A 230,686-nucleotide genomic window follows, 5' to 3' on the forward strand; every position below is an offset into this window, starting at 1 on the left:
CATTACGGAGTCGTGATCCAGGTCGATGGCAACAGCCGCTTCAGAACCACCGTAGATGATGGCCGGAAAACGGTTTGCTGTACGCAGGCGGCGGCTCGCACCCTTACCCTGCTCTTTACGTTCTACTGCATTGATAGTGAGCATTAATATATCTCTTTGTTTAATTCCTGCTACAGGCGACCCAGTAACAGGCTGGTTATTCAATACCGCTGATGCACATGCAAAAGCGGGCGGCAGTATAGCCGTTATGCCTGGTGGTAGCAAACGATATACCCGCCAGCAAGGTTCCTGCATCCGGTTAGCCACACCCGAGGCAGCGGATTAGCGCAGCTCATTGGCGCGGCGATAGCGGCCCTGATAATCGAACATTTTTTCGCGAATCTGCCAGAACTGGCCTTTGGCCCGTGCCACGACAAAGTCGGGATGGCGCAGCAGCGGGTGCAGCGCCACTATGTCAGCGGCGGTCTGCCAGCCCAGCGGCACGCCGGGCGCGCGCTGATGCGGTCGCATAAAGAGCTGTTCAAATGCTTTGCGCTGGGCCGGTGTCTGCAAACGAAACCGTTCGCTGACGCTGGTGCCTTCCTCGTCGTAATAGGTCGCCTTTAGCCATTCGCCTTTGGCGTCACGGCCCTGTTCCAGGGTCATGCCGCCACAGCGCAGCACCCGCGCATCTTTAAGTTTCAGCGCCGCTTTAAGCATATCGTCCGGATCGACCAGAATTTTGTCGCACTGGTGACAGCGTCGGGCGGCAATATCATTTTCTGCGCCGCAGTCGGGGCAGCATTTAAAGCGGAAGCGGAAGTCACACTGTTCGCGCTCGCCCTCATCATCTTCCAGCACGCCCTGACAGCGTCGGCCAAAATGTTCAATAACCATGCCATCTTCGGTCGCCTTGCCCCAGAAGGTATTGGCGAAACCGCAGGCGGGACAGAAAACCTGTACCGGCTGATTGTCGCTGGATCCTTTAGGTGCGCCGACTTCGGGCGTAAAGAGGTCGTGCGGATTACCGGCGTAATCGAGAATCAGACAGTCGGTTTTGCCGGGCGAGAGCCGCAGGCCGCGTCCGACGATTTGCTGGTAGAGGCTGACTGACTCGGTCGGGCGCAGTATTGCAATCAGATCAACGTGCGGGGCATCAAAGCCGGTGGTCAGCACCGCCACATTAACCAGAAATTTCAGCTGCTGAGCCTTAAACGCCAGAATCAGCGCATCGCGCGCTCTGGCAGGGGTCTCGGCTGACACCAGCGCACTGTTAACGGGCAGCAGCTGCAGAATTTCACGCGCATGCTCCACTGTTGAGGCAAATATCATCACCCCTAGTCTATCGTCAGCGAACTCGACAATCTGACGGATAATGTGGGGTGTCACGCGCTGCTGCTTTTTCAGTTCACGGTTAAGATCGGCTTCACTGAACAGGCCGTTAGACTGCGCCGTCAGGCGGCTGAAATCATACTGCACTACCGGCATATCCAGTCGCTCCGGCGGCACCAGAAATTGATGTTTGATCATGTAGCGCAGCGGCAGTTCATAGATACAGTCGCGAAACAGCGATTTTTCGTCGCCTCGCACCATGCCGTGATAGTGGAACTGATAAATCCAGCCTTTGCCCAGTCGGAACGGTGTGGCGGTCAGGCCCAGTAAACGTAGCTGAGGATTATGCTGGCGCAGATGATGAAAGATCTGCTGATACTGACTCTCTTTATCCTCACCGATACGGTGGCACTCATCAACAATCACCAGTGAAAAGGCGCTGTCGAACTGGTCGAGGTTGCGCGCCACTGACTGCACGCTGCCAAACACCACTTTGCGCTGACTCTGTTTACGCTGAAGTCCGGCGGCAAAGATATCCGCCTCCAGTCCGTAAGCCTGATATTTACTGTGGTTCTGCGCCACCAGCTCTTTGACGTGTGCCAGCACCAGCACCCGGCCACGCGCCAGCCGTGCTAGTTCGGCAATCACCAGGCTCTTTCCGGCACCGGTCGGCAGCACAATCACCGCAGGCTCTTGATGACGACGGAAATGCGCAACGGTGGCATTCACCGCATCCTGTTGATAGGGGCGTAAAGTAAAAGACATGTTGCTCACTTTTGCAAAACTGGCGGTAATTATGCCATGAAAGTGCGGTAAACGCGCTGTCAGGCTGGCGCGGATCACGTTATACTTCCCGCACTTTTTCAACGGTTAACGAAACCGTTTCAGTTTCCCTCCGCAGTAACAGGCAAAACGAATTCATGCGACTCGACAAATTCATCTCTCAGCAACTGGAAATCAGCCGCGCCATCGCCCATCGCGAGATCCGAGGCCAGCGTGTCACCGTTAACGGGGAGGTCGTACGCGACACCGCGTTTAAACTGCTGCCCGACCACGAAGTCGTCTATGACGGCAACGTACTGCAGATGCTGACCGGTCCACGCTACTTTATGCTGAACAAACCGCAGGGTTACGTCTGCTCAACCGACGATCCCGATCATCCCACCATCATCTATTTCATCGAAGAGCCGATGTCATTCAAACTGCACGCGGCGGGGCGTCTTGATATCGACACTACCGGGCTGGTTCTGCTGACCGATGATGGCCAGTGGTCACACCGCATTACCTCGCCACGTCATCACTGCGAGAAAACCTATCGTGTCACCCTGGAATCGCCGGTGAGTGACGATACGGCCGCGCAGTTTACCGCCGGCGTGCAGTTGCACAACGAGAAGAGCCTGACTAAACCGGCACAGCTAGAGGTGATCACGCCTACAGACGTCCGGCTGACGCTGAGTGAAGGCCGTTATCACCAGGTAAAACGGATGTTTGCGGCAGTAGGCAATCGGGTCATTGAACTGCATCGTGAGCGTATCGGTGACATCGTGCTGGACGCCGATCTGGAACCGGGCGAATATCGGGCGCTGACGGAAGAAGAGATCGCCAGTATCGGTCTGCCAAAAGAGCTGCAGACAAAATAACCGGGCGGGCCAGTCGGCCCGCGTCACCATGACACGGGCAGGAGAAGGTGTGCGTAAGGAAAAGAATTCGCCAACAGGACTGGTGGTCATCCTTGGTCTGTTAGCCATGCTGATGCCGTTGTCGATCGACATGTATCTGCCTGCCATGCCGCAGATTGCGCGTGAGTTCGGCGTTTCAGCCGGTAGCGTGCAGATGTCGCTTAACTTGTACATTCTTGGTTTCGCGATTGGTCAGCTTATCTATGGGCCGCTGGCAGATAGCTATGGGCGTAAACCGGTGATTGCGCTCGGCACCCTGATCTTTGCCTGCGCTGCCGCGGCCTGTGCGCTGTCGCAGACCATTGATCAACTGATTACAATGCGCTTTCTGCATGGGCTTTCGGCTGCCGCAGCCAGTGTGGTGATCAACGCGTTAATGCGTGATAGTTACTCGAAAGAGGACTTCTCCCGCATGATGTCCTTTGTGATGCTGATTACCACCATTGCGCCGCTGCTGGCGCCGATCATCGGTGGCTGGCTGCTGGTGCTCTGGAGCTGGCACGCGATCTTCTGGTCACTTTCGGGTGCGGCCTTAGTCACCACGTTGCTGGTGACCACGCAGATCCGTGAAACTCTCAAGCCGGAGCAGCGACAGCGATTTAATCTGCGTACCACGCTGGGCAATTTCGTGACGCTGTTTCGCCATCAACGCGCGTTCAGTTACATGCTGTCAAGCGGCTTCTCCTTTGCCGGACTGTTCACTTTTCTCAATGCAGGCCCCTTTGTTTACATTGAGCTGAATCACGTGTCACCGCAAAATTTTGGCTACTACTTTGGTCTCAACGTGGTGTTTTTGTTTGTGCTGACGCTAATTAACAGTCGGGCAGTGCGCCGCTTTGGCCCGGTGACGATGTTCCGGCTGGGACTGCTGATACAGTTCTGTATGGGGATCTGGCTGCTGCTGGTCAGCGCCTTCAGCCTCGGCTTTTTGCCGCTGGTCATGGGCATCGCGCTCTTTATCGGCTGCGTGTCGATGGTTTCATCAAATGCGATGGCGGTGATTCTGGATGAGTTTCCGCATATGGCGGGTACGGCATCGTCGCTGGCGGGCACGCTGCGTTTTGGCGTTGGTGCTTTTGTGGGGGCGCTGCTGTCGCTGGTAAGTTTTAACAGCGCCTGGCCGATGGTCGGTACTATCGCGCTCTGCGCAACAATCTCTCTACTGCTCTTCTTCTTCGCTTCACGTTCCCGCACTGCGTCCCGTTAAACGGTCGCAGGGGTTTTCCTGTCGTTGCCCCCGTAATGCACATCTTGCCGAATTTGTTTCGTTAATGTTAAGGTTCTTAGTTAAAAAAGTAATCATGTTGCGTCTAAAATGATTGTTAATGGAGTGTGAACGCGGTACATAATAGGCTGAAGTGCGATGTAAGTCGCAAAATGCACTTCTGCAATCCGCACGGACGGGCTATCAACAGCAGTCCGGACTCAGCGGTCATCAACCCGCTTTCAGTTGGGCAGGTCGGTGTTGCGACATAAACTCATCGGGGAGAGTAAACTATGCTGCAACTTTCAATTGTGCACCGTCTTCCGCAGCGTTTTCGCTGGGCCAGCGATCACCACAGTGCCATCGAATGCGATGACAATACGCTGGATGACCAAGAGTTCGTGGCGTTGCGACTCATCAGCCATGATGGCATTCCGGCGTGGGAAATCTTGCAGCAGCTAAAAGAGGTCCTGGCGGATATTCAGGTTGATTGCAAAGTTGCCGAGTGTGAAGGGCAGCCCTGCCTGTTCATTCAGCGTCGTGATGAAAGCGCCACCAATTGCTGCCTGAAAAACCAGGGTGTGGCGATTGCCGAGACCTTTATTGCACGTTAAGTTGCGCCGACTGAAGAAGTTCGCGGGTATAAGCTGTCGCGGGTGAAGCAAACACCCTTTCACACTCTCCCTGTTCCACCACTTCTCCCTGACGCAGCACAATAAGCTGGTGGCACAGGGCGCGAACCACATCCAGATCGTGACTGATAAACAGATAACTGAGCTGTCGCTGCTGCTGCAAGCGGCGTAACAGCGCCAGAATCTGCTTCTGCACCGTACGATCCAGCGATGAGGTCGGTTCATCCAGCACCAGTAACTCCGGCTCCATAATCAGTGCCCGCGCGATAGCAATACGCTGTCGCTGACCGCCCGAAAATTCGGCCGGATAACGATGGCGGCTTTCCGCTTCAAGCCCTACCTCCGTCATTACTGCGATGACCTGCGTCTCCTGCTGCGCAGTGCTGAGACCGGGCTGATGCACCGCCAGCCCCTCAGCAATAATCTGCTGCACCGTCATACGCGGATTCAGTGAAGAGTTGGGATCCTGAAACACTACCTGAATGCGCTGACGCAGCGGCAGCAGTTGCCGGCGCGACAGTTGATGCAGCGGCTGGCCGTCAAACCAGACCTCCCCGCGCGAGGCAATCAGCCGCAAAAGCGCCAGCCCGGTGGTGCTTTTACCTGAGCCGGACTCGCCCACCAGCCCCAGACTTTCGCCGCGCCGCAGGCTAAAGCTTAGCCCGGAGAGTAGGTGTTTCTCACCTGTCTGCCGCCGGAACAACCTGCGCTGCAGCGGAAAACTGACCTGAAGCTGAACGACCCGAAGAATGACCGGCGATTCCGCTGGCAGCGGCAGCGCTTTTCCTTCCGGCTCGGCGGCCAGCAATTGCTGGCTGTAAGGATGTTGCGGCTGATTCAGGAGGATCTGGCAGCGGTTCTGCTCCACGATGTGACCCTGGCGCATCACGCTGACGTTATCCGCCAGCTGACGCACGATATTCAGGTTATGAGTGATAAACAGCATGGCCATATTCCGCTCACGCTGCAGTTCACGAAGCAGCGTCAGGATCTGCGTTTGCACTGTCACATCCAGTGCAGTGGTCGGCTCATCGGCAATCAGCAGCTGAGGCTCGGTCAGCAGCGCCATGGCGATCATTATCCGCTGGCGTTCCCCACCTGAAAGCTGGTGGGGAAAATCATTGAGCCGGGCGGCAGGCTGTCGGATACCGACGCGATCGAGCACGCTAAGAATGTCACCGCGGGCTGCCGGACGACGCAGCCCGCGGTGCAGCGACAGCACTTCATACAGCTGCTTCTCTACGGTATGCAACGGATTAAGCGATACCATCGGCTCCTGAAAAATCATCGCGATCTGGTTGCCGCGAATAGCGCGCAGACGCTGCTCGCGGGTGCGCAGCAGATCTTCACCGTTAAAAAGAATCTCTCCACGGGGATAAACCACCGCAGCCTCATGCAGCAGTCGCATTACCGACATCGCCGTGACGCTCTTACCGGAACCCGACTCGCCCACCAGCGCCAGCGTTTCGCCTTCGTCGATGCGCAGTGAAACGTCATTCACAACCTGGCGAAGCCGTTCGCCCTGACGAAAAGCGACTGAGAGATGATTGATGGCAAGCAATGGCGTTGTCATTCAGGCTCCTTTGCCCGGATCAAAGGCGTCGCGCACCGCTTCACCGATAAAAATCAGCAGCGAAAGCAGGATCGCCAGGGTGAAAAAGCCCGCCAGGCCCAGCCAGGGTGCCTGCAGGTTATTTTTGCCCTGCAGCAGTAACTCGCCCAGCGAGGGCGAACCCAGCGGCAGTCCAAAGCCGAGGAAGTCGAGGGAGGTGAGCGTGGTAATCGATCCGCACAAAATAAATGGCAGAAAGGTCAGGGTAGCCACCATCGCGTTAGGCAGCATGTGACGCAGCATAATCCTGCCATCGCTGACCCCCAGCGCCTGCGCCGCACGAATGTAATCAAAGTTTCGGGTACGCAGAAACTCGGCCCGGACTACGCTCACCAGGCTCATCCAGCCGAAAGCCACGGTGACCAGCAACAGCCACCCGAAACCGGGCTGGATCACGCTGGAGAGGAGAATCAGCAAAAACAACGCGGGCATGCCGGACCAGACTTCAATCAGCCGCTGCCCAATCAGGTCAATCCTGCCGCCGAAATACCCCTGCACCGCGCCAACCACAATCCCGATGACGCTGGAGAGGAGCGTCAGCAGCACGCCGAACAGCAGCGAGATGCGCGTGCCATAGAGCAGCCGTGCCATCACGTCGCCGCCGTTGGCATCCGTGCCGAGCCAGTTCTGCCCGGAGGGTGGAGAGGGGAAGGGCACCTCGGTGGCAAAATTGAGGGTGCTGTCGCTGAAGCGAATCGGAGCCCATAAGGCCCAGCCATTCTGCGCAATGCGCTGCCGCAACCAGGGATCCTGATAATCCGCCGCTGTCGCCAGTACGCCGCCATAGTCGGTTTCGCTGTAGTCAAACAGTAGCGGCACCGTCCAGCGCTGCTGGTAATGCACCAGCAGCGGCTTGTCATTGGCGATCAGTTCGGCACATAGCGACAGCAGAAAAATGACCAGAAAGATCCACAGTGACCAGTAGCCGCGTCGGTTATGGCGAAAGCGCTGCCAGCGCTGTTGATTCAGCGGAGAGAGCGTCATGAACGGCTCCCGAAATCAATGCGCGGATCGACCAGCGTATAGGTCAGATCGCTGAGGATATTCATCAGCAAACCGATCAGTGTAAAAATATAGAGCGTGCCAAACATCACCGGATAGTCACGTTGCAGCGTCGCGTCATAGCCGAGCAGGCCGAGTCCGTTGAGCGAGAACATCACTTCAATCAGCACTGAACTGGTAAAAAACATGCTGATAAACGTGGCGGGGAAGCTGGCGATCACCAGCAGCATCGCATTGCGAAACACATGATGATAGAGAATACGGCGCTCCGGTACCCCTTTGGCACGTGCAGTCACCACATAGAGCTTGCGGATCTCATCCAGAAACGCGTTTTTCGTCAGCATGGTCAGCGTGGCGAAGCCGCCGATAACTGTCGCCAGCACCGGCAGGGCAATATGCCAGAAGTAGTCCAGTACTTTGCCATACCAGGGCAATGTGTCGTGCTGCGCAGAGGTGAGCCCGCGCAGCGGAAACCAGTCCAGATAGCTGCCACCGGCAAACAGCACGATTAGCATGATGCCAAACAGAAAAGCCGGTATGGAGTAGCCAATAATTATAAAGGCGCTGCTCCAGACATCAAAGGCGCTGCCATTGCGCACCGCTTTGCGGATCCCCAGCGGAATCGACACCAGATAGATGATCAGCGTGCTCCATAATCCCAGGCTGATTGAGACCGGCAGGCTCTCTTTAATTAGCCCAATCACCGAGGCACTGCGAAACAGGCTGTCGCCAAAATCCAGACGCAGGTAATTCCACAGCATCTCGCCGTAGCGCTGCCAGAGAGGTTTATCGAAACCGTAACGCTTTTTAATCTCAGCAATCACTTCAGGATCCAGCCCGCGCGCGCCCCGGTACTGATTATCGGCCGGATTGAGATGACTGAAGCTGGCGCGTAAACTGGCGCTCTCCGCGCCGCTGCCGGGCAGACCGGTTGTTTGACCAAACTGAATGTTAGCCAGCGCCTGATCAACGGGTCCGCCGGGTGCGATTTGCACGATAAAAAAGTTAAGCGTGATGATCGCCCACAACGTTGGGATGATCAGCAGCAATCTGCGCAGAAAGTAAGCGGCCAACGGTCATCTCCTTAGCGTTTGCTGGCCGGCAGGCGTCCGGCTTTGTTTGTGTCGTACCACCAGTTTTCCAGCCCGACGCTGTAGAGGGGTTTGCGGGCAGGGTGAGAAAACTTATTCCAGTACGCCAGCCGCTGTTCTGCGTTGTACCACATCGGAATCATATACGCATTCCACAGCAGCACCCGATCCAGCGCCTGAGCCAGTGGCCGCAGCGCGGTGGGATCACCCTGATGCGCCACAATCTGTTTCACGAAGTCATCAACCAGAGGATCTTTGACCCGCGCGGTGTTCCAGGATGAGGCGATATAGTCCGACTGCCACATAACCTGAAGACTGGAAGTCGGGATCGGCATCGCCCCATAGACTGTGGCAATCATGTCATAGTCGCCTTCACGCCAGCGCCGCAGATATTGCGAACTGTCGATCTGCCGCAGGTTCAGCATAATGCCGAGCCGCGAAAGGTTGTGCTGCAACGGTAACGCCCACTCGGTGTGGGTACCCGCGCGCAACAGTAGCTCGACGGTGAACGGCTGACCGGTTTTATCATTGACCAGACGGCGATTTTTAATCTGCCAGCCCGCCTGTTTCAGCAGGTCAAACGCTTTTAATAGGCTGGCACGGTCATAGCCGCTGCCATTAGTCGTGGGCGGCAGGTAAGGCTGGCTAAATAGCTCAGGCGGCAGGTGTGCGCGCCAGGGCTTCAGCAGGGCCAGCTGCTGGGTATCCGGCAGACCGCTGGCAGCATACTCCGTGTTCTGGAAATAGCTGCTGGCGCGCTGCCAGGCACCGTAATAGAGCGCTTTGTTCATCCACTTAAAATCGAACATCAGTGAGAAAGCCTGACGTACGCGGCGATCGTTGAACAGTGGTTTTTCATTGTTGAACGCCAGCCAGCGGGTATCAATAGCGGCATCGTTGGGTGTGGCCTCTTTAACGATGCTGCCATTGTCAAAATTGCGGCCGCGATACTGGGTGGCCCATTGCTTTGCCGATGTTTCATCACGCCAGTCGTAGGCGCCCGCTTTAAAGGCTTCAAATGCCACATTATCATCCAGATAATAGTCATAGCGCATGCGATCAAAATTAAAGCGTCCGCGATTCACGGGCAGGTCAGCGGCCCAGTAGTCTTTTACCCGGCTGAACTCAATAAACTGGCCCAGCTTCCAGCGGGTGATGCGATAAGGCCCACTGGAGAGCGGTGGCGCGCTTAATGGCTCATTAAACGTCTTATCGTGCCAGAACGACTCTGCGATAACCGGCAGCGTCAGTAAGCCAAGCAGCAGATCTTTATCCGGCTTCTGTGCATCAATGCGAACAGTGAGATCGTTGAGTGCTTTAACGGTAACGCCACGGTAAGCGACGCGGAATTGGGGCACGCCCTCGGTCATAAATTTCTGAAAGGTGAACGCCACATCGTGAGCGGTGATCGGTGTGCCGTTCTGAAAACGGGCGTGGGGATTAAGGCGAATCTCAATCCACGTAAAATCGCTGGCGTAACGTGCTGATTCAGCAATCAATGGATAATAACTGCCCGGCTCATCGTCTGAGCCGGTGTAAAGCCCATCATAAAGCGTGCCGGTGTTAATGCCCGGATTACCGCGTGAGGCGTAACGATTGAAGTTGTCGTAAGTGCCCACAACCGCCATGGTGATGCTGCCGCCTTTCGGCGCATTGGGATTGGCATAATCGTAATGGCTGAAGCCGGGCGGATATTTCGCTTCACCGGCTTGGGTGAATGCGTAGCTTTGCTTGACAGAGGCAGCCAGCAGCGGGGCGCTAAGCAGGCCCCACAGCATTAAAAGTCCAAAGCGAAACAGCATGATCTCTCCTGTCAGATGTCCGGTGCTTTCCGGGCCAGGTAGCGTCAGGCGTTATGACGCCGGAAATAGTCTATCAGCGTTTCCGGGCGCAACGGACGGCTAAAGATGTAACCCTGCAAATGTGTTACACCGCGATTAATCAGCCAGGTAGCCTGCTCAACGGTTTCTACGCCTTCGGCCACGCTCTTCAGGTTCAGTTTCTTCGCCAGCTGCAGTACGGTGTCCAGCACCGGCGAGGTCAGGGTATCGGTACCGATGCTCTGAACAAAGCCGCGATCGATTTTGAGGTAATCAAAGGCATAACGTTCCAGATAGAGTAGCGCGCTGTGACCGGTACCGAAATCGTCAATGGCAATATGGATCTGCTGCTGACGAAGCCAGTTAAACAGTTCTCCAACGTTTTCGTCGCGCACCATGGCTCGCTCGGTGATCTCAAACACATAGTTAAAGTGCCCCGCAGGCATGGCATCAAGCCAGCGAAGCACATCCTGACGGAAGCCACTGTCAGCCAGATGCAGGGGCGAAATGTTGAGACTGAGGCAGGCGCAACGGGGAATGGTATGACACAGCAGATGTGCATCACGGGAAACCAACTGAAACAGATGCCGGGTCAGGGGAATAATCAGGTTCTGCGATTCGGCATAGTGAATAAAAACATCGGGCGGGATCGGGCCTTTGGTCGGGTGTGTCCAGCGCAGCAACGCCTCCATCCCATAAGGCTGGCCATCATGGGAGGTGACCAGCGGCTGATATTCAATGTGAAATTCGCCGCGCTTCATGCCCAGAATCAGCTCTTTGCCAGGACGCTGATAAAACGACAACAGCAACCAGCAAGTTCCTGAAACCAGCAGCGACAGCAGCAGGCCACTCAGCAGGATATTCTGATAATCGCTGAACGCAAGAGTGGAACCGTACAACACAAACTTTAGCGGATATCCAGGCAGTGCCTGCTGGTGCAGCGGCGTCGGCAGGTTTTTATTCTCAACGACGCCGGGCTGCCAGCTGGTTAAGGCACTGCGCTGTGCCATCAACGCCATACCGCTGATTTCCGGGCGCCAGGATGCCAGCAGTAAATAGGGCGACAGGGTGATATTGAGCGTTGCGAAAACGCCTGACTGCAGTCTGCCGGGATTTTTAATCCACAGTGCCAGCGCCGGTTTGTCTGGCTGCAACGGCGTACCCGGCATCAGCTGCAGGTCGATATCGCGCGAAGTATTACTTTGGGGCGCAATCACATTGAGTGGCAGACTAAAACTGCCGGTAGCCGAGGAGCAAAAGGCATAACCATCTTTAACCAGCAGGATGGCGCGAAGATTCCCGGCAAAGGCGGCGCGTGAGGTTAGTTCACGATTGATGGTATGGCAGGCAGCGTGGGTAAACGGAAGCAGGGGACTAAGGGTGCTATTGAGCAGAGTAGAGAGCGTTTGCTGCAATGCCGTGCGGCTGTTCTCCAGCAGTTGCTGATGCTGCCGTTCGCGCTTCTGCCAGGTCTGGTGAAACGACAGAGCAGCAAACAAAAGAAAGAATAAGCCGCCAGCCATCGCGCTACTCCATGCGATACGGCGAGGATAGGTGTCCTGGCGCTGTAGCGCCCCCGACAGTGGCATGAGGTGCTCCTGATAAATTATTATTATGATATTGCGCACGACTGCTTCGGTTTAAGCGACCGAGAATATAACGAGATAGTCTGAAATGTCTCCTTATTAATCTGAAATACAATGCTTTTATCGGATATAACGGCTGTCGATAAGAGATAATGCACGAAAAAAAACGCTGCATAAGCAGCGTTTCATGTTCTCTGGCTGAGAAGATCGAAGGTGATAATCAGGTCGGGTTCCGACTTAATACACGGCGCCCTTCACGGTAACGCTTTTTCCAGTAGTCATCATTGAGACTGGAGATCATCACGCCACTGCTGGTTGAGGCATGAACGAAATTGTCGTTGCCAAGGTAGATACCAACATGACGGCCAGTTGAACCGGCACGGAACATCACCAGATCGCCAGGACGCAGTTTACTGCGGGTAATCTCTTTACCGGTATCCTGCTGCTCAGAGGTAGAACGCGGTAATTCTAAGCCAAACTGATCGCGGAAAGTACGTTGTACAAAGGCGGAACAATCGATCCCGCGTTTGGTATCGCCACCGAGGCGATAGCGCACACCTTTCCAGACGGCGTATTGTTCCATGATGCGCGACTTAACGTCGACATTACGCACCATTTCTTCAAACTCATCCTGAGACGCCTGAAGTAAAAAACCATTGTGGTTGTTAACTTCATGATTCTCGTTATTCGCGTTTTGACTGCTATGGGTACTGCTACAAGCTGAGAGGAGTGTGGCCAGCGCCAATGCGGGCACGATCCGCAATATATATCTCAGTATTGGTTGAGACTTGACCATTATTTGGGTTTTCCTTCGATTTCCTTACGACAAAATTGTCGCCAGCCAGATGACAAAACAGGGAGATTAATAAGCGAAACAGACTAAAACAAATCCTTAATTACTAAAATGTGTTAATGGACACACTTTAATGGTGAAAAATCTGAATTTTCTGTATCTGTAGCCTCACTGCGACTGAGGTTAACTGATTACAGACGCCGTGGCGAGTGCTTTTAATCAATTTTATATAGGTTTTTTTGATGTGAAATCAATCCGTAACACAATGACTACTTTAGCTACAATTGTGGTCAGATGATGGTGAGAACAGGCAGTGAAAGGGGGGCCAATTCAGGGCATAGCCTGGTGTTTCAGACATTTGTTTATTGACAGAGGACTGTGCTGGCTATTTAACCGGTCAGTAAGGTCATAACCTTTTCTTTTCGTGAATTTAATTAGCAGACTAATAGTGATGGCAGGTTTTTTATAAGCGCGGACGGTTATCAACAGGCGAATAAACCGACCGCGCTTAACATTTACGTCACGGGCTTATATTTACCCGGTAATTTGCGATAAAGCCAGTTAACCAGCACGTCACTGGCCGGCGTTAATAGCCACCAGCTCAGACCCACTAATACCACTGACAGCGAACCGACGGCAATATCGGTAAACCAGTGCGCACCCGCCATGACCCGCGGCAGTGAAAATATAACCACAATAGCGGTGGCAATTAAAAAACGGCTGAAACCAAAATAGCGCCAGATAAAGCAGGCGAAAATTATCAGCATCATACCGTGGTCGCCAGGGAAGCTGTCTTTCGAGGCATCTTTAGCAGGGATACCGGTCAATTCACTGACGCGATGCACGTTCTCGAAGAACAGTGTCGGACTGGAGTGTTTCACCGGCAATAGATGGCCCAACTGATTGAGCACCACGGCAGTTAGCAGCATGGTGATACCGATTGCCAGCATTCGACGCCGCGCCTCTGGCGTTTCGCGCCGCCAGATCGACAGGTAAAGCAAACCCATCGCCAGCAGTGACACCGCATCAAAACCACGAAAATTCGTGATAGCGACAATCAGTGCGAACAGCGGATGGGTCACCATCTGATTATTGAATCCAAAGAAAACAGCTTTATCAATGCCGAACCAGAAACCATGTTCAGGCGGCAGATACCACGACAGAAATAGCACTATACCCAGTGCATTCAGCAGCAGGATAGTCATGAGGCGGGTTGCGCGCATAATTAAACTCATTTAAAAAAATAACCGCCGATAATACCTGTATTAGCGTAAACGGCACTTCAACAATGCCGATTGTAGCCGATTCCAGTCAGCCTGCTGAGAATGAATGATCTCAATGCGGCTATCGGGTGGCGGTGAGGCGAGTGTTTTACTCTGCAGTTCGTTTGCCTGGCAGTTAATACGCAGGGTGCCTTCTGTCGTGCGCATCACCCCTTTAACCCGATCTACCGGTGCCTGCCGTACCCATTCCAGCAGCGCGCCGCTGTCAAACAGCGTATCACCATCAAAAAGCCAGCCGCAGGCGCTATAGCCCTGACCGTAGTTCAGCGCCCGACGCCAGCGCGCCTCGCCGTCCAGTCGTATCGCCGCCAGACCGCTGGCGGGTTTTGCCGGATGATGGTGATGCGGCAGGGGAAGATCGCGGGGCTGATAGGGAGTATCAAGCAGGGAAAGGGGAATCTGACCAAATTCGGTCTCCAGCAGGGGACGCGGAGGCTGCATCTGCAGCTGCCAGTCAGCCAGGCGCTGATGATCCTCTTGATCCCAGCAATCACGCTTATTGGCGATGATAATATCGGCGGCAATTAGCTGATCGCGGAAGCTTTCATTGGCAACGATACGGGGCTCAGACAGCTGTCGTGCATCCAGCAGCGTCAGGGTGGCATTAAGTTGCAGCCACGTCTGATAAACCGGCGCACTTAGCATCTGCAAAACCTGACGAGGATGGCCCAGACCGGTTGGCTCGATCAGCAGGCGATCGGGCTTGCTGTTTAGCAACATATTCAGCCCGACCTGCATGGGCAGGCCATTAACGCAGCACAGGCAACCGCCGGGGATCTCTTTAAGTGTGGCACCGCGATCGGCCAGCAAAGCACCGTCGATTCCGATTTCGCCAAACTCATTGACCAGCACCGCCCACTTTTCTTCGGGCGGTCTGGCTGCCAGCAGATGGCAGAGCAACGTGGTTTTGCCGCTGCCCAAAAAACCGGTAATCAGATTAACGCGTGTCATGAGACCGACTCCTGCCAAAAAATAGCCTGATAATGTAATAATATAACACTATCACGGTCGCGATCGGCATCAGATTACGGGTTAGTCTGCACGGCCCATGTAGCGGCGTTCAGCAATGTGGATGCGGATGCGGTCACCGTTGCTGAAGTATTCCGGTACCTGAATGGAGAGGCCTGTACTCATCCCGGCCGGTTTGGTTCGGGCGCTGGCGGAGGCACCTTTAATGCCTGGAGAGGTATCCACGATCTCCATATCCACGGTTTGTGGCAGTTCCAGCGCCAGCACCTGACCCTCCATCGTCAGCACGTGAATGCCAGGGATACCGCCTTCGGGGATAAACAGCAGCTCTTCTTCAATCTGCTCCTGTTTAAAAGAGTAGGGAGTGTAATCCTCATCATCCATGAAGATATATTCGTCACCATCTATATAAGAGAAAGTCACGCTGCGACGGCTGAGCGAAATCGCATCAATAATTTCGTCGCCTTTGAAGCGCTCTTCGACTTTTAAACCGGTGCGGACATCAGTAAAGCGCATTTTATACAGGGTGGCGGCACCACGTGCGCTGGGACTCTGGACATCAATATCTTTAACCAGCAGCAGTTTACCGTTGTGTGTGACGGCCATCCCTTTTTTGATTTCATTGGCTTTTGGCATTGCTGTTCTCGCTATCTTGAAAGTAAAGTGCGCGCAACGTTACTCGTGCCGGTGAAAACTGGCAATATCACGGGTGCGAAATTTTGTATCAGGCCGCGGCTTTCATGGTAATTACAACGCCGGACTGCTATTGTCGCCGCGACTTTCTCTGCCGGAGTACAGCATGCAATGCCGTAGCCAGTGTGGTGCCTGTTGCACGGCGCCGTCTATCTCTTCGCCAATTCCTGGCATGCCTGACGGCAAGCCCGCCAACACGCCCTGTGTTCAGCTTGATGACACACTTCGCTGCAAACTGTTTGGCTCGCCACTGCGTCCTGCCGTCTGCGCAGGCCTGCAACCGGCACAGAGCATGTGCGGTAACTCTCGCCAGCAGGCGATGACCTATTTGCTAAAGCTCGAAGCAGATACCGCGCCCTGAGGCGCTGACGCTGCTGACGTTTTTGTTCTGCTTAACCCCGCCTTACAGCAATAGCGTCAGCCTGTTCGTCAGCCAATCCCACAAACTTCTCCGAAATGTGCGTAACATCAAAAATCTGCTACGCCGTTTGCGCATTTTCTTGCCTGGTGAAAGCTGCTGTACCACAATCCCTGAAACGTTTCAGCGGTGACTGCGCCACCTATTCCTCAAAGCCTGGCGTAAAAACCTGGCCACTGGCTGAAACGATTCAATCTTAGCAAGCGAGGAGAATTATGTTCCAGCTCGAATTGCAGGCCATCCATACCGGAGCCAGCGCCCAGAACAAAGAAGAGGCCATTCGTCAGGTTGCTGCCGCGTTAACCGCTGCGGGCAATGTGACTGAAGGGTACGTCAACGGCATGCTGGCGCGCGAACAGCAGACCTCAACCTTTCTCGGCAACGGCATTGCAATCCCTCATGGCACCACCGATACCCGCGATCTGGTGTTGAAAACCGGTGTTCAGGTGTTCCAGTTTCCGCAGGGTATTGCCTGGGGTGACGATCAGACAGCCTATGTCGCCATCGGAATAGCCGCTAAGTCGGATGAACATCTGGCGCTGCTGCGTCAGCTCACGCATGTTCTGAGCGATGACACCATTGCTGAACAGCTAAAAACGGCCTCTGCTGAAGATCTTCGTGCGTTGCTGATGGGCGAGAAACAAGCTGCTGAATTCAGCTTTGACACCTCATTAATCACGCTCAACGTGGCTGCCAGCGATTTGATCACCTTACAGGCAATGAACGCCGGTCGGCTGCAGTCCGCGGGCGTGGTGGATGCCAGCTACGTCGCAGACGTGGTCTCAACGACCCCGCTGAATCTGGGGCAGGGCATCTGGCTAAGCGACAGCAGCCTGGGCAACCTGCGCAGCGGCGTTGCGATCAGCCGTGCTGAACATGCATTCGACCATCAGGGTGAATCAGCGGCACTGTTAATCAGTGTTTCGGCGACCGATGAACGTCCTCTGGACGTGCTGGGTTACCTCAGCGCCTTGCTGCAGCAAGGCAAAGCCGATCGTCTGCTTAAAGCGGATGCGACAGGTGTTTACGCCTTACTGACCAGTGAAGTCGATGAGCAGGCTGAGGTGCTGACCGCTGAATTTACTATTCGCAACGAACATGGCCTGCATGCCCGTCCGGGCACGGCGCTGGTCAGCGTGATCAAACAGTTCAACAGCGACATCACCGTGACCAATCTCGATGGCAGCGGTAAACCCGCTAATGGCCGCAGCCTGATGAAAGTGGTTGCGCTGGGCGTTAAGAAAGGCCATCGCCTGCGCTTCAGCGCCAGCGGTGACGATGCACAGCAGGCGCTGAACGCAATTGAAGAAGCAATCACCCATGGTCTGGGTGAGGGGGCATCATGAGCAGACGCGTCGCCACCATTACGCTGAATCCGGCGTATGACCTGGTGGGATATACCCCTGAAATAGAACGCGGCGAAGTCAACCTGGTGAAAACCACCGGGCTGCATGCCGCAGGCAAGGGTATCAACGTAGCCAAAGTCCTGAAAGATCTTGGCATTGATGTCACCGTCGGCGGCTTCCTGGGAAAAGAAAATCAGGACGGCTTTCAACAGTTGTTTAGCGAGCTGGGCATTGCTAACCGCTTCCAGGTCGTGCCTGGCCGTACCCGTATCAACGTTAAACTCACTGAACAGACCGGCGACGTCACCGATCTGAATTTCTCCGGTTTTCAGGTGACGGGTCAGGACTGGGATCGCTTTACTACTGATTCTCTGACCTGGCTGGGCCAGTTCGATATGGTCTGCGTCAGCGGCAGCCTGCCAGAAGGCGTCGATTACGATGCCTTTACCCGCTGGATGACCGAACTCCGCACTCACTGCCCTTGCATCATCTTTGACAGCAGCCGCGAGGCGCTGGTGGCAGGACTGAAGGCCGCGCCATGGCTGGTTAAACCGAACCGCCGTGAGCTGGAAATCTGGGCCGGTCGCAAACTGCCAACCCTGCAGGATGTGATTAGCGCCGCGCACGAGTTGCGCGAGCAGGGCATCGCGCATGTGGTGATTTCGCTGGGCGCGGAAGGCGCGCTGTGGGTCAACGCCTCTGGCGAATGGATCGCTAAACCGCCGGTTTGTGACGTGGTCAGCACCGTGGGGGCCGGCGACTCCATGGTTGGCGGCCTGATTTATGGCCTGCTGATGCGCGAATCCAGTGAACACACGCTGCGTCTTGCGACTGCCGTGGCGGCTATGGCCGTCAGCCAGAGCAATGTTGGCGTTTCCGATCGTACTCAGTTGGCCGCCATGATGGCGCGCGTCGACTTACAACCCGTTAACTGACAGCAGGAGAGCGATAATGAAAACGCTGCTGATAAAAGACCCTGTACTGGGACTGGCTTCCGCTTACATGGCGCAACAACGTCTGGCTGCTGCCGCAGCTGGTGCGGGCCTGACCCTGATTGATAACCCTGCCGACGCTGAACTGGCGATTGTGCTGGGTAAAAACGTGCCGGACGATGCGGCGCTGACTGGCAAAGCGGTCTGGCTGGGCGATATCCAGCTGGCGGTACGGGAGCCGGAAACCTTCCTGAACCGGGCGAAAGCGGAAGCGAAAACCTGGCAGGCATCCACTGCGGTGGCAACACCTGCAGGCGCAGCGGCCCAGGCTGGCGCGCAGAAACGCGTCGTTGCCGTTACCGCTTGTCCGACCGGCGTGGCGCATACCTTTATGGCTGCTGAGGCGATTCAGGCTGAAGCGACCCGTCGCGGCTGGTGGGTGAAAGTCGAAACCCGCGGTTCAGTGGGTGCCGGTAACGCCATTACACCTGAAGAAGTGGCTGCAGCCGATCTGGTGATTGTCGCGGCAGATATTGAAGTCGATCTGGCAAAATTTGCCGGTAAGCCGATGTACCGCACTTCAACCGGTCTGGCGCTGAAGAAAACCGCGCAGGAACTGGATAAAGCGGTCGCGGAAGCCAAGCCCTTCAACACGGCCGCTGCCGGACAGAACAATACCCCTGAAGAAGAGAAGAAACAGGGCGGTGCAGGGGCTTATCGTCACCTGCTGACCGGTGTGTCCTACATGCTGCCGATGGTGGTGGCGGGTGGTCTGAGCATCGCGTTGTCGTTCGCCTTTGGTATCACCGCCTTTAAAGAACAGGGCACCCTGGCCGCTGCGTTGATGCAAATCGGTGGTGGTAGCGCCTTTGCCCTGATGGTGCCGGTGCTGGCAGGCTTTATCGCCTTCTCCATCGCTGATCGTCCGGGTCTGACTCCGGGTCTGATTGGCGGTATGATTGCCACCAGTATCAACGCGGGCTTCTTAGGCGGGATTATCGCGGGCTTTATTGCCGGTTATGCGGCGAAACTAATCAGCGGTAAAGTTAAACTGCCGCAGAGTATGGAAGCGCTGAAACCGATACTGATTATTCCGCTATTAGCCAGTCTGATCACCGGTCTGCTGATGATTTACGTGGTGGGTAAACCCGTTGCTGGCATTATGAATGGCCTGACTCATTGGCTGGCGAACATGGGTACGGCGAATGCGGTACTGCTGGGCGCGATTCTGGGCGGCATGATGTGTACCGATATGGGGGGGCCGGTAAATAAAGTGGCTTACGCGTTTGGCGTTGGCTTACTGAGTTCGCAGACGTATGCGCCGATGGCCGCCATCATGGCAGCCGGTATGGTGCCGCCGCTGGCGATGGGTCTGGCAACCCTGGTTGCCCGTCGTAAATTCAACAAAGGTCAGCAGGAAGGCGGTAAAGCGGCACTGGTTTTGGGTCTCTGCTTTATCTCTGAAGGTGCAATTCCGTTTGCTGCCCGTGACCCGATGCGCGTTCTGCCTTGCTGTATCGTTGGTGGTGCCACTACTGGTGCTATCTCCATGGCGATTGGCGCGAAACTGATGGCGCCGCACGGTGGACTGTTTGTACTGCTGATCCCTGGCGCAATCACACCGGTTATTGGTTATCTGATGGCGATTGTCATCGGCACCGCGATTGCGGGTCTGAGCTATGCCGTACTGAAACGTCCGGAAGAGCAGCTGGCGAAAGCCTGATTGGCTGAAGGGCATAATTTGCTGAAGTAAAAGAAACAGGGAGCCAGCCGGCTCCCTTTTTCTATCCCTGCTGTTCTGCTTTCAGCCAGGCAATCTCATCTTTCCAGATATCGGGATTGATGGTTTCCAGAATCAACGGTATGCCATCAAACCGCGGATCTTTCATCAGCCAGCTAAACACAGTTTTGCCAATATTCCCTTCACCGAGGCTGTGATGGCGGTCAACGCGACTGTCAAATGCGCTTTTGGCATCGTTAAGGTGCATGCCGCGCAGATAATTAAAGCCGACAATGTGCTCAAATTCGGCGAAGGTCGCTTCGCAATCCGCTTCGGTACGCAGGTCATAGCCACCAGCAAACGCATGGCAGGTATCAATACAGACGCCGACACGCGACTTATCTTCAACATACTCAATAATGGTGGCGAGATGCTCGAAGCGGAAACCCAGATTACTGCCCTGACCGGCGGTATTCTCAATGACGGCGGTGACATTCTGGCTCTGGTCGAGGGCGATGTTGATTGACTCCGCAATCCGCTTCAGACAGGCTTCTTCATCAATCTGATGCAGATGGCTGCCAGGGTGAAAGTTCAGCAGCGTCAGACCGAGTTGGTCAGCACGTTGCAATTCATCAATAAAGGCCGCGCGGGATTTTTCCAGCGCCTCTTCGACCGGATGACCGAGGTTAATCAAAAAACTGTCGTGCGGCAGGATTTGCTGCGGACTGAATTTGTACGTCTCGCAGGCGGCGCGGAAAGCATCAATCACCTCGGTGGAGAGCGGGGCGGCCTTCCACTGACGCTGATTTTTAGTGAAGAGGGCGAAGGCGGTGGCATCTAATTCATGGGCGCGAATCACAGCCTGATCCACGCCACCTGCCGCACTCACGTGTGCGCCAATATATTTCATGCCTTTCTCCTGGGGGTATGCACGGATAAAAACGGCATGATACCCGATGCCGCTAGCCCATGAAATATTGCACCAGCAGATTGATGGTGCCGCCGCCCGCGATTAACCAGACAAACACCAGCGCGCCCAGCAGCAGCGGTTTAACGCCCGCCTCATACAACGCCCCGAAGCGGGTGGTTAATCCCAGCGCGGCCATCGCCATCGCCAGCAGCAGACCCGCCAGCTGATTCAGCGTCGCCACCACCGCGGCAGGCAGCAGCTGTAGTGAGTTAAACAGCGCGACGGCAATAAATAGCAACGCGAACCAGGGAAACGTCGTCGGCTGGCGTGTTTTGCCCTGATGCTTACCGCGTAATACCGTACTCAGGCAGAGCAGAAAGGGAGCCAGCATCATCACCCGCAGCATTTTGGCAATCACTGCGCTGTTTTCGGCATCCGGGCTGATGCTGTGTCCGGCTGCCACCACCTGCGCCACTTCATGGATGGTTGAGCCGGTAAAAACCCCAAACTGCACGGCACTCAGGCCTGGAAACAGGTGATGCGCCAGCGGCCACAGCAGCGGATAGATAAAGATCGCCAGCGTACCGAACAGCACCACGGTCGCGATAGCCACCGCGACTTTCGACGGCGCGGCTTTCACCACCGGCTCGGTCGCCAGTACGGCTGCGGCGCCGCAGATGCTGCTGCCCGCGCCAATCAGCCAGACGGTATCGCGATCCAGTTTCAGCAGACGCATACCCAGCAGGCAGGTCATAAAGAACGTGCTGCTCAGGGTCAGTGCATCAATCAGGATACCGCTGAAACCGACGTCAGCGATCTGTTGTAAGGTGATGCGAAAGCCAAACAGGATGATCCCCAACCGCAGCAGCTTCTGCTTAGCCAGCAGCACGCCGTTATCGCAGCGTGACGCCAGCGGCGAATAGATGCTGTTACCGACCAGAATGCCCAGCATAATCGCCAGAGTCAGTGAACCCAGCCCGAGGGCGGCAATCACCGGTTGCTGCGCCAGCCAGCTGGCTGCCCCGGCGATCACAACGGTCAGCAGCAGACCCGGGATCCAGAGCGGAACGGGATGATGCGATTTAGCGATGCTCAGTTCAGTCATGGTGGTCACTCCTCCTGGTTGAGACCCGATCATGACGGCGACTGGCTTAAAAGTGAAATTGATAATATATTTATAATCAACCAGAATAAACGATAAGGCAGTCATCATGATAGTTTCGCGTCTGCGCCGCTGGGCGACGCTGCTCAAAAGAGATGTGTTGGTATTGATGTTCGCTTTTCGCGACCCGCGAACGCCCTGGTGGAACAAGCTAGGGATGCTGGGGCTGGTCGCCTACGGTATCAGCCCGATTGATCTCATCCCGGATGTGATCCCCTTTGTCGGTCTGCTGGATGACGCAGTGATCATTCCGACGGGGGTCATGGTGCTGTTGCGGTTGCTGCCGCGTGAAGTCCGCATCAGCAGCAGTGAGCGGGCGCAGTCTCAACGTTCGCGTGGCAAAAAGATCGCCAGCTGGCTGGTGATTATCGGGCTGGTCTGGCTGGCGTTAATCATTTACCTGATCAGGCACTCACTGCGTTAAGGAGCGATGATGCACATTACGCTGCGGCAAATCGAAGTGTTCACCGAAGTGCTCAAGAGTGGTTCCACCACCCAGGCTTCGCAACTGCTGGCGCTGTCACAGTCGGCGGTCAGCGCAGCGCTGGCCGATCTGGAGAGCCAGCTTGGGGTACAACTGTTTGATCGGGTCGGTAAACGACTGGTGCTGAATGAGCATGGGCGGCTACTCTATCCGCGTGCGGTGGGACTGCTGGAACAGGCGAGTGAAATTGAGCAACTGTTCAAAGAGGACAATGGGGCGATACGTATCTTTGCCAGCAGCACCATCGGTAATTATCTGCTGCCAGGCATGATGGCAGCCTATCGTCGCGATTTTCCCGGCTTGCCGCTGGAGTTGAGCGTTGGCAACAGTCAGGACGTGATTCAGGCGGTTTCCGATTTCCGCGTGGATGTCGGCTTGATCGAAGGGCCGTGCCACATGACTGAGCTGGTCAGTGAACCCTGGCTTGAAGATGAGCTGGTGGTGTTTGCCGCGCCTGACGCCGCTATTCTGCAACAGCCGGTGACGCTAAAAACCCTGGCAGAGGCGCCGTGGATCCTGCGTGAACGCGGCTCTGGCACCCGTGAAATCGTCGATTATCTGCTGCTATCACACCTGCCCAGTTTTCAATTGGGTATGGAGCTGGGTAACTCTGAAGCGATCAAGCATGCGGTGCGTCACGGCATGGGCATCAGCTGTCTTTCACGCCGGGTGATTGCTGACCTGCTAGAGGCGGACACGCTGATAGAACTGGCGATTCCGTTGCCGCGTCTGACCCGTACCCTTTATCGCATTCACCACCGTCAGAAGCATATCTCAAAGGCACTGACACGCTTTTTGTCCTACTGTCGCGAGTAATTGCTAATAATTCTGGCACGATCATGAACTTAACTTATAACAGCATGGCATTCGCTATACAGAGCCGATCCGACTGCTACAATCGCGCCTCATTTTTACCCAGCGTAGCGTTAACACATGCATAATGACTCAAATACAACACAACAACCTGCATTACGACGTGCGTTAAAAGCCCGTCACCTGACGATGATCGCCATCGGCGGCTCCATTGGTACCGGCCTGTTTGTCGCCTCCGGTGCCACCATCGCTCAGGCCGGCCCCGGCGGAGCACTGCTCTCCTATATCCTGATCGGCCTGATGGTCTACTTCCTGATGACCAGTCTTGGTGAATTGGCGGCATTCATGCCAGTGTCAGGATCCTTCGCCACCTACGGCGCAAAATATGTTGAAGAGGGCTTTGGTTTCGCGCTCGGCTGGAACTACTGGTACAACTGGGCGGTAACCATTGCGGTTGATCTGGTGGCATCCCAGCTGGTGATGAATTACTGGTTCCCCGACACGCCTGGCTGGATCTGGAGTGCGCTGTTCCTGGGCCTGATGTTCCTGCTTAACTACATTTCGGTAAAAGGCTTTGGCGAGGCGGAATATTGGTTCTCGCTGATTAAAGTGGCCACCGTCATTATCTTTATCGTGGTCGGCGTGCTGATGATCACCGGTATTATGCGCGGTGCTGAGCATGCGGGCTGGCAAAACTGGCAGGTGGGCGATGCACCCTTTGCGGGCGGCTTTGCTGCGATGATTGGCGTGGCGATGATTGTGGGATTCTCCTTCCAGGGCACCGAGCTGATCGGTATCGCGGCGGGCGAATCTGAAGATCCGGCGAAAAATATCCCGCGCGCGGTGCGGCAGATTTTCTGGCGTATCCTGCTGTTCTATGTGTTCGCTATCCTGATTATCAGTCTGATTCTGCCGTACACCGATCCGCAGTTACTGCATAACGATATTGATGATATCAGCGTCAGCCCATTCACTCTGGTGTTCCAGAACGCCGGTCTACTCTCTGCAGCCGCCGTCATGAATGCGGTGATCCTGACGGCGGTGCTGTCAGCAGGTAACTCCGGTATGTACGCCTCAACGCGTATGCTTTACAACCTGGCCAGCGAAGGCAAAGCGCCACGGATTTTCGCTAAGCTCTCTAAAGGCGGCGTTCCGCGCAATGCATTGTGGGCGACTACCGTGGTGGCCGGGCTGTGCTTCCTGACCTCAAAATTTGGTAATCAGGAAGTTTATCTGTGGCTGCTGAATACCTCAGGCATGACCGGCTTTATCGCGTGGCTCGGGATTGCCATCAGCCACTATCGCTTCCGTCGGGGCTATGTTGCCCAGGGGCGTGACCTGAACAATCTGCCTTACCGTTCCGGTTTCTTCCCGCTCGGGCCGATTTTTGCCTTCGTGCTCTGCCTGATCATCACGCTGGGTCAGAATTACCAGGCATTCCTCAACGACAGCATCGACTGGTACGGCGTGGCAGCAACCTACATCGGTATTCCACTGTTCCTGATTATCTGGTTCGGTTACAAGCTGACGCGCGGCAGTCGTTTCGTGAAGTACAGCGAAATGGAGTTCCCGGTTCATAAAGAGTAGCTCTGTACGCTGGCGCTGTTGAGTCCGGTGCCTGACACAGCGCGTTGAGGCTGCAGATGGGGCACATGCTCAGGGAGCATAGGTCTTTCGCAAAGACGCAAAAACGCCATCCCTGGCAAGCTCAGCGCGGGCGGTTACGCACCTCATCCCTGAGGTGCGCCCGTTACCGGGCCAACGCGTGGCGTTGTTCAAAAACGCTCCCGGCGTTTTTGTCCCTGGCCCGCGATGCTTTGCTCCAGACGTATGCTCCCATCGCTTTAAGTCCGGGAGCAGCCTCAACGCGCTGTGTCTGCCGGTATCCTGCCCATAACAACACTGTTTTTTACCCTTTTTTCACGTCTCGCTTATGTTCACAAATTGATAATTATTATCACCTGCACTATTGTGGCTGCGTTTTCTGACGTGATAGCCACACAGGGTTCAAACATGACTACCGAAACTTCGCTGCTGGTGGAGCAGGAGACGCTTCACCACACCATGCAGAACTATCATCAGGTGCTGCGACGCCGCCTGATCTGGATTGGCGTGCTGCTGCTGGCCATACTCGCCTCGCTGATCCTCGACTTCACGCTGGGTCCAGCCGGACTCTCACTGGAAACTCTGTGGAACACATTGCTCAACCCCGACAGCGTTGATGCTGGTACCCGCGTTATCGTCTGGGACATTCGTCTGCCCTATGCGCTGATGGCGCTGGTGGTGGGCCTGTCGCTGGGCCTGGCGGGCGCAGAAATGCAGACCATCCTGAACAACTCGCTGGCCAGTCCCTTTACGCTCGGTGTCTCATCGGCGGCAGCGTTTGGTGCCGCGCTGGCGATTATCCTTGGTGTGGGTATTCCTGGCATTCCTGACCAGTGGTTAATCTCTGCTAACGCCTTTGTCTTTGCACTGTTTGCCGCATTGATGCTGGATGCCGTTACCCGCTGGACTCAGGTCTCCTCGGCGGGCGTAGTCCTGTTCGGTATCGCGCTGGTTTTTACCTTTAACGCGCTGGTCTCAATGATGCAGTTCATCGCCAGCGAAGACACTCTCCAGGGGCTGGTGTTCTGGACCATGGGCAGCCTGGCGCGCGCCTCCTGGGAGAAACTGGGGGTGTTGAGCGTGGCACTGGCAATCCTGGTGCCGTTCTCGATGATGAGCAGCTGGAAGCTGACGGCACTCCGGCTGGGGGAAGACCGCGCAGTGAGCTTTGGCATTGACGTACGTCGTCTGCGGCTTACCACCTTGCTGCGCATCAGTATTCTCTCGGCGCTGGCAGTAGCCTTTGTCGGGCCGATCGGCTTCATCGGCCTGGTTGCCCCCCATATCGCCCGCATGATGTTTGGTGAAGATCACCGTTTCTATCTGCCAGCCAGTGCGCTGGTGGGTGCGCTGGTGCTGTCCCTGGCGTCGGTTGCCTCGAAAAACCTGATTCCTGGTGTGATCATCCCGGTCGGCATTGTCACCTCGCTGATCGGCGTGCCGTTCTTCCTGAGTATTATTCTGCGTCATCGGGGGACGGTATGATGGAACAGGGTCTGACCTTATGCGGCTTCAGTGCCGGTTACCCAAAACATAAAGTGATAGAAAATCTCAATGTGGCACCGTTGCCGCGCGGTGAGATTACTGTGCTGCTGGGGCCGAATGGTTGCGGTAAATCGACGCTGCTGCGCGCGTTGGCCGGGCTAAATAAAGGCCAGGGCGAGATGTGGCTCAACGGTGAAAATCTCATGACTCAACCCTTCGCGCGGCGCGCGAAGAATGTGGTCTATCTGCCGCAGTCGCTCCCTGCGGGCGTGCATTTGCATGTGCTGGAGTCGATCATCGTGGCGCAGCGTGCCTCCGGTGGTCTGCATAGTGTCAGCAGCGAAGCGGAAATCATGCATCTGCTGGAGCAGCTTGGTATTGCGCATCTGGCGATGCGTTATCTTGATCAGCTCTCTGGCGGACAGAAGCAACTGGTCGGGTTGGCGCAGTCACTGATCCGTCGTCCGGCACTGCTGTTGCTGGATGAACCGCTGAGTGCGCTGGACCTCAATTACCAGTTTCATGTGATGGATCTGGTACGGCGTGAAACCGCCCAGCGTAACATCGTCACGGTCGTGGTGGTGCATGACATCAACATTGCACTGCGTCATGCGCAACATGCCCTGATGCTGAAGCAAGGCGCTTTAGTGGCGGAAGGGCAGCCGGATAAGGTGATCACGCCCGCCACCCTGGCGAAGGTCTATGGCGTCAGTGGCCGTATTGAACACTGCTCGCGCGGCATTCCACAGGTGATGATTGATGGGCTGACCGGCCCGGCATTGGTCTGATAGTCAGGTTGAGGGTGGGGCGACTGAAGCGCCACCATCCAGTGAACGGGATAATGCAGGGCAGACCGGGTGCGGCTTCGCGACGCATTCTCGCCAGCACTGCATGCAGAAAAGTTCAGGGCCGCGATTGCGGCCCTGATTGTCTACGCCAGCAGATGCTGCGCATGGAAGCGCAGATGATCTTCCACAAAGCTGGCAATAAAGAAGTAGCTGTGGTCATAACCCGGCTGAATACGCAACGTTAGCGGAAAGCCCACCTCATTGGCGACCTCTTCTAAACGCTCCGGTTGCAGCTGATCGGCCAGGAACTGATCGCTGTCGCCCTGATCAATCAGCATCGGCAGCCGATGCGACACCTCCGCCATCAGCTGGCAGCTGTCATATTCCCGCCACTCTGCACGATCGTCGCCCAGATAGGCCTGAAACGCTTTCTGACCCCAGGGCACCTGCATCGGATTCACAATCGGTGCAAAAGCGGACGCCGACGCAAAGCGGTTACCCAGACGCAGCGCCAGCATCAGCGCACCGTGTCCCCCCATGGAGTGCCCCATAATCGACTGACGTTCACTGACTTTGAAGTTATCCGCAATCAGGGCGGGCAACTCGCTGCTCAGATAATCGAACATGCGGAAATGGCTGGCCCAGGGCTGTTGGGTCGCGTTGAGATAAAATCCCGCGCCCTGACCCAGATCGTAGCCCTCATCATTCGCAACCCCCTCACCGCGGGGGCTGGTGTCGGGCATAATCAGAACCAGACCCAGTTCCGCCGCAACCCGCTGCGCACCCGCTTTGGTGGTGAAGTTCTCATCGTTGCAGGTCAGCCCGGCCAGAAACCAGACCACCGGCGGCGGTGCATCACCGTGCGGGTCAGGCAGATAGATGCTGAAGGCCATCGGGCAGTTCAGCACCGCCGACTGATGACGCCAGCGCTGCTGCCAGCCGCCAAAAATACGGTGTTCTTCCATTAGCTCCAGAGTGGATGCCATAACGCCTCCTGATTACTTGTTAAAATGCACGACCGAACGAATCGATTTTCCTTCGTGCATTAAATCAAAGGCATTGTTGATCTCTTCCAGCGGCATGGTGTGGGTGATGAAATCGTTCAGGGCAAATTTACCGTCAAGGTAATCCTGCACAATGCCGGGCAGTTGTGAGCGGCCTTTTACGCCGCCAAACGCAGAACCGCGCCAGACGCGACCGGTCACCAGCTGGAAGGGACGGGTAGAGATCTCTTCACCGGCACCGGCGACGCCGATAATCACTGACTCGCCCCAGCCTTTATGGCAGCACTCCAGCGCGGAACGCATCACGTTGACGTTACCGATACATTCAAACGAGAAATCCACGCCACCGTCGGTCAGCTCGACAATCACATCCTGAATCGGTTTATCGTAATCTTTTGGGTTAATCAGATCGGTGGCACCCAGTTTGCGTGCCAGGTCGAATTTGCTGGTGTTAAGATCGATCGCGATGATACGGCCCGCTTTCGCCATCTTCGCGCCAATGACCGCAGAGAGACCGATGCCGCCGAGACCGAAAATTGCCACCGTGTCGCCTTCCTTCACTTTGGCAGTGTTCATCACCGCGCCCATGCCGGTGGTCACGCCACAGCCCAACAGGCAAACCTCTTCCAGCGGCGCTTCTTTACTGATTTTCGCCAGCGAGATCTCCGGGATCACCGTGTATTCCGAGAAGGTCGAGGTGCCCATATAATGGAAAATCGGTTTGCCATCTTTAAAGAAGCGGGTGGTGCCATCCGGCATCAGACCTTTGCCCTGGGTAGTGCGGATCGCCTGACAGAGATTGGTTTTGCCCGACAGGCAGTACTTACATTTGCCGCACTCAGGGGTATAAAGTGGAATGACGTGGTCACCCACTTCGACGCTGGTCACGCCTTCGCCCACGGCTTCTACGATGCCGCCGCCTTCATGGCCGAGAATCGCCGGGAAAACGCCTTCCGGGTCGGTGCCGGAGAGGGTGTAAGCGTCGGTATGACAGACACCGGTCGCGACAATACGCACCAGCACTTCGCCTTTCTGCGGTGGCATCAAATCCACTTCTTCGATTTTCAGCGGTTCGCCAGCAGCCCAGGCAACAGCGGCACGAGTTTTGATCATGTTCATGCAATCCCTCTTCCAGTCAGATTGTGACGCACAGCGGCGCCAGGTGGTCGTGATGATTTAAACATAGCGTGGAACGCTTATTCCGCCGCCTGTAATGGGTGAATCAGCGCATCATTGAGCGGACGATCGTCAAATTGTTCAATAATCAGGTATTTCAGCGCTTCCACATTCGGGGTAAAGGCGTCGCGTCGCCACATCAGCCAGGTGGCAGTGTCGCGATAAGCAGGGGGCAACGTATGTGCCTGTACCCGTGACCGATCCGCCATCTGCTTCAGCACCGAGGCCGGGATCATCGCGACACCTGCACCGCCCGCCACGCAGGCCAGCATGGCGTGATAGGACTGAATCTCCATCACATTGTCGGGCGCAGTCTGGCTGTCGCGATACCAGCTCTCCAGCTTCACCCGGTAAGAGCAGCTGTTGCGAAAGGCAAACAGGGTATCGTCCTGCACGTCGCGCGCAGTGGTGATTGGCGCATGATCAAGCCCGGTAATCAGTACCATCTCCTCGCGAAAGGCGATGCAGCCATTCAGATCGTCATGAGAAACCGGGCCATCCACCAGCGCGGCGGCCAGGGTACCTTCGCGTACCCGGTCAATGATTTCGCCTGAGGTACCGGTAATCAGCGACAGCGCGACCTTAGGAAAGCGCTGATGATAGGCGGCGAGCAGGCCGGGAAGACGGGTAGCCGCAGTGCTTTCCATTGAGCCGAGCGCAAAGTTGCCCGCTGGTTCGCCAGTGCGGGTCATGCTCATCGCTTCTTCGCTTAATGCCAGAATACGCTGCGCATAATTAAGAAAATTATGGCCCATCGGCGACAGCCGAATGCGCTGCTTCTCACGAATAAAGAGATCCACACCCAATTCTTCTTCCAGCTGGCGTAGGCGCGTGGTGAGATTAGAGGGGACGCGATGCAACTGTTCCGCTGCGCGTGCCAGGGAACCCGTCTCGGCAACGGAACAGAACATACGCAGCTGAACCAAATCCATATCTTCTCTTCCTGTAAGCAAGTTGGTTAATATTATTCACTTTCCGTGAGTGTAAACATCCTGCATGCTGTTAGCAAGTCAGAAGAGATCTCAGTGCAGAACAACAGGAGTTCAGCAATGGCGTTACGCGTCGCGCTCAGCGCGTTTTTAACCTTATTTGTGGCAATGGGCATTGGCAGGTTTGCCTTTACGCCCCAGGTGCCACTGATGATTCAGGCACACCAGCTGACACTCACCAGTGCCAGCCTGGTGGCAGCACTCAACTATCTTGGCTATCTGTGTGGCTCGTTTGATGCCATGCGTGCGCACCGGCGGGTCGAGTTGCGATTGTTGGCGGGCGTATGGGGCGCGGTGATCCTGACGCTGCTCTCGGCCTTTGCCAATGGACCATGGCTGCACGGCGCGATCCGCTTTTTGGTTGGCTGGGCCAGCGGCTGGGCGATGGTGCTGGTGGCGGCCTGGAGCAATGAACAGCTGCATCGCCATGGCCGGGCAGACCTCTCGGCAGCTGTCTTTGCCGGGCCGGGCTGCGGCATTTTTGTCAGTGGTCTGTTGGGGGTTGCGCTGCACACTTTGCAGGTGTCAGCCGGGCTGGCCTGGGCTGCTTACGGTGCGCTGGCGCTGCTGTTGATTGCGCTGATCACCCGTAACCTGCCGCGCCGGGGGGAGCTGCATCGCCCGGATCAGGCACCCGAACCGCTGGTGCTGGATCGCAACCTTAAACGTCTGGTACTGAGTTACAGTCTGGCGGGCTTTGGTTATATCCTGCCCGCCACCTTTTTTTCGCAGATGGCCGCTACGCGTTTTCCTGACGGCATATTCGCGCAGTTTGTCTGGCCGATATTTGGCGGTGCAGCGATGATCGGCATCGTGCTGGGGATCCTGACGCGACGCTGGGGACACAGCCACGTCCGCCTGGCGCTGGTGCTCTGGGCTCAGGCGCTGGGCGTATTTGCCGCGGCGCTGCTGCCAGGCTTTATCGGCCTGCTGGCCGGTGCGCTGTTGGTAGGGGGCGGCTTCCTCAGCGTGGTGCAGTTGTCGCTGCTCTGCGCCCGTGAACTGGCACCCAACCATCTGCGCTATATGGCTGGGCTGCTGACTACCGGCTATGCCGTCGGACAGCTGGTCGGTCCGCTGCTCTCTTTTCTCTCCACCGCCCTGTTACACCGGCTGGAGCCTGCCCTGTGGGTGGCCGGGGGGAGCCTGGTCTGGGCTGGCTTGCTGGTCTGGCGGCGAAATGGGTGAAAAGCTTTTATCACCAATCTGATTGATTGCTGGATTCCCCGCACAGAAAGTTTCACAATACGCGCCTGATTACAGGGCCCGCTGGCAATAGCTAACGGGCGCAACACCAGCCGGAGAAGAGTACATGAGCACCCTAAGTCAGGAAGCTGCCCTGGTTCACGAAGCGCTGCTGGCGCGTGGACTGGAAACGCCATTACGGGCACCGACGCGTGACATAGATGACGAAACGCGTAAGAGCCTGATTGCCGGGCACATGACCGAGATCATGCAGCTGCTGAATCTGGATCTTGAAGATGACAGCCTGATGGAAACGCCGCATCGCATCGCCAAAATGTATGTGGATGAGGTCTTTTCGGGTCTCGATTACGCTAACTTCCCCAAAATCACCGTCATTGAGAACAAAATGAAGGTTGATGAAATGGTGACCGTGCGTGACATCACCCTGACCAGCACCTGTGAACACCATTTTGTTATCATTGACGGCAAAGCCACCGTCGCCTACATCCCCAAAGAAAAGGTGATTGGCCTGTCGAAAATTAACCGCATCGTGCAGTTCTTTGCCCAGCGTCCGCAGGTGCAGGAGCGTCTGACGCAGCAGGTTCTGGTCGCATTGCAGACGCTGCTGGGCACCAATAATGTGGCCGTCTCTATTGATGCGGTGCATTACTGTGTGAAAGCGCGTGGCGTGAAAGATGCCACCAGCGCCACCACCACGACCTCTCTGGGCGGTCTGTTCAAATCCAGTCAGAATACCCGCCAGGAATTTTTGCGCGCGGTGCGCCATAGTTGAGTTTATGGCGGGCGGCATAACGTTGCTCGCTTCGTCAATGCAGGGTGCCGCATGCAACGCTATCACGCGCTGGATTTCATTCGTGGATGTGCCATTCTCGGCATTCTGCTGCTCAATATTGTCGGCTTCGGTCTGCCCTCTGCCGCCTACCTCAATCCGGCCTGGCAGGGCAGCGTCAGCCTTTCAGATGCCTGGACATGGGCACTGTCAGACGCCTTTGCCCAGCTCAAATTCCTCACTCTGTTTGCGCTGCTGTTTGGCGCAGGTCTGCAAATGCAACTGCCGCGTGGCAGTCGCTGGCTGACCGCCCGGCTCTCACTGCTGGTGCTAATCGGTTTTCTGCATGGGGTATTTGTCTGGGAGGGCGATATCCTGCTGGACTACGGCATCATCGGACTGGTTATCTGGCGGGTGCTGCGCGATGTTCCTTCAACCCACAGCCTGATGAATACCGGCATTTTACTCTACCTGGTGGGTTGCAGCGTGCTGCTGGTGTTTGGATCAATCTCCGATCCTGAACCGACCCGATCCTGGTTGCCTGGTGCCGCCGACCTGCAATATGAACAGTACTGGAAACTGACCGGGGGCTGGGAAGCAATTCAGAACCGGCTGGATCACCTCTCGTCAGGATTGATGGCACTGGCGGCGCAGTATGGCTGGCAGCTGGCAGGCCTGATGATGATCGGTGGCGCACTGCTACGCAGTGGCTGGCTGACAGGCGAATTCCCCCTGCGCCACTACCGTCAGGCGGCGGCGCTGCTGTTGATCATGGGGTTCTCCATTGCGGTGGCCGGTGTGGCAGCACAATGGCTGTTACATTGGGAATTTCGCTGGACCGCATTTTATCTGCAAGCGCCGCGCGATCTCGCCAGCCCGATGATTAGCCTGGGCTATGCTGCGTTCTGTCTGGCTTACTGGCCACAGATAGCACGCTGGCGCATCAGCTATGCCATCCAGTGCGTGGGCCGGATGGCGCTGACCAACTATCTGCTGCAGTCCCTAATCTGCACCACGCTGTTCTATCGCTTTGGCTTCTATATGCATTTCACCCGGCTGGAATTGGTGCTGATAGTCCCTGCGGTATGGCTCATCAATATTCTGTTTTCACTCATCTGGTTACATTTCTTCGCGCAGGGTCCGCTGGAGTGGTTGTGGCGGCGGCTTACGCTGCTCTCAGCGGGTAAATCGCGCATCACTGACAACGCCAGATAATGACCGCCATCACAAAGGTTACAGAATTGTATGTAACCGTTTTCATTCATGTGACGCAATTCACGCTGAACGCTGCCTGCCCCTGACAAAATAGCGCCGGTGTTCAACCTGGCGTGATGCCTTATTTTTCCTTTATGGAACTGCTGCATGATAACAATTCGTGATGTTGCCCGTCAGGCTGGTGTGTCAGTGGCGACCGTGTCGCGCGTCCTCAATCAGAGCAACGCCGTAACGTCTGACACCCGCGACGCCGTGTTACAGGCGGTCGAAGCGCTGGGCTATCGCCCCAATGCCAACGCCCAGGCGCTGGCTACGCAGGTCAGCGATACGATCGGGGTCGTCGTGATGGATGTCTCCGATCCCTTCTTCGGGGCATTGGTTAAGGCGGTGGATACCGTGGCGCAGCGCGTGCACAAACATGTATTAATCAGCAATTCCTGGCATCAGGAAGAGAAAGAGCGTCATGCCATTGAAGTGCTGATCCGTCAGCGCTGCAGCGCCCTGGTCGTTCACGCCAAAACGCTGCCGGACGCTGAGCTGGCGGACTTTATGCAGCACGTACCCGGCATGGTAGTCATTAACCGTATCGTTCCCGGGTTCGAACACCGCAGCGTCAGTCTGGATAACGTCACGGGTGCGTTGATGGCATCAAGAACTCTGTTACAACAGGGGCATTGCCGCATTGGCTATCTCTGCTCCAGTCATCCAATTGAGGATGTGGCGCAGCGTCGTGAAGGGTGGATACAGGCGATGGCAGAGCAGGGTATCCGGCCGCAGGAGAACTGGATAGCCAGCGCAGAGCCAGACATGCAGGGCGGCGAAGCGGCAATGGTGGAGCTGCTGGGGCGCAATCTCAACCTCACTGCGGTGTTTGCCTATAACGACGGTATGGCTGCTGGAGCACTCACTGCCCTGAAAGACAACGGTATTCAGGTTCCACAGCATTTTTCTGTCATTGGCTTTGATGACATCCCCATCTCGCGTTACACGGATCCACAATTAACCACTGTGCGTTATCCCATTGTATCAATGGCAAAAATTGCAACTGAGCTGGCGCTACAGGGCGCAGCCGGGCTGCTTGATGACACTGCAACGCACATCTTTATGCCAACGCTGGTGCGGCGTCATTCGGTGGCGCAGCGGCAAAATGTGGAGTCCGTCACTAATTCAGGCGATTCAGTCATGTAACCGTTTTCAATCTGTGATTACATTCACAGTTAATTAACATTGCTCTCACTATGATGGCAACGTCTTACCGGACTGAAACATTATGTAACGCCAGTGTAACGGCATCAGTTGTGGTCTCAGTAGCCGGTTAAAGGGTTCAAACCCTCTTCATGGAAGCGTTGTGGCACAGGGAAGTCAGGTTTTAGACGGCGTTCAATGGCTTAACATCCTCATTACGTTAGCCAACGCGCCGATCTGTTTTACCGATTGCTCTCCCGCATGTTACGCGGTAGCGCTAAAAAGACCCTGCATAATAAAACCGGAGATACCATGAATAAGAAGGTTTTCACGCTTACAGCACTGGTTGCCAGCATGATGTTTGGTGCAACCGCTCACGCAGCTGACACCCGTATCGGCGTGACTATTTACAAATACGATGACAACTTCATGTCAATGGTGCGCAAAGACATCGAGAAAGAAGCGAAAGCGATCGGTGGCGTACAATTGCTGATGAATGACTCACAGAACGACCAGTCCAAACAGAACGACCAGGTTGACGTGCTGATGGCAAAAGGCGTGAAAGCGCTGGCCATTAACCTGGTTGACCCGGCTGCGGCTGCGGTAGTAGTAGATAAAGCGCGTGCCAACGATGTGCCGGTCGTTTTCTTCAACAAAGAGCCGAACGCTAAAGTGCTGGCCGGTTATGACAAAGCTTACTATGTCGGTACCGACTCTAAAGAGTCTGGCATCATTCAGGGCCAGCTGATTGAGAAGCACTGGAAAGCCACACCTGCCTGGGATCTCAACAAAGATGGCACAATTCAGTTCGTGCTATTGAAAGGCGAGCCGGGCCATCCTGATGCCGAAGCTCGTACTAAATATGTCATTGACACCCTGAATAAAGATGGCCTGAAAACCCAGCAGTTGGCGATGGATACAGCAATGTGGGACACCGCCCAGGCTAAAGATAAGATGGACGCGTGGCTGTCAGGCCCGAACGCTAAGAAAATCGAAGTGGTCATTGCTAACAACGATGCGATGGCAATGGGGGCGGTTGAAGCGCTGAAAGCGCACAACATGACCTCAATCCCGGTCTTCGGCGTCGATGCACTGCCAGAAGCGCTGGCGCTGGTGAAATCCGGAGCGCTGGCGGGTACTGTGCTGAATGATGCGGAAAACCAGGCAAAAGCCACGCTGGATATTGCCAACAATCTGGCCAACGGTAAAGCCGCCACCGACGGGACTAACTTCAAGATGGTTGATAAGATCGTCCGCGTTCCTTACGTTCCGGTTGATAAAGAAAATCTGTCTCAGTTCCAGAAATAAGATCGATCACGGGCGCGACCGCTGTCGCGCCTTTTTTATGTCACCACCGTTTTTTAGCCAGGTAAAATATGGCCAGTGATAACACGACCGCGCAGCGAGAATATCTGCTGGAAATGACAGATGTCTCAAAATCATTTCCCGGTGTTAAAGCGTTAGATAATGTGAATTTGAAAGTGCGGCCTTACTCTGTTCATGCATTAATGGGCGAGAACGGTGCCGGGAAATCAACCTTATTAAAATGCCTGTTTGGTATTTATAAAAAAGATACAGGCAGTATCCTGTTTCAGGGTAAAGAGATCGACTATACAAGTTCCAAAGAGGCGCTGGAAAATGGTGTGTCGATGGTGCACCAGGAATTAAACCTGGTTCTGCAACGAACCGTTATGGATAACATGTGGCTGGGGCGTTATCCGCGCAAAGGTTTCTTTGTCGATCAGGATAAAATGTACCACGACACCAAAGCGATTTTTGACGAGCTGGATATCGATATCGATCCGCGCGACAAAGTTGCTAATCTTTCTGTGTCACAAATGCAGATGATTGAAATTGCCAAAGCGTTCTCCTACGACGCGAAAATTGTGATTATGGATGAGCCAACCTCCTCGTTAACCGAGAAAGAGGTCAATCACCTGTTTACGATTATTCGTAAGCTAAAAGATCGCGGCTGTGGCATTGTTTATATTTCTCACAAAATGGAAGAGATTTTCCAGCTGTGCGATGAGATTACTATCCTGCGCGATGGTCAGTGGATCACCTCTCAGCCGCTGGCAGGGCTGGATATGGATAAGATCATCGCCATGATGGTCGGCCGCTCACTGAACCAGCGTTTTCCTGACCGTACCAACGTGCCAGGCGAGACTATTCTTGAGGTGCGTAATCTGACGTCACTTCGTCAGCCCTCGATTCGTGATATCTCATTTGATCTGCGTAAAGGGGAGATTCTTGGCATTGCCGGGCTGGTAGGTGCTAAACGTACCGATATCGTTGAAACGCTGTTTGGCATTCGCGAAAAATCGGGCGGTACCATTAAACTGCATGGCAAACCGATTAATAATCACAGCGCCAATGAAGCCATTAACCACGGTTTTGCGCTGGTTACCGAAGAGCGTCGCTCTACCGGTATTTATGCTTTCCTCGATATTGGTTTTAACTCGCTTATTTCTAATATTAAAAAATATAAAAACAGGATGGGACTGCTGGATAATAACCGCATGAAGAGTGATACCCAGTGGGTTATCGATTCAATGCGCGTAAAAACACCAGGACACCAAACCCAAATTGGTTCGCTTTCGGGCGGTAACCAGCAAAAAGTGATTATTGGCCGCTGGTTATTGACCCAGCCTGAAATCCTGATGCTTGATGAACCAACACGCGGTATTGATGTTGGCGCGAAATTCGAAATTTACCAGTTGATTGCTGAACTGGCGAAAAGAGAAAAGGGCATCATTATTATCTCATCCGAAATGCCGGAGCTGTTAGGCATTACCGATCGTATTCTGGTAATGAGTAATGGTCTGGTAGCAGGCATAGTTGATACCAAAACGACCACGCAGAACGAAATATTGCGTTTAGCGTCATTACACCTTTAATGAAGCAAGGGCTGTTAACATGAAAGCGACTACAAAAAAGAATGCGCTAACCTGGTTAAAAGAGGGCGGCATTTATGTTGTGCTGCTGGTATTGCTGGCTATTATTATTTTCCAGGATCCCTCATTTTTAAGTTTGATGAACCTGAGTAATATTCTGACCCAGTCTTCGGTGCGCATTATTATTGCACTGGGTGTGGCGGGCCTGATTGTGACGCAGGGTACGGACCTGTCAGCCGGACGTCAGGTCGGTCTGGCGGCGGTGGTAGCCGCAACATTGCTGCAGGCGATGGATAATGCGAACAAAGTCTTCCCGACGCTGGATACGGTGCCGATTCCACTGGTTATCCTGACGGTGTGTATCATCGGTGGCGTGATTGGTCTGGTCAACGGGGTGATTATTGCTTACCTCAAGGTAACGCCATTTATCACTACGCTGGGCACCATGATCATCGTTTACGGTATCAACTCACTCTATTACGACTTTGTTGGCGCATCGCCGATTGCCGGTTTTGATGCAGGGTTCTCGAAATTTGCACAGGGCTTCTTACGCTTTGGTGATTTCAAACTCTCTTTCATCACCTTCTACGCTGTGGTTGCTATTATTTTCGTCTGGGTGTTGTGGAACAAAACCCGCTTTGGCAAAAACATCTTTGCTATCGGCGGTAACCCGGAAGCGGCGAAAGTGTCAGGCGTGAATGTGCCTATGAACCTGATCATGATCTATGCCTTGTCCGGTGTCTTCTATGCCTTTGGGGGAATGCTGGAAGCGGGTCGTATCGGTTCTGCCACCAATAACCTCGGCTTTATGTATGAGCTGGATGCGATTGCGGCCTGTGTGGTCGGTGGTGTCTCTTTCGCCGGTGGTGTGGGTAGTGTGGCGGGCGTCGTGACGGGTGTACTGATCTTCACCGTCATCAACTATGGTCTGACCTATATCGGCGTCAACCCTTACTGGCAGTACATTATTAAAGGCGGCATCATCATCTTCGCCGTGGCGCTGGATTCACTGAAATATTCTCGTAAGAAATAAGTTTTATTCAACGCTAAGGAAGCGACCTTCGGGTCGCTTTTTTTATGGGGGGTGAGTGCTGGGAGCGTTGGTTTGAGACAGAGTATGCGAAGGGAACACGGTCAGATCGGAAAGACGCTATCATCGATACTCTCGACCTGCTTAGTTTATAGGAAAGTGCTGGGGGGCATTGCTGTGAGACGAAGTATGCGCAGGGAACAGAGTCAGATCGGAAAGACGCAAAAGCCGTCATCCATGACACGCTCGGCCCGCGCCGTCCTGGCGCGGGACGCTTTCCTCTTCTGATCGTGTTCCCTGCGCGTTAGGCTTATTTATTGCTGTCAGGTTTGCCCTGATTCAGACTTATAAGCTGTCTGCTTGAAGATCGCAGCGGAGTGGCCTTCTGTCAAACGGCGACAAAACTTAAAGCGATGGGAGCATACGCCTGTAGCAAAGCATCGCGGGCCATGGATGGCCCGCGCTGAGCATGCCAGGGATGGCATCTTTTGCGTCTTTGCGAAAGGCGTATGCTCCCAGAGCCCTGCACGTTACCACCAGTCCTCATCACAGCAGTAACAAGCTAAAAGAAACCGCTGCGCGTCAGCTATTTCCGTAGCTTCTGTTCCAGCTCCAGCAACTGCTCCGGCGTCACCGCAGGATAACTCTGCGCATCCTCAGGGACATCGTGTACGGCGGGAATCGGCACCAGCGGGCCTAAGAAACGGGGTTCACGTTTGAGCAGGAAGAGATCCGCCAGTGCGCCCAGCCGGGCACCTACTTCACGGAAGCGCACGCTCAGCATGTTTTTCGGTGATGGCACCGCATAACACTGCGCCTGAATACCCAGCTGCAGGGCGATAAACAGCGCGCGCTCACAGTGGAAACGCTGCGTGATAATAATGAAGTCGTTGGTATCAAACACTTTACGGGTGCGCACTATCGAATCCAGGGTTCGGAACCCGGCATAATCCAGCACGATATCGGCTGGATCCACACCGGCTTTGATGAGGTCGCGGCGCATGGTCATCGGCTCGTTATAGCTTTGCTGTGCGTTATCACCACTCAGCAGCAGATAATTTACCTTGCCGCTGTTGTAGGCATTCAGCGCGCCCTGCATGCGATAGAGATAATACTGATTGATGACGCCGGTACGATAATATTTAGCCGTCCCCAGTACCACACCCACCTGACGATGTGGCAAAGAAGAGACATTTTCGTAGATAAAAGGCGCAGTTTTCCAGCTGATCCAGCGATCAAGGCCGAGCGCCGTTGCCATCATCAGTAAGATGATGAAAAGCAGACCAATGATAACGCGTTTCAGCATGCGCCTGGAGACTCGATTTCAGAATGTTGAGATGGGACAAGGCTACTTGAGCTCTCGCAGCGAAGCAAGTTACTGCCGGCTGGCTGTACTCTTTTTGAACACTGCCGGATCGGGTGCGACCCGGCAGTAGAAGGATTAAATCGAAGTACGACGATAGTGACGATATTGCGGCAGCCAGAAGTTGTTGGCGATAGCCAGTGACAACACATCTTCTGAGGTCACTACGGCAACGCCTGCCAGCTGAGCGGCTTTACCCACTTCCATCGCAATGATTTTCGAGACACCCTGAATGTCCTTGATTTCAGGCAGCACCGGGCCTTCACCTTCATTTACCAGCGGAGAGCAGTCAGCTAGCGCGCGGCTGGCAGTCATTAGCATGGTATCGGTGACGCGACTGGCACCTGAAGCAATCACACCCAGACCAATACCCGGGAAGATGTAGGAGTTGTTGCACTGCGCAATCGCGTAAGTCTTACCGTTCCAGCTCACCGGCGAGAACGGGCTGCCGGTTGCGACCAGCGCGGCACCGTCAGTCCAGGCGATGATATCGGCTGGTGTCGCTTCCACGCGTGATGTCGGGTTCGACAGTGGCATCACGATAGGGCGTTTACAGTGCTTGTGCATCTCGCGGATGATTTCCTCAGTGAACAGACCCGGCTGGCCGGAGACACCAATCAGAATATCGGGCTTAGCATTGCGCACGACATCCAGCAGCGAAATGGAATCACTGGTGACATCCCATTGCTGCAGGCTTTCGCTCTTTTGCACCAGCTTGCTCTGGAAATCGAGCAGATTAGGCAGCTTGTCTGTCAGCAGACCAAAGCGATCTACCATCATCACCCGGGCGCGCGCCTCATCGTCACTCAGTCCTTCTGATTTCATCTGCGCGATGATCTGTTCAGCGATACCACAACCCGCGGAACCGGCACCCAGGAACACCACTTTCTGCTCGCACAGGCGGCTACCGGCCGCGCGGCTGGCAGCAATCAGCGTACCCACGGTCACGGCGGCGGTGCCCTGAATATCATCGTTAAAGCAGCAAACTTCATCCTGATAGCGGTTCAGCAGCGGCATGGCGTTCTTCTGGGCGAAATCTTCAAACTGCAACAGCACTTTCGGCCAGCGGCGCTTCACGGCCTGGATAAATTCGTTAACGAACGCATCATACTCTTCACCGGTGATGCGGGGATGACGCCAGCCCATATAGAGCGGATCGTTCAGCAACTGCTGGTTGTTGGTGCCGACATCCAGCACCACCGGCAGGGTATAAGCCGGACTGATGCCGCCACAGGCGGTATAGAGTGAAAGCTTACCAATCGGGATGCCCATGCCGCCGATGCCCTGATCGCCCAGACCCAGGATACGCTCGCCATCGGTCACCACAATCACCTTCACATTCTGCTTGGTGGCGTTTTGCAGCATATCTTCAATGCGGTCGCGGTTCGGGTAGGAGATGAAAACGCCACGCGCACGACGGTAGATTTCTGAGAAGTGTTCGCAGGCTGCGCCTACAGTCGGGGTGTAGATAATCGGCATCATCTCTTCGAGATGATTATCCAGCAGACGGTAGAACAGCGTTTCGTTAGTGTCCTGAATATTACGCAGGTAGACATGCTTATCATTATTGTTTTTGAAGTCCTGGAACTGACGCCAGGCACGCTGCGCCTGCTCTTCGATCGATTCCACCGCTTCGGGCAGCAGACCGTTGAGGTTAAATTCGTTACGTTCTTCGAGGGTAAAGGCGCTGCCTTTGTTCAGCAGGGGAAATTCCAGCAAAATCGGGCCAGCATAAGGGATATACAGCGGGCGTTTACTTTCGTAGTCGAGTTCCATGTAGTGATGCTCCGGTTGCAGTGTTGTCTGGCGTCACGCCGGAAAGGTAGCGCCAGTTTCCTTACCCGTTATAGCTCAGACTGCAGGCCTGGCAGCGGCAGGGTAACCGCTGCAAAAACATTCACGACCGTGCTGCCATCCTGCAACCTGAATTATTCAGAGTAATTTTTAATGACGTGAATTCTGGTGCCAGATCCTATGAAATTTCCCGCAGAAGTACAGCGTTTGTTCATAAAAGCTCACAAAACTGTGGTCTCCCCGGCAGCGGGTTATGGTTTGTATAGCGTGACCTGCAGTAGCTCACCGCAACCAAATGTGTTCAGGGTTGCCTGCGTGGCGGAGAACTGGCTTAACGTGGCATTTTCCACCTCAGCTAACACCGCTTTTTTTATCTGGCGAACATCGCCGCCCTGCATGTTCAGCAGGACCAGCGCTGCCTGAAGCGGCGGGAAGCTCGGGTTAAACGCGGCATTTTCCGCATAGCGACCGGCGACAATCGCGCCATCAGCGGTCAGCAGCGCAACACCGGAGTGTGACTGGCTGTAGGGGGCGTGGCTGGCATTGGCGGCAGCGGCGGCGGCTTGCACCAGCGCATCGCCCTCTGCCAAATAGCCGTGATCCACCTTGTCCATCAGGAAGGTCGTGATGTCGAGATCGCGTGGTCCAAAGGCATCCGGCAGATAATCGGCCAGCGTGCTGATCGCACGTTGTGGCAGGCTGATACGAATGCCCGTGCCGCTGTTCAGTTCGTTCATAAACTGACGGCAGTGACCACAGGGCGTGTAGTTAACGGTGATGGTCTCAAGCTGCCGCTCGCCACGCAGCCACGCATGGGTAATCGCGCTTTGCTCGGCGTGAACCGTCTGCTGCAGAGGCGCGCCGACAAATTCCATGTTGGCCCCAAAGTACCAGTTGCCGCTGACGCCACGGGCAATTGCCCCAACGTTAAAATGCGACACGGTGGCAACGGCACAGGACGCCGCCAGCGGCAGCAGCGCCAACGCAAGGGCATCGGCATCCATTTGTGTCTGTTGCTGCAGTGAGGCAACCTGGTCGGCGCTGAACACCGCCTGAAAGTCAGGAACGTCCAGCAGAGGAGCGAGAGCAGTTTGCAGCGTTGACGGCAATGCCTCAAAAGCAGAGAGGAAACGGGATTGCATGTGAGCCTCATTAAATTCAGCAGGGCGATGTGCCGGTCACCGGTTTATATGTGATCCCTATCGCTCTGACAATGTAACCTGTGTTGCAAGTTTCAACTTTGCGAGATCTCTCGCAAACTTTCAGCCAAACCAATGTAGCAGCAGCGGAAAAATAAACGGTGCCAGCAGTGAGGTGATGATGCCGCAGATCACCAGCGCCAGTGAGCTGAATGCCCCTTCCTGATAGTTAAGCTCGGCGGCGCGTGCCGTACCGAGCGCATGCGATGCATTACCGATCGCCAGCCCGCGCGCTGCTTTAGATTTTACGCCAAGCAGGTTCAACACTGTATGGCCAAATACTGCCCCCAGTACCCCGGCAATCAGCACGCAGATGGCGCTGATGGCGGGAATGCCGTGCAGCGAACCGGAGACGGCCATCGCGATAGGCGTGGTAACAGATTTAGGAATGATGGTGGCGGCAATTTCGGGCGTGGCACCCATCCACAGGGCAATGGCGGTGCCAGAGGTCATGGCGGTCAGGCTGCCGATAAAGCAGACGCCAATAATCGATTTCCAGCGGGCACGGATCTGGTGCATCTGTTCATACAGCGGCAGTGCCAGCGCGACCACTGCGGGCTGTAGCAGCTGATTCAGAATCTGACTGCCAGCGAAATAGCGCGAGTAAGGCAGCTGCAACAGCAACAGTATCGGGATAATAATTGCCATTGCCATCAGCAGCGGATTAAGCAGAGAGATTTTCAGCCGTATCGCCAGCTTGCGCGCCAGAAGAAATGCTGACAGCGTCAGCGGCAGTGACCACCATATTTCACTCATCACCTGACTCCCCGGCCGGACGGCGGCTGTGAAGCTGGTGGGCGCTTACGCCCACAATGGAGAGTACCAGGAAGGTGCTGACGACACAGGAGATTACGATAGGGCCAAACTGCGCGGTCAGAATATCGGTGTAGCTCATCACCCCAACACTGATGGGCACAAAAAGCAGCGCCATGTAGCGAATCAGCAGATGACAGCCCGGCTTAACCCAACTGACCGGCATGATCTGTGACGCGAGCAGGGCAAACAGAATTAACATACCAAGAATGCTGCCGGGCAGCTTGATAGGCAACAGCGAGGCGATGCCGATGCCGGCGTATAAGCAGAGATAAATGATGATAAAGGCGCGGAGATAGCGCCCGCAGACAGACAGCACGGTGAGCATGGCAGGCTCCTGTTTTCACTGAGCTTCATCATACGCATTAACCGCTTAGCGTGCTAGCGATCACATTATGCGGCAGTGGAGCCATAACAGACGCAAAGTTCCAGCAGAGGGGAGGCAGACGGTGGTGGTGAGAATGCGATGAGGGAGATAACCCTTCGCACCGGTGATAAGGCGCGAAGGGTTCAGAACGGCACTGCACTTAAGCGGTTTAAGCTGCGGCAGGGTGCAGAGCGTTACTTAACGGGCATACCCGGCACGGCACCGCTGTCGACTGACAGCACGAACAAATCTTTGCCGCCCGGACCCGCTGACAGCACCATGCCTTCAGAGATACCAAAGCGCATTTTACGCGGCGCGAGGTTGGCCACGATAATGGTCATTTTACCGACCAGCACGGCGGGATCAGGATAGGCGGCGCGAATGCCCGAAAAGATCTGACGCTTTTCGCCGCCCAAATCGAGCTGCAGACGCAGCAGCTTGTCCGAACCCTCTACCCGTTCCGCCTGCTCAATCAGCGCCACGCGCATATCGACTTTGGCGAAATCGTCGATGGTGATGGTCTCACCAACCGGCGCATCTGCCAGCGGGCCGCTTACGGCGGGTGCACTGGCTGCGGCAGCATCCTCTTTCGACGCCTCAATCAGTCCCTCAACTTTTGCCATTTCAATGCGGCTGTAAAGCGCTTTGAATGGCGCAACCTGATGATCCAGCAAGGGCTGCGCGATAGCATCCCAACTCAGTTCACAGTTCAGGAAGCCTTCTGCACGGGCGCTCAGTGAAGGCAGTACCGGCTTCAGCCAGGTCATCAGAATGCGGAACAGGTTAATGCCCATTGAGCAGATCGCCTGCAGATCGGCATCGCGGCCTTCCTGCTTCGCCACAACCCAGGGCGCCTGCTCATCAACATAGCGGTTTGCCAGGTCGGCCAGCGCCATGATTTCACGGATAGCCCGGCTGTATTCACGACTTGCCCAGGCTTCACCAATCTTCTCTGACGCGTCCACGAAGGTCTGATAAAGCGCCGGATCGGCCAGCTCAGCCGCCAGTTTTCCGTCAAAGCGTTTGGTGATAAAGCCCGCGTTACGCGATGCCAGATTAACCACTTTGTTGACGATATCGGCATTAACGCGTTGTACGAAATCTTCCAGATTGAGGTCGATATCGTCAATACGTGAAGAGAGTTTCGCCGCGTAGTAGTAACGCAGGCTGTCGGCATCCAGGTGTTGCAGCCAGGTGCTGGCTTTAATAAAGGTGCCGCGCGACTTCGACATCTTGGCACCGTTCACGGTGACATAGCCGTGCACAAACAGGTTGTTGGGCTTACGGAAGTTGCTGCCTTCCAGCATCGCTGGCCAGAACAGACTGTGGAAATAGACGATATCCTTACCGATAAAGTGATAGAGCTCGGTAGTGGAGTCTTTACGCCAGAATTCGTCGAAGTCGATGTCACCGCGCTTGTCGCACAGGTTCTTAAACGAGCCCATGTAGCCGATAGGCGCATCCAGCCAGACATAGAAATACTTGCCTGGCGCATCGGGAATTTCAAAGCCGAAGTAAGGCGCGTCGCGGGAGATATCCCACTGCTGCAGGCCCGATTCAAACCACTCCTGCATTTTGTTCGCCACCTGATCCTGCAACGCACCGGAGCGGGTCCAGGCCTGCAGCATGGTGCTGAACGACGGCAGATCAAAGAAGAAGTGTTCAGAGTCACGCAGCTCCGGCGTCGCACCAGAGACCACTGACTTTGGCTCAATTAACTCGGTCGGACTGTAGGTTGCGCCGCACACTTCGCAGTTATCGCCATACTGATCGGCAGATTTACATTTCGGGCAGGTGCCTTTCACAAAACGATCCGGCAGGAACATCCCTTTTTCCGGATCGTAGAGTTGAGAAATGGTGCGGTTTTTAATGAATCCGTTCTCTTTCAGACGGCCGTAAATCAGCGCAGAAAGCTCACGGTTTTCGTCGCCATGGGTCGAGTGATAGTTGTCATAGCTGACGTTGAAACCGGCAAAGTCGGCTTCATGCTCACTTTTCATCTCTGCAATCATCTGCTCCGGTGCCATCCCAAGCTGCTGAGCTTTCAGCATGATAGGCGTACCGTGCGCATCGTCGGCGCAGATGAAGTAAACCTGATTGCCACGCATTCGCTGATAACGCACCCAAATGTCTGCCTGGATATGCTCGAGCATGTGGCCGAGATGGATTGATCCGTTCGCGTAAGGCAGCGCGCACGTTACCAGAATTTTTTTAGCGACTTGAGTCATAGTTTGCGTAGCTTTCTGTTGATTGAAAAAACGGGCTTAGATGGTAACTGAAGGCTTCTCCTGCGTAAACACAAGGGATTCACAGCCGCCAGTCGCCGCGAATCCACGAGCATCTGATATCATTGACAATACATCGCTGAAACACAGCGTAAGCACAGCAGAAATAAGGAGTGAGGGATGACAGCACAATCCCGGGAACCACATACGCCTGAAGGCCTGCGCGCCATCGTCGCTGGCGTATTGAGACGCTTTGAGCATCCGACCCTTAAACAGAATCTCACCGCGCTGAAGGCGCTGCATCATGTGGCGCAGCTTGACGGTACGCTGCATGTGGAACTGCTGATGCCGTTTGCCTGGGCCAGCGGTTTCGATGTCCTGAAAGAGCAGGTCAGCGCCGAACTGCTGCGTCAGACCGGGGCACGCGCTATCGACTGGCGACTCAGCCATGACATTGCCACCCTGAAACGCGTAAAAAACCAGCCAGGCGTTAACGGCGTTAAAAACATTATTGCGGTCAGCTCCGGCAAAGGGGGCGTCGGTAAATCGAGCACCGCCGTGAACATGGCACTGGCACTGGCAGCCGAGGGCGCGCGGGTCGGCATTCTTGATGCCGATATCTATGGCCCGTCAGTGCCGAACATGCTCGGCACCCAGGATCAACGGCCTTCCTCGCCGGATGGCACCCACATGGCACCGATCATGGCGCACGGTCTGGCAACCAACTCCATTGGTTACCTGGTCACGGACGATAATGCGATGGTGTGGCGCGGGCCAATGGCCAGCAAGGCGCTGATGCAGTTGCTGAATGAGACGCTGTGGCCAGAGCTGGATTATCTGGTGCTGGATATGCCGCCCGGCACCGGCGACATTCAGCTGACGCTGGCGCAGAATGTGCCAGTCACCGGCGCGCTGGTGGTGACTACGCCGCAGGACATCGCCCTGATTGATGCCCGCAAGGGGCTGGTGATGTTTGAAAAGGTCAATGTGCCCGTACTGGGCGTAGTGGAAAACATGAGCCTGCATGTCTGCAGTCAGTGTGGATTCCACGAGCCGATTTTCGGCACCGGCGGCGCGCAGAAACTGGTGGAAGATTACCAGACGCAGCTACTGGCCCAGCTGCCGCTGCACATTGACCTGCGTGAAGATCTTGATGAAGGCGAACCGACGGTGATGCGTCGGCCAGATAGCGAGTTTACCGCGCTTTATCGCCAGCTGGCCGGACGGGTCGCTGCTCAGCTCTACTGGCAGGGCGACGTCATCCCTGGCGACATTGCATTCCGCGCGCTTTAAGCCCGACCCGACCCGCTGGCATATTGCGAGGCCAGCGGGTAGTGCATGAGCACGTAGCCGCCGTGCTCGCCTTCACCCTGTGAAATCATCTTCCAGCCATGTTTCAGGTAAAAGGCCTGCGCCGCTTTGTTCTTCTGCAGGCACTTGAGTGCGCCAGTGGAGGTAAAGCGCGCCTCAACCGCCTGCAGTAAAGCGCTGCCTACGCCGCAACCCTGCCAGTCAGGATCGACATAGAGGCTGTGCAGGAAGTTATCGTTCTCCAGCAGCCCCGCAAAGCCGACGCGCTGACCCTCAGATTCGGCGACCAGCACGGTTTCGCCCAGGATGACGCCATCAAAATCTTCCAGTTGCCACTCGCTGCCATCAAGCCAGCGCCAGTTATGCCGTCGCGCCGCCAGAAACAGCGTACGCAGGAAAGGACGATCGGCTTCAGTAAACGGACGAATCTCCACAGGTCTGCTCCCTTTTAATGCGGTCTTACAAAACTAGCAGTGTTTAGCGGAGAGGGGCGTAAAGATAAAGCGGGTTAAATGTCACGTAAATCGCTGTACACTGCCTGCCGGGCCAGAGAGCATCAGTCTCTCAGCGTTTGATAGCTTTCGTTTATCAGATTGATAACGTCCGCATATTAGATGTTGGCCCGAAAATTATGTAACCTGCATCACATATTTTAACGGAGGCCACCAGATGTCTATTATCAATACCAAAATCAAGCCGTTCAAAAACGCAGCATTCAAAAACGGCGAATTCATCGACGTAACCGAGAAAGACGTTGAAGGTAAATGGAGTGTGTTCTTCTTCTATCCAGCTGACTTCACCTTTGTTTGCCCGACCGAACTGGGCGACGTGGCTGACTACTACGAAGATTTCCAGAAACTGGGCGTAGATATCTACTCCGTTTCTACCGACACCCACTTTACCCACAAAGCCTGGCACGGTTCCTCAGAAACCATTGCGAAAATCCAGTACGCGATGATCGGTGACCCAACTGGCGCGCTGACCCGTAACTTCGAAATCATGCGTGAAGCAGAAGGTCTGGCTGACCGTGGTACCTTTATCGTTGACCCGGAAGGCGTTATCCAGGCGATCGAAATCACTGCTGAAGGCATTGGCCGTGACGCCTCTGACCTGCTGCGCAAAGTGAAAGCTGCTCAGTATGTGGCTTCTCACCCAGGCGAAGTGTGCCCGGCGAAATGGAAAGAAGGTGATGCAACACTGGCTCCGTCCCTGGACCTGGTTGGCAAAATCTAATCCGGCTTCGGCCTTTCGACCATTCTCCAATCGGGTGCTGCGGCACCCGATTTTTTGACCAGGACATCACTATGCTCGACACAAATTTGAAAACGCAGCTCAAGGCTTATCTTGAGAAATTAACCAAACCTGTTGAGTTGATTGCCAACCTGGATGAGGGGGCAAAATCAACCGAGATCCGTGAACTGTTGGTTGATATCGCCGGCTTGTCTGACAAAGTCAGCTTCCGTGAAGAGAACGATCGTCAGGTGCGTAAGCCCTCTTTCCTGATCACCAACCCAGGTTCGAACAGTGGCCCGCGTTTTGCTGGCTCACCGCTGGGTCACGAATTTACCTCACTGGTGCTGGCACTGTTGCAGACCGGTGGGCATCCGTCAAAAGAAGCACAAAGCCTGCTGGATCAGATCGCCGCGCTGGACAGCGATTTCCACTTCGAAACCTACTATTCACTTTCATGCCATAACTGCCCTGACGTCGTACAGGCGCTGAATCTGATGGCGGTGATTAACCCGCGCATCAGCCACACCGCTATCGATGGTGGCCTGTTCCAGAACGAGATTCAGGAACGTAACGTAATGGGCGTGCCAGCGGTTTACCTCAACGGTAAAGAGTTTGGTCAGGGCCGCATGAGCCTGGCGGAAATCGTCAGCAAAGTGGATACCAACGCAGATAAACGCGCGGCGGAAGAGCTGAACAAGCGCGACGCTTATGAAGTTCTGATTATCGGCAGCGGCCCGGCGGGCGCAGCGGCAGCCATCTACTCAGCACGTAAGGGTATCCGTACCGGCCTGCTGGGTGAGCGTTTTGGCGGCCAGGTATTGGACACAGTGGATATCGAAAACTATATCTCCGTACCGAAAACCGAAGGGGCAAAACTGGCAGGTTCATTGCGCGCACACGTTGATGATTACAACGTGGACGTCATTGAAAGCCAGAGCGCCATCAAACTGATCCCGGCAGCGAAAGAGGGCGGCATGCACGCCATTGAAACCGCCTCAGGCGCCGTGCTTAAATCACGTAGCATCATCCTGGCGACCGGCGCACGCTGGCGTAACATGGGCGTGCCGGGTGAAGAAGAGTATCGCACCAAAGGCGTGACCTATTGCCCACACTGTGATGGCCCGCTGTTCAAAGGCAAGCGCACGGCAGTGATCGGCGGCGGTAACTCCGGCGTTGAAGCCGCCATCGATCTGGCGGGTATCGTTGAACACGTTACGCTGCTGGAGTTTGCCAGTGAGATGCGTGCTGACCAGGTGCTGCAGGATAAACTGCGCAGCCTGAAAAACGTTGATGTGATCCTGAACGCGCAGACCACTGAAGTGAAAGGCGACGGTACTAAAGTGACTGGCCTGCACTATATCGACCGTACGACGCAGACCACCCATGAGCTGCCGCTCGCCGGTATCTTCGTTCAGATCGGTCTGCTGCCAAATACGCCATGGCTGGAAGGCGCGGTTGAGCGCAACAAAATGGGTGAGATCATCATCGATGGTAAATGCGAAACCAGCCTGAAAGGCGTGTTCGCCGCAGGTGACTGTACCACCGTGCCGTACAAACAGATCATCATCGCCAGTGGCGAAGGGGCAAAAGCGTCACTCAGCGCTTTTGACTATCTGATTCGTAATAAATCGGCTGAATAACGTTCGCCAGCCAGACAGTAGCCCTTCAGCACCCGTGCTGAGGGGCTTTTTTTTTATTATCCTGTTAATAGCCCGCCAGCGTCATCAGCATCATCCAGATTGGCGTCGTCACTGCCGCAAACAGCGTAGAAAACAGCATACTCGCCGCCGCCGGGCCGGTAATGACATTAAATTTCTGCGACATCAGATAGACGTTAACCCCGACCGCCATCGACCCCAGCAACACCACCACTTTACTCTCCAGCGGCGGCAGACCGGTCAGCCAGGCGATTGCCCATACCGTCATCGGTTGCAGCACCAGCTTCAGCAGACACAGGGTATAGCTCTCTTTCAATCCATCCCGCACCCGATAGTGCGCCAGACTCATGCCCAGCGTTACCAGTGACAGGGGCGCCGCCAGCGAGGCCAGCATTCGCAGCGGTTCAGCGGCGAGTACCGGCAAGGGATGTTGCAGGAAACTCCATGCCGTGCCGCTGAGAATGCCGATGATCAGCGGGTTCTTCAGTACACCGATCAGGGTGCGCCACACGCCTTTCAGCGAGAAGCTGCCCTGTTTTGCCCACTCGACTGAAACGGTCAATAAGGTCCAGAGGATCAGGCTATTAAACACCAGCACCAGCGCTACCGGGGGCAGGGCCTCTGGCCCCAGCAGCACTGTGGCCACCGGGATCCCCAACATCACATTATTGGAAAAGATTCCCCCCAGCGCAAAGACCGATGCCGCCACACCATCCAGATTAAACAGTCGTGCCGCCAGCAACCGGCCCACCATAAACACCAGCAGGCAACTGCCAAAGAAGGCCAGTAACAGGCGCGCATCAACCGGCGGGCTTTGCGAAAAGGTGCTCATGACCCGAAACAACATGCAGGGTAGGGCAACATTGAACACAAAACGGTTCATCCCTTCGCTGATGCTGGCGGGCCATTTTCCGAGGCGCGTCAGGCCGTATCCCAGCAGAATCAGGATAAACAGCGGGGCTGACAGATAAATTTGATGGTTTAAGCTTTCAAACAGCAGTGGCATAGAGAGAGTCTGGTCAGACGATGATTAGTTACCAGACTAACAAATTGCTAACTAACTGTTAACTTAGCGGTGTCTGAATTGACCGTAGCTGGGACGTTAGCCCAACCAGCGGCGTGCCTGCTGGTCAGTAATATCACGGTAATAGACCCGGTGAATAATTTCGCCACAGCCTGAGCAGCGCGCGGAAATATAGGTGGAAAAATACTGTCTGCCATTGGGCGCCATGGCACCCTTGCGTTCAATAATAATATCCTGCCATCGATGGCGGTGTGGAATAAGCGCTGACAATCGCATCATACATCCTGAATAGTATGAATTTCCGTTCCAGAAGTTTTTAACCCCATGAAATATAATATTTTTTACGATGGTGCTGCGAGCAGGTTAATTATTATGGGATAACTCAGGTGGGCGCGGAAAATAATACCCGTCAGAGTAAAAAACGGGGCTACCTATTAAGAGGTAACTTGCTAACCCGCAGCATTAAGCCTCTTTTTGCACCGTCAGGCGTTGATCGGGATCATGTGAATTGTCTCATGCACAATTATTTGCCTGACTGGTGTCGCTTGCTTTCGCCGGACGGCTTGCCTATGCTGCAAACCGTAACACGACTCGGGGTGCCGCTTTCCACAGTGAAAGGGCTGAGAAAAACCCGCTGACCTGAACTGGATAATGCCAGCGTAGGGAAGTCTGATGCCTGACCGCATTCGCCTTCTTGTTCGCCGGTTGGGAGCTATGATGACACATCGATCTCAACACCTTTCTGCCGCGCACTTCGCGCCCCGTTTGCACACTTTCCGTTGTCAGTCACCGCTGGTGCATTGCATGACCAATGACGTGGTCCAGAACTTCACCGCTAACGTCTTGCTGGCACTGAATGCCTCACCGGCGATGGTGATCGATGCTGATGAAGCGGCACAGTTCAGCGGCTTTGCCGATGCCCTGCTGATTAATGTCGGCACCTTAACCCGCGAACGTCAGCAGGCGATGCAGGTTGCTATCACTGCCGCCAGGCAGGCGGGCACCCCCTGGACGCTTGATCCGGTCGCGGTCGGCGCGCTGACGCTGCGCACCGACTTTTGCCAGCAACTGCTGAGCCAGCAACCGGCGGTGATTAGGGGGAATGCTTCAGAGATTCTGGCGCTGGCACAGCAGGCCCGCGGCGGGCGCGGTGTCGATACGCTGCATCAGGCAGATGCGGCCCTTGATGCGGCACAGCAGCTTGCCATCACCTGGCGCACGCTGGTGGTAGTGACGGGTGAAGTGGACTACGCCACCGATGGTCAGCGAATTCTTACCATCAGCGGTGGCACGCCCTTAATGACGCGGGTGGTGGGCACCGGCTGCGCACTCTCGGCCGTGGTGGCCGGTTTCAGCAGTCTGCCTGGCGATCGGCTGATAAATGTCGCCACCGCCTGTCAGGTCATGGCTCGGGCAGGTGAAAAAGCGGCGTCGCAGTCAGCCGGGCCAGGCAGTTTTGCCACAACGTTTATTGATGCGCTCTGGACGCTGGAGGTGGATCATGAAACGCATTAATGCCCTGACGATTGCCGGTACCGATCCCAGCGGCGGCGCAGGCATACAGGCCGATCTCAAAACCTTTTCAGCCCTTGGGGCCTATGGCACCAGTGTGATTACCGCGCTGGTGGCACAGAACACCTGTGGCGTGCAGTCTGTTTACCGTATCACGCCTGACTTTGTGGCCGCCCAGCTCGATTCGGTGCTGAATGACGTACGTATCGACAGTGCGAAAATCGGCATGCTGTCAGAAACGGCCATTGTGGAGCAGGTTGCTGCCCGGCTGAAGCATGCGGAAATCCCGTTTGTGGTGCTGGATACGGTAATGATCGCGAAAAGTGGCGATGCGCTGCTCTCACCAGACGCCGTTGCCAGTGTGCGTGAGCTGTTATTGCCACAGGTCGCGCTGATCACGCCTAATCTGCCAGAAGCGGCGGTGTTGCTCGATTGCGCCATTGCCACAGATGAGGCTGAGATGCGCGAACAGGGGCGGGCATTGCTGGCGCTGGGCTGTCAGGCCGTGCTGATGAAGGGCGGGCACCTTCTGGCGGCGGAGAGCCCGGACTGGCTGGTCACGCATTCAGCAGAGCAGCGATTCAGCACGCGGCGCGTGAATACCCGTCATACGCATGGCACCGGCTGCACACTCTCGGCAGCCTTAGCCGCGTTGCGTCCACGCCATGTTGACTGGGCAGAGACGATTGGAGACGCTAAAAACTGGTTACAGCAGGCGCTGCTGCAGGCGGATTCCCTGGAGGTCGGGAAGGGTATCGGGCCGGTTCACCATTTTCATCAATGGTGGTAATAACGAACGCCCGCATCGACCAGCCAATCGGACGGTGCAGGCGATTAATCTTTCAGGCTCAGGGTGCTTCAAACCAGGCGCTGTTACGCTCGGCAATCGGGGTGATCGAGAAGATCATCTCCTGCAGGTGACGACGCATTGCCGCTTCGGCAGCATCGGAGTCATGGCGCTTCAGCGCGGCAAAAATCTCTTCATGCTGCTCAATCAGCTTGTCCGGCGGAGAGACTTCACTCAGCGTCAGAAATCGCACCCGGTCCATTGCCGCTTTGATATTCTCCACTGTCTCCCAGGCTAGCTTACAGTCAATGCTTTCAGCGATCAGGCGATGAAACTCATCGTCCAGGCTGAGAAAAGCCTGACTGTCATGCCGCTCAGCGGCCATGCGCTGCAGTTGCAGGTTATGCTCCAGCGCCATCAGTGCCGGATCATCAATCTCCAGCGCCGCACGGCGGACCACCGATACTTCCACCGCCTCACGGATAAAGCGGCCATCTGCCACCCGTTTAGCGGAGATTTTGCGCACGAAGGTGCCTCGCTGCGGCAATACCTGTACCAGTCCGGCTTCGGCCAGCTTGATGAACGCTTCGCGTACCGGCTGGCGCGAGACGTTGAAGCGCGCGGAGACCTCTTTTTCAGAAAGTAGCGAGCCCGGCTGAATTGCGCAGGTGACAATATCTCGGCGCAGATACCGGTAAATCTGCTGATTTACCGGTTCGCTGGGGGTAATGGTATAGGCGATCGACATGCAGCAATATCCATATTACGGCTGGCAGAGGCCAGCGCGATGGGAAAGTGTCAGTCTAATCAGCGCGCTGCGTCTGCGCCAGCGCTTTGTTACAGAGCCTTTAGCCGCGGTTTAGAAAGTGCTGCACTGTAGCGCGAGCCCCCTGCGTGGTCAGTTGCTCGTACCAGGCGGTCAGCCGGGCCACTACATCGGCATTTTGCAGCAGATCCTCGCCAAACACCTCGCGAATGGAAAGTAACGTCCGCACACGAGCCTCGCCATCTTCGCTACCCGCAACACATTCAGCCAGTTGTTTCTGCATCGGATCGCGAATCTCAATTGACTGACCCTGTTCATCGGTGCCGCCGACATAGTGCATCCATCCCGCCACGCCCAATAGCAGCAGGTCGCAGCGGCTACCGTGCTGCAGGTGCCAGCGTACACTGTCGAGCATGCGCTGTGGCAGTTTCTGGGTACCATCGGTGGCAATCTGTCCGGTGCGATGTTTAATCGCACGGTTTTCATAACGGGCGATCAGCGAATCGGCATAGGCGTTGAGATCCACGCCCTGAATGCGCAGCGTCGGCGCCTGCTCATCAACCATCAGTGAACGGGCGGCTGCGCGGAAATGGGGATCGGCCATGCAGTCGCTGATGTACTCATAACCTGCCAGGAAGCCGAGATAGGCCAGAAAAGAGTGGCTGCCATTCAGCATGCGCAGTTTCATCTCTTCATAGGGCAGAACATCACTGACCAGCTCGGCGCCCGCTTTTTCCCACGCCGGACGGCCATTGACGAAGTTATCTTCAATCACCCACTGAAAGAAGGGTTCCGCCTCTACCGCAACCCGGTCGCTGGAACCCAGACGCGTGCTCAGCGTGGCCAAAGCTGTATCGGTCATGGCCGGAACGATGCGGTCCACCATAGTTGAGGGGAAAGTGATGTGCTGCTGAATATAGTCCGCCAGCGCCGGATCCTGCCGCTGTGCCAGTTGCACAATCACGTTGCGCGTGACGTGACCATTTTCCGGCATGTTGTCACAGGACATCACGCTGAAGGCAGGCAAACCCCGTTCCCGTCGGCGGCGAATCGCAGCCAGAATCAGACCCGGTAACGAGTGCGGTGAATTCGGATTCTGCAGATCATGCACGATATCAGGATGCCCGAGGTTTAAATTGCCACTGGCGGGCTGGTGGCAGTAGCCTTTCTCGGTGACGGTCATGGAGACAATGGCCACCTCAGGCTGACTCATCGCGTTGATCACCGCCTCAATCCCGTCACTTTTTCCGTGCAGCGCCTGCGTAATAACCCCAATCACCCGGGTATGCATTTTATCATCGGCCATCTCAGTGAGGGTGTAGAGCAGATGCTGCTCACGCAGGGCCTGAATCAGCGCGCCGCTGTTGAGGTTCACTTCGCAATATCCCCAGTCGCTGCCCTGCTCAGCCAGCTTATCGCTGCAGAGTGCCTGATGAGCGCGGTGAAACGCACCAAAACCGATATGTACCATGCGGGTTTTTAACTGGCTGCGGTCGTAAGTGGGGCGCTGGACCTCAGCGGGCAGGCAATCAATCTGTAACATAGTTCGTCCTTATGGCAAACGGGGCGCAAAGCGCCCCAAAATCATCGTTCTGTTAGCGGAACAACACTCAGACCGAAACCGGCTTATCCTCAGGTTTCGGACTGCGAATCACAAACAGCACCAGGAAGGCACCCAGCGCGGCGACACAGCCAGCCAGTACAAATGCGCTATCGAATTTACCGGTGTGCTGAACTATAAAGCCGGTGACGATCGGCCCGATGATGCCGGAAAGGCTACCCACCAGATGGATAAAACCGCTGATGCTGCCGATACGGCTCTTGTGCACCACATCCTGAATAATTGCCCAGTAGATCGCGCCGGTAATGTAGAGAAAGAAAATCGACACCGACATCATCATCACTGCGGGAACGACCTCTTTTATCGTACCCGCCAGTGCCACACAAATTGCGGCTGCCAGCAGTGAGACCACCAGCACAATTTTGCGCGACAACAACAGTTTGCCGGTGATGTTAAAGATTTTATCGGAGATCCAGCCACCCAGCGCCAGACCAACGAAACCGACGATCCACGGGATCATGGTGGTGATACTCATCGATTTAATGTCCAGGCCGTGGGCCTGTACCAGATAGGCCGGAAACCAGCTCAGGAAGAAGAACAGGATGTAGTTGTAGCAGAAGAAGGCAAACGCAGTAACCAGGATAATCGGCTGGCGCAGATAGTAACCAAACGGATGTGGCGTCTCTGACAGATCGACCTCATCATTTGGGTTCGTGGCTTTCAGTTGTGCAATCAGGTTGCGCTCCTCTTCGCTCACTCGTTTACTCTTCGCCGGATTATCAGCGGCGAAGAAGAGCCAGAAGGCCATCCACACCAGACCGATGCAGCAGACTATCACAAACGCCGGACGCCAGCCGTAAGCCAGCGCCAGATAGCCGATGATTGGACCGGCTACCGCGCCGCCCAGTGGTGACCCGGCGCTGAGCATGCCCATAGCAGTCGCCGCCTGTTTTTTCGGGAACCAGCCGTTAATCGCTTTGTTCGCTGAAGAGCAGATCGGGCCTTCCGCCATGCCGAACAGCACACGCAGAATCAGCAGCGACCAGAAGCCGGTGGCCAGCGCGGTCATGCCGCAGAAAATCGACCAGGCACCCACCGCCACTGCCAGCACGGTTTTTGGGCCAAAGCGGTCGGTGGCGAGGCCGCCGACGAAGTTAAACAGGGCATAGCCAAAGAAAAAGCTGCCGAAGATCATACCGAACTGCTCAGCATTGATCGCCAGATCTTTCTCTACCAGCGGCACTGTCAGAGACAGGGCGACACGATCGAGGTAATTGATCATGTACACCAGGAACAGCAACAAAACGAGGGTCCAGCGCAGATTCTTGAACATACTAACTCCGTGATCTGTTTTCTCTTTTTAATTATGCCGGCGGGTACGCACCGGCTAAGGACACCTGGTGTTCAGCGGGCATTAACCCATTTGCAGGATCACTTTGCAGCAGGTGCGCGGATCTTTTTCAAACAACGTCATGGCGCGTTCAATCTCCTGAAGCGGGAAATAGTGCGTAACCAGCTTCTCTGGCTGGATTAACCCTTTTTCCATCCATTCAATCACCTGCGGAAAGCGGTTGCTGTTAAGACGTGAGGTAAACAGCGACAGCTCTTTGCTGGTAAGACTTTGCTGAGTAATGCTGCACGGTTCGCCGGAGAAGCCCAGCAGGCCGATGCGCGCGGCTGGTGAGGCGAGCGCAGCCGCTTCGGCCAGAATGGTGGGGTGGCAGGCTGCGTCGATAATCAGCGTAGGCTGCACGCCCTCAAGCTGTGCCGCCAGCGGGATTTCGCTGTTATCGAACAGTTGATCGGCACCGCTCTGTTCAGCCAGCGCCAGACGTTCCGGCAGGCGATCTACCACCATTACCTTTTTCACCTGATAGACGCCCTTCAGCACCTGAATGGCGGTGAGTCCCATCGGACCGGCACCATAAATCAGCGCCACATCATCCGCCTGCGGCTTGAGAAACGCCGTGATGTTGGCTGCGATAGTGAAAGGCTCGACCAGACTGGCAAGTTTGTCGGGAATCGCGTCCGGCAACGGCCAGGCATTTTTTGCCGGAGCCAGTGCATACTCGCTGAAACCGCCGTCACGATGTACTCCAATCACCTGCAGGGAGGTACAGACATTGGGGCGGCCCACTGAACAGGGATAGCAGGTGCCGCAACTCACCACCGGATCCACCGCCACGCGCTGGCCAAGCCGTGCCGCATCGACCCCGTCACCCACCGCATCGATAACGCCAAAAAATTCGTGACCAATGACCCGTGGATATTTCGCGAACGGGTTATGACCGTGCCAGATATGCACATCAGAGCCGCAGATGCTGGCATAGGCCACTTTAACCCGGACTTCGCCCGCCGCCGGCTGTGGCACTGGACGTTCAGCCACCACCAGTTCACCCGGCTGTTCAATAACAACGCTTTTCATGGGGTTCTCCTTACCAGTTCCAGAGGGTGCCATCTTCAAGACGGGCTACCGGCAGATAGGCCGGTTCATAGGGGTATTTCGCTGCCAGTTTCTCGTTAAACTCAATGCCGAGACCCGGCTTGTCGCCTGGGTGCATGTAGCCCTGGTCAAAGGTCCAGTTAGCATCAAACAGCTCCATCATCTGTTCGGAGAAACCCATATACTCCTGCACGCCGAAGTTCGGTACCCAGAGGTCAAAGTGCAGAGCCGCCGCCATGCAGACTGGGGAGAGATCAGAGGGACCGTGTGAGCCGGTGCGCACCTGATAGAGCGACGCAAAATCAGCGATGCGCCGCATACCGGTAATGCCGCCCGCGTGGGTAATGGTGGTGCGGATATAGTCGATTAGCTGCTCTTCAATCAGCTGCTTACAATCCCAGATGCTGTTGAATACTTCGCCTACCGCAATTGGCGTAACCGTGTGCTGGCGGATCAGGCGGAAACACGCCTGATTCTCAGCTGGCGTCGGATCTTCCATCCAGAACAGGCGATAATCTTCTACGCTCTTGCCAAAGCGCGCCGCTTCAATGGGGGTCAGGCGATGGTGCATGTCATGAAGCAGATGCTCATCGAAACCGAATTTGTCACGGATCGCTGCGAACAGTTTCGGGGTGAAATCGAGGTATTTTTCCGTCGACCAGAGTTGCTCTTCCGGCCAGTTACCCTTGGTTGCGGGTTCGTAAGCCAGTCCTTTGCCTTTCGCCATGCCATAGGTGGTTTTCATGCCCGGTACGCCGCACTGCGCACGAATCGCCTTGAAGCCCAGCTCTTTGTGCTTCGCGTAGTCATCCATCACTTCATCAATGGAGTGACCAGTGGTGTGGCAATAGACCATGACGCCGGTACGTGAGGCACCGCCCAGCAGCTGATAGACCGGCATATTGGCGGCTTTACCTTTGATATCCCACAGCGCCATATCAACGGCTGAAATGGCGGACATGGTCACGGGGCCGCGACGCCAGTAAGCGCCTTTATAGAAATATTGCCAGATATCTTCAATCTGATGTGCATCACGGCCAATCAGCTGCGGACAGACGTGATCTTTCAGGTAGGAGGCGACCGGCAGTTCGCGGCCATTCAGCGTCGCATCGCCAATGCCGGTCAGACCCTGATCGGTGGTGATCTTCACGGTGACAAAGTTTCTGCCTGCGCAGGTTACAAATACTTCCGCCTTAACAATTTTCATCCTGTTTGCCTTTAGTCAGCGTTCAATGACGAAAAAGTACGCGATTTAATACTACCATACAAGTTAGGCGGGCAGAGTTGTGAAGCCAATCACAGACTGTTTTCAGGGCTAAAAAAGCGCTGTGAACAGAAGCTCCGGCTTTTTATATAACCTGGGGAGATGTAATAAAAAAGAGGAAACTGGCGGCCATAAAAAGGGAGCTTACGCCCCCTCAATAATGCTCAGGAAAAATGTTCAGGAAAGGAGTGCACATTGCGGCGGGAGGCGACAGCTCAGTACGCCCGCCATTACCTCAATCACGAATTCGCATCCGGAGAGCGGCTCACCATCCAGGTTAAAGGTCATCTCATGCGGAGAGCGGATGGTCAGTGACTCCACCTGCGTGGTGACGATGCCGGGATTGTCATCGTCACCGGTCAGTGAGTGCAGCAGGGTTGGCAGCAGCTCCTGGGCGGTAACAATACTGACGTCCAGTCGACCATCATTAATCAGGGCAGAAGGGCATAACCGCTGACCGCCGCCCGCCTGCCGCCCATTACCGATACCGATAACCAGCGCATCACCCTGCCAGGCGAAATCGGGACTGCTGATCTCACAGGTATCGGGTTTCAGCGTATCCATGCGCATCAGGCCGTGAATAAAGTAGGAGACACCGCCCAGTGCCGACTTCAGCTTTTCCGGGGTTTCTGTGGTGATGCGGGTGCCAAACCCACCTGTCGCCATATTAATGAAGTAGTGGCTCTGATTGACCCTGGCCAGATCGATGGCACTCGCTTTGCCCTGAATCGCCAGTCTCAGTGCCGGTTCCATCTCTTCCGGGATACCAACGCTGGTGGCGAAGTCGTTAGCGGTACCCAGTGGCAGGATGCCCAACACCGGGCGATGATCCGCTTCAGAAGCCGCCAGCGCCGTCGCGACTTCATTTATGGTGCCATCGCCACCACCCGCCACCACAGTCTCTGCCTGCAGCGCTATGGCCTCTTTGACGTAGCGATCACCGTCACCTTTTTCAAACGTGACACGCACTGCAATGTCGAAGCCTTCTTCACGCAGGGTCGCAATAGCGTCGCGCAGATCATCATTACCGGCGCCTTTCCCATTGAGGATGAGCAGCGTAAGCGGTTTATTATCCATTTTGCGTTCCTTGAAGATCTACAGAGTAAGAAGGGAATTTATAACACAGCTGCCAGCAGTAAATTATTGGCGAAAGAGAGAAAAAAGAAAACCCGCGCGGGGGAGCCGGGCGGGTAAATGAGGTGGTTCCTGGTAAATCTGCCGTTTATTGTTACTCATTAGCAGCAGGCGGGACTATAAAGCAGCCCCGACCGGGGGACTGTGATCCTGTTCTGATTTCCTCAAATTGTTTCCGTTGGTAACCGATTATGAGGGACCCGGGTATCCTCACCGTGATCAAAGTTGCGTAGCAGTAATGCAAAACGCAGATCTACCGCCTCAGGCACCTGCAGCCACACACGATGGCCATCGCCCGGCGCAACCTGGGTCGGTTCGCCGCGTGCATTCTGCAGGGCATCCAGCTGGCATTGCAGGTTCCCTTCTGGCGTCATGATCTCTACGCTGTCATGCAGCAAAAACTTATTCTTCACGGCCACTTCAGCCCATTCGCCCCGGCGCTCGCCGGTAAATTCGCCGACGAACTGCTGGCGATCGGAAACCGAAAAGCCCTGCTGATAATTCTGATAGCTGTCGTGGGTGTGGCGGCGCAGGAAGCCTTCGGTATATCCGCGATGCGCGAGACCTTCCAGGGTTAACAGCAGTGAGGGATCAAACGGCTTACCGGCGGCGGCATCATCAATTGCCCGGCGATAAACCTGCGCGGTGCGGGCGCAGTAATAGTAGGACTTGGTGCGTCCCTCAATCTTCAGCGAATGGACGCCCATCTCGCTGAGCCGCTCCACGTGTGCGACCGCGCGCAGATCCCGCGAGTTCATGATGTAAGTGCCGTGCTCGTCCTCGAACGCGCTCATCACCTCGCCGGGCTTCATCTTCTCTTCCAGCAGAAACACTTTATCGGTGGGTTGACCCACGCCCAGCGTAGGCGTCACATCCTGTACGGCGATAGGCTGGTGGATACCAACGATATTACCCACCTCATCCTGCTGACCTTCTGCCACTTTATATTCCCAGCGGCAGGCGTTAGTGCAGGTGCCCTGATTCGGGTCGCGTTTGTTCATGTAACCCGACAACAGGCAGCGGCCGGAATAGGCCATGCAAAGCGCGCCATGAACAAAGACTTCCAGCTCCATTTCCGGCACTTGCTGGCGGATTTCGGCGATCTCTTCCAGCGACAGCTCGCGTGACAGGATCACCCGGCTCAGTCCCATCTGCTGCCAGAATTTTACCGTGGCCCAGTTGACCGCATTGGCCTGCACCGACAGATGAATCGGCATCGACGGGAAGGCGTCACGCACCAGCATAATAAGGCCGGGATCGGACATGATCAGCGCATCGGGCTGCATCGCCACCACGGGCGCTAAGTCACGAATAAAGGTTTTCAGCTTGGCGTTGTGCGGCGCAATGTTCACCACCACGTAGAATTTCTTGCCCAGCGCGTGGGCTTCACTGATACCCAGCGCGAGATTTTCGTGGGTAAATTCGTTGTTACGCACCCGCAGGCTGTAACGCGGCTGGCCGGCATAGACGGCATCGGCACCATAGGCAAAGGCGTAACGCATGTTCTTAAGCGTGCCGGCAGGGGAAAGCAGTTCGGGTTTCATGATCGTCTCACTGATGTCAGGTCAGTATGCCGCCTCAGGCAGCAGGTGCAGGGCGTTAAGCCCTGCGAAAGGTGCGGAATTGTAGGCAGTGAGAAAAGGGAAGTAAATTGATCGAGATCAAACTAGATCAAATGACAGGCATCGGCTTCCCAGCGATAGCCCATGCCATAGACGGCGCGGATAAAGGGTTGCTCGCTGTCGAGATGCTCCAGCTTGCGTCGCAGATTCTTGATATGGCTGTCAATGGTGCGGTCCGTGACCACACGGTAGTCATCATAGAGATGGTTGAGCAGCTGTTCGCGTGAAAAAACTTTACCCGGTTCCAGCGACAGCGTTTTCAGCAGGCGGAACTCCGCCGGGGTTAAATCCAGCGGCTTTTCGCGCCAGCTGGCGAAGAAGCGGCTCTCATCGACCCGGAGTAACGAGGCGCTGTGCGGCTCTTTCGCCGAACGTGTTACCCGGCGCAGAATAGTCTTCACCCGCGCCACCACTTCACGCGGGCTAAAGGGTTTACAGATGTAGTCATCCGCGCCCAGCTCCAGTCCCAGCAGCCGGTCGATTTCCTCAGTGCGGGCGGTGACCATAATAATCGGCAACTCAGAATGGCGACGGATTTCACGGCACAGCGTTAACCCGTCTGTGCCAGGCAGCATCAAATCCAGCAGCATAAGGTCGGGTGGCGTCTGGCGCACATAATCCAGCACTGCGCTGCCATCAGCAATGTGATGGGTTCGGTAGTTCGAGGCGTGCAGATAATCGATCATCAGCTGCGCCAGTTTCGGCTCATCTTCGACCACCAGAATTAGCGGGTCGTGGTTTTCCAGGCTCATAAGCGTCTACACAAGGGGAACATAGCGCAAGTGTAGCGCGATTTTCAGTCCACCTAAATCAGAGTGCGCCGCATGAATATCACCGCCATGTGCGTCAGCGATATTTTTACAGATGGCAAGGCCCAGACCCGAGCCGCCGCTGGCCCGGTTGCGTGAACCTTCGGTGCGAAAGAAGCGTTCAAAAATCTGCGCCTGATGTTCTCTATCCACCCCCGGCGCACTGTCATCAAACTCGATGCGCCAGTTCGGTGCGTCATACTTCAACGTCACTTCAACCCGGCCTCCGCTGTCGGTGTAGCGCAGGCTGTTCTCCAGCAGGTTAGTAAACAACTGTATCAGGCGATCAGGATCGCCAAAGAAAGGAGCCTGATCGGGCAGATTCAGTTTCAGCGTAAGGCCGTGTGCACGATAGCGTTCGGCAAAGCTGCCCGCTGTGACTTCCAGCAGTTGCACCAGATCGGTCGCCTGCTTACGGTAGGCAAGGGCACCCTCATCCGACAGTGATAGCTGGTGCAGATCATCTACCAGCTTGCTCAGCACCACCACTTCACTCTGCAGAGAGGTAATCGCTTCCGGTGTCAGTTTGCGCACCCCATCCTGCATCGCTTCCAGTTCACCGCGCAGGATCGCCAGCGGCGTGCGTAACTCGTGAGAGATATCGGCCATAAAGGCACGCCGCATGCTTTCATTTTTCTCCAGCGAGCTGGCAAGCAGGTTAAAGTCCCTGGCCAGCTGGCCCAGCTCATCCCGGCTGCTGACCTCAACGCGGGTGGCAAAATTACCGGCTGCCAAATGATGGGTGCCGTCAACCAGCCGTTTAACCGGGGCCAGCAGACCGCGTGCCATCAGCCAGGTCGCCAGCGCCGCCAGCAGCGTCGACAGGCCAACAATAATCCAGCTGGTGCGCCGCTGTTGCTGATCAAAGTTAATGTCGGTACTGCGGGTCAGCCGCTCCGGCGGCGAACCAATCACCCAGCCGACCACTTTGCCGTTGCTGGTGGTGATGTTGCGCCGCGTGCCCTCGGGGGGGACCGGGGATCGTGGCCCGATCATCACTTTATATTGCTGATCAAGGATCCAGAACTGGGTACGCCAGCCGTGGGGCGGTAGCTGACTATTACTGTCAGGGTTTTGCTCCAGCGAACGCAGCATAGTGAATACCAGCCGATCGTTGTGGCGCAAAAAATCCCAGTTGCCGTGCTGCTCATACTGATCGGCCAGGGCATCGCTAAGCAGATTTAAGCGCTGCTGGTTGCCGCGCTTAATGTAGTCGACAAAGCCATGCTCGAAACTGAGGCGAACCCCCCAGTGCATGGTAATCAGCACCAGCATGCAGGTGGCGAAAATCGCCGTAAACAATTTGGCTCCGATACCCAGGTGCAGGTTAACTCTCATTTTTCTCTCCGGCGTCGCAGATCAACGTTGGTACTCACCTGTGGCGGCACGCGCCAAAACACCAGCGCGGGCAGGATGATAATCAGCGACATGCAAAGGTAGGTATAAATAAACATCTGGTGTTCCACCGCACTGTTCGCCGCGCTCTCCTGGGAAAATGCCCCCAGTAACAGCCCGGCCACGGTGACGCCAATACTCATCGACAGCTGCATAATCATCGACAGCAGGCTGTTTCCGCTGGACGCCAGCTCATCCGGCAGCTCTTTCAGCGTCAGGGTATTCATCGAAGAAAAGCGAATGGCATTGACCATGCCCTGCAGGAATAACACCAGTGGCAGCAGCCAGACCCAGCCCAGGATCGCCATCAGCGGGAACAGCAGTACCACCAGCGCCAGCGCCACGGTCGACATCACCAGCACGTTGCGGTAGCCATAGAGATTGACGATATGCACCACAATGCGCTTCATCCCCATATTGCCCAGCACCATCGGAATCATCATCAGCCCCGCGTGAAACGGGCTGTAGCCCATGCCAAGCTGCAGGAAGATGGGCGTCATAAAGGGCAGCATCCCGCTGCCGATGCGGCCGGTAAAACTGCCGAGCAGACCGATGGAATAGAGGCGATTATCAAACAGTTTCAGGCTGAACAGCGCATTCTCATTGCCGCGGGCATGCATCAGGTAGAACAGCAAAGAGAACAGACCAATAAGGATCATGGCACCCAGCAGCAACGGTGAGCCGCCGCTGCTGCGCTGACCATCCAGTGCCAGCGTCAGGGTTGCCATACCGGCTGCCAGCAGGATAAAACCGCCGAAATCAAAGCGACGGGTCTGCATGCGGTAGTTGGGCATCAGGATCAGGGTGGCGATGGCGCCTGCGATGCCGACCGGGATATTGATCAGAAAGATCCAGTGCCAGCTGGCGTACTCCACCAATACACCGCCCAGCGCCGGACCCAGCAGCGGGCCGATCTGGCCAGGCAGGGTGACAAAGGTCATGGCGGACATATATTGCTCACGCGGCACGATTTTCATCACTGTCAGGCGACCCACCGGCACCATCATGGCACCGCCAATTCCCTGCACCACCCGCGACAGCACCAGCTGATCCAGCGTGGCGGCGAGGGCGCACAGCAGTGAGCCGAGGCTGAATAGCAGAATCGCGCAGAAGAAAATATTACGCACGCCAAAGCGATCCGCCAGCCAGCCACTGACTGGCAGCATCACCGCCACGGTCAGCACGTAATAGACGATCACCGAGTGCATATGCAGCGGGCTGACACCCAAATCGTGCGCCATCGACGGGATCGCAGTATTAACGATGGTAGTATCCAGCGTCTGCATAAAGAAGCCGATGGCAACAATCCATAACTGCCAGCGGACGTTAGTGCTTTGCGTAGTCATCGATCCCCCTGATAAAGGCGTCACGCCGGGTGCCTGCCGCCGCCATACCCATTACGGCTGCTGCGCGGCGGCCAGTGGACGTTTTTTGCGCCGCAGCTTGTCCATCATTAAATAGACCACCGGCGTGGTATAGAGCGTCAGCAGCTGGCTCATGACCAGTCCGCCTGCGATGGTAATCCCCAGCGGCTGACGCAGCTCGGCGCCGTCGCCACGGGTCAGTACCAGCGGCAGCGCGCCAAACAGCGCCGCCAGCGTCGTCATCATAATGGGCCGGAAACGCAACAGGCACGCCTGGAAGATCGCCTCCCGGGCGCTGAGCTGGCCGTTGCGCTCTGCATCCAGCGCAAAATCGACCATCATGATGGCGTTCTTTTTCACGATTCCGATCAGCAGCAGAATACCGATTAGCGCAATCAGGCTGAAGGGCGTATCGAACAATTCCAGCGCCAGCAGTGCCCCGACACCCGCCGAGGGCAGGGTAGAGAGAATCGTCAGCGGATGGACATAGCTTTCATAGAGGATCCCCAGCACGATATAGACCGCCGCAATCGCTGCCAGCATCAGCCAGAGCTGACTGCTCTGCGACTGCTGAAACACCTGCGCCGTACCAGCAAAGCTGCCACGCACGCTGGACGGCACGCCAATCGCTGTCATGGTGCGTTCAATCGCGTCCGACGCCTGCGACAGCGATACCCCTTCCGGCAGGTTAAAGGAAATAGTTGAGGCAGCCGACAGCCCTTCATGGTTCACCGACAGCGGCGCATTAGCCGGCTGCCAGTGGGCGAACCATGACAGCGGAATCGCTTTACCTTCGCTGTTTATCACAAACATCTGCGACAGGGCGCTGATATCCTGGGTGTAGCGCGGATCAACCTCCATCACCACTTTGTACTGGTTAAGCGGCTGGTAGATGGTGGAAATCTGACGCTGACCAAAAGCGTTATTCAGCAGGGCATTGGCCTGAGAGACGTCGATACCGAGCCGCGCCATGCTTTCCCGGTCGTAGGTCAGTGCCATCTCGCTGCCTTTATCCTGCTGATCGGAGTTCACATCCGCCAGTTGCGGCAGGGCAGAGAACGCCTGACGAATTTTTGGCTCCCACTCACGCAGGTCGTTGAGGTCGTCCGACAGCAGCGAATATTGATAACCGGCATTCGATTCCCGACCGCCGACACGCAAATCCTGCACCGCATTGAGATAGAGACTGGCCCCTGGCTCTTTCGCCAGCCTGGTGCGCAGCCGGGCGATAATCTCCACTGCGCTCTCTTTGCGCTCTGACAGCGGCTTTAGGGAGATAAACATGGAGCCGCTATTGGTACGCATTCCGCCGGTAAAGCCCACCACGCTCTCTACCGCCGGATCGGCCCCGACAATCACCATGAAATCCTGCAGCTTACTGCGCATCGCCTGAAACGAAATGCTCTGGTCGGCAGAGATAAAGCCGGAGAGTCGCCCGGTATCCTGTTCCGGCATAAAGGTTTTCGGGATATGCACAAACAGCCAGCCGGTCAGCGCGATGGTGGCGAAAAACAGCAGCATCACCCAGCGAGCATGGTTCAGTACCACGTTCAGTGAACGACCATAGCCCTGCTGGATCGCCATCAGCAGGCGACCCGCGCCACGCTGACGCGGCTGGCTGCGCGATGGCTGCGGCTTCAGCAGATACGCGCACATCACCGGCGTCAGGGTGACCGAGATAAACAGCGAGATAACAATAGCCACCGACAGCGTAATGGCAAATTCAGAGAAGAAGCGGCCAATCAGCCCGCCGATCATCAGCAGTGGCAGGAACACCGCAATCAGCGACAGGCTCATCGACAGCACTGTAAAGCCGACTTCACGTACCCCTTTCAGCGCGGCAGCCAGCGGTTTCATGCCCGCTTCTACGTGGCGGGCAATGTTCTCCAGCACCACAATTGCATCATCCACCACAAAGCCGGTGGCGATGGTCAGCGCCATCAGTGACAGGTTGTTGAGGCTGAAACCGCACAGATACATCGCGGCAAAGGTGCCGATCAGCGAAACCGGCACGGCGACGGCGGGGATGAAGGTGGCCCGTCCCGAGCGCAGGAAAACGAACACCACCAGAATCACCAGCGCCACGGCGATGACCAGTGACTGCTCTACTTCATGCAGCGAAGCGCGAATGGTGGGTGAACGATCCTGGGCTATCTGCAGATCGATGGCGGCGGGGATCACTTCATGCAGCAGCGGCATCTCTGCACGAATCCGGTCCACCGTGTCAATGACATTGGCTTCAGGCGTTTTGCGGATCAGCAGCAGCACCGCGGGTTTACCGCGCGACATCCCGGCGTTGCGCATGTCCTGCACCGAGTCCTCCACCGTCGCCACGTCCGCCAGCCTGACCGCCGCGCCGTTGTTGTAATGCACCACCAGCGGCTGATATTCACTGGCACTCTGCAGCGCATCATTGGTACGCAACTGCCAGCGCTGTTGCGCGTCATCCAGTGCGCCCTGCGGGCGTCGCTGATTGGCGTTGGAAATGGCGGTGCGTACCGCATCCAGCGACACGCCCTGGTTGAACAGTGCTTGTGGATTCAGCGCTACGCGCACCGCAGGCAGCGAGCTGCCCCCTACGGTCACGTCGCCCACGCCTTCAATCTGTGACAGCTTCTGCGCCAGCTGGGTCGATGCGTAATCATAAAGCTGACCCGGATTGTAGGTATCCGAGGTCAGCGTCATGATCATAATCGGCGCATCTGAAGGGTTCACTTTGCGATAGGTCGGACGCGACGGCATCCCGGTAGGCAGCAGGCTTTGCGCTGCGTTAATTGCGGCCTGTACATCGCGCGCGGCCCCGTTAATGTCGCGATCAAAATCAAATACCAGAATGATGCGGGTGCTGCCCAGCGAACTGGTTGAGGTCATTTCACTGACGCCCGCGATGCGTCCCAGTGAGCGCTCCAGCGGTGTTGCCACCGACGACGCCATAATCTCCGGCGCGGCACCCGGCAGAGAAGCCGAGATGACGATCACCGGGAAATCGACCTGCGGCAGCGGTGCCACCGGCAGCAGGCGGAACCCCAGCATTCCGGCCAGTGCGATGGCCAGCGTCAGCAGGGCGGTGGCAACGGGTCGGTTAATAAACAGGGCAAAGAATTTCACTCTTCGACCTCCGTGCGGCCAAAGCGACGGCGGGTGGCGTGCGCCAGCCGATCAAACAGCAGGTAGATCACCGGCGTGGTAAACAGCGTCAGCACCTGGCTCAGAATCAGGCCGCCGACCATGGCAACCCCCAGCGGATGACGCAGTTCGGCACCGACGCCGGTGCTGAGCATCAGTGGCAGCGCGCCAAGCAGGGCCGCCAGCGTAGTCATGAGAATCGGACGGAAGCGCAGCAGGCAGGCCTGATAGATGGCATCCACAGGCTGCATGCCCTGTTCACGCTCGGCCGCCAGCGCAAAGTCGATCATCATGATGGCGTTCTTTTTCACGATGCCGATCAGCAGGATGATGCCGATAATCGCCACGATATCCAGCTCATTGCCGCTAAGCATCAGTGCCAGCAGCGCCCCGACACCCGCCGTGGGCAGCGTTGACAGAATGGTGATCGGGTGAATAACGCTCTCATAGAGCACGCCCAGCACGATATACATCGCCACGATGGCCGCCACAATCAGCCAGACGGTGCTGCTCAGCGCCGCCTCAAACGCCAGCGTGCTGCCCTGGAACTGGGTCATCAGCTCGGCGGGCATGCCAAGCTGTGCTTCCGCCTGCGACACCGCTTTCACCGCCTCTTCCAGCGAATAGCCGTCAGCCACGTTAAACGAGAAGGTCGCCGACGGGAACTGGTCAAGATGGTTAATGCTCAGCGGCGTGTGGCGCTGTTCGATGCGGGCAATGGCGTTTAACGGTACGCTGCCGCCATCGCTGCTGTTCAGGCGAATTGCCTCCAGGCTCGCCAGCCCCGGCGTGGCGTGATTATCCTGCTCCAGCACCACACGATACTGATTCGCCTGGGTATAGATGGTGGAGATCAGCCGCTGACCGTAGGCGTTATACAGCGCGTTATCGACATCCGCCATGCTGATGCCAAGGCGGCTGGCGCTGTCGCGGTCCACGTTGACATAGGCTTCCAGCCCCTGATCCTGCCAGTCACTGCTGACATCACGCAACTGGGGCAGGGTGCTGAGCCGGGTCAGCAGGGCCGGAACCCAGGTGCTGAGCGATGACAGTGATCCCGATTGCAGCGTGAACTGGTACGGCGTGCGGCTCGCCTGGGTATCGATAGTGAGATCCTGCACCGCCTGCAGCCAAAGCTGTACACCCGGCACCTCACTGACCTGCTGTTGCAGGCGCTGCTGAATAGCAGGAATCCGGTCGTCGCGCTGATCCAGTGGTTTCAGGTTGATCTGCAGCCGCGCGCTGTTCAGCGCGGCATTGGTGCCATCTACGCCGACAAACGAGGTCATGCTCTGAACTGCCGGATCTTTCATGATGATAGAGGCGACGTCGCGGGTGCGCTGCGCCATGCTGGCGTAGGAGACCGACTGCGGGGCCTGCAGCGTGCCCTGAATAATGCTGTTATCCTGCTGCGGGAAAAAGCCTTTCGGGATCATCACCCACAGCAGCAGCGTCAGCACCAGGGTGCCCAGCGCCACCGACAGTGTCAGCCAGGGGTGATTCAGCACCCGGCTCAGGCCGCGGCCATAGGCGGCCACGATACGATCAAACATCGCTTCGCTGGCCCGCGAAAAGCGGTTCTGTTTTCGCAGCGACTCTGCGCTCAGCATCCTGGCGCACATCATCGGCGTCAGGGTCAGTGACACTACCGCTGAAATCAGAATCGCCACCGCCAGCGTCACGGCAAATTCGCGGAACAGACGGCCGATCACGTCGCCCATAAACAGCAGTGGGATCAGGACCGCAATCAGCGAGAAGGTGAGGGAGATGATGGTAAAGCCGATCTCTCCGGCACCTTTCAGCGCGGCGGTCAGCGGCTTTTCCCCTTTCTCGATATAGCGTGAGATGTTCTCAATCACCACGATGGCATCATCAACCACAAAGCCGGTGGCGATGGTCAGCGCCATTAGTGTCAGGTTGTTGATTGAAAAGCCGAGGAAATACATCGCCGCGAAGGTGCCAATCAGCGACAGTGGCACCGCCACCGCCGGGATCAGCGTGGCGGGCACGTTGCGCAGAAACAGATAGATAATCATCACCACCAGCGCCATCGCCAGCATTAGCTCATACTGCGTGTCGTTGACCGAAGCGCGAATATTGGTGGTGCGGTCGGTGAGCAGTTTAACCTCTACCGACTTCGGCAGGGCGGCGGTCAGAGCGGGTAACATGGCACGGATATTATCTGCTGTGGCGATGATATTGGCACCAGGCTGACGCTGAACGTTGAGCACAATCGCCGCATCACGGTTGGCCCAGGCACCAAGCCAGCTGTTTTCTGCACCCTGTTCGATGGTCGCCACGTCACCAAGACGCACCGGTGCGCCGTTTTTGTAGCTGATAATCAGCTGGCGATAATCTTCCGCCGATTTCATCTGGTCATTGGCTGACAGGGTGACGGAGCGGGTCGGGCCATCCAGGCTGCCTTTGGCAGAATTGACGTTGGCATTGCTGATGGCAGTGCGCACCGTTTCGCTGGTCAGACCCAGCGCCGCCAGCGCCTGCGCATTCATTTTTACCCGCACCGCCGGACGCTGGCCGCCCGAAAGCGTCACCAGCCCGACGCCGCTGACCTGAGAGATTTTCTGTGCGACGCGCGTTTCCACCATGTCCTGCACCTGCGTCAGTGGCATGCTGCGCGTGGTGACGGCCAGCGTCATGATCGGCGGATCGGCAGGATTCACTTTGCTGTAAACCGGCGGATTAGGCAGGTCGTTGGGCAGCAGGTTGGTCGCTGAGTTTATGGCCGCCTGCACCTCCTGCTCGGCCACATCCAGCGGCAGCGTCAGCTGGAACTGCAGCGTCACCACCGAGGCACCGCCGGCGCTTTGCGACGCCATCTGTTTCAGGCCAGACATCTGACCAAACTGGCGCTCAAGCGGCGCGGTGATGGAGGAGGTGACCACATCCGGGCTGGCACCCGGATAGAGTGTGACGACCTGGATGGTCGGATAGTCGACTTCCGGCAGCGCCGAGACCGGCAGGAAGCGGTAGCCCAGTATCCCGGCCAGCAAAATCGCAATCATCAACAGCGTGGTGGCGACCGGGCGCAGAATAAACTGGCGTGACGGCCCGCCACTGTGATCAGGAGGCATGACCTGCATTACTCACGCTCTCCTTTTGACGGCAGGGTCGCGCGGGTGGCGCGCGGTGCGTTGCTCTGCGGCGCGACCACCTCAACTTTCGCGCCTTCGGTCAGGCGATCCAGCCCGTCGGTCACCACGCGTTCACCTGCCTCCAGACCGGCGCTGACCACCACTTTCTCACTATCCTGCAAGCCGGCAATGACGCTTTTCTTGCTAACCTTGTTGTCACTGTTGACCACCCAGACAAAGTGGCCTTCGTTGCCCATTTGCAACGCGGCAGGCGGGATCACAATCGCATCCTGTAGGGTGTTGACCTTTAGCCGCACATTCACGAACTGATTGGGGAATAGCGTGTCGTCCTGATTATCAAAACGCGCTTTGATTTTGATGGTGCCGGTGGTGACATCAATCTGATTATCGAGGCTAAGCAGTTTACCGCTGGCGATCAGGTTCTGATTAGCGCGATCCCAGGCTTCCACCAGCAGCGGCTCGCCGCTTTTCTGCGCCTTAAGAATGGAACTGATGCTGTTCTCTGCCAGAGTAAAGACCACATCAATCGGGTGCGTCTGGGTGATCACCACGATGCCGGTGGTATCACCACTGGTGACGTAGTTGCCGACATCCACCTGTTTCAGCCCGACCCGTCCGGCAATCGGCGCGGTGATCCGACTGTAGGTGAGATTGAGCTGCGCACTGGCGACGCTGCCCTCATCCGCTTTCAGGGTGCCGAGCGTTTCACTCACCAGTGAGCGCTGAGTGTCCAGCTCCTGTTGCGAGACCAGCGAGGTTTTTGCCAGTTTCTCAAAGCGCGCCAGATCACGACGGGCATTAGCCAGCGTCGCCTGATCTTTCGCCAGCTGGCCCTGAGCCTGAGTTAACGCCACCTGATAAGGGCGCGGGTCGACTTCTGCCAGGCGTTCGCCTGCTTTGACCTGCTGGCCTTCGGTAAAGTGGATTGCCAGCAGCTCGCCATTGACCCGGCTGCGCACTGTGGCCGTGTTAGCAGCAGTTACCGTACCCAGTCCGCTGAGGTATTGCGGCACGCTCTGGCGGGAGGCGGTCGCAGCCTGTACTGGCGCGAGTGGACGATGAGAGCCATCACCGCCGCTTTTGCCGCGCGGGGCTGGCGTATCCGTCTGGCTACTGCTCTGCGGCTGGGCGTTGCGTTGCCAGCCATAGTAGCCGCCAGCGGCCACGGCAATCAGGGCCAGCACGATTAGGGTTTTTTTCATAACAGGATGTCGGGTGTTCATGATTGTTGATGCTCTCCAGCAGTGACGTAGTCCCAGACGCAGGCATCAAAGGGGTAGCCTGCAAACGACAGAGTGTAGTCGCCTCTGACGGGCAGAAGTTGAAGGAAATAAGGATATCTGTCAGGGCGGGGTAATTATGCCTGTTCTTACAATAATCACAGCACAATCGTCATAAAGCCGTGAAATCACTTTGCTATGCTGAAAAAGAGACGGTTTTTTCAGGCAAATAAGGAGCAATAAATGAGTCAGAATCAAACCCGACAGTTAGGTGACAGTGGTATCGCGGTGCCGTTACTGACGTTTGGCGGCAACGTGTTTGGCTGGACGGTGGATCAAACCACCTCCTTTTCTCTGCTGGATGCGCTGGTGGATCGAGGCCTGTGGTTTATCGATACCGCCGACGTCTATTCCCGCTGGGCACCGGGTAATAAAGGAGGGGAATCGGAAACCATTATTGGTGAATGGCTGAAAAAAAGCGGCAAACGCGACCAGATCGTGCTGGCAACCAAGGTTGGCATGGAACTGTCGCCGGAGAAAACCGGGCTGAAACCGCAGTATATCCGTCAGGCCGTCGAAGATTCACTGCGCCGGTTGCAGACCGATTACATTGATCTCTACCAGGCGCACCGCGACGATCAGGATACGCCGCTGGCGGAAACTCTGAGCGCCTTTGATAGCCTGATCCGCGAGGGCAAAGTGCGGGCGATTGGCGCCTCGAATTACAGCGCGGCGCGGCTGCAGGAGGCGCTGCAGATCAGTGAAAAACAGGGGCTGGCGCGTTATGAAACCCTGCAACCGGAATACAATCTGTATGACCGCCGGCCCTATGAAACGGAGCTGGAGCCGGTGGTCAGGGCGCACGGTTTGGGTGTTATCAATTACTACTCACTTGCCAGCGGTTTTCTCAGTGGCAAATACCGTGATGCGGCAGATGCCGTTAAAAGCGCGCGCGGTCAGGGGGTGGTGGAGAAATACCTTAACCCGCGCGGTTTGCGGATCCTTGACGCGCTGGATGCTATCAGCGAAGCGCATCAGGTGACGCCGACCCAGGTGGCGCTGGCCTGGCAGATCGCCCGTCCCGGCATCACTGCACCGATCGTCAGTGCCACTTCGCTTAAACAACTCGACGATCTGGCTGGTGCAATGCAACTGACGCTGACACCGGCGCAGATCGCGCTGCTGGACCAGGCAAGCCGCTAATCAGAGGGGGCGCTAGCGCCCCCTTTTCCCTCTTCCCCTGCTAAATAATGGGCATTCTCCCCGAAGAATAACCATTCAGCGATCCCGATCACAGATGCGTTAATAAACGGATGTTTCGGGAATTTATGCGCACGTATTTACAATAAATGAAGATTGGCCCGCACTATCCTCCGTGTCACTTTCCGTAACCTACATAAGAATAAGCACGATGAAAACCAGAAAAGCCCCCGCCTTTTCCGCTGCCTGTGTGGCAACCGGCACCCTGATTCTGTCCATGCTTTCCGCACAGGCATTCGCCGCTGATGCGCTCAGTCCTGACTCCGAGTGGATGTTTGGTGACTGGGGCGGTTACCGAACGCAGTTGCAGGAGGACGGCATTAAGTTTGACGTTAATTACACCATGGAAAGCGCCGCGAATTTAGGCGGCGGGGCAGATACCAACACCACCCTGCGCTATAGCGATCAGTGGACGTTCGGCACCAATTTCGATTTGCAGAAGCTGCTGGACTGGCAGGATGCTGAGTTCCAGATGACCGTGACCAATCGTGACGGACAGAATCTCTCAGAGCAGGTGGCGGATAAACGTACCGGTATGCTCTCCTCGGTGCAAGAGGTTTACGGCCGTGGCCAGACCTGGCGTCTGACTCAGTTCTGGTTGCGCAAAGGATTATTTAACGATGTTGTCGATCTGAAAGCCGGACGGGTGACGGTGGGGGAAGACTTCGATAACTTCGATGGCAATCTGTTCCAGAACCTGGCGCTGGGCAGCGGGCAGGCGGGTAACTGGCGCGGCGATCGCTGGTTCAACTGGCCGGTATCGCAGTGGGGGGGTCGGGTTAAGTTCACTCTCACACCTGAAGTGTTCTTCCAGGTCGGCTTCTATAACCAGAACCGCGCCAACTACGATCGCGGCGATGGCTTCCGCCTGGATACCCGTCATTCAGAGGGAAATCTGGTGCCGGTCGAACTGGGCTGGAAACCGACGTTCGGGCCGGAGAAATTACCGGGTAATTACCGCATCGGCTATTACTATTCGTCGGTGGATGGCGATGTCTATGGTAGCTGGCGCAACGGCGGCTATCAGGATCAGGCACATGCCTATGGCGGCTATCTGTTATTACAGCAACAGCTGACCGCGCAGGATGGCGAGGTAAATCGCGGCCTGGGCGTGCGGGTGCAGGCGGTAATGAACGATCACAAAACCTCAAAGACCGACAACTACCAGTCTATCGCCTTTACCTGGACAGGACCGTTTGATGCCCGTCCTCAGGATGAGATCGGTGTGGGCGCGTCGCGTATTCATGTGAACAGTGACTATACCCGTTCACTGCGTCAGCAGAATCAGGCTAGTGGTGAGAGCCGTTTTGACAGCCCAACCTATCTGCCGATTCAGGAAGGTTCAGAGTACAACTATGAGGTCTACTACAACGCCAAAGTAACTAACTGGATGTCACTGCGACCTAACCTGCAGTATGTGGTGGCACCGGGCGCAGTGGGTGAAGTGAAAGATGCGTTTATCGGCGGTATCAGCGCCAATATAGCCTTCTGATTTACAGTTAAAAAGGTACTTAGATTTGTCAGGCAGACAGCTCCCAAACGTAAAGCGATGGGCGCATACGCCTGTAGCAAAGCATCGCGGGCTATGGATGGCCCGCGTTGAGCATGCCAGGGATGGCGTCTTTTGCGTCTTTGCGGAAGGCGTATGCGCCCTGAGCCTATGCACTATCCGCAAAAAAAAGGCACTCACCGGTGCCGTTTTTTTATTGCAGCGCAGCGTAAAGCAGAATTAGCGGAACATCACTTCCGCCCAGCGGGCCAGTCCTGCGGTGACCGAGGCGAAATCATCGCCGCCCGCAATCGGCGTATCCGGCAGCGTCTGCTGCAGCGCCGCGCGCAGCAACGGCGAACGCGCACTGCCGCCGGTCAGGTAAATCACATCGGGCTTAATCTCGCTGGTGGCCAATGCCAGCTGCACCTGTTCCAGAATTTTCTCCAGCGGCTGACTGATGGCGTCCTGTAGGTCACCCACCCCAATCTCTGTCTGTAATGCAGCGGCAATAAAGTCCAGGGAGGCCGTATGCGCCGGGCTGGCTGACAGCGCTATCTTGCTCTCTTCCGCCGCGCGCACCAGCCGGTAACTGAGCTTCTGCTGCCACACTTTCAGCAGGCGAGCCACAACGTCACCCTGTTCAGCATCCCGCACTAAATCCCGCAGCCACTTACCGCAGGCCGGACTGTAAAAGTCACTCTGCGCCGGAACATCATTGATGGCGATGGCGTTCCACCACGGCAGGGCAGGCAACGCGGTGCCTTTCAGGGTGTTACCGCCCAGGCCCAGCAATGGCATCAGGGTCTTAAACGTCAGCATAATATCCAGGTCGTTCCCGCCAACGCGGCAACCGCTGTGACCCAGCAGGCTTTCACGGCGGTCCGCCTTATCACGCCATTTTGGCCCCATCAGCAGCATCGAGCAGTCGGTCGTACCGCCGCCGATATCCACTACCAGAACCGTCGTTTCCTGCTTCAGCGTCGCTTCGAAATCGAGTCCGGCCGCCACGGGTTCAAACTGAAACTCCACGTCACGGAAACCGGCGCGGTGAGCGGCGCGCAGCAGAATACCTTCAGCCTGCTGGTTAGACGCTTCACTGCCTAACCCCTGGAAGTTGACCGGTCGCCCGATGACCGCCTGATCGATAGTGTGGTCAAGCTGGCTTTCACCCTGCTGGCGGATGTGCAGCATCATGGCGCAGACCAGATCTTCAAACAGGGCAATCTGCTGTGGCTTCAGGCCGGTGGCACCAAGGAATGATTTGGGGGATTTAACGAACCAGACATCTTCGGGATCGACCATATAATGCTGCAGCGCGGTGAGGCCAAACTGGACGCTATTGGGCTGGACGTCGATATCTTCTTCGCGATTGTAACGCAGGGCGCGTTGCAGCAGCGCCGTGGTTTCGCTATCCGGTGTCGCCACCTGATGATGACGATAGAGCCATTCGCTGATCGACTCGCGGGTTGGCGCACAAATCATCGACGGCAGCAGGCATTGAGTATTTTCCAGCGTTAACAGACGTGGCGTGCCATTTTCGCTGACTGCAATGGAGCAGTTAGCCGTGCCGTAATCGAATCCTATGAACATTTTCGCCCCCATGCCGGAAAAAAGGGGGCGACTTTAGCGCAGCTTCTGCAGGGTGGCAAGCGGACAGCGCGGGAATTAACGGATCGCGTAGATGCGATCTTCAGCCTGTGAGCGCAATGGCTGCCGCTCGGCCACGGCACTGCCCCATACGCCATTAACATCAAGGCGAGCCAGCGTACTGGGCATGGCCGACACGGAAACCGGACCGGTAAGCACCGAGATATTGCGCTGTGCTGGCTGGCCCCGAATGAGGGTTAGCAGCATCTCATCCATCAGATTAGTTTGCATATTGGCGACCCGTTCAGGTGCCAGCACCAGATAATCAACCCTCTCGTTATTCAGCAGATTGAAGGCGCCCAGAATACGGCCAAAAAGCTGCAATAAAATGCGACAGCCACGCTGACGCAGTTGCAGCAGCCTGGGATAGCGCTGATCGCTCTTGCTCATTACGCTGGCGGCAGGGAAAGCGAAACCACAGCGGCTGACAGAGAGACCTGCGGTGACAAAGCGCTGACAGAGTTGCTGCATAACGGGGGCATCACTCAGTACCTGGGCATTGAGCGGCAGGATCACCTGACAGCCTTGGTTATTCAGCTTCTCCACGTCCTGGCGGAAAAAAACCGCAAGAAGAGGGTTATCCAGCCGGCGGCGCAGCGTTTCATCAGGCAGATTATTGCCTGGCAGGGTCTCATCCACCCGCAGCCCGTCAGCAGTGTACAGCAGCATATCATGTCGCCAGATAAAGGCCGTCCGAGGGTTTTTGGCGGTGCAACGGCTTTGGCGGGCAGTGCTATCTGCAGCGTATCAATCTTTGCTGCATTCAGACCCTAATGATTGCCCGGCAGCGTTAAGCGATGTGGTTCGTAAACGACCAGCCGTCCGCGTCCGCTGCGTTTAGCGTTGTAACAGGCGATATCCGCCTGTGAAAGCACGTCGCTGCTCTGACAGTTTTCTGCTGAAATCTGCGTCACACCCGCGCTGGCGCCGACCTGATAAACACGTCCCAGCCACTGGAACGGGTAATTGTTTACCGAGGCGACAATACGCTGCGCCACGTCATGCGCCTGTTCGACATCGCAATCGGGTATCAGTAGCGCAAACTCATCCCCACCCAGTCGGGCCAGAAAATCGCTGCTGCGTAAATGGCGCTGCATCAGGTCGGAGAGTTCGCGCAGTAACGCATCGCCGGCAGCATGCCCGGCAGTGTCATTGACGGCTTTAAACTTATCAAGGTCGATAAACATCAGCACATGTTGATGCTGATGTTCAGCAGCATCAGATAGCAGACGTTTAAGCTGAAGTTCGAAGCTGGCACGGTTAGGCAGACGGGTCAGGGTGTCATGCAACGCGCTGTAGCTCAGACGCTTCATCAGTTTGCGTGATTCGCTCACATCCTGAATAACCATCACCGCACCCTGTTCCTGGCCCGCTTCCGAGCGCAGCGGGGTGATACTGTAGTGAATATCAATAGGGTCCCCATCCGGGGTATGCAGCACCAGATCTTCAGCGAGATCGGGCGTGATTTTCTCCGGCGGCAGCTTGCATAGCAGTGAATTCTCTATCTCGGGTCCGTTACGACCCTGCGTGATGTGCAGCAGCTCACTCAGCGGTTGACCGGTGGCTTGCCCCTGCGACCAGCCACTCATCGTCTCCGCTACCGGGTTCATAAAAGCAACGCGCATCTCTTTATCAGTGCTGATTACCGCTTCGCCGATGGAATCCAGGGTGATCGCCATGCGCTCTTTCTCCTGAAACAGCGCCTCATTAAGATTGCGTAGCGGGGTAATATCCTGGCAGATGCCCAGCATACGCTCAATGCGCCCCTGTTTGCTCAGCTGCCGGTTAGCCTGAGTACGTATCCAGCGCGGCCCCTGGTCATCCACCACGCGATACTCCATGTGAAAAGCGCTGCGAAGCTCAATTGCCTGCTGTACCGTTAGCGCGGCGTATTCGCGATCGGCGGGATGCAGCAGATGGATCCAGAGGTCATAGCTGGGCGACTCATGAGGAGCAAGCCCGAACAAGGCGTACATGCGCTTGTCCCATAACATCTCACCGGTCTGCAGGTTCCACTCCCACACGCCGATTCCACCCGCTTCGTTGGCCAGCGTAATGCGCTCCATCAACCGGCGATTCACCTGCTCGCTCTGCTTCAGCGCAGAAATATCAATGATTTGTGCAATTAAGTAGAGCGGGGCATAGCTATTGTCACGCACCAGCGACACGGTCAGCCGCGCCCAGACAATCTCGCCATCTTTGCGGAAATAGCGCTTTTCAAGGGTGTAAGTATCGATATCACCTTCCAGCAATTGGCTCACATGCTGCAGATCGAGTGAGAGATCGTCGGGATGGGTGATCTGTTGAAAGGTCAGCCGTTTCAGTTCATCGGCCGGATAGCCGAGGATCTGACATAGTGAGCGGTTCACCTGTAGCCAGCTGCCGTGCGGTGCCACCAGCGCCATACCGATTGCTGAGTATTCCATGGCATGACGGAAACGGGTTTCGCTGTCGGTGATGTGAAGCTTTTCGCGCCGGAACGCATCCATCACCAGCGACATAATGTGACTGGGAATCAACACCAGCAGAAATGGTAGCCAGCTGGAGACCGGGCCGTGCGCGCTGTTGTTGTTAACCACGCTGACGAGGTTAAAGGCCAGAAGCATCGAGATAAAACTGCCGTTCAGGAAGAACAGCACAAATGCCTGCAGCTTGGGCAGGCGAACCGCGCACCAGAACAGGATCACCACAATAAAGGTAAAAGGCCACGGCAAAAAGCGCAGCGCCAGATAACTGGCCCCGAGTGTGAGCAGCAGCGTCAGCAGGGATTCAGCCAGGTGTAAATCGCTGAACTGCGCGCGACGCAGCGGCCAGGGCAGCAGTAACAGCATCGGTCCTAACACCAGCATGCCGATGATTTCGGAGATAACCCAGGTATAAAAGAAGGGAAACGAGGCGTGGCCGCTGATCTGCAGCGTCCAGTGCGCCAGCAGGCCACCGAATACCGGCGTCACTATGCCCACTGACAGAACCATCCGCGCCCAGTCATGCAGAGAATCCAGCGGCGCGCGCCGATCCAGCAAGGCGCGCAACACTATGCCACCCACACCAGCCTGAATAAGATTGATCAGGGCGAATTTAATGTTAGAGAGCGCGGGCCCGATGATGAGGGCGTTAGCCCCAGCGGTGCCCAGCACGCAGGCTGTCAGTAACAGCGGTAGTTGTCGTGACGGACAGCGAAAAATCACGATGGTCATTAACGTGGTCGGAAACCAGAGTGGGGAGATTCTCCCGCTGACGACGATCAATTCAAGACAGAATAGTGTCAGAACAAACACCACGCAGCCAAGAATCAGTGCGGAGAGACAGCGGTTTAGCGTACTATTTTGCGGGGACAGGATCTCAATCGTCATGCGGACTTCCGGCAGGGTGCAGGGCTGCGCAACGGCGAATCAGGCACCAGTCATTCTCTGCCTGCATGCTAGCACATCCGGCAAAGAAAAAAGGGGCGAAATCAAGAGTGCCCGCTATTCGGCGAATTGACGGGCACGGTGGCAATGATTGCCGGCACGTTGATTACTGGCGGAAAAGATCGGCCCGGGTATAGGGCTTCTCCATGCCCGCCAGGCTGGCGGCGAAACGTTCCAGGAATTGCTGCGTAGTGGCGACGCGACCGTGACCCATTAAGACAAACGGCACTAACAGCGCCGCACCCACCTGCGGCCAGCTGAAGCCTTTGAGCGCGGTGCGACGCTGGGAGATCAGAAACGCCGTGCTCAATGTGAAGCCCAGTAGCAGACCGGTGGCCACCTCACTTTTAGAGTGGGCGTGGATCATCAGGCGGGAATAACCCACCATCAGGGGAATAAGGTAACCCATCCCAATAGCCACAATGCGCCACGTCGCTGACCAGCGTCCGGAAATCAGCCACAACATCACCGGCCATAGCGTGGCGGACATGGCGCTATGACCACTGAAACCGGTAAAATTAAAGCGGGCACTGCCGATGCCAAACCCCAGAAACAGGATTTTAGAGAGGCTGACGGTCAGGCCAGCCAGACTAAATGCCACAATCCAGTAAAACACCGTACGACGGTTATCACTCTTCCACGGCAAAATCAGCGCAATAATCACCGCTGTTGGAATCAACAACATGCTGTCGCCAAAATAAGTCAAAGTCTTCCAGTGCATACCACTCCTGATGCATCATTCGGTCGTCACGTTAGTTAGCGACACGCGTTGTGGGAACAGCGCGCCGCGCAGGCCATTTTTTTTATAGTAGGGTGTACAGTCAGTTTATCGGTGAAATGAGTGGCGTCCAAAGGAGAAAGTCTGAAAAGTCGCCGACGCCATTTCTCTGGCATCAAAAGGCCGAAATCCCTATACTTAGCGCGAACACACCCTCTCCATTTCGGCCCGTCCGCTGCCCGCGTAATGTGTGACCAGTGGCAGGCTCCAGTTATCAGGTCTTAATAAAGTATGACTGACAAGTCTCATCAGTGCGTGATTGTGGGCATTGCCGGCGCTTCCGCATCCGGTAAAAGTTTAATTGCCAGCACGCTCTATCGTGAAATCCGTGATCAGGTAGGTGACGAGCACATCGGGGTTATCCCGGAAGACGCTTATTACAAAGATCAAAGTCACCTCACCATGGAAGAGAGGGTTAAAACCAATTATGACCATCCGAGTGCGATGGATCATGATTTACTGTGGCAGCATCTTCAGGCGGTGAAAGCGGGTCAGGATATTGAGCTGCCGGTCTACAGCTATGTTGAGCATACCCGCACCCAGCAAACGCTACACCTGAAGGCAAAAAAGGTCATTATCCTTGAAGGCATTCTGCTGTTAACTGACGCCCGTCTGCGCCAGGAACTCAACTTCTCAATCTTCGTGGACACGCCGCTCGACATCTGTCTGATGCGCCGTATGAAACGTGACGTCAATGAGCGTGGCCGCTCAATGGATTCGGTAATGAGTCAGTATCAGAAGACCGTGCGTCCGATGTTCCTGCAGTTTATCGAGCCATCAAAACAGTACGCCGATATCATTGTGCCGCGCGGCGGAAAAAACCGTATCGCCATCGATATCCTCAAGGCGAAAATCAACCAGTTTTTTGAATAACGCACGTTCGTCAGGACGTGGTGCAGACCGGCGGCGGGCACGCATGCCGGTTTGCTACACTTATGTCAGGGAGTTTGCGCAATGAGATTATGCGATCGCGATATTGAAGCCTGGCTGGACAATGGCAAACTGGCCATTGAGCCACGCCCACCGGTCGAGCGCATTAACGGGGCCACCGTCGATGTGCGTTTGGGCAATCAGTTCCGCACTTTCAGCGGTCATACCGCGGCCTTTATCGATCTGAGTGGCCCGAAACAGGAAGTGAGTGCGGCGCTGGATCGGGTTATGAGCGATGAGATCGTGTTGCCTGATGGTGAAGCCTTTTTCCTCCATCCGGGTGAGCTGGCGCTGGCGGTGACGCTGGAGTCAGTGACGTTGCCTGACGATCTGGTCGGCTGGCTGGATGGCCGCTCATCACTGGCGCGACTTGGATTAATGGTACACGTTACGGCTCATCGCATTGATCCTGGCTGGCAGGGCCGTATCGTGCTGGAGTTTTACAATTCAGGTAAATTGCCGCTGGCTCTGCGTCCTGGTATGTTAATTGGTGCACTGAGTTTTGAACCGCTTTCAGGCCCGGCTGCGCGTCCCTATAACCGGCGTGAGGATGCGAAATATCGCGGTCAGCAGGGCGCTGATGCCAGCCGTATCGACAAAGACTGATCTGAGGATGTAATGAAAAGAGTGATAACCACGCTGGCCATCCTGTTGGTGGTGGTCTTAACGGGAATGAGCGCGCTGGTGCTGCTGGTCAATCCCAACGACTTTCGTGCCTATATGGTGCAACAGGTCGAACAACGCAGTGGTTATCGCCTTGAGGTCAACAGCGATCTGCGCTGGCACGTCTGGCCTCAGCTCAGTATCCTGGCGGGCCGGATGAGTCTGACCGCACCGGGTGCCAGTCAGCCGCTGGTCTCGGCGGAAAACATGCGTCTCGATGTCGATCTCTGGCCACTGTTATCCCATCAGCTTAGCGTCAGCCAGGTGATGCTGAAAAATGCGATAGTGCGGGTGACGCCAGACAGCAGTGCGCAGCGCGCCAGTAATGCGCCCCAGGGTCCGCGTGATGCGGAGCCGATCTCTTCTTCCAGCGGCTGGTCATTTGATATTGCTAAATTGCAGGTAGCCGACAGTCTGCTGATCTGGCAGCAGCCGGGCGGCGACGAATATAATTTCCGCGACCTCAACATCAACATGGAACAGGACGCGAACAAGCAGGCGGCCCTGTCGCTGAGCACCAGTCTGATGCGCAACCAGCGCAACGTCACGTTAAATCTCAAAGGCCAACTGGATGCCGCGCAATATCCCCATCGTCTTAGCGGCCAGTTACAGCAGCTTGATTACACTTTATCCGGTGCCAATATTCCGTCACAAGGGATCAAAGGATCGCTTAGCCTGCAGGGCGAGTGGAATGGCGACCGCCAGCAGTTCTCCTTCAGTAATCTGCAGCTCGCTGCCAATGACAGCACCCTGACCGGGCAGGGCAGTGGCCATATTGTGCCGCAGCAGCAGCTGGCGCTGGATCTCAAAGCCAGCAACCTGAACCTTGATAATTTACTGACCAGTGCGCCCGTCACTGAGGCAACTGGCGTGCAGCATGCCACCGTGGCCCGTTCGCCGGTGATTGCTGTACCGCGGGAACGTACCCTCGCCGACTCTCCGCTCAATGGCCTGGATCTGGCCCTGAAGCTACAGGCGGACAAGGCGGTATGGCGCGGCCTCTCTCTGACTGGCCTGGCGGTAAATGCCAGCAACCAGCAGGGACTGATGACGCTGAACACCCTCAGCGGCAAGCTGGGCAATGGCAGTTTCTCAATTCCTGGCAGCATCGATATTCGTCAGCCAGCGATGCAGGTCAGCCTGCAACCGCAACTGCGATTAATTGCAATTCAGCCGCTGCTTAAAGCGTTTGAACTGCCGGAAAGTCTGCAGGGAAACCTGAGTCTCGACGGCGAGCTGTCGGGTGATACGCTGACTGTCGAGGCGGCTAAACAGCGCTGGCAGGGCAGCGCGACCATCAGTGCCAGCAACCTGAAGCTGGCACAGCTTAATCTGCAGCAGATGGTGCAGCGTGCCGTGGCGCGGGTCAGCGATAAGGTCAGCAGTGAGCAAACGGTGGATGAGGGCATCGAGTCGATCAGCGGACAGGTCGCGCTGAATAAGGGTGTACTCAGCTTCAGCGATATCAATGGCAACAGCCAGGATCTGGGCTTGCAGGGCGCGGGCAAAGTCGACATGGTGCAGCAACAGCTGGATGTGACCCTGGGGCTGAAAATCAGCGGCTGGCGTGGCGATGATGCGCTGGTGAAGGCGCTTTCCAGTCAGCCGATTCCACTGCGCATGTATGGTCACTGGGACAGTCTGCAATATTCCCTGCCGGTGAATGAGGTTCTGCGCAGCCGGTTGCAGAGTGAGGCGAAGTCACGCCTGAATCAGTGGATCGACCGTCAGAAAGAGGGTGAGAACAAACAGAACCTGAAAAAAATCATGCGCCCGTAACGGGCGCATTGCCTTATACCTCGTCGTCGATATCGGGCTGCAGCAGGATTTCCACCTTCTGAACCCGATGATTTTCAACCTGCAGGGTTCGCAACAGATACGCACCCAGTTGCAACACTTCCCCCTCCTGAGGGATGTGTTGCAGCTTATCCATCAGTAAGCCTGCCAGCGTATGATAGTCACGCTGCTCCTGCGGCAATTTTACATGAAGCGCCAGATCTTCCAGTGGCATATGGCCGTTGGCTATCCAGTGACCCTCACCCAGAATCTGAATATCGTAGCGGGCGTCAATTTCGCCAGCCTCATTCGGCAGATTGCCGGCGATGGTCTCCATCACATCACTCAGCGTTACCACGCCTTCCACTGAACCAAACTCATCGACCACAAAGGCGAAGTGAGTCTGTGCCTGACGAAACTGTTCCAGCGCCTGCAACAGCGTCAGCCGCTCAGGAAAGACCAGCGGTTGTCGAATCAGCGCGCGCAAGTCGAGTGAATTATGGTGTAGCGACTGGTGCAGCAGATCGATAACGTGTACCACGCCCAGTGGTTCGCTGGAGTTATCCGTTATCAGGATTCGCGTGTGCTGGTTGCGGTCAAGGCGTGACATTATTTCTGTCGGGTCATCACTGAGATCGATATGTTGGACGTCGTGGCGCGAGGTCATAATACTGTTAACGTGGCGTTGACCCATACCCAATACGCGGGCAATCATCACCCGTTCCTGCCGGTTAAACAGCATGCTGGCATCGCTGTCAGCGATCAGTGACGAGGTTTTCGCATCCAGTTCCGCCGGTTCTCCCGCGCCACGCAGCAGTCGTAACACCGCTTCCGCCGTGCGCTGACGTAGCGGGCGACCTGCCGACAGCACCCGCCGACGATTAAAGTGTGCCAGCTGGTTCAGTGCCTCTATTACTACCGAGAAGCCGATGGCTGCATAGAGATAGCCTTTAGGAATCACAAAGCCAAAGCCTTCCGCCACCAGGCTAAAGCCGATCATCAGTAAAAAGCTCAAGCAGAGGATCACAATCGTAGGATGGTTATTTACAAAGCGGGTTAATGGCTTGCTGGCGAGCAGCATCAGCAGAATAGCGACAGTGACCGCAATCATCATGACCGGTAAATCATTGACCATGCCAACCGCAGTAATGACCGCATCCAGTGAAAAGATGGCATCCAGCACCACGATTTGTGCCACCACCGGCCAGAATTTAGCGCCGCCTTTTTGTTGACCGGACTCCTCATCATGACCTTCAAGGCGCGCATTCAACTCTGTAGTGGCTTTAAAAAGCAGGAAAATCCCGCCTGACAGCAGCAGTAAATCACGCGCACTAAAGGGGTGGCCCGCCAGCGTAACCCAGGGCTGCTTCAGCGTAACCAGCCAGGAAAGCGATGCCAGCAGCAATAATCGGCACAATAATGCCAGCAGCAGTCCGATTACGCGCGCACGGTCACGAAGCGGTCCAGGAAGCTTCTCAACCAGGATGGCAATGAAGATCAGATTGTCGATGCCTAAAACCAGTTCCAGAACGATTAGCGTGACTAATCCCGCCCATAGCGAGGGATCTGTAATTACCTCCAGCATGCTGTGCTCACCTGAATAACTTAAATCGAGTTTTCTCTGATGATAGTGGAGTACGAAGCCACGTACAAATGGCAGGGCAGGGGAGATGTGACCCGTGCAGACCGATATATCGTGCAAAATGTGAACATAACAGTGTGACGGTTTGATTAACTTCACAGGGTGGAAGGGAGATAATTCTGACTCATTTTGTCACAGGAAAGAGATATTCACCTGCCGGGCTTATGCGATTTATCTCGCCGGGAGTATGGCATTAATCCGAATTGTGAAGAAAGCATTGCCCTGCCTGTCAGGCATCAATACTAATTACTGGTAGTCTTTTTCCTAAAATAGTCCAGGGATGGCGGGACCTGCTTGTAAACAAGCCAGTAATAACTAGTATAGCAACAAGTTAGCAAACTCTGCCCCAGAGTCGTAATTTGCGTATCTATTCGACATTAATCGTAATGTCACGAATTGAGTTATTCGTCGATGAACGTCTGTATGATGCGTTGCGGTAACGTTAACGCATTACGGGGAGCAATATGAATGATGACAGCGATATTGGCAGCGACAGCCAAGGGCGGTAGCGTGCCCGAATCGCTTTTTTGTTGATAAAGTGAGCAGCGCTGGCGGTGACTAAGTCAGAGTAATCTGTTGGTATTCATCACAATATTATTGGTTTCATGGTTAAGGTCATTGGCGTAAACGCCGCAGGAGCTCCCCTTAGAAACGGCTCAGTCTGGAGAGGTTTCATCGCTTAATGATTAAACAGGCGATAGCCGTTGCGGGTTTAAGGAAATAAAATAAAGAGTTAAATATGCGCGATACAAAATTTACGTTTAAAAGTCTTATTACCAAATTAATGCTGGCATGTTCAGACTTAATTTGTTTCAACGCAGCGTTATTTGTGGCGATGATGCTAATTAATGTTCAGTCAGATTCGCCGCTGGCAGATATTTCTGAAAAAGAAATGAATTTAAAAATTGCCACACACATTTGTCTGTCGGTAATTTGTATTGGCTGGTTCTGGGTAAGGCTGCGTCACTATACCTACCGCAAACCTTTCTGGTTCGAATTAAAAGAAGTTTTTCGTACCATTCTTATATTTTCTGTTATCGACCTGTCGATTACCGCCCTGTCACAGTGGCAGATGTCGCGTTTCGTCTGGTTACTGACCTGGATACTTGCGCTGTTTTTAATTCCAACCTGTCGCGCGCTCTCTAAACGTTTGCTCAATAAAAATGGCTTGTGGAAAAAACAAACCATTATTATCGGCAGCAGCAAAAATGCGCATGAAGCCTGGCAGGCACTGCAAAGCGAAGAGGTCATGGGTTTTGACGTGATCGCTTTTTATGACGTTGATGGTACCTGTCCTCAGGAGATCATGAACGGTGTGCCGGTGCTGCGCGATGAGCAGGAACTCTGGAGCCTCACCAATAGCGAAACCCAGTTTATCGTCGCGGTGGAGTATGAGCAGAGTCAGTATCGCGATATCTGGCTTAAATCGCTGGCGATGCATAACTGCCGTTCCGTTTCAGTGATCCCGACCCTGCGTGGTGTGCCGCTTTACGGTACCGATATGGCTTATATCTTCAGCCATGAAGTGATGATCCTGCGGGTTCAGAACAACCTGGCAAAACGCACTTCGCGTTTCCTGAAGCGGGCATTCGATATTGTGGGTGCGCTGTCAATTATTCTGATGCTGATGCCTGCGCTGCTGGTGCTGGGCTTCCTGGTCGGCCGTGATGGTGGGCCGCCGATTTATGGTCATGAGCGTGTAGGAATGAATGGCCGTAAATTCAAATGCCTGAAATTCCGTTCGATGGTCATTAATTCAAAAGAAGTGCTGGAAGAAGTACTTCGTAATGACCCGGTTGCCCGTGCGGAATGGGATAAAGATTTCAAACTCAAAAATGATCCACGTATTACTAAAGTGGGCCACTTCATTCGTAAAACCAGCCTTGATGAGCTCCCTCAGCTCTGGAACGTGGTGCGCGGTGATATGAGTCTGGTCGGGCCTCGTCCGGTCATTGAAGATGAACTCTGTCGTTATGCTGGTGATGTTGATTATTACCTGATGGCTAAGCCTGGCATGACGGGATTGTGGCAGGTCAGCGGTCGTAATGACGTTGACTATGAAACCCGCGTCTATTTCGACTCGTGGTACGTAAAAAACTGGTCACTGTGGAATGACATCGCCATTCTGTTTAAAACAGTGGGCGTGGTGTTGAAACGCGACGGTGCCTATTAATCGTGAGTCGGAATGCGCGCGTTTACGCGCGCGCAGAGGTGTTGTGCCGTTGTCAGGCGTGTCGTTATTAGTGGCTATCATCAGGAATACCGCAGTGCGTGAATAGTCCGCTATGATACATGGCGTTCCGGGTTCGCCCTGGTTGATGGTCACTACTTATAACAAGTGGAGCAAGGATAATGAACGACAGGTTCAGTGCTTAAGTCAGGTAGGATTTACTTTTTGTTGGACGCTTACACAGCGGCGGTTTCGCCTCTATCAATAAATAACTGATAGCGAAGATCTAAATGATTACAATCAAAATGAAATTGATACCCTTGTTGGTATCCGCCACATTCCTCAGCGGGTGTACGATCGAACCTGGTTCTCGCCTTTCTACATCAGGAAAAGATGTTGTTGAGCAGCAGGATAGTAACTTCGACATCGATAAATATGTCAACGTCTTTCCATTAACGCCTTCACTGGTTGAAAAGATGCGTCCTAAGCCACTGGTGGCTCAGGCGAACCCCTCACTGCAGAACGAAATTCAGAACTACGAATACCGTATCGGTGTGGGCGATGTCCTGACCGTGACGGTCTGGGATCACCCGGAACTGACTACCCCTGCGGGTCAGTACCGTAGCGCCAGCGACACCGGTAACTGGGTGCATTCTGACGGCACCATCTTCTATCCCTACATTGGTCGTGTGCGTGTAGCGGGCCGGACGGTCGGCGAAGTGCGTAACGAAGTTGCGCGTCGCCTGGCACAGTACATTGAAAGCCCACAGGTGGATGTGAGCATCGCGTCGTTTAAATCGCAGAAAACCTATGTCACGGGTTCGGTCACGACTTCAGGTCAGCAGGCGATCACCAACGTACCGTTGACGATTCTGGATGCAATTAACGCTGCTGGCGGCCTGGCCGCGGATGCTGACTGGCGTAACGTCGTGCTGACGCATAACGGTCGTGAACAGCGCGTCTCCCTGCAGGCACTGATGCAGAATGGCGACCTGAGCCAGAACCATCTCCTCTATCCAGGCGATATCCTTTACGTTCCGCGCAACGATGATCTGAAAATCTTCGTAATGGGTGAAGTGAAGCAGCAGGCGACGTTGAAAATGGACCGTAGCGGCATGACGCTGGCGGAAGCGCTGGGCAATGCGGCCGGGATGGATCAAACCACCTCTGACGCCACCGGCGTCTTCGTTATCCGTCCACTGCGCGGCACCGATCGCAACAAGATTGCCAACATCTATCAGTTGAACACCAAAGATGCGGCATCCATGGTGATGGGAACTGAATTCCAGCTTCAGCCGTATGACATCGTTTATGTCACCTCTACACCGCTGACGCGCTGGAACCGTGTGATCTCGCAATTACTGCCAACCATTGCGGGTATCAACGATGTGAGCGAGAGCGCACTGCGTATCCGCAACTGGTCGAACTAAGGTCTGACCATGATTACGTCCGTGTTAGTTGTTTGTGTCGGCAACATCTGCCGCTCTCCTACCGGAGAGCGCCTGTTTAAACGTGCGCTGCCCGATTTAGACGTTCGCTCTGCCGGCCTGGGGGCACTGGTTGACCACCCGGCCGATAAGATGGCGTCCGACGTCGCTGCTGCGCAGGGTCTGTCGCTGGAAGGACATCAGGCGCAACAGTTGACGGCAGAAATGTGCCGCAACGTTGACCTGATCCTGGTGATGGAGAAGCGACATATTGAACAGGTGAATCGCATCGACCCAGCCGCGCGTGGCAAAACCATGCTGCTTGGGCACTGGCTCAATCAGAAAGAAATTGCGGATCCGTACAGAAAAAGCCGTGAGGCCTTTGAAGAGATTTACGGATTACTGGAAAACGCTACCCAGAAGTGGGTCAACGTATTAAGCCGATAGTTGGGATTATCCATGAATATAAAAAATAAGGTCAGAACCGAGCCGGGAGAGGATTCGAATGGATGGGATCTGGCGCATCTTGTGGGACAGCTAATTGATCATCGCTGGATCATTGTTGCCGTTACTGCATTTTTCATGCTGGCGGGAACACTCTACACACTGTTTGCAACACCGATTTATAGCGCAGATGCGTTAGTTCAGGTTGAGCAGAAGAATGCCAGTACCGTGCTGAACGAAATTGACAGCATTTTGCCACCGACGCCAGCCTCTGATACGGAAATCGAGATTCTGGAATCCCGTATGGTCATCGGCAAAACCGTTGACGATCTTGATCTGGATACCGTGGTTGAGCAGAACTATTTGCCGATTATCGGCAAAGGGCTGTCGCGCCTGATGGGCAACAAACCCGCCAATATCGCGATTTCTCGCCTGGAAATCCCACGCACTATCGACAAACGTAGCGTTGAGCTGGAAGTGACCGGTCCGGATAGCTACACCGTTTCAAAAGATGGCGATGAGCTCTTCAAAGGTAAAGTCGGTCAGCTGGAGTCGCACGGCGACATCAGCATGCTGGTCAGCGAGATTCACGCCGATGAAGGCACCAACTTCACCGTGACCAAGCTGAATGACCTGCAGGCGATTCGTTCTGTGCTCGCTAACCTGACCGTAGCAGACAAAGGTAAAGATACCGGCGTGCTGGGTCTGGAATATCTGGGTGAAGATCCAGAGCAGATCAGCAAAGTGCTCAACCAGATTGTAAATAACTATCTGTTACAGAACGTTGAGCGCAAGTCAGAGCAGGCAGAGAAAAGCCTGGAGTTCTTACGCACTCAGCTGCCTGCCGTGCGCAGCAAGCTGGATGAAGCGGAAAACAAGCTGAATACTTTCCGTCGTCAGAACGAATCTGTTGACCTGTCACTGGAAGCGAAATCTGCTCTGGACTCTTCTGTCAGCGTGCAGAGCCAGTTAAACGAACTGACCTTCCGTGAAGCTGAAGTTTCTCAGCTGTTTACCAAAGATCACCCGACATACCGCGCGCTGCTGGAAAAACGCAAAACGCTGGAAGGTGAGCAGGCTCAGCTGAACAAGAAAATTTCTGGCATGCCACAGACTCAGCAGGAAATTCTGCGTCTGACCCGTGATGTTCAGTCTGGTCAGGAGATCTACATGCAGCTGCTGAACCGTCAGCAGGAGCTGGGGATCAGTAAAGCCAGCACCGTGGGTGATGTTCGCATCATCGATAATGCACAGACGGCTAACTCTCCGGTTGCACCGAAGAAGCTGCTGATCATTGCCGCGAGCCTGATTTTCGGTCTGTTCGTGTCGGTGGGTCTGGTTCTGCTGAAAGCACTGTTGCATCACGGTATTGAGAACCCGGATCAGCTGGAAGAGCTGGGCATGAATGTCTATGCCAGCGTTCCACTGTCAGACTGGCAGCGCAAGAAAGATACCGAAGCACTGGCGCGTCGTGGCAGCAAGGTGAAAACTGATCCGCACGAAACGCTGCTGGCGCTGGGGAACCCGACTGACCTCTCCATCGAAGCCATTCGTAGCCTGCGAACCAGCCTGCATTTCGCCATGATGGAAGCGAAAAACAACATCCTGATGATCACCGGTGCCAGCCCGGGTATTGGTAAAACCTTTATCTGTGCCAACCTGGCCACACTGATTGCGAAAGCAGGTCAGCGCGTGCTGTTTGTTGATGGCGACATGCGTCGTGGTTATACCCATGAACTGCTGGGTGCCGATAACAAATCGGGCCTGTCAAACGTGCTGTCCGGTAAAACTGAGTTCAGCCCGTCACTGATCCAGCAAGGCGTGTACGGTTTCGACTTCCTGCCACGTGGTCAGGTTCCGCCGAACCCCTCTGAGCTGCTGATGCATCGTCGCATGGGTGAGCTGCTGGAGTGGGCGAGCAAGAACTATGACCTGGTGTTAATCGATACGCCGCCAATCCTGGCCGTCACCGATGCGTCAATCATCGGTAAGCTGGCCGGCACGTCACTGATGGTGGCGCGTTTCGAAGCCAACACCACTAAAGAAGTAGACGTCAGTTTCAAACGCTTTGCCCAGAACGGTATTGAGATTAAAGGTGTGATCCTCAACGCCGTGGTGCGTAAGGCCGCCAATGCGTATGGTTATGGTTATGACTACTATGCCTACGACTACGGTAAGACCAACAAAAGCTGATCATTGAGTCATAAACAGGGGGCGGTCTGACCGCCCCTTTTTATCGTCCCTTTGAATGACGACACGCATCAATTTACACAGGTTATTCTGTCCAGACCCACAAAAGCGATGAATCTATAAATCGCATGGCGAGCGTTACTCAACAGAATTCATCACCAGCATGACGTCGTCTGCGCGCAATGTGTAACCGTGCTATCAGGCTCGCTGAAAAGCCAGCCGGGAAGGCGAAGCGTGATTATTGCTGGCATGAGAACTTGTGGAATTAAGGAATCACACCATGGCTCCATATTGGTATGTCTCAGGCTTTTTACTGGTGCTTTCACTGTTTGAAATCCTGGTAAAAAAAGACGAACGCACAAATTATGTTTTGACCTGGCTGCTCTGTTTTGCCGCCGTGTTTTTGATTATTTTCGGGGGCATACGTGGCCTCGGCACCGGCATGGATGACTTTCAATACCGGAACTTCTTTGAAGATTTTGTACGACGTATCGAGATTAACGGCTTTTTAAATACCGTTGCTTTTTTCCGTTACGAACCGCTGATTTTTGCGATGGCCTGGCTTACCAGCCTGTTTTCGCACAATGCCAGCATCTTCCTGTTTGTCTTCTGTGCCATTGCAGTTTCGATAAATACTTACTTTTTCAGGAAGATGTCACCCTATCCGGTGCTGGCGCTGGTGCTTTATTCGGCGCACATCTTTATTAACAAAGACATTAACCAGATTCGCTTTGGCCTGAGTTCTGCGCTGTTCCTTGGCGTACTGTGGTCGATCTATCTCAAGCGCTACTGGTGGGCGTTTACCTTTTTCATTTTGTCGTTCATGAGCCACAACACCGCCGTCATGGTGGTCACGCTTGTGCCGTTCCTGTTTATTCGTGACTGGCGCTGGTGGCCGGTCATTATCATCGTTGCCAGTCTGCCGCTATCGGTTGTGGGCGGCTCGGGCTTTATTGCCCTGATTGCCGGTCATCTGGGATCGCTGGGGGAAAGGGCATCGGGCTATAACAATGACCCTTCCTACGCCATGGGGGGCAGTATCCTGGCCGTATCGAACCTGAAAAACATCATGCTGGTGTTTGTCTTCTTCTATTTCATGCTGACCGATAAGCTGAAGCGTGAAAATTACGCCCAGTATCGTCTTAATTACCTGCTGATTTTAAGTTTTGCCATCGGCGGGGCGATCAGGATCTTTTTGTACAACTTCCCGTCCGGTTCGCGCCTGTCTAACTATTTGCAACAGGTCGAGCCGATCATCCTGACCTCGCTGATTTATCAGGCCAGGCGATCCTGGAAGCCAGCGCTGTATGCCATGTTGGTTTTCTTCCTGATCTATTACCTCTACTACAACACCATTTCAACCAAGCAGGCGGTTGTTGGCTATGAAGTGGCGCGGGAGTTTTGGTTGATCCACTAATTAACCTGGCGACTGGCCTCTCGTGAAGAACTTCATGCCGGGGCGGTCGCCTGTAAGAATTCAGGTTTTTCTTCGCTCTTTGTCGATTGAACTATTTATTTTTGAACTACTTTAATGAGGTGCTGGCAATGAAGGACATTCGTTTCTCCATCGTAATTCCGGCTTATAACGCGTCAGAATCGATTGTCACGACGCTGGATTGCGTTAAAGCACAAACGTATCGTAATTTTGAGGTCATCATCGTTGATGATAAATCTGCGGACGCCGCCGCGCTCGCGGATGTCGTCCGCAGCGAACGCTACCAGGATCTCGACATCAATCTGGTGCTCTCTGAGGTAAAACTCAACGGGGCCGGTGCGCGTAATAAAGGCATTGAGCTGGCTACCGGTGATTATGTCAGCTTCCTTGACGCCGATGATGAGTGGGCTGCTGACAAACTGCATCAGGCGAGTGAAAAAATTGCTCAACTGGACGCGCAGGGTAAAAAGAATTTCGTCATTTTCAGCCAGGTGAATATCTATCAGGATGGCACTTTCCTGAAAGTCATGCCGATGCAACCGCCGGGCAAAAATGAAACTGTCGCCGAGTATCTTTTCGGCTGCTACGGCTTTATCCAGACCAGTACCATTGTGCTGAAGCGGGAAGATGCCGCGAAAATTCAGTTTGATACCCGTTACATCCGTCATCAGGATTATGATTTCTGCATTCGTGCCGACCGCATGAGCTACGACTTTGTGATGATCGCCGCACCGCTGGCGAACTACCATCTGGTTACTAAATTTGGCTCGAAACATAAAGGCGAATCGGTGAAATACTCGATGTTCTGGCTCGATACCATGAAGCCGCATCTTACCCCGCGTGACATCCACACCTACAAAGCTTTTAAGCTGCCGCTGCGCTACAAAATGGACGGTAAGTCTCTGATGGCAAGCCTGAGCTTTGCGCGCTATTTCTTCCTCACCAACAAAGACAACCGTGCTTATTTTATGAACCGGGTAAAAGACAAGGTCAAAGCACGTTTTGGCGGTGAGAAAGCGGTCTCCTGACGCGCGCCGCGCCTCGCTCTGCTCCTGATGTCAGGAGCCACTCTCTTTTCGTTTAATTCAGGGTTGAAGATGAATACTTCTGTTGGAACCGTTGGCATTGTCATGCCTATGTATAATGCCCGTCAGACGGTATTACGCGCTGTGCAATCGGTTATCAATCAGCACTATACCGACTGGCACCTCTATCTGATCAACGACAAATCCACCGACGACTCGCTGGCGTTTGTGCGTGAGCATTGTCAGGATCCGCGCATTACCATTCTGGATAACGCGGTTAACATGGGCGCAGCAGAGACCCGCAACGTCGGACTGCGCGCGGCCAGTGAAGAGATTATCGCCTTTCTCGACAGCGACGATGAGTGGCATGCGGATAAGCTGACCCAGCAGGTCGCCGCCATCGCGGCCGGTGACGATTTTGTGATTACCGAATATCACTATAAAACCCGCAAGGCTGAGCACGATATTACCTACAGCAAACCTTACCTGCAGCAGGAGAACTTTGTTAAGAAACAGTATCGCGTTTGTTTCTCCTCGGTCTGCTTTCGCCGTCCGCCGCAGGGACTTTTCTTCCAGCGCAAAGGCCATGAAGACTTTCTGTTTTTGTATGAATTATTTACCCGTTATAAGCAGGCGCGCGTAATTCAGACAATTCTGGTCAACTATTACGAATTAGGCGATTCCCTTTCACGTAATAAGAATAAAGCGGCACAGTGGCACCTTGAATTATTAAGAATTATCTATAAAAACAATCCTTTAAAAATCTATTACTATTACGCCTGGTATATGGTGAATGGTGTGCTGTTTACCCTTAAGCATCGGTAAGCCTGTCGGCAGGATTGTCTTCAAAATTTGAGGTGGATAGCGTTTCATGAAAAAAATTGTCCTGGTGATCAAAGATGCTTATTCGTATGCGGGCACTGAGAACATCTGTAACTTCATGTCAGAGTGTCTCGGCGAAACACATGACGTCACCCTCTACTCGCTGGAAGGCAGCGGAAAAACCTTTTATCCGTTTGAGCATGTCAGACAGATCGTCAGTTTTGACGGGCAGAGCAATCCGATAAAAAGCGCAGTAGCCCGGATTCACGAAGAGGGTTTCGATACCGTCTTCCTGATCAGCATGGGCCGCCTGAGCGTGATGTTCGCTTTCTGGAATCTGCTGGCGATGAAGAAGAAGCGGGGCAAAGCCTACGCCTGCGAACATATCGCCATTAACTCCTTCAGCAAACCGATTAAGTTCCTCAAGTTTCTGTTGCTGCGCTACTACGATCGCGTGATTGTTTTGACCGACAAAGATCATCAGGTGTTCAGCCGCTGGCACATTCCGAGCAAGCAAATTCCAAACCCGGTGGTGTACAAAGGCTATCAGCGCCAGACCCGCCATCGTCAGGCGCTGGCGGTGGGTCGTCTGGATAACCAGAAGGGCTTTGATCTGCTGCTCGATATCTGGCGCGACTTTGCCCGTACCCATGCCGACTGGACGCTGGTCATTGCCGGTGACGGTGAACTGCGTCAGCAGTTGCATGACCAGGCCGCGGTGCTGGGCATTACCGACAGCGTGAAGTTTGTCGGTAAGGTCAGCAACATCAATGACTACTATCGCGACAGCGACATGGCGCTGATGACCTCACGCTATGAAGGATTGCCACTGGTGCTATTGGAAGCAAAATCCTGGTCGCTACCGGTAGTGGCGTATGACTGCCCGACCGGGCCACAGGAGATCATTAACCACGGTGAAGATGGTTTCCTGGTGCCGATGAACGACAAAGCCACGTTTCTGGCCCGAATGGAGCAGCTCGCCAGCGATGACGCGCTGTTCTATGCCATGAGCGAAAAAACCAAACAAACCGCGCTGAAATTCGACGGTAATCAGATAAAGCAAAGCTGGCTGTCATTGGTTTAACCGGCGCTGGAAAAGCTCACTTGCGACGTGCCTCAGGGACACCGCCATGGCCAATGGCCTTATTGACTACGGGAATTGATGCATGAAAAGAAGAGAAGTTTTACAGACCGCCGCCTCCGCTCTGGTGGGGGCTCTCTCCGTGAGCACCTTTTCCAGCTACGCTGCCAAAAGTAATGGTATCGCCCTGAAGCCGGTTGATGCCAATGACATCCCTAAAGGTGACGTGCCAATCCTGACGCCGGAAAATGTCTACGCTATGCCACCGCAGTTCTGGCAGGGCTTTGAGGGTAAACTCTGGATTGGTAAAGCGGGTGTGGATGCCAGCAAACCGGGCAACCAGATCCCCGTCTTCCTGCGTGATGCCAGCGGCAACGTGTCGGAGATTGCTCAGCCTATCGCGCTGAACAAAGGCAACTTTGCTCAGTTTATTCAGGACAATGCCGCGCTGATTGCCGATCCTTCGCATTCGATGACGGTAGAAGACAGTAACGGTCAGACGCTGTTTAACATCGCTGATGTCAGTCGTCCAGGTGCAGCAGATTTCAGTCAGCGTCTGGCACAGCCAGCAGGATATCAGCTGATTGGTGAGATCCCGTCCGTGGATGAGTTGCGTAAAACCCGTCCACTGTTTGAAGGGGCCAAGATAAAGCTGAAAAGCTGGCATGAAGGACGGGAAGTCGGCGGCGGCGAGTTCGTGGGCAGCTTCCAGCCAGGTCAGGATGATGGCGGCGTTAACTTTGCCGGTGAGGGCTATCACTGGCGTCGTGTTGTGGAAGATTTTAACCGTCTGACGCTGTTTGATTTCGGGGCGATTGCTGATGGCAAAACCGATACTGCGCCCGCCATTATGGCGATGTTCCAGTGGTCGCAGCAGGCTAACCAGCAGATCTGTGTCCAGTTCCCGGCCGGGACCTTTATGGTCTCAACCTGTCATCTTGGCGATAAGTATCTCAATTTCTTCCGCATGTCAGGTGCGATGGTAAACTTCGGCTATTTCCCGGCGACGACGATTGTCTCTAATGGTAAGTCAGAATTCGTTTTTGAGATGAATGCCCGTCGTGTCGAACTTTCCAATCTGATTTTTAACGGCAACAGCAATAAAAGTCCGAACCAGCAGGGTCTGTTCCACAACGCCTGTCCTGGCGGCCAATATTTCCGTGGTGCCTGCCTGCGCTTCAACGACGTCGGCGGCACTGCCATCAGTCTGCAGGACACGCTCGACTGTAAAATCGACCAGTGGTACGCCTCACGTTGCAGCGGCGATGTGATCAAAGCGGGCTGGTCAGGGCAGAAGCAGGGCAAATGGGACCACAGCACCGCTATCGAGCTGTCTAACTTCAATGCGCAGTACTGTCGTGGCGGCAAAGTCCTTAACCTGCCACGCTGCGGCCAGTCGATTATTCATAATGGCTGGATTGAGCACTGTGATAACCCGGGCGATATCTCCAACGGCCAGTGGATCATCGATGCGCTGAGCCTGGAGGATTGTAAGAATCCGCTGATCGCGTACAACAGCCGCCTGAATATGCGTCAGACCAGCCTCCAGTCGGGCAGCTGGATCGACAACTCCCTGCAGGGTGATCGTCTGCTCAACATCTGGGAGATGGGATCGACCCGCGTGGAGTCCTATGGCGTCGCGCTGGATGGCAGCCTGAAGTACAACTACATCACCTCACGCTGGCGTTTAGAGAACAACACCAACCAGGAGACCTGGTTTGATCTCGGCAGCCTCTACTCACCGACGGTGGGAGATTCATGGGAGATCGAAATTTTTGGTCAGTCGCAGTTCAGCAACGGCAGTGGCGATAAGCCGCTGATGAACCTGATCAGTGACAAGACCACGGGCGGCCGCGCAGTGATCCATGTGCAGCGCAAGAAAGACCTGTCGGAAGCGAGTTGGTCGGCTGAAGGCAGCAGCCCGATTGTTGATGTGCGCTATGTGGCTGAGCATGACACCGATGTCCGCATCTTCGTCAAACTGGCGGGATGGACGCCGTCGGCGGCCGTGCTGGTGAAAACCACCGGTAAAGATCGCTTTGTTTCCGGACGCTGCGCGCGAGTCAACGCGAAGATGGAGAAGGGTAATCCACCGGCGGGCGATGCGACTAAACGCGCACCACAACGCTTTAGCCTGCACAACGGCAAAGCGGGCGTAGGGGCCAACGAGCAGGGCGATCTGCTGATGGCTTCCCGTCCACTTTCCGCCGATCAGGTGGATACCAGTAAACCAGAAGGCTTTGTGTCCGTGGTCATCAACGGTAAACAGGTCGCCCTGCCTTACTTTGCGATTAAGTCATAACCCCTTGCATCACGGTCGCCACAATGGAGGCGACCGGATTTAACAGGAGCACTACCTTTGGGTGCGTTATCCCGTAAAGCATGACTTTAATCAGAGTTCATTTTGCCCATTGCGGATCTGGGCGGCTTTCAGAATTAAAAAAATTTATTCGGAGTTGTTATGAAAATTTTATTGGTGGGTAACCATACGTGTGGGAATCGCGGGGATGGCGCGATTCTTCGTGGACTGATTGATTCAATGAGGTCTGCACGCAGTGATTTAGACATTGATGTTATAAGCCGTTATCCAACCAGCTCCGGTTATCTGCTCCAGCAGGATATTCAGCAGGATGCCCTGTATCTGCACAACAGCAAATCAGGCAAAGGTCTGGTCGGTTCGTTTAAGCGTAAAGTCGCTAACCGCCTGATGCCCGATATCATGATGGCGCATCTAGGCAAGGGCGGGGTTTTTAAGTCTTTCGCTGTACCGCCGCATCTGAAAGCGTTTACCGAAAGCCTGGCAAAATATGATGCGATTATTCAGGTGGGCGGATCATTTTTTGTTGACCTCTATGGCGTGACCCAGTTCGACCATGCGCTCTGTGCGCTGATGGCGAAAAAGCCCATCTACCTGATTGGTCACTCAGTAGGGCCATTCCAGAACCCACGCGTTAATGCGCTGGCGAACTTTGTCTTTGATCGGGTCGACAGCCTGGTGCTGCGCGAATCGGTCAGCCTTGACCTGATGAAGCGCGATGGCGTGACCAGCTCTAAGGTGGCGTCAGGCGTAGATACCGCGTTCCTGGTGCGTGCGCGTGAAGTCGAAAATCCGAGCCATAACCTGCTCTACTGGCAGGGCATTATCGATGGACGTAAAACCATTGCGATCACCGTGCGAGAACTGGCGCCGTTTGATAAACGTCTGGGCGTGACCCAGAAAGAGTATGAAGCGGCGTTTGGCCGGGTAATTAATGCGATGATTGCTGAAGGTTATCAGGTCGTGGCGTTCTCAACCTGTACCGGCATCGACAGCTATGCCAAAGATGACCGCATGGTCGCACTGACCCTGCGTGACCATGTGACTCAGCCTGAACACTACCATGTCATCATGGATGAGTTTAATGACCTGGAACTGGGCATCCTGTTAAATCATTGCCATCTGACTATTGGTACTCGCCTGCACTCGGCGATTATCTCCATGAACTTCGGCACCCCGGCTGTGGCGATCAACTATGAGCACAAGTCGATGGGTGTGATGAACCAGCTTGGTCTGCCGCAGATGGCAACCGATGTGAAAAGCCTGATGGATGGCTCGCTGATCGACAAGGTAAAAACGGTTCTTGCCGATTACGACAACATCAAGCTTAAGGTCGACACGGCCGTTGCGAATGAAAGGGAAATTGGCAACCGGATCACTGAAGAGATTCTCAAAGTATTAGGGTAATGTGATGAAACTGACTTTTTTCACCATGCGTTTCCCGGTTGCCTCTGAGACATTCGTACTAAATCAGGTAACCCATTTTATTGATGCCGGTTACGAGGTGGAGATTATTTCAGTCTTTCCCGGCGATTTAGTGAACCGGCATGCTGCGTTTGATGAGTATGGTCTGGCAGCGAAGACGCATTATCTGCTGCCGGAAGAGAAGATCTCGATTGTTGATAAGCTGAACCAGCGCATCAAGCTGGTGCTGCCAAAAGTGACGAAGCCGTCGCTGCTGCGTTCGCTTAATGTGCGCCGGTATGGCGCGCAGTCCAGCAAACTGCTGCTGCCGTCGATTGTGGCGAATGCAAAGCAGACCTTCACCGCAGATGTCTTTCTGGTGCATTTCGGCTATGCCGGTGCCCTGGCGAACAAGCTGCGTGAGCTGGGCGTGCTCAAGGGTAAACAGGCAACCGTGTTTCACGGCGCCGATATTTCCCGTCGTCACATTCTTGAAGAGCACAAACTCGACTATGTGAATCTGTTCCGTCAGAGTGAGCTGATGCTGCCTATCAGTCATTTGTGGGAGAACAAACTGATAAAGATGGGCTGCCCGCCGGAAAAAATTCATGTTACGCGTATGGGCATTGAGCCGGAAAAATTTAACTTCCAGCCGCGTCAGGCATTCCAGATGCCGCTGCGCATCGTTTCGGTGGCACGTCTGACCGAGAAAAAAGGGCTGGATGTGGCGGTAAAAGCCAGCGCCATCCTGAAGCAGCGTGGCGGCCAGTTTCAGTACACCATTATCGGTAACGGCGATCAGGATGAGATGATGCGTGATTTCATCGCCCGCGAGGGGATGGAAGATTGCGTCAGCATGCCGGGCTTTAAACCGCAGGAGGAGATCCGTCTCGCGCTGAGCGAGGCTGACATCTTCCTGTTGCCCTCCAAAACTGCCGCAGATGGCGATATGGAAGGTATCCCGGTCGCGCTGATGGAGGCGATGGCGGTTGGCCTGCCGGTGGTCTCAACTTTCCACAGCGGCATCCCGGAGCTAATTGAGAACAACGTCTCTGGCTGGCTGGTGGAAGAGGACGATCCCGAGGCGCTGGCGGAAACGCTGCTGAAGCTGTCTCAGGGCGAAGTGGATGTGGCGCCCGTTGTCGCGGCCGCGCGTCACAAAGTTGAGACTGAATTTAATCAGCATGTCGCCTACGGCGAACTGGCACAGATTCTGGAGCGACTGGTGTGAGTGGATTTAAGTCACAGGCGATTTGGCTGTTCGGCAGCACCTGCTTCTCAGCAGTGCTGCAGGTGGCACAGCTGAGCTTTCTCGCCCGCAAACTGGAAACCCACGAGCTGGGGCTATTAGCCATCATCAATGCTATCCTGGCGGTAGCGGGTGTGCTGCAGGATATGGGGATGAGCAGTTATCTGGTGCATCGCCAGAACATTACCCGTCGTGAGCAGAGCACCATCTACTGGGTGAATGTCTCACTCAGCTTGTGTACCGGTTTGATTATGTTGCTGATCGCCTTCCCGGTCTCGTGGTTTTATCACCTGCCGGAGCTGACCGGGCTTATCATGCTGACCAGCCTGAACTTCCTGGTGCTGGGGCATCTGTCGCAGTATCAGGCGCACTACATCAAAACCAAGCGAATGGTCTCGCTGGCGAAGATTGAGATGGGCACCAAGCTGTTTGCCTTCCTCTGTGTGGTGGCGATGCTGGAGTTCACCTCGCTGACGGTGTCGGCGGCGATTCTCGGTCTGTTCATTAACGCCTTTACCCGTATTCTCTGCATGATTGCGCTCGGTGAGAAGTCGTGGCGTCCGACCTGGGAGTTCGACAAAGCGACCTTCATCGGCGCAATTCGCTACGGCAGTTATCAGCTCGGTTCGCAGACCATTAACCAGCTGCGAACTCAGGCCGATGCGCTGGTGGTTGGTAAAGTGATGGGTGCAGAGATGCTCGGTGTTTACTCGCTGGCTAAAGAGCTGGTGCTGCAACCACTGAAGCTGGTCACGCCGGTAATTAACCGTCTGGCACTGCCACGCTTTGCTGAGAAGCAGCACGATGCCGAGCAACTGAAGAAGCTGTTCCTCAAGGGGACGCTGGGGATCATGCTGTTCAGCAGCGCGATGTACCTGGTGATTGGCATCTTCTCGCCGGTCATCGTCCGGGTGCTCTACGGCGCGTCGCACGAACAGGTCTATCACCTGATCCCACTGATGCTGCTGTTTGGCATGCTCCGGCCAATGGGCGGGTTGACCGGCGCTATTTCACAGGCCAACGGGCGTACCAACGTTGAGTTTTACTGGAACATCGTGGCAAGTATTGTGGTTCTGGCCGTACTGGCGACCACCTTTATCTGGCCAAACGTGCTCTACGTGGCGTTGACGCTTTCTATCTCGCAGATTCTGATTTCGGCGCTGGCCCATCCGTTCTTTATCAAGCCGGTGATTGGCATTCGGTTTATTCCCTATGCCCGGCAATGGGTGGCGGTTTCGGTGGTCTTTGTCGGCGTGATGCTGCTGGTCAATCACTTTAATTTGTTTGTGATGCCGGAGTGGTTTGAAGGCTGGCTGTAATCACCACTCAGATATATCAACGGGCGGCCTCAGGGTCGCCCGTTTTCATTTATGGCTGGTCTCAGCCATGCAACGAAGAGTGCTCCGGATCACAGTGGCAATAGTCGATTACTGATTGTCTTTGTTCAGTTTATGGTGCCACTGGCAATGGGCAAAATGCCGAATTTCCAAGTTATGACAGAGAGTTACTGTCCGATTTTCAGATAAAGATTATACTTGGACTTCCGGCCGATCCTGCATAATCGACCCACATCTTCATTTATTAAACGGAATAAATATGACCAAGCTTAAAGCAGTAATCCCGGTTGCGGGCCTCGGTATGCATATGCTCCCTGCGACTAAAGCCATTCCGAAAGAGATGCTGCCTGTCGTCGACAAACCGATGATCCAGTACATCATTGACGAATGTGTTGCCGCGGGCATTAAAGAGATTGTGCTGGTCACGCATGCATCGAAAAATGCGGTAGAAAACCACTTCGACACCACCTATGAGCTGGAAGCGCTGCTTGAAGCGCGCGTGAAGCGTCAGCTGCTGAGCGAAGTACAGTCTATCTGCCCACCAGGCGTGACAATTATGAACGTGCGCCAGGCGCAGCCGCTGGGGCTGGGCCACTCGATTCTCTGCGCTCGCCCGATGATTGGTGATAATCCGTTCGTGGTGGTGCTGCCAGACGTCCTGCTGGATGATTCTACCGCCGATCACATGCGTTATAACCTCGCCGCGATGGTTGCCCGTTTTGAAGAGACCGGCCACAGCCAGGTCCTGGCGCAGCATATGCCGGCTTCCGACCTTTCTGAGTACTCTGTGATCACCACGGAAGAGCCGATTGATCACCCTGGCCACATCAGCAGCATCACCGGTTTCGTTGAGAAGCCAGAGCATCCGACTGAACTGAACTCTGACCTGGCTGCGGTAGGCCGCTATGTGCTTTCTGCTGATATCTGGGCGGAGCTGGAGCGCACTGAGCCAGGCGCCTGGGGCCGTATTCAGCTGACCGATGCGATTGCCAGCCTGAGCAAACATAAAACCGTTGATGTTTCGCTGCTGACCGGTCACAGCTTCGACTGCGGTCGTAAACTCGGCTACATGCAGGCGTTTGTCTCTTACGGACTGCGCAGCAACGCGCAGGGTCGCGATTTCCGCGAAGCTATCCAGACAATTCTCGCAAAACAACAGTAATCAATTCGCCGCGTCCCGCGCGGCAGAATGAAAGGAGCTCTCATGGCAATTTTGGTAACGGGTGGAGCAGGGTATATCGGCTCCCATACGGTACTGGCGCTGTTGCAGCGCGGTGATGATGTTGTGGTTCTGGATAACCTCTGCAATGCCTCTCGTGAAGCGATTAATCGCGTTGAGAAACTGGCGGGTAAAAAAGCGACCTTTGTTGAAGGCGATATCCGTGACCGTGCCTGTCTGCGTGACCTGTTCGCATCCAACAGCATTTCAGCGGTGATCCACTTCGCAGCGCTTAAAGCGGTGGGTGAATCCACCCGTATGCCGCTGGAGTACTATGAGAACAACGTCGCAGGCACCGTGGTACTACTTGAAGAAATGCGTGATGCCGGCGTCTGGAACTTTATCTTCAGCTCATCTGCGACCGTCTATGGCGCAGATGCCCCGGTTCCTTATGTTGAGACCACCCCGATTGGTGGCACCACCAGTCCGTACGGCACTTCTAAGCTGATGACCGAATTTGTAATGCGCGATTTCGCCAAAGCAGAGCCGAAGTTTAAGGCGATTGCCCTGCGTTACTTCAACCCGGTTGGCGCGCATGAGTCAGGCGAAATCGGTGAAGACCCGACCGGCATCCCGAACAACCTGCTGCCGTATATTGCGCAGGTCGCGATTGGCCGTCTGGAGAAGCTGGGCGTGTTTGGCGGCGATTACGATACGCCAGATGGTACCTGCCTGCGTGACTACATCCACGTCGTTGATCTGGCGGAAGGGCACCTGAAAGCGCTGGACCATCTCAGCAAAGTTGAAGGTTACACCGCCTTTAACCTGGGTGGCGGCAAAGGCTTCTCCGTGCTGGAGATGATCAAAGCGTTTGAGAAGGCGTCTGGTAAGGCGATTCCATTCGAGATTAAGCCACGCCGTGACGGCGACCTGCCTGCGTTCTGGGCCGATGCGTCACTGGCAAACAGTGAGCTCGACTGGCGCGTGACGCGCGGCATCGATGAGATGATGCGCGATACGTGGAACTGGCAGAGTAAGAACCCGGATGGGTTTCGGTAGTTGAAAAGAAAGGCGAACTCAGGTTCGCCTTTCTTATATTTGATTTGAATTATCTTATCACCCCTTTCCCACTATTCTGATTGCATCATCCTGACGCATCAGCAACCATCCTCTACGCCAGAAAAGTGTTCATTAGTTGAACTAACACCTGCGACCTATACGCATTTTGTTCGTAATAGCTATACCTGAGTGATAGAATTTACGATGGTTGAATGATAAACCCACTTAAATAATTTCATTAATAAAGTGATATCAATCAATCGAATGCTGAACATCTGGCGGGTTCATGTTGTCAGCACATTCATTCGGTCAAAGATAATCAGCATCGTGGGAGCTGTAACCCAGGGGCGGTAGCGTGCTCTGAAAACGCCTATGATTGTCTGTTTTTTATTCAGGCGCCTATGCCTCAGATAGCTTGTCAGGAATAAACACGTTATGAAGATTCTTATCACTGGTGGTGCAGGTTTTATCGGTTCAGCGGTTGTGCGTCATGTTATTAATAATACGAACGATGAAGTTATAAACTTTGATAAACTGACCTATGCGGGCAATCTTGAATCGTTGAAAGAGGTGAGCAGCAATGCACGCTACACCTTTAAGCAGATCGACATCTGCGACGGGCAGGCTATTGCTGAAGCATTAAATGAGTTTCAACCGGATGCCATCATGCATCTGGCCGCCGAAAGCCACGTAGACCGTTCAATCACTGGCCCTGCTGAATTTGTTCAGACCAATGTGGTAGGTACCTACACACTACTGGAAGCGACCCGTCAATACTGGAACGCATTGTCAGAAGAACGTAAAGCAGCCTTCCGTTTTCATCATATTTCGACTGATGAGGTTTATGGTGACCTGCCGCATCCGGATGAAATGGAAGGCGATTTGCCGCTGTTTACCGAAGAAACCCCTTATGCTCCAAGTAGCCCTTACTCCTCGACTAAAGCAGCCAGCGATCATCTGGTTCGCGCCTGGGGCCGCACTTATAAATTGCCAGTCATCGTAACCAACTGCTCTAACAACTACGGTCCTTATCATTTTCCGGAAAAACTTATTCCGCTGATTATTAGCAATGCGCTGGAAGGCAAACCACTGCCAATCTATGGCAAGGGCGACCAGATTCGCGACTGGCTCTATGTCGAAGACCATGCCCGCGCGCTCTACACCGTGGTTAAAAATGCAGAGACGGGCACTACCTACAACATCGGCGGACACAACGAAAAGAAAAATATCGATGTTGTGCTTAAAGTCTGCGAACTGCTGGATCAGCTGCGTCCAAAAGCGACCTCGTACAGTGATCAGATCACCTATGTTCAGGACCGTCCGGGACACGATCGCCGCTACGCCATCGATGCCGCTAAGATTGAGAAAGATCTTGGCTGGAAACCTGAAGAGACCTTTGAAACGGGTCTGAAGAAGACCGTTGAATGGTACCTTAACAATTCAGAATGGGTTGAACATGTTAAGAGCGGTGCCTATCAGAACTGGATCAAACAAAATTACGAGAAGCGTAGCTAATGAATATTCTGCTTTTTGGTAAAAACGGACAGGTGGGCTGGGAACTTCAGCGTGCGCTGGCGCCGTTAGGCAATCTCATCGTGGTTGATCGTCATTCCCGTGACTACTGCGGCGACTTCGAAAATCCCGAAGGCGTAGCTGAAACAGTGCGGAAGATTAAACCCGCGGTAATCATTAATGCGACAGCCTACACGGCGGTGGATAAAGCCGAATCTGAACAGGATAAGGCTCGTCTGGTTAATGCCACCTCAATCGCGGCATTGGCAGAGGCCGCTGAGGAAATCGGCGCATGGTTGATTCACTACTCCACCGATTATGTGTTTGATGGTTCGGGTGACAGGCCCTGGCGCGAAGATGATGCAACCGCTCCATTAAATGTCTATGGACAGACAAAGCTGGAAGGTGAGCAGGCCATCGTCAATAACATGTCGAAATACCTCATCTTCCGCACCAGTTGGGTCTACGCTGCGAAGGGAAATAATTTCGCTAAGACAATGTTAAAGCTGGCTAAAGACAGGGACACCTTGTCCGTGATTAATGATCAATTTGGCGCACCCACTGGCGCTGAATTGATAGCAGACAGTACAGCACATGCGATAAGAGTGGCACTGAATGACAGCAGCGTTGCTGGCTTGTATCACCTTATTGCAGCGGGTGAAACCACTTGGCATGCCTACGCTACCAGTGTGATCGATTTTGCTAAACAGCAGGGTGTAGAGCTTAACGTTCAGGTGATTAATCCTGTTCCGACCAGCGCATTCCCTACACCTGCCAGACGTCCTGCAAACTCACGACTGAATACTCAGAAGTTTCAACAAACTTTTTGTTTGACGCTGCCAGACTGGCAAAAGGGTGTTGAACGTATGTTGCTTGAGACTCTTAAATAATTAGAATAGGACGTTAAAGCGTCCTGACTACGTAAGGTAAAATTGTGAAAAAGAATAAAGGTATTATTCTCGCTGGTGGTTCTGGAACCCGTCTTTACCCGGTAACAATGGCAGTAAGCAAGCAGTTGTTACCCGTTTACGATAAGCCGATGATTTACTATCCACTGAGCACGCTGATGCTTGCAGGGATCAACGATATACTCATCATCAGTACGCCGCAGGACACGCCACGCTTTGAAAGCTTACTGGGTGATGGCTCTCAATGGGGTATCTCCATTCAGTATAAAGTGCAGCCAAGCCCGGATGGCCTTGCTCAGGCGTTCATCATTGGTGAAGAGTTTATTGGTAATGATTCTGTCGCGCTCATCCTGGGTGATAATATCTTCTACGGGCATGACCTTTATAAGCAGCTTGAAACCGCATCTCTTAAGGATGATGGGGCAACCGTCTTTGCTTATCATGTTACCGATCCTGAGCGTTATGGCGTTGTGGAATTCGACAGCGAAGGCAAAGCGATTTCACTGGTAGAAAAACCTGAACATCCACGCAGCAATTATGCAGTAACCGGGCTCTATTTTTACGATAATAGCGTTGTTGAGATGGCAAAAAATCTTCAGCCATCACCACGCGGCGAACTTGAGATTACCGATATCAACCGTATCTATATGGAACAGGGCAAACTCTCAGTGTCCATTATGGGACGCGGTCACGCCTGGCTGGATACCGGTACACATCAGAGCCTTATGGAAGCCAACAACTTTATTCAGACTATCGAGTCACGTCAGGGGCTTAAAGTAGCTTGCCCGGAAGAAATTGCCTTCAGAATGGGCTTTATCGATAAAGCAAAATTACAGGAACTGGCAAAGCCGTACCTAAAAAATGAATATGGCAAATATTTGATGGCGCTGGTGGAAGGGCGTTTATAATGAAAATTATTGATACTAAAATCCCTGATGTAAAAATTTTTGAGCCTGCAGTGTTTGGCGATGAACGCGGGTTCTTTTTTGAAAGCTTCAGTCAGAAAAAGTTTGATAATGCCGTTGGCAGACATGTTGAGTTTGTTCAAGACAACCATTCAAAATCAAGTAAAGGTGTTTTGCGGGGTTTACATTATCAACTTAATCCTTTTGCACAAGGTAAACTGGTACGTTGTGTTGCAGGCGCCGTGTTCGACGTAGCAGTTGATATACGCAAACAATCTCCATTTTTTGGTCAATGGGTCGGTGTAGAACTCAGCAGTGAAAACAAAAGACAGTTGTGGATACCAGAAGGTTTTGCACATGGTTTTTTGACGCTAACTGATAATACTGAATTTGTGTATAAAACCACTAATTTTTATTCGAAAGAAAGTGAGCGCAGCATTATCTGGAACGACCCTTTAATTAACATCGATTGGCCAGAAAAAGAAGTCCTGTTGTCCGAAAAAGATAAGCTTGCATCTTTATTTTCTGAAGCCGAGGTCTTCGAATGAATTCGCTTCTTAAAATGACCTGGCAATGTATTAAATCGCCAGTTTTTAATCGAAGATTAATCTATACGTTAACACGTAGAGAGGTTATTAGTCGCTATCGGGGATCAGTATTAGGTTTATTATGGTCATTCTTTACCCCTGTCCTAATGTTAATTGTTTATACATTCATTTTCAGCGTTGTTTTCCAGGCGAAATGGAGTGAAGGCCATACATCAAAATCTTCATTTGCATTACTATTATTTTCAGGGTTAATCATATTTAACCTTTTTTCTGAATGTATTAACAGAGCACCCGGCATCATTCTTGCTAATTCGAACTATGTGAAAAAGGTTATTTTCCCATTAGAAATATTGCCGTGGGTGAATCTTTGCGCTGCGTTATTTCATTTTGCAATAAGTTGTATTGTATGGATAACATTTTACCTGTTCGAAGTTGGGATGCCTCATTTAACTATCCTGCTATTACCTTTCATTATGCTTCCTTTGCTATTAATGATAATGGGCATTAGTTGGATATTGGCTTCACTGGGTGTCTATCTACGAGATGTAAGTCAAATAGTTGGGATTTTAACAATGGTATTGATGTTCTTATCACCAATATTTTTCCCTACTTCGGCTCTGCCAGAGTCAGTAAGGCCCCTTTTATTATTAAACCCGTTAGCCCATTTCATTGAACAGACGCGGGATATTATGTATTGGGGGAAAGTACCTGAAATTATTCCTTATTTTAAAGGACTAATAGTTAATGCTATCGTGGCATGGCTTGGATACTTATGGTTCCAGAAAACACGTAAAGGATTTGCTGATGTCATCTGATAATATGATCGAAGTTGCTGGGCTGAGTAAATGTTATCAGATTTATGAATCACCTCAACATCGTCTAATGCAAATGTTCTATCGATCGCGAAAAAAAATGTATCGCGAATTTTGGGCCCTTAATGACGTTACTTTTACTCTTAAAAAAGGAGAGACCGTAGGAATTATTGGACGGAATGGGTCAGGAAAATCCACACTGTTACAAATGATCTGCGGAACATTAACGCCGACGGATGGCAGTGTAAAAGTCAACGGCCGCATTGCTGCACTTCTCGAACTTGGTGCAGGATTTAACCCTGAGTTTACAGGACATGAAAACGTATTCATGGCTGCTTCACTTTATGGGTTAACAAACGAACAGATTCGGGAAAGATATGAAAAAATATTAGCTTTTGCTGATATCGGCGATTATATCGATCAACCGGTCAAATCATATTCAAGTGGTATGTATGTACGCTTAGCATTCGCGGTTATCGCACACGTCGATGCTGACATATTAGTTATCGATGAAGCGCTTGCTGTCGGGGACGCCGTTTTTACGCAGAAATGTATGCGTTTTATTCGGAAGTTTAAGGAAAATGGTACGTTACTCTTCGTGAGCCATGATACACACTCTGTCATTAATCTGTGTGACAAAGCTATCTGGCTACATAAAGGTGAAATGATAACTTCAGGAACGGCGAAGCATGTTGCAGAAAAATACCTGCAATACACGCTTCAGGAAGTTTATGGAGATGAAACCCATCTCGAAAGTATCAAACAAGAGAGTGAAACAACCTTAGACGAAACTGATAAACATTTAACCCCTAAAGAATTAAATGATACGCCAGCTATCGATTATAAGGTTCAGTACGGAATTGCTAATAATCTTTCTGAAGCGAATGGATGGAAAACAGGTGCTGCAGAAATCACAGAAGTCTCATTTGTCGATAAAAATAATAATAGCAAAAACCTCTTTAAGGGCGGCGAAAAAGTTGAGTTATCAGTAAGGGCTAATATTTATGAGAATCTTGACTCACCCATTATTGGTTTTTTAGTTAAGGATCGCTTAGGCCAGGTGCTATTTGGTGAGAATACCTTACCTTTTACGACTGAAAAGCCGCTGAAAGCAACTGCAGATAGTAAGATTAATGCTACATTTGAGTTTACGTTACCTATGTTGCCTAATGGTGAATATGCACTTATGGTCTCGCTGGCAAATGGAGATCTGAATAATCATGTTCAACATCACTGGCTTCACGATGCTATGATTATTAATGTATCATCCAGTGAGGTGCGCTGGGGACTGGTTGGAATTAAATTTGATAAGGTTAAACTGAATCAAGAATGAAAAATTTAAAAGAACTCTATCAGGAACATCATGGTAAATCATCCGATAAATGGGATATTTACCTGGAAACTTATCATAACATCCTTTCCGTACAACAAAAAACTTTAAAGAATCTACTCGAAATTGGTGTGCAGAATGGCGGGTCTTTGGAAATATGGAGTAAATATTTTCCAAATGCTGAAAATATAGTAGGTTGTGATATTAATCCTGATTGTGCTCGCCTTGAATACGAGAACAAATCTATTAAAATTGTGATCGGTAACTCTTCTACTACAGAAATTAAAAATAAAATTAGTGAGGTTTCTCCATCATACGATTTGATAATAGATGACGGATCACATAATTCATCAGACATAATCAAGTCTTTTTTATTGTATTTCCCAATGCTGGAAAAAGATGGTGTTTACATTGTTGAAGACTTGCATTGTAGTTATTGGCAAGAGTGGGAAGGAGGGCTTTACGATCCATACTCCTCAATGGCATTTTTAAAAAAACTCGCTGATATTACTAACTTTGAACATTGGGGTATTGAACGCTCTGCTTCTGATTACCTCAGTTCTTTTAGTGAACACTATGATAGTTTAGAGTTAGACAAGGTGGATTTTTCAGAAATTCACTCCATTATTTTTGTTAATTCATTATGTATAATTACGAAAAAAAATAGCAAAGATAATTTATTAGGCCTTCGCCACGTTGTTGGGGAGGATGAAAACGTTGTTATCGGTAATCTTGAGCTAAATGGCAGTGTTTTTCAAGCCCCCCACCAAAATGAGAACCCATGGAGTAACTTAAGTGTGTTCCCTGAAATGGAGTGGGAAGAACTCGTAAAGCAAAAAAACAGCTTATCTGAGCAGTTATCTGTAAGTGCAAGACAAATTAATCTCTATAAAAGAATAGAAGATGTATTAAGGCATGAGATCGATGATCTTAAGTCACAATTGAGCAATCACACTGAACTGGCTTCAAGACTGTCATTTGAAAATAGTGCGTTGTTGAATTCCACCAGTTGGAAGATGACTGCACCGATGAGAAAAGCGGTCCTAAATTTACGCCGTATTAAAAAGGCAGCAAATGTTGCCAGCAGTGTTGTTTCAAACTATGGGTTAAAAGAAAGTTTTAATCGCACTTTTTCACTATATAAAAGTAATGGGCTTAAAGGAATTATTCGTAAGCTTCATCACATCAACAGTTTGCAGGTTGTCTCTCAAACCTTGTTATCTGCGAAATCTCTCCCAGCTCTTAAATTAAATAATGAATCTTTACTCTTACCAAGAGTTCTTATTATTGCCGAAATGTCAATACCTCAGTGTAAAAAATATCGTGTTGACCAGAAAGTTGATTTATTTAAAGAGTTAGGAATTCCTGTTAAAACGCTTAATTGGACTGACTTAATTGCTTGCATGGAAGCTCTACAATACCATTCAATAGTCATTTTTTATCGCGTTCCGGCGTTTGAATCAGTAATGACGCTCTTTGATGAGTGTGAGCGTTTGAATTTAGAAACATATTGGGAAGTCGATGATCTCATATTTGATGAAGATATACTTCTCAAAAGTAAAACATTAAATGAACTTGATAAAGAAACATTTAAAGGACTTATTGATGGTGCAAGACTATACCATCATGCAATGATGCGTTGTAAAAGTGTGATTGCATCCACTGAGCCGTTAGCGAAAGCTATGGAAAAATCCGGAGCAATTAGATCAATCGTTATTGAAAATGCTTTAGATCCTGAAACAATTGAAACGGCAGAATCTATACCAGAAAAAAGAAAAAGTGAAAGTGATGGTATAATTCGTATTGTTTATGGTTCTGGAACAAGCACGCATAATGTTGATTTTTTAGAAGCTTCAGATGCAATCTATAATATTCTTGTTTCATCGCCTAATGTTTACTTGCGTTTAGCTGGTGTTTTAGAATTACCTAAAAAGTTTGATAAAGTAAAAGATCAGATAGAAAGAATTGAGTTCTGTCCTTATGCAGATTATTTAAGGATTCTTTCTGAATGCGATATTAGTATTGCGCCACTAGAGGACTATATATTTAATGACTCAAAGTCTAATATAAAGTACCTTGAGGCTTCTATTCTGGGATTGCCAAGTGTATGCTCTCCTCGTCCTAATTTTGTTTCTGTTATCGAAAATGGAGTAAATGGATTTCTCTGCCACAACACAGATGATTGGGAGTCAGCCTTCAAGACGTTGATTGAAGATCCTTTACTCAGAAGGAATGTTGGTGCAAACGCTAAAAACTCTGTTTTGAAACATTATTCGCCTGAAAGTATTGCTCGCGAACAAGCTTCTTTAATTATCGAAGATTTTGGACGGTTGAGTAATAATAAAGTTAAGCACGTTCTATCTGTCAATTGCTACTATAATCCACGTTCTTTCGGTGGGGCGACCGTTGTAGCAGAAGCTTTAAATAAATATTTTGTCGATGATAGTGAATTTAATATTCATGTTTTAACGTCCTTACCAGAAGAGTACGGGGCTATAAATACTCTCCGCCGTTATGAAGCCTACGGTCAGGATTGTTACGGCATCGTTTTACCAAACCTACTTTCTGAAAACCGACAGGTTATCAATCCTGATATAGATAAAGCATTTACAGATGTACTGGACCTGGTTCATCCGGATATTGTACATTTCCACTCTATTCAGGGGCTGGGCATTACTATGCTTCGCATATGTGCAGAGCGAAATATTCCAATTGTTGTTACAACCCATGATTATTGGTGGTTGTATGAGCATCAGTTTATCTTGAGCTTTAAAGAGGAACACAAATATCGTGGGATTAATGATGATCTTAATAGCAACCTTTCGGTTAAAATGGATTATTTAGAAATTAAGAAGCGCGATGCACTCTCTCTTGCAACAAAGATAATTTCTCCAAGTATGTTTACAACTGACCTTTATCGTAAAGAAGGATTTGCTGGAGCTCTTCTTAACAAGAATGGAGTTACATATCCTCAGAACATTTCCACTAAGACCCCTGGGCGACCCTTAAGATTCGGATATGCTGGTGGTAATACAGATATTAAAGGTTATCATTTAATTAAATATGCATTTAGCCATATCGCAGAAAATGAAGCTAAATTGATTATCGTTGATAATGCAATTAATCTGGGCTTCAAATCTTTCCATGAGAGTGATTTAGCCGGATTGAAAAATGTTGAAGTGGTTCCTGCTTTCACTCAGGAAAATATGGATGAATTTTTCAATTCTATTGACGTTTTGTTGTACCCAACACAGTCTAAAGAAAGCTTTGGTCTTACTGTGCGTGAAGCTCTAATCAGAAACGTCTGGGTTATTACCTCAGACGCGGGTGGTGCGGTAGAAGATATCATTCCTGGCGAAAATGGCTTTATCATTCCATTCAATAATGATGGTGGGACACTCCTTGAGTCTGTGAAAGAGACGATCGCGCATTTCTCTTATCTGCCACAAACTGAAGAAGTACAGTTGCCTCATTCGCATATACGAACATTTAGTGAGCAATACGAAGAGCTTAAAGATATATATCGCAGTTGTATCAAATAAGGGCCTCTGGCCCTTTTATTAGATAAAATTATGCAAAAAAAAACACTCGCAATTATTGTTACTTATTACCCTCAGCCTGAACAATTAACAGCTCAACTTGATATATTGTCTCATAGTGACATCGATATTGTTATTGTTGATAATGCTTCTGACAATAATCAGTTAATTAAACATATGATTGAAGAGCATTATTCGCACATTAAATTAATCTTATGTGATAGTAATCTGGGTATAGCTGCGGCTCATAATATAGGGATAAATCATGCCATTAATAATAGTTACAGCTATGTTTTATTAATGGATCAGGATAGTTTGCCAGCAATAAACATGATTCCTGTTTTACAGGAAGCTATGAATAAATGCCCAAAAGCTGCAGCTGTCGGCCCGCAGTTTTTAGATGCTAATAATGATGTGCGTTCCCGATTTATCCAAATTAGAGGTTTGATGGTTGATAAGAATCTGCAGCCGGATATCAATGGATGCGTTATTGTAGATCATTTGATTTCTTCCGGTTCCTTAATTGCCGTTGAGAATTTCAAAGCAATTGGCTTAATGGAAGAGGAACTATTTATTGATTATGTAGATGTTGAATGGGCGTTAAGAGCCAGAAGTAAAGGTTTCATTAACTACGGGGTGTGCAACGCCCACATGATCCATTCACTAGGCGATGACAGGGTTGACTTTTTAAATAACTCAATTGCTATCCATTCTCCCTTAAGACATTACTATCAGGCTCGAAATGCTTTGCTATTATACAAGCGTAATTACATCCCTTTAAACTGGAAAGTTGTTGACGCGTTTAAATTATTAGTGAAGATGTCCATTTACATTATTGCATCTCGACATAAGTCGCTCGAGTTAAAGATGATTTTTAGGGGAGTAATGCATGGTTTACGTGGTATCCACGGAAGATTCACTCAATAACATTCGCGAAAATAAAAAAAGGTTAATCGATTTTGAGCGAAAAGTTTCGTTGCGGGTTTCGATAGTTTGTTACTTTATCGATAATGATATAATTGAACTGCTTGAATCTTTTAAAAAAGCCGCTTCCGATATTAGTGATTTGCGCTATGATTTTGTAATAGTTGAAAATGGCTTCAAAGAAATCAATCCCCTGCATGATACATTGGTTAAGCAGTTTCCCTTCTGCAAGGTTGTTATAAGTGGTGAAAACCTTGGTTATGGACGCGGCCATAATTTAACCTTTTCTGCTGATTACGATTACCATCTGGTTCTTAATCCGGATGTTATTTTTACAGAGAAATCTTTAAGTAATGCTCTTATGTTTATGGAAAAGAATAAAGAATGTGGTTTGCTTTCCCCACAGGCTTTTTGGAGGAATGGAGACAGGCAATACCTTTGCAAACGTTATCCAAATGTTTTCACACTCTTTCTTCGTGCCTTCCTTCCAAAATCATTCCATCATGTATTTAGAAACAAACTTGAAACATACTGCATGATGAAAGAAACGCAGTCTGAGACAGTGTTGTGGCAGCCAGATAGTGTTAGTGGTTGTTTTATGTTTTTCAGAAACAACGTTCTTTTGCAACTGAATGGTTTTGATAAAGACTTTTTCCTCTATTTTGAAGATACTGATCTGAGTTTACGTGCTCGCCAGTTGACTAAAGTTGCTTATGTTCCTGATGTGAAAATAATTCATCACGGTGGTAATGTTTCGCGGAAAGGTCTTAAGCATATAATTCTTTTCTCACATTCTATGTTTAAGTTCTTTAATAAGCACGGATGGAAATTTTTTTAAATACATTAGCTGTCATCTCTTAGTTCAAACCTTTAACTAATGGCACCAAATGCTATTTATTTTCTGATTCGTTAAGTTATTATCTTCTATGTGATATATAGTTCTAAACGTATTGATTACGTTTTATATAACAGGAGTCAAAGATGTCCAAGCAACAGATCGGCGTTGTAGGTATGGCAGTGATGGGCCGCAACCTGGCTCTTAACATTGAGAGCCGCGGTTACACTGTTTCAATCTTCAACCGTTCACGCGAAAAGACTGATGAAGTCATCGCCGAGAACCAGGGCAAGAAACTTGCTCCTTTTTACACCGTTGAAGAGTTTGTCGAATCGCTGGAAAAACCTCGTCGTATCCTGCTGATGGTTCAGGCGGGTGAAGCGACTGACAAGACTATCGCCTCGCTGACTCCACACCTGGATAAAGGCGACATCCTGATCGATGGCGGTAACACCTTCTACAAAGACACCATCCGTCGTAACAAAGAACTTTCTGATCAGGGCTTCAACTTCATCGGTACCGGTGTTTCCGGTGGTGAAGAGGGCGCACTGAAAGGCCCATCGATCATGCCTGGTGGCCAGAAAGAAGCGTATGAGCTGGTTGCGCCAATCCTGGATAAGATTGCAGCACGTGCCGAAGATGGCGAAGCCTGTGTGGCTTACATCGGTCCAAATGGCGCGGGTCACTATGTGAAGATGGTTCACAACGGCATCGAATATGGCGACATGCAGCTGATTGCTGAAGCTTACGCACTGCTGAAAGGTGCGCTGGGTCTTAACAATGAAGAGCTGGCTGAAACTTTCACCGACTGGAACAACGGCGAGCTGAGCAGCTACCTGATCGACATCACCAAAGATATCTTCACCAAGAAAGATGAAGAAGGTAAATATCTGGTTGATGTGATTCTGGATGAAGCGGCTAACAAAGGCACCGGTAAATGGACCAGCCAGAGCTCACTGGATCTGGGTGAACCTCTGTCACTGATCACTGAGTCTGTCTTCGCCCGTTACCTCTCCTCACTGAAAACCCAGCGTGTTGCGGCCTCTAAAGTACTGAGCGGCCCACAGGCTAAAGCTTTCACTGGTGATAAAGCAGAGTTCATCGAGAAAGTCCGTCGCGCGCTGTACCTGGGTAAAATAGTCTCTTATGCGCAGGGCTTCTCACAGCTGCGTGCAGCGTCAGAAGAGAACAACTGGGATCTGCACTACGGTGAAATCGCGAAGATCTTCCGCGCTGGCTGCATCATCCGTGCCCAGTTCCTGCAGAAGATCACCGATGCTTATGAAGCCGATGCAGGCATCGCTAACCTGTTGCTGGCTCCGTACTTCAAAGATATCGCGGATCAGTATCAGCAGGCGCTGCGTGATGTCGTTTCTTACGCAATTCAGAACGGTATCCCAACGCCAACCTTCTCTGCGGCGATCGCTTATTACGACAGCTACCGTTCAGAAGTGCTGCCTGCCAACCTGATTCAGGCGCAGCGTGACTACTTCGGTGCGCATACCTATAAGCGTATTGATAAAGACGGTGTGTTCCACACCGAGTGGTTAGATTAATCACTAAAAGGGCTTCCCTCGGGAAGCCCTTTTTTTACCCTACCAGCAAATCCCCGCTCCGAATCTCCCGCTCTCCCGCCAGCCGCACAACCAGCATGCCTGCCGTCGCAAACCTTACCCAGTGTCTCGCATAGAGAATACCGCCATACTCCGCCACCAGTGGGGTGATGTGGTCCGTAATTGGATCAATAATCTCAGCCACCACTTCTCCCGGACGAATCTGTGCGCCCATCGGTTTACGATGCAGAATCAGACCTGACACCGGCGAATAAATGTATTCACAGCCCGCTAACGGCGTAGGGGGATTTTTCAGGGCAGGGGAGGAAAGTGCTGATCCCTCACTATGACGCTCTTTGATCACCCCTGTCTCTCCCGGTACCTCAGCAACGTCAGGCACGGTTAAGCCAATCGGCCCGTCATTGATCGCCACGATATCGTCACCGCCACCGTTCGCCGGAACCAGTTCGTCGCCACCGATCACGGGCGCAGCCACTTCCACGGAAATCGCAGGTTCGCTGTAGCCGATATAACCGCCTTCCTGCAACGCTGAAATAATCGCCTCTGCATCTTTCTCCGCCTGTTCAGGCGAAACATCACGCATGCCACGCAACTCCAGCGTTACCGGCAATAATCCACGTGGCATCGGGTAATCTTTGCTAAACCGTTCTGCCAGCGTCCGCCAGGGCTCGCAACAGGCTTCATCAAACGGTTCACCGCCAGAGATCTGCGCCAGCAGCTGCACTTCACTGCCTAACCAGCGCGCCAGTGGCTCAATGTCTGGCCAGGCATGGGGCGTGGTATAGAGATGCGGCACAGCTTCCCAGTCACAGTGCAGGTCAATCATCAAATCCGCCTGACTGGCCATCCGCATCAGCGTATAACGCTGCGCATCCAGTTCGGTTTTTGGCACGGTATCGCGGTAATGACGATCAATCGCCTCACGGATGAGGCTCTTATTCTGTGTTTCACTCTGAGTGAGACTCTCAGCCAGTCCGGCCGCCAGAGTGGTGCCGAGCGACGGAAAATGGCGGTTAAAGTCCTGGCCGGAGAGCGTATGGAAACGGCCCAGATGGCTGCCATGCCAGTGCTGTCCCAGCGCCAGGGGATTGGACACCGGAACCAGTGTAAACGCGGCTTTAAGCTGTCCGGCTGACTCCAGCGCCTGCAGTCGCTGTTTTAAAAACCACGCCACTGCCATACCGGGCAGTTCGTCGCCATGCAGTGCAGCCTGGATATAAACCTGACGCTCGTTGTCCTCAGCGAAATGAAAACTGATAATTTCACGCTGCGTGCCTAAAGAGGCGCTTAACAGTGGATGATGTTGTTGATGCATACCGTGTTAATGTCCTTTAATCGGCAAAGGACGACAGCGCGCCGTCCCGAAATAGTTAGAGTATAGTGCCGGATCGCGGTGAGGATGAAAAAGGGCGACCGCGAGGTTAAGGCTGGATAGAGATATCGGTGGCGAAGTAGCGCTTCTGAATCCGGTCAAAGGTGCCATTCTTTTTGATTTCGGCAAAGGCGTTATCCAGTGCGGTTTTCAGCTCGGTATCGCCTTTACGCAGCCCAATCGCCGTGCCGGGGCCGATGATCGGATCCTGTATAATCGGGCCAGCCAGTTCAAAATCTTTGCCCTGTGGATGCTTCAGGAACCCAATAGCCGCCTGTGCTGCATCGGTGAATACCGCATCCAGTCGGCCTGAAACCAGATCGCTTTCAACCTGTGCCTGATCGCCATAAGGCACCACGGTTACCCCATGTGGCTGCCATTTCGCCAGCGCATAACGCTCCTGTACCGTTCCCTGTTCCACGCCGACTGTTTTTCCTTTCAGGGATGCCACTGTGGGCAAGACGCCAGCGCCTTTACGGGCAATCAGCTGGGTGTGGGTGTCATAGAGCGGAACGGTGAAATCGATCTGCTTCAGGCGCTCTTCGGTAATGCCCATGTCAGACAGAATGGCATCAAACTTACGCGCTTTCAGCGCCGGGATCATGCCGTCAAACTGGCTTTCAACCCAGACGCATTTCGCCTGCATTTGCGTGCAGAGCGCATTGCCCAGATCGATATCAAAGCCGACCAGCTTGCCCTGCGGGGTTTTCGATTCAAACGGTGGATAGGTCGGATCGACCGCAAAACGTACCTGTTCGATTTTCGCCTGAGCGCCAAACGCACAGCCCGCCATAACCGCCACAGCCAGCGTCTGGCGCAGGCGTTGAGTGAAAATGTTCATGATTTTGCTCTTATTCTGTCGTGATGAGTGATTATGCAGAGTATCGCCGGGCTGCCGGGATGGCAATTACTGCGTTATCTCCATCACGTCAGCCTTGCATAGCGCGCGATAATCTTCGGTGTTCAGGACCACTGAGCGTTCCAGTAAACCGGCGTTAAACGCGATCTCGGGATAACGTTCAAACAGCGCGGGGTCCACCACCAGTCGGAGGTCGGGATGAAAGCTGAACGGCGGAATCGCCCCGAATACGCAGCCGGTGAGCCGATCGGTTTCCGCCGGGCTGGCGAGTGAGGCACGGCGTCCGCCGACTGCGGCCGCGACTTTCTCCAGATCGGCCTGCCGATCGGCCGGTAATACCGCCAGCACATGTTGTTTAATGCCGTTGCCTTTGACATGACAGACCAGCGCTTTCGCGCCCTGGCCGATTTCGGTGCCGCGTATCGCCGCGACCGCGTCGCATTTACCGGTCGCCTCATGCGCCATCAGGCGATAACGTGCCGGGTGCTGGTCGAGCAGGGCGATCAATTTCTCATGAGTGGTCACGGTTCTCTCCTGTGGTGAGTTGCCGCATCAGTGTTTGCAGCATATGGGGTTGACGCGGCAAGATGCCGGTTTTCAGACCCAGCGGCTTAAGCGCCCGGTTAAGGGTACTCAGCGTGGTATTCTCCCTGTCCTGCTCAATATCTGACAGTGTCCTTCGGCTAATCCCTGCCAGCGCGGCATAACGTTCCTGAGAGAATCCCAGCACGTTTTTGCGAAGCTGCATCAGGAACTCACCCTGTGACAATTTTTCTTCCACAAACTGCTGAAGAAGGTCGAGCAGCATCGCTTCGCGTTCAAAAGGTGACAGCGTTTTTTTCATAGTTGCCAGCCTTCAATACGCTGATCCAGATAATCGAATCCCATCGCTGGCATAGTCAGAATGGATGCCGGAACGCCTCGCTGTAGCAGGCGCTCTCTGAGTCCGGTTAGCTGGCGGGCCAGCGCGGCCAGTTCGGCCAGTAATCTGTCAGATGGGATCAGATCATCTAAAGCCTCAGCAATCAGCTGCCATTGATAATGTCCCCCCTCTTCAAACGGTGATCCCCATTGCGTCGTTCGTACCACGCCTTCGGGATCGGCTTTCATCGGGGCAAAATCATAGATGGGTGCCAGCCACATACCGGTGTTCTGTTTCAGGATTGCGCTGTTACGGCCATGATTATCAGAATTGCCAAACGCAATATTCAGCATGTCGCGTTTTACCCACTCAATGATAAATTCCTCCTGCACAGCCCTTTCAGGATTAAGTCGTTTGAGCAGAGTGCGGATCACCTCGAAATGATTAAGGTAACTGCCTGGCGGCTTTTGGAGTATCGAATAGAAAGACTCCAGGCCGTACAGCACTTTCTGGCCTTCGATATAAGCCACATCAAAGCGAGGCAACCATAAGGAAGGATAGCGGCTACCTTCGCGCAACGTCATGTGCTCACAAGGAATTGTGTCGAAACCCATTGCCTCCAGTTCATGATAGTAGTGGTATTCGGCGCGAAGTATGTCGCAGTCGATTGCACTGCGTGTTCCGCGCGGATACTTGACCAGATAATGGGCATCCTGATTGTGTAAATCGTCCTGCCAGGTATCTATCCAGACCTCATCCTGCGGCGTACAGCGCAATAAGAGTTTAGGTGCCTCACCGCCAGCCCCGGTCGCTCCGCCGCTGGCTGCACCCATTTGCTGTGCGTACGCCAGAAAATCACTGTCACGTTCGATGACCCATTCAGAGGGGAAGCGACGATCGCGCAGCTGACTCTGAGCGGGCAATGCGGGTACTGACTCTTTAATACGCAGATTTCCCACGGGTGCTATCGTGCCGGATTTCAACAGCCAGTAGTCCTGTTCAGCCGCAGATTTTCCCTGCAACCCCAGTTGCTGAACCCAGTAACGTCGGCTGGCACCGGCAGGTATGATGTCATCAAGGAACGTAAACCACGGACGTGCGGCATAACTGCCAATAAGCATGACCGGATAATTCAGACTGCAGCTGGCGTAATCACTACGATCAAGATAATCAACAGCGTAGTCAAAGTCGTAGGCAAGTAAGGCGGCGCTTTCACGCCCCTGGAGGGGATGCTGAATATTGAGTTGAGCGGCATCATACCAGCAGCCTTTAATAAATAGCTGGAGTGTGAGCATGGCAACACCTGTTGAGCAATATTATGCTCAACAATAGCGTTTAATTTGATTTTTGAGAAGGATTCTGCTCAGAATTCGCATAAAAAAGAAATTCTGAGCAGGTTATTGCACAATTACTTATGGCGGGTGCGCAGGTTATTGATCACGGCGCTGAAGTCGAGATCCTGATCCTGCAACAGCACCATCAGGTGATAGACCAGGTCGGAGGCTTCATTAGTCAGTTCATCCCGATCGTTGACGGTGGCCGCCAGCGCGGTCTCAACGCCTTCTTCGCCCACTTTCTGCGCGATGCGCTTGGTGCCGCTGGCGTAGAGTCGTGCCGTGTAAGAGCTGTCAGGGTCGGCCGTTTTACGCGACGCCAGCAGCTCTTCCAGCTGATAGAGGAAGGTCCACTCAGGTACGGCCGGCGAGAAGCAGCTGGTGGTGCCCAGATGGCAGGTCGGGCCAATCGGGTTAGCCAGCACCAGTAGCGTATCGTTGTCGCAGTCAGGCGTAATGCTGACGACCTGCAAAAAGTTGCCGGAAGTCTCGCCTTTGGTCCACAACCGGTTTTTGGTGCGGGAGAAAAAGGTGACATTGCCTTCTGCCAGGGTTTTTTCCAGCGCCGCCGGGTTCATGTAGCCATGCATCAGCACTTCGCCTGAGACGTTGTGCTGAACAATCACCGGCATCATGCCCTCTGTTTTGTCCCAGTCGAGCCGGGCCTGTTGTTGTTCAGTTAGCACGCGCGAATCTCCACTCCGTTGTCGATCAGAAAGCTCTTCAGCTCACCAATATTAATAATCTGCTTATGGAATACCGAGGCGGCTAAAGCACCATCCACGTTAGCTTCAGTAAATGCTTCCAGGAAGTGCTGCATCGTGCCTGCGCCGCCAGAGGCGATCAGGGGCACCTTGCAGACTTCACGCATTTTTTTCAGCTGCACCAGGTCATAGCCGTTACGCACGCCATCCTGATTCATCATGTTCAGCACGATCTCGCCTGCGCCCAGCTTCTGCACTTCCTGCACCCACTCCAGCGTTTCCCACTGTGTCACGCGGGTGCGCGCTTCGTCGCCGGTATACTGATTCACCTGATATTTACCGCTGGCTTCATCAAACCAGGTATCGATGCCAACCACAATACATTGCACGCCAAACCGGTCGGCAAGGCGGGTGATAAGTGAGGGATCGGCCAGCGCCGGTGAGTTAATCGAAATCTTATCTGCACCAAACTCCAGAATACGCGCCGCATCCTCCGGGGTTTTGATGCCGCCTGCGACGCAAAACGGAATATCGATCACTTCCGCGACGCGCGACACCCAGCTTTTGTCGACGACCCGGCCATCGGATGAGGCGGTGATGTCATAAAACACCAGCTCGTCCGCACCTTCGGCAGCGTAGCGCTGCGCCAGCGGCACGATGTCGCCGATGATCTCGTGATTGCGAAACTGTACGCCTTTGACCACCTGGCCGTCACGTACGTCCAGGCAGGGAATTATCCGTTTTGCCAGCATGAGATCGCCTCCGAAACAGTGAATTTATCCTCCAGCAGCGCACGTCCGACAATCACGCCCTGAACGCCGCTGCCGCGCAGGGCGGCGATATCATTCAGGTCGCCGATGCCACCCGAGGACTGGAAGGCAATCGCCGGAAAGCGCGCGGTCACTTCCTGATAGAGCGCGACGTTGGAACCGCTCAGGGTGCCGTCGCGGGAAATGTCGGTACAGAGCACGTGTTTCAGGCCCACCTGCTGAAAATCGGTAATCACCTCTTCCAGCGTGACGCCCGCCGCTTCCTGCCAGCCACTGATTGCCACTTCTTTGCGGTTACTGGCATCAATGCGTACATCTAACGCGAGCACAATTGCCTCTGCGCCAAACTCCGCAAACCACCGTTTGACCTCTTCAGGCTGTTTCACCGCGGTGGAACCGACCACCACACGACTCGCGCCGGCTTCAAGCAGCGCATGGACATCATCACGGCTGCGAATGCCGCCACCGACCTGTACCGTCACATCAACGCCGTCCAGCAGGGTTTTCAGCAGCGCGATCTGGCGTTTCGCCGGATCTTTCGCGCCGGTTAAATCCACCAGGTGCAGCACGGTCGCGCCCTGGCGAACGTAATCCTGCAGACGCGGCAGCGGATCGCTGCCGTAATCACGCTGCTGGCCATAATCGCCCTGATGCAGACGAACCACTTTGCCGTCAATTAAATCTAACGCGGGGATAATCATTACATCTCCAGGAAGTTTTTCAGCAGCTGCGCGCCCGCTTTGCCCGAGCGTTCCGGGTGGAACTGGACGCCAAAGAAGTTATCTTTCTGCACCGCGGCGGTGAAAGCTTCACCGTAGTGACACTGTGCGATGGTGCTGGCGTTGACCGGCATGGCATAACTGTGGACGAAGTAGAAATAGCAGCCTTCGTCGATGCCACGGAACAGATGATTGCCCGCCTGCGCGGTAATCTGGTTCCAGCCCATGTGCGGCAGCGGCAGGCCGTGCGTGTCCATTAACGACACCGGTTCATCGATAATGCCCAGCGTCGGCACGCCACCGTTTTCATCGCTGCCGCGACCCAGTAACTGCATACCCAGGCAGATTCCCAGCACCGGCTGGGTACAGGCTTTCACCAGATCGATCAGGTCACGCTCTTCCAGCTGGTTCATTGCCGCCTGCGCGGTGCCTACGCCGGGCAGAAACAGTTTGTCGGCGCGCAGCACCACATCGGGATCGCGGCTCACTTCCGGGGTATAGCCCAGACGTTCAATCGCCCATTTTACCGACGACAGGTTGGCGCAACCGGTATCCATGATCACCACGTTCATCACAACACTCCCTTCGAGCTAGGCAGCGTATTGCCCTCAACGCGGATCGCCTGACGTAGCGTTCGACCAAAGGCTTTAAACAGGCTCTCGACGCGGTGATGATCATTCTTGCCTTTGGTTTTGAGATGCAGGGTGCTCATCATGGCGTAGGAGAGCGACCTGAAGAAGTGCTCGACCATCTCAGTGCTGAGGTCGCCCACGCGCTGATAGTTGAACTCTGCTTTGAACTCGATGTGCGGACGGCCGGAGATATCCAGCGCGCAGCGCGCCAGGCATTCGTCCATTGGCAGCACAAAGCCAAAACGGCCAATGCCGCGTTTGTCGCCCAGCGCTTTCAGCAATGCTTCGCCCAGTGCCAGGCCCGTATCTTCCACCGTGTGGTGATCGTCAATATAGAGATCGCCTTTCACTTCAATGTGCATGCGGAAGCCGCCGTGCACTGCAATCTGGTCCAGCATATGGTCGAAGAAACCCACGCCGGTATTAATCTTGCTGCCGCCCTCGCGGTCCAGCCACAGTTCGACCCGAACCTGTGTCTCTTTGGTATTACGCTGCACCAGCGCATGGCGGTCACGCTGAGTCAGACGCTGCTGTATGGTCTGCCAGTTCTCGCCGTCAGCGCCGTAGCGGATCGGCTGAATGCCCATGTTCTCTGCCAGTTGCACATCGGTCAGGCGATCGCCAATCACGTAGCTGTTAGCGGTATCCAGCGCGCCCTCTGCCAGCCAGGCTTCCACCATTCGGGTTTTCGGCTTGCGGCAGTCGCAGTGATCGTCCGGCATGTGCGGGCAGATCAGCACATCGTCAAACGCAATGCCCTGCGAGGTCAGAACCTGCATCATCAGATTGTGAGGACCATCGAAATCCGCCTGCGGGAAACTGGCGGTGCCGAGACCATCCTGGTTGGTGATCATCACCAGGCGATAACCAGCGGCCTGCAGCGCCAGCAGCGCCGGGATAACGTCTGGCTCAAACGCCAGCTTATCCATGCGGTCCACCTGATAATCTTCAGGCGGCTCAGAGATTAACGTCCCGTCGCGGTCAATAAAAAGGGTCTTCTGGCTCATGCTTGCTCCACAGAAAAGGCTTGCAGCGCGGCGATCACTCGTTCGCACTCTTCACGCGTGCCGATGGAGATGCGCAGGCATCCCGACAGGCCCGGATTTTTGTTCTGATCACGCAGGATAATGCCCTGATCCCATAAGGTTTTGAAGACTTTTGGTGAATCAGTAAAGCGGGCCAGCACATAGTTGGTTTCGCTGGGGAACACCTGTTCAACGCAGGCCAGCTGAGCCAGTTCAGCCTGCAGCCAGCTACGGTTCTCATTCAGCTGTGCCACATGTTCGCGCATCAGGGCAATCCCTTGTTCGCTCAGCGCCTGACCGGCGACATCGGCCACCGGTGTCGCCAGCGGGTAGGGCGCAATCACCTTCATCAGCAGGTCGATGACCGGCTTATTCGCCAGCGCAAAGCCGCAGCGCAGGCCCGCCAGCGCAAAGGCTTTAGAGAGGGTGCGCAGGATGACCAGTTGCGGATAATCCTTCAGCCAGCCGGTTAACGTCGCCTGCGGGCAGAACTCAATATAGGCTTCATCTGCGACTACCAGCGCTTTACCGGCGGTCATCGTCAGCAGCTGACGGATGTCATCCTGATTAATCAGATTGCCGGTCGGGTTGTTCGGGCTGCAAAGATAAACGACTTTGACACCATCCAGCTGTTCCGCGATAGCGGGCAGGTTCAGCTGCCAGTCGCTGAGCGCCGGGACGGTGCGGTATTCAATGCCAATGGTTTCGGCGCTGACGCTGTACATGCCATAGGTCGGCGGACAGAACAGAATGGCATCCTGGCCTGGCTCACAGAAGGCACGCATGATCAGTTCGATAGCCTCATCCGCGCCACGGCTCACCAGCACCTGCTCCGGCGTTAAGCCCGCATAAGCCGCGTACCGCTCAATCACCACTTTGGGCTGACACTCCGGATAGCGGTTCAGCGTCTGCTGCGACAGCTCAAACGGCACCGGCAGCGGGAATTCGTTGGCATTGAGCCAGACATCTCCGTTCCCCCCCAGACGACGCGCCGACATATAGGGCGTCAGGGCGCGTACATTGGCGCGCGCCAGTTGCTCAATATCCTGACTCATGCTTGCTCCTTCAGTGCGGCAACGCGCAGGGTGACGGCATTCTTGTGGGCATCCAGCTGCTCGGCGGCGGCAAGGGTTTCAATGGTGGCGGCCAGACTCAGGAAGCCCTGCGGCGTCAGTTCCTGCACCGTCATGCGTTTCTGGAAATCGGCCAGGCCCAGGCTGGAACAGGTCGAGGTATAACCGTAGGTCGGCAACACGTGATTGGTACCCGAGGCGTAATCGCCCGCGGACTCCGGCGACCAGTCGCCTAAAAATACTGAACCGGCGCTGGTGATCGACTCCACCAGATCGCGCGGCTGACGGGTCTGCAGAATCAGGTGCTCCGGGCCGTAGAGATTCGAAATCTCAACACACTGCTCAAGGTCGCGCGCCACGATCAGGCGGCTGCTCTCCAGCGCCTGACGCGCCGTGGCCGCTCGCGGTAATTGCGCCAGCTGCTCTTCGACCGCGACCGCGACGGCCTCGGCCAGCGTCAATGAAGGCGTCAGCAGAATCACCTGTGAGTCGGGACCGTGCTCGGCCTGTGAGAGCAGATCAGACGCGACAAACGCGGGCGTGGCACCTTCATCCGCAATCACCAGCACTTCAGAAGGACCGGCGGGCATATCAATCGCCGCGCCATCGAGTCGCTGACTTACCTGACGTTTTGCTTCGGTCACCCAGGCGTTGCCCGGGCCAAAAATCTTGTCCACGCGCGGCACGGTTTCAGTGCCAAAGGCCAGCGCGGCGATGGCCTGCGCGCCACCCACCTGGAATACCTCTTCTACGCCGCACAGCTGGGCGGCATAGAGGATCTCATCGGCAATCGGCGGCGGCGAACAGAGCACCACGCGGCCACAGCCCGCGATACGGGCAGGTGTCGCCAGCATCAACACGGTAGAAAAAAGCGGGGCGGAACCACCGGGAATATAGAGTCCGACCGATTTCACCGGGCGGGTGATCTGCTGACAGCGCACGCCTGGCTGGGTTTCCACATCCACTGGCGGCAGAATCTGCGCGTTGTGGAAGGTTTCGATATTGCCCACCGCGACAGCCATCGCCTGCTTCAGCTCGTCACTCAGACGTAAGCTGGCTTCTGCGATTTGCTGCGGCGTCACGCGCAGATTGTCCACCTGCGCGTTGTCGAAGCGGGCGCTGAACGCGCGCAGGGCGTCATCACCGTTCAGCTTTACCTGCTCCAGCACATCGCGCACCGTCAGGGTGACGTTTTCAGAGGCGGCAATAGCAGGGCGCAACAGCAGCGCCTGCTGCTGTTCGGGGGTGCACTGCTGCCACTCAATCGGGGTAGAAAAGGCCATGGCTTACTCCATCATCTTCTCAATAGGCAGCACCAGAATCGAACTGGCGCCCAGCGCTTTCAGTTTTTCCATGGTTTCCCAGAACAGGGTTTCGCTGCTGACCATGTGCATCGCCACGCGGCTGACATCGCCTGCCAGCGGCAGCACGGTCGGGCGCTCTGCGCCAGGCAGGAGGCTGATCACTTCTTCCAGACGCTCGCTTGGCGCGTGCAGCATGATGTACTTCGATTCACGCGCTTTAATCACGCCCTGAATACGGGTCATCATCTTGTCGATCAGCTCCTGCTTGGCGGCAGGCATCTCGCCGTCACGCTGAATCAATACCGCTTTTGAACGGTAGATCACTTCAACTTCGCGCAGGCCATTGGCTTCAAGCGTAGCACCGGTAGAGACCAGATCGCAGATGGCGTCAGCCAGACCGGCGCGGGTCGCCACTTCTACGGAACCGTTCAGTAAACAGGTCTTAAAGCTGACGCCTTTTTTGTCGAGGTATTGTTTTAACAGGTGCGGATAGGAGGTGGCGATACGGGATTTATCCAGGCATTCCGGGCCGGTGTACTCGGCATCTGTCGCCATCGCCAGCGACAGACGGCAGCCGCCGAAGTCCAGTCGGCGCAGCGTAAAGTAACGTGGATCTTCACCCTGAGCACGGCGCGACAGTAACTCCTCTTCCAGCACGTTCTCGCCGATAATGCCGAGATCGACTACACCATCCATTACCAGGCCAGGGATATCGTCATCGCGCACACGCAGGATGTCGATCGGCATGTTCTCCGCAAACGCAATCAGGCGCTGTTGCTGAAGGTTGATTTTAACGCCGCAGCGCGCCAGCAGTTCGCGTGAATCATCACTTAAACGGCCAGATTTCTGCATAGCTATGCGTAAACGGGTGTTGTCTAACATGGTTCCTGTCCTCTTAATTCTGTCCTGAATGTGTGGTTGCATCAGCCCATAAAAAAACCCCCGGAAGACGATCTTCCGGGGGTTCTCTTGCGTTCACACCACTGGAAGATCTTGAAAGTCTTCCAGCACCAATCGCCTGAAAGACTAGTCAGGATGATGGTGGTGATGATGGTTGAACTGAACGCGTGTCATAATAATCTCGTCGATGAATGAGTATTCATTTGTGGGGTTTAACCTAGCGAAGATGGCTGCGCTTGGCAACACTTTTTTAAACGGGCGGTTCGGAAAGCGCTGAAACAGGTTGTTCTGGTTTGCAATCCGGGGGCAAACTACGGTGAAGTCAGGGTTGATGTTTCACGTCAGGAGTCAAAATGAAGAAGGTCGCGATTGTGGGACTGGGCTGGCTGGGCATGCCGCTGGCCACGGCATTAACGGCGCGAGGCTGGCAGGTCACCGGCAGCAAAACCACGCCAGACGGTGTTGAAGCCGCACGTCGCTGCGGCATTGAGGCGTTCCAGCTGGAACTGACGCCGGAACTGCTCTGTGAGGCCGCCGATATCGAGCCGCTATTCAACGTTGATGCGCTGATCGTCACGCTGCCCGCCAGCCGCACCGCAGAAGGCGGTGAAGCCTATCTGCAGGCGGTGCAAAATGTGGTCGATACCGCGCTGGTTTACAAGGTGCCGCGCATCATCTTTACCAGCTCAACCTCCGTCTATGGCAGCAGCGCCGGCGCTAAGCGGGAAAACAGCCCGCTGACCGCAGAAACGGTGGCCGGAAAGACGCTGGTTAAACTGGAAAACTGGCTGCACGATCTGCCGGGAACCAGCGTGGATATTGTGCGGCTGGCCGGTCTGGTCGGGCCAAAGCGCCATCCGGGCCGCTTCCTGGCCGGAAAGCAGGATGTGGCTAATGGCTCACAGGGCGTCAACCTGGTGCATCTGGATGATGTGGTCGAGGCGATTACGCTGCTGCTGCAAACGCCGAGAGGGGGGCGGCTCTACAATCTTTGTGCGCCGAAACACCCGACGCGTGACACTTTTTATCCTGCGGTCACGCGCCAGCTTGGGCTGCAGCCGCCGCAGTTCGCGCCAGAGGCCGTACAAGATAGCGGCAAGCTAATTGATGGTTCACGCATCTGTAGCGAACTCGGGTTTGAGTATCGCTATGACGATCCGGTTAACATGCCGCTGGAGTGATATGCGGCTAGTGCGGTAGCGGGGGCAGGGTGGCCCCGCTGAAATGTCCAGGCGTTTTGCCTTTTACATAGTTACAACATACTGAATGGCGCACATTACGTGTCCCGCGGAGTCACCGGTGTTTAGCAGGCCAGACTGTAATGCCTGGCACTCAGCTTCACACCCCCAACCGATCCCTCAACGCGTACCACACCGCGCCCATCGCCGTCAGCGGCACTTTAAAGCGACGGCCACCCGGGAACGGCAGGTGAGGCAGGCGGGCAAAGGCGTCAAACCGCTCGGCATCGCCACGTAATACTTCGCTAATCAGCTTGCCGGAAAGATGGGTACTGGTGACGCCATGACCGCTGTCGCCCTGCATAAAATAGACATTCTTCTCCAGCCGGCCAAACTGCGGCATGCGCGACAGCGTAAGCAGGAAATTGCCGCTCCAGCTGAAGTCCAGCTTCACGTTCTGTAACTGCGGGAAAGTGCGGCGCAGCTTGGGGCGGATCAACGCTTCAATATCGGCCGGTTCGCGTGCGCCATAGACCACACCGCCACCATAAAGCAGCCGGTTGTCGGCGGTCAGACGGAAGTAATCCAGCAGATAGTTGCAGTCTTCCACACAGTAGTTGTTTGGTATCAGTGACAATGCCTGGTCGGGTGACAGCGGCTCGGTTGCCACAATCTGCGATCCGCATGGCATGCTTTTCCTGCTCAGTCGCGGTTCAAGCTGGGGGGCGAGATAGGCGTTACCGGCGAAGACAACAAAGGTCGCGCTGACCTCGCCCTGGGTGGTTTTTACCCGGCTTGGCGTGCCGTAAACCACATCCGTCGCCGCAGACTGCTCGTAGATGCGCCCGCCATGTCGCCGGATTGCCTCCGCCTCACCCAGCGCCAGATTCAGTGGATGCAGATGCCCGCCGCGCCGATCCAGCAGCCCGCCAACGTATCGTTCGGTGGCGACTTCGCGGCGAATAGCGCGTTCGTCAAGCAATTCCAGATCATGATTCCCATATTGCTGCCACAACGCCTTCTGTTTTTGCAGATGCGCCATCTGGCGTGCATTCAGGGCCGCAAAAACGCCGCCAGGCCGGTAATCGCAGTCAATCGCATAACGATCAATGCGATCGCGGATGATTTCAGCGCCCTCAAACATCATGCTGCCCAGCATGCGGGCGCTCTCTTTACCGTAGCGCTGCTCAATCACATCCACGTCGCGGCTGTAGGAGTTCACCACCTGACCGCCGTTACGCCCGCTGGCACCAAAGCCGACCCGCGCCGCTTCCAGCACGACCACGTCGTAGCCCACCTCGGTCAGATGCAGCGCCGCGGAGAGGCCGGTGAAACCGCCGCCAATAATGCAGACATCACACTGAATACTCTCCTGTAACATCGGCCACGGCGCATGCGGATTGGCGGTCGCTGCGTAATAACTCTCCACATAATTCATAACAATCTCCGGAATGCGCCTAAAAGTTGGCTGGCGTATGGGCACTGACAATGCGGCAGGGAATTTCAGCACGGTTGGTAAAGCTGTGCGGTAAGCCGGTATCAATCACGTAGCTCTCTCCGGCGGAGAGATGAAAGGGCTGACCGTTAATGACCAGCATAATTTCGCCTTCCAGCAGGGTACCGGTCTCTTCGCCCGGATGACGTAGCTTCTCGCCGGTGCTGGCGCCAGGTTGATAGGTTTCCAGCAACATGCCCAGCATGCGCTGCGCACGGCCATTGTCGATGAGCTTCAGTGAAACACCCTGGCTGCCAATCTCCAGCAGATCGCTGGCGCGGACAATGACCTTCGGCTCGGCATCCGTTTTGGGTTCCGAGAAGAACTCCGACAACGACAGTCCATAAACCTTCAGCAGCTTCTGCAGGGTACTGACCGCCGGGCTGACCTTATCCTGCTCGATGGTGCTGATAGCGCTGTGGGTCAGTCCGGCCAGTTCAGCCACACGACGTTGCGACAACCCCAGCGTCTGCCGGATCTGGGCCAGCCGTCGTCCCGGTGCCAGCGTGGCATCACTCATCTTCTTTTCCCCTGTGATAACGACGAGCGGCCTGAATAAATCCGCTGAACAGTGCCTGCGATCCTGCCGTGCGTTCCGGCTGCCACTCGGGATGCCATTGCACCGCCAGGGCGAAGGGGTGATGACGCAGACTCACCGCCTCAATCAGGCCATCCGGCGCGCGTGCTTCAACGCGCAGTTGTGGGCCGGGTTCGCGAACACCCTGATGATGGAGTGAATTGACCGTCAGCGGGCTGCTGCTATCCAGCAGCGTCGCCAGCATGCCGTCGGGTTCGAGAGTGACCTGATGTGCCGACGCATACTGTTGCGCCAGTGTCAGCGACTCATCCTCATGATGACGCTGAAATGGTGGTTCGCTGAGTTCCCGCCACAGTGCGCCACCATTCGCCACCACCAGCTCCTGCAGACCACGGCAGATCCCGAACATCGGCATTTTGTGGCTGGTGGCCCACGTAATCAGCTGGAAGGCGAGGCGGTCGCGGCCCGGATCGGCGTGCAGCTCTTCTCCCGCCTCGCCATAATGCCAGGGTTCGATATTGCTGGGACTGCCGGTCAGCAGCAGACCATCCAGCACAGCCATAGCGTTTTCTAATAGATGAGGCACATTCGTCAGACTGTGGGGCAGGGCCAGCGGCACACCACCCGCCTGCACCACCGCATCAATATATTTGTTGTGAACCGTCTGGGTCGGATGTCCGCCCAGTTCCTTCTGGCACATCACTACGCCAATCAACGGCTTGTCAAAAATAATGCCCATCTCACCTCCTCGCAACGCTGTTCGAAATATCTACCGAATGGGCTCGTCTGGCGGTTAAGTGTTCAATATTTTTTCAATCTAGCAATCTGCTGTGGGTTCTTCAAACGGATTTGTTACATTTGCACACTTTTTATGTTGGCGCTATGTTAGTGATGTGGCCGTTATTTTGAACATTACGCAAACCGAATAGGGGCGGGTGAGATCATGACTAACCTGGTAGAAGTAGAAGACTTCACGCTTCACAGTGAAGAGAAACGAACCAGCGCGTTCCAGCTGGCGGTGAAAACCTGGCTGGAGCGCCATCCTGAAACGCAGTATGTCGACATCTTGTTAAATGATTTAAATGGTGTATTCCGCGGCAAGCGCATTCCGGTCTCTGCGCTGCCTAAGCTGGAAAAAGGGTGTTACTTCCCCGCCTCAGTGTTTGCCATGGATATCCTCGGCAACACAGTAGAAGAAGCGGGACTCGGCCAGTCACTGGGCGAACCCGATAATCTTTGCCTGCCCGTCATCGATACTTTAGTTCCCTCCGCCTCTGACCCTCAGCACATTGCGCAGCTGCTGTTAACCATGTGCAACCAAGATGGCACTCCCTTTGACGTTGAACCCCGGAATGTCCTCAACCGGCTGTGGCAACAGCTGCGTAACCGAGGTCTGTTCCCGGTGGTAGCGGTAGAGCTGGAGTTCTATCTGGTGGACAAAAAGCGTGATGCTGAAGGCTTTATCCAGCCGCCCTGTTCGCCTGGCAGTGACGAACGCAATATGCAGAGTCAGGTCTACTCAGTAGACAACCTCGACCACTTCGCCGATGTGCTGCGCGACATTGATGATCTGGCACATCAGCAGGGCATACCGGCCGATGGTGCGCTGGCTGAAGCGTCGCCGGGACAGTTTGAAATCAACCTGCATCATACCCGTGACGTGCTGCGCGCCTGCGACCATGCGGTGCAACTTAAGCGACTGATTCGTCAGGTGACGGAAAATCATGGTATGACCGCGACGTTTATGGCGAAGCCGTATGAGGAGTTCGCGGGCAGCGGGATGCATGTGCATATCAGCATGCTGGATGCCGCCGACCACAACGCATTTGCCTGCGATGATGGCAGCGATTCGCCACTGATGAAACGTGCACTGGCCGGTATGATCGATCTGATGCCCGCCTCGATGGCGCTGCTGGCACCCAATGTGAATGCCTATCGCCGCTTTGTCCCGGACGCCTACGTGCCGTTACAGGCATCGTGGGGCCATAACAATCGGACCGTTGCGCTGCGCGTGCCGTGTGGGGATATCGATAATCATCGAATTGAGTATCGGGTTGCGGGTGCGGATGCCAATCCCTATCTGGTGGTGTCGGCTATCCTGGCCGGGATGCTGCATGGGCTGGATACCCCGTTGCCATTACCGCATCCTGTTACCGGCAACGGTCACCATGCAGAGGGGCTTGCACTGCCGATCCGTCAGAGCGATGCCCTGTATGAATTTGACAGCAGCTATCCGCTGCAGAAGTTACTGGGCGAACGTTTTGCCAGCGTGTGGCACAGCTGTAAGCATCATGAACTGTTGCAGTTTGAACGGCTGATCACCGCCACGGAAATAGACTGGATGCTGAAAAACGCCTGACAAACTTTTTCATCGCTCATCTGCCGCGCTTTTTTTTGCATAAGATGCCCCGATGTCTTGTATTACTGCCACGGGTTAGGGCAGAATACGCGGCCTGCAAAATCAGACGATAACCGACGCTTCACGCGCCGGTTATTTTTTTGCATCCAGTTTTATGAGAGCGCTTTTGCTGAATTAACCGAGGCCGGGCACGCACCCGGATAGATAAACACTGAAAACACGCGTAAGCGTGAGATTGAGGATGACAAAGATGGGGATGTTTTTCACTCTGCCAGCCAACGCTGGTACGCGTTTTCGTGATGACTACGGCGCCGCGTCAACCGCCAACCGTACTCCCTGTCGCTTAATGCGCAGTTGCCCTGTGACCCAGCTCAGCCAGGTTGTCGCACAGGGGGGACTGAAGCATGTCGCTTAATACCTCCGCCGCACCGCAGCGTGCGCAACTCAAAAAAACGCTTACGTTACTCCCGGTCGTCATGATGGGCTTAGCCTACATGCAGCCTATGACCCTGTTCGATACTTTCGGCATTGTTTCCGGGCTGACCGATGGTCACGTCGCCACTGCTTATGCTTTCGCGCTGATTGCGATTCTGTTCACTGCCGTGAGTTACGGTAAGCTGGTACGCCGCTTCCCCTCTGCGGGCTCCGCTTATACCTACGCTCAGAAGGCGATCAGTCCGCATGTCGGCTTTATGGTCGGCTGGTCATCCCTGCTGGACTACCTGTTCATGCCGATGATCAACATCCTGCTGGCAAAAAACTATTTTGAATCGCTGGTGCCAGGAATCCCGTCATGGATTTTTGTGGTGTTGCTGGTCGGGTTTATGACGCTCTCTAATATCAGGGGCATCAAAACCGTCGCCAATTTCAACAGTGTGATTGTGGTGCTGCAGGTGATTGTCATGGTCGGGATCACCGCGATGGTGATCTACGGTGTGGCAAGCGGTGTGGGTTCTGGCACGCTGGTAAGCAGCCGTCCGTTCTGGTCTGAGAATGCGCATGTGGTGCCGATGATTACCGGTGCGACGATACTCTGCTTCTCGTTCCTCGGCTTTGATGGCATCAGTTCGCTGTCGGAAGAGACTAAAGATGCAGAACGCACGATTCCGCGCGCTATTTTCCTGACGGCGCTGATTGGGGGTGTGATCTTTATCGCGGCCTCTTACTTCCTGCAACTTTACTTCCCGGACATTACCCGCTTCCAGGACCCGGACTCCTCACAGCCTGAGATCATGCTGTTTGTCGCCGGTAAAGCGCTGCAGGTCGGCATCCTGATCTTCTCGGTGGTCACGGTGCTGGCATCCGGTATGGCGGCGCACGCGGGCGTATCGCGTCTGATGTATGTGATGGGCCGTGATGGTGTATTCCCGGAGCGTTTCTTCGGTTACATCCATCCCAAATGGCGTACCCCGTCGCTCAACGTGCTGCTGGTGGGTGCGATTGCGCTGATGGCGATTAACTTTGACCTGGTCACAGCAACCGCGCTGATTAACTTCGGTGCGCTGGTGGCGTTTACCTTCGTGAACCTGTCGGTGATTGCACAGTTCTGGATCCGTGAGAAGCGTAACCGCACGCTGAAAGATCACGTTCAGTATCTGCTGCTGCCGCTGCTCGGCGCGATGACGGTTGGGGCACTGTGGGTGAATCTGGAAGAGAGTTCTATGGTGCTGGGCCTGATCTGGGCCGCCATCGGGATTATCTACCTGGCATTCGTGACCCGCAGCTTCCGTAATCCGGTGCCGCAGTTCAGCGAAGAAGTGTAATCACGCTAACGTTGCCGCCTTCCGGGCTTGATCGGGAAAGCGGCGACAGCTTAACCGGCCAGCACCAGTTCCCAGTTGCCGGCACTTAATCGATCCCGCCCCGCATCACTCAATTTGTTGTCCGTCACCACCTGATCAAACCTCTCCAGCGGTAACGCCAGAAACGTCGCTATCCTGTTGTATTTCGAACTGTCACTCAGTAAAACCCGTTTGCTGCTCACTTCGCTCACCGCCTGCTTCACCATCACTTTATCTTCATCCGGTGTAAACAAGCCCCGTGGCCCCCAGCAGGAGGCGGAAATAAAGGCGATATCAATGGCCAGATTGCGCAGGCTGCGTGCCGCCGACTCTCCGACGCAGGAGCGGTTCTCCCGGCATACGGTGCCGCCCGTGTGAATCACCCGGCACTGACTGGCTTCCATCAACAGGTTCGCCACCATAAAATCATTGGTCACCACCAGTAAATCATCACGATCCACCACTTCCCGCGCCAGGGCTAGCATCGTGGTCCCGGCATCCAGATAGATGCAGCTATTACGGGGAATGTGCCGGGCGGCGGTGCGACCTATTGCGCGCTTTTCATCGTTGTAGAGGGCGCTTTTCGTCATATGTGACGGTTCAGCCGCCAGCCGATCGGCAGAGCGCACGCCACCGGAAACCGACAACACGGCACCTTGTTCCTCCAGTTTCTGCACATCGCGGCGTATGGTCATGTGTGACACACCCAGCCGTTCCGTCAGTTCTGCAATGCTCACCACGCCACGATCGGCGACCAGCGCCAGAATCTGTTGATGACGTTCAATCGGAATCATATCTGCTCCCTGATGATTACCATTTTTTCACATTATAAAGTATCTGCCGGTTAACGAGAACAAAAAACAGCAGCGTAAAACCCAGCAATGGCCTTGGAATCTGCACCACGTCGCACTTGCAGCTGTAAATCCGGCAATGTTAAAAATTGTTCATGTTCACATTGATAATGTTTTTTTGTGAGGGGTAACACATTTTTATGGGAACGAAGCTGGCAGGATTAACAGTAACAAACAAATAATCACTTAATTTAACAGTGGAGGCGTAACATGCCAGCTGAAAACATCTGCGTTATCGGGTTAGGTTCCATGGGCATGGGTGCCGCGAAATCCTGTCTGCGCGCCGGTCTTAATACCTGGGGTGTCGATTTGAATCCCGTTGCGCTGGCGAATTTACGCGAGGCCGGAGCGCGTGATGCGCAGTCATCCGCCTCGGCCTTTGCCGACCAGCTTGATGCCGTTTTACTGCTGGTGGTGAACGCACAGCAGGTTAATGCCATTCTGTTTGGTAAAGAGGGCCTGGCTGCAAAACTGCGTCCGGGCACTGGGGTTATGGTCTCATCCACACTTTCAGCGCAGGATGCACAGCAGATTGAACAGCAGCTGGCTGAACATCAATTGCTGATGCTGGATGCCCCGGTCTCCGGCGGTGCCGCCAAAGCGGCCAGCGGTGAAATGACGGTGATGGCATCCGGCAGTGAAGCGGCCTTTACGCAATTGCAGCCGGTGCTGGATGCGGTCGCAGCCAAAGTCTATCGCGTGGGCAATGAGATCGGACTCGGGTCAACGGTGAAAATTATTCATCAGTTGCTGGCGGGTGTTCACATTGCGGTCGGCGCTGAAGCGATGGCACTGGCGGCGCGGGCCGGCATTCCGCTGGAAACCCTGTATGAAGTGGTCACCAATGCTGCGGGTAATTCGTGGATGTTCGAAAACCGTATGAAGCATGTGGTAGACGGTGATTACAGCCCGAAATCGGCCATCGATATCTTTGTGAAAGATCTCAACCTGGTGGCCGATACCGCGAAATCACTGCACTTTCCGCTGCCGCTGGCCTCAACCGCCCTCAATATGTTCACCGAAGCCAGCAACGCCGGTTTTGGGCGTGAAGATGACAGTGCAGTCATTAAAATCTTCAGCGGCATTACGCTGCCGCAGGCAGGGGAGAAAATCTGATGCGTCTTGGCGTGATAGCGGACGATTTTACCGGTGCAACGGACATCGCCAGTTTTCTGGTGCAGAACGGGCTGACCACCATTCAGTTCAACGGCATCCCTGCCAGCGATGACGTTACTGAGGCGCAGGCGATTGTGGTCAGCCTGAAGAGCCGTTCCTGCCCGGCAGAGCAGGCCGTTACCCAGTCGCTGGCCGCGCTGGCATGGCTGCAGAAACAGGGCTGCGAACGTTTCTACTTCAAATATTGCTCCACCTTCGACAGTACCGCGCAGGGCAATATCGGTCCGGTGACCGATGCGCTGCTGAATGCACTGGGTGAGACGCAGACGGTCATCTGTCCGGCGCTGCCGGTGAACGGGCGCACCGTCTATCAGGGCTATCTGTTTGTTGGCGATCAGCTGCTGTCCGATTCCGGCATGCGGCACCATCCGGTCACACCGATGCAGGACAGTAACCTGCTGCGTCTGCTGAGGTCGCAGGCGAGTGGCAAAGCCGGGCTGATCGCGGCGGCACAGGTTGATCAGGGCGCAGAGTCAGTGCGTCAGGCGCTGGGCCAGCTGGCGGAGCAGGGGATTAACTACGTCGTCACTGACGCCCTGCATCAGGCGCATCTGTTGACGCTGGGTGAAGCACTGCGCGATCTGCGGCTGGTGACCGGCGGTTCCGGGCTGGCCATTGGTCTGGCACGGCAGTGGGCAACGGCTGAAACTGATGCAGAGGCAGAGCAGGCAGGCCGTCCGCAGGGCGATCGCGCCGTGGTGCTGTCCGGCTCCTGCTCGCAGATGACCAACCGTCAGGTCGCTGCGTACCGCCAACGAGCACCGGCCTGCGAAGTTGAGATTGAGCATTGTCTGGAAGATACAGAGGGTTATGCCCGGCAGTTGTGCGACTGGGTGGAAGCAAATCACCATCAGGCGCTGGCACCCCTGCTTTTTGCCACCGCTGACGCGCAGCAATTGCAGGTGATTCAGCAGCGCTATGGCGCGCAGCGCAGTAGCGCAGCCGTTGAGCAACTGTTTGCCGCCGTCACCCGCGAACTGAAACAGCGCGGCTGGCAGCGCTTTATCGTGGCGGGCGGGGAAACGTCCGGCGTGGTCGCGCAGAGTCTGGGCGTCACCGCCTTTCACATCGGGCCGACTATTTCGCCCGGTGTGCCGTGGGTTCGCGACATTCATCAGCCGCTTTCTCTGGCACTGAAATCGGGCAATTTTGGCGACGAAGACTTCTTCCGCCGCGCGCAAACGGAGTTTACTTATGTCTGAATCTTTCTCTTTAGCGGAGCAGCAGGCGCGTGAGGAGATGGTGCGTCTCGGTGCCTCGTTCTTTCAGCGCGGCTATGCTACCGGCTCGGCGGGCAACCTCTCGATGTTGATGGCGGATGGCAATCTGCTGGCGACACCCACCGGCTCCTGCCTCGGTGAATTACAGGCAGACCGGCTGTCGAAAGTCACGCCTGAGGGGGAATGGCTCTCCGGCGACAAACCCTCCAAAGAGATTGCGTTTCACCGTGCGCTCTACCTCAACAATCCCGACTGCAGGGCGGTGGTGCATCTGCATAGCCACTACCTCACGGCGCTCTCCTGTTTACAGGGGCTGGACGTCACAAACTGCATTCGTCCGTTTACCCCCTATGTGGTGATGCGCGTCGGTGATGTGCCGGTCGTGCCTTACTACAAGCCGGGTGATGGGCAACTGGCCGAGGATCTGGCGGCGCTGGCGCCGCGCTATCGCGCCTTCCTGCTGGCGAATCATGGTCCGGTGGTGGTGGGAACATCATTACAGGAAGCGGCGGACAACACCGAAGAGCTGGAAGAGACGGCCCGGCTGATCTTTACTCTGGGTGACCGCCCGATCCGTTATCTCAGTGATGCCGAAGTGGCAGAATTAAGGAGCCGATAATGCCGAAATTTGCTGCTAACCTCTCGACGCAGTTTACGGAACACCCTTTTGCTGAACGCTTTGCTGCAGCGGCGGAAGCCGGTTTCACGGCGGTAGAATTTCTGTTTCCTTATGACTATCCCGCCACGCAGATAAAACAGTGGCTCGACGATAACCGACTGCAACTGGTGCTGTTCAATACCGCACCGGGCAACGTCGCAGCGGGTGAGTGGGGCATTTCGGCCATCCCAGGGCGCGAAGCGGAAGCCAGAGCGGATATCGATCGCGCCCTGAGCTATGCACTGGCGCTGAACTGCCCACAGGTACACGTCATGGCGGCGACGGTGCCGCCCGAGGCAGATCGTCAGCGCTACGTTGAAACCTTTATCAGCAACCTGCGTTATGCGGCAGAGCGCTTTGCGCCGCACGGCATCAACCTGCTGCTGGAAGCCCTTAACCCGACCACCAAACCCAACTATCTCTACGCCAGCCAGTATCAGACGCTGGAGATGGTTGAACAGATTGACCGGCCCAATGTATTCACTCAGCTTGACCTGTTCCATGCGCAGCGGGTAGACGGCAACCTTAGCCATCTGATTTGCCAGTATGCCGGACGCTATCGCCACGTACAGATTGCGTCAGCACCGGATCGCCATGAGCCGGATGAGGGGGAAATTAACTATCCCTTTATCTTCTCACTGCTGGATGAGGTCGGCTATTCCGGTTGGGTCGGCTGCGAATATATCCCGCGCGGCAGTACCACCGCTGGCCTTGGCTGGTTTGCGCCCTGGGCGAAAAAAAACTGATTTAGCGAACTGAAAAAACCGGTGTTTCGGCATCGGTGAGGATTGGTTCGTTCTTTTTCTGTCCCTGCATCCGATTTCCCTGTACGCCGATAACCCAAAAAATATAACAATTTCTGAGGTTTACTATGTCCACCGCACTGCTGTTAGCCATAGCGACCGCCAGCATCGTGATCCTGCTGCTGCTGGTCATCAAAGCCAAAGTTCATCCGTTTGTTGCCTTGTTGATCGTCAGCTTGCTGGTGGCCATCGCTACCGGCATTCCGGCTGAAAAAATCATGGAGACAATTATCACGGGGATGGGCGGGTTGCTCGGTCACATCACCATCATCATTGTTCTTGGTGCGATGCTCGGTGCGATCATTGAAGCCTCGGGCGGGGCCGAGTCACTGGCGCAACGCTTCAGTAAAACGCTGGGACTGAAGCGAACCGTCGCGGCATTAACCATGGCGGCCTTTATCCTTGGCATTCCGGTGTTTTTCGAAGTGGGCTTTATCATCGTCATCCCGCTGATTTATGGCTTCACCAAAGTGGCGCGCGTTTCACCACTGAAGTTTGGCCTGCCGATGGCGGGTGTGATGCTGACGGTGCACGTGGCGCTGCCGACCCATCCAGGTGCCGCGGCGGCCGCCGGGATCCTGCACACCGATATGGGATGGCTGATGATGCTGGGTATCGCAATTTCAGTGCCGGTCGGGATCATGGGCTACTACGTGGCAAAAGTCATGAACCGTCGCCACTACCACCTGTCAGTGGAGGTGCTGGAACAGCTGCAGATGGCAAAGCCGGAGGGGCAGGAAAAGAAGCATGAACCGGCACCGCCCGGTGCGCTGACCATCAGCGGTCTGATAGTGGTCCCGATTGTGTTGATCGTGCTGGGAACCCTGTCCCACACACTGCTGCCTGAAGGACGTCTGCTACGAAGTGTGATGACCGTGATTGGCACACCGCCGATTGCCCTGCTGATCGCTTTAGGGCTGGCGGCCTGGCTGCTGGGCGTGCGGCGTGGCTGGAGCAAAGACAAGCTGGAGGATCTGACCGGCCGGGCCATTCCCACCTCAGCCAGTGTGATTCTGGTCGCGGGTGCGGGTGGGGCATTCGGCAAAGTTCTGGTGGAGTCGGGCGTGGGTAAAGCACTGGCGGTCACGCTCGAAACGCTGCATCTGCCGCTGGTACCTGCTGCCTTTATCCTGTCGCTGGCACTGCGCGCGTCTCAAGGCTCTGCCACGGTGGCGATCCTGACCACCAGCGGTTTACTGACCCAGGCGGTGACCGGCGTGACGGATATGCAACGGGTTCTGGTCACCCTGGCGGCCTGTTTCGGCGGGTTGGGACTGTCGCATGTTAATGATGCGGGCTTCTGGGTAGTGACGCGTTATCTTGGCCTCTCCGTAGCCGACGGTTTACGCACCTGGACTGTGCTGACGACGATAATGGGGTTGAGTGGTTTTGCACTGACCTGGCTGGCGTGGACAGTGCTGTGATGCCGACCACAAGGAGATCAGACACGCTGACCCGGCAGGTGATGTCGGGTCAGCGTGTCTGACGATACGGTGACTCAGGAAACCAGTTCCTGCGCATAGAGATAAAGCGCTTTGAGCTGCCCAAGCTTATCTGCGTCAGATTCATGCAGATTGGCCAGTCCCTCCAGCTCCTGCATAAACGCCTGAACCCGATCGCCATTCAGCACGTTGCGACGATGCAGCAACCAACGTTGCTGCTCGGCATCATCCAGCGTGCCAGGGAAATTACGCGCCCGATAGCGGAACAGCAGTTTCGCCACGCGCGCACTTTCAAAGCTCAGGTCCAGCGCAGGCAGGTTCGCGGGTGCGGTCTGCCGGATGATATTCATTCCGGCACGGTCGGCATCACTGAAGAACCCATCATAGAGTTGCGTGTCCACATCCTCTGACGGCGTAAAGGGTTCCGCTTCGGCAAACAGCGTGACCAGTTTTTCCCGCACGTCGGGCTGCTGACGCAGCAGTGCCAGATTCGCCAGACAGTGCTGACGATCAATACCCAGGCGGGCCGCATCTTCCGGGCGCAGCGTACTGGCAGGAGCCAGCACCGGACATTTATTAATATGAACCAGCTTGACCGGCACTGCGGGCAGATCGCCGAGATCGTTTTTTGGCGTGTAAAGACGCTCACGCAGCGTGTCAGCATCCAGTTGCTGCAACGGCGACATATCGCCCGCCAGATCCACCACGATTAGCGCATTCCGGTTATCGGGATGCCAGGCCAACGGTACGATCCAGCTGGTATTACCGCGCGCGGCCCCGAACATGCCGGAGACATGCACCAGCGGCTTCATCTGCGGGATGTCGATCAGGTTCATCAGCTTGTTTTTGTTACGATGGGTAAACAAAAACTCAAACAGTTTCGGTTGCTTCTCTTTCACCAGCTTCGCCATCGCCAATGTGGCGTAAACATCGGACATCGCATCGTGCGCATTTTCATGCGCCACACCGTTAGCCTGAGTCAGATGCTCCAGCCGGAAGCTGGGAAAGCCTTCGTCATTTTCTGGCCAGTTAATCCCTTCGGGCCGCAACGCATAGCAGGCACGCATCACGTCGAGCAGATCCCAGCGTGAGTTGCCGTTTTGCCAGGCCCAGCCATAGGGATCGTAAAAGTTGCGGTAGAAGATATTGCGCGTCACTTCATCATCAAAACGCACGTTGTTGTAGCCCACTACACAGGTTTGCTCCGTGGTGAACAGCGCATGAATGCGTGCAGCGAACTCTGCTTCGGTTACGCCGCGACTCATCGCTATCTGCGGGGTGATGCCGGTAATCATCACGGCTTCGGGCTGCGGCAGATAGTCATCAGGCGGACGGCAATAGAACACGTCGGGTTCGCTGACCGGATTAAACTCACTGTCGGTTCGCAGACCGGCAAACTGGGCTGGCCGGTCACGAGAGGGGCTGGTACCGAAGGTTTCATAATCGTGGAAGAGGAAAGTGGGCTCTACGCGGTCGTTATTCAAATTTTATATCCGTTTATTGCGTTCACTGACTTAATGAACAGAAAGCGATGAACCGGCTCTCTGTTCGCTCTGTATCGGATTGCACGCAGCAGGGTGAGTTATGATCGTTGTGTCTGATGCGCGCTGACTGTAGGTTCAGCCATGCCGAGCCAGTATAGCGGCCCGGGCAGCAACTGATGCTACCCCTGTATGGTAAACCATATTCCGGCACGTCTGAAGTTCAGGGTTTAGCTCGCCTGACGTCGCTTTGTAGCCGTCAGGCAGAAACGACCGCCGCATCAGAGGCACGAAACCGTACTGGTGGTATCCGTGTCGATTCTGAAAACGGAAGCCGTTACGTATTTTCTCACGGCGTCACTCGCGCCACCCGCAATTCATTTCATCCTATGAACGCTGCACCTTTTCTATCTGACGAATCTGACGAATCTGACAATGCCGACCCGCCGCCCTGGTCCGATTACCAGGCCGTTTAGAGACCCCCTTCAGTTCATACTTTTTTTCAATTTATTCAAACCTTCACAACGCTTTTGCCGTAAAACGTGCGGCTGTTTCCGTTTCGTTTTAGAAACGTTCTTTCCCGTGCAATTAAGGATGAAGTGTTGAAAAGGCGTCTGCTGTTCACCGTTACCGCTACTGTTTTTTGGGCCTCGCTGGCCCAGGCTGATGCGATCCCCTTTCCTGTGACGCCACCGGCTATTGATGCGGCTTCCTGGGTGCTGATGGATGCCATCACCGGGCAGGTTCTGACCGCGGGTAATCCCGATGAACGCCGTAATCCCGCCAGTCTGACCAAACTGATGACCGGTTACGTGGTTGACCGCGCTATCGACCAGAAGAAAATCAGCCGTGACGACATGGTCACGGTCGGAAAGGATGCCTGGGCAGCGGGTAATCCGGCGTTCAAAGGCTCCTCGCTGATGTTCCTGAAGCCAGGCGATAAGCTGAGCGTCCGGGATTTAAGCCGTGGCGTGATCATCGATTCCGGTAACGACGCCTGCGTTGCGCTGGCTGACTATGTGGCGGGCAGCCAGGCGAACTTCGTCGGTATGATGAATCACTATGTTGAGACGCTCGGCCTGCAGAATACCCATTTTGAAACGGTTCATGGTCTGGATGCACCGGGTCAGTTCTCCAGCGCGCTCGATATGGCGAAACTGTCACGCGCCATCATTGATGGTGAGCCTGACTTTTATGCCATGTACAGTGAGAAGACCCTGACCTGGAACGGCATTACCCAGAACAACCGTAATGGTCTGCTGTGGGACAATAATCTGCACGTCGATGGTCTGAAAACCGGTCACACTGAGACCGCGGGCTTTAATATCATCGCCTCGAATGTGGTGGGGAAACATCGCCTGATCGCCGTCGTCATGGGCGGTAAAAGCCCGAAAGGCCGTGAAGAGCAGGCGCGTAAGCTGCTGGTCTGGGGCCAGAACACCTTTGACACCGTTCAGCTGTTCCATTCTGGTAAGAAGATTGGCAGCGAAAACGTCTGGTACGGCAACCCTCATCAGGTTGACGTTGGTACAGCAGAGGATGTTTATCTGTCGCTGCCGCGCAGTGAAGTTCAGAACGTGAAGGCGAAATACATCATCGATCGCAAAGATCTGGAAGCGCCGCTAAAAGCTAACGAAGTGATTGGTGAAATTCAGGTGATGGATAAAGATCAGCCGATTGCCCACTATCCGCTGGTGGCGCTGAGTGCGGTTGAACCTGCAGGCGTCATCACCCGCCTGACCGATTATTTCAGGCAGAAGTTCTGATTCGCAGACTGACAGCACTAACAGGGGTAGCCTGCGGGCTGCCCGTTTTCACATCCCGGCGGCTTGATCTCAGCGTGTTACTGGTAGCTGATAAAGGTTAAATGGCCGTGACAGGTTGTTTTAACTTCCGGGCAGCAATGTGAGGTAGATGTTGATAATTGTAAACGAACGTCAAAACTGTTTTGAAATATCCGACTCGCGCTAAGCCTGAGCCACGTTCAGGGTTAAGATAGCCACATCATGTTCCCGCAACCGGAAAGCCACATTGCGTCCCGATAAGCCCATCTCAAAACTGGAGTTCTGGTTTTATCGCCATTACCGCTCCGTCCACGGCGTGCGCATTGCCATCGCCTTCTTACTCTGCTTCATCTTTGTCCGGGCGACCGGTATTCCTGAAGGCACCTGGCCGCTGATTACGCTGGTGGTGGTGATGGGACCCATCTCCACCTGGGGAAATGTCTTTCCTCGTGCGCTGCAGCGCATCTGCGGCACGGTAGCCGGGTCAATTTCTGGTCTGATTGCCCTTAAACTGGAGTTGATCTCGATGCCGATGATGCTGGCCTGGTGCGGCACTATCATGGTGATCAGCGGCTACCTGACGCTGGGCAAACATCCCTACATGGCGCTGTTGATCGGGATTACGTTGAGCGTGGTGGTGGGGGCGCCAACGGGCGATTTTACAGTAGCACTGTGGCGCGGCGGGGATGTGATTCTGGGATCGCTGATGGCGCTGCTGTTTACCGCTATCTGGGCGCAGCGTGCCTATACACACTGGCGCATTCAGCTCTCTGACGCGCTGGCGGAAATGGCAAAGATCTATTACGCCGGCTTCTCGCCCAATCTGCTTGAAAAGCCGCGCCTCAATAAGCCGCTGGGCAAATTGCTGAGCAGCGTGATCAAAATGCGGGCATTGCTGGAGCCATCGAGCAAAGAGACGCGCATCCCGAAGTCGGTGCTGGAAGCGATCCAGACCATCAACCGTAATATGGTTTACACCATTGAGATGCAGATTAATGCCTGGTGGGCATCGCGCGAGAGCCATCTGATTATGCTTAACGCACCTGCATTACGTCGCACGCAGCAGATGACCAGGAACACACTGCGGGCGCTGTCGGTCATGGCGATTGAGGGTGAAACCGAGGAAGTAATTGCCAACAGCCATGTGCTGACTGAAATCAGTGGCGAACTGCGGCGACTGATTGCCGAAGCCGGCAGCGAGGGTCTGGAAGAGACGCCGATCTACGGTTACGTCTGGCTGACGCTGGAACTGGCGAAACAGCTTGAGCGGATGACCGATCTGATGCGGATGGCGCTGCGTAAATAATCACCTCAGACAATGACTTAATGTGAAACCGGGTTTCTTTGCGCTAAGATAAGAGCCAGTCTGAATTTAGCTGTGACAATTGCTTACCAGGCGGGCTAGCCGCTAAGCTGATCGTTTTGACTCTCTCCCTGCGTCAGCAGGCTCAAAGAAAGGTGCCATCATGGAAAATGCCAAGCAATCATTTCAGGACGTACTGGAGTTCGTACGTATGTTCCGCCGCAAAAACAAACTACAGCGCGAAATTGTCGATAACGAGAAGAAAATCCGCGACAACCAGAAGCGCGTGCTGCTGCTCGACAACCTGAGCGAATATATCAAACCCGGCATGAGCGTTGAGGCTATCCAGGAAATCATCGCCAGCATGCGTGTGGATTATGAAGATCGCGTGGATGAGTACATCATCAAAAACGCCGATCTGTCGAAAGAACGTCGCGAACTGTCGAAAAAGATCAAAGCCATGGGCGTGGGCGAACACCCGAAAGCGTAAAAGCGCAATGCGAGGCGCTAACGCCCCTTACGTGCCATGCGAACCCGCATCCACTCCGGTGGGGCGGGTTTTTTTATTGCCCGCGTCAGCGTAGAGGGAAAGGGGTTATTTGCCCGCCAGCCTGCGGGCAATCACCTGTAACTGTTGGGACAGCGCCATTAAGTCGCCCCGCTGATCAGCCGGCGGGGCGGTGGTCTCCCGGATCACCAGAGCGGTTTCCAGCGCGTTGCGTGAGGCCTCTTTTCCCTGCAGCCCGGCCAGCATCCGCTCGACACTCTGTGCGCCAAGATAGTGTAAATCCTGCCGCACCGTGGTCAGCGGCGGCTGATACCATGCGCTCTCGGCGGTATCGTCATAGCCAATCACCGAGATCTCGCCAGGTATTGCCACGCCATACTGATGTAGCGCCCGCATTGCACCCAGTGCCATCTGATCGTTCGCCACCAGCAGCGCCTGCGGCAGATTGTCGGGTAATTGTGCCAGCAGCGCCTGATAACCCGACTGCGCGCTCCAGTCGCCGCGCAGGGAACAATGCGGCGTTAACTGATGATCGGCCAGCGCCTGACGCCATGCGTTTTCACGCTGACACGCCGAAACCGCGCGCAGCGGCCCGTTTAGCAGGCCAATCTGACGATGCCCCAGCGCCACCAGATGCTCAACGGCGGCCCGTGCGCCCGACTCATTTGGATACTGACACTGCGCCACTGCCGCGTGGGGGTCGACATCCAGAAACAGCACCGGCTTGCTGCCGCACAGCAGCTGGATCTGTTGTGCCTCATCCGCCTCCAGCGGCAGGTTGATCAGCAGCCCATCGACCCGCTGTGCCAGCAGTTCATTCACAGTGGCGGCCGCATCGTGACGACTGTCCATGGCGATTACCAGATGATAACCCGCCTCAGCGGCACGCTGCTGAATCGCCGAAGCGATCTGCGCCGGTGCCATCAGGGCCAGGTCGCTGGTGGCCAGGCCCAGGGTGAGCGTCGCCTTACCCGCCAGCTGCTGCGCCACACGATTTGGCACATAATTGAGCTGCTGCATCGCCGCCTCAACCCTTTCCCGCGTGCGGGCTGACACCTGTTCAGAACGATTTAAAACACGTGAAACAGTTTGATATGAGACGCCGGCAAGTTGCGCGACATCATCGAGGGTCACAGAGCGGGAAGTCATTGAACTCTCCAAAAGGTGAAGCGACGAGTGTAGCAAATTTTCCTGCTGCGCTGCTGCTGCACACCACACTTTCGCCTCCACGCAAACCAGGGCCGCTGCGGCACCCGATCAGCACACTCTGGCGGCAGGCGTGGTAATTAACGCTGCTGCAAATAAACCTGCAGATTAACATCCACCGCGTTCAGCAGCGGCGTGGCCAGGCCGTTACGCTTCGCCCGCAGCAGCAGGTCGCCTATCACCTGGTCGGCTTCGATATCAAAGCCCTGGGTTAAATCGCGGTACATCGAGGAGGTCATCGGGGTCGCCGGATTACTTAACAGTTCAAAAATGCGGGCGGTAGCCGCCGGGCGCGGCTGATAGCCTTCAGCCGTCATGACTGACAGAACCTCCGTGAAAATCCCCTGTAACAGCGCTTCGCCCCCGCGGGAGCGGAGTATCTGTTGGGTATCGCCGCGCGCCAGACAGCAGACTGCGCCGAGCGTGCTTAGCAGCAGCCACTTTTCCCATAGCTCATCCATAATGTTATCGCTGAATCGGGTATCGACATGGCCGTCGCGCAGCGCCGCATCAATCCGATGCAGTCGTGCATCCTTGTTGCCGTCCAGCGCGCCGTAAAAAAGCTGATGCAGCGGCGTCATCTGGATCACTTCACCCTTATCACCCAGCGTGGCGTTGATTTTGCACAGGCCGCCAATCACCTTATCTTTGCCGAAACGCTGTTGCAGCGTCGCGATGTGCCGCATTCCGTTCAGAATCGGTAAAATCAGCGTTTCAGGGCCGACCGCAGGCGCAATATCACCCATCACCTGATCAAGAGCAAAACTCTTCACCGTCACGATGATCAGGTCGTAGTGACCCGTCAGTGTGCTGGCCTGGGTCAGGTGCGGCTGTAATGTTTCAGTACCCTGCGGCGTCTGCAACACCAGACCGCTGGCCTTGAGTTGCTGATAACGGCGCTCACGAACCAGAAAAGTCACGTCCTGGCCCGCCTGAGCCAGCCGTGCGCCAAAATATCCGCCGGTCGCGCCGGCACCTGCTATCAGAATGCGCATCCTACTCTCCCTCCGCTGAAAACCTCTACCTTAGAACGCCGTGAACGGGCTGACCAGTCTTCACCTCGGTTAGCACACCTCGGGGAGTGTGAAATAACAGGCCAGGAACGCGTGTGCAGGAAGGAAAGGCGGTCAGAAAAACAGATTTTACCGGCCAGGCAGGTGGAACAACATGTGGGGGGGATCAGAGTCGGGTAACGCCCAGGGCGGCGGCCTGCTGTTCCCACGCCAGCACGTCCTGGTAAGCGTCCCGCTGCACCGGGCTGAATCCACTAATCAGATTGTCGTCGCAGACGCTGCGCCAGGCGGGTTCGCTCACCAACTGATGCATCGCCGTGCGGAGTGTCTTCAGGCGGGCCGCTGATGTCGAGGCTGCCGTGATTAGCGGCAATCCGGGCGTGGCTGGCGTCTCACCAATGATATGCAGACCGCGCAGCGCATCCGGCGCATAGCGCGCCAGCAGCGCCCAGCTCACACAGTCGATAGCCGCGATATCTGCCTGTGAATCACGCAGCGCCGCCAGCGACTGACGATGCCCGCCGCTCAGCAGCAGCTGTGAAAAGGTCACGCCCTGACGCGCCGCCACAAACCGCAGCGCGTTATAGCCGGAGTGAGAATCCAGGCTGTTAGCTACCGCCCGCTGGCCGTTAAAATCGGTCAGCGTCGCCTGTTTATCCCGCGCCACCAGCCAGCTGCGATAATTGCGACCGGTGCAGCCCGGAGCCTGATAATGAAAGGTGCCAACCAGTTGAACCCCAGGAAGCAGGCTGACCAGCGGATAGCCGCAGGTCTGGCTCAGCAGCAACTGGTCATCCTGCCAGTGTGACAGCAGAGTGTCAGGCCAGACTGGCTGCGCGGCTACACCGCGCTGCGCCAGCAGCGTAACCACAGCCTGCATCAGTGCCCGCGTGGCAGGCGGATGGAGGGCATACATGGGCAAAGCGAGCAGATTATTCATGGGTTTTCTCCCCTGAGCGGCCCGGATGGGCATTGACGCTAACCGGTCTGACCCGGCACTGACGCAGCCAGACCCGATAGCCCGCCACGCGAAAGCCGTGGCTGCGCTGAGAGTCATGCTCACGGTCGCGCAGATAGAGCGGGCGGAGGCCATACCAGGGGACACCGGGAAGGTCGTGATGCACTGAATGGTAGTTCAGATTCAGGAACAGCATGCGCCACGGCCATGCCGCTTCATTATTCACGGCGCGCACCAGCGGATCGTCTGCTGCGCGCGGCTCATACAAGGATCGGACTGTGGTCAGCGCCAGCTACGCGCGTGCGTTAAGCCAGGTGCGCTGCTGCGAAGAGAGATAACCGTTGTGCATGATCCACCTGACAGTGAAAGCGGGAACCTGAACAGTGCGTGAAAGGACGGACAAAGACAAAGTGGATAATCGGCTGAGCTATGTCGAAATTCCTGAATATGGCGCTGAAAGATATTGACTATCAGTGGCGGCGTGGAGGGCGTAACCTTTCTCAATCAAAAATCGCCTTGCACCCACGGGCGTTTACCGCCTGTCAGGAGAAACAGAAATGAAAAACATTGGCTTCTTATCCTTTGGTCACTGGACGCCTTCGTCGCAGTCCGCTACCCGTACCGCGCAGGATGTGTTATTGCAATCGATCGACTTAGCGGTCGCTGCCGAAGAGCTGGGCGCGGATGGCGCTTACTTCCGTGTCCACCATTTTGCCCGTCAGCTCAGCTCGCCGTTTCCACTGCTGGCTGCTGTGGCAGCCCGTACCAGCAAAATTGAGATCGGCACCGGTGTCATCGATATGCGCTACGAAAATCCGCTCTACATGGTGGAAGACGCCAGTGCGGCAGATCTGATCTCAAATGGCCGTCTGCAACTGGGTCTGAGCCGCGGTTCACCTGAGCAGGTGATCGATGGCTGGCGCTACTTTGGTTTTGAACCGAAAGCGGGTGAAAGCGATGCGGATATGGGCCGTCGTCACACCGAGGAATTTCTGGAGGTGCTACGCGGCGAGGGCTTTGCGAAGCCAAATCCACAGCCGATGTTCCCTAATCCACCGGGCCTGCTGCGTCCTGAACCGCTCTCTGAAGGTCTGCGTGACCGCATCTGGTGGGGTTCCGGCTCCAACGCCACCGCAGAATGGGCGGCAAAAATGGGCATGAATCTGCAAAGTTCCACCCTGAAGGATGATGAGACCGGCGAGCCATTCCACATTCAGCAGGCGAAGCAGATCCGCGCTTACCGTGAGGCCTGGAAAGCGGCGGGGCATCAGCATGCGCCACGCGTCTCCGTCAGTCGCAGCATCTTTGCATTGGTGAATGATAGGGACCGCGCCTACTTTGGCCGCAGCGGTAACGATCAGGATTCGGTTGGCTTTCTTGATGAGAAAACCCGCGCCATCTTTGGCCGAAGCTATGCCGCCGAGCCTGAGGTGTTAATTAAGCAACTGGCGCAGGATGAGGCAATAGCCGAAGCAGATACGCTGCTGCTCACCGTGCCTAATCAGCTTGGTGTCGCCTACAACGCCCATGTGATTGAGACGATTCTGAAGTACGTCGCCCCGGAACTCGGCTGGCGTTAACCGATGCCACAGCGCCCGCCTCAGGCGGGCGCTATCGGATTAACAGCGTCTGCGGCAATGTCGCTGTCTCTTTAAGCCCTCTGGCGTGGCCAGGTTATCTTCCTGGCTTTTCCCCGTTCTTCCGCGCTGTCTCTCCTGATGAAGCCAGATTTTCCTGTCAGTAACCGCCGCCGCGCGCAATCCCACTCAGTTCGTCCGTTTATCTGCTTTGCCGTCGCCTGATTCTGATGTGCGCATTCGGTTTGCTCGTGGTGGCATAGTCAATCTGCAACAAATGTAACAAGCCGGTTGTGCATCCGGAACAGTGGGAATAATCTGATGACGGCCTGAGCCGCTTCGCTGTGGATTACGCAGGGAATTGCCGGTTATGCCATCGTTGGAAGCTGTTAAAAATAGTTGTATTCAAAGGGATAAGCTATCAAACATATAGGAGCAGACAGGTGTGCGATCCTGTTAATCCTCTATAGAGTAGCGATGAAAATACAAAAAAGAGGTGTGACCATGAGCAATTCCGTTGATGAAGATGCAAAAGATGCAAAGCCGATTGTCGAAGCCGACCGCGAAGTGCCGGCGGGCAAATGTCCTTTTCATGCGGGTAAGCCAACTCAGGCAAACCAGGCTCCGGGCGGCGGCACAACCAACCGCGACTGGTGGCCTAATCAACTCCGGGTTGATCTGCTGAATCAGCACTCATCTCGTTCGAACCCGCTTGATGAAACCTTCGATTACCGTAAAGAATTTGCCGGATTAGATTACCCCGCACTGAAAGCTGATATAAAAGGTTTGCTTACTGAGTCACAAGCCTGGTGGCCTGCTGACTGGGGCAGCTATATCGGCCTGTTTATTCGCATGGCCTGGCACAGCGCCGGAACCTATCGCTCCGTGGACGGACGCGGTGGTTCAGGCCGTGGTCAGCAACGCTTCGCGCCGTTAAACTCCTGGCCAGACAACGTCAGCCTGGATAAAGCGCGCCGTTTACTGTGGCCGATTAAACAGAAATATGGCCAGAAGATCTCCTGGGCTGACCTCTATATTCTGGCGGGTAACGTTGCGCTGGAAAACTCCGGCTTCCGTACCTTCGGCTTTGGTGCCGGCCGTGAAGATGTCTGGGAACCGGATATGGATGTGAACTGGGGCGAAGAAGCGGCCTGGCTGGAACATCGTCACCCGGAATCTCTGGCTCAGTCGCCACTGGGTGCCACCGAGATGGGTCTGATCTACGTGAACCCGGAAGGGCCTGAACACAGCGGTGATCCTGCCTCTGCTGCCCCGGCGATTCGCGCCACCTTTGGCAACATGGGCATGAACGACGAAGAGATCGTGGCATTAATCGCGGGTGGACATACGCTGGGCAAAACCCACGGTGCCGCACCAGCCAGCCACGTCGGTGTCGATCCGGAAACCGCTCCGATTGAAGCGCAGGGCCTGGGCTGGGTTAACAGCCACGGTACGGGCGTCGGCGCAGATGCGATTACCTCCGGCCTGGAAGTGATCTGGTCTCAGACGCCAACCCAGTGGAGCAACTACTTCTTCGAGAACCTGTTCAAATATGAGTGGGTTCAGACGCGCAGCCCGGCGGGTGCCATCCAGTTTGTAGCGGCGGATGCACCGGAAATTATCCCGGATGCCTTTGACGCTGCGAAGAAACATAAACCGACCATGCTGGTGACCGATCTGACGCTGCGTTTTGACCCGGAGTTTGAAAAAATTTCGCGTCGTTTCCACAACGATCCGCAGGCCTTCAACGAAGCCTTTGCCCGTGCCTGGTTCAAACTGACTCACCGTGATATGGGGCCAAAAGCGCGCTACATCGGACCAGAAGTTCCCCAGGAAGATCTGATCTGGCAGGACCCGCTGCCTGCACCGGTTTATCATCCAACCGTGGCAGATATCGCCCAGCTGAAAGAGAAAATTGCGTCATCCGGCCTCAGCGTCAGCGAGCTGGTGTCAGTTGCCTGGGCCTCAGCATCTACTTTCCGTGGCGGCGACAAACGTGGTGGGGCCAACGGTGCCCGTCTGGCATTGCTGCCGCAGCGTGAGTGGGACGTCAATGCTGTCGCGGCACGCGTACTGCCGACGCTGGAAGCCATCCAGCGCGAAGCACACAAAGCTTCACTGGCGGATGTGATCGTGCTGGCGGGTGTGGTTGGCGTTGAGCAGGCGGCGAAAGCGGCGGGTGTATCGATTGAGGTGCCATTTACGCCGGGCCGTGTCGATGCGCGTCAGGATCAGACCGACATTGAGTCGTTCGATCTGCTGAAACCGCGTGCCGATGGTTTCCGTAATTACGGGACGGGTTTCGGCAAAACCACCACCGAAAATCTGCTGATTGATAAGGCGCAGCAGCTGACCCTGACCGCGCCAGAGTTAACAGTGCTGGTGGGCGGGATGCGTGCGCTGGGGGCAAACTTCGATGGCAGCCAGCACGGTATCTTCACGCATAATCTGGGATCGCTGAACACCGATTTCTTCGTGAATCTGCTGGATATGCGCACCGAGTGGAAAGCCACCGATGACACCAATGAGAAATTCATTGGACGCGATCGCGTCAGCGGCGAAACGCGCTTCACCGCCACCCGCGCCGATCTGGTGTTTGGTTCTAATGCGGTGTTACGCGCCTCGGCGGAAGTCTACGCCAGCAGCGACGCCCGCGAAAAATTCGTCAAAGACTTTGTTGCCGCCTGGACCAAAGTGATGAATCTGGATCGGTTTGATATCTGATAGCCGTGAATGTTGTAAAGGCTGAAACCCGCTAACACGCTACTGCACCCTAAAAGTTGGAAGTCCGACTGATTAAGGTGCAGTTTTTTTTGAGCGCTATTCTTCTGAATGCAGGGTCGGGTTGGCGAGTCCGGATACGGAAGCTGTGCCGCGATTCTTTCATCGTATTTGGCGTAATCCTTTGTATCTCCCAAACTGTTTTTTACGCTCATCCTGACGAAAATTCGTTCCCTACGCTTTGTCACACTCAGGAGGGGCTTTATGTTTATCACGCGTCTTAAAAACGTCGGTGGAGCTGTCATGCTGACGGTTCCTCCCGTCGTTCTGAAAATGCTGTCGTTGTCGACAAACCGCGACGTCGGTCTGACTATTGATAATGGTCTTGATCGTTAAGCCGCACAATCGTCCGCAATATTCGCTTGAGGAACTGCTGGCGTAATGCGATCCGGATGCCGAAATGAGCAAAGAGGATCGGGAATGGATTGATGCGCCTGCAGTGGGTAAGGAGAACCGGTAAGTGGAGAGGAGAAATCTGGCTGGTAACGCTCGACCACACCGCGGGTCATGAACAAAGTGGAAAGCGTCCGGTTCTTATCGTCTCTCCGGCCTCGTTTAACACGTTCACCCGGTTACCGATTGTGGTGCCGATCACCAGCGGCGGAAACGTTGTCCGCGCAGCAGGTTTTACCGTTTCACTGGATGGGGCGGGGTGCAGGAAAACGGGCGTTATTCGCTGCGATCAGCCCAGAACACTGGATATGCAGGCCCGCGAAGGCAGGCGACTTGAGCGACTTGCAGAAACTATCGTGAATGACGTGCTGGCCCGGCAGGAAGCCATTCTGAACTGAATATCTGATGCGGCTACAAAAACCAATAAAAAGCCCGCTCAGGTTTCCCTGAGCGGGCTTTTCGAATTTGGCTCCTCTGACTGGACTCGAACCAGTGACATACGGATTAACAGTCCGCCGTTCTACCGACTGAACTACAGAGGAATCGTTTGAACGGGGCGCATAGTAACGGCCTCCTCGGGCCATGTCAAAGCTCTTTTTCACAAATCTGCACGACTGCTGAAATAGTCACCACTATGCTGTTTTAAGCCATGAAAGAACGGCCTGCACGGCAGAGGCACCGGACAAAATGCGACAGGGAAAACTGAGGTGTTTATGAGGTGTTCTGGTGCTGCAGACCCCTTGCCAGACGGCAGGAGGCGTGATTTAGCCGGATAGTTTTTAACTGCCGTCACAAAGTCTTGATTCTCGCTTTGTCAGCGACAGAAATGACACTTAAATTCCGTTTCAACCCTGAACTGAAGCTGTGGAGTTGAAATGAACAAAGTCAGAATCGGCATGATTGGCAGTGGCTATATCGGGCGCTGCCACGCGATTGCCTATGCCCAGGCCCCCACTGTATTTGCGCTGAAAGGCGAAATCGTGCGGGAGATGCTGGCCGAAGTGAATCCTGAGCTGGCGGCCCGACAGGCGGCGACCTTTGGTTTCGCGCGTTCTACAGGCGACTGGCGCGCGCTGGTCAGCGATCCGGCGATTGATGTGGTGGATATCTGCGCCCCCAACTTTCTGCATAAAGAGATGGCGCTGGAGGCGATACGACACGGCAAACACGTCTATTCTGAAAAGCCGCTGTCGTTAAGCGTGGCGGATGCGCAGGAGATGGTGGCGGCAGCCAAGGCGGCAGGGGTCAAAACCCTGGTCGGTTTCAATTACATGAAAAACCCGACCAGCCAGCTGGCGAAAGAGATCATTACCCGTGGTGAGATTGGTGACGTGGTGCATTTCTACGGCACCCATAACGAAGATTACCTCGCCAGACCGGAAACGCCACTCGACTGGCATTGCCAGAAAGCGCTGGCCGGTCTCGGGGCGCTGGGCGATCTGGCCGCACATATCGTCAATATGGCGCACTATTTGGTTGGTGACATTGCTGAGGTAAGTGGGGACATGATGACGGTGATTACCTCACGGCCCGATCCAAAAGCACCTGCGCGGCAATTACCGGTAGAAAACGAAGATCAGGCCAGTGCGCTGCTGCGTTTCTGCAATGGTGCGCATGGCGTGATTGAAACTTCACGCATTGCCTGTGGCGCAAAAATGGGCCTGACCTATGTCGTCACCGGCACCAAAGGCACGCTGCGCTACACCCAGGAACGCATGGCGGAGCTGGAGCTTTATCTGCATGACGACCCTGCCGGGCGGCAGGGTTTTAAAACGCTGCTGACCGGGCCAGCACACCCTGACTACGCGAACTTCTGTGTATCAGCCGGTCATGGCATCGGCTTTAACGATCAAAAAACGGTGGAGATCCGTGACCTGATTAACGGCATCGCCGCAGGCGATCGCATGTGGCCCGATTTTGCCGAGGGATTGCAGGTTCAGAAGGTGCTGGAGGCGATTGCACACTCAGCAGAGCAGCGCCGCTGGATTGAGGTGTAGGGCTGAGTCTGAAGAGAGTAAAAAGGGGGGGTAAAGTAAAGGGCCGCTGTTGATTCAACCCCCGGCGGGCAGGGCGGGAAACGGTGGCTTCCCGCCCACGTTGAGTCAGATCAGGCCACTTTTCTCCCACCACAACTTATCCAGCGCATAAAAGCGATCGCGTTGACTCTCAGGCTGGCTGAGATCGCGTTTCCATGGCTTTGCCAGAATATAGTGCAGGTTCTTCACCTCATTACACTGCCAGAGACCGCTATGCTGGAATGGCAGCGTCTTTAATGCATTGTAGATATAAGAGAGGGGCTTCCAGCGGTCGGCAAACACTTCATTTAGCAGGTCCTGTTCGGAGAAGGGATAGGCGCTGAGATCATCAATGGCAGCAATCCGCTTTTCCAGTGCGTCGAACACCGCATTGTCGGGCTTAAGCACCAGAAAACCGCCGTTCAGGTAGAAGTCCACATTATCAGGCGCGGTTTCACCGCGTGCCTGCCAGGTGTAGTGGCACTGCTCTGGCTGCCATTCTGCCGGATAAGAGGCAATCCGGTTTGGATTACAGCGACAGGCATGACAGGCGGCCAGCGGGTTATCCCCCAGATCCAGGGTAAACAGCTCATCCATGTTTTTAACTACCAGCATATCGGCATCCAGAAATACCACGCGCTCATAATCAGTAAGCTGCCAGGCGCGCAGCTTAGTCCAGACTTCGCCGAACTGCGCCGATGCATAGTGCTGATCCAGATCGTCACATGGATAGAGTGGCTCGACCGGCTGAATCACGCAGCCCGCATCCTGCAGAATCTGACAGTCAGACGCTGAAATCGCCTGCGTGGTCATCACCACCAGCGGCCACTGGCTGTGGCTCTGTTGCAGCGATCGGTGAAGCGCTTTCACGCCCACCAGATAATCGGGTTGTGTTAAAAGCGTTACCCAGGCAAACATAGCTTTCCTCAATCAGTCAAAAGTGGCGTGATGTAGTCGTTACCCAGCCGGCCCTGAGGATCGAGCTGGTTGCGCAGGGCGCGGAAGGCGTCCCACTGCGGATAAATCTCACGCCAGTTATAGCGTTCTTCATCGTAATATTTGCCCCAGTGCGGGCGTCCACCCTCTTCGGCCAGCAGTTTTTCCACTTCAGTCAGAAAGTGCAGCCCCTCTTGTGACAGCGAGCCATCGTCGGCGTAATAGACGACAAAGCCAAAAAAGCAGGTTGGCTGATCAGCTGCCGGGCTGAGCCAGGCCGACGATGCGCCGGTGCAGCGCAGAATAATCGGGTAGTGCATATGCGGACGGTGCTCTGCATACCACTGCTTAATCCGGCGGATAATGGCGGGGGTTTTTGCCAGGGGTACGCCGATTTCCACATTGATCTGCGGCACCGCTATGCCGCGGCAAAAGAGCTGGTAAATGTCACCGGTAACATCAGTGAAGTCGCGAAAACGGGTAACGGTGCGAAACTGTTTGCCGCCTTTGCCCTGAATCTGAGTATCGCGGTGCATATGTGCCAGTGTCTGATCGATGGTGTCATTGAGGCTGTCATCACCCTCACCGTCATGTTCCACCACCTGACGACCCTGCGCTTCATAGCGCTGACGCTCATCGTCACTCGCCTCATGAGCATTCCAGAAATGCATCAGGTTGTCATCGACGAACCACCAGGCTTTGCTCAGCGGATAGTCGTTGTTCCAGCGCAGCAAATCCTCTTCAAGGGTATCGGCGGAGACGGCATTTTTGTGGCAGGTGAAGATGCAAAGCGGCTCGGTACGCAGCGTTACCGCCGTAACAATCCCTAATGCGCCCAGTGACACCTGCGCTGCCGGGAAGTCAGCTTCGCCACGAACAAATTCGCGCACGCTGCCATCAGCCAGCACCATTCTGATTGCCAGCGCTTCGTCGGCAATCGAACTCTGCTGCAAACCCTGGCCGTGCGTTCCGGTCGCCATCGCGCCCGCCAGCGTTTGAATCGCAATCACGCCTGGCGATGACGCCAGCATACGGTTCATTTCAGTCAGGCTGCGATAGACCTGCTCTAGCGGGGTCGCGCCGCCAAAGGTTACGCTCTGTTCATTACTGGCAAGCTGGCCGCTCAATGCACTGAGATCGAGCAGCACATCGCTCTCGCTGACATGCAGCATACGGCCAGGCGACAGCTTGCTGCCGATCACCCGGATCTGGCCATGGGACTCCCGGATAAGTCTCTGTAATTCCGCTTCACTGGCGGGACGCTGAACCTGATGACGGCTGCCGATTTGTGCATTCTGCGCCCAGTTCCACAGCGCATCGTCATCGGGTTCAATATGGGTCTGGCGAAGCGGATAGAGGCGTGCGGCTCTGCTCACAACAGCATTCCTTTTATAGCAGTTTTATGACAAGTGTTTACTAAGCGTAGACTATGAGGAAGTGCCGCTCTGGCTGCGGGCATTTATTTGCGGATATAGCGTAACGTGGCGGTTACAGCCAGTTGACGATTGCGGCGGATACTCTCTGCTTCGCTGTTATCAGGGCTGAACAGGGCGTTGAACGTATAGCGGTTTGAAACGTGATGAACGCAGATACTGCTGATCAGGCGATGGACATCGATGGTTTGCACATCAGCGATGAATACGCCCTGCTGCTGACCGCGTGCCAGAATGTCATCCAGCAAATCCAGCGCGCTGCGGTTAAGCGCTTTAATCTGCGGTGATTGCGTGATATAGCGACCGCGCAGCAGGTTCTCACTACAGACCAGTCGCATAAAATCGGGATGGGCGACGTGATAATCAAAGCTGGCTTCGACCAGACGGGTCATGGCCAGTTCCGGTTCCATTGCCGCCAGGTTCAGGCCTGTTTCGTGCTGACGTATCTGTTGATAGACCTGCTCCAGTACCTCAATGTAGAGCTGTTCCTTGCTGCCAAAATGATAAACCACCATGCGTTTGGTCGTTTGTGCATGCTCTGCAATCTGTTCCAGCCTGGCACCCTGCATACCAAACTCAGAGAACGTTTTCAGTGCACCTGCGATGATGCGTTTTTTTAGCCCTTCAGGGTCATTTTTACGTTTTGTTATCTCTGACATGATGCTCAGTAAGGTGATTTTGACCGCAGAATGTTAGCACAGTGTTGAGAGGCTGCCCGCAACCACGGGCGAGACAGATGCGGCAACCTGGCACAGCCCAGGCGATTACAGGTATAATCCGGGACAAAATTTCACAGGTTCAGAGACGACAATGACAAAACTCACCTTGCAAGAGCAGATGCTGAAAGCGGGATTAGTGTCCAGTAAAAAAATGGACAAGGTTCAGCGCACAGCCAAGAAATCCAGAGTTCAGGCGCGCGAAGCCAGAGCGGCGGTGGAAGATAATAAAAAAGCGCAGCTTGAGCGGGATAAACAGCTGAACGCGCAGCAGAAGCTGACCCTGCTGTCGAAAGAGTATAAAGCGCAGGTCAAGCAGCTGATCGAAATGAACAAAATCGACGTGGAGCGAGGCAATATCAGCTTCAATTTCACCGACAATAATCTGATTAAAAAAATCATGGTGGATAAGCTAACGCAGACGCAGCTGATCAGTGGGCGTCTCGCCATTGCCCGTCTGGTCACTGATAATAGCGGCGAGAGCCAGTACGCTATCATCCCGGCCAGTGTGGCGGATAAAATTGCGCAGCGTGATGCCAGCGCCATCGTATTGAACAGCGCATTAAGCGAAGACGCTCAGGATGAAGATGATCCGTATGCTGATTTCAAAGTGCCAGATGATTTGATGTGGTAACCACACGCTCACGCATTCAGAAGGGGCTGGCGTCAGAGAGACACATCGCCTCGCCGCTGACAGGATGAACAAACGTCAGTCCGCTGGCGTGCAGCATTAATCTCTTTGCCTTCTCAACACCAGGCAGCAATCGCCCGCCATAAAGATCACAGCCCAGAATCGGGTGCCCCAGTCGCTGACAATGAATGCGCAGTTGATGGGTGCGTCCGGTTTCCGGCATCAGTTCAACCCACGTGACCGGCACCTCATTTCCCTGATCGCCCTGATAATAACCGCGCTGAGTAACCCGGTAGCGTGAGCGCGCGGGTTTGCCCTGAATCGCGCAAATCACCATTCGGGGAAACTGCGCGGGATCTTTAGCAATTGCGGCATCAATCACGCCCGCATCATCGGCAAGGTGTCCGCACAACAGCGCCTGATAGGTTTTTGTCACGCTACGCTGACTGAACTGCTGGCAGAGAGCGGCGTTGATCACCTTGCTCCGTGCGATCACCATCAACCCGGAGGTGCCAAAATCGAGCCGGTGAACCAGCGTGCAGCCAGGAAAATGTTTCACCAGTCGATGATGCACTGAGTCGAGGTTTTGCGGGTTTTTGCCCGACAGGCTTAGCAGCCCACTGGGTTTATTGATCACCAGCAGATGTTCGTCCTTGTAGAGCAGGGTTATCTCGTTATGACAGGGAGGGGCAATAAACGTATCGATAATCGCAGACATCAGGCAACCGGAAAGTGAATGGCAGCGGATCATACCTGATTGCCTGACCGCTGACGAATTGGCGGCAGAGGAGGCGCAAGTTGTCTGACTGAGAAATGAGAAACGACGGTGCCGGTCACCTTCCGGTAGAATGCGCTGTTCTGCGTCAGCATTATCATTCCCCTCAGAATTATGATTGCCGGACACCCCCTCCACTGAGGAGTGATTCACCGCCGTTTCACATCCAGCTGCCGGTGTGCCCGCTAGTGAAGCGTTGGCGAAGAAAAGCGACACAGGGCCGTCAGATGAGAATAAAGAACTTAACAGCCGGGTGCGCATCGAATGGCGCCTTGTCGGTGCGGTGCTGATCTGTTCCCGTAGCCGGATGATGCAACAGCAGATGGCTGTGTGTTTTATGCTTTGCAGAACGGAACGCCAAACGACCGATAATGTCAGGCGTGACTGGCTGAAAAATTATGACCGGTAAAAATCGTTATTGTTCGCCACGCGATCTCCGTACACCTTTTACCTTGTATCACTCTGCCGGATAATTTTCGCGTAATGACTATATCAGGGGGGGGGGCATACAGCCGTTCCTGGGGTTACCTCTTTTTTATTCGTTCGACGCTTCCCCCATCGCTTCTCCACTCTGCGTGACCCCCTGCGTGCCATTGGCCTGATATGACGCTAATCCGCCGTGCGCAGCGAATACGGAGCAAACCGTTGCGGCCAGCAGGGTGAGGAGAATAGAGAGTTTCATGGTGGCGTACTTTCCGCTAGCAGATATAAAACGTAACAGCCTGACAGGATTGACGCGAGACGCAAAGAGAACACTCTGAAACCTGTAAATCTCTGCTTTGCAGATTATTACGCCGGGCGTTTTGATCTATTTCAGGTCAGAAACATCACCCGATACCGCAGTCAAACAAACTCTGCATGTCAGTGCGCCTCGGCGTAGAGCGCGTCACATAAACGGATGGAGATGGGGGCGACAGGGAGGTGGTGCGCCTACAGAGCGTTGTGTGCTGAATTGCCGTTTCGTCATGGCCGCAGAAAAACGTGGTTAACCCAGGAGGCTCTCTTTACATCTTCTTTAATGGCTATTTATTGCATTTTTGCGTGTTTTTCTATGATAAATCCGGGCAGATCCCCGCTTTACGACTACAGTCTCTGGTGAGGTTGTCATCAATTCGTACTAATGGAGGATTTTTCAGTGTTATTTCAAAACGACGAAAAAGGCCACGTCATTATTGGCGAAGCGGCACTCAGCCTTGCCCTGGGTGAGAAAGAAATCAGTATCGCAACACTCTTTACTCAGCTGGGTTGTATGGCGAAATCTGAAAGCAACCCTCATCGGTTGGCGCAAATCTCTGAAGCCAGAAGCTGGTTAAGTAGTTTTAAATCACCGACGATTGCCCTGAAACAAGTGCCGTACCTGCAAACGCTTGCAGGCCTGAACGAAGAGTTGAATTAGCCGTAGGTGAACTGACGCCAGTGGACGTAGTCCGGTTCCGGCCGGAAAACGACGAAGCGAACGACCTCATCGGTTGCGCGAAAGCGTGAACCGGCCGGAGAAACTGTCAGGGAAGACACTTCCTTTATCCATGCTGCAGAACAGGGGCATGGTTCTCTGACCGCTTCCCTTGTTTTGCCGCCCCAACAGCCATCCGGTATTAAACGCACTTCCCGGAAGAGCAGAAAAATCAGGGGTGCTCCCAGTATGACTGATTCTCAAATGTGAAATCCTGCTTCATCGCTTACCAGACACCGTGACCCCGGCCCGGGCTTTGGCCCGCGCACCTTACCGGCGGCAATCAGACGCAGGTTCATCGACGTTTACTGAGCAATGCGGCAAACGTCATCACTGATCATCCGTGCGGGGGTGTCTTCGGGGCGGGATGCCGTTATCAGGCCGGAGAGCGTGACGCCCGATGATCTCAAATCTGGCATAACTGAAACGAAAGCGCACGGCGTGGATCTGCAGACAGGGCAGCCAGCCTTATTGTCGTGAGGCTGGCTGCTCGCCGCATCGTTACGGCGGGTTTAAACGGGTAGTGATTAAAAACTTTCCCAGCTGGCATCTGCGGAGGCGCCGACTGGCGTGCCGGTCACTAAACGCGGCGTTAAGGTCGGTGTGGCGCGACTGAGGCTGTTTTGCCCGGCAGAGAGACGGAATACCGCCACCGTTTTTTCCAGCTCATCGGCCTGAGATTCCAGTGAGCTGGCTGCTGCGGATGACTCTTCAACCAGCGCGGCGTTCTGTTGAGTCGTCGTGTCCATTTCGGCCATCGCCGTGGCAATCTGGGAAATGCCCCGGTTTTGCTCGTCGGATGCAGCAGCAATTTCAGTCATAATAGCGTTGACCTGGCTGACTGAGCGGACGATATCATCCATGGTGGTACCGGCGCGTTCCACAAACTCAGATCCATCATGAACGCGATTAAGTGACTCACGTATCAGCGTTTCAATCTCTTTGGCGGCCAGCGAACTGCGCTGGGCCAGATTTCTGACTTCACCGGCAACCACCGCAAATCCACGCCCCTGTTCACCGGCTCGCGCCGCTTCGACCGCGGCGTTTAACGCCAGGATATTAGTCTGGAAAGAGATGCTGTTGATGACGTTAATGATTTCGCCGATTTTGCCTGAACTCTGGCTGATACTGTTCATGGTCACAATCACATCACGGATAATCTCACCACCGCGCCCGGCATTAACCGACGCGTCTGTCGCCAGCTGGCTCGCATGGTGGGCGTTTTCCGCATTCTGTTTCACCGTCGAAGAGAGCTGTTCCATGCTGGCAGCCGTCTGCACCACAGCCGCAGACTGCTGTTCTGTGCGGGATGAAAGATCGGTATTACCCGCCGCAATTTCCGCCGAGGCACGCGCCACGCTACTGACGCCATCACGTACATTGGTAATGATGCGCTTCAGGCTGCTGTTCATCGCATCGACAGCCTGCATCAACTGACCTAACTCATCACCCCGCGTGGTTTTCAGCGAGACGGTTAAGTCACCGCCAGCGATACATTGCGCCGCATTCAGCGTCTCTTTTAATGGCTGCGTAATGCTGCGGGTAATCCGCCAGGCGAGCAGCAGGCTAAGAACAACACAAATCAGTGCGGCAAAGGCAATGCGCCACTCTGCCTGTTTGATAAAGTCAGCAGATAGCTGAGTCTGGAAGGCAAAGATATCGGACACAACCGCATTCAGTTTCTCGGCGGTGGTGGTCAGGCTCGCTGAATCACTCTTTTCTTTCTCGATTGCATCCACATAGCGTGTCAAAGCCTGTCGCTGCTGCGTAAGGGTGCTGAGCACATTGCGTGATAACTCATTAATCGTCGGCTGGGCGAACGTGTCCAGTTGCTCACTCAGGGTAGTGATAGCGGCGTATTCTGCCATGACCGCCGCTCTGCTCGCCTCGGACGGTTTAGCGAGAAACCCTTTTTCAACATTAGCCGCATCAAACAGCGCGGCGGCAAGGTGCATAACGGGCAGCGCCGCCTCGGGTGTCTGCGCCAGATTGAGAGACTCGAACTGATGCGCCAGACCAATCAGGACGTCCGTTCTAATGGCATCAAAGGCGCTGGTTGTCGCCTGTGCAGAAGTCACGAACTTCTGACGTTGGAACTGATAGTCGTTGAGTAGTTGTCCCATTAACCTCACTTTCTGCTGGCCAATGTCATCCCATTTAAAGGCATTCAGGTGTTTATAAAGGTCATCTAACTCTTTCTGCGCCACAACGTTCTGCGTGGCAAATTTAGGATCCTTGGTGTATTGGTACAGCGTGCGATTAAGGCGCGCTTTGCTCAACGCATTCACCACCTCTACGGTGATAGTTCGCCGGGCAGAGTTGTCTTTAATACTGCGAAAGCAGTCAAAGGCCATAAAGGTAATGGCAAGGGAAGCGGCGATGACGATGATGAAACCGAAACCAAGTTTTTTCCCGATTCTAATATTGGAGATGCGTTGAGTAAGGCCCATCAGTTTCACCCTTAGTGAGGTTTCAGAAGCAGAAAAGAGGCAGTTAAATAATGTCAGTGATAATCTTCTTTATCGACAGTGTGAAATAAATATTTAATTTTATTTATGATTAACAACTGCTGTTGTTAATGCAGTTATCCCTGTTCCTGGCAGAGGTGATGCGGTGGAGGTTCTTTTGGGAATCTATATAACTAATTGATCTTTAATCATAAAAAAAATAATTTTTCATAAGTAAAAAACCTTTGGGTCACCTTGGGAAGAGTTGTTGATCTTGATCAAAACATTAGAGGAATGAGGGTCATGGCGCGGGCGCTGACAGGTTTTTATATTCAATATTAAGGATATGACAATAATAAAATGATGATTTTTCCCCCGGCGCTTAATTTCTCGCTGTCCTGAAAACCCTGAATAAACGCGATCAATTTCCCCTGAATCGATCTCTATATCTCTCTTCGGACGCAAGGTATCGCCATCACCTGACTGCCGGATAATCTCATCATTGTCATATTTCAGAAAAATATTCCTGTTTTTAGCATTTGTGATCGCTGCGGGTATTCACTGAGAATGAGAACAGAAAGTTATGGGAATGATAAAACGCCGCAAGCCCGCAGTTTTGCTGGCTTTATCGGGCTAACTAAACCTGACAACAGATTAAGAGCGCATTGCATTTTTCCCTCTGGGGGACCATTTACACTCAGGAGAAAGGTTCCAGTGAAATTCACAAAAGGCATGATCTTCTTCGCACTGGCGATGAGTGCGAACACTACCCTTGCGGCCGAAACGTCAGTGCCTGCTGACAGTTCGCTGCATGTGAACGCCGATCCGGCACTGAAAAGCCTGATACCTGCGGATATCCTCAAGCGGGGCTACATTGTGGCGGGAACAAACCCGAACACGCCGCCGACGACTTTTTATAAAGAAGATAATAAGACGCTGGCCGGTCGCGAAATCGACATCATGAATGCGGTGGGTGAACGTCTGGGTATTGCGGTGCAGTGGCGCGATACCGGCGGCTTCGACAATATTATACCCGGTCTGAAAACCGGGCGTTACGATGTGGCGCTGTCGAACATCAACGCCACACCGACCCGCCTGAAACAGATCGACTTTGTCGGCTACTACAACGCCAGCCTGCTGGGGATTATTTCCCGTAAAGACGCCAGCATCGCCCCGTTCAAATCACTCAGTGACGTATGTGGCAAAGAGGTCGGCGCTGGCTCCGGCACCACCCAGGTGACGCGGCTGGAAGAAGCCAGTAAAACCTGTGAGGCCGCAGGTAAACAGCCCATTAAGGTAGCGATATTCCCGGATCGTCCGGCTGGCGTGCAGGCGGTGGTCAGCGGTCGCGTACCGATGTTCCTCGGCCCCTATGAAGGGCTGCTGTGGCAGGTAAAAGTCATTAAACCGCTGACCATGAGCGGTGAAATTACGGTTAACGATGCACCGGTCTCTGTCGCTTTTCCGAAGGCCTCTCCGCTGGAGCCAGCCGTGCAAGCCGCGCTGAACACATTAATCAACGATGGCAGCTACCGGAAAATCCTCGATAACTGGGGGATCGGATTTGGTGCCGTGACCGAAGCCCGACGCAACGAAGAGATTTTTAAATGAGTGAGATTCAGGACCACGCTGACGACCTGAAAATCGTTGGTAAACGCTACTACGGACGCTGGCTGAGTGCGCTGGTGGTGCTGTTATGCGTGGTGGCGATGGCACATTCGATGATTAACAATCCGCGCTTTGAGTGGGGCATCATTGCAGAAAACTTCACTGCGCCCTCCATTTTGCAGGGTGTGCTTATGACGCTGCAGCTTACCGCCATTTCAGTGGTGCTGGGATTTGCCTTCGGCACGGTGCTGGCGCTGATGCGACTCTCATCTAACCCGGTGCTGGTTGCGGTGAGCTGGGCTTATACCTGGTTTTTCCGTGGCGTGCCGATGCTGGTGCAGTTGTTTCTCTGGTACAACATCGCGGCGCTCTATCCCCGAATCGCGCTGTCGATTCCCGGTTTAGGTGAGATCTGGAGTGCGCAATCCAACGCGCTGGTCAGCCCGTTTAGTGCGGCAGTGATCGCGCTGGTGATGCATCAGTCCGCCTATGCCGCAGAAATTGTACGCGCGGGTATCCAGAGCGTTGGCAATGGGCAGATTGAAGCGGCACGCGCGCTGGGTTATCGCCCGGCTCAGATTTTCCGTCATACCGTTTTACCGCAGGCGATGCGCGCCATTATGCCGCCAGCGGGTAACGAAATCATTGGTCAGTTGAAAACCACGGCAGTGGTGTCGGTGATTTCTCTGCAGGATGTGCTGTTTTCGGCGCAGATTATCTATCAGCGCACCTATGAAGTGATCCCGCTGCTGCTGGTCGCCACCTTATGGTACCTGCTGATGACCTCGGTATTGTCGGTGGGCCAGTATTATGTGGAACGTTACTTTGGTCGCGGCGTCACACGCCGTGAAAAGCGCAGCGGCTGGTCGTTGTGGCCACGCATCTCGCTGCCGAAAACGCAAAGGAGTGTGAGCAATGGCTGAAGCGATCGCACTGCGTAAGGTCACTAAGCGTTTCTCTGGCGTCACTATCCTCGACAACGTCAACCTGGATATCCCTGCGGGATCGGTCACGGTGATCCTGGGGCCATCCGGCTCGGGTAAATCCACGCTGCTGCGCTGCATTAATCATCTTGAAAAGCTGGATGGCGGCACCATCCGTATCGGCGGCCAGAGGGTGGGCTACCGGCAAAAGGGCCAGGCGCTACACGAGCTTAACAGCAGCGCGATTGCACGCCAGCGCGCAGAAATCGGCATGGTTTTTCAGCAGTTCAATCTCTTCCCGCACCGCACCGTGTTGCAGAACATTACGGATGCGCCGATGCGGGTGAAAAAGCAGAGCCGTCATCAGGCAACCAGCAAAGCGCTGGCGCTGCTGAAGCAGGTGGGGCTGGCGGGTCGTGAAGAGGAGTGGCCGCAAAACCTGTCCGGCGGTCAGCAGCAACGCGTGGCAATTGCCCGCGCACTGGCGATGGATCCTGGCGTCATGCTGTTTGATGAACCCACCTCGGCGCTTGACCCGGAACTGGTGGGGGAAGTGCTGCAGGTGATTAAGCAACTGGCGCATTCTGGTATCACCATGGTGATTGTCACCCATGAAATCGGATTTGCCCGCGAGGTGGCCGATAACATCGTCTTTATGGAGAGCGGCAAAATTGTAGCGGCTGGCCCAACGCAGCAGGTTATTGATGACCCGGACAACGGACGCGTCAGAAACTTTATTGCCACGGTGCTCTGAGCGCCTTTTTTTTGTAGTAACCAGGAATCAGAATGACGCAGAAACCGGTTATGCACAGTGCCCACTGGGGCGCATTTCACGCCCAGCGCAGCGGCGATCGGTTAATTATCGAACCATTCCGGCACGATCCCGATCCCAGTCCTCTGTTGCAGAACTTCCGACATGCACTCCATCATCCGGCACGCGTTGCGCAGCCGATGATACGGCGTGGCTGGCTGGAAAACGGGCCGGGTGCGGATCGGCGCCGGGGGGCCGATGAGTATGTCGCGGTTAGCTGGGAGGAAGCCAGTCAACGGGTCGCGCGGGAACTTAAGCGGGTCGGTGAGACTTACGGCCCGGCGGGGATCTTCGGCGGGTCCTATGGCTGGTCAAGTGCGGGCCGCTTTCATCACGCACAAAGTCAGGTCCACCGTTTCCTGAACACCACGCTGGGCGGGTATGTGCGCTCGGTAAATAGCTACAGTTCCGGGGCGGCCTCGGTGCTACTGCCACATATCGTCGGCGACATGAACGAGATCGCCCGACGTGGCGTGAGCTGGGAAGAAATTGCCGGTCACAGCGACGTGGTGCTGGCGTTTGGCGGCCTGGCGCTGAAAAACGCACAGGTGGCCAGCGGCGGCCTGAGTGAGCATACCGAACGCGGTTTTATGCAGCGTGCGGCACAGCGCGGCACCCGTTTTATCTCGGTGAGTCCGCTGAAAAGCGATCTGCCTGAGGAAGCGCAGGGCGAATGGCTGGCGCTGCGTCCCGGAACGGATGCGGCGTTTATGCTCGGTCTGCTGGCGGTGTTGATTGCTGAAGGGTTAACCGATGAAGCGTTTCTGACGCGCTACTGTGTCGGCTGGCCTCAGATGGTCGCCTACATTCGCGGTAAAGAAGATGGCGTGGTGCGTGACGCACCCTGGGCGGCCGCGATCTGTGGTGTCAGCAGTGACCTGATCAGGGAGTTCGCCCGACAGCTTTACGGTCAGCGCGTACTGGTTACTGTCGCCCATGCCTTACAACGCGCTGAGCATGGCGAACAACCCGTGTGGCTTGGCCTGGTGCTGGCGGCAGCGCTCGGACAGCCAGGGCTGCCCGGCGGTGGATACACCTATGCGCTGGGTGCGCTCGGTCATTACGGCAAACATCACAACCTGGTCAGCTTTCCTGCCCTGCCACAGGGGAAAAACGGTATCGACCGCTTTATTCCGGTGGCCCGTATCGCCGACATGCTGCTCCATCCCGGCGCGAAGTTTGACTACAATGGCCGCCAGCTTACTTATCCTCATATCCGGCTGGCTTACTGGGCGGGGGGGAATCCATTTCATCATCATCAGGATCTGGCGCGGCTGCGTCAGGCATTTTGCCAGCTGGATACGCTGATTGTGCATGAAAGCGCCTGGACCGCTACTGCCCGCCATGCCGATATCGTCCTGCCCGCCACCATGACCCTGGAGCGCGAGGATATCGGCGGTGCGCCGACCGACCGCCATTTAATCGCCATGCAGCCGGTGGCACAGCCTTACGCCGAAGCGCGGGATGATTACACCATTTTCCGTGATCTCGCCCGGCGGCTCGGCAGGGAGGAGGCTTTTAGCGAAGGGCGCGATGCGCGTGGCTGGCTGCACTATCTTTACCGTCAGCTACAGGAAAAACTGGCGGCGCATCAGGTGCAGACACCGGATTTTAATCAGTTCTGGCAGCAGGGCACACTGGCGTTGCCGCAGGTTAAAGATGGTGGCCGGATGATCAATGCGTTTCGCGCTGACCCTGATGCCGCACCGCTGCCCACAGCAGGCGGCAAAATTGAGATCTTCTCCGCCACTATCGCCAGCTTTGGTTATGACAACTGTCCCGGCCATCCGGTATGGCGTGAACCGCAGCAACAACCCAGCGCCGACTATCCCTTTTGGCTGATTGCTAATCAGCCCGCAACGCGTCTGCACAGCCAGCTCGACTTTGGTGATTTCAGTCAGAGCAGCAAGCGTGGCGGGCGTGAAGTCTGTAGCCTCAACAGCGAGGATGCGGCAGCGCGGGCTATCGCTGATGGCGATATCATTGAGCTGTATAACGATCGCGGCCATGTGCTTGCCAGCGCACGTCTCACCGACACCATTATGGCCGGCGTGGTTCAACTGCCAACCGGCGCCTGGTACGATCCGGTCGACGCCACTGCCGCCCGTCCGCTATGTCGTCATGGTAATCCGAATGTACTGACAATGGATATCGGGACGTCATCGCTTGCGCAGGGATGTAGCGGGCAGATTACGGTGGTACAGGTGCGAAAATTTGCCGGGGAAGTTACGCCGGTGCAGGCCTTTATTCCCCCGTTATGAGTCGGTTACAGGGCGCTCAGCACTGCGCGCCCCAGCGCCTGCAACTCTGCCGTTGAACGTAACGCGCTGGCTGCCAGCAGATCGGGTGACGCGTCCTTCAGTGCCAGTTGCAGTTTCCTGTTTACGTTCACCCCCTCTGCCAGTGACTGCTGGCGCGTACGCCGCTGATGCAGCGTTGTGCCATCCGCAAGCGCCAGCGTGACGTCATGAAAGCGCAGGGCGGGATTGATCGCATCGGGCGGCGCACGTTCATCAGGTATACGGCGGACGCGGGCGGCCAGCGGCATAATCTGATGATTGAGATCCCCTTCGGCAAAATCCTGTAAGCGCAGATCGCCATAGATCAGCATCGCGGCAATCACATATTCCAGACTGAAGCGTGCTTCAATCCCGTGAGCCGGTACTGATATTGAGGCCGCAAGATCACCGCCTGGCGGAAAAGCGACGGTGATATCCACAATCTGGTTCAGCAGCATATCAAGGGATTTTCCAGCCGCCAGCCACCGCTGGCGCAGCATCCGTGCTGCTTCTGCTGCACTGTGAGTACCGGCGCAGGTCGGGAAAGGTTTGAATTCCAGTCCGGGCGTACTAATCCGCCAGGGGGTGCCCCAGTTATCCAGCAACGTCTCCGGCTGAGCCTGACCCGAACTGCTGGCCGCAAGAAAGGCTTCAATCACGCCCGCCTGGCGGCCACCGATTCCGGCCAGCGTCAACTGAACGGCTGTTACCGCACGTTCTGCAGCAAAGCCCGCGTGCAGCGGTTTTACCGCCGAGCCAAACTGTGCGCGTAAACCGCTGGCCTGGGTGGCCGCAATCCCCAGCAGGGTGGCGGTGGCATCCCTCTCCAGCGTCAGTAAACGCGCCAGTGCCGCCGCCGCCGCAAGGGTGCCCAGCGTCGCTGTGTTGTGGTGGCCCAGCGCGTAATGTTGCTGGCTGACCGCCAGTCCCAGACGACCTGCCATTTCCACGCCCGTGACGTAAGCATCCAGAAACAGGTTCAGGCTTTTGGGTTCATACTGTTGCCAGGCGAAAAGCGCAGACAGGATCACCACACTGGGATGGCCGCGGAAATCGGCATGGAAATCATCATAGTCCAGCGCGTGACCGGCGTAACCCAGCAGCAGCGCCTGCGATCGCACGCTGCCGTCGTGGTAGAGGCTGCGCAGTGCCGGTAAGCCACTATCCGGCACCTGACCCTGTAACACCGGCCAGCTCACCGCCAGAAAATCCCGAACGCCTTCACGTGCCTGTGCATGCGCTGACGTATTCGGCTGACTATGAAGAATATGCTCCGCCAGAGCTGCAGTCAGGTTCATTGCGGTTGCGCCAGAGAAACGAGGGCCGCCCGCGCCAGATCGGCCAGATAGTGTGCCGTTGGCAGCAGCACCTCATCATTAACACGGAAGGCAGGATGATGCAGCGCATAGGGTTCACCGGTGCCAATCATCATAAAGGCGCCAGGCAGTTGTTGCTGGTAGAAGGCAAAGTCTTCGCCAATCGGACTCGCCTCCACCACGTGCGCGTCAAATCCGCTCTTTTCTGCCTGCTGCTTAAGCAGGATCGCAGCCCCTAGCGCTGCTGCGCTGTGAAAATCATGCCCGCAGGCGTGCATTACGCCTGGACGCTGGGAGCGATAGCTGACGCCGGACTGCTCTTCAATCGGCAGTGCATCAATATCTGCCCGCAGCACGACAAGCGGCCCTCCTGATGTACCAATCTCCGCCACCAGGCCGGTTTTCAGCGGCAGATCGAGAATACGTATCTGCTGCTGCTCCCGTTGCCCCCGCAGTCGGGCCGTGGTTTCGAATTCCTGATTCGACAGCTCCGGGAATTGATGCAGTTCATGGCGGAACGCGATCAGCTGCTCGCCTGATATGGCTGGGATAGTGATGCTCATTGTGCGTGCCTTTGTGCTGCCGTCTGGCGGCGCTGCCAGGCAGCATGTGCCGCCGGATCCAGTACTTTCTTCATATAGAGGGTGAGATGACCTTTACCAAGATCGCAGGTATGGATAGGCTGGAAGCCGCGTTTCAGGTACATCGCTTGCAGCCAGGGGTGGCTGGTAGCCGTCCCCAGCGAGACCGCAGGGGCTCGAAGCTGACCGATCAGAATGTCCCGTTCTACCCGCTCCAGAACCTGGCGACCAAACTGCTGACCAGGATAGTCAGGGTGCGCACCAAACCAGCCAATATGCGGCAGACCAAACGGGCCGGGCAGCGGTCCCCAGGGATAGCGTACGGTCACTGACGAGACCATCTCCTCGCCGACATATAGCGCATACACCCCGTGACTCTGCAGATGGCGCAATGCCATAGCGCGGTCAGCGGTGGCGGCATCAAACTGAATACCCAGCGCTTTAACGGGTGCATAAGCAGCATGCATTAACGCCAGATAAACATCTGTTTCATCTTCTCTGACCTGACGAAAATCGAGTGGCATGATATTTCCAGAAAAACTGCCATACGTGCAGTTAATTAATTCAGCGAGAATGAAAGATTAACAGTAAAAAGCCAGAGTTCTATATGTGAAAACTCACTAACTTCATGCAGATTTGTGAATAGAGAATGGCCGGTTTTTAATTGCTTAAATTATTATTTATCGTAGTATTCGAAAAAGAAATGACGTGGTTGTATCGATACTAACCAAATGTAATTAAAGCCTTTTTGGATTAATTCTTATATTCAGGATGCCGTTGTGTTAGCGATGACTTCCCCGCGCGCCTATGCGCATGAGGCGGGCCTGCGCACGCGCGTGGGTCAATTTATTAAACCCTATGCCACCCGAATTCATATTTTTACCTCTCCTCGTGCGTGGCAGGCAGTTAATCCGGAATTAAGCCAGAATCTTAAAGATTGTGGCATCCGCTGGCAGCTGGAGTATTTATCCGGCGAATGTACCGAACAGGCCATCGCCAGCGTAAAGCACAATATAGAACAGCAGGGCGCCGACCTGCTGCTGGCGATTGGCGGTGGACGGGTGCTGGATACAGCCAAAGCCGCCGCCAGCCAGCTACCGGCGGTCACGCTGGTTAACTTTGCAACCCAGGCGGCGACCTGCGCGGCCTGGTCACCCATTGCCATCCTTTATAACGCGGCGGGCGGGCATCTGCGCAGCCAGCCATTGGGAAAAATGCCTGAGCTGGTGCTGGTGGACAGTGACGTGATCGCCCGGAGTGACGTGCGGTATCTGAAAGCAGGCATCGTTGATGCGCTGGCGAAATATTATGAATTCCGGCCTTACCAGCAGCATAACCCGGAGGATTTGGCTCTGGATTTGAAGGTGATGAACGCGCGACAGGCTGTTGACGCTTTTCAGCAATATGGTGATGCCGCAATTGCGGCCTGTCAGCAGCAGCGGGTCACACCAGAACTGGTTAAAGTTATTGATGCCACTATCGTGCTGGCGGGGCTGGCAAACAGCGTTCGCGATGTCCTGCCGACGCCGGGTCTGGCGCATGCCATTCACAATCGTCTGACGCACCAGCCGGAGCTGCATCACTGGCTGCACGGCGAGAAAGTGGGTTTCAGCCTGTTGGTGCAGTCGCTGATTGAGCATGATGGCGTCCCGGATAGCGGGCTGCTGGCACTGCTGCGGCAGTATGACATGCCGTTAACGCTGCCCGCGTTACACGGCGATCGTCATGCCGCGCTGCGCAACATCGCGCAGCAGATTACATTCCCGGCAGCCAGTGCAGAACGTCTGCCGTTTACCGTCTCCGCCCGCGCACTGGAACAAGCGCTGCTGGCGACCGACACGCTTTTATAGGCGCGCTGCGCCACGCTTTTTCATCTTTCAGACCAGGAATAGTTTATGCACTCTGTAACTTCATCACGTCGCCTGCGGCTCGGCCTGTTTGTTCAACCGGTGGGCCAGCATGTCAGCGGCTGGCGTCTGACGGAACAGTTGGGCGACCCCACCGACATTGACTGGCTGATCACGCTCGCTAAAAAAGCCGAAGCGGGAAAGTTCGACCTCTTCTTTGTTGGCGATGCCCTGGCGACCAGCCTGTATCGTCTGCCGTCGACCATGGCACGGCTGGAGCCGCTGACGATGCTGGCGGCGCTGGCAGTCAATACCCGACGCATTGGCCTGGCCGCGACCGCCTCCACGACCTTCAGCGATCCCTTTACGCTGGCGCGTAGCTTCTCATCGCTGGATCACATCAGCCGGGGGCGTGCCGCGTGGAACGTCGTGACGTCGTTTTCCACAGACGTTGCACGTAACTTCAGTCGCAATGACATGCCCGATCACGCGTCACGTTACGCCCGTGCGCGGGAGTTCCTTGAGGTGGCATACCAACTGTGGGAGGGCTGGGAAGCGGGAGCCGTTCAGCCTGACAAAGCGACCGGGGACTATTTTGTTGATAAGAAGATCACGCCGATTAATCATCAGGGCGAGCATTTTCAGGTGCAGGGCCCGCTGAATATCACCCGTTCGCCACAGGGACGTCCGGTAATTATCGAAGCAGGTTCCTCTGCAGATGGACAGAAGCTGGCGGCCGAGACGGCGGAAGTGATCTTTACCGCCTCTGCCAGTCTGGAAGAAGCGCAATCCTTCTATCATGCTCAGAAGGCGCAAGTCGTGGCCGCCGGGCGTAACCCGGAACAGGTGGTAATCATGCCTGGCGTGATGCCGATTATTGGCCGCACGCGCACAGAAGCCAGGGCGTTGTGGAAAGAGCTGAATACGCTGGTGGACATTGAAAATGGTCTGCGTCAGCTGTCACTGCGCTTTAGCATGGATCTCAGCCAATATCCGCTGGATGGTCCGGTGCCGGAGGTGCCGCTGGGCGAAGGCAATCAGAGCCGCGTTAAGCTGATGACCGATATGGCAAAACGCGAAAACATGACGCTGCGTGAGCTGGCTGCCGTCGCCGCCGGTTCGCGCGGGCACCGCGTGATTGTCGGTACGGCTGAAGATATCGCCGATGATTTCCAGCTGTGGCTGGCGCAGGGCGGCGCAGACGGCTTTAACATCATGCCAGCCATCATGCCGGAACAGCTGGATCTGTTTGTGGAATTAGTGATGCCTGAACTTCGTCGTCGTGGGCTGTTTCGCGAGGAGTATGAGTTTGCCACGTTGCGGGAGAATCTGGGGCTGGAAAGGGTATAAGGGGCTCTGCCGCGTTAACGGCGTGAAGATGATGAGATCTGCGCTGCCTGTTTTCCAGGCAGCCAGCAGATAAACGTTCTGCGGACGACAATCCTTCGTCAGCTGGATGATGAAGCTGCCCTTTACTGATCATGTTTACCCGCTCAATACCCGCCAGTAGGGTCTGTGCCCGCCGGAATGATTTGAATCCCGTCATCGGTCGCGTCGGTCGTTTGATGTTCCGGTGATCCTGCTCCGCAAGGGTGTTCCGATATTTGTTCTGCCTGGTCGTGATACTTTCTTCGTCAGGTTTGTCGGCATCCCGCCGGGCGGTCAGCAGGAAATCAAGGGTCTGCCCTGCGGTATCGACGGCCCGGTACAGGTATTTCCACTGTCCCCTGACTCTGATGCAGGTTTCGTCCATTCGCCAGCGCGGACCCACTGCACGTTTATACCTGCGGAACGCCTTATCCAGTACCGGCACCAGGCGGATGACCCGGCGGTGAAGCGTGGAGTAATCAACAATAATGCTCCGCTCAGCCATCCTCTCTTCCAGGTTACGGAGGCTGAGTGAGTACGCCAGCAACCAGCGAATACACTGGGCGATAACATCGGTGGGATAATGCAGGTGTCGGAAAGATTTTCAGATCAGGGACATAGCTGGCAACATTACAAAAAAAACAGCATGTTCCCGGACCCCGGCTTAATGCGACAGAACCTTATTGCCACAGGGGCACAAGAATTGGCAGATTGTTGCAAGGAGGGGGTTTTTGTTTTTGGGTAAAGTAAGGACGACGATTATTGCTCGAACTGGACAAGTCATCCCAACGGTCCATTAACGACGAAGCGGCACACATCATTTTCATACTGAACGTTTGTCCTGACCTGTGACATGGTGATCACCTTTCTGCTCCGCTTTGTGCCAGGAGCGGAAGTTTCTGACTCTGTCGTATTCATCTTCAGCGTTTCTGAACAACGCTATGCAAAACGTGTGTTATCAGTTGCAGTACCTGCCATCGCCCTGAATTTAATCGTGATTTTCAGTCAGGAAACCAGACTTAAAGTATACATTTAACGACGATTACGTTCTCCCTCATGAAATGGCCAATGTCTGAATATCATTTTGTATTACTTACTGCTCACTCATGATCCCCGGCTGTTTCACGCTGACAGTTAATACAAAACGTATTAATATTGATTCCTTGATAAGGATAACTAACGGAACAGATAATCACTCTCTGAGGCACACGCTCAAATATGAAAAAGTACCGCCGAGAAGATAGGTCTCACGGCCTTGAGGATAAACATGCAGCTCAAATACATCTGAAGATAAAGTATACTCACTCATTAAATTGTCAAAAATATCTGCTGGTAAGTCATCATCAGCCTTTTTGTTAACAGAGTTAACGGTATATCTGAAAATAGTTTCACTACCATGCTCTACCTCACCTTTATCCAGTAAAACAGTGCGATTTATTTTATATGTCTTTCCACTCGTCTCTGCGGTGCCATTCAGTAAGAAATATGCATGATTGGCCGATCTAATAATAAGATCCTGCTTGAGATGTATTGTTTGAATATCACCTTTATCTTTAAAGGTATAATCTGTAGAATACAGGCAGTTAAACGGAAGGGAAATCTGGTTATGTTGATAGTTATACCAATAAAACCCTGCAGGAAGCGCAAGTAAAATAAAAACTGTAAGGATGATTTTATTTATCATAATGCAAGCCATCACCAAAAAAATAATTCAAACAAACGTCGTTGATGCCTTTTTTATCACTTTCACAATAAGAAAGTAGTGTTCTTCCTTTTCCGTAAAGGGATTGTGATGAAATATCATCAAAATAAATCGTCACTCCCGGATGACAGCTTTTATCATTTTTTTTCAAATAATCATTAACCTTCGCAGAAATCCTCTCATATTGTTGGGAGTTAAGTTCAGAATAAAGGACGAGGTGACATCCACCCTTGAGCGTGGAGGTAACAGGAGTCTGGTCAACGCCGGTTTTGACATGAACTATCACACTCAGAAAAATTAATACGATAAGCAACAAGCTAAAAGCCATTATGTTTTTAAGGGACCAGATCCTGAAAAGACCTTTCGTGTAATGTGTGAATAAACGTGTTTCAATTACGTTATCATTTTCTCCACTTTCTTGAGAGAGGGCGTTTTCGGTATTATCTCTCTCTATTTGAACCCCGTCGATAATTTTGATCCCCACTTTCGGAATGGTCTCTATGAATTCTTCACAACCGAATGCCGAAACAGTCCGGCGCAACAGACTGAGATATTGATTAAGGTTATTATTTGAACCGACAAGCCCGAACTTATCCCACACCTCTTGTAACAGAAATTCACGGCGAAGGATGCTCCCGCCAGACTCGAGGATAATGAGCAGCAAACGCTGGGCCGGAATGGGCAGAACCACGGTGTCATTACTCTCAATTCGGTAAAGGGCTCCGTCCTCTACACGGAAAGCAATGCTTGAGTTGATAATATATCTCATAAAGAATTGTTATTACGTTTTAATTTGTTATTACAGTTTATGTTGCCAGATTCAGATATTCTATCACTTTTACTGATAAATTTCTCAGAATCAGAAGGTTACATTAAATAAAATTTTTAACCATTTTACAGTAAGTGAATCTATAAAAATACAGATAGGTGCAGTGAGATGAGAACTGATTTCTAACGTGCCTACCGCACTTAAAGTGTATATACCTGATTTACCTCCTTTTCGCCACCTTCTATCCTTTTTTTCAATCAGGGTAGCTGATTTCTTTACTCCAGAACCATCGCACTGTTCGAAGTATGATGTCGTGCGGGTGGTATGGCGTTCCGCGGTGTCCTATCAGCAGGGCGTAACCGCTCAAAATCTCACGTTCATGAAGATTTCCGGTCTGTAGAAAAAAACTTTAAAAAGTAGATAAATCTATATATTAGTATTTTATCAGAACAATAATCTATTTATGTGCATTTTAACAATATAATTGTACACGAGATCTGTGATGCTCAATACTTTCTTCAGAAGCACGGTTACTTCACGTGTCACCGTAATTAGAAATATCAGCCAGCCTGTTAAACAAACATGACTGGTCATTAAAGAGGCGCCGTACCTGCATGAATAATACAGTTGCGATCTCACGTAATGCACTAATCAATGCTCTCAAAAAATACGATTATTGCGAAACCCGGCATGTAGTTATATTTCTGACCCTACTCCAGGACTGCATACCTGACAGAGCTTCCTGTATTTACATACGAGAAAAGTTAGATGATTGCCTGAAAAAACATGATAACGGCTGCAGTCATTTTCAGCAAATACGCCTGGTTCTGATGAAAATCAATCAGCATCTTCTTGATGATATCGATGATTACAACTGTTAAACATTGAAAAGGGTGTAAAACGATGCTTAAAAAACTAATCGGTCCGTTTCTGCTGTGGATTTTCATTGCTCCGGTTGCTCATGCTTCACTGGTATTGGATCAAAATCGCGTTATATATCCTGGCGCGTTAGACCAGTCAGCGGAGGTTAAAATAAGCAATCCCACCCAGAATGATTTTTTGGTACAAGCCTGGGCAGAAGACAAAGATGGGCGATCACAGCAGGATATTTTTGTTGACCCCCCACTGTCAAAAATCAAGGGGCAGCATAAAATTTCACTACGAATCATGGCAATTAACCCGTCGCTGGTAAATAAACCCCAGGAGCAGCTTTACTGGTTAAATGTGAAAGAAATTCCAAAAATTGATAAGGCCACCAATGCCGCACAACTGGCAATAGTTATGCGCACCCGGATTAAAATACTCTATCGTCCGAAGGGAGTACCGGAAGACATGGAGCAGGCCTATAAAAATCTGGAGTGGAAACACAATTCATCCGGACTTCAGGTCTTTAATCCAACCCCTTATTATATAACTTTTGATAAAGTCTGGCTGGATAATAAAAAATCCAAAATTATCAAAGCAGACATGATCCCGCCGTTTAGCACCACCCTGATGGCAAAAGGGAGTGCGGGACAAGCAGCTGTCGTTAATTACACTGTAATTAACGACTTTGGTGACACTTCTGACGTCGTTCAGAAAAATGTACATTAACATCCCTTTAACAGGACAAAGAAATTGAATAAATTTACCCTGACCACGATGGCTTCCATACTGGTAATGACTTCTGCAGGTTCGCTGGCTTATGCGGACAGTGATAATACAGCAGTTGTACACTTCACTGGCAAAGTCACCGCCCCAACCTGTGAATTCACTTCACCGAATCAGACAGTACAATTGGATGCCGTACAGTCCAGTGACCTGGACAAAGTCGCCATGGGCAGCGCTATCTCTACTGGCCAAAAGAATTTTTCTCTGAATCTCGCCTGTGAGGCCAAGGCTGAAGCTGGTCATATTGCTATCACCGTAGACGGAACTGCTGATAGCAGCCAGCCTGCTGTACTGGCCAATTCGTCCGGCAGTGAAAGCGGTACCGGTCTGGAATTATTCTCTGAACAGGATCAAAATACGCCACTGGCGCTGAATAAAGAACTGCCGCAAAACGATTATCTGGACCGGTTGAATGAGGGCGATGACAATATTGGTTTTATTGTCAAATATGCACGTGACCGTAAAGACGTGACGGGTGGTGATGTATCAGCTGATGCTACCTTTGTGGTGTCCTACAAATAATCTGGTACAGGCCAGGAATAATGGATTTTTTCGCCTGTATTATGCTCATTAGAAAATAAGTTATGTTCAGGTGCAAATTCCATTTTTCTGCTATTATGCTGGCGATCAGCTTTTCTGCGCAGGGGGCCGATCAGTATGATCTCTCCCTGCTGGAGAATAAAGGTAATGCTGCCGTTGACGCCAGCTGGTTTAATAAAGGCAACGATATACTTCCGGGTGAATATGATCTTCAGTTGATCATTAATGAAAAGCCGCTAAGAAATACGAAAATTTCTGTAGGAGAATATCAGGGGAAAATTTTGCCATTATTTACGACTGCGCAGCTGGCAGAATGGGGATTAAAATTTAAGCACCTCAAAAATAAATCCGCTAAGCTACCACTGGACTTTTACTTCCCACACAGTAAGGTCGATATCGATCAGGGTGAACAAACTATTTCTCTGACCGTACCGCAGAAAAATTTTTCAGAATCTACGGAAGATGATGTAGCCAGCGAAGATGAATGGGATTATGGAATTAATGCCGCATTCACGAATTATTCACTGCAGTACGACCAGGCCCGTACCCAGGGTGTGGCGAATGAGCAAAACGTTTCAGGCACCCTGGAAAACGGGATTAATCTTGGCGAGTTTCAGCTACGCAATAGCGGCTATCTCGACAGGAGCAAACAGCAAAATCTGACCTACCGCAGCAGTACCTCCTATGTCCGTCATGATATAGATGCATTATCCAGTACAGCACTGGCGGGTGACTTTAACACCTCAGGGCTTTATTTTTCCAGCCTGCCGCTGCGCGGGATTTCGCTCGCCTCAAACATGGAAATGTTTTCCTCAGAAGAGAAATCATATATGCCAGCGATAGTCGGTATTGCCAGCGGCAATGCAACTATCATCGTCCGTCAAAATGGTTACGTTATTGCCACACGCAACGTCACACCGGGTCCCTACTCGATTAAAGATATCCCGGCGATGTCTGGCGCAGGCGATCTGCAAGTCACTGTACGCGAAGCAAACGGCAGCGAGCATATTTTTTATCAGCCATACAATAATATCGAAATGCTGATGCCCATAGATGTATTCAAATATGCTCTTGATGTGGGGAAAATCAGAAACACCTATACGAAAACAACTTCTCTGCTTGAAAGCGACATGCAATACGGTATCAGTAGTAATCTGACTCTGCTGGGCGGCCTGATGTATGCGGAGAATTATGCTAATAGCTCTGTCGGTATCGGAGTGAACGCGCGCTATGTTGGCGCTATGTACGGTATCGTAAATCTCAGCCAGAATTCGCTGGCTGAAGACGGGACACAGCGTGCAGAAAAATTTAAAATCGGTATCAATCGCGAACTTAGCCTGACCAAAACCTACCTTTCTGCCAGCTATGAACAGCAGACATCAGTAAACTATGCTGAACTCACCGATGCGTCTCATTCTGTGCAGGTACGCACTGAAAACGGTTTCCGCAAAAAGGCTTCCATACAACTGGAGCAGGCGGTGGGTCTCGGAAATCTGGCACTCATTGTTTCACAGCAGACTAACTGGAATGGATCAGCATCCACCGATGTCCGCAGCAGCCTGAATTACGATTTTAGTTACTTCACCCTGATCAGCAGCATCGACAATCAGCGCAGGCCTGATGGCAGTGATGACAAAACCTTTTCCGTAACGATTTCCATCCCGCTGGGCCGTGAAAAATATCACTATCTTTCACTCAGCAATACAGCCGGTCAGCAGAATCAATCTCAACAGGTGGCGCTGACAGGCAATCTTTTGCAGCAGCGTCAGTTGGGTTATGACGTCAATATGCAGAGTAGCACGGGCGGGAAACAGTTTAGTTCTACCCTCAATTATCTCAGCGAGTTTGGCAATAGCACCGGCAGCTTCCAGACTAGTAATGAGGGACAGCGGCTGACGCTCGGTATTCTGGGGGCCGCTATTATCCATCGTCATGGCCTGACCCTGGGGCAGAGAATGGGCAATGCCGCCGCGCTGGTGCATACCGATCACGTATCTAAACTCTCCGTGGAGAACGAGCAGGACGTGCGTACGGACTCCAGAGGAAACGCCTTTGTTCCAGACATTACGGCTTATCATCATAATGAAGAGTCACTGATAAATAACAGTAAAAATAAAAATATCGACATTCCTGAGGAAATTTTTTCTGCTACGCCGCGCACTGGTGCCATCGTTGAGCTGGACTTTGCCGCACACGCTCAGCAGAAGCAGTTTATTCGACTCATGGACGAGAAGGGGAATGCCATACCTTTCGGTAATGCACTGTATAGCGTAAATGGCAGGATGGTGGGGATCATTTCAGGCGGCGGCGTTGCGCATGTCAACGTTACAGATGACATGTGGCCGCTTCATTACAATAAGAATAATCAAAATATTATGTGTTCTCAGGTTAAAAAAGATAATCAATTTATATGGGATGTCGTATGCGATTTACATTAAAAAAAGCAATGGCCATTTTACTGCTGTCGCAGGCGGCGCAGATACATGCTGCTCAGCGGTCAGTGGGACTGGTAAGCAGTATTCATATTGGCGGCGGTACGCTCCGGGTGACCAATCGTACCCAGCCGCTCTCGCTGCTAAAGACGGTATCAGTTAATGTTTATGCAGCCTTCGGGCAAAATGCCAGAAGCCTAAAAATGGTGACCACATCGCCGCTCCTGGATCAACAGCGCGGTATTTACCAGTCGGATATCCCGGGGATTGGTTTTAGCGTGTGCGAGCAGGAAGGAGAAAACTGTCTGGTAGCGGGACAGACCAGGTCCTTAGCGGGTGCGCACTATAGTTTACGGCTGTATGCCACAGGGGGGATCCGTGGTGGATTGTATGCACCTGGTACGCTGATGCAGCTGCAAAGTGAATCACGAAGTGTACTGCTGACGATGAACAGTCTGCGGATAGACAGTATGCCATGTTCATTTACGGCTCAACGGGTTGACGTCAGGTTCCCTGACGTCACACTGAAATCGGGTGCCGATCAGCTGGCAGTAAAGGCGTTCTCTCTGCCGGTCAGCTGCAGCAGCAGCGATGACTATCGTAACGTACTGGTGTCTTTCAGCTATGCGGGCGAGATTTATCAGGAAAACACGATGCGCACTAATCTCAACGGTATCGGCATAAGCCTGAAAAGTTCTGCGGGCAAACAGATTAAACTCGGTTATCAGGCAGTAACCCCTCTGAATGACAGCACTTTTAGTGCCGTTTTATTGCGTATTCCTGGTGAAAAGGCGCAGGCGGGTAACATTAACACCAGTGCAACGGTAATGCTCACCATGCGTTAAACAGCTCTTCAGCCGGGATTTCCTCGGCATCAGGTTGTTCAGGGGGTCATGTGGCACCGGCTGTTATATTCAGCCAGTGTCCAATGATTTCCTTGTTCTCTTCAGTGTTCTGAGCAGATAAAAATCCATTATCTATGACCCGAACTTGATAGAGGCTCTGTCGCGTTAACGGAGTCAAGATGATGAGATCTGAGCTGCCTGTTTTTCAGACAGCCAGCAGATAAACGTTCTGCTGACGACAATCCTTCGCCAGCTGGATGATGAAGCTGCCCTTTACTGATCATGTTTACCCGCTCAATACTCGCCATTAGGGTCTGTGCCCACCGGAATGATTTGAATCCCGGCATCGGTCACGTTCGTAATTTGATGTTCCGGTGATCCTGCTCCGCAAGGCTGTTCAGATATTTGTTCTGCCTGGTTGTGATACTTTCTTCGTCAGGTTTGTCGGCATTGATCGCGGTCAACGCTGCGATATTTACAATAAAAAACAGTATCTTACCTGACCCCGGTTTAGTGCGACAGAACCGCAAAAATAGAAGGCAGTCAGGATGTTAAGGTCGTGATGAAGCATCGAACGATCAGGGAAAATCATGTTGTGATTTGCTTACTGACTGTTAATGAGTATGATTCTCATTCTTTATTCGGCCCGACCAGACCGGCCCGGAACCCTTTATTCCCCTACGGAGTTCTGCATGAAATCGATAAGTCCTCGCAAAGCCGCTGTTGCCATGGCGGTTGCCACTGCCTTTAGCCTGACAGCGTGTCAGGCACCTGCGAAAAAAGCCGATGCGCCAGCCGTGGAAGCGCCAAAACCGGGCAATACCGCCGTAACACAGCGTGTCCTGGGTGATGGTCTGTATGAAATGGCTTACTCCCCTGCATCAAAAGCGCTGTTTGTTGCCAGTGCGCAGGCGTTTAAGGATGTAAACGGCGGCATGATCTACCGTCTCGATCCCACCACACTGGCCACCCAGGGTGAAACACATACCGACATGAAAAACTTCGGTACCGCGATTGATGAAGAAGGGCTGGTGTTCTATACCACCAACTCGCTGGATGGCGCCGTCTCCAAAGTGGATGCAAAGAGCGGCAAAGTACTACAGCGTCTGGTATTCCCGGGCAAAATCAGTAAAGAGGGCTATCCGGCGGGTGCGCGTGAAGTGTTGTGGCATGGCAACGAACTCTATGTGGGTCGCGTGGCTGAACCGGGCTATATCTCGGTGGTTGACACCAAAACCTTTAAACTGAAAACCGAGATCAAAAACGCAGGAAAATGGGTGACGGGTATCCTTTACTCACCGCTGACTGAGCGCATTTATGCGGCCAATGGCTCCGGTGAAATTCTGGTGATTAATCCGCGTACTCACAAGATAGAGAAGCGCTGGACGGCAGGCGATGGCAAAGAGTATCTGTTCCTGAACATGGCGGAAGATCCAGAAACCGGTCGCCTGTTTGTCACAGATGATTCCAAAGGCAAAGCCACGCTGATCTTTGATGAGCGCACCGGCAAGGTCATTAAGCGTATTGAAGGCGATGCAATGGGTATTAAGTTCAACGCTAAGCGTAATGAGCTTTACATCAGCCAGCGCGAATCGAAGAAAGTGCTGCAGCTGGATGCCACCACCTATGCGGTTAAGAACAGCTGGTCATTCGACAAAAATCCCAACAGCTTGCTGATAGGGGCAGATAACAACACCCTGTTTGTCACCCTGAAAGCGGAATTTAATAAAGATTCCTCCACAAAAGGCACTGACGAGATTGCCCGTATCGCGCTGCCGTAATTGCGCGTTAAACCCTAACATGTTCGTCAGTTGAATCACCCGACTTGCGACCCAAGCAATAAGCCCGCTCAGGTTTCCCTGAGCGGGCTTTTCTAATGCTGGCGCTCTGACTGGACTCGAACTTCATCTGTTTCTCCTGCTATGAGTAGCATTAAAATGATCGTGTTATATTTACCCTCGTATTTAATCTGGCATTGCAAAAATATTCAATATATTCAATTTCTTATTACGGTACGCTTTGCAGGGCTTCACTGAACGATTGCCCTGTTTTGGTCGGTTATCCAACCGTTTTCTCTGCTCTGTTTCGCCGCTCACCCGCATCAAAACCGATATCTTTAGCCCTAACCAGCAAGGATCTGATGCTGTTTCAAATCAATCGGGCGGAAACGTCATCCGAAGAAAATCATCATTCACTTTAACGTGAAGGAGCCTGAGGGGAAAGCCAGGATTGGTATGACGCAACTGACTCATTTTTTATACCCGGACGAGTTTAAAGACGCTATCCGCGATGTTGAAAAAGGGATCGAACAGCCTGGCCTCACGTGACGTTTCAATGAAAAACATTAACAACAAGGTGGTTGTTATTTCAGAAATAAAAACCAGGCAATTTAATGCAGAGAAAGAAAGATTTTTTCATAAAACACAAATAAGCTGGAGAAAGATATATTCGGGTTTTATCAGTCGCTGATGAAAAATAAGAAAAATTGGATAGGTTCATTGAGGTTACTATCCCTTTTTAGGAAGGCGCATTTTATAAAGGAGATGATGAACCAGGTGGGTATTGTCCGTTCAGAAAGGTAAACCAGATGAAAGCACACGCATTTTAACGTTCATTGGTATTCACTCACCGGGATAAGTATAAAAATATCTTCGCATTATAAACTGGTAAATCCTGACAACGCAATAATCACGGTATTCCCCGTCATCACTTAACGATGAGGATTGCTTCTGTCTGATATTTATTGTGTGATAAACACGACGTCAGGTTTTAAAAAAATACCTATAAACGCCAGGGGGTAAGTTGTTCAGTCTTAGAATAAAGTAATGAACATATTTTTTGTGTCATTACAAACCTGCTCAGATAGGTTAAATCTGGCAGATAAAAAGAGGCAACGTGATATATACCACGGTAATGAACCCGGAATTTATCGATATTTTTTATCGATCGATAGTTTGTAGTTGATCGCTATCCTTTGTTTTTTATCAATCGATTTAAACGATATAACAAAATAATTAAATTCTATCCATTGATTAGAGAGTGGGCCCTAATCTGCGGGCAAGAGTGATCAGATCGGGGGAAATAAATCTGACTACATCTTCGAGCAATAAACGAAAGGACATCACGTCTTACCACTGGCGGTATCGCTGGTGTTTCTGTCTGGCTGCCAGCAGCGCAATGATGGTGAATAAGGTTAATGGGGCAATTAGTGCTTCATTGTCATCGTTGAAGAAAACGCTGGGTGTTTCAACTATCTGGTCAGAATCGTGGTCTGGTTTCACCCGTCGCAGGCCTTGGCTCTGTCTGCAAAGACCAGCAAAAGGGGATGGCTTGGAGTGAACGAGGGTGAACGACTGAAGAGGGATAACAGATTGCCAGAAAGCAAAAAACCAGACGTCAGTAGACATCTGGTTTCTTTAATTTGGCTCCTCTGACTGGACTCGAACCAGTGACATACGGATTAACAGTCCGCCGTTCTACCGACTGAACTACAGAGGAATCGCTTGAACGGGGCGAATAGTAGCGGCGCAGATCCCGCTTGTCAAAGACCAGTTTAACGAATTGCGTTCAAATGCGCGTAAAAGCAGCGGATTGGCGATTTTTTCCCAATTCTACTGGCTATACAAACTGCCAACAGGATCTCACTTTACGGGCATTTCTCCGTAGATGTTAGAGGCATGTCAAAGTTTTGTTATTTGCCGATGTTAAAACAACCGTTTCAGTGCTTTTATGATAAAAATTTCAAAAAGTTATTATATGGAATAAATAAACTGCTTATCATCACGGTCGTCATTAATCCCAGAAAGTGAAACGGTAATTTTAAACTAAATCTTTGTAGATCAGATGATTGTGAAAAGGAGTGGTCGATCACATTAATAGCCATAACCTGAAATCCAACCTCGATTGTCCCGAAACAGACACCAGACTGGCTGGGTGAATGTAAAAGATATTTTTCATTCGCCGTCACAGCCGCTAAGCAAGTTAACGAATAAGAAGGGTTTCTATGAACGTTAAAAAAACGATTGTCGCCTCACTGTTGGCCTGCATGTTACCCGCAGCGGTTATGGCAAAAGATATCTCGGTCGGCGTTTCAATGGCGCTGTTTGATGACAACTTTCTGACCATCCTGCGCAGCTCAATGCAAAAAGAGATGCAGAAAGATGCGGTTAAAGGACAGGTTGAGGATGCGAAGGGCGACGTTTCACAGCAATTGCAGCAGGTACAAAATTTTATCGGTCAGGGCGTGGATGCCCTGATTGTCAACCCGGTCGATACCAACGCGGTGAAACCGATTATGGATCAGGCGAGCAAAGCGGGTATCCCGCTGATCTTTGTGAACCGCCGTCCACAGGCTGAACTGACCGGCAAAATGGCTTATGTCGGTTCCGATTCTGAACTGGCCGGACGCTTGCAGATGGAAGCGCTGGCTAAAGCAATGAACGGCAAAGGCAACGTCGCCATTCTGATGGGTGACCTGGCAAATGAATCCACCCGCGACCGTACCAAAGGGGTGGAAGAGGTAGCGGCTAAATTTCCGGGCATCAAAATTGTTCAGAAACAGACCGCTAAATTCAACCGTAACGACGCAGTCGACGTGGTCAGTAACTGGATGACGGCCGGTGATGAGATCAATGCCATCGCCTCGAACAACGATGAAATGGCGATCGGTGCGCTGCAGGCGCTGGGTAAAAACCCGGACAAAATCCTGATTGCTGGCGTCGATGGTACACCGGATGCGCTGCAAATGCTGAAGCAGAGCAAGATGGTCGCCACGGTTTTCCAGGATGCGAAGGGGCAGGGTGAGGGCGCAGTGCAGACAGCGATCAAACTGGTTAAAGGCGAGAAAGTCCAGAAAGTGATCAACATTCCTTACCAGTTGATTACCAAAGAAAATATGGATCAGTTTACCCGCAGTAACCTGAATTAATCGTTCCCGACCCAGTTGTACGGAGGTGATGTATGAACGCGTTTGCGCTTGAAGCCGAAGGCATCAGCAAGTTCTTCCCCGGCGTAAAAGCCCTCGACAACGTGTCGTTGCGGGTGCGGCCGGGAACGGTGCATGCCTTGATGGGCGAAAATGGTGCCGGCAAATCCACTTTAATGAAGTGCCTTATCGGGATGTATCGTCCCGATAAGGGCACCATCAAAATTAAAGGCGAGCCAGTGCAGTTTCAGGACACCATGGACGCGTTGCGTTCCGGTATTTCAATGATTCACCAGGAACTCAATCTGGTGCCCTACATGACCGTTGCTGAGAATATCTGGCTGGGCCGCGAGCCGATGAAGTTTGGCTTTGTGGATCACGCCAGACTTAATCAGGTGACGCAGGAACTGCTGAACCGCCTGAATATCCGCCTGAAAGCCGATCGGATGGTGGGCGAATTGAGCATTGCGTCGCAGCAAATGGTTGAGATTGCCAAAGCGGTCTCCTGGGATTCAGACATCGTGATTATGGATGAGCCTACCTCCGCGCTGACGGAAACCGAAGTGGCGCATCTGTTCACCATTATTCGCGACCTGCGGAAGCAGGGCAAAGCGATCATCTACATCAGCCACAAGATGGATGAAATTTTCACCATCACCGACGAACTGAGCATTTTCCGTGACGGCAGCTGGATTGCCAGCGATCAGACGGCGAAATATACCCGCCAGTCGCTGATCACCCAGATGGTGGGACGTGAACTGACTCAACTGTTCCCGAAATTCAACAACGCAATCGGTGAAGAGGTGCTGACGGTTCGCAATCTCAGTTGCAAAGATCGTTTCACCGACGTCAGTTTCAGTGTCCGCCGGGGTGAAATTCTCGGCGTCGCCGGACTGGTGGGGGCCGGTCGCAGCGAGGTAATGGAGAGCCTGTTTGGCATGGAGAGCTTCGACAGCGGCGAGATCTTAATTGATGGCATACCGGTGACGATCGACTCACCCTCCACGGCGATTGAAAAGGGCATGGCGTTCCTCACCGAAGACCGTAAAAAATCCGGGCTGTTTCTGGTGCTGTCGGTGATGGAGAACATGAGCATCGTTAACATGCCGGAATACAGCGGAAAAAGCGGTTTTGTCAGCCATGTGAAGATGGCGCAGGACTGCATGGACCAAATCCGACGCCTCAATATCAAAACCCCGACCATGGATCAGATCATCAATAACCTCAGTGGGGGTAATCAGCAGAAAGTCCTGATTGCCCGCTGGCTGCTGGCACAACCGAAGATTCTGATTCTGGACGAGCCGACGCGCGGCATCGACGTCGGCGCGAAAGCGGAGATTTACCGCTTAATCAGTGAACTTGCCAACCGTGGCGTGGCGATCATCATGGTCTCCTCTGAACTGCCGGAGATTCTCGGCATGAGCGACCGGGTGATGGTCATGCACGGCGGGCGTATAACCGGCATCCTTGATAAAGAAGAAGCCGATCAGGAAACCATTCTGTCGTTGGCATCCGAGTGAGGCGCGAGACCACTATGAGCAATATGAAAGTTACTGCCACCCCGGCAGCCCCGCAGCAACCCTCTTTTTTTGCCACTCTGCGTCATAAATTGCCGAAAGACACCGGCATTTTTGTCGTGATGGTAGGGATTGCGTTGATTTTTGAAATGTTCGGCTGGTACGTGCGTGACCAATCTTTCCTGCTCAACACCAACCGTCTGATCCTGATAGTGCTGCAGGTGGCGATTATCGGGATTATCGCCGTGGGTGTGACCCAGGTCATTATCACTACCGGTATCGATCTCTCCTCCGGTTCAGTTATCGCTCTGGCGGCGGTGGTGGCCGCGAGCCTGGCGCAGACCTCTGACAGTCTGTCGCCCATGTATCCGTCACTGGTAAATATGCCTGCGGTGATCCCTATCGCGGCCGGTATCGGCGTTGGTTTGCTGGCTGGCGTGGTCAATGGCGTGCTGATTACCCGCACCGGTATCCCGCCATTCATTGCAACGCTGGGCATGATGGTTTCGGCACGCGGTCTGGCGCAGTATTACACCCAGGGCAATCCGATCAGCTTTCTTTCTGACGGCTTTACCTCAATCGGACAGGGGGCCATGCCGGTAGTCATTTTCCTGGTGGTGGCGCTGCTGTTCCACATCGCCCTGAAACATACCCGCTACGGTAAATATGTTTACGCCATCGGCGGCAACATGACCTCGGCAAAAGTTTCCGGTATCAACGTTAATAAGTATCTGATTATTGTCTACACCATTGCCGGCGCGCTCTCTGGCCTGGCGGGAGTCGTACTGGCGGCGCGCGTCAGCAGCGGCCAGTCGAGCATGGGGATGTCCTACGAGTTGGATGCAATTGCGGCAGCCGTTATCGGCGGCAGCAGTCTGATGGGCGGCGTGGGTCGTATCACCGGCACATTAATTGGCGCAGTCATCCTTGGCCTGATCAAAAGCGGATTTACCTTCGTCGGTGTCGATGCCTACATTCAGGACATTATCAAAGGGATGATCATCGTGGCTGCGGTCTCCATCGACATGCACCGTAACCGCAAAAAACGTTAATCAGCAGGCGCTGGCCTTCTTACGGATGCGTGAGAGGGCAACGCCTGTTTTATCATCTGGCATTGGCCAGCAATAAGAAATCATGCTGATAGCGGTTACATTTGCTGGCCGTCTCGTCACGAGGATCTTCAGGCCATGCTGGCCTTTAACCGGTGCAACGTGTTTCAACTGCACTAAAATCGTACAGCCTGCCATCACTTTTCTGCACGTCTGACTCGCAGCATCTGCACTGCCACAGTGCGCCTGATGGCATCATTCAGTCTGCTGAGTTATTCCCCATGCTTATTAACCCTTACGAGGTAATCAGAAACGCTTATTTTCCGGGCCGTTAGGATAAATCTGGCTGGCGGATGACGTGAGTCGTTTAAACCTGGCCTGCATCTTGCAAAATCTCCGTTATCAGGGCGATTGGATCAGACCCATTTCGCTATTCGGGGTGAGTGACGGAGGTAAGATGAATTTAAGACGACTGAAGTACTTTGTGAAAATCGTCGATATCGGTAGCCTGACGCAGGCAGCAGAAGTGCTGCATATCGCCCAGCCTGCACTCAGTCAGCAGGTCGCGACGCTGGAGAATGAACTGGATCAGCAGTTACTGATCCGCACCAAACGCGGCGTCACGCCGACTGAAGCCGGTAAGATTCTCTATGGTCATGCGCGTACCATTCTGCGCCAGTGTGAGCAGGCCCAGACTGCGGTCATCAACGCCGGTCAGGTGCTGAGCGGTCAGGTGTCGATTGGTCTGGCTCCGGGCACAGCGGCATCAGCGCTGACCATGCCGTTGCTGCAGAACGTTCGTGATCAATTTCCGGAAGTGCTGGTTTATCTGCACGAAAACAGTGGCAGCGTATTGAATGAGAAAGTGATGAACGGTCAGCTGGATATGGCGGTGCTGTATGACCGCGCACCCACTGCCGGCATCAACAGTATGCCGCTGATGAAAGAGGATCTCTTTCTGGTGGGTGCCACGGATTACCCCGGTGCCAGCGTCGATCTGGCTGATGTGGCGCAGATGAGTCTGTTCTTACCCCGCGACTACAGCGCGGTGCGTAAGCGGGTTGATGAGGCGTTCTCACTGCGTCGCCTGAGTGCGCGCATCATTGGTGAGATTGAATCGATTTCAACTCTGACCTCAGCAATTTCCAGCGGCATGGGTGTGACCGTATTACCTGAATCCGCCGCCCGTGCTTTGGTCGGTTCCACCGATGCCTGGATGTCACGCATCAGCAGTCCGTCGCTGAGCCTGCCGCTGTCGCTGAACATCTCTGCCCGGCTGCCGCTGTCGCCTTCTGCACAGGCCGTGAAAAATATCCTGCTGTCACTGCTGAATAAGCCGCTGACTGAGGAGCGCGAGTTGATGTTAGTGGGTTAAGGGGGCGCTTAGCAGCGGGCTGCACTGAGCGGGTTACGCCCGCCAGGCGATGGGGCGTTTCAGGTTGCCTGAGCAGGCGGCCGCGTCAAGGGGCGGACGCCCGCCCCTTAACAATCCCGGCGTCCGGCAGCCTGCGCGCCCCGCTGTGCGGGGTGCCTTCGTCACGCCCTGCGGCCGACGGACCGCCCGGACGCGCCGTCCCTGGCGCGTGCCGTTCTTTCGCCGACGTCCTGTCGGCTCATCCTGGCCTGCGGTTGTTCCTCAGCGCTGCGGATGCCTCTGGCAGACCCCAGCCGGTGGGTTTTCAGCCCGTTCCGGGGGATTCAGGCCGCTGAACGCGGGTGGAGATTGAGGGAATACGCTTCGCAGCGGGTTTATTCGGAGCGGGGTTCGCCCGCGAGGTGGGGAGTGTCAGGTCATTTAGCCGCGCGTTAGCACTGAGAAGGTTACGCCCAGGCGATGGGGCGTTTCAGGTTGCCTGTGCAGGCGGTCGCGTCAAGGGGCGGACGCCCGCCCCTTAACAATCCCGGCGTCCGGCAGCCTGCGCGCCCCGCTTAGCGGGGTGCCTTCGTCACGCCCTGCGGCCGACGGACCGCCCGGACGCGCCATCCCTGGCGCGTGCCTTCCTTTCGCCGACGTCCTGTCGGCTCATCCTGGCCTGCGGTTGTTCCTCAGCGCTGCGGATGCCTCTGGCAGACCCCAGCCGGTGATTGTTTTGTGTTTTCTTTGGTGGAGAGTTTCTGGTGGCCCGAAAACCACGTTCAGTTCCGGAAGTTCACCACGACAATCTCAGTGACCTGAAAAACGGGATAACTGCGGATGGGGTTGAATGCCATTCCGTCTGCTGAGGCGAAATTCAGAGGCAATCCCCGATATCCACAGCGATAAAGTACTCAACCCAAAAAGAAGAAATAACAGCGAGGGGGTGGGGAGGCCGTCAGAGCCGCTGAGCGGATGAGGGATTTCAGGACGAGCGACAGGGATGTCGCGAAGAGGCGGGTTCGCGCCAGGGATGGCGCGTCCCGCCGTTCCGTGAGAAACCCGGAAGACGCGAAGGCACCGCGAAGCGGGGGTGATGCAGGCCGGAGCCGGGGGTCAAGGGGGCGCGGCGACTGGCGCCCCCTTGTCGGTCGCCTGCAGCGGCGAGTCTGAAACTGCCTGACTTACCAGGCGAACGAAACCCTCTCACAGCCCGTTCGCGCAGCGAACACACTCACGCCATCCTTCACAAAAACGAAATCCCTCTCACAGCCCGTTCGCGCAGCGAACACACTCACGCCATCCTTCGCATAAACGGAACCCCTTTCACAGCCCGTTCGCGCAGCGAACTTAATCCTTCCAGGCGCCGGTTCGCGCAGCGAACAAAACCTTTTTCAGCGCGCGTCCGCGCAACTTCAATTTCACCTCGTTATTCCCTGAAGTCATAAAGCTAAATTTTTTAGTATTTCCGGTTATCAATAATAATTCTTAACATCAGAGAATCAGATTAGGTAAAGAGAGGTAAATATCGTGAATTTCCAGCAGCTTAAAATCATCCGCGAGGCGGCGCGCTGTGAATTTAATTTAACGGAAGTCGCTAATACACTGTTTACCTCCCAGTCGGGAGTGAGTCGGCATATCCGTGACCTGGAAGATGAACTCGGAGTTGAGATTTTTATCCGTCGTGGCAAGCGACTGCTGGGAATGACCGAACCGGGCAAAGCGCTGCTGACGATCGCCGAACGCATCCTGGATGAAGCGGGAAAAGTACGACGGCTGGCCGATGTCTTTACCAATGAAACCAGCGGCATCCTGACCATTGCCACCACCCACACTCAGGCGCGTTACAGCCTGCCGAAAGTGATCAAAGCATTTCGTCAGCTCTATCCCAATGTCCGGCTTGAACTCAATCAGGGATCGCCGCAGGAAATTGTCACCATGCTGCTGGCGGGTGAAGCGGACATCGGCATCGCCAGTGAAATGCTGGTCAACAACAGCAGTCTGGCGGCGTTCCCCTGGTTTAGCTGGCATCACGCCCTACTGGTGCCAAAAGGGCATGAGCTGGTGCAGAGCCAGCCGGTCTCACTGAGTACCCTCAGCCGCTTTCCCCTTATCACCTACCGGCAGGGTATCACCGGCCGTTCGCGGGTTGACCGTGCTTTCCAGACGGCGGGTTTAAAACCCGATATCGTGCTCAGTGCTCAGGACTCCGACGTGGTGAAAACCTACGTCAAACTGGGTTTGGGCGTCGGGATACTGGCCGATCAGGCGTGTGAAACCGAAGAGAGTGAAGAGCTGGTACGCATCGACGCGACGCATCTGTTCGATGCCAGCACCGTATGGCTCGGCCTCAAACGTGGTCAGCTGCAGCGTAACTACGTCTGGCAGTTCCTGGAACTCTGCAATGCCAACCTGTCGCTGGAGGAGATCAAACGCCAGGCGCTCTCCTACAGTAATGACGACGAACCGGTTATCGACTTCCAGATTTAAAGCGCGGGCGCATCCCGCCGGATGCGCCTCGTTGCTGCACGGCATAAAATTTCAAATCACCGCGAAAAACTCGCTTAGCAACCTTTCTCACCCCGCACAACAACATCCTGCGCTGACCCGGCGCGATAAAGTGGAATCAGTTGACCACAAGGGGATGTTATGTCGCGACTACAACTTACAGACAGCGATCTGCTGCGCCAGCAGGCGCTGTTTGCCGGACGCTGGCAGGATGCGCATCAGGGTGCCACGCTGCCGGTTACCGATCCCGCCACGGGCGAAACGCTGGCCACTATTCCGGCGCTGGGGCATGCGGAAACCGAGCAGGCGATAGCGTATGCGGAAACGGTGCGCATCAGCTGGGGCAAAACCACCCATGCCAGCCGGGCCGCGCTGCTGGAAAAATGGCATCAGCTGATCATTGAACATGCTGACGACCTGGCGATCATCATGACCGCCGAACAGGGCAAACCGCTGGCGGAAGCCAGAGGCGAAGTGCTCTACGGGGCCAGTTTTGTGAAATGGTTTGCGGAAGAGGCGCGCCGCATTTACGGCGACACCATTCCCGCGCCCAGCGACGACCGTCGCATTCTGGTGCTAAAACAGCCGGTGGGCGTTGCCGCTGCCATCACGCCGTGGAATTTCCCGATTGCGATGATCACCCGCAAGGTCGCTCCTGCGCTGGCCGCCGGATGCCCGATTATTGTTAAACCTTCTGAGTTAACGCCGCTCTCGGCGCTGGCACTGGCGGTGCTGGCAGAGCGTGCCGGGTTCCCGTCTGGGGTGTTACAGGTGCTCACCGGCCTGCCCACGGAGATTGGCGCGGCGCTGACCCGTAGCCGCACGGTGCGTAAAATTTCCTTTACCGGCTCAACACGCATCGGGCAGTTGCTGATGCAACAGAGCGCCGACAGCATCAAGCGCCTGAGCCTGGAGCTCGGCGGCAACGCGCCGCTGATCGTGTTTGATGATGCGGATATTGAGATTGCGGTGGCGGGGGTGATGCTCAGCAAGTTCCGCAACGCCGGGCAAACCTGCGTCTGCGCTAACCGCATCCTGGTGCAGCGCAGCATCTATCCGCGTTTCACCGCCCGGTTGCTGGAGGCCGTCGCCACCCTGAAAGTGGGCGATGGATTTGCACCCGACAGCACCATTGGCCCGCTAATCAACAGTCGCGCGGTGGAGAAAGTGAACGGTCACATTGATGATGCACTCAGCCAGGGCGCAACGCTGCTGACCGGCGGCATCCGCCAGGACAACGGCACTTTTGTGCCGCCCACGGTGCTCGGCGAGGTCACCGCCACAATGCGCATTGCTCATGAAGAGACGTTCGGCCCAGTCGCGCCCCTGTTTATCTTTGATGAGGAAGATGAAGCGATAGCGATGGCGAATGACACACCTTACGGCCTGGGAGCCTACTTCTTTACCGAGAATATCCGGCGGGCATGGCGGGTAGCCGAAGCGCTGGAGTTTGGCATGGTCGGCTTTAATACCGGCGCGATTTCCCTGGAGGTTGCACCGTTCGGCGGTGTGAAACTCTCTGGTATTGGCCGGGAAGGTTCCCGCTATGGAATTGATGAATATCTGGAACAGAAAACATTTCACATTGGCAGTCTGTGATTAAAAAAGAATAAAGCGTCAGCCGCGCAATCCGGCTGGCGTTTTTTTTGCCTGACGCCGGGTGAGAATTTACCGGCGTCAAATAATCGTCTTTAAAAGCAAAGATGTTATCTGGGCGGTAAGGCGGGTCAGTAAATCGGCGGGTCATGATCACCGAAATGAGCAGCCTGACACTGAATATCCGCTTTGGTGCAATATTCATGCAGGTTGCACCAGCAGAGCGCATAAATTTTGTGAAGTAAATCATCTGTTTAATTGTTCGGCAATTCCGCAAAAAATCACCCGGCAATACGGCAGAAAATTTTTTTGCGCTGTTTTAAACGCATTTTTATTTTTTGCCCGGCTGGCATACTTTCTGCATTAGCTTATTAACAGCGCAGAAAACGGCTGTGAAAACGCTAATAAGCCAGCACGTGACGGGTGTAACAAATAAGGAATTTTTCCATGTTAAGTTTCGACCCTGAAAAAGTTTCTCTTCCGGCTGGCCATTATATTGGCGGCCAGCATTGCCAGGCCCAGGGCGCATCCTTTGCGGTGAAACGGCCCTCGGATGGCAGCGTCTATGCCACGCTGCAGGATGCCACGCCGCAGGATGTTGATCAGGCTGTTACGGTGGCGCATCAGGCGCTCAAAAGCAGCGGCTGGTCCGGCTGTGCGCCGCGTGAGCGCGGACGCGTATTGCGCCGCTGGGCTGATCTGATTGAGCAGGACGTGCTGCTCGCCCAGCTGGAAGCGCTGGGTTCAACGCGGCCAATCAGCGACGTGGTGCTGCACGAAATCCCGTTTACCGCCGAAGCGATTCGCTTCTATGCCGAATGCGCCGACAAATACAGCGGGGATCTCTTTCCCACCCGAGACAGCAGCCTCGGTATGCTGATTGCCGAACCTTATGGCGTCATCGCTGCGATTACCCCGTGGAATTTCCCGCTGTCGATGGCGTCGTGGAAATGCGGACCGGCGCTGGCAGCGGGCAATGCGGTGGTGCTGAAACCCTCTGAACTGACCCCGTTTTCTACCGTACGCATGGCCGAACTGGCGTGCCAGGCGGGCTTACCGGCGGGCGTGCTGAACATTGTGCAGGGCAGTGGGGCCGTCACCGGCAGCGCGCTGGTCAAACATCCGCTGGTGCGCAAAGTCTCGTTTACCGGCTCGACCCTGACCGGCGCACGCATCATGAGCGATGCTGCGCAGCACGGCATGAAACCGGTGACGCTGGAGCTGGGCGGCAAGAGTCCGCAGTTGGTGTTTGATGATGCCGGCGACCTGGCGGTGCTGGCCCAGCGCATTCTGCGTGGCTTTACCGCCAACGGCGGCCAGGCTTGCGTGGCGGGCACCCGTCTTATCGTACAGCGCAGCATTGCCGATCCGCTCATTGAGCGGCTGGCGCAGCTCTGCCGGGAAGTCAAACCGGGCGTCACCTGGCAAGAGGGCAGCCGATACGCGCCGCTGATCGATGAACGCCAGGGCAACAAGGTTTGCTCGGTCATCGAAGCTGCAAAAGCGCAAGGCGCAGAGGTGCTGGTGGGCGGAGAACGCTTTGCTGACACCGGTAACGGCTGGTTCTGGCAGCCGACGCTGCTGAGTCACGTGGCGCAGGATAATCCGGCGGTCCAGCAGGAAATCTTTGGTCCGGTGCTGACGGTGCAAATCTTTGATGAGGAAGAGCAGGGGCTGGCGATGGCCGCCCATGATACCTATGGCCTCTGTGCCGGTGTCCACACGCTAAGTCTGCCGCGTGCGCTGCGGGCGATGCGCGCCATTGACGCCGGCACCGTCTGGATCAATCGCTATGGCCGTTCCGGCGATTTCATCATTCCGACCGGCGGTTTTCTCGGCTCCGGCATTGGTAAAGATTTAGGGCGTCAGGCGTTTCAGGCCTGCCAGCGCCAGAAAAGCGTACTCATCGATTTCTAAGCGCAACTGACAATGACGAGGGTGTTACATGGCACTGTTTAAACCGAAATTCATCACGTTCGACTGTTACGGCACGCTGATTCGCTTCGATATGTCGGGTGCCGCGCAGCGCTGTTTCAGCGACCGCGTCGACCCGGACGCAATGCTCGCCTTTACCACCGACTTTTCCCGCTACCGGCTGGATGAGGTGCTCGGCGCATGGAAACCCTATTACGACGTGGTCAGCAATGCTATCCAGCGCACCTGCAACAAGTGGGGCGTTAAGTGGGACAAAGCCGATAGCGACTTTATCTACACCGATTGCGCCCGCTGGGGGCCGCATCCTGATGTGCCCGCCGGGCTGGCAAAAGTCGCCGAAGAATTTCCGCTGGTGCTGCTGACCAACTCAATGAAAGACCTGATCCCGCATCACGAACCGCGTCTGGGCGCGCCAATCTACCTGACCATCACGGCTGAAGAGGCGGGCGCCTACAAACCGCAGATGAAGGGCTTTGAGTACATGCTGGAGACGCTCGGCTGCGGCCCGGAGGAGATTCTCCATGTCTCCTCCAGCTTCCGCTATGACCTGATGACTGCCCACGATCTCGGCATCAAAAACAAAGTCTGGGTCAATCGCGGTCATGAACCGGCGAACCCGTACTACCAGTACACCGAAATCAAAGATATCGGCGGCCTGCCTGGCGTCGTCGGACTCTGAGGAACACCCCATGAAACTGGAATCGTTCTGGCAGGCCACCGCTCCGGCCTTTACGGGTGCCGCCCGCGATCCGCTGCCTGCACAGGCGGAGGTGGTGGTGATTGGCGGCGGCTTCACGGGCGTCTCGGCAGCCCTTAACCTGGCGCGAAGCGGCATCAGCGTGGTGTTGCTGGAGAAGGGGGAGGTCATGAGCGAGGCCTCGGCGCGCAACGGCGGCCACTGCAACACCGGCGTGGCGCAAAATTTTGCCTCGCTGGTGGCGAGTCAGGGTCTGGAGCAGGCCAGCCGCTTTTACCGGGCATTTGACGAGGCGGTGAGCTACGTTCAGCAACTGATCCAGGATGAACAAATCGATTGCGATTTCCGTCTGTGCGGCAAGCTCAAGCTCGCCAGCAAAGCATCGCATGTGGCCGGGCTGCGCGAGGCATATGAACTGATGCGCCGCACCGTTGACCCGGAGATCGAACTGCTCGACAAAGCGGCGGTGCGCGACGAGATTGCCAGCGACGAATTCCACGGCGGCCTGCTGCAGAAGCGCGGCGGTCAGATGCACATGGGTAAGTTCGGCGTCGGGCTGGCCGAGGCTGCCGCCCACAGCGGCGCGAAGATTTTCCCGCACCACACCGTGACAAAGTTAGAACGACTGAAGGGCTATCAGCATCGAATACACACCGCGCGGGGCAGCATTCTGGCGGATAAAGTACTGATGGCGACCGGCTGCTCCAACGTCGGCCCTTTTCCCTGGTTTCAGCGCCGCATCGTGCCGGTGGGGAGCTTTATTGTGGTGACTGAAGCGCTCGACCCGGCGCTGCTGCGCCAGGTGCTGCCCCATGATCGTACCTACGTGACCTCGCTGAACATCGGGAACTACTTCCGCACGACGGCCGATCGCCGGCTGGTGTTTGGCGGGCGGGCGCGGTTTGCGGTCAGCAACCCGACGTCTGATTCGCGCAGCGGCGAAATCCTGCACCATGCGATGACGCAGATGCTGCCAGCGCTTGGCCGGGCGCAGGTAGAGTATTGCTGGGGCGGCATGGTCGATATGACCGCCGACCGTCTGCCGCACGCGGGTGAACAGGATGGCCTCTTCTATTCGCTGGGCTACAGCGGCCACGGCACCCAGATGTCGGTGTGGATGGGGCGGGTGATGGCCGATCTGCTGGCCGACAAGCACACTGAAAATCCCTGGCAGCGCGACGCATGGCCTGCGCTGCCCGGTTATCACGGCAAGCCATGGTTTTTACCGCTCGCAGGACTCTATTACAAAGCAAAGGATCGCCTTTCATAACGTCCCGTCGGGAGCTGGCTACCAGGTTGCCAGCCCCGCCAGAAAATGATCCCCGGTTCGCCTGACTATTGAGGGTAGAGAGATGAGTAAATTTGATAATAACGATGCTGATGCGGTAAATCCGGCACTGACGCGCATGATCACCGAAGGCGCACTGTCACGCCGCAGTCTGATGAAAATCCTCTCCGCAGGTGCGGTGATGAGCAGCGGCCTGGTCGGTTTTTCAGGGGCGGCACGGGCGGACGACAAGCCGGTCAAGGGCGGAAAACTGCGGGCGGCGATGTCGAATGCCTCCGCCACCGATACGCTCGATCCGGCCAAAAGTAATAACAGCGCGGACTACACTCGTCAGTTCATGTTTTACAGCGGCCTGACCGAGCTGGATAAAAACCTGATGGCGCAACCGGCGCTGGCGGAATCGCTGGAATCCAGCGACGGCATTACCTGGCATATCAAGCTGCGTCAGGGGGTTACCTTCCATAATGGCAAACCGCTGACCGCCAAAGATGTGATCTTTTCGCTCAGCCGCCACAAAGATCCGGCCATCGCCTCTATCGCGTTTAAGCTGGCCGATCAGTTCAAAGCCTTCAGCGCGGTCAATGACAATGAGGTGCAGCTGGCGCTGAGCAGCGCCAACTTCGACGTCCCTTATATGCTGGCGACACCGCCGTTTTTGATCGTCCCGGACGGCACCACCGATTTCAGCAAAGGCATCGGCACCGGTCCGTTTGTCTGTAAAGCCTTTATGCCGGGCGTGCGCACCATCGGCACGAAAAATCCCAACTACTACAAGCCTGGACTGCCGCATCTGGATGAGGTGGAACTGATGGGGGTGACTGACGGGGCGGCACGCGTCAATGCCCTGATGTCGGGCGATCTGCAGATGGTCTCTACCCTGACTGCCGCGGACTGCAAGCGCATCAAAGCCAGCAGCGAGTTTGGCGTGCTGGAAAGTAAATCGGGCATGTACACCAACCTGATCGTCCGTACCGACATGAAACCCGGAAATAACGAAGACTTCGTGCTGGCGATGAAATATTTGCAGCCACGTGAAATGCTGGTGAAAACCGTGCTGCAGGGGTACGGCGACGTCAGTAATGACACCCCGGTTCCACCGTGGCATCCGCTCTATAACGCCGAACTCAAACCGCGTGCGCTCGACGTGGAAAAAGCGAAGTTCCACATCAAAAAAGCGGGCATGACTGGCTCCACGGTGGAGCTTATCACCACACCCAATATTGAAGGGGCGAACGAAGGTGGGCAGATAATCCAGCAAATGGCGCGCGGAGCTGGGTTGAACATAAAAGTGCGACGCGTACCGTATGACGGTTACTGGTCTTCGCACTGGATGAAAGATCCGCTGGGATATGGCTCGATAAACCCGCGTCCGACACTCGACATGCTCTTCTCACAGTTTTATCTCTCTACCGCACCGAATAACGAATCGGGCTGGAAAAACCCCCAGTTTGATCAGCTGGTGGTCGCCGCACGCGGTGAGCGGGATCAGGCGAAACGCAAGCAAATGTATGGCGACATGCAGACGCTAATTTATGACCATTGCGGCACCCTCATCCCGACCTTCATCAGCTCCACCGATGGCTACAACAAAAAGGTCAAAGGGGTCGAGGCCTGGCCGTCAGGCATGATGATGGGCTATCGCTTCCATGAGTTTGCGTGGCTGACCGCCTGATTTCAGCCTATCCCATTAGGCGATATAGAGGGAGTACGCCGATGAACCGATACATGATGTTCCTGATTGCCCGGCGGATTGGCGCTGGCATCCTGACCTTACTTATCGTCTCGGCGGTGGTGTTTTTCATCACCAGCCTGCTGCCGGGGGACGCGGCGCAGATGATCCTCGGTCAGAACGCCACGCCGGAAACCGTGGCGGCGTTACGGCAGCAGCTGGGTCTCGATCAGCCTTTGCTGATGCGCTACGCCCACTGGCTAACGGGCATGGTTCAGGGCGACTTTGGCACCTCATTTGCCAGTCATCTGCCGGTCTCGCAGTTGGTGGCGCAGCGCATTCCCGCGACCTTTGAACTGGCGGGCATCACCACACTGATCTGCGTACCGCTGGCGCTGATTATCGGCATTATCGCGGCGATGAATCGCGGTTCCCGACTCGATCGGGCGCTGGTTATCGGCACCATGGCAACGGTTGCCGTGCCGGAGTTTCTGGTGGCGACGGTGGCGGTGCTGATTTTCGCCGTCAAGCTGCACTGGGTGTCTGCAATGTCGTTCGGCAGCCCGGACAGCGACCTGCTGAGCTACCTCAAAGCCTACGCGCTACCGGTGCTGACGCTCTGCTGCGTGCTGGTGGCGCAGATGGCGCGCATGACGCGGGCGGCGATCATCAATCAGCTTGACAGCCCCTATCTGGAGATGGCGCTGCTGAAAGGGGTTTCGCCGCTCAGAGCCGTGCTGCGCCACGCGTTGCCCAACGCGGTCGGGCCGATCGCCAATGCGATTTCACTCAGCCTCTCCTATCTGTTTGGCGGGGTGATCATTATCGAAACCATCTTCAGCTATCCCGGTCTGGCCAGTCAGCTGGTGGATGCGGTCAGTAACCGCGACCTGCCGGTGGTGCAGCTCTGCGTGATGCTGTTCGCGGCCTGCTACCTGGTGCTGCTGCTGGCGGCAGACATTCTGACTATCGCCTTTAACCCGAAATGGAGAAGCGCATGAATACTCTTCTGTTGCCCTGGCGTTTCTTACAGTCACTCTCCTGGTCGGGCCGGCTGGGCTTGTTGATCTCGCTGTTCTGGCTGCTGATGGCGGTGTTTGGCACCCCGCTGGCCCCGCACAGCATTGATGACATCGGCGGCGGCCCGCTGATGGGTGGCCTGACGTCCGATAACCTGCTGGGCACTGACTACCTGGGGCGCGACATGCTGAGCCGTATTCTGTATGGCGCGAAGTTCTCTATCGGTCTGGCACTGAGTGCGGCGCTGCTGGCCAGCCTGATCGGAACGCTGCTGGCGCTGCTGGCGGCGGTGGCGGGACGCTGGCTGGAGGAGTTACTGGGCCGCGTCAATGACGCACTGCTGGTGCTGCCCGGCAAAGTGCTGTCGCTGATGATCGTCGCGGTATTTGGCTCCTCACTGCCGATGCTGATCCTGACGGCGGTGTTCACCTACTGGCCGGGCGCATTCCGTATCGCATTTGCCATGGCCAGCTCGCTGCGCAGCATGGACTACGTCCGGGCGTCACGGCTGCGAGGCGAGAGCCGCGTGTATATCGCCATTCACGACATTCTGCCCAACATGGTGCACCCGATGCTGACTGACTTTGGCCTGCGCTTTGTCTACATTGTGCTGCTGCTGAGCGGCCTGAGCTTCCTTGGCCTCGGTGTGCAGCCGCCGTATGCCGACTGGGGCACGCTGGTGCGGGAAAATATGCAGGGACTGTTTGATGGCTCGCCTGCGGTGCTGATGCCCGCGCTGGCCATTGCCAGTCTGACCATTGGCGCCAACCTGTTTATTGATAGCCTGCAGGCGATGCGCCCGATGACGCTGGCGAAGGAGGGAGCATGAACGTGACACCACATACCGCCATGCCGGTGATATCGGTTGATAAACTGCGCGTGACCGCACAGACCGATCGCGGTGAAGAGATCGACCTGGTTTCCGACATTCACTTTACCGTGCAGAAGGGTGAGGTGCTGGCGCTGATTGGCGAATCCGGCTCAGGTAAAACGACTATCGCGATGGCGCTAATGGGCTACGCCCGCAGCGGCTGCCGCATCGCTGAGGGCAATATTCACGTTGCCGGCACCGACGTTAACAGCCTGACACCGGGCCAGTTGCGCGCGTTTCGCGGTAACAACGTCGCCTATATCGCCCAGAGCGCGGCGGCGTCGTTTAATCCGGGCATGAAGATCCTCGACCAGGTGATTGAGCCGGTGGTCATCCACGGCACGATGACCCGAAAAGACGCGAAAGCTAAAGCGATTGGCCTGTTCCGTGAGCTGGCGCTGCCTGACCCCGAGACCCTTGGCGACCGGTTCCCGCACCAGGTGTCGGGCGGTCAGTTACAGCGTCTGATGACGGCGATGGCGCTGATCGGCGATCCTGACGTCGTGATCCTTGATGAGCCCACTACCGCGCTGGATGTGACAACCCAGGTCGAAGTGCTGAAGGCGTTTCGCCGCGTGGTGGTGCAGCGCGGCGTCACCGCGATTTACGTCAGTCACGATCTGGCCGTGGTGGCGCAGATGGCAGACCGGATTCTGGTGCTGCTGCGAGGCAAAATGGCGGAATATGGCAGCACCGCACATCTGATTGGCGCACCCCAGGCGGAGTACACCCGTTTACTGATGGAGGCAGCGCGGCAGAAAGAGCGGCCCAGCAACTGGTGTCCGGCTGCTGCCGATATTCACCCGCTGCTGGAGGTGCGCGATCTCAGCGCAGGTTATGGCCCGCGCGGCAGAGACGGCCAGCCGAAAATACGCATTCTGGAGGAGATTAACCTTAAGCTGTGGAAAGGGCAGGCGATTGGCATCATCGGTGAGTCAGGCTCGGGCAAAACGACCCTGGCCCACGCCATTGCCGGACTCAATGCCCCGAGTCAGGGCCATATCCTGTTTAACGGTCACTACATCGCCAGTGATATGCAAAAACGCCCTGACAACGAGCTACGACGTATACAGTATGTCTTCCAGATGGCGGATACCGCGCTGAATCCGGCTCACAGCGTTGAACGCATCCTGTCTCGACCGCTGACGCTGTTTCACGGCCTGAGCGGTGCGGCCCGGCAGCAGCGACTTTATCAGCTGCTGGATCTGGTGCAGCTGCCGCGCAGCGTGCTGTGGCGGCGTCCCTGGGCGCTCTCCGGCGGGCAAAAGCAACGCGTCAATCTGGCGCGTGCGCTGGCGGCTGAGCCAGATCTGATACTGTGTGATGAAGTGACCTCGGCGCTGGATACCGTGGTCGCCGCCGCCGTACTCGACTTGATCAGCGACCTGCGCCGCGAACTGGGGCTGTCAGTGATCTTCATCAGCCATGACATGCATGCAGTGCGTGCGGTGTGCGACGAAATTGTGGTGATGAAGAGCGGTCGCATCGTCACCCAGCTGGCACGTAGCGACTACGACAAGCCGACCAGTGAGTTGTATTTCGAGCGGCTAAAACGCGCGGTGCCGGAGTTGCGTCAGGGCTGGCTGGATGAACATGAAGAGATTTTGAAAGCAGAGTAAGCTGCCGCTTAGCTTGAAGGGCATTCAAATTTATCCGCCTGCACAGCCGCTGTGCGCTGTCCAGGCGACGCGGGTCAACGCACAGCGGTCAGGCTGCCGTGCGCCAGACCAGATACTGACAATAGAGGTCATCTTGTTATGCCTGCACCGATTCGTTATGTACAGGATAGTGCGAATTTTCCCGATTCCGCCGACGTGGTGGTGATTGGCGCTGGTATCGCTGGCGCCGCCGCTACCTGGGAGCTGGCGAAGCAGGGACTGCAGGTCGTGCTCATCGAAAAAGGCCTGGTAGGGGCAGAGCAGTCAAGCCGCAACTGGGGCTGGTGTCGCCAGCAGAACCGCGATGAGCGCGAATTGCCGCTGATTATTTATGCGCTGCAACGCTGGGGGGAGCTTAGCAATGAAACCGGCGAAGAGTTGGGTTTCCGCCGTAGCGGGCTGGTCTACGCCACGCAGGAAGACGCGGATATCGCGGCCTGGGATAAGTGGAACCAGATGGCAAAAGGCTATGGTATGCGCAGTTCAATTCTTACGGCAGAGCAGGCAAAAGCGATGACGCCCGGCAGCACCACAAACTGGCGGGGCGGCCTCTCATCACCCACCGACGGTCACGCTGAGCCACGTCTGGCCGCGCCAGGGCTGGTGGCAGGCGCAATGAAAAAGGGTGCGCTGCTGTTTCAGCAGTGCGCGGTGCGCGGGCTGGATATCGCCGCCGGACGGGTCAGCGGCGTCTGGACCGAACGCGGCCTGATCAAAACCAGCCGGGTGATCTGTGCCGCCGGGGCCTGGACCTCCATGTTCTGCCGTCGTCACGGCATCGATCTGCCGCTGGGCAACGTGATTGGCACTGCCTTCCGCACCCAGCCCATAGCGCAGGCGATCGCGATGCCGCTCTATACGCCGGGCTTTGCCTGCCGGCCACAACTGGACGGCAGCTACACCGTGTCGGTCTCCGGTCGCGGGCGTCTGGAGCCGGGCGCGCAGGGGCTGCGCTATGCGCGCCAGTTCTATCCGACGTTTAAAAGCCGCCGCAAGAATCTCACTCTGAATCTCGGGCTGTCGCCGTTCTTCAGCGGCCCGGAGGCGATGGGGGGCTGGGCATTTGACCGTGAATCGCCGTTTGAGCGTATGCGCATTCTCGATCCGGCGGCGGATGCAAAGATCGTGGAAGAAGGGCTGGCGGCGATGCGTCGTGAATACCCGGCGCTGGCCAATCTCAGGCTGGCGCAGTCCTGGGGCGGCATGATTGATAGCACGCCGGACGCGATTCCGGTGATCTCTACCGTGGCGAAACTGCCGGGGCTGGTGCTCTCGGCGGGCTACAGCGCCCACGGCTTCGGTATCGGACCCGGGGCCGGGCGACTGGCGGCCGACCTTGTAACCGAGGCCACACCGGTGGTTGATCCCACCCCTTATCGCTACAGCCGTCTGGTTGACGGCAGCGGACTTGAAACGCCAGGCATGATGTAAGGAGAACGCTAATGAGCCTGACAATACGCGCAATGACGCCAGATGATATTGAACCGTGTTACAGCATGACGCAGGTGCTGAAATGGCCTCATCGCCGCGAAGACTGGCAGCTGGCGTTGCAGCTTGGCGAGGGCACGGTAATAGAAGATCAGGGTAAATTGATTGGTAGCGCGGTGCTGTGGCGCTGGGGCGACCGTGCCGCCACGGTGGGACTGGTGATTATCGATAACCAGCAGCAGGGGCGCGGCCTGGGCAAACGGCTGATGCTGGCGCAACTGGAAAAAGTGCCGGACGGTAACGTGCGTCTGCACGCCACCGAAATGGGCAAAGGGCTGTATGAAAAGCTCGGCTTTATCAGTTGTGGTGAGATCCGCCAGCACCAGACCCGGGCCGTGACCACGCTGCCAGAGGTGGTGATCCCGGCGGGACTGCAACGGCGCCCGGCGACGGCGGCTGATTATGCCACGCTGGTGACGCTGGATCAGCAGGCACACGGCATGCATCGCCCGGCGCTGATTGATCATCTGCTGCGCGACGGCCAGACCGTGTTGTTGCAGGACGATCAGCAGCAGATTCAGGGTTTCGCCAGCCTGCGCCGCTTTGGTCACGGCTGGGCGATTGGCCCGGTGATCGCAGCCCACTTCCCGGCAGCTCAGGCGCTGGTCGCCTCGCTGATGCAGTCGCTGCAGGGTGAGTTTCTGCGCATCGACACTGACGCCGCGCTGCCGATGGCGGCCTGGCTTGAGAGTCTTGGTATTCCTCAGGTCGATGCGCCCACCACCATGGTGCGCGGCACGCCCTGGACGCCACAGGGGATGCAGGCATTTGGACTCATGACGCAGGCGATGGCCTGATGCACATCGTCTATAAATCGGAGCCGGAACGGGGGCGGATCTGGCAGCGCTGGCTGGCAGAACAGGCGCCGGATATTCAGCTGCATCTCTGGCCGGAGACCGGCGATCCAGACCAGGTTGAGGGACTGGTCGCCTGGCAGCCACCGGCTGACATTGCTGCGCGGTTTCCCCGACTGAAACTGCTGTTCTCGGTAGGTGCCGGGGCCGATCAGTTTGACTTCAGCGCGCTGCCGCCCGACCTGCCGGTGATCAGAATGATCGAGCCGGGTCTGACGCAGGGCATGGTGGAATATGTCACCTTCGCGGTGCTCGGTCTGCATCGCGACATGCCGCGCTATTTCCATCAGCAGCGCCAGCAGCAGTGGCTGGCCCACAATGCAAAACCTGCCGCACAACGTCGGGTGGGTATCATGGGGCTGGGCGAACTGGGCCAGGCCGCGTTAGCGCAACTGGTGGCGCTGGGCTTTGACTGTGCAGGCTGGAGTCGCACACCACGCGATTTACCCGGCGTGCGGTGCTGGCACGGCGTCGATCAGCTGAATGCGTTTCTGGCGCACAGCGAAATTCTGGTCTGCCTGCTGCCGCTGACCCACACCACCCAGGGTTTACTGGATCAGACACTGTTCAGCCAGCTACCGCCCGGCGCGGCGCTGGTGCAAGCCGGGCGCGGCCCGCAGCTAAATCAGACGCATTTGTTGCAGGCACTGGAGAGCGGTCAGTTGCGTGCCGCCGTCATTGATGTCACCGAGCCGGAGCCGTTACCACCGGGCCATCCCTTCTGGCACCATCCCGCCATCTGGCTCACGCCGCACATCGCCAGTCAGACGCAGAATGAGAGCGCGATTGCGGCGCTGCTGGAAAACCTGCGGCGCTATCAGCGTGGCGAACCGCTGCACGGTGAGATTGACCGTTCGCGAGGATATTGAGATGGAACATTTAGTGGCACTGCGCCGCGATCTGCATACGCACCCGGAGCTGGGCTTTCAGGAACAGCGCACCAGCGACATCGTGGCGAATTTCCTGCAACAGCGGGGTATCGAGGTGCACCGTGGCATCGGTAACACCGGCGTGGTCGGGATACTGAAAAAAGGCAGCAGTGAACGCATGATTGGCCTGCGTGCGGATATGGATGCACTACCGATGCAGGATCAGAGCGGCACTGAATGGCAAAGTCGGGCAGAGCAGGTGAGTCATGCCTGCGGCCACGATGGTCACACCGTGATGCTGTTGGGTGCGGCTGAAAAACTGGCGCGCGATATCAGCTTTGACGGCAGCGTCTGCTTTATCTTCCAGCCGGCCGAAGAGGGACTGGCGGGCGCAAAGGCAATGATCGACGACGGGCTGTTCAGCCGCTTTCCCTGCGAGGCGGTCTACGCCATTCATAACTGGCCTGAACTGCCGCTCGGTCAGGTGCAGACCCGGCCTGGTGCCATCATGGCCGCCGCTGACCGCTTCGATATCAAGGTGCTGGGCGGTGGCGGCCATGCTGCACAGCCACACCTGACGCGCGATACCTTGCTGGCGACCAGCCAGCTGGTGGTGCAACTCAATACCCTGGTCTCACGCGCCCTGGATCCGTGCGAAACGGCGCTGCTCACCGTCACCCGGATGCAGGGCGGCTTTTCGCACAACATGATCCCGGCGGAGGCGAGCATCACCGGCACGGTACGTACCTTCAGCCCGGCGGCGCAGGATACGATTGAAGCGCGGTTGCGCCAGTTGGCGGAGCACGTCACCGCCGCTCACGGTCTGCACGCCGAGGTCAGCTATCGGCGCTACTACCCGGCGACGCTGAACAGCGCAGCCGAAGCGCAATTTTGCCTTGAGGCATTGACGCAGGCGGGTATCCCGGCTGACGCCGCGCCCCAGCCTGCGCTCACCTCGGAAGATTTTGCTTTTATGCTGCAGGCGCGGCCCGGTGCCTATCTGTGGCTGGGCTCGTCGCCCTGCAAGCCGCTGCACCATGCCGCCTACGACTTCAACGATGCGCTGATCCCGCATGGCGTTAATGTGTTTGTCGCGCTGATTCGTCAGGCGCTGGCAGAGAAATTTCCCTGCTGAATGCAGCGGGATTTTGACAGGAAATGCCGCTGCCTGGGGAATTACGGCAGCGTGAGAAACCAGCGGGTTGCGATACTTGAGCCAACCGAACGTTACGTGGATGAGGGTTTAAAATGCAGAATGTCAGGGCAGAGCAGCAAGCATATTCCGATAACAGCCTGTTACTGGATGCACGCGAGCAGAATGTGCCGCGCGGCGTCGTCACCGCCCATCCGCTGGTGATCGAACGCGCCAGAGGCAGTGAAGTGTGGGACGTGGAGGGCAATCGCTATCTCGACTTTGTCGGCGGCATCGGCGTGCTGAATGTCGGCCACAATCATCCGGCGGTGGTCAATGCGGTGACCCGCCAGCTTGGTCTGGTGTCTCACGCCTGTTTTCAGGTGGTGGCCTATCCGGGCTACATTGAACTGGCGCAACGGCTGAACAAACTGGTCGGCGGCGACGAGGCGTTCAAAAGCGTCTTTTTCACCAGTGGCGCCGAAGCGGTGGAAAATGCGGTGAAGATTGCCCGCTCACACACCCAACGCCCTGGCATCATCGCGTTTGATGGTGCGTTTCATGGCCGCACCTTGCTGGGTGTCACCCTGACCGGCATGTCCGCGCCTTATAAACAGAATTTTGGCCCGTTTCCTGGGGATATCTACCGTCTGCCGTTCCCGAACCCGCTGCACGGCATCACCGAAGCGGACTGCCTGAAGGCGCTGGATCAGTTATTTGCGGTGCAGATCCTGCCGGAGCGGGTCGCGGCAATAATCATTGAGCCGGTACAGGGTGATGGCGGTTTCCTGCCTGCTGGTCCGGCATTTATGCAGGCGCTGCGTCGCGTCACCAGCCAGCACGGTATTCTGCTGATTTGTGATGAAATCCAGTCCGGCTTCGGGCGTACCGGCACCATGTTCGCCTTCCAGCAACTGGGTATCAAACCCGATTTAGTCACCCTGGCGAAAAGCCTTGGCGGCGGTCTGCCGATTTCCGGCGTGGTCGGGCGGGCGGAGATCATGGATGCACCCGCACCAGGCGGGTTAGGCGGCACCTACGGTGGCAACGCGCTAGGCTGTGCGGCAGCACTGGCGGTGCTGGATCTGTTTGAGCAGGAAAAGCTGTTGCAGCGCGCCTGTCAGCTCGGCGAACAGCTGAATGCCCGTCTGCGACAGCTGGCGGATAAATATGCCTGCATCGGTGACGTGCGCGGCGTGGGCTTTATGCAGGCGGTGGAAATTCTTGATTTCGAAACCGGTCGTCCGGATGCAGCGCTGACCCAGACGATCCTCGACAGCGCCTGCCAGGAAGGACTGCTGTTGATCAAATGCGGCCTGCATCGCAATACTATCCGTTTCCTCGCCCCGCTGGTCACCACCGACTCACAGCTGGAAGAGGCGCTGCATATTGTCGATATTGCGCTGGCCCGTGCCACCGGGCGGTTGGGGTAAAACTGCATTCCTCATTGATTTTGTTGAAATAATTTGAAAATCTCCCGCGGGTATAATCACTGTGAAGCGCTGGCGCGTTTACCGTAAAGCGTGTTATATCTTCGGGAGGTTCTGCACATTTATTGAGAGCCTATCCAATCAGGCTCTGACAATGAGGGGGTGCTATGAACGGCTTAATGAAACTCGACCGCATCGACATCAACATCCTGGTGCAACTCCAGAAAGATGGCCGTATCAGCAACGTTAACCTCGCCGACGCAGTAGGCCTTTCGCCCAGTCCCTGTCTGCAACGGGTCAAACGTCTGGAACAGGCCGGTTTTATCACCGGTTATGAAGCGCATATTAATCTCACCCGCATTACTGATTCGGTGACGGTCTTTACCGAAGTCACCCTGTCTGGCCATCGCCGGGAAGATTTTATGAAATTCGAAAGTGCGATGCGCGATGTCGATGAGCTGATGGAGTGTCATCTGATCACCGGCGGCTATGACTATTTGCTGCGCTTTATTACCCGCAGCATTGAACATTACCAGGAAGTGATTGAGAAGATGCTCGACGCGCAGATCGGCATCGATAAGTACTTCAGTTATATCGTGATTAAATCGCCGATCATGAAAAGCAGCGTGCCGTTGCGATCGCTAATCGGCAAGCAAAATTCGGTGGAGTTCGGCGTGTAACGGGCCGTCTGGCGACGCCCCTCTTCGTCATCCGCTGGAGAGAGGGCCGTCACCGCCATCATCCTGGTCTGTTGCTGCCTGCCTTATCCTTTATCCCTCCACTTCATTTCCCCCTGTCATCTGCCTGTCCCCCCTCAGCATAAAATTTTCTTCCGCTGCAAAATTCAGCCGCTGCGCCCGGTTTTGCGGCGCGCTACAGCCTCAGCCGTTGGGCAAACCCTTTTACACTGATTTCAACCGATACAAGGAGTTGTCATGGACTCATTACAAATTGCTGACCAGCAGTGGCAACGCGATGCGTTTACCGTTTCTACCCGCCGCCAGCGGCTTGATCTGGCATGGATTCACATCCAGCTGGCGGAAAAGTCCTACTGGGCCAAAGGTCAGTCGCAGGCCAAAACCGTGCGCGCGATTGCCGGTTCGCTGCCGTTTGGCCTCTATCATCAGCAGGCACAAATTGGCTTTGCCCGCCTGATCACCGACTACACCCGCTTTGGCTGGCTGTGTGACGTGATCATTGATGAAAACTGGCGCGGTCATGGGCTGGGCAGCTGGCTGGCGACCTGCGTTCGTGAACACCCGGCGTTGCACACGGTACATCGCTGGATGCTGTCAACCCAGGATGCCCATCAGGTCTACCAGCGGCTCGGCTGGCGTGTGGTGCAGCATCCCGAGATGCTGATGGAATTTCCCTTCTCCTGACATTGGAGTTAACCCGATATGCGATACCGCGTTGGCGTGGACATCGGTGGTTCATTTACCGATTTCGCCGTGCTCGATCAGCAAACAAACCAGATCCACACCCTGAAAGTCCTGTCGCGACCGGATCAGCCAGGCAGCGAAATGGCTACCGGGCTGGCGCAGTTTCAGCAGCGTCAGGGTATTGACCCCGCTGAGATTAGCTACTTCACCCACGGCACCACGGTCGGCATCAACGCGGTGATCCAGCGGCGCGGCGTGCGGCTGGCGCTGTTTGCCACCGAGGGCTTCTGCGATGTGCTGGAACTGGCCCGACTGAAAATCCCCCATATCCATGACCTTTTCTCGCGGCGTGCGGCACCGCTGATTACCCGCGATCGGGTGTTTGCCATTCGCGAACGCAGCGACGCGCACGGCAAGGTGCTGCAACCGGTGGACCGCCAGAGTGTGCTGGACGCCATCGATCAGGCCCGCGCCGCAGGCTGTCAGGGCATTGTGGTGTCGCTGCTGCACAGCTATCGCAACCGACACAATGAAGCGGCGGTAAAAGCGATTATCGATGAGGTGGCACCCGAGTTGCTGACCTCCTGTTCCGCCGACATCTGGCCCATTATCCGCGAATATGAACGCACCATTACCGCCACCATCAATGCTTACGTGCAGCCGATGGTGATCCACTACCTCGAATCCTTTGAGCAGGCTCTGCAGCGGCTCGGCGTAAAGCCACCACCGCGTATCACCAAATCCAACGGCGGGGTGATGGGTGTCGAACAGGCGAAACGCGAATGCGTGCAGATGGTGCTCTCCGGTACCGCATCCGGGGTGATTGGCGCCAGCTATCTCGCCAGCGCCTGCGGTTTTGACAAAATCCTCAGCCTGGATATCGGCGGCACCAGCGCCGACGTGGCGGTCATCATCGATGGCAAGGTGGCGCAGGGCAACGGTGAAATCATCGGTGATTTCCCCATCTTTATTCCCTCTGTTGCCGTCACTTCGGTGGGTCAGGGCGGCGGCTCGCTGGCGTGGATAGATGGTCAGGGTGTGTTGCAAATGGGGCCGGACAGCGCCGGATCGCTGCCAGGCCCGGTCTGCTTTCAGCGCGGCGGCACACAGCCCACCGCCACCGATGCCTTTGCCGCCTGCGGCATGATGGGCCATGGTGCGTTGGGTTATAACGCGGTGACGGTTGATGTCACCGCCGCCTGGACGGCGTGGCAGCCGCTGGCCGATGTGCTCAACATTACGGTACAGGAAACGGCGGAGACCGCTATTCAGCTGGCGATCTCCAGCATGTATAGCGACACCAGTGGCCTGCTGTCACGTTTTGGGCTCGATCCGCGTGAGTTCTGGTTCCTCGCCTTTGGCGGGGCCGGGCCAATGATGGGCTGTTTTCTCGCCCGCGAACTGAACATGAAAGGGGTGATTGTGCCGCCGACGCCGGGCGTGCTGTCCGCGCTGGGCGGGCTGGTGGCGGACATCCGTAACGACTTTATCTGCACGCTGTATGGCGATCTGACGCCCGCGCTGGCCGAGACCTTAGCCAGTGAAGCAGAGACGTTGCAGCAGCGCGCCTGTGGCTGGCTGGCTCAGGAGCACGGCAGTGAAATGCCCTACAGCCTGCAGTTCAGCGCAGATATGCGCTATCGCGGTCAGTCGTTTGAGATTGATGTGCCGCTGGAGGCGAAATGGCTGGCACAGGCGGATTTCACTGCGCTGCATAATGCTTTTGATCGCCAGCATCAGCAGGTGTTTGGTCACAGTGACCCGCAGGCACCGGTCCAGCTAATTAATCTGCGACTGGTGATCGCTTCACCAACACCAAAACCGGCCATTAACGCATTGCCACCCGCCACGGAACCGGTGCCGGTGCTGAAGCAGACCCGAGCCTGGATCGACGGCGGCTGGCATCAGGTGGATTTAGTGCTGCGTTCGGTGCTGCGCGCCGGGCATCAACTCAGTGGCCCGGTCATTATCGCCCAGGATGACTGCACCACCTGCGTGCCGCCCGGCATGGGCGTCACGGTCGATACATTCGGTAATCTGCTGATCACGGCGAACGAGGCATAACATGGCGATTGATGGACGTAACTTACAGATTCTGGCGAACTACTGCGCCGCCGCGGCCGATGCGATGGCCTTTACCCTGATGCGCACGGCGCACTCCACCTTCGTGAAAGAGACGGAAGATTTCTCCTGCCAGATTGTCAGCCGTAGCGGACTGGCATTTGCCTCGCCGCGCAGCTTCGGCGCGCCCTGGTACAGCGGCATCGACTATGCGCCGGTGCTGGCGCTGATCGAGGAGTACCGCGAGGGCGATATCTGCATTACCAACGACGCCTACGCCGGCAACGTGGCGACCCATTCACCCGATATCCACATCTGGAAACCGGTTTTCCATCAGGGTGAGATTGTCTGCTTCGTGGTGGGGCACATCCATAACACTGACGTCGGCGGCGCGGTGCCTGCCTCGCTGTCGCGCTCGCTGACCGATATCGTGCAGGAGGGGATCCGCATCCCGCCGCTGAAAATCATGCAACAGGGTCACCTTAATGAAGCGGTTGCCCGCATTATGCGGCTCAATGTGCGGGTGCCGGATCAGAACTGGGGTGATTTCAAAGCGCAACTGGCGTCAGTGAACGTCGGTGAGCGCAAAATCCATGACATCATTGCCCGCTTTGGTATTGACGATTTTTTGCAGGGCATTGAGGGCATTCTCAATTACGCCGAAGCGCAGGCGCGCAGCATTATCAAGACCATTCCCGACGGTGAATACTTTTATGCCGACTACGCCGATGAAGATGGCGAGGGTGGTTACCCCTGTCGCATCGCCGTCACCCTTCGAGTGCAGGGCGATCGGCTGGAGCTGGACTACACCGGCAGCGACCCGCAGTTGTCTTCGTCGCTGAACATGCCGACCGGCGGGCGTGAACGACATCCGCTGGCGCTGGTGGGCGTCACCTATGTGCTCTCCACCCTCAATCGTTCACTGCTGCTTAACGCGGGTACGCTGCGACCGACCCGGGCGATCTTACCCCCAGGCACGGTGATGAATTGTGAAGCACCCGCAGCGGTGGGGATGCGCTCGCTGACCTGTGCGCTGTCGCAGATTGCTACCGTCGGCGTTTTCTCGCTGGCGATGCCGGATCGTTTGCCCGCGAATTCACCGGGTGGCAACGCGATCATGAACATCCGCACTCAGACGCACAACCGCAGCGTGGTCGCCTCGCTGGGTCCGGTGGGTGGCGGCGCGGGCGGCACGCCGCGTCACGACGGACCCGATGGCTCCGGCGGGCTGTCTGCTTTCCTGAAAAACACCCCGATTGAAATCAACGAAGCGGAAGTGCCGATTCGTTTTCATCGTTACGGGCTGGCGCAGGACAGCGCCGGCGCCGGTCGCTATCGCGGCGGCCTGGCGACCGAAATGGCCTTTGAGATTTTTTCGCCCAATACCACCATCACCGCACGCAACCGCAACCGGTCAGTGTTTGCCTCAGCGGGCGTGGTGGGCGGGCAGAGCGGGGCGCTGTCGACCTTTCGTACCCGGCGCAACGGCGAGGTCATTAATCACGGTAACACTGACGTGATCCACTGCCTGCCGGGTGACGTGGTCGAAGTGCGCGGACCCGGCGCGGGCGGTTACGGCCTGCCATCACAGCGCGATGCCGATGCGGTAATGCAGGATGTGCGCTGCGGTTATCTCAGCGTTGCGGCAGCCAGGGCGCAGTATGGCGTGGTGGTGACAGATAACCGCGTGGATCAGTCAGCGACAGAGCGCCTGCGCGCCGCGATGCCGCAGCGGGCAGCGCGCCATTTTGAGCACGGGGAAGCCCGCGACAGTTTCGAAACACGCTGGACGCCGCAGCGGTATCACTTACTTACCCTTTTTCTGGCGGATGCGCCGGTCAGCTGGCGGCACTTCCTGAAAACGCAGGTATTCCGGGCAGTCGCAGAGCAAGGCGAAACGGCGGACATGGCTGAAATATTCAGTCATTTGCGTCAGCGATACCCGGCTATGGCAAACAATTAACGAGACTGGTGCATCGTCTACTACGCTTTAAGTCTGCATGGACAACGAGGGCAACGCGACGATGAGCATGAAAACCAGTGATTTTTTTGTCCAGCGCCTGAAAGAGTGGGGCGTTACTCGCATCTACGGCTATCCCGGTGACGGGATAAATGGCGTGCTGGGGGCAATCCAGCGCGCGAACGCCAAAGGCGACGGCATCGAATTTATTCAGGTGCGCCACGAAGAGATGGCGGCCTTTATGGCGGCCGGGCACGCAAAATTCACCGGGGAGCTGGGCGTCTGCCTCTCTACCGGCGGGCCGGGCGCGACCCATCTGCTGACCGGACTCTATGACGCCAAAATGGATCATGCCCCGGTGCTGGCGATTGCCGGACAGGCAGAAGCGACCGCGCGGGGGGCCAGTTATCAGCAGGAAATGAACCTGGACCGCGTCTTCTCGGACGTGGCCAACTTCGTTCAGGAAGCCTCAACACCGACCCAGGTGCGCCATCTGCTGGACCGTGGCGTGCGTATCGCCAAAGCGCAAAATGGCGTGGCGGTGATCATCATCCCTAAAGATATTCAGGATGAAGAGTGGCAGCCGCCGCAGCACCTTCACGGTTTTACTCATTCTGGCAGCGGCTATCAGCGTCCCAAAGTGATCCCCTATGAGGCAGATTTGCAACGCGCCGCTGAGGTGCTCAACGCCGGTAAAAAAGTGGCGATTCTGATTGGTGCAGGCGCACGCAACGCCGCGGTGGAAGTGGTACAGGTCGCCAATGTGCTGGGCGCGGGCGTGGCTAAAGCGCTGCTGGGCAAAGATGTGCTGCCCGATGACGCCCCTTTTGTTACCGGCTCGATTGGCCTGCTCGGCACCAAACCCTCATCAGATCTAATGCAGAACTGCGACACCCTCCTGATGATCGGCAGTGGCTTTCCGTGGACGGAATTTCTGCCGGAAGAGGGCAAGGCGCGTGCGGTACAGATCGATATCGATCCCGCCATGCTTGGCCTGCGCTATCCGAGTGAAGTTAACCTGCATGGCGATGCGGCTGAAACCCTGCGCGCCCTGCTGCCGCTGCTTGAGCACAAAGAGGATCGCAGCTGGCAGGAAGATATTGCGGTTCAGGTGCGTGACTGGTGGACGCTGATGGAAGAGCGCGCCATGGCACCTGCTAATCCGGTCAATCCGCAGCGGGTGGTGTGGGAGATGTCACCCCAGCTACCGGACAACGCTATTGTCACCTCGGACTCTGGCTCCTGCGCCAACTGGTTCGCCCGCGACTATCGGGTTAAACAGGGGCAGCGCGCTTCGCTCTCCGGTGGCCTGGCCTGCATGGGTGCGGCAGTGCCCTACGCGATTGCCGCGAAATTTGCCCACCCGGAAAAACCGGTGGTGGCGTTGGTGGGGGACGGTGCAATGCAGATGAACAATATGGCCGAGCTGATCACCATTCAGAAATACTGGCAGCAGTGGGCCGATCCGCGCCTGATTGTCTGCGTGTTCAACAACCAGGATCTCAATCAGGTCACCTGGGAGCAGCGGGTCATGGAGGGCAATCCACGCTTTGACGCTTCGCAGCAACTGCCGGACGTGAAGTATGCCGAGTTTGCGCAGTCGCTGGGGATGGTCGGTATTTTTGTCGATAATCCTGACGACCTGGCCGGTGCCTGGCAACGTGCGCTTAGCGCCGATCGCCCGGTATTGCTGGAGGTGAAAACCGATCCGGAAGTCGCCCCGTTACCGCCCCATATCACCTTCAAGCAGGCGAAAGCCTTTATGTCGTCAATGGTGAAGGGCGATCGCGGCGCAGCGCAGATCATCAGCGACACCGCCAGTCAACTGTTCCATAAAAAGCATTAAGGGCTAAGCGGGGCAGTCGCGCCTCACTACTCTTTCTCCCCGGATGCACTCGCGTCCGGGTCTGACATCACTTCATCATCAACGGGAGTTTTACCATGACTACGCATTCCAGCCCTGTCTGGTTTATATCGGGATGTTCAACGGGTTTTGGTCGTGAACTGGCGCAGCAGACCATCGCGCGTGGTTTCAAGGTGGTCGTAACGGCGCGTGAGACTTCGTCCGTTGCCGATCTGGTTGAAGGACATGACAACGCGCTCGCGGTGGCGCTGGATGTGACGCAGCAGGCGAGCATCGACCAGGCGGTTCAGGCGGCACTTGACGCATTCGGCACCCTTGATGTGCTGGTGAATAATGCCGGTTACGGCTATCAGAGCTCGGTGGAAGAGGGTGTCGAGAGCGAAATCCGCGCGCAGTTTGATGCCAATGTCTTTGGCCTGTTTGCCCTGACCCGCGCCGTGCTGCCCGTGATGCGCCAGGCGCGCAGGGGCCACGTGATCAACATCACCTCCGTGGCGGGCTTTATTGGTTTTGCCAGTTCTGGCTACTACTCTGCCAGCAAACATGCGGTGGAAGGCTGGTCGGATGCGCTGGCGCAGGAAGCGGGGCCGCTGGGTATTCACGTCACCTGCGTCGAGCCAGGCCCGTTCCGCACCGATTGGGCCGGACGTTCACTGCATCAGACGCCGAGCGTGCTGCCGGAGTATGCGGACACTGCAGCCGCGCGGATGAAAGCCACCGCCGAATACAGTGGTACCCAGAAAGGTGACCCGGCGCGGGCCGCCAGGGCGATGATTGCCATCACTGAACATGACAACCCGCCACGCCATCTGGTGATGGGCGCCTGGGGCCATGACGCCGTCACCAGTAAGCTTAAAGCGCGGCTGGCTGAGATAGAATCCTGGAAACAGACGTCGGTGGAAACTGATTTTCCGGAGTAGAGGTGAGAGCATTGCAAATGGTCGGAAACGGCCCGGCGTGCTAAACCGGTAAACACAGAAAGGCCCGCTTTCAGGGCCTTTAACAGAAGCATAGGGATAGGGTGTCTCTGTTTTACGCAACTGCAGACGGTTCCTGCAGGCAGCATGTGAATCTATAAGCCGCGAATTTCCATTACTGTTCAGTCTTGTTAAAAGCCACATGAAAGCGGTAGTTATCCATTCCTGCATGACCGACGCTGTTGCCGTTCGCGAAAGCGTTTTATCAACTCTCCTGCAAATTTACGCCTTTATGCGCGCACCCTTATCGCGCAGCCCTGCGCCATCGCCGTGCTGAAAAAACAGACAGCGACCTGCCCCCTGACATCATAAGAATTCGATCTTGTATCCCAGCCCGTATTCCACCGCGCATCCCCGCCTCAGACCCGGCAGTTCGCGGTTATCTGGCACGCTTCATGCACTCGCTGACAGCGACACTTTTGGCGAGGTAAACCATGTTTGACTCCTTATTAGACGAAGATGCCACCACGATGGCCGCACTCATCCGCCTCGGGGACGTCTCAGCCTGCGAACTCACCGGGGCGGCGCTGGCGCGAATGGAGAAGCGTGAACCGGCAATACGGGCCTTTTGTACCCCGACGCCCGGCATCGCGCTGGCTCAGGCCAGAGCCGTGGACGCCCGACGTGCGCGCGGAGAAACACTGGGCGCGCTGGCAGGCGTACCGCTGGCAGTAAAAGATTTAATCTGCACCGCCAACGTCAGAACCACCTCCGGTTCGGTGGCTTACAAAGATTTCGTGCCGGAAGATGATGACATCACCGTGGAACGACTGCTGGCCGCCGACGCCATTCTGCTTGGCAAAACTACCGCACCGGAGTTTGGCTACAGCGGTGTCGGGCATAATCCGCTGTTTCCGTCGCCACGGAATCCCTGGGATCTGACCATGACACCCGGTGGTTCCAGCGCCGGTTCCGGTGCGGCAGTGGCGGCGCGCCTCTGCCCGATAGCACTCGGCAGTGACGGCGGCGGGTCAGTACGGATTCCGGCGGCGCACTGCGGTATTTTCGGCTTCAAGGCGTCGATGGGCCGGGTGCCGCTGTGGCCCGGCTGCCGTGATGAACGTTACCCTGGCGTGTCGAGCTGGGAGTCGCTGGAGCATATTGGTCCGATGACGCGCAGCGTGCGCGATGCCGCCCTGATGATGTCGCTGATGGCGGGCCCGGACATGCGTGACCGCCACTCAATTCCCTGCAGTGACGTTGACTGGCTGAACGCGCCACACCACCTGCCCGGCAAACTACGTATCGCCTTCAGCGCGGATTTTGGCTATGTAGCCGTTGACCCGGCAGTCCGGACAGTGGTCGGCACGGCGGTGCAGCGCTTTGCGGCTGAAATCGGAGCTGAACTGGAACAGGCTGATCCCGGCTTCACCGATCCGGCTGCCGCCTTTGGTGCGCTAGTGGCGATGGAGAGCGATCTTACCGGCATGCGTCAGATGATGGCGGAGCAGGGCAGCGCGATGTCACCGCATCTGGTCGCCATGCTCCAGCGCGACTGGCGGGCGGAAAACTTCACCGATGCCATCGCCACCCGCAAAGCGGTCAGCAACAGCCTGTGGCGCTTTATGCAGCGTTTTGATCTGCTGATCACCCCGACACTGGCGGTGCCGCCGTTTCCACTGGGGATGCAAGGCCCGGAGATCATTGATGGGCGCAGGGTCAGCAGCGATCACTGGCTCTCGTTCTGCTACCCGTTCAATTTCACCGGTCAGCCTGCTGCGTCGGTGCCCGCCGGTTTTACCGCCAGCGGCTTACCTGTAGGTCTGCAGATTGTCGGACGTCATCTCGATGATGCCTTAGTGTTGGCTGCCAGTGCCGCTTTCGAGCGCATTCAGCCGTGGAATCACCTTCAACCCGGAATCGTCTAATGAAAACCTCTTCTACACCTGCGCTGGAGCAGGAGTTTGAACATCAGCCGGTACCGCTGTCGCACCGTCACGCAACCCGTTCCGTCTCGGCGGTCTGGTTTGGATTTCCGATGATCCTGACCAATGCGCTGTTTGGCGGCATCATTACCTGGCATCTGGGCTTCTGGCCCGCGCTAATCGCCATTTTGCTGGGAAACCTGGTGCTGTTCGCCTATGTCGGCGCGCTGAGCTGGTATGCCGGTCACAGCGGGATGAACTTCGCTCTGCAGGCCAGACGTACCTTTGGCAGCAAAGGCTACATCCTGGTTTCGGGTTTTCTCTCGACGGTGGTGATCGGCTGGTATGCCTTCCAGACGGGTCTCACCGGCACGGTGATTAATCAGACCTTTGGCTGGAATGCGCTGGCGGTGACGGCGTTTGCGATGCTGCTCTATACCGGCATAACGTTCCTGGGCGTGCGGGCGCTGTCGGTGCTGGGGATGATCGCCGCGCCGCTGTTTGTGGTGCTGGGGATGGTGGCGCTGTGGCTGATTAGCAAACAGCATGACTTCTCGGTAGTGACGCAGTGGAAGGGGAGTGCCAGCGCAGCCGGTGCAATGAGTATGGGGACTGCTGTCACCCTGGTGGTAGCCGGTTTTGCCGACTCCGGCACCATGACTGCTGACTTTACCCGCTGGTCAAAGAATGGCCGCTCGGCAGTCATCGCCGCGTTTTCGGCCTTCCCGGTTGCCAACGTGATCTCCTATCTGTTCGGTGTGGTGATTGTGGCGGTGGGCGCGGCAGTTGATCCGCTGACCAACGGCGGTAACTTCCTGCCGATGCTGATGGGGCACAGCGCTTTCCTGTCAGTGGTGGCCTGTCTGTTTGTCTTTATCAATCTGGGATCGGTCTGCACCCACTGCCTCTACAACGGCGCAGTGGGCTTCAGTCATCTGTTCAGCAGCAAAATGCGGATCTGGACGCTGATCCTCGGGGCCATTGGCGGCGTGCTGGCACTGGCAGGTGTCTGGTCTTACTTCCTGGAGTGGCTCAGCCTGCTGGGCATTGTGGTGCCGCCATTTGGTGCCGTGATGATTGTGGATTTGATCGTTATGGCGCGCATCAGCGAGCAGCGTCCGGCGCAGCGTTTCCGTGGCACCGCATTTGCCGCCTGGGCGATGGGCAGCCTGTGTGCGGTGATCGCTCACGTGGCTTTTCCGCAGTTCGGTGAAGCGGTGATCGGTCTGGTGACCGCCGCCATCAGCTATAGCGTTATCAGCAAAATGCGCCTGCCGCGCCCGGTCATGGAGAACAGCAATGCCCGACTACAGCGTTAATTCCACCCCTTATGCCTGGCCGTTTGACGGCAGTTTTACCCCGACAGACAGCGCGCTTCTCGTGATTGATATGCAGACCGATTTCTGTGGCGTGGGCGGCTATGTCGACAGCATGGGCTATGACGTGAGCCTGACTCGCGCACCCATTGCCCCGTTGCAGCAGGTGCTGGCAGCGATGCGCGCCCGGCAGTTTCCGATTATTCATACCCGCGAAGGGCACCGGCCCGATCTTAGCGATTTACCCGCTAACAAACGCTGGCGGTCACGACGGATGAACGCCGGCATCGGGGATGCAGGGCCGTGCGGCCGTATTCTGGTGCGCGGTGAACCGGGGTGGCAGATTATCCCGGAGCTGGCACCGTTGCCGGGTGAAGTGGTGATCGATAAGCCGGGCAAGGGATCGTTTTACGCGACCGATCTGGAGTTAATCCTGCGCAGCCGCGGTATCCGAAATCTGATCCTCACCGGCATTACCACCGACGTCTGCGTTCATACCACATTGCGCGAAGCCAACGATCGCGGCTTTGAGTGTCTGGTGCTGTCCGATTGCTGCGCTGCGACCGAACACCGCCATCATGAGGCAGCGCTGAGCATGATCCGTATGCAGGGCGGCATCTTTGGCGCTGTCGCCACGTCTGCCGCGCTGCTGGATAGCCTGGGCGTGTAGCTAGTGCGCAAAGGCGGCCATGTCCGTTGCCGCATCGTTAGCGGGAGCAGGGTGGCTGGCACGCGCAAGCGTCTTCATCCGCATCACCGCGCATTTCCTGTCAACTTCGCCGCTATGGTTCATACTCCTATGCGCTGATTGTGTTACGAACGGATAACCGTGAAGACAACGGTTACTGAGTTTGTCACTTCGCTGACAGCCTGAGGGTGTCAGCTGACTATAAGGGAAAATAATGCCATTGTTATTCGGTGAGTTATCTGGTTTCCCGTCATGGGTGCCTGTTGTATTACTCGTCTCGCTTTCATTTGTGTTGGGTTTCCTGGCCCGCCTCATTCTGCTCAGGTTCATCCGCTACTGGCAGATTCGTGACAGAAAGCTGTTCAAATCCCTGGAGAAGCACCTTAGCGGCTCCATGTTCTTTTTTATTCCGTTGTTGATGATCAATATCGGCATTAACTACATTAATTTCCATCCTGACTCATTTGATTTAATCACCAATATCATCAATGTCTTTATTATTATGTCATTCTGCTCGGTCTTAATCAGGCTGACCAACGTGGCGCAGGATATGCTGTACATCCGCTATGACATTAATATTTCCAATAACCTGCGTGCGCGTAAAATCCGCACGCAGATTATCTATGTCAAAAAAGTGGTTATTGTTATCCTGGTCTTATTCTGTGTTTCTCTGATTCTGCTCAGCTTCCCTGGCGTGCGGAAATTTGGGACCACTATCCTGGCCGGTGCGGGTGTCGCCGGTATCATTATTGGCTTTGCCCTGCAGAAGTCGCTGGTCAATCTGTTCGCCGGTATTCAGATCGCCTTTACCCAGCCGATTAAAATTGATGATGCGGTAGTGGTCGAAAAAGAGTGGGGCTGGATTGAAGAGATCAACCTGACCTATGTGGTGGTGCGCATCTGGGATTTGCGTCGGCTGGTGCTGCCGATTACCTACTTTACCGAAAATCCGTTTCAGAACTGGACGCGCAATAACGCTCAGATTTTAGGCTCGGTGTTTCTCTACGTGGATTACTCGATGCCGCTGGAGCCACTGCGAAAGCATTTTGAAAAGGTGCTGAGTGAAACAAAGCTCTGGGATCAGGAAACCTCTGTGCTTCAGGTGACCGACACCACCGAGAAAACCATGACCATCAGGATGCTGATGACCGCACAGAACTCCCCAATCGCCTTTGATTTACGCTGTTACGTGCGTGAGAAGATGATTGAGTTTATTCAGCAGAATTACCCGGAAAGCCTGCCACAGGTGAGAGCATCACTGACGGATAGCGGGGGTGAGAAGGTGGGGAGAGGGGGGATGGAGTAGCAACGTGTAAGGGGCGGTGGTTTAAGTGGCTGTGAAAGCCTCTTGATAGCTGTCGCTCCGATCTGCTCTTGAAGAGGCCAGGTGTTTTCACTGCCTGTCCGCTTTTCGCGCAGAGCGGACCCGCTACGGGTCCAACCCAGGTTGTATCATCGATCTTTTCCGAAACCCTGCAGAGATTTTGATAAAACAAACCTGTGGGAAGCCCGTCCTCCCTTACGAGCAAACCCGATGCCCACCTGCTTGCAGTAAAACACGCACTAACAAGCGCCACCCTCACATTCACCTCTCCTTCACCCCCCCGTCACGGTTCTGTCATCTGTTTCCCTCAGGCTAACCTCATCCCGCAGCGTCTTTTCACTGCGTTCCCACCCTGTAACCCGTGAGGATTTCATCGTGATGGCGTTATCCAGACATCCGACCACTGTCTATCAGGCTGTTGCCGCGCAGCTGGAGCAGGCGCTGAAAGAGCGCTACCGCTGCGGCGACTATCTTCCTTCTGAACAACAACTGGCCGATCACTATGCGGTGAATCGTCACACGCTGCGCCGGGCGGTGGATGAGCTGGTGCACAAAGGGCTGCTGCAGCGCCGTCATGGTGTTGGCATCCTGGTACTGATGCGCCCTTATGACTATCCGCTGCATGCTCAGGCGCGGTTCAGCCAGAACCTGCTGGAGCAGGGCAGTCACCCCACCAGCGAACGGCTGCTGTCGGTGCTGCGTCCGGCCAGCAACGACGTCGCCAGTGCGCTGGGGGTGAAAGAGGGCGACAATGTCATTCATCTGCGCACCCTGCATCGCGCCAACGGCGTGCCGCTCTGCCTGATCAACCATTTCCTCGCCGACCTCAGCTGGTGGCCACAGCTTCAGCAATTTAACAGCGGCTCGCTACATGACTTTTTAGTTAAACACACCGGCAAGCAGTTGGTGCGCACCCAGACCCGCATCAGCACCCGACGGGCGCAGGCTAAAGAGTGTCGCCAGCTCGATATCGTGCTGCATGCGCCGCTGCTTTGCGTGCGGACCCTGAACAAAACCAGTGATGGTGCGGTGGCGGAATACTCCGTCAGCCTGACGCGCGGCGACATGATCGAACTGACTCTGGAGCACTAATGGAACAGCAAACAGATCGCCAGCGCTGGCTGTCGGTGCTGGCGCACAGCAGCAGCGCCTTGCTTGAGAGGCACTGGCAGGCGCTTAACCTCCAGCCCGGGTTCACCCTCGTCCGTCCGGCAGAAATCGGCCTGACACGATTGCAGGCGCGGATGGGTGCCACCGACAAATGCTTTGTGATGGGCGATGCCACGGTGACGCGGGCGGGGGTGCAGCTCAGCAACGGCACCCTGGGTTACAGATATCTGTTGGGGCGCGACAAAGCCCATGCCGAGCGCTGCGCCCTGCTGGATGCGCTGTTGCAGCAGCCGGAAACCCGGCCACTGCTGGAAGAGAAGATTATTACCCCGCTGGCGGCGTGGCGCGATGAGCAACGACAACGGCGCGCCCGTGAAATCGCCAGCAGCAACGTGGATTTCTTTACGCTGGTTCGCGGAGATAACGGATGACTTTACTGGCAAGTTTTAACCATCCGGTGGCGGATGGACAGTGCGCATTTCGCCGCATTCTGAAAGCGATGAGCGAACCGGGCGTGTTGGTCTCGCTGCCGCTGCAACAGGGCTGGGGCGCACTGTCACCGGCGGCCACGGCGCTGTTGCTCACCCTGGTCGATCAGGAAAGCCCGGTCTGGCTGGATGCGCAAATCGACAATGAGCAACTGCGCAACAATCTGCGCTTCCATACCGGCGCGCCGATCACCAGCCAGCAGGATGCACCGTTCGCCCTGAGCCATGCGACGTCGCAGCCCGATCCGACGCAGTTCGCGGCAGGTGACAATCTGTCGCCCGAAAAAAGCACCACGCTGATCATCGAAGTGCCGTCGCTGAATGGCGGATTAACGCTGCGTCTCTCCGGCCCAGGCCTGCGGGAAACCCGCGCCATTGCGCCACAACTGCCGGAAAGCGTGCTGGACTATCTGCGCACCCGTCCGCATCCGTTTCCGCAGGGGGTGGATCTGATCTTCACCTGCGGCGAAGCGATCATGGCCGTGCCGCGTACCACCATTGTGGAGGTGTGCTGATGTATGTCGCGGTGAAAGGGGGCGAAAAAGGCCATTGCAAACGCCCATCAGTTACAGGCCGATCTGCGACGCGGCGATCGGGCGGTCGCGGAACTCGGCTGCAATCAGGTGGCGCAGCAGTTGGGACTGGCGGTGGTACTGGTCTTTTTCGCCGCCGACAATACCCAGACACCGGTCAGCGTGCGGATGGCGATTCGTGCCTTTGTCGCTTTTCTGCGCACCCTGCCGGAACTGGCGTGGGCGGTGATGTTTGTGATGGTCTTTGGCATCGGCGCCATTGCTGGTTTTCTGGCGCTGGCGCTGCACACCGAGGGCAGCCTGACAACGCTCTGTTATGAGGCGATGGAATCGGCGTCGGGTAAGCCGGTACGCGGTCTGGCCGCCTGCGGGGCCAGCAAACTGCAGCGGTGCTGGGCTTTGTCGGGGCGGGCGGCGTCGGCCTGGTCTATGCCGAGAACATGCGGCTGTGGAACTGGGATGTGGTGATGTTCCTGACACTGATTCTGGTGGTGGTGGTGATGATGATGGATATGATCTCCAGCCGCCTGCGTAAGCGCTACATCAGTGGCAAGCCGGTGCCGTTGTGGCAGCCTGCTGCGCGCGATGAAGCCGTACGCTGCGCTGCCAG

190 protein-coding genes, 2 tRNA genes, 6 pseudogenes, 1 riboswitch and 1 other annotated feature (2 of these 200 running past the window's edge) are annotated in these 230,686 nt (G+C 54.9%); of the genes and pseudogenes, 115 read left to right on the top strand and 83 right to left on the bottom strand.

The window, feature by feature from the left end; genetic code table 11:
* Both rplY and WFO64_RS06615 read right to left on the bottom strand, forming a co-directional pair.
* Positions 1-144 carry the 5' portion of a 50S ribosomal protein L25 gene (gene rplY / locus WFO64_RS06610; RefSeq protein WP_013358540.1) on the bottom strand. The gene continues 141 nt to the left of window position 1, outside the view, so only the first 144 of its 285 coding nucleotides appear in the window; its start codon is at positions 142-144; its stop codon lies beyond the left edge, outside the window.
* 177 nt (positions 145-321) lie between these two features.
* Positions 322-2,076 carry a DEAD/DEAH box helicase gene (locus WFO64_RS06615; RefSeq protein ID WP_337010062.1) on the bottom strand — a complete coding sequence of 585 codons (1,755 nt, stop codon included), beginning with the start codon at positions 2,074-2,076 and terminating at the stop codon, positions 322-324.
* Positions 2,077-2,231: 155 nt separating this feature from the next.
* On the opposite strand from WFO64_RS06615, the gene rsuA reads away from it, so the two are divergent.
* From rsuA to WFO64_RS06630, 3 genes are all read left to right on the top strand, one after another.
* Entirely contained in the window at positions 2,232-2,951 is a 720-nt protein-coding gene (gene rsuA / locus WFO64_RS06620) for a 16S rRNA pseudouridine(516) synthase RsuA (RefSeq protein ID WP_337010064.1), read from the top strand.
* A 49-nt stretch (positions 2,952-3,000) separates the two neighbouring features.
* On the top strand, positions 3,001-4,197 hold the full coding sequence (locus tag WFO64_RS06625) for a Bcr/CflA family multidrug efflux MFS transporter (RefSeq protein WP_337010066.1): 1,197 nt from the start codon (positions 3,001-3,003) through the stop codon (positions 4,195-4,197).
* A 290-nt stretch (positions 4,198-4,487) separates the two neighbouring features.
* Complete coding sequence (locus WFO64_RS06630) at positions 4,488-4,808, top strand: hypothetical protein (protein WP_337010068.1); 321 nt, start codon at positions 4,488-4,490, stop codon at positions 4,806-4,808.
* Here WFO64_RS06630 and yejF read toward each other — a convergent pair.
* The 9 genes from yejF to yeiP all read right to left on the bottom strand — a co-directional run bounded on the left by yejF (position 4,795) and on the right by yeiP (position 15,618).
* Positions 4,795-6,399 carry a microcin C ABC transporter ATP-binding protein YejF gene (gene yejF / locus WFO64_RS06635; RefSeq protein WP_337010070.1) on the bottom strand — a complete coding sequence of 535 codons (1,605 nt, stop codon included), beginning with the start codon at positions 6,397-6,399 and terminating at the stop codon, positions 4,795-4,797. The two genes, WFO64_RS06630 and yejF, sit on opposite strands and share 14 nt — an antisense overlap.
* Positions 6,400-7,422, bottom strand: a complete 1,023-nt coding sequence (locus tag WFO64_RS06640) for an ABC transporter permease (protein ID WP_337010071.1) — start codon at positions 7,420-7,422, stop codon at positions 6,400-6,402.
* Positions 7,419-8,513: a microcin C ABC transporter permease YejB gene (locus WFO64_RS06645; protein ID WP_337010073.1), complete on the bottom strand. Its 1,095-nt coding sequence runs from the start codon at positions 8,511-8,513 to the stop codon at positions 7,419-7,421. Before WFO64_RS06645 ends, WFO64_RS06640 begins: the two co-directional genes overlap by 4 nt.
* A gap of 11 nt (positions 8,514-8,524) precedes the next feature.
* A complete protein-coding gene (locus tag WFO64_RS06650) occupies positions 8,525-10,333 on the bottom strand; it encodes an extracellular solute-binding protein (protein ID WP_337010075.1) in 1,809 nt (602 codons plus the stop codon).
* 44 nt (positions 10,334-10,377) lie between these two features.
* Entirely contained in the window at positions 10,378-11,940 is a 1,563-nt protein-coding gene (locus tag WFO64_RS06655) for a cyclic di-GMP phosphodiesterase (protein WP_337010076.1), read from the bottom strand.
* 217 nt (positions 11,941-12,157) lie between these two features.
* On the bottom strand, positions 12,158-12,733 hold the full coding sequence (mepS, locus tag WFO64_RS06660; RefSeq protein ID WP_013358530.1) for a bifunctional murein DD-endopeptidase/murein LD-carboxypeptidase: 576 nt from the start codon (positions 12,731-12,733) through the stop codon (positions 12,158-12,160).
* Positions 12,734-13,245: 512 nt separating this feature from the next.
* A complete protein-coding gene (locus tag WFO64_RS06665) occupies positions 13,246-13,953 on the bottom strand; it encodes a phosphatase PAP2 family protein (protein WP_337010079.1) in 708 nt (235 codons plus the stop codon).
* 42 nt (positions 13,954-13,995) lie between these two features.
* A complete protein-coding gene (locus tag WFO64_RS06670; RefSeq protein WP_337010081.1) occupies positions 13,996-14,964 on the bottom strand; it encodes a CobW family GTP-binding protein in 969 nt (322 codons plus the stop codon).
* Positions 14,965-15,045: 81 nt separating this feature from the next.
* Positions 15,046-15,618 carry an elongation factor P-like protein YeiP gene (yeiP, locus tag WFO64_RS06675; protein WP_337010083.1) on the bottom strand — a complete coding sequence of 191 codons (573 nt, stop codon included), beginning with the start codon at positions 15,616-15,618 and terminating at the stop codon, positions 15,046-15,048.
* Between the two features lie 163 nt (positions 15,619-15,781).
* Here yeiP and WFO64_RS06680 point away from each other — a divergent pair, with 163 nt between their 5' ends.
* The 4 genes from WFO64_RS06680 to fruA all read left to right on the top strand — a co-directional run bounded on the left by WFO64_RS06680 (position 15,782) and on the right by fruA (position 20,094).
* Entirely contained in the window at positions 15,782-16,036 is a 255-nt protein-coding gene (locus WFO64_RS06680; RefSeq protein ID WP_337010085.1) for a YkgJ family cysteine cluster protein, read from the top strand.
* A gap of 272 nt (positions 16,037-16,308) precedes the next feature.
* Entirely contained in the window at positions 16,309-17,439 is a 1,131-nt protein-coding gene (fruB, locus tag WFO64_RS06685) for a fused PTS fructose transporter subunit IIA/HPr protein (protein WP_337010087.1), read from the top strand.
* Positions 17,436-18,374 carry a 1-phosphofructokinase gene (gene fruK, locus WFO64_RS06690; protein ID WP_337010089.1) on the top strand — a complete coding sequence of 313 codons (939 nt, stop codon included), beginning with the start codon at positions 17,436-17,438 and terminating at the stop codon, positions 18,372-18,374. The genes fruB and fruK overlap by 4 nt, the downstream gene beginning before the upstream one ends.
* A 16-nt stretch (positions 18,375-18,390) precedes the next feature.
* Positions 18,391-20,094, top strand: coding sequence for a PTS fructose transporter subunit IIBC (gene fruA / locus WFO64_RS06695; RefSeq protein WP_337010091.1), 1,704 nt, complete (start codon positions 18,391-18,393; stop codon positions 20,092-20,094).
* Between the two features lie 61 nt (positions 20,095-20,155).
* Here the strand turns inward: fruA and nfo are convergent, their stop codons facing one another.
* On the bottom strand, positions 20,156-21,001 hold the full coding sequence (nfo, locus tag WFO64_RS06700; RefSeq protein WP_337010093.1) for a deoxyribonuclease IV: 846 nt from the start codon (positions 20,999-21,001) through the stop codon (positions 20,156-20,158).
* A 52-nt stretch (positions 21,002-21,053) separates the two neighbouring features.
* Positions 21,054-22,106, bottom strand: a complete 1,053-nt coding sequence (locus tag WFO64_RS06705) for a YeiH family protein (protein WP_337010095.1) — start codon at positions 22,104-22,106, stop codon at positions 21,054-21,056.
* A 106-nt stretch (positions 22,107-22,212) separates the two neighbouring features.
* Between WFO64_RS06705 and WFO64_RS06710 the strand changes: the two genes are divergently transcribed.
* From WFO64_RS06710 to WFO64_RS06730, 5 genes are all read left to right on the top strand, one after another.
* The gene (locus tag WFO64_RS06710; protein ID WP_337010096.1) at positions 22,213-22,587 is read left to right on the top strand and encodes a YkvA family protein; all 375 of its coding nucleotides are present in this window, start codon (positions 22,213-22,215) and stop codon (positions 22,585-22,587) included.
* A gap of 9 nt (positions 22,588-22,596) precedes the next feature.
* Positions 22,597-23,463: a DNA-binding transcriptional regulator YeiE gene (gene yieE / locus WFO64_RS06715; RefSeq protein WP_337010519.1), complete on the top strand. Its 867-nt coding sequence runs from the start codon at positions 22,597-22,599 to the stop codon at positions 23,461-23,463.
* 117 nt (positions 23,464-23,580) lie between these two features.
* Positions 23,581-25,047, top strand: coding sequence for an amino acid permease (locus WFO64_RS06720; protein WP_337010097.1), 1,467 nt, complete (start codon positions 23,581-23,583; stop codon positions 25,045-25,047).
* Between the two features lie 426 nt (positions 25,048-25,473).
* Positions 25,474-26,550 carry a FecCD family ABC transporter permease gene (locus tag WFO64_RS06725; RefSeq protein WP_337010098.1) on the top strand — a complete coding sequence of 359 codons (1,077 nt, stop codon included), beginning with the start codon at positions 25,474-25,476 and terminating at the stop codon, positions 26,548-26,550.
* The gene (locus WFO64_RS06730; RefSeq protein ID WP_337010520.1) at positions 26,550-27,338 is read left to right on the top strand and encodes an ABC transporter ATP-binding protein; all 789 of its coding nucleotides are present in this window, start codon (positions 26,550-26,552) and stop codon (positions 27,336-27,338) included. The genes WFO64_RS06725 and WFO64_RS06730 overlap by 1 nt, the downstream gene beginning before the upstream one ends.
* A 143-nt stretch (positions 27,339-27,481) precedes the next feature.
* Here WFO64_RS06730 and fghA read toward each other — a convergent pair whose 3' ends face one another.
* The 3 genes from fghA to ptrR form a co-directional block, all read right to left on the bottom strand.
* Positions 27,482-28,324, bottom strand: coding sequence for an S-formylglutathione hydrolase (fghA, locus tag WFO64_RS06735; protein ID WP_337010099.1), 843 nt, complete (start codon positions 28,322-28,324; stop codon positions 27,482-27,484).
* 12 nt (positions 28,325-28,336) lie between these two features.
* Positions 28,337-29,461, bottom strand: coding sequence for an S-(hydroxymethyl)glutathione dehydrogenase/class III alcohol dehydrogenase (locus WFO64_RS06740; protein WP_337010100.1), 1,125 nt, complete (start codon positions 29,459-29,461; stop codon positions 28,337-28,339).
* Between the two features lie 77 nt (positions 29,462-29,538).
* Positions 29,539-30,450 (bottom strand): putrescine utilization regulator PtrR, encoded by a 912-nt coding sequence (gene ptrR, locus WFO64_RS06745; protein ID WP_337010101.1) that lies wholly within the window; start codon positions 30,448-30,450, stop codon positions 29,539-29,541.
* A 117-nt stretch (positions 30,451-30,567) separates the two neighbouring features.
* Here ptrR and WFO64_RS06750 point away from each other — a divergent pair, with 117 nt between their 5' ends.
* The 7 genes from WFO64_RS06750 (at position 30,568) to mglC (ending at position 38,809) form a co-directional block, all read left to right on the top strand.
* Entirely contained in the window at positions 30,568-31,695 is a 1,128-nt protein-coding gene (locus tag WFO64_RS06750; protein WP_337010102.1) for a YbfB/YjiJ family MFS transporter, read from the top strand.
* A gap of 124 nt (positions 31,696-31,819) precedes the next feature.
* The gene (gene folE, locus WFO64_RS06755; protein WP_061062924.1) at positions 31,820-32,485 is read left to right on the top strand and encodes a GTP cyclohydrolase I FolE; all 666 of its coding nucleotides are present in this window, start codon (positions 31,820-31,822) and stop codon (positions 32,483-32,485) included.
* A gap of 51 nt (positions 32,486-32,536) precedes the next feature.
* Positions 32,537-33,697 (top strand): DUF418 domain-containing protein YeiB, encoded by a 1,161-nt coding sequence (gene yeiB / locus WFO64_RS06760; RefSeq protein ID WP_337010103.1) that lies wholly within the window; start codon positions 32,537-32,539, stop codon positions 33,695-33,697.
* Positions 33,698-33,844: 147 nt separating this feature from the next.
* Positions 33,845-34,885, top strand: a complete 1,041-nt coding sequence (gene galS / locus WFO64_RS06765; RefSeq protein WP_337010104.1) for an HTH-type transcriptional regulator GalS — start codon at positions 33,845-33,847, stop codon at positions 34,883-34,885.
* Between the two features lie 309 nt (positions 34,886-35,194).
* The gene (gene mglB / locus WFO64_RS06770) at positions 35,195-36,190 is read left to right on the top strand and encodes a galactose/glucose ABC transporter substrate-binding protein MglB (protein WP_337010105.1); all 996 of its coding nucleotides are present in this window, start codon (positions 35,195-35,197) and stop codon (positions 36,188-36,190) included.
* Between the two features lie 68 nt (positions 36,191-36,258).
* Complete coding sequence (gene mglA / locus WFO64_RS06775; RefSeq protein WP_337010107.1) at positions 36,259-37,779, top strand: galactose/methyl galactoside ABC transporter ATP-binding protein MglA; 1,521 nt, start codon at positions 36,259-36,261, stop codon at positions 37,777-37,779.
* A 19-nt stretch (positions 37,780-37,798) separates the two neighbouring features.
* Entirely contained in the window at positions 37,799-38,809 is a 1,011-nt protein-coding gene (gene mglC, locus WFO64_RS06780; protein WP_337010109.1) for a galactose/methyl galactoside ABC transporter permease MglC, read from the top strand.
* 583 nt (positions 38,810-39,392) lie between these two features.
* On the opposite strand, the gene sanA is transcribed toward mglC, so the two are convergent.
* The 6 genes from sanA to metG all read right to left on the bottom strand — a co-directional run bounded on the left by sanA (position 39,393) and on the right by metG (position 46,570).
* The gene (gene sanA / locus WFO64_RS06785) at positions 39,393-40,112 is read right to left on the bottom strand and encodes an outer membrane permeability protein SanA (protein WP_337010111.1); all 720 of its coding nucleotides are present in this window, start codon (positions 40,110-40,112) and stop codon (positions 39,393-39,395) included.
* 135 nt (positions 40,113-40,247) lie between these two features.
* Positions 40,248-41,945 (bottom strand): NAD-dependent malic enzyme, encoded by a 1,698-nt coding sequence (locus WFO64_RS06790; protein WP_337010113.1) that lies wholly within the window; start codon positions 41,943-41,945, stop codon positions 40,248-40,250.
* A 269-nt stretch (positions 41,946-42,214) separates the two neighbouring features.
* The gene (gene cdd / locus WFO64_RS06795) at positions 42,215-43,105 is read right to left on the bottom strand and encodes a cytidine deaminase (RefSeq protein WP_337010115.1); all 891 of its coding nucleotides are present in this window, start codon (positions 43,103-43,105) and stop codon (positions 42,215-42,217) included.
* A gap of 120 nt (positions 43,106-43,225) precedes the next feature.
* A complete protein-coding gene (locus WFO64_RS06800) occupies positions 43,226-43,918 on the bottom strand; it encodes a CidB/LrgB family autolysis modulator (RefSeq protein WP_337010117.1) in 693 nt (230 codons plus the stop codon).
* On the bottom strand, positions 43,911-44,303 hold the full coding sequence (locus WFO64_RS06805) for a CidA/LrgA family protein (protein ID WP_337010119.1): 393 nt from the start codon (positions 44,301-44,303) through the stop codon (positions 43,911-43,913). Before WFO64_RS06805 ends, WFO64_RS06800 begins: the two co-directional genes overlap by 8 nt.
* A 233-nt stretch (positions 44,304-44,536) precedes the next feature.
* Entirely contained in the window at positions 44,537-46,570 is a 2,034-nt protein-coding gene (gene metG / locus WFO64_RS06810) for a methionine--tRNA ligase (RefSeq protein WP_337010121.1), read from the bottom strand.
* Between the two features lie 177 nt (positions 46,571-46,747).
* Between metG and apbC the strand changes: the two genes are divergently transcribed.
* A complete protein-coding gene (apbC, locus tag WFO64_RS06815) occupies positions 46,748-47,860 on the top strand; it encodes an iron-sulfur cluster carrier protein ApbC (protein ID WP_337010123.1) in 1,113 nt (370 codons plus the stop codon).
* Here apbC and WFO64_RS06820 read toward each other — a convergent pair.
* Positions 47,857-48,312, bottom strand: a complete 456-nt coding sequence (locus WFO64_RS06820; RefSeq protein ID WP_337010125.1) for a GNAT family N-acetyltransferase — start codon at positions 48,310-48,312, stop codon at positions 47,857-47,859. The genes apbC and WFO64_RS06820 overlap by 4 nt on opposite strands.
* Positions 48,313-48,547: 235 nt before the next feature.
* Here WFO64_RS06820 and ahpC point away from each other — a divergent pair, with 235 nt between their 5' ends.
* Both ahpC and ahpF read left to right on the top strand, forming a co-directional pair.
* Positions 48,548-49,111 carry an alkyl hydroperoxide reductase subunit C gene (gene ahpC, locus WFO64_RS06825; RefSeq protein WP_337010127.1) on the top strand — a complete coding sequence of 188 codons (564 nt, stop codon included), beginning with the start codon at positions 48,548-48,550 and terminating at the stop codon, positions 49,109-49,111.
* 71 nt (positions 49,112-49,182) lie between these two features.
* The gene (ahpF, locus tag WFO64_RS06830; RefSeq protein ID WP_337010129.1) at positions 49,183-50,751 is read left to right on the top strand and encodes an alkyl hydroperoxide reductase subunit F; all 1,569 of its coding nucleotides are present in this window, start codon (positions 49,183-49,185) and stop codon (positions 50,749-50,751) included.
* Between the two features lie 64 nt (positions 50,752-50,815).
* Here the strand turns inward: ahpF and WFO64_RS06835 are convergent, their stop codons facing one another.
* Entirely contained in the window at positions 50,816-51,775 is a 960-nt protein-coding gene (locus WFO64_RS06835; protein ID WP_337010131.1) for an AEC family transporter, read from the bottom strand.
* A 96-nt stretch (positions 51,776-51,871) separates the two neighbouring features.
* A complete protein-coding gene (locus tag WFO64_RS06840; protein ID WP_337010522.1) occupies positions 51,872-52,069 on the bottom strand; it encodes a hypothetical protein in 198 nt (65 codons plus the stop codon).
* A 306-nt stretch (positions 52,070-52,375) separates the two neighbouring features.
* Positions 52,376-52,476: riboswitch (TPP riboswitch) on the top strand.
* A 34-nt stretch (positions 52,477-52,510) separates the two neighbouring features.
* Between WFO64_RS06840 and thiM the strand changes: the two genes are divergently transcribed.
* Together thiM and thiD are read left to right on the top strand one after the other, a co-directional pair.
* On the top strand, positions 52,511-53,308 hold the full coding sequence (thiM, locus tag WFO64_RS06845) for a hydroxyethylthiazole kinase (RefSeq protein WP_337010524.1): 798 nt from the start codon (positions 52,511-52,513) through the stop codon (positions 53,306-53,308).
* A complete protein-coding gene (thiD, locus tag WFO64_RS06850; protein WP_337010133.1) occupies positions 53,295-54,095 on the top strand; it encodes a bifunctional hydroxymethylpyrimidine kinase/phosphomethylpyrimidine kinase in 801 nt (266 codons plus the stop codon). The genes thiM and thiD overlap by 14 nt, the downstream gene beginning before the upstream one ends.
* A 58-nt stretch (positions 54,096-54,153) precedes the next feature.
* Here thiD and WFO64_RS06855 read toward each other — a convergent pair whose 3' ends face one another.
* From WFO64_RS06855 to WFO64_RS06915, 13 genes are all read right to left on the bottom strand, one after another.
* A complete protein-coding gene (locus WFO64_RS06855; RefSeq protein ID WP_337010135.1) occupies positions 54,154-54,840 on the bottom strand; it encodes a GntR family transcriptional regulator in 687 nt (228 codons plus the stop codon).
* 100 nt (positions 54,841-54,940) lie between these two features.
* The gene (locus WFO64_RS06860) at positions 54,941-56,401 is read right to left on the bottom strand and encodes a mannitol dehydrogenase family protein (protein WP_337010137.1); all 1,461 of its coding nucleotides are present in this window, start codon (positions 56,399-56,401) and stop codon (positions 54,941-54,943) included.
* Positions 56,402-56,468: 67 nt separating this feature from the next.
* Positions 56,469-57,752 carry an MFS transporter gene (locus WFO64_RS06865; protein ID WP_337010139.1) on the bottom strand — a complete coding sequence of 428 codons (1,284 nt, stop codon included), beginning with the start codon at positions 57,750-57,752 and terminating at the stop codon, positions 56,469-56,471.
* Positions 57,753-57,833: 81 nt separating this feature from the next.
* Positions 57,834-58,844: a Zn-dependent oxidoreductase gene (locus WFO64_RS06870; protein ID WP_337010141.1), complete on the bottom strand. Its 1,011-nt coding sequence runs from the start codon at positions 58,842-58,844 to the stop codon at positions 57,834-57,836.
* A gap of 10 nt (positions 58,845-58,854) precedes the next feature.
* A complete protein-coding gene (manD, locus tag WFO64_RS06875; protein WP_337010143.1) occupies positions 58,855-60,069 on the bottom strand; it encodes a D-mannonate dehydratase ManD in 1,215 nt (404 codons plus the stop codon).
* 234 nt (positions 60,070-60,303) lie between these two features.
* The gene (gene yegS, locus WFO64_RS06880) at positions 60,304-61,203 is read right to left on the bottom strand and encodes a lipid kinase YegS (protein WP_337010145.1); all 900 of its coding nucleotides are present in this window, start codon (positions 61,201-61,203) and stop codon (positions 60,304-60,306) included.
* Positions 61,204-61,424: 221 nt separating this feature from the next.
* On the bottom strand, positions 61,425-62,807 hold the full coding sequence (gene trhP / locus WFO64_RS06885) for a prephenate-dependent tRNA uridine(34) hydroxylase TrhP (protein WP_337010526.1): 1,383 nt from the start codon (positions 62,805-62,807) through the stop codon (positions 61,425-61,427).
* Positions 62,808-62,926: 119 nt separating this feature from the next.
* Positions 62,927-63,634 (bottom strand): two-component system response regulator BaeR, encoded by a 708-nt coding sequence (gene baeR, locus WFO64_RS06890; protein ID WP_337010147.1) that lies wholly within the window; start codon positions 63,632-63,634, stop codon positions 62,927-62,929.
* Positions 63,635-63,640: 6 nt separating this feature from the next.
* Positions 63,641-65,029: a two-component system sensor histidine kinase BaeS gene (gene baeS, locus WFO64_RS06895; RefSeq protein ID WP_337010149.1), complete on the bottom strand. Its 1,389-nt coding sequence runs from the start codon at positions 65,027-65,029 to the stop codon at positions 63,641-63,643.
* Complete coding sequence (locus WFO64_RS06900) at positions 65,026-66,432, bottom strand: MFS transporter (RefSeq protein WP_337010150.1); 1,407 nt, start codon at positions 66,430-66,432, stop codon at positions 65,026-65,028. The genes baeS and WFO64_RS06900 overlap by 4 nt, the downstream gene beginning before the upstream one ends.
* 51 nt (positions 66,433-66,483) lie before the next feature.
* Positions 66,484-69,558, bottom strand: a complete 3,075-nt coding sequence (gene mdtC, locus WFO64_RS06905; protein WP_337010152.1) for a multidrug efflux RND transporter permease subunit MdtC — start codon at positions 69,556-69,558, stop codon at positions 66,484-66,486.
* Positions 69,555-72,677 carry an MdtB/MuxB family multidrug efflux RND transporter permease subunit gene (locus WFO64_RS06910; RefSeq protein WP_337010154.1) on the bottom strand — a complete coding sequence of 1,041 codons (3,123 nt, stop codon included), beginning with the start codon at positions 72,675-72,677 and terminating at the stop codon, positions 69,555-69,557. The genes mdtC and WFO64_RS06910 overlap by 4 nt, the downstream gene beginning before the upstream one ends.
* The gene (locus WFO64_RS06915; protein WP_337010156.1) at positions 72,677-73,912 is read right to left on the bottom strand and encodes an MdtA/MuxA family multidrug efflux RND transporter periplasmic adaptor subunit; all 1,236 of its coding nucleotides are present in this window, start codon (positions 73,910-73,912) and stop codon (positions 72,677-72,679) included. Before WFO64_RS06915 ends, WFO64_RS06910 begins: the two co-directional genes overlap by 1 nt.
* 240 nt (positions 73,913-74,152) lie before the next feature.
* Here WFO64_RS06915 and WFO64_RS06920 point away from each other — a divergent pair, with 240 nt between their 5' ends.
* Both WFO64_RS06920 and WFO64_RS06925 read left to right on the top strand, forming a co-directional pair.
* Positions 74,153-75,112, top strand: coding sequence for an aldo/keto reductase (locus WFO64_RS06920; RefSeq protein ID WP_337010158.1), 960 nt, complete (start codon positions 74,153-74,155; stop codon positions 75,110-75,112).
* Positions 75,113-75,320: 208 nt separating this feature from the next.
* Positions 75,321-76,661 carry a carbohydrate porin gene (locus WFO64_RS06925; RefSeq protein ID WP_337010160.1) on the top strand — a complete coding sequence of 447 codons (1,341 nt, stop codon included), beginning with the start codon at positions 75,321-75,323 and terminating at the stop codon, positions 76,659-76,661.
* Positions 76,662-76,898: 237 nt separating this feature from the next.
* Here WFO64_RS06925 and yegD read toward each other — a convergent pair whose 3' ends face one another.
* From yegD to WFO64_RS06940, 3 genes and pseudogenes are all read right to left on the bottom strand, one after another.
* Positions 76,899-78,251, bottom strand: a complete 1,353-nt coding sequence (gene yegD / locus WFO64_RS06930) for a molecular chaperone (RefSeq protein ID WP_337010162.1) — start codon at positions 78,249-78,251, stop codon at positions 76,899-76,901.
* A gap of 75 nt (positions 78,252-78,326) precedes the next feature.
* A pseudogene (locus WFO64_RS06935) lies at positions 78,327-81,661 on the bottom strand (diguanylate cyclase).
* A gap of 163 nt (positions 81,662-81,824) precedes the next feature.
* Entirely contained in the window at positions 81,825-82,439 is a 615-nt protein-coding gene (locus tag WFO64_RS06940) for a phosphatase PAP2 family protein (protein ID WP_337010164.1), read from the bottom strand.
* A 288-nt stretch (positions 82,440-82,727) separates the two neighbouring features.
* Here WFO64_RS06940 and udk point away from each other — a divergent pair, with 288 nt between their 5' ends.
* From udk to asmA, 3 genes are all read left to right on the top strand, one after another.
* Positions 82,728-83,369, top strand: coding sequence for a uridine kinase (gene udk / locus WFO64_RS06945; protein WP_337010166.1), 642 nt, complete (start codon positions 82,728-82,730; stop codon positions 83,367-83,369).
* A gap of 81 nt (positions 83,370-83,450) precedes the next feature.
* Positions 83,451-84,032, top strand: a complete 582-nt coding sequence (gene dcd / locus WFO64_RS06950) for a dCTP deaminase (RefSeq protein ID WP_004571280.1) — start codon at positions 83,451-83,453, stop codon at positions 84,030-84,032.
* Positions 84,033-84,044: 12 nt separating this feature from the next.
* Positions 84,045-85,868 carry an outer membrane assembly protein AsmA gene (gene asmA / locus WFO64_RS06955; RefSeq protein ID WP_337010168.1) on the top strand — a complete coding sequence of 608 codons (1,824 nt, stop codon included), beginning with the start codon at positions 84,045-84,047 and terminating at the stop codon, positions 85,866-85,868.
* A gap of 13 nt (positions 85,869-85,881) precedes the next feature.
* Here asmA and WFO64_RS06960 read toward each other — a convergent pair whose 3' ends face one another.
* The gene (locus WFO64_RS06960; protein WP_337010169.1) at positions 85,882-87,450 is read right to left on the bottom strand and encodes a TerC family protein; all 1,569 of its coding nucleotides are present in this window, start codon (positions 87,448-87,450) and stop codon (positions 85,882-85,884) included.
* Between the two features lie 796 nt (positions 87,451-88,246).
* On the opposite strand from WFO64_RS06960, the gene wbaP reads away from it, so the two are divergent.
* The 24 genes from wbaP to gndA all read left to right on the top strand — a co-directional run bounded on the left by wbaP (position 88,247) and on the right by gndA (position 119,495).
* Positions 88,247-89,680 carry an undecaprenyl-phosphate galactose phosphotransferase WbaP gene (gene wbaP, locus WFO64_RS06965; RefSeq protein WP_337010170.1) on the top strand — a complete coding sequence of 478 codons (1,434 nt, stop codon included), beginning with the start codon at positions 88,247-88,249 and terminating at the stop codon, positions 89,678-89,680.
* Positions 89,681-89,967: 287 nt separating this feature from the next.
* Positions 89,968-91,107, top strand: a complete 1,140-nt coding sequence (locus tag WFO64_RS06970; protein ID WP_337010172.1) for a polysaccharide export protein — start codon at positions 89,968-89,970, stop codon at positions 91,105-91,107.
* A gap of 9 nt (positions 91,108-91,116) precedes the next feature.
* Complete coding sequence (locus WFO64_RS06975) at positions 91,117-91,551, top strand: arsenate reductase/protein-tyrosine-phosphatase family protein (protein ID WP_337010174.1); 435 nt, start codon at positions 91,117-91,119, stop codon at positions 91,549-91,551.
* A 12-nt stretch (positions 91,552-91,563) separates the two neighbouring features.
* Entirely contained in the window at positions 91,564-93,741 is a 2,178-nt protein-coding gene (wzc, locus tag WFO64_RS06980) for a tyrosine-protein kinase Wzc (RefSeq protein WP_337010176.1), read from the top strand.
* A 277-nt stretch (positions 93,742-94,018) separates the two neighbouring features.
* Positions 94,019-95,155, top strand: a complete 1,137-nt coding sequence (locus tag WFO64_RS06985) for an EpsG family protein (RefSeq protein ID WP_337010178.1) — start codon at positions 94,019-94,021, stop codon at positions 95,153-95,155.
* A gap of 128 nt (positions 95,156-95,283) precedes the next feature.
* A complete protein-coding gene (locus tag WFO64_RS06990) occupies positions 95,284-96,201 on the top strand; it encodes a glycosyltransferase family 2 protein (RefSeq protein WP_337010180.1) in 918 nt (305 codons plus the stop codon).
* 69 nt (positions 96,202-96,270) lie between these two features.
* Entirely contained in the window at positions 96,271-97,023 is a 753-nt protein-coding gene (locus tag WFO64_RS06995; RefSeq protein WP_337010182.1) for a glycosyltransferase family 2 protein, read from the top strand.
* Positions 97,024-97,069: 46 nt separating this feature from the next.
* Positions 97,070-98,104, top strand: a complete 1,035-nt coding sequence (locus WFO64_RS07000) for a glycosyltransferase (protein WP_337010184.1) — start codon at positions 97,070-97,072, stop codon at positions 98,102-98,104.
* Between the two features lie 82 nt (positions 98,105-98,186).
* A complete protein-coding gene (locus WFO64_RS07005; protein ID WP_337010186.1) occupies positions 98,187-100,403 on the top strand; it encodes a phage tailspike protein in 2,217 nt (738 codons plus the stop codon).
* A gap of 159 nt (positions 100,404-100,562) precedes the next feature.
* Positions 100,563-101,825: a colanic acid biosynthesis pyruvyl transferase WcaK gene (gene wcaK / locus WFO64_RS07010; protein WP_337010189.1), complete on the top strand. Its 1,263-nt coding sequence runs from the start codon at positions 100,563-100,565 to the stop codon at positions 101,823-101,825.
* 4 nt (positions 101,826-101,829) lie between these two features.
* Positions 101,830-103,053 carry a glycosyltransferase gene (locus WFO64_RS07015; RefSeq protein WP_337010191.1) on the top strand — a complete coding sequence of 408 codons (1,224 nt, stop codon included), beginning with the start codon at positions 101,830-101,832 and terminating at the stop codon, positions 103,051-103,053.
* Entirely contained in the window at positions 103,050-104,390 is a 1,341-nt protein-coding gene (locus WFO64_RS07020) for a lipopolysaccharide biosynthesis protein (RefSeq protein WP_337010193.1), read from the top strand. The genes WFO64_RS07015 and WFO64_RS07020 overlap by 4 nt, the downstream gene beginning before the upstream one ends.
* 277 nt (positions 104,391-104,667) lie before the next feature.
* Positions 104,668-105,570, top strand: a complete 903-nt coding sequence (gene galF / locus WFO64_RS07025) for a UTP--glucose-1-phosphate uridylyltransferase GalF (RefSeq protein ID WP_337010195.1) — start codon at positions 104,668-104,670, stop codon at positions 105,568-105,570.
* Positions 105,571-105,612: 42 nt separating this feature from the next.
* A complete protein-coding gene (gene galE, locus WFO64_RS07030; RefSeq protein ID WP_337010197.1) occupies positions 105,613-106,626 on the top strand; it encodes a UDP-glucose 4-epimerase GalE in 1,014 nt (337 codons plus the stop codon).
* 435 nt (positions 106,627-107,061) lie between these two features.
* Positions 107,062-108,141, top strand: a complete 1,080-nt coding sequence (rfbB, locus tag WFO64_RS07035) for a dTDP-glucose 4,6-dehydratase (RefSeq protein ID WP_147789765.1) — start codon at positions 107,062-107,064, stop codon at positions 108,139-108,141.
* Positions 108,141-109,028 (top strand): dTDP-4-dehydrorhamnose reductase, encoded by an 888-nt coding sequence (gene rfbD / locus WFO64_RS07040; protein ID WP_147789764.1) that lies wholly within the window; start codon positions 108,141-108,143, stop codon positions 109,026-109,028. Before rfbB ends, rfbD begins: the two co-directional genes overlap by 1 nt.
* Positions 109,029-109,072: 44 nt before the next feature.
* Positions 109,073-109,954 carry a glucose-1-phosphate thymidylyltransferase RfbA gene (gene rfbA / locus WFO64_RS07045; protein WP_147789763.1) on the top strand — a complete coding sequence of 294 codons (882 nt, stop codon included), beginning with the start codon at positions 109,073-109,075 and terminating at the stop codon, positions 109,952-109,954.
* Positions 109,954-110,499, top strand: coding sequence for a dTDP-4-dehydrorhamnose 3,5-epimerase (rfbC, locus tag WFO64_RS07050; protein ID WP_337010203.1), 546 nt, complete (start codon positions 109,954-109,956; stop codon positions 110,497-110,499). The genes rfbA and rfbC overlap by 1 nt, the downstream gene beginning before the upstream one ends.
* Positions 110,496-111,314: an ABC transporter permease gene (locus WFO64_RS07055; RefSeq protein WP_266306931.1), complete on the top strand. Its 819-nt coding sequence runs from the start codon at positions 110,496-110,498 to the stop codon at positions 111,312-111,314. Before rfbC ends, WFO64_RS07055 begins: the two co-directional genes overlap by 4 nt.
* Positions 111,304-112,644 carry an ABC transporter ATP-binding protein gene (locus WFO64_RS07060; protein WP_147789760.1) on the top strand — a complete coding sequence of 447 codons (1,341 nt, stop codon included), beginning with the start codon at positions 111,304-111,306 and terminating at the stop codon, positions 112,642-112,644. The genes WFO64_RS07055 and WFO64_RS07060 overlap by 11 nt, the downstream gene beginning before the upstream one ends.
* The gene (locus WFO64_RS07065) at positions 112,641-116,183 is read left to right on the top strand and encodes a glycosyltransferase (RefSeq protein WP_337010205.1); all 3,543 of its coding nucleotides are present in this window, start codon (positions 112,641-112,643) and stop codon (positions 116,181-116,183) included. The genes WFO64_RS07060 and WFO64_RS07065 overlap by 4 nt, the downstream gene beginning before the upstream one ends.
* 30 nt (positions 116,184-116,213) lie before the next feature.
* On the top strand, positions 116,214-117,107 hold the full coding sequence (locus tag WFO64_RS07070) for a glycosyltransferase family 2 protein (protein ID WP_337010206.1): 894 nt from the start codon (positions 116,214-116,216) through the stop codon (positions 117,105-117,107).
* Positions 117,070-117,942: a glycosyltransferase family 2 protein gene (locus WFO64_RS07075; RefSeq protein ID WP_337010208.1), complete on the top strand. Its 873-nt coding sequence runs from the start codon at positions 117,070-117,072 to the stop codon at positions 117,940-117,942. The genes WFO64_RS07070 and WFO64_RS07075 overlap by 38 nt, the downstream gene beginning before the upstream one ends.
* A 143-nt stretch (positions 117,943-118,085) precedes the next feature.
* Entirely contained in the window at positions 118,086-119,495 is a 1,410-nt protein-coding gene (gene gndA / locus WFO64_RS07080) for an NADP-dependent phosphogluconate dehydrogenase (protein WP_013358445.1), read from the top strand.
* A 34-nt stretch (positions 119,496-119,529) separates the two neighbouring features.
* Here the strand turns inward: gndA and WFO64_RS07085 are convergent, their stop codons facing one another.
* The 14 genes from WFO64_RS07085 to hisL all read right to left on the bottom strand — a co-directional run bounded on the left by WFO64_RS07085 (position 119,530) and on the right by hisL (position 131,241).
* On the bottom strand, positions 119,530-120,828 hold the full coding sequence (locus WFO64_RS07085) for a succinylglutamate desuccinylase/aspartoacylase family protein (protein ID WP_337010211.1): 1,299 nt from the start codon (positions 120,826-120,828) through the stop codon (positions 119,530-119,532).
* A gap of 106 nt (positions 120,829-120,934) precedes the next feature.
* Positions 120,935-121,726 carry an ABC transporter substrate-binding protein gene (locus WFO64_RS07090; protein ID WP_337010213.1) on the bottom strand — a complete coding sequence of 264 codons (792 nt, stop codon included), beginning with the start codon at positions 121,724-121,726 and terminating at the stop codon, positions 120,935-120,937.
* 66 nt (positions 121,727-121,792) lie between these two features.
* Positions 121,793-122,269, bottom strand: coding sequence for a YbaK/prolyl-tRNA synthetase associated domain-containing protein (locus WFO64_RS07095; RefSeq protein ID WP_337010215.1), 477 nt, complete (start codon positions 122,267-122,269; stop codon positions 121,793-121,795).
* Positions 122,256-122,588, bottom strand: a complete 333-nt coding sequence (locus WFO64_RS07100; protein ID WP_337010217.1) for a helix-turn-helix domain-containing protein — start codon at positions 122,586-122,588, stop codon at positions 122,256-122,258. Before WFO64_RS07100 ends, WFO64_RS07095 begins: the two co-directional genes overlap by 14 nt.
* Entirely contained in the window at positions 122,585-123,901 is a 1,317-nt protein-coding gene (locus WFO64_RS07105) for a type II toxin-antitoxin system HipA family toxin (protein WP_337010219.1), read from the bottom strand. Before WFO64_RS07105 ends, WFO64_RS07100 begins: the two co-directional genes overlap by 4 nt.
* Positions 123,902-124,014: 113 nt before the next feature.
* Positions 124,015-124,626, bottom strand: a complete 612-nt coding sequence (gene hisIE, locus WFO64_RS07110) for a bifunctional phosphoribosyl-AMP cyclohydrolase/phosphoribosyl-ATP diphosphatase HisIE (protein ID WP_337010221.1) — start codon at positions 124,624-124,626, stop codon at positions 124,015-124,017.
* Positions 124,620-125,396, bottom strand: a complete 777-nt coding sequence (gene hisF / locus WFO64_RS07115) for an imidazole glycerol phosphate synthase subunit HisF (RefSeq protein ID WP_337010224.1) — start codon at positions 125,394-125,396, stop codon at positions 124,620-124,622. The genes hisIE and hisF overlap by 7 nt, the downstream gene beginning before the upstream one ends.
* Positions 125,378-126,115 carry a 1-(5-phosphoribosyl)-5-[(5-phosphoribosylamino)methylideneamino]imidazole-4-carboxamide isomerase gene (gene hisA, locus WFO64_RS07120; RefSeq protein ID WP_337010226.1) on the bottom strand — a complete coding sequence of 246 codons (738 nt, stop codon included), beginning with the start codon at positions 126,113-126,115 and terminating at the stop codon, positions 125,378-125,380. Before hisA ends, hisF begins: the two co-directional genes overlap by 19 nt.
* Positions 126,115-126,705 carry an imidazole glycerol phosphate synthase subunit HisH gene (hisH, locus tag WFO64_RS07125; protein ID WP_008926061.1) on the bottom strand — a complete coding sequence of 197 codons (591 nt, stop codon included), beginning with the start codon at positions 126,703-126,705 and terminating at the stop codon, positions 126,115-126,117. Before hisH ends, hisA begins: the two co-directional genes overlap by 1 nt.
* Entirely contained in the window at positions 126,705-127,772 is a 1,068-nt protein-coding gene (hisB, locus tag WFO64_RS07130) for a bifunctional histidinol-phosphatase/imidazoleglycerol-phosphate dehydratase HisB (protein WP_337010228.1), read from the bottom strand. The genes hisH and hisB overlap by 1 nt, the downstream gene beginning before the upstream one ends.
* Positions 127,769-128,845: a histidinol-phosphate transaminase gene (gene hisC, locus WFO64_RS07135; protein ID WP_337010230.1), complete on the bottom strand. Its 1,077-nt coding sequence runs from the start codon at positions 128,843-128,845 to the stop codon at positions 127,769-127,771. The genes hisB and hisC overlap by 4 nt, the downstream gene beginning before the upstream one ends.
* On the bottom strand, positions 128,842-130,146 hold the full coding sequence (gene hisD / locus WFO64_RS07140) for a histidinol dehydrogenase (protein WP_337010232.1): 1,305 nt from the start codon (positions 130,144-130,146) through the stop codon (positions 128,842-128,844). Before hisD ends, hisC begins: the two co-directional genes overlap by 4 nt.
* Positions 130,147-130,149: 3 nt before the next feature.
* Complete coding sequence (gene hisG, locus WFO64_RS07145; protein ID WP_004571317.1) at positions 130,150-131,049, bottom strand: ATP phosphoribosyltransferase; 900 nt, start codon at positions 131,047-131,049, stop codon at positions 130,150-130,152.
* A 48-nt stretch (positions 131,050-131,097) separates the two neighbouring features.
* Positions 131,098-131,218, bottom strand: a sequence feature (His leader region).
* Positions 131,194-131,241, bottom strand: a complete 48-nt coding sequence (hisL, locus tag WFO64_RS07150; protein WP_100396937.1) for a his operon leader peptide — start codon at positions 131,239-131,241, stop codon at positions 131,194-131,196. (Overlaps the previous feature by 25 nt.)
* A gap of 179 nt (positions 131,242-131,420) precedes the next feature.
* Between hisL and WFO64_RS07155 the strand changes: the two genes are divergently transcribed.
* A complete protein-coding gene (locus tag WFO64_RS07155) occupies positions 131,421-132,248 on the top strand; it encodes an SDR family oxidoreductase (RefSeq protein ID WP_337010234.1) in 828 nt (275 codons plus the stop codon).
* Between the two features lie 157 nt (positions 132,249-132,405).
* Here WFO64_RS07155 and WFO64_RS07160 read toward each other — a convergent pair whose 3' ends face one another.
* Genes WFO64_RS07160 through puuD form a run of 3 tightly spaced genes read right to left on the bottom strand, consistent with a single transcriptional unit; the run spans position 132,406 to position 135,017 of the window.
* Positions 132,406-133,683: an NAD(P)/FAD-dependent oxidoreductase gene (locus WFO64_RS07160; RefSeq protein ID WP_337010236.1), complete on the bottom strand. Its 1,278-nt coding sequence runs from the start codon at positions 133,681-133,683 to the stop codon at positions 132,406-132,408.
* Between the two features lie 19 nt (positions 133,684-133,702).
* Positions 133,703-134,260, bottom strand: a complete 558-nt coding sequence (puuR, locus tag WFO64_RS07165) for an HTH-type transcriptional regulator PuuR (RefSeq protein WP_337010238.1) — start codon at positions 134,258-134,260, stop codon at positions 133,703-133,705.
* Complete coding sequence (puuD, locus tag WFO64_RS07170; RefSeq protein ID WP_337010240.1) at positions 134,253-135,017, bottom strand: gamma-glutamyl-gamma-aminobutyrate hydrolase; 765 nt, start codon at positions 135,015-135,017, stop codon at positions 134,253-134,255. The genes puuR and puuD overlap by 8 nt, the downstream gene beginning before the upstream one ends.
* Before the next feature lie 204 nt (positions 135,018-135,221).
* On the opposite strand from puuD, the gene WFO64_RS07175 reads away from it, so the two are divergent.
* Positions 135,222-136,637, top strand: coding sequence for a glutamine synthetase family protein (locus WFO64_RS07175; protein ID WP_442956134.1), 1,416 nt, complete (start codon positions 135,222-135,224; stop codon positions 136,635-136,637).
* 404 nt (positions 136,638-137,041) lie between these two features.
* The gene (locus WFO64_RS07180) at positions 137,042-138,400 is read left to right on the top strand and encodes an APC family permease (protein WP_337010242.1); all 1,359 of its coding nucleotides are present in this window, start codon (positions 137,042-137,044) and stop codon (positions 138,398-138,400) included.
* A 50-nt stretch (positions 138,401-138,450) separates the two neighbouring features.
* Here WFO64_RS07180 and ygbI read toward each other — a convergent pair whose 3' ends face one another.
* Positions 138,451-139,212: a DNA-binding transcriptional repressor YgbI gene (gene ygbI / locus WFO64_RS07185; protein WP_337010244.1), complete on the bottom strand. Its 762-nt coding sequence runs from the start codon at positions 139,210-139,212 to the stop codon at positions 138,451-138,453.
* 267 nt (positions 139,213-139,479) lie between these two features.
* On the opposite strand from ygbI, the gene ltnD reads away from it, so the two are divergent.
* The 5 genes from ltnD (at position 139,480) to WFO64_RS07210 (ending at position 144,550) form a co-directional block, all read left to right on the top strand.
* A complete protein-coding gene (ltnD, locus tag WFO64_RS07190) occupies positions 139,480-140,385 on the top strand; it encodes an L-threonate dehydrogenase (RefSeq protein ID WP_337010247.1) in 906 nt (301 codons plus the stop codon).
* A complete protein-coding gene (gene otnK, locus WFO64_RS07195; RefSeq protein ID WP_337010249.1) occupies positions 140,385-141,647 on the top strand; it encodes a 3-oxo-tetronate kinase in 1,263 nt (420 codons plus the stop codon). The genes ltnD and otnK overlap by 1 nt, the downstream gene beginning before the upstream one ends.
* Complete coding sequence (gene otnC / locus WFO64_RS07200; RefSeq protein WP_337010251.1) at positions 141,640-142,284, top strand: 3-oxo-tetronate 4-phosphate decarboxylase; 645 nt, start codon at positions 141,640-141,642, stop codon at positions 142,282-142,284. Before otnK ends, otnC begins: the two co-directional genes overlap by 8 nt.
* Complete coding sequence (locus WFO64_RS07205) at positions 142,284-143,069, top strand: HPr family phosphocarrier protein (RefSeq protein ID WP_337010253.1); 786 nt, start codon at positions 142,284-142,286, stop codon at positions 143,067-143,069. The genes otnC and WFO64_RS07205 overlap by 1 nt, the downstream gene beginning before the upstream one ends.
* 125 nt (positions 143,070-143,194) lie before the next feature.
* Entirely contained in the window at positions 143,195-144,550 is a 1,356-nt protein-coding gene (locus tag WFO64_RS07210; RefSeq protein WP_337010255.1) for a GntP family transporter, read from the top strand.
* Positions 144,551-144,624: 74 nt separating this feature from the next.
* On the opposite strand, the gene sbcB is transcribed toward WFO64_RS07210, so the two are convergent.
* Complete coding sequence (sbcB, locus tag WFO64_RS07215; RefSeq protein ID WP_337010257.1) at positions 144,625-146,052, bottom strand: exodeoxyribonuclease I; 1,428 nt, start codon at positions 146,050-146,052, stop codon at positions 144,625-144,627.
* 599 nt (positions 146,053-146,651) lie between these two features.
* Here sbcB and dacD point away from each other — a divergent pair.
* The 3 genes from dacD (at position 146,652) to tmaR (ending at position 149,626) form a co-directional block, all read left to right on the top strand.
* A complete protein-coding gene (gene dacD, locus WFO64_RS07220) occupies positions 146,652-147,815 on the top strand; it encodes a serine-type D-Ala-D-Ala carboxypeptidase DacD (protein ID WP_337010259.1) in 1,164 nt (387 codons plus the stop codon).
* Between the two features lie 265 nt (positions 147,816-148,080).
* Entirely contained in the window at positions 148,081-149,139 is a 1,059-nt protein-coding gene (locus WFO64_RS07225) for an FUSC family protein (protein WP_337010261.1), read from the top strand.
* Positions 149,140-149,299: 160 nt separating this feature from the next.
* Complete coding sequence (gene tmaR / locus WFO64_RS07230; protein WP_004571340.1) at positions 149,300-149,626, top strand: PTS system regulator TmaR; 327 nt, start codon at positions 149,300-149,302, stop codon at positions 149,624-149,626.
* Between the two features lie 105 nt (positions 149,627-149,731).
* Here tmaR and WFO64_RS07235 read toward each other — a convergent pair whose 3' ends face one another.
* From WFO64_RS07235 to WFO64_RS07250, 4 genes and pseudogenes are all read right to left on the bottom strand, one after another.
* On the bottom strand, positions 149,732-150,793 hold the full coding sequence (locus tag WFO64_RS07235; RefSeq protein ID WP_337010263.1) for a LacI family DNA-binding transcriptional regulator: 1,062 nt from the start codon (positions 150,791-150,793) through the stop codon (positions 149,732-149,734).
* A 137-nt stretch (positions 150,794-150,930) separates the two neighbouring features.
* Complete coding sequence (locus WFO64_RS07240) at positions 150,931-151,845, bottom strand: ketopantoate reductase family protein (RefSeq protein ID WP_337010265.1); 915 nt, start codon at positions 151,843-151,845, stop codon at positions 150,931-150,933.
* 184 nt (positions 151,846-152,029) lie between these two features.
* On the bottom strand, positions 152,030-152,803 hold the full coding sequence (locus WFO64_RS07245) for a phosphate/phosphite/phosphonate ABC transporter substrate-binding protein (protein WP_337010266.1): 774 nt from the start codon (positions 152,801-152,803) through the stop codon (positions 152,030-152,032).
* Positions 152,796-153,113: pseudogene (locus WFO64_RS07250) on the bottom strand (fatty acid desaturase); the annotation flags it as partial. The pseudogene WFO64_RS07250 and the gene WFO64_RS07245, both read right to left, overlap by 8 nt.
* A gap of 265 nt (positions 153,114-153,378) precedes the next feature.
* Here WFO64_RS07250 and WFO64_RS07255 point away from each other — a divergent pair.
* The 4 genes and pseudogenes from WFO64_RS07255 (at position 153,379) to WFO64_RS07270 (ending at position 157,970) form a co-directional block, all read left to right on the top strand.
* Positions 153,379-154,401, top strand: a complete 1,023-nt coding sequence (locus tag WFO64_RS07255; protein WP_337010267.1) for an LLM class flavin-dependent oxidoreductase — start codon at positions 153,379-153,381, stop codon at positions 154,399-154,401.
* A gap of 501 nt (positions 154,402-154,902) precedes the next feature.
* Positions 154,903-157,122 carry a catalase/peroxidase HPI gene (gene katG / locus WFO64_RS07260; RefSeq protein WP_337010268.1) on the top strand — a complete coding sequence of 740 codons (2,220 nt, stop codon included), beginning with the start codon at positions 154,903-154,905 and terminating at the stop codon, positions 157,120-157,122.
* 261 nt (positions 157,123-157,383) lie between these two features.
* A pseudogene (locus WFO64_RS07265) lies at positions 157,384-157,639 on the top strand (AbrB/MazE/SpoVT family DNA-binding domain-containing protein).
* On the top strand, positions 157,608-157,970 hold the full coding sequence (locus WFO64_RS07270) for a type II toxin-antitoxin system PemK/MazF family toxin (RefSeq protein WP_337010269.1): 363 nt from the start codon (positions 157,608-157,610) through the stop codon (positions 157,968-157,970). The pseudogene WFO64_RS07265 and the gene WFO64_RS07270 overlap by 32 nt, the downstream one beginning before the upstream one ends.
* Positions 157,971-158,038: 68 nt before the next feature.
* On the opposite strand, the gene WFO64_RS07275 is transcribed toward WFO64_RS07270, so the two are convergent.
* A tRNA-Asn gene (locus tag WFO64_RS07275) sits at positions 158,039-158,114 on the bottom strand.
* Between the two features lie 333 nt (positions 158,115-158,447).
* Between WFO64_RS07275 and WFO64_RS07280 the strand changes: the two genes are divergently transcribed.
* A complete protein-coding gene (locus WFO64_RS07280; RefSeq protein ID WP_337010270.1) occupies positions 158,448-159,569 on the top strand; it encodes a Gfo/Idh/MocA family protein in 1,122 nt (373 codons plus the stop codon).
* A gap of 105 nt (positions 159,570-159,674) precedes the next feature.
* Here WFO64_RS07280 and WFO64_RS07285 read toward each other — a convergent pair whose 3' ends face one another.
* From WFO64_RS07285 to WFO64_RS07295, 3 genes are all read right to left on the bottom strand, one after another.
* On the bottom strand, positions 159,675-160,505 hold the full coding sequence (locus WFO64_RS07285; RefSeq protein ID WP_337010271.1) for a glycosyltransferase family 8 protein: 831 nt from the start codon (positions 160,503-160,505) through the stop codon (positions 159,675-159,677).
* 8 nt (positions 160,506-160,513) lie between these two features.
* The gene (locus WFO64_RS07290; RefSeq protein WP_337010272.1) at positions 160,514-161,899 is read right to left on the bottom strand and encodes a D-arabinono-1,4-lactone oxidase; all 1,386 of its coding nucleotides are present in this window, start codon (positions 161,897-161,899) and stop codon (positions 160,514-160,516) included.
* Between the two features lie 83 nt (positions 161,900-161,982).
* Entirely contained in the window at positions 161,983-162,615 is a 633-nt protein-coding gene (locus WFO64_RS07295; protein ID WP_337010273.1) for a TetR family transcriptional regulator, read from the bottom strand.
* Between the two features lie 151 nt (positions 162,616-162,766).
* Between WFO64_RS07295 and WFO64_RS07300 the strand changes: the two genes are divergently transcribed.
* A complete protein-coding gene (locus WFO64_RS07300; RefSeq protein ID WP_337010274.1) occupies positions 162,767-163,306 on the top strand; it encodes a DUF2058 domain-containing protein in 540 nt (179 codons plus the stop codon).
* 16 nt (positions 163,307-163,322) lie between these two features.
* Here the strand turns inward: WFO64_RS07300 and WFO64_RS07305 are convergent, their stop codons facing one another.
* Both WFO64_RS07305 and WFO64_RS07310 read right to left on the bottom strand, forming a co-directional pair.
* A complete protein-coding gene (locus WFO64_RS07305; RefSeq protein WP_337010275.1) occupies positions 163,323-164,021 on the bottom strand; it encodes an RluA family pseudouridine synthase in 699 nt (232 codons plus the stop codon).
* A 592-nt stretch (positions 164,022-164,613) separates the two neighbouring features.
* On the bottom strand, positions 164,614-164,760 hold the full coding sequence (locus WFO64_RS07310; RefSeq protein WP_337010276.1) for a hypothetical protein: 147 nt from the start codon (positions 164,758-164,760) through the stop codon (positions 164,614-164,616).
* A 453-nt stretch (positions 164,761-165,213) separates the two neighbouring features.
* Between WFO64_RS07310 and WFO64_RS07315 the strand changes: the two genes are divergently transcribed.
* A complete protein-coding gene (locus WFO64_RS07315) occupies positions 165,214-165,474 on the top strand; it encodes a hypothetical protein (protein WP_337010277.1) in 261 nt (86 codons plus the stop codon).
* On the opposite strand, the gene WFO64_RS07320 is transcribed toward WFO64_RS07315, so the two are convergent.
* Both WFO64_RS07320 and WFO64_RS07325 read right to left on the bottom strand, forming a co-directional pair.
* Positions 165,471-165,593, bottom strand: a complete 123-nt coding sequence (locus tag WFO64_RS07320; protein ID WP_337010278.1) for a hypothetical protein — start codon at positions 165,591-165,593, stop codon at positions 165,471-165,473. The two genes, WFO64_RS07315 and WFO64_RS07320, sit on opposite strands and share 4 nt — an antisense overlap.
* Before the next feature lie 465 nt (positions 165,594-166,058).
* Positions 166,059-167,981 (bottom strand): methyl-accepting chemotaxis protein, encoded by a 1,923-nt coding sequence (locus WFO64_RS07325; RefSeq protein ID WP_337010279.1) that lies wholly within the window; start codon positions 167,979-167,981, stop codon positions 166,059-166,061.
* Between the two features lie 711 nt (positions 167,982-168,692).
* Between WFO64_RS07325 and WFO64_RS07330 the strand changes: the two genes are divergently transcribed.
* From WFO64_RS07330 to WFO64_RS07345, 4 genes are read left to right on the top strand one after another with little or no spacing between them, the layout of a single operon-like run.
* Entirely contained in the window at positions 168,693-169,589 is an 897-nt protein-coding gene (locus tag WFO64_RS07330) for an ABC transporter substrate-binding protein (RefSeq protein ID WP_337010280.1), read from the top strand.
* Positions 169,586-170,509 (top strand): amino acid ABC transporter permease, encoded by a 924-nt coding sequence (locus WFO64_RS07335; RefSeq protein WP_337010282.1) that lies wholly within the window; start codon positions 169,586-169,588, stop codon positions 170,507-170,509. The genes WFO64_RS07330 and WFO64_RS07335 overlap by 4 nt, the downstream gene beginning before the upstream one ends.
* Entirely contained in the window at positions 170,502-171,263 is a 762-nt protein-coding gene (locus tag WFO64_RS07340; protein WP_337010284.1) for an amino acid ABC transporter ATP-binding protein, read from the top strand. The genes WFO64_RS07335 and WFO64_RS07340 overlap by 8 nt, the downstream gene beginning before the upstream one ends.
* Positions 171,264-171,295: 32 nt before the next feature.
* The gene (locus tag WFO64_RS07345) at positions 171,296-173,581 is read left to right on the top strand and encodes a molybdopterin-dependent oxidoreductase (RefSeq protein ID WP_337010286.1); all 2,286 of its coding nucleotides are present in this window, start codon (positions 171,296-171,298) and stop codon (positions 173,579-173,581) included.
* A gap of 5 nt (positions 173,582-173,586) precedes the next feature.
* Here WFO64_RS07345 and WFO64_RS07350 read toward each other — a convergent pair whose 3' ends face one another.
* From WFO64_RS07350 to WFO64_RS07360, 3 genes are read right to left on the bottom strand one after another with little or no spacing between them, the layout of a single operon-like run.
* Positions 173,587-174,897 (bottom strand): MmgE/PrpD family protein, encoded by a 1,311-nt coding sequence (locus WFO64_RS07350; protein WP_337010288.1) that lies wholly within the window; start codon positions 174,895-174,897, stop codon positions 173,587-173,589.
* Entirely contained in the window at positions 174,894-175,478 is a 585-nt protein-coding gene (locus WFO64_RS07355) for a M20/M25/M40 family metallo-hydrolase (protein WP_337010290.1), read from the bottom strand. The genes WFO64_RS07350 and WFO64_RS07355 overlap by 4 nt, the downstream gene beginning before the upstream one ends.
* Positions 175,475-176,020 carry a GNAT family N-acetyltransferase gene (locus WFO64_RS07360; RefSeq protein ID WP_337010293.1) on the bottom strand — a complete coding sequence of 182 codons (546 nt, stop codon included), beginning with the start codon at positions 176,018-176,020 and terminating at the stop codon, positions 175,475-175,477. Before WFO64_RS07360 ends, WFO64_RS07355 begins: the two co-directional genes overlap by 4 nt.
* A 255-nt stretch (positions 176,021-176,275) precedes the next feature.
* Between WFO64_RS07360 and WFO64_RS07365 the strand changes: the two genes are divergently transcribed.
* Both WFO64_RS07365 and WFO64_RS07370 read left to right on the top strand, forming a co-directional pair.
* On the top strand, positions 176,276-177,346 hold the full coding sequence (locus WFO64_RS07365) for an iron-containing alcohol dehydrogenase family protein (RefSeq protein WP_337010295.1): 1,071 nt from the start codon (positions 176,276-176,278) through the stop codon (positions 177,344-177,346).
* Between the two features lie 45 nt (positions 177,347-177,391).
* On the top strand, positions 177,392-178,693 hold the full coding sequence (locus WFO64_RS07370; RefSeq protein ID WP_337010297.1) for an LLM class flavin-dependent oxidoreductase: 1,302 nt from the start codon (positions 177,392-177,394) through the stop codon (positions 178,691-178,693).
* Here WFO64_RS07370 and WFO64_RS07375 read toward each other — a convergent pair.
* The 3 genes from WFO64_RS07375 to WFO64_RS07385 all read right to left on the bottom strand — a co-directional run bounded on the left by WFO64_RS07375 (position 178,601) and on the right by WFO64_RS07385 (position 181,182).
* Positions 178,601-179,300 (bottom strand): IS6 family transposase gene (locus tag WFO64_RS07375; protein WP_442956135.1). Its coding sequence is split into 2 segments (ribosomal slippage): positions 178,601-178,766 and positions 178,765-179,300, totalling 702 coding nucleotides; the frame shifts between segments, so codons are not numbered across the junction. The two genes, WFO64_RS07370 and WFO64_RS07375, sit on opposite strands and share 93 nt — an antisense overlap.
* 603 nt (positions 179,301-179,903) lie before the next feature.
* Positions 179,904-180,395 carry a FidL-like protein gene (locus WFO64_RS07380; RefSeq protein WP_337010298.1) on the bottom strand — a complete coding sequence of 164 codons (492 nt, stop codon included), beginning with the start codon at positions 180,393-180,395 and terminating at the stop codon, positions 179,904-179,906.
* Positions 180,385-181,182, bottom strand: coding sequence for a winged helix-turn-helix domain-containing protein (locus WFO64_RS07385; protein ID WP_337010300.1), 798 nt, complete (start codon positions 181,180-181,182; stop codon positions 180,385-180,387). Before WFO64_RS07385 ends, WFO64_RS07380 begins: the two co-directional genes overlap by 11 nt.
* A 903-nt stretch (positions 181,183-182,085) precedes the next feature.
* On the opposite strand from WFO64_RS07385, the gene WFO64_RS07390 reads away from it, so the two are divergent.
* The 4 genes from WFO64_RS07390 to WFO64_RS07405 all read left to right on the top strand — a co-directional run bounded on the left by WFO64_RS07390 (position 182,086) and on the right by WFO64_RS07405 (position 186,649).
* Entirely contained in the window at positions 182,086-182,775 is a 690-nt protein-coding gene (locus tag WFO64_RS07390) for a fimbrial biogenesis chaperone (protein WP_337010302.1), read from the top strand.
* A 24-nt stretch (positions 182,776-182,799) separates the two neighbouring features.
* On the top strand, positions 182,800-183,354 hold the full coding sequence (locus tag WFO64_RS07395) for a fimbrial protein (protein WP_337010304.1): 555 nt from the start codon (positions 182,800-182,802) through the stop codon (positions 183,352-183,354).
* Between the two features lie 95 nt (positions 183,355-183,449).
* Positions 183,450-185,810: a fimbria/pilus outer membrane usher protein gene (locus WFO64_RS07400; protein WP_337010306.1), complete on the top strand. Its 2,361-nt coding sequence runs from the start codon at positions 183,450-183,452 to the stop codon at positions 185,808-185,810.
* Entirely contained in the window at positions 185,795-186,649 is an 855-nt protein-coding gene (locus tag WFO64_RS07405; RefSeq protein ID WP_337010308.1) for a fimbrial protein, read from the top strand. The genes WFO64_RS07400 and WFO64_RS07405 overlap by 16 nt, the downstream gene beginning before the upstream one ends.
* Positions 186,650-186,854: 205 nt before the next feature.
* On the opposite strand, the pseudogene WFO64_RS07410 reads toward WFO64_RS07405, so the two are convergent.
* Positions 186,855-187,125 (bottom strand): annotated as a pseudogene (locus WFO64_RS07410) (DDE-type integrase/transposase/recombinase); the annotation flags it as partial.
* 216 nt (positions 187,126-187,341) lie between these two features.
* Here WFO64_RS07410 and WFO64_RS07415 point away from each other — a divergent pair.
* A complete protein-coding gene (locus tag WFO64_RS07415; protein WP_337010309.1) occupies positions 187,342-188,430 on the top strand; it encodes a YncE family protein in 1,089 nt (362 codons plus the stop codon).
* A 1,347-nt stretch (positions 188,431-189,777) separates the two neighbouring features.
* Here WFO64_RS07415 and WFO64_RS07420 read toward each other — a convergent pair.
* Together WFO64_RS07420 and WFO64_RS07425 are read right to left on the bottom strand one after the other, a co-directional pair.
* A complete protein-coding gene (locus WFO64_RS07420) occupies positions 189,778-190,056 on the bottom strand; it encodes a hypothetical protein (RefSeq protein ID WP_337010311.1) in 279 nt (92 codons plus the stop codon).
* Between the two features lie 15 nt (positions 190,057-190,071).
* A tRNA-Asn gene (locus WFO64_RS07425) sits at positions 190,072-190,147 on the bottom strand.
* A 505-nt stretch (positions 190,148-190,652) separates the two neighbouring features.
* Between WFO64_RS07425 and WFO64_RS07430 the strand changes: the two genes are divergently transcribed.
* From WFO64_RS07430 to WFO64_RS07590, 33 genes and pseudogenes are all read left to right on the top strand, one after another.
* Complete coding sequence (locus WFO64_RS07430; protein WP_337010313.1) at positions 190,653-191,576, top strand: sugar ABC transporter substrate-binding protein; 924 nt, start codon at positions 190,653-190,655, stop codon at positions 191,574-191,576.
* 32 nt (positions 191,577-191,608) lie between these two features.
* Positions 191,609-193,093 (top strand): sugar ABC transporter ATP-binding protein, encoded by a 1,485-nt coding sequence (locus WFO64_RS07435; RefSeq protein ID WP_337010314.1) that lies wholly within the window; start codon positions 191,609-191,611, stop codon positions 193,091-193,093.
* A gap of 23 nt (positions 193,094-193,116) precedes the next feature.
* Positions 193,117-194,142 (top strand): ABC transporter permease, encoded by a 1,026-nt coding sequence (locus WFO64_RS07440; RefSeq protein WP_337010529.1) that lies wholly within the window; start codon positions 193,117-193,119, stop codon positions 194,140-194,142.
* A 454-nt stretch (positions 194,143-194,596) separates the two neighbouring features.
* Positions 194,597-195,514 (top strand): nitrogen assimilation transcriptional regulator NAC, encoded by a 918-nt coding sequence (gene nac / locus WFO64_RS07445; protein WP_337010315.1) that lies wholly within the window; start codon positions 194,597-194,599, stop codon positions 195,512-195,514.
* A 1,509-nt stretch (positions 195,515-197,023) separates the two neighbouring features.
* Positions 197,024-197,983, top strand: a complete 960-nt coding sequence (cbl, locus tag WFO64_RS07450) for an HTH-type transcriptional regulator Cbl (RefSeq protein WP_337010317.1) — start codon at positions 197,024-197,026, stop codon at positions 197,981-197,983.
* 159 nt (positions 197,984-198,142) lie between these two features.
* Entirely contained in the window at positions 198,143-199,600 is a 1,458-nt protein-coding gene (locus tag WFO64_RS07455) for an NAD-dependent succinate-semialdehyde dehydrogenase (RefSeq protein WP_337010319.1), read from the top strand.
* Positions 199,601-200,044: 444 nt separating this feature from the next.
* A complete protein-coding gene (locus WFO64_RS07460; protein WP_337010321.1) occupies positions 200,045-201,514 on the top strand; it encodes an aldehyde dehydrogenase family protein in 1,470 nt (489 codons plus the stop codon).
* 28 nt (positions 201,515-201,542) lie between these two features.
* Complete coding sequence (locus WFO64_RS07465) at positions 201,543-202,211, top strand: haloacid dehalogenase type II (protein WP_337010323.1); 669 nt, start codon at positions 201,543-201,545, stop codon at positions 202,209-202,211.
* A 10-nt stretch (positions 202,212-202,221) separates the two neighbouring features.
* Complete coding sequence (locus tag WFO64_RS07470; protein ID WP_337010325.1) at positions 202,222-203,499, top strand: NAD(P)/FAD-dependent oxidoreductase; 1,278 nt, start codon at positions 202,222-202,224, stop codon at positions 203,497-203,499.
* An 82-nt stretch (positions 203,500-203,581) separates the two neighbouring features.
* Positions 203,582-205,189, top strand: a complete 1,608-nt coding sequence (locus WFO64_RS07475) for an ABC transporter substrate-binding protein (RefSeq protein ID WP_337010327.1) — start codon at positions 203,582-203,584, stop codon at positions 205,187-205,189.
* Positions 205,190-205,230: 41 nt separating this feature from the next.
* Positions 205,231-206,187 (top strand): ABC transporter permease, encoded by a 957-nt coding sequence (locus WFO64_RS07480; RefSeq protein ID WP_337010329.1) that lies wholly within the window; start codon positions 205,231-205,233, stop codon positions 206,185-206,187.
* On the top strand, positions 206,184-207,035 hold the full coding sequence (locus WFO64_RS07485; protein ID WP_337010331.1) for an ABC transporter permease: 852 nt from the start codon (positions 206,184-206,186) through the stop codon (positions 207,033-207,035). The genes WFO64_RS07480 and WFO64_RS07485 overlap by 4 nt, the downstream gene beginning before the upstream one ends.
* On the top strand, positions 207,032-208,696 hold the full coding sequence (locus tag WFO64_RS07490; protein ID WP_337010333.1) for an ABC transporter ATP-binding protein: 1,665 nt from the start codon (positions 207,032-207,034) through the stop codon (positions 208,694-208,696). Before WFO64_RS07485 ends, WFO64_RS07490 begins: the two co-directional genes overlap by 4 nt.
* 138 nt (positions 208,697-208,834) lie before the next feature.
* Positions 208,835-210,166 carry an NAD(P)/FAD-dependent oxidoreductase gene (locus WFO64_RS07495; protein WP_337010335.1) on the top strand — a complete coding sequence of 444 codons (1,332 nt, stop codon included), beginning with the start codon at positions 208,835-208,837 and terminating at the stop codon, positions 210,164-210,166.
* A gap of 11 nt (positions 210,167-210,177) precedes the next feature.
* Positions 210,178-211,020: a GNAT family N-acetyltransferase gene (locus tag WFO64_RS07500; RefSeq protein ID WP_337010337.1), complete on the top strand. Its 843-nt coding sequence runs from the start codon at positions 210,178-210,180 to the stop codon at positions 211,018-211,020.
* Entirely contained in the window at positions 211,020-211,946 is a 927-nt protein-coding gene (locus WFO64_RS07505; RefSeq protein WP_337010339.1) for a 2-hydroxyacid dehydrogenase, read from the top strand. Before WFO64_RS07500 ends, WFO64_RS07505 begins: the two co-directional genes overlap by 1 nt.
* Position 211,947: 1 nt before the next feature.
* Positions 211,948-213,081 (top strand): M20 aminoacylase family protein, encoded by a 1,134-nt coding sequence (locus WFO64_RS07510; protein ID WP_337010341.1) that lies wholly within the window; start codon positions 211,948-211,950, stop codon positions 213,079-213,081.
* Positions 213,082-213,194: 113 nt separating this feature from the next.
* Entirely contained in the window at positions 213,195-214,511 is a 1,317-nt protein-coding gene (gabT, locus tag WFO64_RS07515; RefSeq protein ID WP_337010343.1) for a 4-aminobutyrate--2-oxoglutarate transaminase, read from the top strand.
* A gap of 164 nt (positions 214,512-214,675) precedes the next feature.
* Positions 214,676-215,188: an Lrp/AsnC family transcriptional regulator gene (locus WFO64_RS07520; protein ID WP_031377062.1), complete on the top strand. Its 513-nt coding sequence runs from the start codon at positions 214,676-214,678 to the stop codon at positions 215,186-215,188.
* A 255-nt stretch (positions 215,189-215,443) separates the two neighbouring features.
* The gene (locus WFO64_RS07525; protein WP_337010345.1) at positions 215,444-215,890 is read left to right on the top strand and encodes a GNAT family N-acetyltransferase; all 447 of its coding nucleotides are present in this window, start codon (positions 215,444-215,446) and stop codon (positions 215,888-215,890) included.
* Positions 215,891-215,908: 18 nt separating this feature from the next.
* Positions 215,909-217,954, top strand: coding sequence for a hydantoinase/oxoprolinase family protein (locus WFO64_RS07530; RefSeq protein ID WP_337010347.1), 2,046 nt, complete (start codon positions 215,909-215,911; stop codon positions 217,952-217,954).
* Position 217,955: 1 nt separating this feature from the next.
* Positions 217,956-219,914 (top strand): hydantoinase B/oxoprolinase family protein, encoded by a 1,959-nt coding sequence (locus WFO64_RS07535; RefSeq protein WP_337010349.1) that lies wholly within the window; start codon positions 217,956-217,958, stop codon positions 219,912-219,914.
* A gap of 61 nt (positions 219,915-219,975) precedes the next feature.
* Positions 219,976-221,757 (top strand): thiamine pyrophosphate-requiring protein, encoded by a 1,782-nt coding sequence (locus tag WFO64_RS07540; protein WP_337010351.1) that lies wholly within the window; start codon positions 219,976-219,978, stop codon positions 221,755-221,757.
* Positions 221,758-221,852: 95 nt separating this feature from the next.
* On the top strand, positions 221,853-222,695 hold the full coding sequence (locus WFO64_RS07545; protein ID WP_337010353.1) for an oxidoreductase: 843 nt from the start codon (positions 221,853-221,855) through the stop codon (positions 222,693-222,695).
* Positions 222,696-223,186: 491 nt separating this feature from the next.
* Positions 223,187-224,620 (top strand): amidase, encoded by a 1,434-nt coding sequence (locus WFO64_RS07550; protein WP_337010355.1) that lies wholly within the window; start codon positions 223,187-223,189, stop codon positions 224,618-224,620.
* Positions 224,620-225,936 carry a purine-cytosine permease family protein gene (locus WFO64_RS07555; RefSeq protein WP_337010357.1) on the top strand — a complete coding sequence of 439 codons (1,317 nt, stop codon included), beginning with the start codon at positions 224,620-224,622 and terminating at the stop codon, positions 225,934-225,936. The genes WFO64_RS07550 and WFO64_RS07555 overlap by 1 nt, the downstream gene beginning before the upstream one ends.
* Positions 225,917-226,603, top strand: coding sequence for a biuret amidohydrolase (gene biuH, locus WFO64_RS07560; protein ID WP_337010359.1), 687 nt, complete (start codon positions 225,917-225,919; stop codon positions 226,601-226,603). The genes WFO64_RS07555 and biuH overlap by 20 nt, the downstream gene beginning before the upstream one ends.
* Positions 226,604-226,835: 232 nt before the next feature.
* On the top strand, positions 226,836-227,927 hold the full coding sequence (locus tag WFO64_RS07565) for a mechanosensitive ion channel family protein (RefSeq protein WP_337010361.1): 1,092 nt from the start codon (positions 226,836-226,838) through the stop codon (positions 227,925-227,927).
* A 396-nt stretch (positions 227,928-228,323) separates the two neighbouring features.
* The gene (gene phnF, locus WFO64_RS07570; RefSeq protein ID WP_337010363.1) at positions 228,324-229,037 is read left to right on the top strand and encodes a phosphonate metabolism transcriptional regulator PhnF; all 714 of its coding nucleotides are present in this window, start codon (positions 228,324-228,326) and stop codon (positions 229,035-229,037) included.
* The gene (gene phnG / locus WFO64_RS07575; RefSeq protein WP_337010365.1) at positions 229,037-229,486 is read left to right on the top strand and encodes a phosphonate C-P lyase system protein PhnG; all 450 of its coding nucleotides are present in this window, start codon (positions 229,037-229,039) and stop codon (positions 229,484-229,486) included. Before phnF ends, phnG begins: the two co-directional genes overlap by 1 nt.
* Positions 229,483-230,058 (top strand): phosphonate C-P lyase system protein PhnH, encoded by a 576-nt coding sequence (gene phnH / locus WFO64_RS07580; protein WP_337010367.1) that lies wholly within the window; start codon positions 229,483-229,485, stop codon positions 230,056-230,058. Before phnG ends, phnH begins: the two co-directional genes overlap by 4 nt.
* Positions 230,058-230,197: pseudogene (locus WFO64_RS07585) on the top strand (carbon-phosphorus lyase complex subunit PhnI); the annotation flags it as partial. The gene phnH and the pseudogene WFO64_RS07585, both read left to right, overlap by 1 nt.
* Positions 230,185-230,627: pseudogene (locus WFO64_RS07590) on the top strand (PhnE/PtxC family ABC transporter permease); the annotation flags it as partial. The pseudogenes WFO64_RS07585 and WFO64_RS07590, both read left to right, overlap by 13 nt.
* Here WFO64_RS07590 and WFO64_RS07595 read toward each other — a convergent pair.
* On the bottom strand, positions 230,620-230,686 hold the final stretch of the coding sequence (locus WFO64_RS07595) for an ATP-binding protein (protein WP_337010369.1). It continues 2,537 nt past the right edge of the window; only the last 67 of its 2,604 coding nucleotides appear in the window; its start codon lies off the right edge, out of view — the gene reads right to left on this strand; the stop codon is at positions 230,620-230,622. The pseudogene WFO64_RS07590 and the gene WFO64_RS07595 overlap by 8 nt on opposite strands.

The sequence above is a fragment of the Pantoea sp. AS142 genome (genome assembly GCF_037152305.1).
GTDB lineage: Bacteria > Pseudomonadota > Gammaproteobacteria > Enterobacterales > Enterobacteriaceae > Pantoea.

What these genes read in the sequence shown, in the direction of transcription:
- WFO64_RS06705 (WP_337010095.1), bottom strand. Translation starts at nt 22,106, where the DNA reads ATGACTGAACTGAGCATCGCTAAATCGCATCATCCCGTTCCGCTCTGG.
- WFO64_RS07555 (WP_337010357.1), top strand. Translation starts at nt 224,620, where the DNA reads ATGAAAACCTCTTCTACACCTGCGCTGGAGCAGGAGTTTGAACATCAG.
- otnK (WP_337010249.1), top strand. Translation starts at nt 140,385, where the DNA reads ATGCGTCTTGGCGTGATAGCGGACGATTTTACCGGTGCAACGGACATC.
- WFO64_RS06940 (WP_337010164.1), bottom strand. Translation starts at nt 82,439, where the DNA reads ATGCACTGGAAGACTTTGACTTATTTTGGCGACAGCATGTTGTTGATT.
- wbaP (WP_337010170.1), top strand. Translation starts at nt 88,247, where the DNA reads ATGCGCGATACAAAATTTACGTTTAAAAGTCTTATTACCAAATTAATG.
- WFO64_RS07105 (WP_337010219.1), bottom strand. Translation starts at nt 123,901, where the DNA reads ATGCTCACACTCCAGCTATTTATTAAAGGCTGCTGGTATGATGCCGCT.
- yejF (WP_337010070.1), bottom strand. Translation starts at nt 6,399, where the DNA reads ATGACAACGCCATTGCTTGCCATCAATCATCTCTCAGTCGCTTTTCGT.
- WFO64_RS06730 (WP_337010520.1), top strand. Translation starts at nt 26,550, where the DNA reads ATGGAACAGGGTCTGACCTTATGCGGCTTCAGTGCCGGTTACCCAAAA.
- yieE (WP_337010519.1), top strand. Translation starts at nt 22,597, where the DNA reads ATGCACATTACGCTGCGGCAAATCGAAGTGTTCACCGAAGTGCTCAAG.
- galF (WP_337010195.1), top strand. Translation starts at nt 104,668, where the DNA reads ATGACCAAGCTTAAAGCAGTAATCCCGGTTGCGGGCCTCGGTATGCAT.
- hisF (WP_337010224.1), bottom strand. Translation starts at nt 125,396, where the DNA reads ATGCTGGCAAAACGGATAATTCCCTGCCTGGACGTACGTGACGGCCAG.
- WFO64_RS06665 (WP_337010079.1), bottom strand. Translation starts at nt 13,953, where the DNA reads ATGCGCGCAACCCGCCTCATGACTATCCTGCTGCTGAATGCACTGGGT.
- WFO64_RS06655 (WP_337010076.1), bottom strand. Translation starts at nt 11,940, where the DNA reads ATGCCACTGTCGGGGGCGCTACAGCGCCAGGACACCTATCCTCGCCGT.
- WFO64_RS07240 (WP_337010265.1), bottom strand. Translation starts at nt 151,845, where the DNA reads ATGCGCATTCTGATAGCAGGTGCCGGCGCGACCGGCGGATATTTTGGC.
- WFO64_RS07360 (WP_337010293.1), bottom strand. Translation starts at nt 176,020, where the DNA reads ATGCCACTCGATTTTCGTCAGGTCAGAGAAGATGAAACAGATGTTTAT.
- WFO64_RS06925 (WP_337010160.1), top strand. Translation starts at nt 75,321, where the DNA reads ATGAAAACCAGAAAAGCCCCCGCCTTTTCCGCTGCCTGTGTGGCAACC.
- mglA (WP_337010107.1), top strand. Translation starts at nt 36,259, where the DNA reads ATGGCCAGTGATAACACGACCGCGCAGCGAGAATATCTGCTGGAAATG.
- phnF (WP_337010363.1), top strand. Translation starts at nt 228,324, where the DNA reads ATGGCGTTATCCAGACATCCGACCACTGTCTATCAGGCTGTTGCCGCG.
- WFO64_RS06680 (WP_337010085.1), top strand. Translation starts at nt 15,782, where the DNA reads ATGCAATGCCGTAGCCAGTGTGGTGCCTGTTGCACGGCGCCGTCTATC.
- WFO64_RS07405 (WP_337010308.1), top strand. Translation starts at nt 185,795, where the DNA reads ATGCGATTTACATTAAAAAAAGCAATGGCCATTTTACTGCTGTCGCAG.
- WFO64_RS07510 (WP_337010341.1), top strand. Translation starts at nt 211,948, where the DNA reads ATGGAACATTTAGTGGCACTGCGCCGCGATCTGCATACGCACCCGGAG.
- WFO64_RS06750 (WP_337010102.1), top strand. Translation starts at nt 30,568, where the DNA reads ATGGCGTTACGCGTCGCGCTCAGCGCGTTTTTAACCTTATTTGTGGCA.
- WFO64_RS07180 (WP_337010242.1), top strand. Translation starts at nt 137,042, where the DNA reads ATGTCGCTTAATACCTCCGCCGCACCGCAGCGTGCGCAACTCAAAAAA.
- WFO64_RS07380 (WP_337010298.1), bottom strand. Translation starts at nt 180,395, where the DNA reads ATGATAAATAAAATCATCCTTACAGTTTTTATTTTACTTGCGCTTCCT.
- WFO64_RS07245 (WP_337010266.1), bottom strand. Translation starts at nt 152,803, where the DNA reads ATGAATAATCTGCTCGCTTTGCCCATGTATGCCCTCCATCCGCCTGCC.
- yeiP (WP_337010083.1), bottom strand. Translation starts at nt 15,618, where the DNA reads ATGCCAAAAGCCAATGAAATCAAAAAAGGGATGGCCGTCACACACAAC.
- WFO64_RS07285 (WP_337010271.1), bottom strand. Translation starts at nt 160,505, where the DNA reads ATGTTTGCCTGGGTAACGCTTTTAACACAACCCGATTATCTGGTGGGC.
- manD (WP_337010143.1), bottom strand. Translation starts at nt 60,069, where the DNA reads ATGAAAATTGTTAAGGCGGAAGTATTTGTAACCTGCGCAGGCAGAAAC.
- hisA (WP_337010226.1), bottom strand. Translation starts at nt 126,115, where the DNA reads ATGATTATCCCCGCGTTAGATTTAATTGACGGCAAAGTGGTTCGTCTG.
- yeiB (WP_337010103.1), top strand. Translation starts at nt 32,537, where the DNA reads ATGCAACGCTATCACGCGCTGGATTTCATTCGTGGATGTGCCATTCTC.
- WFO64_RS07270 (WP_337010269.1), top strand. Translation starts at nt 157,608, where the DNA reads ATGCGCCTGCAGTGGGTAAGGAGAACCGGTAAGTGGAGAGGAGAAATC.
- fghA (WP_337010099.1), bottom strand. Translation starts at nt 28,324, where the DNA reads ATGGCATCCACTCTGGAGCTAATGGAAGAACACCGTATTTTTGGCGGC.
- WFO64_RS07525 (WP_337010345.1), top strand. Translation starts at nt 215,444, where the DNA reads ATGGACTCATTACAAATTGCTGACCAGCAGTGGCAACGCGATGCGTTT.
- baeS (WP_337010149.1), bottom strand. Translation starts at nt 65,029, where the DNA reads ATGAGAGTTAACCTGCACCTGGGTATCGGAGCCAAATTGTTTACGGCG.
- phnG (WP_337010365.1), top strand. Translation starts at nt 229,037, where the DNA reads ATGGAACAGCAAACAGATCGCCAGCGCTGGCTGTCGGTGCTGGCGCAC.
- biuH (WP_337010359.1), top strand. Translation starts at nt 225,917, where the DNA reads ATGCCCGACTACAGCGTTAATTCCACCCCTTATGCCTGGCCGTTTGAC.
- WFO64_RS06720 (WP_337010097.1), top strand. Translation starts at nt 23,581, where the DNA reads ATGCATAATGACTCAAATACAACACAACAACCTGCATTACGACGTGCG.
- WFO64_RS06990 (WP_337010180.1), top strand. Translation starts at nt 95,284, where the DNA reads ATGAAGGACATTCGTTTCTCCATCGTAATTCCGGCTTATAACGCGTCA.
- WFO64_RS07460 (WP_337010321.1), top strand. Translation starts at nt 200,045, where the DNA reads ATGTTAAGTTTCGACCCTGAAAAAGTTTCTCTTCCGGCTGGCCATTAT.
- wcaK (WP_337010189.1), top strand. Translation starts at nt 100,563, where the DNA reads ATGAAAATTTTATTGGTGGGTAACCATACGTGTGGGAATCGCGGGGAT.
- WFO64_RS07075 (WP_337010208.1), top strand. Translation starts at nt 117,070, where the DNA reads ATGGTTTACGTGGTATCCACGGAAGATTCACTCAATAACATTCGCGAA.
- WFO64_RS07055 (WP_266306931.1), top strand. Translation starts at nt 110,496, where the DNA reads ATGAATTCGCTTCTTAAAATGACCTGGCAATGTATTAAATCGCCAGTT.
- gndA (WP_013358445.1), top strand. Translation starts at nt 118,086, where the DNA reads ATGTCCAAGCAACAGATCGGCGTTGTAGGTATGGCAGTGATGGGCCGC.
- WFO64_RS07440 (WP_337010529.1), top strand. Translation starts at nt 193,117, where the DNA reads ATGAAAGTTACTGCCACCCCGGCAGCCCCGCAGCAACCCTCTTTTTTT.
- hisB (WP_337010228.1), bottom strand. Translation starts at nt 127,772, where the DNA reads ATGAGCCAGAAGACCCTTTTTATTGACCGCGACGGGACGTTAATCTCT.
- fruA (WP_337010091.1), top strand. Translation starts at nt 18,391, where the DNA reads ATGAAAACGCTGCTGATAAAAGACCCTGTACTGGGACTGGCTTCCGCT.
- WFO64_RS06740 (WP_337010100.1), bottom strand. Translation starts at nt 29,461, where the DNA reads ATGAACATGATCAAAACTCGTGCCGCTGTTGCCTGGGCTGCTGGCGAA.
- WFO64_RS07070 (WP_337010206.1), top strand. Translation starts at nt 116,214, where the DNA reads ATGCAAAAAAAAACACTCGCAATTATTGTTACTTATTACCCTCAGCCT.
- WFO64_RS06900 (WP_337010150.1), bottom strand. Translation starts at nt 66,432, where the DNA reads ATGACTACGCAAAGCACTAACGTCCGCTGGCAGTTATGGATTGTTGCC.
- folE (WP_061062924.1), top strand. Translation starts at nt 31,820, where the DNA reads ATGAGCACCCTAAGTCAGGAAGCTGCCCTGGTTCACGAAGCGCTGCTG.
- WFO64_RS06870 (WP_337010141.1), bottom strand. Translation starts at nt 58,844, where the DNA reads ATGAAAAGCGTTGTTATTGAACAGCCGGGTGAACTGGTGGTGGCTGAA.
- WFO64_RS06915 (WP_337010156.1), bottom strand. Translation starts at nt 73,912, where the DNA reads ATGAACACCCGACATCCTGTTATGAAAAAAACCCTAATCGTGCTGGCC.
- hisG (WP_004571317.1), bottom strand. Translation starts at nt 131,049, where the DNA reads ATGTTAGACAACACCCGTTTACGCATAGCTATGCAGAAATCTGGCCGT.
- WFO64_RS07175 (WP_442956134.1), top strand. Translation starts at nt 135,222, where the DNA reads ATGACTAACCTGGTAGAAGTAGAAGACTTCACGCTTCACAGTGAAGAG.
- WFO64_RS06865 (WP_337010139.1), bottom strand. Translation starts at nt 57,752, where the DNA reads ATGTTCAAGAATCTGCGCTGGACCCTCGTTTTGTTGCTGTTCCTGGTG.
- WFO64_RS07530 (WP_337010347.1), top strand. Translation starts at nt 215,909, where the DNA reads ATGCGATACCGCGTTGGCGTGGACATCGGTGGTTCATTTACCGATTTC.
- WFO64_RS07310 (WP_337010276.1), bottom strand. Translation starts at nt 164,760, where the DNA reads ATGAAACTCTCTATTCTCCTCACCCTGCTGGCCGCAACGGTTTGCTCC.
- rfbC (WP_337010203.1), top strand. Translation starts at nt 109,954, where the DNA reads ATGAAAATTATTGATACTAAAATCCCTGATGTAAAAATTTTTGAGCCT.
- WFO64_RS07465 (WP_337010323.1), top strand. Translation starts at nt 201,543, where the DNA reads ATGGCACTGTTTAAACCGAAATTCATCACGTTCGACTGTTACGGCACG.
- WFO64_RS07355 (WP_337010290.1), bottom strand. Translation starts at nt 175,478, where the DNA reads ATGAGCATCACTATCCCAGCCATATCAGGCGAGCAGCTGATCGCGTTC.
- udk (WP_337010166.1), top strand. Translation starts at nt 82,728, where the DNA reads ATGACTGACAAGTCTCATCAGTGCGTGATTGTGGGCATTGCCGGCGCT.
- WFO64_RS06835 (WP_337010131.1), bottom strand. Translation starts at nt 51,775, where the DNA reads ATGCCACTGCTGTTTGAAAGCTTAAACCATCAAATTTATCTGTCAGCC.
- ltnD (WP_337010247.1), top strand. Translation starts at nt 139,480, where the DNA reads ATGCCAGCTGAAAACATCTGCGTTATCGGGTTAGGTTCCATGGGCATG.
- WFO64_RS07430 (WP_337010313.1), top strand. Translation starts at nt 190,653, where the DNA reads ATGAACGTTAAAAAAACGATTGTCGCCTCACTGTTGGCCTGCATGTTA.
- WFO64_RS06910 (WP_337010154.1), bottom strand. Translation starts at nt 72,677, where the DNA reads ATGCAGGTCATGCCTCCTGATCACAGTGGCGGGCCGTCACGCCAGTTT.
- WFO64_RS06840 (WP_337010522.1), bottom strand. Translation starts at nt 52,069, where the DNA reads ATGCGATTGTCAGCGCTTATTCCACACCGCCATCGATGGCAGGATATT.
- WFO64_RS07325 (WP_337010279.1), bottom strand. Translation starts at nt 167,981, where the DNA reads ATGGGCCTTACTCAACGCATCTCCAATATTAGAATCGGGAAAAAACTT.
- katG (WP_337010268.1), top strand. Translation starts at nt 154,903, where the DNA reads ATGAGCAATTCCGTTGATGAAGATGCAAAAGATGCAAAGCCGATTGTC.
- dcd (WP_004571280.1), top strand. Translation starts at nt 83,451, where the DNA reads ATGAGATTATGCGATCGCGATATTGAAGCCTGGCTGGACAATGGCAAA.
- fruK (WP_337010089.1), top strand. Translation starts at nt 17,436, where the DNA reads ATGAGCAGACGCGTCGCCACCATTACGCTGAATCCGGCGTATGACCTG.
- WFO64_RS06960 (WP_337010169.1), bottom strand. Translation starts at nt 87,450, where the DNA reads ATGCTGGAGGTAATTACAGATCCCTCGCTATGGGCGGGATTAGTCACG.
- ahpF (WP_337010129.1), top strand. Translation starts at nt 49,183, where the DNA reads ATGCTCGACACAAATTTGAAAACGCAGCTCAAGGCTTATCTTGAGAAA.
- WFO64_RS07520 (WP_031377062.1), top strand. Translation starts at nt 214,676, where the DNA reads ATGAACGGCTTAATGAAACTCGACCGCATCGACATCAACATCCTGGTG.
- puuD (WP_337010240.1), bottom strand. Translation starts at nt 135,017, where the DNA reads ATGGGCATTATTTTTGACAAGCCGTTGATTGGCGTAGTGATGTGCCAG.
- WFO64_RS06970 (WP_337010172.1), top strand. Translation starts at nt 89,968, where the DNA reads ATGATTACAATCAAAATGAAATTGATACCCTTGTTGGTATCCGCCACA.
- mglC (WP_337010109.1), top strand. Translation starts at nt 37,799, where the DNA reads ATGAAAGCGACTACAAAAAAGAATGCGCTAACCTGGTTAAAAGAGGGC.
- WFO64_RS07455 (WP_337010319.1), top strand. Translation starts at nt 198,143, where the DNA reads ATGTCGCGACTACAACTTACAGACAGCGATCTGCTGCGCCAGCAGGCG.
- WFO64_RS06800 (WP_337010117.1), bottom strand. Translation starts at nt 43,918, where the DNA reads ATGAGTGAAATATGGTGGTCACTGCCGCTGACGCTGTCAGCATTTCTT.
- baeR (WP_337010147.1), bottom strand. Translation starts at nt 63,634, where the DNA reads ATGAGCCTGGAAAACCACGACCCGCTAATTCTGGTGGTCGAAGATGAG.
- WFO64_RS06710 (WP_337010096.1), top strand. Translation starts at nt 22,213, where the DNA reads ATGATAGTTTCGCGTCTGCGCCGCTGGGCGACGCTGCTCAAAAGAGAT.
- WFO64_RS07090 (WP_337010213.1), bottom strand. Translation starts at nt 121,726, where the DNA reads ATGAACATTTTCACTCAACGCCTGCGCCAGACGCTGGCTGTGGCGGTT.
- puuR (WP_337010238.1), bottom strand. Translation starts at nt 134,260, where the DNA reads ATGAGTGATGCCACGCTGGCACCGGGACGACGGCTGGCCCAGATCCGG.
- WFO64_RS07485 (WP_337010331.1), top strand. Translation starts at nt 206,184, where the DNA reads ATGAATACTCTTCTGTTGCCCTGGCGTTTCTTACAGTCACTCTCCTGG.
- WFO64_RS07565 (WP_337010361.1), top strand. Translation starts at nt 226,836, where the DNA reads ATGCCATTGTTATTCGGTGAGTTATCTGGTTTCCCGTCATGGGTGCCT.
- WFO64_RS06670 (WP_337010081.1), bottom strand. Translation starts at nt 14,964, where the DNA reads ATGACACGCGTTAATCTGATTACCGGTTTTTTGGGCAGCGGCAAAACC.
- rsuA (WP_337010064.1), top strand. Translation starts at nt 2,232, where the DNA reads ATGCGACTCGACAAATTCATCTCTCAGCAACTGGAAATCAGCCGCGCC.
- mepS (WP_013358530.1), bottom strand. Translation starts at nt 12,733, where the DNA reads ATGGTCAAGTCTCAACCAATACTGAGATATATATTGCGGATCGTGCCC.
- WFO64_RS06725 (WP_337010098.1), top strand. Translation starts at nt 25,474, where the DNA reads ATGACTACCGAAACTTCGCTGCTGGTGGAGCAGGAGACGCTTCACCAC.
- galS (WP_337010104.1), top strand. Translation starts at nt 33,845, where the DNA reads ATGATAACAATTCGTGATGTTGCCCGTCAGGCTGGTGTGTCAGTGGCG.
- WFO64_RS06640 (WP_337010071.1), bottom strand. Translation starts at nt 7,422, where the DNA reads ATGACGCTCTCTCCGCTGAATCAACAGCGCTGGCAGCGCTTTCGCCAT.
- tmaR (WP_004571340.1), top strand. Translation starts at nt 149,300, where the DNA reads ATGGAAAATGCCAAGCAATCATTTCAGGACGTACTGGAGTTCGTACGT.
- WFO64_RS07435 (WP_337010314.1), top strand. Translation starts at nt 191,609, where the DNA reads ATGAACGCGTTTGCGCTTGAAGCCGAAGGCATCAGCAAGTTCTTCCCC.
- WFO64_RS07000 (WP_337010184.1), top strand. Translation starts at nt 97,070, where the DNA reads ATGAAAAAAATTGTCCTGGTGATCAAAGATGCTTATTCGTATGCGGGC.
- metG (WP_337010121.1), bottom strand. Translation starts at nt 46,570, where the DNA reads ATGACTCAAGTCGCTAAAAAAATTCTGGTAACGTGCGCGCTGCCTTAC.
- WFO64_RS07160 (WP_337010236.1), bottom strand. Translation starts at nt 133,683, where the DNA reads ATGAATTATGTGGAGAGTTATTACGCAGCGACCGCCAATCCGCATGCG.
- WFO64_RS07475 (WP_337010327.1), top strand. Translation starts at nt 203,582, where the DNA reads ATGAGTAAATTTGATAATAACGATGCTGATGCGGTAAATCCGGCACTG.
- wzc (WP_337010176.1), top strand. Translation starts at nt 91,564, where the DNA reads ATGAATATAAAAAATAAGGTCAGAACCGAGCCGGGAGAGGATTCGAAT.
- yegS (WP_337010145.1), bottom strand. Translation starts at nt 61,203, where the DNA reads ATGGATAATAAACCGCTTACGCTGCTCATCCTCAATGGGAAAGGCGCC.
- gabT (WP_337010343.1), top strand. Translation starts at nt 213,195, where the DNA reads ATGCAGAATGTCAGGGCAGAGCAGCAAGCATATTCCGATAACAGCCTG.
- WFO64_RS06920 (WP_337010158.1), top strand. Translation starts at nt 74,153, where the DNA reads ATGAGTCAGAATCAAACCCGACAGTTAGGTGACAGTGGTATCGCGGTG.
- WFO64_RS07305 (WP_337010275.1), bottom strand. Translation starts at nt 164,021, where the DNA reads ATGTCTGCGATTATCGATACGTTTATTGCCCCTCCCTGTCATAACGAG.
- hisC (WP_337010230.1), bottom strand. Translation starts at nt 128,845, where the DNA reads ATGAGTCAGGATATTGAGCAACTGGCGCGCGCCAATGTACGCGCCCTG.
- WFO64_RS07300 (WP_337010274.1), top strand. Translation starts at nt 162,767, where the DNA reads ATGACAAAACTCACCTTGCAAGAGCAGATGCTGAAAGCGGGATTAGTG.
- phnH (WP_337010367.1), top strand. Translation starts at nt 229,483, where the DNA reads ATGACTTTACTGGCAAGTTTTAACCATCCGGTGGCGGATGGACAGTGC.
- WFO64_RS07420 (WP_337010311.1), bottom strand. Translation starts at nt 190,056, where the DNA reads ATGTCTACTGACGTCTGGTTTTTTGCTTTCTGGCAATCTGTTATCCCT.
- WFO64_RS07505 (WP_337010339.1), top strand. Translation starts at nt 211,020, where the DNA reads ATGCACATCGTCTATAAATCGGAGCCGGAACGGGGGCGGATCTGGCAG.
- WFO64_RS06855 (WP_337010135.1), bottom strand. Translation starts at nt 54,840, where the DNA reads ATGTCGATCGCCTATACCATTACCCCCAGCGAACCGGTAAATCAGCAG.
- fruB (WP_337010087.1), top strand. Translation starts at nt 16,309, where the DNA reads ATGTTCCAGCTCGAATTGCAGGCCATCCATACCGGAGCCAGCGCCCAG.
- WFO64_RS07535 (WP_337010349.1), top strand. Translation starts at nt 217,956, where the DNA reads ATGGCGATTGATGGACGTAACTTACAGATTCTGGCGAACTACTGCGCC.
- WFO64_RS06790 (WP_337010113.1), bottom strand. Translation starts at nt 41,945, where the DNA reads ATGGAACTCGACTACGAAAGTAAACGCCCGCTGTATATCCCTTATGCT.
- sanA (WP_337010111.1), bottom strand. Translation starts at nt 40,112, where the DNA reads ATGCTGAAACGCGTTATCATTGGTCTGCTTTTCATCATCTTACTGATG.
- WFO64_RS07235 (WP_337010263.1), bottom strand. Translation starts at nt 150,793, where the DNA reads ATGACTTCCCGCTCTGTGACCCTCGATGATGTCGCGCAACTTGCCGGC.
- WFO64_RS07210 (WP_337010255.1), top strand. Translation starts at nt 143,195, where the DNA reads ATGTCCACCGCACTGCTGTTAGCCATAGCGACCGCCAGCATCGTGATC.
- WFO64_RS06985 (WP_337010178.1), top strand. Translation starts at nt 94,019, where the DNA reads ATGGCTCCATATTGGTATGTCTCAGGCTTTTTACTGGTGCTTTCACTG.
- WFO64_RS07340 (WP_337010284.1), top strand. Translation starts at nt 170,502, where the DNA reads ATGGCTGAAGCGATCGCACTGCGTAAGGTCACTAAGCGTTTCTCTGGC.
- WFO64_RS07065 (WP_337010205.1), top strand. Translation starts at nt 112,641, where the DNA reads ATGAAAAATTTAAAAGAACTCTATCAGGAACATCATGGTAAATCATCC.
- WFO64_RS07335 (WP_337010282.1), top strand. Translation starts at nt 169,586, where the DNA reads ATGAGTGAGATTCAGGACCACGCTGACGACCTGAAAATCGTTGGTAAA.
- asmA (WP_337010168.1), top strand. Translation starts at nt 84,045, where the DNA reads ATGAAAAGAGTGATAACCACGCTGGCCATCCTGTTGGTGGTGGTCTTA.
- WFO64_RS07370 (WP_337010297.1), top strand. Translation starts at nt 177,392, where the DNA reads ATGCACTCTGTAACTTCATCACGTCGCCTGCGGCTCGGCCTGTTTGTT.
- WFO64_RS07550 (WP_337010355.1), top strand. Translation starts at nt 223,187, where the DNA reads ATGTTTGACTCCTTATTAGACGAAGATGCCACCACGATGGCCGCACTC.
- WFO64_RS06630 (WP_337010068.1), top strand. Translation starts at nt 4,488, where the DNA reads ATGCTGCAACTTTCAATTGTGCACCGTCTTCCGCAGCGTTTTCGCTGG.
- thiM (WP_337010524.1), top strand. Translation starts at nt 52,511, where the DNA reads ATGACACATCGATCTCAACACCTTTCTGCCGCGCACTTCGCGCCCCGT.
- WFO64_RS07295 (WP_337010273.1), bottom strand. Translation starts at nt 162,615, where the DNA reads ATGTCAGAGATAACAAAACGTAAAAATGACCCTGAAGGGCTAAAAAAA.
- WFO64_RS07490 (WP_337010333.1), top strand. Translation starts at nt 207,032, where the DNA reads ATGAACGTGACACCACATACCGCCATGCCGGTGATATCGGTTGATAAA.
- WFO64_RS06650 (WP_337010075.1), bottom strand. Translation starts at nt 10,333, where the DNA reads ATGCTGTTTCGCTTTGGACTTTTAATGCTGTGGGGCCTGCTTAGCGCC.
- apbC (WP_337010123.1), top strand. Translation starts at nt 46,748, where the DNA reads ATGACAGCACAATCCCGGGAACCACATACGCCTGAAGGCCTGCGCGCC.
- mglB (WP_337010105.1), top strand. Translation starts at nt 35,195, where the DNA reads ATGAATAAGAAGGTTTTCACGCTTACAGCACTGGTTGCCAGCATGATG.
- hisH (WP_008926061.1), bottom strand. Translation starts at nt 126,705, where the DNA reads ATGAACGTGGTGATCATGGATACCGGTTGCGCCAACCTGTCGTCGGTA.
- ahpC (WP_337010127.1), top strand. Translation starts at nt 48,548, where the DNA reads ATGTCTATTATCAATACCAAAATCAAGCCGTTCAAAAACGCAGCATTC.
- otnC (WP_337010251.1), top strand. Translation starts at nt 141,640, where the DNA reads ATGTCTGAATCTTTCTCTTTAGCGGAGCAGCAGGCGCGTGAGGAGATG.
- WFO64_RS07155 (WP_337010234.1), top strand. Translation starts at nt 131,421, where the DNA reads ATGAAGAAGGTCGCGATTGTGGGACTGGGCTGGCTGGGCATGCCGCTG.
- nac (WP_337010315.1), top strand. Translation starts at nt 194,597, where the DNA reads ATGAATTTAAGACGACTGAAGTACTTTGTGAAAATCGTCGATATCGGT.
- rfbD (WP_147789764.1), top strand. Translation starts at nt 108,141, where the DNA reads ATGAATATTCTGCTTTTTGGTAAAAACGGACAGGTGGGCTGGGAACTT.
- yegD (WP_337010162.1), bottom strand. Translation starts at nt 78,251, where the DNA reads ATGTTCATAGGATTCGATTACGGCACGGCTAACTGCTCCATTGCAGTC.
- WFO64_RS06860 (WP_337010137.1), bottom strand. Translation starts at nt 56,401, where the DNA reads ATGTTACAGATTGATTGCCTGCCCGCTGAGGTCCAGCGCCCCACTTAC.
- WFO64_RS07500 (WP_337010337.1), top strand. Translation starts at nt 210,178, where the DNA reads ATGAGCCTGACAATACGCGCAATGACGCCAGATGATATTGAACCGTGT.
- WFO64_RS07345 (WP_337010286.1), top strand. Translation starts at nt 171,296, where the DNA reads ATGACGCAGAAACCGGTTATGCACAGTGCCCACTGGGGCGCATTTCAC.
- WFO64_RS06615 (WP_337010062.1), bottom strand. Translation starts at nt 2,076, where the DNA reads ATGTCTTTTACTTTACGCCCCTATCAACAGGATGCGGTGAATGCCACC.
- WFO64_RS06995 (WP_337010182.1), top strand. Translation starts at nt 96,271, where the DNA reads ATGAATACTTCTGTTGGAACCGTTGGCATTGTCATGCCTATGTATAAT.
- WFO64_RS06805 (WP_337010119.1), bottom strand. Translation starts at nt 44,303, where the DNA reads ATGCTCACCGTGCTGTCTGTCTGCGGGCGCTATCTCCGCGCCTTTATC.
- WFO64_RS07470 (WP_337010325.1), top strand. Translation starts at nt 202,222, where the DNA reads ATGAAACTGGAATCGTTCTGGCAGGCCACCGCTCCGGCCTTTACGGGT.
- WFO64_RS07350 (WP_337010288.1), bottom strand. Translation starts at nt 174,897, where the DNA reads ATGAACCTGACTGCAGCTCTGGCGGAGCATATTCTTCATAGTCAGCCG.
- WFO64_RS07545 (WP_337010353.1), top strand. Translation starts at nt 221,853, where the DNA reads ATGACTACGCATTCCAGCCCTGTCTGGTTTATATCGGGATGTTCAACG.
- WFO64_RS07085 (WP_337010211.1), bottom strand. Translation starts at nt 120,828, where the DNA reads ATGCATCAACAACATCATCCACTGTTAAGCGCCTCTTTAGGCACGCAG.
- hisD (WP_337010232.1), bottom strand. Translation starts at nt 130,146, where the DNA reads ATGGCCTTTTCTACCCCGATTGAGTGGCAGCAGTGCACCCCCGAACAG.
- WFO64_RS07280 (WP_337010270.1), top strand. Translation starts at nt 158,448, where the DNA reads ATGAACAAAGTCAGAATCGGCATGATTGGCAGTGGCTATATCGGGCGC.
- galE (WP_337010197.1), top strand. Translation starts at nt 105,613, where the DNA reads ATGGCAATTTTGGTAACGGGTGGAGCAGGGTATATCGGCTCCCATACG.
- WFO64_RS07015 (WP_337010191.1), top strand. Translation starts at nt 101,830, where the DNA reads ATGAAACTGACTTTTTTCACCATGCGTTTCCCGGTTGCCTCTGAGACA.
- WFO64_RS07495 (WP_337010335.1), top strand. Translation starts at nt 208,835, where the DNA reads ATGCCTGCACCGATTCGTTATGTACAGGATAGTGCGAATTTTCCCGAT.
- WFO64_RS07415 (WP_337010309.1), top strand. Translation starts at nt 187,342, where the DNA reads ATGAAATCGATAAGTCCTCGCAAAGCCGCTGTTGCCATGGCGGTTGCC.
- ygbI (WP_337010244.1), bottom strand. Translation starts at nt 139,212, where the DNA reads ATGATTCCGATTGAACGTCATCAACAGATTCTGGCGCTGGTCGCCGAT.
- WFO64_RS07060 (WP_147789760.1), top strand. Translation starts at nt 111,304, where the DNA reads ATGTCATCTGATAATATGATCGAAGTTGCTGGGCTGAGTAAATGTTAT.
- WFO64_RS07005 (WP_337010186.1), top strand. Translation starts at nt 98,187, where the DNA reads ATGAAAAGAAGAGAAGTTTTACAGACCGCCGCCTCCGCTCTGGTGGGG.
- WFO64_RS07255 (WP_337010267.1), top strand. Translation starts at nt 153,379, where the DNA reads ATGAAAAACATTGGCTTCTTATCCTTTGGTCACTGGACGCCTTCGTCG.
- WFO64_RS07205 (WP_337010253.1), top strand. Translation starts at nt 142,284, where the DNA reads ATGCCGAAATTTGCTGCTAACCTCTCGACGCAGTTTACGGAACACCCT.
- WFO64_RS07400 (WP_337010306.1), top strand. Translation starts at nt 183,450, where the DNA reads ATGCTGGCGATCAGCTTTTCTGCGCAGGGGGCCGATCAGTATGATCTC.
- cdd (WP_337010115.1), bottom strand. Translation starts at nt 43,105, where the DNA reads ATGCAATCCCGTTTCCTCTCTGCTTTTGAGGCATTGCCGTCAACGCTG.
- WFO64_RS07385 (WP_337010300.1), bottom strand. Translation starts at nt 181,182, where the DNA reads ATGAGATATATTATCAACTCAAGCATTGCTTTCCGTGTAGAGGACGGA.
- WFO64_RS07390 (WP_337010302.1), top strand. Translation starts at nt 182,086, where the DNA reads ATGCTTAAAAAACTAATCGGTCCGTTTCTGCTGTGGATTTTCATTGCT.
- WFO64_RS07480 (WP_337010329.1), top strand. Translation starts at nt 205,231, where the DNA reads ATGAACCGATACATGATGTTCCTGATTGCCCGGCGGATTGGCGCTGGC.
- WFO64_RS06975 (WP_337010174.1), top strand. Translation starts at nt 91,117, where the DNA reads ATGATTACGTCCGTGTTAGTTGTTTGTGTCGGCAACATCTGCCGCTCT.
- WFO64_RS07100 (WP_337010217.1), bottom strand. Translation starts at nt 122,588, where the DNA reads ATGAAAAAAACGCTGTCACCTTTTGAACGCGAAGCGATGCTGCTCGAC.
- WFO64_RS07540 (WP_337010351.1), top strand. Translation starts at nt 219,976, where the DNA reads ATGAGCATGAAAACCAGTGATTTTTTTGTCCAGCGCCTGAAAGAGTGG.
- ptrR (WP_337010101.1), bottom strand. Translation starts at nt 30,450, where the DNA reads ATGGATTTGGTTCAGCTGCGTATGTTCTGTTCCGTTGCCGAGACGGGT.
- nfo (WP_337010093.1), bottom strand. Translation starts at nt 21,001, where the DNA reads ATGAAATATATTGGCGCACACGTGAGTGCGGCAGGTGGCGTGGATCAG.
- thiD (WP_337010133.1), top strand. Translation starts at nt 53,295, where the DNA reads ATGAAACGCATTAATGCCCTGACGATTGCCGGTACCGATCCCAGCGGC.
- rfbB (WP_147789765.1), top strand. Translation starts at nt 107,062, where the DNA reads ATGAAGATTCTTATCACTGGTGGTGCAGGTTTTATCGGTTCAGCGGTT.